The organism is Streptomyces sp. NPDC085596 (assembly GCF_044541565.1).
Taxonomy (GTDB): domain Bacteria; phylum Actinomycetota; class Actinomycetes; order Streptomycetales; family Streptomycetaceae; genus Streptomyces.
Genome location: NZ_JBITTC010000007.1, coordinates 114,065 through 336,835, shown reverse-complemented (window position 1 = coordinate 336,835; position 222,771 = coordinate 114,065). Strand labels below are relative to the sequence as shown.

The following is a 222,771-nucleotide window of genomic DNA, read 5'->3' as shown; positions in this document are numbered from 1 at the left end:
GGCCGCTGGGCCCAGGTTTCCGGCTGCGGCGAGCTGGGGGAGCTTGGACTTCGGTTCCGGCCGGGATGCTGGGTGGGGTGCCGAGGCCAGGGTCTCCGCCTGCGGCGAGCCCGGGGCGCTTGAGCTTGCGGCTCGGCCGGGCCGGGCGAGGCCGGTACGTGCGGGTCGGCGCCCGCGCGCCTGAGCGCCGAGTGGCTTCCGCCCGGCTGGAGGGCTGAGATCTGGCTCGTGCCGGGCGGGTGCTTGGGCGCCGCGCCGGGCATGGCAGTGACGGTCACCAGGACCGTTCCGCCGTACCCGGCGACAGCCGTCGGCAGCGGGCCCCTACGCCACCCGGTCCAGCAGGACCACCGCCACGTCGTCCGTCAGCTCGTCCCCGTTCAGGTGGCGGACCTCGCTCACGGCCGCGCGCAGGAGGTCTTCCCCGCGCAGCCCCTCGGAGAGCTGGCGGTGGATCATGTCGACCATGCCGTCCTGGCCGAGGCGGGGGCCGCCGGGGGAGGTGCGGCCCTCGATGAGGCCGTCGGTGTAGAGCATGAGGCTCCACTCGGCGCCGAGTTCCACCTGGGTGCGGGGCCAGCGGGCGCCCGGGAGGAGGCCGAGGGCGGGGCCGTTGTTGTCGAAGGGGAGCAGGCGGGGGACCGGGGTCGCGCCGGGGCGTATCAGGAGCGGGGCGGGGTGCCCGGCCAGGCAGAGGCCCGCGCGGCGGCCGTCGGGGGCGATGTCCACCGTGCAGAGGGTCGCGAAGATCTCGTCGTCCGAGCGCTCGTGCTCCAGCACCTCCTGGAGCGTGCCCAGCAGCTCGTCCCCGCACAGCCCGGCCAGCGTCAGCGCCCGCCAGGCGATGCGCAGCTCCACGCCGAGCGCGGCCTCGTCCGGGCCGTGGCCGCAGACGTCGCCGATCATGGCGTGCACGGTGCCGTCGGGAGTGCGGACGGCGTCGTAGAAGTCGCCGCCGAGCAGCGCGCGGGAGCGGCCGGGGCGGTAGCGCGCGGCGAACCGCAGCGCGGCGCCCTCCAACAGCGGCGTCGGCAGCAGCCCGCGCTCCAGGCGGCGGTTCTCCTGCGCGCGCAGCCTGCCCTCCGCCAGCCGCCGCTCGGCGGTGTCGGAGCGCTTGCGCTCCACGGCGTACCGGATGGCGCGGCTGAGCAGCCGGCTGTCCAGCTCGTCGCGGAAGAGATAGTCCTGGGCGCCCACGCGCACGGCCTCGGCGCCGCGCTCGGCGTCGCCGGAGGCGGTGAGCGCGATCACGGCGTGCCGGGGCGCCAGCTCCAGCACCTGACGGAGCACGGCCAGCTCGTCGGCGTCCTCGGTGTCGGGACGGCCGGCGGCCGGGAGGGCGAGGTCGAGCAGGATGCACTGCACGTCGGGGGTGAGCAGCCGTCCGGCCTCGGTGAGGTTGCGGGCGGTACGGACGCGGATCGGCCGGCCGGCCGAGTCCCGCAGCTCGGGAACGAGCGCGCCGGACGGGTCGTCCTCGATGAGCAGCACGGTGAGCGCCGCGCCGAGGGCGGCGGTGTCGCGGTGCGCCTCTTCGGTGAGGGCTACGGCGGAGACCTGCGCCGGACCGCACTCGGCGGCCGGGACCGCTCTCTGCCGCGGTACGGGTACGGGCATTGTCCTGGTTCCTTCCCTCCCCCCGAGGGCACGGCGGCGTCGAGGGTCCTCGTGCCGCCGACCGGTGACCATAGCGGTACCGGCCGTCCGGATGGAATGGGGCGGCCCGCGCCGCTGACGCGTAGACCGCTGTCATATGCCGCGTTCTGTAACGCAGTTGGACAGCGTGGCGGGGGAGCGGGGATGACGAAGCTCACTTGGTTCCACCCCGCCCGCGTGCCGTTGGTCACAGGGCGCGGCGTCCTGTGGTGCCGGTCACGCGTCCGGGCGTACGACCCCCAGGATCGGCATGGTGCCGGCGCCCGCGATCGTGACCGTACGGCCCGGTCGCGGGGCGTGGATGATCTTGCCGTCGCCCACGTACATCCCGACGTGGGTGGCGTCCGCGAAGTAGATGACGAGGTCGCCGGGGCGCATGTCCGCCACGTCCACGTGCCGGAGCTGCTTCCACTGCTCCTGCGAGGTGCGCGGGATCGGGCTGCCCGCGTCGGCCCACGCCTGGGAGGTCAGGCCGGAGCAGTCGAAGGAGTCGGGTCCCTCGGCTCCCCATACGTACGGCTTGCCGAGCTGGGCGGTGGCGAAGGCGACCGCCTTGGCGCCGGCGGAGGTGGCGGTGACGGTGGCGTCGGCCTTCTTCAGGGCGCCGCTGTCCAGCCAGGCGGTCTGCGCCTTGTGGGCGGCCTGCCGCTCCAGCTCGGCCAGCCGCGCCTTCTCCTTCTTCTCCAGCCGGGATTCGAGCTTCTCGGCGTCCGCGATCCGCTCCTGGACCGTCTTCTGGGCGGCGGCCTTGTCCTTGCGGTCGCGCTCCAGCTTCTTCCAGCGGTCGGCCGCGTCGTCGGTGTCCCGCTTCAACTCCCGCTCGACGCGGTCGGTTTCGGCGATCAGCTTCTTGGTGGCCCGCGCGCCGTTCAGCAGGGTGCCGGCGCCGTCCGCGAAGCGCTGCGGGTTGTCGCTGAGCAGGAACCTGGCCATGGGCGGCAGTCCGCTGTCCCGGTACTGGGCGCGGGCGGCGGCGCCCGCCTGGTCCTTCAGCTCGGCCAGCTTCATACGGGCCGCGTCGGTCTTCTTCTCCAGCCGGGCGAGCTGCACGGACTGCTTGCGCGTCTTCTCCTCGGCCGCGTTGTAGGCGTCGGTGGCGACGGCCGCGTCGTGATAGAGCCCGTCGAGCCGCGCGCGGACCTTCTCCAGCTCCGCGTCGGGAACGGGCGCGGGGGCCGGCGTCGCGGTGGGCTCAGGGGTGGCGCTCGCGGAAGGTCTCACGGAGGGCTCGGCAGGTCCCGCCGGTACCGACGCGAACGCCGTGCCCGGCACCGCCAGTACGGTCACCGCGCAGACCACGGTCACGGCGGCGGCGAGCAGCCCGCGCTTGCCCCTACCCATAACAGTCCCCCCAAGCTGATTTACCGTCAGTAACTTACGGTCCGTCCGCAGGATCGTGCCACGATCGCGCACGAAGTGACAGAGGTCGTACGAAGTCGTACTTCCCCGGCTCCTCGTGCCTCCCCGCGATCTTCCCGCCCGTGTGACGAACCGGACCCGTAGATCGTTCCCCTTGGCCCCGCGTCGCCCCGAGATTCCCTCGAACAGGTGAACCAGCCTCAGCGGGGCGCCAACGCCTCCCAGGTCAGCGTGACTTCGCCCTGCCGCCAGCGCGCGGGCCCGTCCGTCACCGGCCAGTCGGCCGTCAGGTCCCGGACCGTACGCAGCCAGCGCTGGCGGGCGCCGTAGGCGGCGTAGGGCGCGGCGGCGGCCCAGGCGCGGTCGAAGTCACGCAGGAAGGCGTGCACCGGCTCGCCCGGCACATTGCGGTGGATCAGCGCCTTCGGCAGCCGTTCGGCCAGGTCGGAGGGGTGCTCCAGGGAGCCCAGCCGGGTGGCGAAGGTGACCGTGCGCGGCCCCTCCGGGCCGAGCGCCACCCATACGTGCCGTCGCCCGATCTCGTCGCAGGTGCCCTCCACCAGCAGCCCCCCGCGCGACCCCTCGCCCGCCGGGGCCAGTCGCGCGCACAGCCCCTGCCAGACGGCGGCGACCTGCTCCTCGTCGTACTGGCGCAGCACATTGGCGGCCCGGATCAGCACCGGGCGGCCGGGTACGGGGATCTCGAAGCCGCCGTGCCGGAAGGCGAGCCCGTCGCGCTCGTACGGTTTCGCCGCCGCGACCCGCTCCGGTTCGATCTCGATGCCGACCACGCGCGCGTGCGGGGCGACGGTGCGGAGCCTGCCGAGCAGTTCGACGGCGGTCCAGGGCGCCGCCCCGTACCCGAGGTCGATGGCCAGCGGGTCGGCCGCGCGCCGCAGTTCGGCGCCGTGCGTGGCGGCGATCCAGCGGTCCATGCGGCGCAGCCGGTTGGGGTTGGTCGTCCCGCGCGTCACCGTGCCCACGGGGCGGGACGTCGCGCGGGTTGCCATGTTTATGAGGGTAAGGGGGCCGGGTGAGCGGCTCTGGCCGAACGGTTGAGCGAGTACAGGTCATGATTGGGTAAAACCGCTTGATCGGGAAATGGGAAGAACCCCCTCCGCTGTTGCACCCCTCGGAGGACTCGGACGGTCCTCCGGCAGGCATGCCCGCAGCGAGGAGGAAGCCCAGTGAGCCAGTACGTCAGCAGGCTCGGGCGCCGCTCCCCGGCAACGCCCCCGCGGCTGAGGCTGCACCGCAGGCCCCGCCGGGTCGCCATGCTCTCCGTGCACACCTCACCGCTCCACCAGCCCGGCACCGGCGACGCGGGCGGGATGAACGTCTACATCGTGGAGCTGGCCCAGCGGCTGGCCGCGATCAACATCGAGGTCGAGATCTTCACGCGGGCCACCGCCGGAGACCTCGCCCCCACCGTCCAGCTCGCCCCCGGAGTCCTCGTCCGGCACATCGACGCGGGCCCCTACGAGGGCCTGGCCAAGGAGGAGCTGCCCGCCCAGCTCTGCGCCTTCACCCACGGCGTGATGCAGGCGTGGGCCGGCCACCGCCCCGGCTACTACGACCTCGTCCACTCCCACTACTGGCTCTCCGGCCACGTCGGCTGGCTCGCCGCCCAGCGCTGGGGCGTACCGCTGGTGCACGCCATGCACACCATGGCCAAGGTCAAGAACGCCAGCCTGGCCACCGGCGACACCCCCGAGCCCGCCGCCCGCGTCATCGGCGAGACCCAGATCGTCTCCGCCGCCCGCCGCCTCATCGCCAACACCGCCGAGGAGGCCGCGGAGCTGGTCCGGCACTACGACGCCGACCCCGCCAAGGTCGCCGTCGTCCACCCCGGCGTCAACCTCGACCGCTTCCGCCCCCTCGACGGCCGCGCCGCCGCCCGCGCCCGTCTCGGCCTGCCGCAGGACGCGCTGATACCGCTCTTCGCGGGCCGCATACAGCCCCTCAAGGCCCCCGACGTGCTGCTGCACGCCGTGGCCCATCTGCTGGACGAGCGTCCCGAGCTGCGCCGCCGGATCGTCGTACCCGTCGTCGGCGGGCCCAGCGGGAGTGGTCTCGCCAAGCCGGAGGGGCTCCAGAAGCTCGCCGCGCGGCTCGGTGTCGCGGACGTCGTGCGGTTCCGGCCGCCGGTGGGGCAGGAGCAGCTCGCGGACTGGTTCCGGGCCGCGTCCGTGCTGGTCATGCCGTCCTACAGCGAGTCCTTCGGGCTCGTCGCCATCGAGGCGCAGGCGGCCGGTACGCCGGTGCTCGCCGCCTCGGTCGGCGGGCTGCCGGTGGCCGTGCGCGACGGCGAGACCGGCTTCCTCGTACAGGGCCACGACCCCGCCGACTACGCCCGCGTGCTGCGCCGCTTCGCCGACGAGCCCGGCCTGCCCGACCGCATGGGCGCGGCCGCCGCCCGGCACGCGCTCGGCTTCGGCTGGGACGCCTCCGCCGCCGCCACCGCCGACGCGTACGCGGCCGCCACCCAGTCCCACCGCCGTCGCGTACGCTCGCAGCATGGCTGACACCGAGGCGACGGAACGGGCCGCGCGCACCGTCGAGGACGCGCTGAAGGACGCCGAGCTGGAGTGGGAGAACCCCGAACCGGGCTCCTACGTCGTCAAACTCCCCGGCACCGCCAAGCTCTCCACCACCGTCTCGCTGCTGGTGGGCCGTCACACCCTCTCCGTCAACGCCTTCGTGATCCGGCACCCCGACGAGAACGAGGCGGGCGTCCACCGCTGGCTGCTGGAACGCAACCTCAAGCTGTACGGCGTGAGTTACGCGGTCGACCGGCTCGGCGACGTCTACGTCACCGCCCGCCTCCCGCTCGCCGCGGTCACCCCCGAGGAGATCGACCGCCTGCTCGGCCAGATCCTCGAAGCGGCCGACGGCGCCTTCAACACCCTGCTGGAGCTGGGCTTCGCCTCCGCGATCCGCCGCGAGCACGCCTGGCGCGTCTCACGCGGCGAGTCCACCCGCAACCTGGACGCCTTCACCCACCTGCTGGACCGCGACTGAGCTGCTCTCAGGCGCCGTTGCGGTAGCGGCCCGGTGTCACACCCACCAACTTCTTGAAGTGCCGGGTCAGATGGGCCTGGTCGTAGAACCCGGTCGCCACCGCCACCTCGCCCGGCGCCAGCCCGTCCAGCAGCAGCCTCCTGGCCCGGCCGACCCGGCGCGAGGTCAGGTACCGGTGCGGGGCGATGCCGTACGCGGCGCTGAACGCCCGTACCAAGTGGGCGGGATGGGCGTGCAGCAGTCCGGCCGCGTCGGTCAGGGTGAGGCCGTCGGTGAGGTGTTCGTCGAGGAGTTCGCGCAGTCGGCCGGCCAACACCGGGTCGGGGCGCGGGGGTTCGGGGTCGCTGCGGCGCAAGTGGTCCCGCAGGCGCTCACCGACGAGTACGAGTCCGCTCTCCGCCGCCAGTTCGTCGCCCGGCCGTGCGAGCGCCCGGTGCAACTGCCCTACGCGCGCCCGCAGTTCCGGGTCCCGCAGGTCGGGCTGGTCGACGGCGGGGCCGATCAGGTCGTGGCTCAGCCGGCTGCCGTCCAGGTACAGCACCCGCTTGCGGAAGCCGTGCGGGGTGGCGGGGGAGCCGTTGTGCGGGACGTGCGGCGGCAGCAGCGTGACCGTGTCGCGCGGGGTGCCGTGCTCATGCCGGTCGAGGTCGTACCGTACGGCGCCGTCGTCCACGATCAGCAGCGTCCAGGCGTCGTGGACGTGCATCGGGTACGCGTACTCGGTGAACCGGGCGTGGAAGACCTCCACGACACCCGGTACCGAGGGGCGCCACGCGGAGACTTCCGGCTGGTCAGCGGCCACGCAAGAAACGTACAAGACCCGGCCGGGCGGTGGTCGGCAGTCTCGGGGCATGGACGAACAGCCCCTGCGTTTCGACACCAAGATCGCCGTACTGCTCCGGGACGACCTCGTGCCCTGGCAGCGCCTCAACGTCACGTCGTTCCTGGTCAGCGGCCTGGGCAGCCAGGTCCCTGAGGTGATCGGCGCCCCGTACGAGGATGCCGACGGCGTGGCCTACCTGCCGATGTTCCGCCAGCCGGTGCTGGTCTTCGAGGCCACGAAGGAGGTGCTGAGGGCGGCCCACACGCGTGTCCTCAGCCGGGCGCTGCCCCGCGCGGTCTTCACCGCCGACCTCTTCTCGACCGGCAACGACACCGACAACCGGGCGGCCGTACGGGCCGTACCCACCGCCGACCTGGATCTGGTCGGCCTGGCGGTGTACGGCCCGAAGGGCGGGGTGGACAAGGTGGTGAAGGGGGCGAGGATGCACCCGTAGGTCAGGCGGCCTTCTCGACGGCGGGGCGGACCTCGGCCGGGGTCGTCCCGCCCGTGATCTCCGCCTCCTGAGCCGGAAGCCCCCGCATCAGCAGCGCGTACCCGAGACCCGCCACCGTCCCGATGACCGCGCACGCGCCCCAGAGCCACTCGGCGCCGAAGTGGTCGATGACCGTGCCGGACATCAGCGGGGCGACGAGGGCGGCGACGGACCAGGAGAGGCTGTAGACGCCCTGGTAGCGACCCCGGCCGTGGACGGGGGAGAGCCGGACGACGAGGCCGGTCTGGGTCGGCGCGTTGACGATCTCGGCGAGGGTCCACACGCAGACGGTGAGCGCGAAGACGCCGACCGACCCGGCGAAGGCGGTGAGCCCGAAGCCGTAGCCCGCGAGCAGCGAGGAGATGACGAGCAGCCGGCGCGGGTCGCGGTGCTCGATGAAGCGGGTGACCGGGATCTGGAGGGCGACGATCAGGATGCCGTTGACGGCGATGGCGGTGCCGTAGTCGGCGGGGGTGAACCCGGCCTGGCCCATGGCGACCGGCAGGCCGACCGAGCCCTGCTGGAAGACGAGGGCGACGAGGAAGCACAGACCGACGACGGCCATGTAGCGCCGGTCGCGCAGCACGGTGCCGAGGCCGATCACGGGCTCGCCGGCCTGCTCGGCGGCGGGCGCGGGCCGGGACTCGGGCAGCTTGAGGAAGACGAGGACCGCGCAGACCAGCGTCATCCCGGCCTCGATGAGGAAGCCGGCGAGATAGCTGAACTCGGCGATGAAGCCGGCGGCGATGGAGGAGATGGCGAAACCGAGGTTGAGCGCCCAGTAGTTCAGCGAGAACGCCCGCACCCGGTCCTCGGGCCGCACGATGTCGGCCATCATCGCCTGCACGGCCGGCCGGGAGGCGTTGGAGGCGGCGCCGACGAGGAAGGCCACGGCCGCGATGGCCACGGGGTCGTGCATGAAGCCGAGCAGCGCGACGGAGAAAGCGGTGCCGAGCTGCGCGATCAGCAGGGTGGGCCGTCTGCCGAGCCGGTCGGCCATCACCCCGCCGCCGAGCGAGGAGACGACCCCGCCGAGGCCGTGCAGGGCGGCGACGAGACCGGCGTAGGAGGCCGAGTAGCCGCGGTCGAGGGTGAGGTACAGCGCCATGAAGGTCGCGACGAAGGCACCGAGCCGGTTGACCAGGGTGCTGGCCCACAGCCACCAGAAGGCGCGGGGGAGCCCGGAGACGGAGGACCGGGCGGCGGCTACCAGCCGGCCCGGTGCGGCGGTGGACATGGACGGAACCCCCCGGTAAGTGGCGCTTGCGGTAAGCGGAACTTACTCGCGCGGGGTTGTCGGAGGCCACTCAATTAACAGAAGCCGTCAACCGTCGGCGGCCGGACGAGGCGCCGAAGGCTTGGATTACGCTCTGAGGCATGGCCGACGCACCGTACAAGCTGATCCTCCTCCGTCACGGCGAGAGCGAGTGGAACGCGAAGAACCTGTTCACCGGCTGGGTGGACGTCAACCTCAACGAGAAGGGCGAGAAGGAGGCGGTACGCGGTGGCGAGCTGCTCAAGGACGCCGATCTCCTGCCCGACGTGGTCCACACGTCCCTCCAGAAGCGCGCGATCCGCACGGCCCAGCTCTCGCTGGAGGCCGCGGACCGCCTCTGGATTCCCGTGGAGCGCAGCTGGCGCCTGAACGAGCGCCACTACGGCGCCCTCCAGGGCAAGAACAAGGCGGAGACGCTGGCCGAGTTCGGCGAGGAGCAGTTCATGCTCTGGCGCCGCTCCTACGACACCCCGCCGCCGCCGCTCCCCCGCGACGCGGAGTACTCCCAGTTCGACGACGCCCGCTACGCCGACCTCCCGCCGGAGCTGCGCCCCCAGACGGAGTGCCTCAAGGACGTCGTCGACCGCATGCTCCCCTACTGGTACGACGACATCGTCCCCGACCTCCTCGACGGCCGCACCGTCCTGGTAGCCGCCCACGGCAACTCCCTCCGCGCCCTGGTCAAGCACCTGGACGGCATCTCGGACGAGGACATCGCGGGCCTGAACATCCCGACGGGCATCCCGCTGTACTACGAGCTGGACGAGAACTTCAAGCCGGTCACGCCCGGGGGGAAGTACTTGGACCCGGAGGCGGCGAAGGCTGCGATCGAGGCTGTGAAGAACCAGGGCAAGAAGAAGTAAGCAGCACTGATCAAGCCAGCCCCCTGCCTGCGGTTTCTCCGCGAGTGGGGGGCTTGTCGCTGCCTCTGGGGGACTCTCCGCGGCCCGGCGTGGCAGGACTGTGCATCCTGGGCACCATGACGAACCCCGAGGGCCCGTACGTGAAGGTGTACTTCCGGCTCGAGATCGAGGACGACTGGCCACCGGCGTCGGTGGAGAGTCTGTGGGCGGTCGATCAGGGCGACGGCACCGCGCGGCTCGACAACATCCCTTGGTTCGTCCAGGGCATCGCCTGCGGGGACGTCGTGGCCACCGAGCCCGACGAGGAGGGCGTGCGGTGGGCCGGGGAGGTGGTCCGGTGTTCGGGGAACTGCACCATCCGCCTCATCGTGCTCCGTGACGGCGGCTCGAAACCGGCTCGGCAGAGCGTGATCGACGCTTTTCGGGAACTCGGCGTCGACGGCGAGGGCATGGAACGGTTCGACATGGTCGCCCTGGACGTCCCGCCCACCGCGGACCTCGCCAAGGTGCGGAGGCTGCTCGACCACGGTGCCGCCAAGGAGTGGTGGGACATGGAAGAGGGCTGCATCACGGACCAGTGGCGGGCTGTTTCCGCCTGAGTTCCTCGGAGGTGTTGCGCGGTCGGCGCTGGCAGGTCGCTGCTTGGCCATCGGCTCGGCCCGGCCGTCGGTTGGGTCCCGGATGTCTCACCGGGCCGCCCCCTGACAGGCCGGGGATGTCAACCATTCCCTACAGAGCTGGAACCCCCGGAAGCCGACCGCGCGTCAGCGACCCTAGCCACCGGCACTGACAACGGGGGGTCCGCCTTCCAAGAGCCCCCGAGGGATCCCCGCGTGCGCTCCAGGCCGTGAAGTCGCCGGTCGCGCGCCCTGCCCCGCGCTCGCTGATTCGCGCACGCTGGACGGCGGAAACGGAGCGGATCGCCGGGGGTGGGCCATGGGTGAGTGGAAGCAGGGAAAGTGCGGTTGGCCGAAGAAGGGCGGCGGTAGCTGTGGGAACAAGACGATGAAAGGCACCTCGCGTTGCTACCGCCACCAAGGCGACTGGACCAAGCGGGGCCAGGACGAGCTGAAGAAGTCGGCGGGCAAGCGCCGTAAGAGTTGAGTCCTCGTAACTGCGGTCGGCGCTCCGAAGGGGAAGTCGAGCGGTGGCGTGCGGCAGCATGGGTGGCCGGGAAGGCCCACGCGGGGCTCCGCACACTCGATGACGGGACGTCATGAACCACCCACAGCCCAGCGGCAGCGCCTGGCACCGCCCCATGCTCCCCCGCCTAAGCGGCGAGCGGCACCGCACAGCCACCGTCCTCGAGCTCTTCTTCGACCTCTGCTTCGTCACCGCGGTCGCCCAGACCGCCGCCGCGTTCGAGCATGAGCTCGCCGCCGGGAAGGTCGGGCACGGTGTGCTCGGGTACGCGCTCGTGTTCTTCGCCATCTGGTGGGCCTGGATGAACTTCACGTGGTTCGCCTCGGCCTACGACACCGACGACGTGCCGTACCGCCTGCTCACCCTCCTCCAGATCGCCGGCGCGCTGGTGCTGGCGGCGGGGGCGTCGAAGGCGCTGGAGGAGTACGACTTCACGGTCATCACCTACGGGTACGTAGTGATGCGGCTGGCCATGGTGAGCCAGTGGCTGCGCGCCGCCCGCAGCGACCCGGAGCGGCGGCGGACGTGCCTGCGGTACGCGATCGGCATCCTCGTCGTGCAGATCGGCTGGGTCGCGCGGCTGTGGCTGCCGGACGACGCCGGGCTGCCGTCCTTCTTCGTCCTCGTCGTCGCCGAACTCGCCGTCCCCGCCTGGGCGGAGCGCGCCGGACAGACCACCTGGCACCCACATCACATCGCCGAGCGGTACGGCCTGTTCACCCTGATCGTCCTCGGCGAGTCCATCACCGCCGCGACCGCCACCGTCCGCGCCGCCCTCGACACCGAGGTCTCCCTCGGCGACATCGCCCCGCTCGTGGTCGGCGGCATCCTCACCGTCTTCGCCATGTGGTGGCTGTACTTCACCCAGAGCGCGGCCGAGAAGCTCAACTCCCTGGGCACAGCGCTCCGCTGGGGCTACGGCCACTACTTCGTCTACGCCTCAGCCGCGGCCGTCGGCGCCGGGCTCGCCGTCGAGATCGCGCACCTCACGGGGCACGCGCACCTGAGCAGGCTGGCGGTCGCGGCGGCGTACACGGTGCCGGTCGCGCTGTATGCCGCCGTACTACGGCTGCTGCACCGCGGCACGGTCAAGCCCGGTGTCCTGGACGCCATTTGGGCCGTGGGCATCCTCGCCGTCCTCGCGGTCACCTTCACCCCGAGCCCGGTACTGGCCACTGGCTGCGTCACTTCCGTCCTGGTGGGCACCGTCGTCGCGGCGACGCACCGCGCCCGGACATCGATCCGACAGGTGAGGTGATCCGGGCCGCTCAGGGTGTGCGGCCATCACCGGCTCGCGCGGAGCCGTGCGGGACAGGCGTCCGCGCGATCCCCACGGCGGTCAGATCTGGAGCGGTACCGGGTGCACCTCGTCCGGCTTGTGTCCCGCGCGCTCGTGGATGCGTTGGACCGCCTCGGCCGACGGGGCCTCGGACAGGCAGTAGACCGTGCCGGACTCCGGGTCCGCCCAGGCGGCCTCGAAGTGCATGTTCTCATCCTGCTCGATGTCGAGGTCGGCTTGATGGGCCCGCGCGAGCTCGTCGGCCGTGATGCCTTCCATGCCGTGGTGGACGTCCATGAACTTGGTCATGATCACACCTCCTAGCGATGTCCCTCTCTCCATGCTGGGCCCGCACGTCGCCTCATGGCGACTCGTTCAGTCATCCGTACGCCGAGGGGCCCCGGAGTTTCCGGGGCCCCTCCACCGCCGTCGTCCTCAGCCGCACTGGCAGGGCGCGCCCTGCTGGCAGCCGCATCCGCAGCCCGAGCCGCAGCCGCAGGCGGCGACCATCGGGAGACTTCTGATCTGGGCGGGCTGCTCGGCGTCACGGTCCTGGGTGGGGTCGGGCGTGGTGCTCGGGGATTCGGGCATGGGTCCTCCTCGACACGGGGGCCAAGTGCCCCCGCTCATTTCATGCCCGCTCCACTGGGCGCATCAACGGCGCACGGATGCGCCCGCACGCCGTACTCCACCACCGCGAGCCCCTGCGCTCATGCTTTACGGCATGGAAAGCGCCAGCCGCTCTCAGCAGTTCGCGCTGTACCGAACGCACCCCGGTGACGAGTGGCTCTTCTCCCAGTCGTGCCGCTCGCCCGCCAGTGCGCCGCCCAGCAAGAGGGCCACCAGCAAGTGGGCGATCATCGTCCAGCGGGCACGGAAGAGTGCCGCGAGGACGGCCAGGACGACCACCACGATCTGCAGCACCTGCAGCCGATCCATGAACGCGAGGTCGGCCGCGTCGATCCGCGACTGGTCGCCCTGCGCTGCCCACACCTCCAGGCCGACGCCGTATATCGCGTCCAGCACCACCCAGGCGATCTCCAGCAGGAACAGGGGAATCGCGAGGGCGAGGTCCACGCCCAGGCGTGTCCTGCGCGACCACGGGAGCCGGCGTCTCGGGGCCGGAAGTGTTTCGGTCATGGACGCAGGATGCGGGCGGCCGGGGTCGGCGCACATGAGCACGCGTACTCAACCCGTACCCGACGGGCGGTGAGGCGCTGCCCGCCGGGCCCACGCCGGGGCTACGTCAGCTCCCCGAACCGTCCTGCTGCAACTCGTCCGCGTGCTCCCCCGTCACCAGGTACACCACCCGCTTCGCCACGGCCACCGCGTGGTCCGCGTAGCGCTCGTAGTAGCGGCCCAGGAGGGTGACGTCCACGGCCGTTTCGATGCCGTGCTTCCAGCGGTCGTCGATGAGGTGCTGGAAGAGGGTGCGGTGGAGGAGGTCCATCTCGTCGTCGTCCTGCTCCAGTTGGAGCGCGAGGTCGACGTCCTTGGTGATGATGACCTCCGCCGCCTTCGCCATGAGGCGCTGCGCGAGCTGGCCCATCTCCAGGATGGTCGCGTGCAGGTCCTGCGGGACCGCGCGCTCGGGGAACCGCAGCCGGGTCAGCTTCGCCACGTGCTGGGCGAGATCGCCCGAGCGCTCCAGGTCGGCCGACATCCGCAGCGAGGTGACGACGATGCGCAGGTCCGTCGCCACCGGCTGCTGGCGCGCCAGCAGGGCTATCGCCCGCGCCTCCAGGTCGTGCTGGAGCTCGTCGACCCGCTGGTCGGCCTCGATCACGCTCTCGGCCAGCTTCAGGTCGGCGTCCAGGATGGCGGTGGTGGCGCGCCCGATGGCGGAGCCGACCAGCCGGGCCATCTCCACCAGACCGTCGCCGATCGAGTCCAGTTCCTCGTGGTACGCGTCCCGCATCAGGTTCCCTCTCCTACGTGTCGTCCGGGACCGGCCCCGGTGGCTCCTGCGTCGTCCGGGGCGGGCCCCGTGGCCGAGACCAGCGGTTGCGAACCCCACGCTCCCACGTTCCGTCCCGTACGCGTCCGTTTCCGCCCTCCCGAATGAACCACCACTGGATGGAAGGTGAACTCTGGGCGACGAGTGCCCGAGGTCGCACGACGGCGGCTGTGGTCAGGCCGTACGACATGCCTAACCTTGAGCCATGGACGTGAACGCGGCGGTCGCCGCAGCGGCTGCGATCGCCGGTGTACTCACCGGTGTCATCGCCATGCTGGCGTTCCGCTGGAGCGAGAGCGACCAGAAGCGCCCCACCCGTACCTCCCTGCACACCGACGCGGTGCTCCCGCCCGGCGTGGACACCGTGCTGTCGGTGCTCCGCTCCTCCGCGGTCGTCCTCGACGAGGCCGACGCCGTGGTCAAGGCCAGCTCCGCCGCGTACGCCCTGGGCCTCGTCCGGGGCGGCAAGCTCGCCGTGGAACCGATGCTCCAGATGGCGCGCGACACCCGGCGCGACGGGGAGATACGACAGGTCGAGCTGGACCTGCCCCGGCGCGGCACCGGCCGGGGCGAGGCCCTGGCCGTGTCCGCGCGCGTGGCCCCGCTCGGCTCCCGGCTGGTGCTGCTGCTGGTCGAGGACCTGACCGAGGCCCGTCGCATCGAGGCGGTACGCCGTGACTTCGTGGCCAATGTGAGCCACGAGCTGAAGACACCCGTAGGAGCCCTCTCCCTGCTCTCCGAGGCTGTCATGGACGCCTCCGACGAGCCCGACGCCGTCCAGCGCTTCGCCGGGCGGATGCAGATCGAGGCGACCCGCCTGACCAACCTGGTCCAGGAGCTGATCGACCTCTCGCGGGTGCAGAACGACGACCCGCTGGAGGACGCCGAGCCGGTGCGCGTGGACGAGCTGGTCGCCGAGGCCGTCGACCGCTGCCGCCACCAGGCCGGTACGAAGCAGATCAACATGGCCACCGCGATCCAGGACCCGGCGGGGCCCACACCGGTCCGCGCCGGCCTGCACGTCTGGGGCAACCGCGGCCAGCTCGCCGCCGCCCTGGGCAACCTGGTCGAGAACGCCGTCAACTACTCCCCGGCCCACACCCGCGTGGGCATCTCCGCCCGCCGGGTCTCCGCCCCCGGCGGCGACCTGATCGAACTCGCCGTCACCGACCAGGGCATCGGCATCTCCGACAAGGACAAGGAGCGCATCTTCGAGCGCTTCTACCGCGTCGACCCCGCCCGCTCGCGCGCCACCGGCGGCACCGGCCTCGGCCTCGCCATCGTCAAGCACGTGGTCGCCTCGCACGGCGGCGAGGTCACGGTCTGGAGCGCCGAGGGCCAGGGCTCCACCTTCACCCTGCGGCTGCCGGAGGCGGGCGTCGCCCGCGACCGCGCCGCCAGGCACCCGGAACTCGACGGCGAGTCCGGGCCCGCCGATCCGTCCCCGTACGCTTCGCTTCCCTCCCCGGAGGTCCTTCCGTGACCCGAGTGCTCGTCGTCGAGGACGAGGAGTCCTTCTCCGACGCCCTGTCGTACATGCTGCGCAAGGAGGGCTTCGAGGTCGCCGTCGCCGCGACCGGCCCCGACGGCCTGGACGAGTTCGAGCGCAACGGCGCCGACCTGGTCCTCCTCGACCTGATGCTGCCGGGGCTGCCCGGCACGGAGGTGTGCCGCCAGCTACGCGTCCGCTCCAACGTCCCGGTGATCATGGTGACCGCCAAGGACAGCGAGATCGACAAGGTCGTCGGCCTGGAGATAGGGGCCGACGACTACGTCACCAAGCCCTTCTCCTCGCGCGAGCTGGTCGCCCGTATCCGGGCCGTGCTGCGCAGGCGCGGCGAGCCGGAGGAGGTCAGCCCGGCCGCGCTGGAGGCGGGCCCGGTCCGGATGGACGTCGACCGCCATGTGGTGACGGTGTCCGGGGCCAAGGTCGACCTGCCGCTGAAGGAGTTCGACCTGCTGGAGATGCTGCTGCGCAACGCGGGCCGGGTGCTGACCCGGATGCAGCTCATCGACCGGGTGTGGGGCGCCGACTACGTGGGCGACACCAAGACCCTCGACGTCCATGTGAAGCGGCTGCGCGCCAAGATCGAGCCCGATCCGGGCGCGCCGCGCTATCTGGTGACGGTGCGCGGGCTGGGCTACAAGTTCGAGCCGTAGACCGCCAGGGCGATCGGAACGTGAGTGAGGGTGGCACCCCGGGCCGGGTGCCACCCTCACTCATGTCTACGGCGTGCTCAGTGGCCCGCGGGCGCCGACTGCGACGCGGAGTCGCTCGGGGCGGCCGGCGCCGAGGCCGACGCGGGCGCGCTCGCCTTGTCGCCCTCGGGCTTGTCGCTCGCGGACGGGCTGCCCGACGGCGAGGAGGACGCGGCGGCCGGCGCGGACGGCACCTCGCTCGGGCCCCAGCCGCTGAAGTAGCTGGTCGCCGGGACGACGAAGGCGCGCAGGCTCACCGCACCGGTCTTGCTGAAGGTGAAGGTGACCTTCTGCGCGTTGCCGTTCTGGACCGACTCGCGGCCGTTGGCCAGGATGGCGGAGGCGTTGTCCTTGCCGCCGATGACCAGCCGGCCGTGCGCCGGGACGGTCAGCTTCTGTCCCTTGGCGGGCTTCAGCTCGACCTTCTCGTTGCTGCCCGCGACGGCGATCGACTGGAGCGTCTGGTCGGTCGCGCCGTCGTTGAACAGCGTGGCGGCGACGGCGGCCGGGCCGTTGGCCTTGGCGTCGGGCTGGGTGATGACCAGGGCGTTCTGGACCTTGATGGCCCCGACGCTGGTCGCCGCGTTGTCCGGCCTGATCTCCAGGGTCTGGGCGTTGTTTCCGGCGCCGCAGGCGGCGAGCGAGGCGATCGAGAAAGCGATGGCAGATGCGGCGAGGGCGCCGCGTCGAAGGCTGCTGCTCACGGCGGCGGCAACTCCTTGAACGCAGGGGCGGCTTGTCTTGTAAAGCCACCTTAAGGATGTGTCAGCGCCCTCAGGCTACCGAGCCGTTCGCGCGGCGCCGCACCCGACCCTCCCCTGGCGAGGGGCTTCCGTCCTGCTGGGGGTACGCCGGGCGGCCGCTGATCACCGCCGGGCCGCTTTGCCGGAACGCGCGTCCGTCATTCGGATAACCGCGTGCGACACCGTTGACGGCATCCCGGCGACACACCGCGACACTCCGGCCGATATTTCTGTGAAGGAATGCGCGCGTGTCCGGAATTGATCACTGCCGGGTGGCGTGATCAATTCCGGATTCGTCTCGTACCTGACTCCGGTCGTCGAACGGAGGAGCGGAAGTCGTACGCTTGGAAGCGGGCAAACCGGTACATTCGGCCGATCGGAGCGGCTCTCCGAGGCGTGTGACGTACATGTTTCACTCTGCGCGCAGAGCCGCTCCCACCTGCGAATTCCCGGTTCCGCAGGTGGTCCGCAGCACGTTCCTGTCGCTGTTGTCAAGCCCCGAGATATGCTCTGACCTGCGAAAACGCCATTCAGAAGACGCCGTATCCGTGTTACCCTGGATAGCCACGGAAGGGGTACCTGTCACATGACGTTCAAGGTTGGCGACACCGTGGTCTATCCCCATCACGGGGCCGCGCTGATCGAGGCTATCGAAACTCGTCAGATCAAAGGCGTGGACAAGACCTACTTGGTGCTGAAGGTCGCCCAGGGCGACTTGACGGTACGTGTGCCAGCGGACAATGCGGAGTTCGTCGGCGTGCGTGATGTGGTCGGTCAGGACGGGCTGGAGCGCGTCTTCGAGGTGCTGCGCGCGCCGTACGCCGAGGAGCCCACGAACTGGTCGCGCCGCTACAAGGCAAATCTGGAGAAGCTCGCCTCCGGCGATGTCATCAAGGTCGCGGAAGTCGTGCGTGACCTGTGGCGTCGTGAGCGCGAGCGCGGACTCTCCGCCGGTGAGAAGCGCATGCTCGCCAAGGCCCGCCAGATCCTGGTGAGCGAGCTGGCTCTCGCGGAGAACACCAACGAGGACAAGGCCGAGGCGCTGCTCGACGAGGTACTCGCCTCCTGACGCGAAGCGGGCGGCGTGCCCCGCCTGCTTTCAAGTGCAGCGCAGCAAAAATGCCGTGGTGCCCGATGACACTCACCCTGTCGCCGGGCGCTGCGGCATATTCGTCCCCCCATGCGTTCTCCATGCACTCAGTGCACCCGATACATTTTTCCGTCCTGCGTTTGCCCCTGCGTGCTACTTCTGCGTTCTGCTCCTGGGGCGGACGGCTCGACCGCGGTCACGGAAAGGGTCCGGTCAAGGCGTCGCGCCCAGGCGCTCCTCCAGGCCATACCCACCGGTCCCGAGCACACAAACCTGACAGGAACCGATGTCTGACGAATCGCGCCCCGCACCCGCCGAGCCGCGCCAGGACAGCCGTGTCGCCGCCGTGATTCCCGCCGCCGGCCGGGGCGTACGCCTTGGTCCGGGCGCCCCCAAGGCGCTTCGCGCGCTGAACGGCACGCCCATGCTGATCCACGCGATCCGCGCCCTGGCCGCCTCCCGGCACGTCTCCCTGGTGGTCGTCGTCGCCCCGCCGGAGGGCGCCGCCGAGGTCAAGTCGCTGCTGGACGCGCACGCGCTGCCCGAGCGCACGGACTTCCTGGTCGTGCCCGGCGGGGACAGCCGCCAGGAGTCGGTCCGCCTGGGCCTGGACGCCCTGCCCCCCGCCTACGACATCGTCCTCGTGCACGACGCGGCCCGCCCCCTCGTCCCCGTCGACACCGTGGACACGGTCGTCGAGGCGGTGCGCGACGGCGCCCCGGCCGTGGTCCCGGCGCTGCCGCTGGCCGACACGGTGAAGGAGGTCGAGCCCGCGGGCACCCCCGGCGAGCCCGAGCCGGTGCTCGGTACGCCCGAGCGGGCCCGGCTGCGCGCCGTACAGACCCCGCAGGGCTTCGACCGCGCGACCCTGATCCGCGCCCATGAGTCCGTCACCGAGGACGTCACCGACGACGCGAGCATGGTCGAGCGGCTCGGCGAGCGGGTCGTGACCGTGCCCGGTCACGAGGAGGCGTTCAAGGTGACCCGGCCCCTCGACCTCGTCCTCGCGGAGGCGGTCCTCACCCGCAGGAGGCTCAACGATGGCTTCTGAGATCCCCGTGCTGCCCCAGGTCGGCATCGGCACCGACATCCACGCCTTCGAGGACGGCCGCGAGCTGTGGTGCGCCGGGCTCAAGTGGGAGGACGCGGGACCGGGACTCGCCGGGCACTCGGACGCCGACGTGGTCGCGCACGCCGCCTGCAACGCGCTGTTCTCCGCCGCCGGACTCGGTGACCTCGGACAGCACTTCGGCACCGGCCGGCCCGAGTGGAGCGGCGCCTCCGGGGTCACCCTGCTCACCGAGGCCGCCCGGATCGTGCGCGCGGCGGGCTTCGCCATCGGCAACGTCGCGGTGCAGGTCGTCGGCCCCCGCCCGAAGATCGGCAAGCGGCGGGACGAGGCGCAGCAGATCCTCAGCACCGCCGCCGGGGCCCCGGTGTCGGTGTCCGGCGCGACCACCGACGGGCTCGGTTTCCCCGGCCGCGGGGAGGGGCTGATGGCGGTCGCCACGGCCCTCGTGGTGCGCGTGTCGTAGGGGCGTGCGAGGGTACCCGCACAGCCATCGTCGATCGAGGAGGATCTCCATGTCCGCTGCCCTGTCCGACCGGCTCAAGTCCCTGCTGGACACGCGCGTGTTCATCGTGCTGGGCACCGTCCAGCCCGACGGCAGCCCGCAGATGTCCCCGGTCTGGGTGAAGCGCGACGGGGACGACGTCCTCATCTCCACCACGGTCGACCGGCGCAAGGAGAAGAACCTCAGGCGCGACCCGCGGGTCACCGTCGTCGTCATGGACCCGGAGAACCCCTACGAGTACGCCGAGATCCGCGGCACCGCCGAGCTGACCACCGAGGGCGGCCAGGCACTCATCGACGAGCTGTCCCTGAAGTACACCGGCAAGAAGTACGCCGAGTTCAACCCGGCCTCCGCCAACGACGCCGAGCGCGTCGTCGTCCGCGTCACCCCGCGCAAGGTGGTCGGCAGCCTCTAGGGGACAGCCCGGAGACAGTCCGGAGACAGCCCGGAGCGGCGATGTCACCGTCCGGTGGCATCGCACAGCCCCGTTCCCACTACCCTGGTGTGGTGACCATTCGCCTGTACGACACCAGCGCCCGGCAGATCCGCGACTTCACCCCGGTCAAGCCGGGCTGTGTCTCGATCTACCTGTGTGGCGCCACCGTGCAGGCCGCACCGCACATCGGGCACATCCGCTCGGGCCTGAACTTCGACATCATGCGCCGCTGGTTCGAGTACCGCGGCTACGACGTGACGTTCATCCGCAACGTCACGGACATCGACGACAAGATCATCAACAAGGCCCACGAGCAGAAGCGCCCCTGGTGGGCGATCGGGTACGAGAACGAGCGGGCGTTCAACGACGCCTACGCCGCCCTCGGTTGCCTTCCGCCCAGCTACGAGCCCCGCGCCACCGGCCACATCACTGAGATGATCGAGATGATGCAGGGCCTCATCGAGCGCGGCCACGCCTACGAGGCCGACGGCAACGTCTACTTCGACGTCCGCTCCTTCGACGGCTACCTGGAGCTGTCCCGGCAGGAGCTGGACAACCTGCTCCAGCCGTCCGGCGACGGCGAGAGCGGCAAGCGGGACCCGCGCGACTTCGCCATGTGGAAGGCGGTCAAGCCGGGCGAGCCGAGCTGGCCGACGCCCTGGGGGCCCGGCCGCCCCGGCTGGCACCTGGAGTGCTCGGCCATGGCGCACAAATACCTCGGCTCCGTCTTCGACATCCACGGCGGCGGGCTGGACCTGATCTTCCCGCACCACGAGAACGAGATCGCCCAGGCCAAGGCGTTCGGTGACGAGTTCGCCCGGTACTGGGTGCACAACGCCTGGGTGACCATGGCGGGCGACAAGATGTCCAAGTCGCTCGGCAACAGCGTGCTGGTCTCCGAGATGGTCAAGCAGTGGCGTCCCATCGTCCTGCGCTACTACCTCGGCACCCCGCACTACCGCTCGATGATCGAGTACAGCGAGGAGTCGCTGCGCGAGGCCGAGATCGCGTTCGCGCGCATCGAGGGCTTCGTGCAGCGCGCGCTGGAGAAGGCCGGCGGTGAGGTCGAACCGGCCGCCGAGGTGCCGCCCGCCTTCGCCGAGGCGATGGACGACGACCTGGGCGTGCCGCAGGCCCTCGCCGTCGTGCACACCACCGTCCGGCAGGGCAACAGCGCACTGGCCGCCGACGACAAGGAAGCGGCCGTCGCCCGCCTCGCCGAGGTCCGCGCCATGCTCGGCGTCCTCGGTCTCGACCCGCTGGACCCCGAGTGGGCCGGTGCGGGCGGCGAGCTCGGCGACACTGTGCTCAACAAAAGCGTGCACGGCGTGGTGGACAGCCTGGTCCGGCTCGTCCTGGAGCAGCGCGAGTCCGCCCGCGGCCGTAAGGACTGGGCCACCGCCGACGCCATCCGCGACCAGCTCGGACAGTCCGGTCTGGTCGTCGAGGACAGCCCGCAGGGCCCGCGCTGGAGCATCGGCCCGCGCTAGCCAAGGCTTGATCGAGTGTGCCGCCCGGCCATCCGGGCGGCACACTGCATACATACGTACGAACGCTCACGGAGACGGGTAACTCATGGCGAACAACCGCCGCATGTCCGGCAAGAAGGGTGCGCAGGTCGGCAGCGGCGGCCAGCGGCGCCGTGGCCTGGAGGGCAAGGGCCCCACGCCCCCCGCCGAGGCGCGCAAGGGCCACGCCAAGCAGCGTGCCGCCGCCGCCAAGGTCCGCCGTGCCCAGGGCCGCCCCCAGCAGCGCAAGGGCGGCGGCCGGTCCACCTCCGAGCTGGTCGTCGGCCGCAACCCGGTGTACGAGGCGCTGCGTGACGGTGTGCCCGCCACCATGCTCTACGTCCAGCAGTTCATCGACAACGACGAGCGCGTCCGCGAGGCCCTCCAGCTCGCCGCCGAGCGCGGCAACATCCACCTCATGGAGGCCCCGCGCCCCGAGCTGGACCGCATGACGAACGGCCTGAACCACCAGGGCCTCGTCCTCCAGGTCCCGCCGTACGAGTACGCGCACCCCGAGGACCTGCCCGCCGCCGCCTACGACAAGGGCGAGGACCCGCTGATCGTCGCCCTCGACGGCGTCACCGACCCGCGCAACCTCGGCGCCGTCGTCCGCTCCGTCTCCGCCTTCGGCGGTCACGGCGTGCTCGTGCCCGAGCGCCGCTCGGCCGGCATGAGCGCCGGTGCCTGGAAGTCGTCGGCCGGTGCGGCCGCCCGTACGCCGGTCGCCCGTGCCACCAACCTCACCCGGGCCCTGGAGCAGTACAAGAAGGCCGGGATCACCGTGGTCGGCCTGGCCGCCGACGGTGAGGCCGAGGTGGGCGATCTGGCGGCGCTGTCCGGTCCGGTCGTCATCGTGGTCGGCAGTGAGGGCAAGGGCCTGTCCCGGCTGGTCGGCGAGACCTGTGACCACCGGGTGCGCATCCCGATGCCGGGCGGCGCGGAGTCCCTCAACGCCGGTGTGGCGGCCGGTGTGGTGCTCTACGAGGCGTCCCGCCGCCGCTCCTGAACGGCCGTTCGGCAGTGCCCCCGGATGCGGTAATTCCGGGGGCGGCCCGGCGTTCACGACGACTTTGACGCGGCCCGGACACATCGGGCCGGTCAAAGCAGTGTCCTAACTCGGCGTCACTCGGTTAGTTGAGTGTGGACACCAGAACACCCCGCACGCCCACGGGGGACCGCTCGTCGGGATTCGACGAGGCTCCCGCGCTGAGCATGGTGAAGGTGCCGAGCGATCCGGCGCAGGTCATCGTCAATCACGCCAGCTTCCGCGTGCAGCTGGGGTCGGCGGGCAGGCGCGCCCAATCCCCGAGAATCGCCCGGTATCCGAGCGTCGCCCAGGACACCCCCCGCATGTCCGCCGCGGGCACGGCGGGCGGGGCGGGCCGGCGCCGCCCGGTCGTCTGGAGCGGCCGGTCCGCGCCCGACGACACCGGTACCCACCGCCTGCTCCAGGCCGTCCGGGGCAGCAGCGTCCGCCACCCCGACGAGCCGGCCGGAGCCACCCAGGTCATCCCGCGCCTCGACCCGGACCACACCGGCTACGCGGACGCCTACGACCGGCTCGACGCGACCGTCGAGACCCCGGTCCTCGGCCCCCAGCGCACCGGCCCGGACGGCGGCACCCGGCTGCTGCCGCACATGCGCCCGGTCGGCAGCGCCTACGACGAACCGCCGTACGACGAACAGCCTTACGCCGACGACGAGTTCGACCCCGACGAGCCGCCCGTCCGGCGCTCCGGCACCCGGGCCGCCCGCCGCCACGGCGACGACCCGGCGCGGCACGCGTACTACCCCGGCCGCCGGATGAACCTCGGCGTCGTCCTGCTTCCGCTGCGCGTCTTCCTCGGCTTCATCTCGGCCTACGCCGGCATGGGCAAGCTGTGCGACCCCGTCTACTTCGACGGCGGCGAGCGCGGCTCCATGGTCAAGTGGCTCAACACCCTGCACCCGTGGGACGTGGCCGAGCCGCTGCGCCAGTTCGCGCTGCACCACCCGGTGGGCTCCGGGCTGGTCATCGCCTTCCTCCAGGTCGTGGTCGGCGTGCTGACCATCCTCGGCTGCTGGCAGCGGGTCGCCGCGGCGCTGGGCGCGCTGCTCTCGGCCGCGCTCATCGTCACCGTCAGCTGGAAGACGGTCCCGGCCTACGACGCGCCCGACATCATCTACCTGGCCGCCTGGTCCCCGCTGGTCATCGCGGGCGCCCCGGTCTACTCCGTGGACGGCAGGCTCGCGGGCGGCGCCTGGCGCACGCTGGGCCCGCGCGCCGCCATCTGGGACCTGCGCCGGTACGTACTGCGCCGGGGCGCGCTGATCACGGCCGTCACGGTCGGTCTGACCCTGCTGGTCGGCTCGCTGCTCGGCGGCGCGGTACGCGACTCCAGCCGGGTGGTCGTCCCCGGTCCCGGCGAGGCGCCGCGCAACAACCAGCCCGGCTCGCCGCTGCCCTCGAAGCCCGGTACCCAGCGCAGGCAGGCCAGCCCCTCGGCGTCCAGCTCGCCCACGGGCGGCGCCTCGGCCGGGGCCAGCCCGTCCGGCGTGGCCGGCACACCGGGCGCGGGCCGCACGGCCGGTACGGCTCCGGTGGCGCCCAGTCAGACCCAGGGCACCACGGGCCAGGCCCCGCCGCAGCGGACCACCCCGACCACGGGTGGCGGCGGCGCCCCCAGCACCACGGCGGGCCCGACCAGCTCCGGCGGGCCCGCGACGGGCGGCACCGGGTCGGGCACCTCTGGCGGCGGCACCGAACCGGGCGGCGGCAGTGACTCGGGTGGCGCCTCCACCGGCCAGCCCGGCCTGGTGGGCGGTCTGTTCGGCAACTGACCGCCGGCGTGCCAAGGGCCCCGTACCTCACCGGTGAGGTACGGGGCCCTTCGGTGTGCGGTGTGCTGGGTGCGGCAGGTGGCGGGCGTCGGCTAGGCGCGCTCGCCGTCCAGCTCCTTGGCGGCCTCGGTCAGGTCCTTGACCGTGTCGATGGCCCGCCAGTACGCGCCCTGCGGCAGCGGGAACCCGGCGAGCTTGCGCTCACGGGCGAGGCGGGGGAACGTGGCGCGCTCGTGGTCGCCGCGGTCGGGCAGCAGGTCGCGGAACTCGGGGGAGAAGACGTACACACCAGCGTTGATCTCGACGGTGGACGGCGGTGCCTCGATGAAGTCGGTGATGTGCCCGAAGCCGTCCGTGCGCACGGCGCCCCAGGGGATGCGCGGCCGGGCCAGCGCGAGGGTGGCCACCGCGTCCCGCTCGGTGTGGAAGTCGGCCATGTCCCGCAGGGAGAAGCGGGTCCAGATGTCGCCGTTGGTGGCGTACCAGGGCCGGTCGGGGCGGGGGAGATGCGCGGCGGCGTACTTCAGGCCGCCGCCGCGGCCGAGGGGCTCGGTCTCCACGACGGTGGTGACGGACAGCGGCAGGTCGGCCGTGGCCAGCCACTTCTCGAGAACCTCGGCGAGATGGCCGCAGGAGACCACCACGTCGGTGACGCCCTCTTCGGCCAGCCAGTTCAGCTGGTGGCCGATGATCGGGGTGCCCGTGCCGGGGATCTCGACCATCGGCTTGGGCCGGTCGTCCGTGTAGGGGCGCAGCCGGGAGCCCTGGCCGCCGGCCAGGACGACGGCTTGGGTGGGGCGCGACGCGACGTTCGGATGGGTCATGCCCCGAACTGTACGTGGCGCCCCGGCCGGCGCCAGGGGCGCGACAGGCCGCTCCTGCGGCTGTCGTCACCTGTGGTGCGGTCAGCTGTGTGTGGGGCAGCTATGTGGCAGTCGGCTATGTGCGGGCCGGCCATGTGCTGATCAGCTATGTGCGGGCCAGCCATGTGCGGGCCAGCCATGTGCCGGTCAGCTATGTGCGGCCAGCACGCCCGTGGCGAAGGAGGTGTCGCAGACCGGGCGGGCGTAGGACTGGGCGCGGGAGGCGCCGTAGAGGCGGACCGCGGCCCTGCCCAGGGTGCGGGCGATCGAGGTGCAGTGCTCGGCGAGCGCCGGGTGGCCGTTCACCGCCTGCTGGAGGTGGGTCAGGACCACGCCGGGGTTCTTGTCCTGAAGCTCGGTCAGCAGCCGCTCGCGCAGGGCGTCCTGGGGGGCGGCCCGCTTGGCGGTGACCGTGCGGGCGGTGTTGGCCTTGGCGGGAGCCTGGGCCGGGGCGACGTCCGAGGCGGTGAGCACCGAGCCTTCGGAGTCCCCGGACCAGTTGACCCGCGTGACCGCGAGGGTTCCGGAGAGCACCAGGACGACGGGCAGGACGAGGGCGAGAGTGCGGCCGATCCGGCGGGCAGGGCCGCCCCGGTGGCCGCGTCGCGTCTGAGGGGTGGTGGAGTGCGTCACGCGAGTGAGGGTAGCGCCCGGTGATGATTTGGCGACATTTAGTCACCCTTACGGGGGATGAAGTCGTGCTGCTTTCTGGGTAGGGGGTTGACGTCGGGTGCCCGAATTGATCCCTGTGCCGGGATATCCGCCCAACCGTGCCCGGTGACGGCGGAAGGGGGCCCCGTAGGACCCCCTCCCGTCGAACTTGCCCTGCTCCCCGGTCAGTCGGAGAGGCGCTCGCCCGTGGAGGTCGAGAAGACGTGGATCTCGCCCGGCCGCGGTACGACGTGCAGCGTGGAGCCCTTCTCCGGCACCTGACGGCCGTTCACGCGGACGACGAGGTCCCGCACGTCGCTGCCGACCTCGACGGCGCCGTAGACGTAACCGTCGGCGCCCAGCTCCTCGACGACGTTCACCGAGACGGCGAGGCCGGCCGGGGCGTCGTCGCTGTCCTTGGTCAGCGCGGTGGCCGCCGCGCCGCCGCCCAGCTCGACCACCTCGAAGTGCTCGGGGCGGACGCCGACCGTCACGGTGGTGTCGCCCCTGTCGGCGGCGGCCGAGAGCGCGTCCCGGCTGACCGGCACCACGCTGTTGCCGAACTTCACGCCGCCGTCGGTGATCGGCACCTCGACCAGGTTCATCGCGGGGGAGCCGATGAAGCCGGCGACGAAGAGGTTGGCGGGGCGGTCGTACATGTTGCGCGGGGTGTCGACCTGCTGGAGCAGGCCGTCCTTCAGCACGGCCACCCGGTCGCCCATCGTCATGGCCTCGACCTGGTCGTGGGTGACGTAGACGGTGGTGGTGCCCAGGCGCCGCTGGAGGGAGGCGATCTGGGTGCGGGTGGAGACGCGGAGCTTGGCGTCCAGGTTGGACAGCGGCTCGTCCATGAGGAAGACCTGCGGCTCGCGGACGATGGCGCGGCCCATGGCGACACGCTGGCGCTGACCGCCGGAGAGGGCCTTCGGCTTGCGGTCCAGGTACTCGGTGAGGTCGAGGATCTTGGCGGCCTCCTCGACCTTCGCCCGGATGTCCGCCTTGTTGACGCCCGCGATCTTCAGGGCGAAGCCCATGTTGTCCGCGACCGTCATGTGCGGGTAGAGGGCGTAGTTCTGGAACACCATGGCGATGTCCCGGTCCTTGGGCGGCAGGTGGGTGACGTCGCGGTCGCCGATGCGGATGGCGCCGCCGTTGACGTCCTCGAGCCCCGCGAGCATGCGGAGCGAGGTGGACTTGCCGCAGCCGGACGGGCCGACGAGGACGAGGAACTCGCCGTCCTCGATGGCGATCTCCAGGGCGTCGACGGCGGGCTTGGTGGAGCCCGGATAGATCCGGGTCGCCTTGTCGAACGTGACAGTGGCCATGGTGAAGGGCCCCCTTCTACCGGCAGGAACGTGCCGGACGATCCGTTGTAGGAAGGTGGTTCGGTCAGTTCACCCAGGTGAACTGGCTCAGGACCGTACCCGGCGCCCACCTGCCCTGTCAGCACCTGGACGCCCCCGAATTTCCCCCGGACGAACTCCGCCGGCCCCACCCCGCCCCATGGGTACACTTCACAGACAGCGGGCACACCCCGCCCACGCCTCCTTAGCTCAGCTGGCCAGAGCAACGCACTTGTAATGCGTAGGTCGTCGGTTCGAATCCGACAGGGGGCTCTGGTGAGGCCCAGGACAGACTTCATCTGACCTGGGCCTTTGCGGTTTCTGAGGTCTGCTGAGGCGATGGCCGGCCCACCTGAGACGCCAGGATCGTCCACCGGTGCGGGCATGACAGCTCCTACTGATCGCGGTGCTTGAATGGACCGTCGTCACTGGCCTGGCAAGGAGAAGTGCTGTGTCCCTGGTGTCAGTCGTGATGCCCGTGTACAACTCGGCAGCCACTCTCGGCGCAGCGATCCGGTCGGTGCTCACGCAGACCCACAGTGACCTGGAGCTGCTGGTCACCGACGACAAATCCTCCGATGGCTCCATGGATCTGCTCATGGAGTTCGCCCGTCAGGACAAGCGAGTGCTGCCGGAATCGGCGCCTGAACGCGGCGGTGCCGGCCGGGCACGCAACCTCGCGATCGAGCGGGCCCGGGGAGACTACGTCGCCTTTCTCGACAGCGACGACATGTGGCTTCCGGAGAAGACTGAGCGGCAGATCGAATTCGCTGCCGGGGGTGACGCGCCTTTGACGTTCACCTCCTACTACAAGATGGACGCCGACTATGCCGGCGAGAGCACCGATTTCATCCCGAACGGGCGGGTGGTCCGCGCACGGAACCACGTGGACTACCGCGCGATGCTGGTGCGGGACCACATCGGCGCACTGACCGCCATGTACGACCGCAACGTCCTGGGCTCGAGGCTGATGCCGGAGATGCGGAAGCGCCAGGACTACGCCCTGTGGCTGTCGATCATGCGGGACGGCGCTGAGGCCCGGGGTCTTCACGATCCGCTTGCGGTGTACAGGTCTCACCAGGCGGGATCGCTGTCCTCCAACAAGCTGTCGCTCGTGCCGTACAACTGGGAGCTGTACCGCGAACACGAAGGGCTGTCGGTCCCGCGGGCGACGCGGGCACTGGCCGGCGCCGTATGGCAATCGCTGCGCAATTCGCGGATCTAGGACCCTCGGCGCGACCCGGCCAGACACCCGCACGCACGACTTGGGAGACGTCCGGGCCCGGGGCGCTGACCGCTCCTTCGGGGGTATCCGATCAGGTATGACGAAGCGTCTGGGCTTGGGGCCGTGGCTGCGGTGATCCGGCGGCAGCGGTCGTGCCGCACGGGCTCCTGAGCTTCAGCCGTGGCACACGGCGAAGGCCGCCCCCACCAAGAGGTGTGGGCGGCCTTCGGGGGTCGGGAGGGGTCAGGCGGGGGTCAGCAGGGACGACAGGGCCTCGCGGAGGGCCGTGTCCGGGTCCGCGGCCGCGGACGTCGCGCGCCAGGCCACGAACCCGTCCGGGCGGATCAGGACCGCGCCGTCCGCCGTGGTGCCGTGGGACTCCGCCCAGTCGGTGCCCTCCGTGTCGTAGGTGAGGTCGGCGTCGGGGCCGGGGCCCACGCGGTAGGCGTCCAGGGCGATGCCGTCCTCCGCCGCTACCCGGCGGGCCGCCGCGTACCAGCCGGCGTCGTCGGGGGCGTCGGTGAGCAGGACCATCGAGCGCTCGTAGAGGTCCAGGGTGGACAGGCGCAGGCCGCCGCGGCGTACCCACAGGTGCGGGGCGCGGCTGCCGGGGCGGCCGTCGAGGGCGAGGCCGTCCGGGACGACCGGGGCGTCGGGGTCGGCGCCGAGGACGGCGCCGGCGGGGTAGCGGTAGCCGAGGACGACGTTGAGGATGCCGCCGCGCTTGGCGCCGCCGACCCCGGGGGCCGGCGCGAAGCCGGGGTGGCTGTGCTCGACCGAGCGGGCGGAGGCGCGGGCGCTGGTGGCGGCCGCGACCGGGCGGCGCTCGGCGCCGTAGGACTCCAGCAGGCCGGGGCCGGCCCAGCCGGTCAGGACGGCGGACAGCTTCCAGGCGAGGTTGTGGGCGTCCTGGATACCGGTGTTGGAGCCGAAGGCGCCGGTCGGCGACATCTCGTGGGCGGAGTCGCCGGCGAGGAAGACGCGGCCGGAGGAGTAGAGGTCGGCGACGCGTTCGGCGGCACGCCAGGAGGCCATACCGGTGATCTTCACGTCGAGTTCGGGGGCGCCGACCGCCCGGCGGATGTGGTCGCGCAGCCGCTCCTCGGTGAAGTCCTCCAGGGTCTCGCCGCGCTCGGGGTGCCAGGGGGCGTGGAAGACCCAGTTCTCCTTGTTGTCCACGGGCAGCAGCGCGCCGTCCGCGTCCGGGTGGGTGAGGTAGCAGCAGATGAAGCGGCGGTCGCCGACGACATCGGCCAGCGTGCTGGAGCGGAAGGTGACGCTGACGTTGGCGAACAGCTCGCCGGGTCCGCTCTGGCCGATGCCGAGGGCGCGCCGTACGGGGCTGCGCGGGCCGTCGGCGGCGACGAGGTAGTCGGCGCGGACGGTGAAGCGCTCCTCGGTGCCGCGGTCGACGACCGTGGCCGTCACTCCGTCGGCGTCCTGCTCGAAGGACTCCATCTGGTGGAAGTACCTCAGGTCGCCGCCGAGTTCGCGGGCGCTGTCCAGGAGGACGGGTTCGAGGTCGTTCTGGCTGCACAGGCACCAGGCGGTGGGGCTGAACCGCGCCAGGCCGCCGCCGGGGTCGATGTTCTTGAACAGCCACTCCCCGGCGTCACCCACGAGGGTGGGCGTCTGGAGGATGCCGTGGTTGTCGGCGAGGAGCGAGGCGGCGGCCTTGATGTCCGGCTCGACTCCGGCGACCCGGAACAGCTCCATCGTGCGGACGTTGTTGCCGCGTCCGCGCGGGTGGATCGAGGTCCCTGAGTGCCGTTCGACGAGCATGTGCCGCACACCGAGACGGCCCAGGAACACGGACATGGACAGGCCCACCAGTGAGCCGCCCACGATGAGGACGGGGACCCGGTGGTCGGCTTTCTGATGCATCGAAGCCTCCAGTGGCTGGGGTGAGCGCGTGGGGCGCCTGTGACTCTTCATGCCCGCCCGTGCCTGCTCCGCGTGGCCAATCACCCACGTGGTTCACAGGAGTCGCGGGCTTGTGGGGACCGGCACAGGATCAAGGAACGCTGCCGTGCCCCATCCGCGGCCGGCACCGGTTCTGCCCCGCGAAGGAGATGTGTGCAGGATGACCACCACGTCTGAACGTCCCTCAGAAACGCAGGCACGCGAGGTGTCCAAGCGTGTCTCCCAGTCCGTGTTCGACGGCTCCCCGCTGCGGGTCGTCCTTCTGGTCGACGTGTACGACGGCGCTCAGCAGCAGTTCCTGGAGGCGTACGAGCAGCTCTGCGCCCAGGTCGCGCGGGTTCCCGGCCACGTCAGCGACCAGCTGTGCCAGTCCATCGAGAACCCTTCGCAGTGGCTCATCACCAGCGAGTGGGAGAGCGCCCCGCCGTTCCTCACCTGGGTGAACAGCGAGGAGCACGTGCACATGGTGGAGCCGCTGCACTCCTGCGTGCGTGACACCCGTTCGCTGCGCTTCCACATCGTCCGCGAGACGGGCGGCCCGGCGGTCCCCGCCGAGTCGGCCCCCGGCCGCCGGCTCCAGACGCACCCGCGCATCGGTGACGGAGTCATCCGGCACGCGCTCACCTTCACCGTGAAGCCCGGCACCGAGAAGAAGGTCGCGGCGATCCTCGCGGACTACGCCTCGCCCAAGTCCCGCGTCGACGACACCACGCAGCTGGTGCGGACCTCGCTGTTCATGCAGGGCAACCGGGTGGTGCGGGCCATCGAGGTGCGCGGCGACCTGCTCGCGGCGCTGCGGCACGTGGCCCGGCAGCCCGAGGTGCGGGCGGTCGAGGAGGCCATCAACCCCTACCTGGAGCAGGACCGGGACCTGGACGACCAGGAGTCGGCCCGGATGTTCTTCACCCGCGCGGCGCTCCCGGCGGTGCACCACGTGGTGGCCGACGAGCAGGCGGAGGGCAACCGCCTCGCGCTGTTCTACCCGGCCCGCGCCGGCCAGGGCATGCGGCTGGCCGAGCTGATCTCCCAGCACGACCAGGCCGCGGCCGACGACCCGGCGAGCGCGGTGCTGCGCAGCACGGTCTTCCAGCGCGACGACGTGGTGGTGCGCCTGGTGGACGTACGCGGCAAGGATGTCGGCGCGCTCCCCGCCGACCCGGCCGCGGCCGCCGAGCTGCGCGAGCTGCTCGCCGGCGACGCCGCCCGGATGGACCTCGTCACCGACCGGCGCGCCTCGGACGACTGATCCGGTGACCGCCTCTCACCCCGCAACCGCCGACGCGGCACATTCCACGGAGGAAGCTGTGATCCAACACCGTCCCAAGATCATCGACCTGAAGGACACCGAGCACAACACCCGGCGCGGCGGCGACCTGCGCGCCATGCTGACCCCGGCGACGGTCGGCGCCACCAGCGGTTTCATGGGCGTGGCCATCGTGCAGCCCGGCGACCGCATCGGCGAGCACTACCACCCGTACTCCGAGGAGTTCGTGTACGTGATCTGCGGCCGGCTGGAGGTGGACCTCGACGGCGAGGCGCACCCCCTGAAGCCGGAGCAGGGCCTGATGATCCCGGCCCACATGCGGCACCGCTTCCGCAATGTGGGTGACGAGGAGGCGCGCATCGTCTTCCACCTGGGTCCGCTGGCCCCGCGTCCGCAGCTCGGTCACGTGGACACCGAGGAGACGGACGTCATCGGGGCCGCCGCGGTGGTGACGGAGGCCGGTGGTGCCGGTGCCGCCGGCCGGGACCGGGTGCGCTCATGACCCGCCGGGTGGCGGTCACGGGCATAGGCATCGTGGCTCCGGGCGGGATCGGCGCGCCGGCGTTCTGGGACCTGCTGTCCAACGGCCGGACCGCGACGCGGGGCATCACGTTCTTCGACCCCTCGGGGCTGCGCTCGCGGATCGCCGCCGAGTGCGACTTCGACCCGGCGGCCCACGGTCTGGACGCCGAGCAGGTGGAGCGGGCGGACCGGTACATCCAGTTCGCGCTGGTGGCCGGCGACGAGGCGGTGCACGACTCGGGTCTCGACCTGGCGGCCGAGGACCCGTGGCGGATAGCGGTGTCGGTCGGCACCGCGGTCGGCGGCACCACCCGACTGGAGAACGACTATGTGCTGGTCAGCCATGGTGGCCAGCGCTGGGATGTGGACCACACCCAGGCCCGGCCGGAGCTGCACCGGGCGTTCTCGCCCAGCACGGTCGCCTCGTCGGTGGCCGAGCGGTTCGGCGCGCGGGGCCCGGTGCAGACGGTGTCCACGGGCTGCACCTCGGGCCTGGACGCCGTCGGGTACGCCTTCCACACCGTGCAGGAGGGCCGGGCGGACATATGCCTGGCCGGTGCCTCCGACTCGCCGATCTCGCCGATCACGATGGCGTGCTTCGACGCGATCAAGGCGACGTCCTCGAACAACGACGACCCGGCGCATGCCTCCCGCCCCTTCGACAACAACCGTGACGGGTTCGTCATGGGCGAGGGCGGCGCGGTGCTGGTGCTCGAGGAGCTGGAGCACGCACGGGCCCGCGGTGCGCACGTGTACTGCGAGCTGAGCGGGTACGCCACGTTCGGCAACGCGTACCACATGACCGGTCTGACCCCCGAGGGCCTGGAGATGGCCCGCGCGATCGAGACGGCCATGGACCAGGCCCGGATCGACCCGACCGCGATCGACTACGTCAACGCGCACGGTTCCGGCACCCGGCAGAACGACCGCCACGAGACGGCCGCGGTGAAGCGGGCGCTCGGGCAGCACGCCTACGACACCCCGATGAGCTCCATCAAGTCGATGGTGGGGCACTCCCTCGGGGCGATCGGGGCCATCGAGGTGGTGGCGTGTGTGCTGGCGCTCGCCAGGCAGGCCGTCCCGCCGACCGCGAACTACGAGACCCCCGACCCCGAGTGCGATCTGGACTACGTCCCGCGCGAGGCACGGGAGCGGAAGCTGAACGGTGTGCTCTCCGTGGGCAGCGGGTTCGGCGGTTTCCAGTCCGCGGTGATCCTGACCCGGCCGAGGGAGTGAGGACACGATGAGCGAACCGAAGGAACGGCGGGCGGCCGTCACCGGTATCGGGGTGGTCGCGCCGAACGGCATCAGCACCGAGACCTTCTGGAAGTCCACCCAGGAGGGCATCAGCGTCCTGGACCGGGTGACCCGGGAGGGCTGCGAGGACCTGCCGCTGAAGGTGGCGGGCGAGGTTCGCGAGTTCGACCCGGCGGTGGTCGAGGAACGGTTCCTGGTACAGACCGACCGGTTCACGCACTTCGCCATGGCGGCGGCGGACCTCGCGCTGGAGGACGCCCGGCTGGGGCAGGCCGACACCGCGGCGGACCCGTTCTCCATCGGGGTGGTCACCGCTTCCGGCTCCGGCGGCGGCGAGTTCGGCCAGCGCGAGCTCCAGCAGCTGTGGGGCAAGGGCAGCCGGTTCGTCGGCCCGTACCAGTCCATCGCCTGGTTCTACGCGGCCAGCACCGGTCAGATCTCCATCCGGCGGGGCTTCAAGGGGCCCTGCTCGGTGGTCGCCTCCGACGAGGCGGGCGGTCTGGACGCCCTCGCGCACGCCGCCCGCGCGGTCCGCCGGGGCACCGATGTGATGGTGGCCGGCTCCACCGAGGCGCCGCTCGCGCCGTACTCGGTGGTCTGCCAGCTCGGGTACGAAGAGCTGAGCGGGGAGAGCGACCCGGCGCGTGCGTACCGCCCCTTCACCGGGGCGGCGTGCGGGTTCGTGCCCGCCGAGGGCGGCGCGATGCTCGTGATCGAGGCGGAGCGGTCCGCGCGGGAGCGCGGGGCCGAGGTCCGGGCGTACGTCGCGGGACACGCGGCGACGTTCACCGGGGCCTCCCGCTGGGCCGAGTCCCGCGAGGGGCTGGCGCAGGCCATCCGGACGGCGCTGGCGGAAGCCCGGTGCGCGCCGGAGGAGGTCGACATGGTCTTCGCCGACGCCCTCGGGGTGCCGGAGGCGGACCGTGCCGAGGCGCTGGCGCTGGTGGACGCGCTCGGTGAGCACGGGCGCCGGGTGCCGGTGACGGCACCGAAGACCGGTATCGGCCGCGGCTACTGCGCGGCACCGGTGCTGGACGTGTCGGCGGCGGTGCTGGCGATGGAACACGGCCTGATCCCGCCGACACCGAACGTGGTGGACGTCTGCCACGACCTGGACCTCGTGACCGGGAGCGCCCGCGTGGCCGAGCCGCGCACGGCGCTGGTCCTCAGCCGGGGCCTCATGGGGTCGAACTCGGCGCTGGTGCTGCGGCACGGCGCCCAGTAGGCGAACAGCAAAGGAGAGAACGGCATGAACGCGCAGATCACCGAAGAAGAACTGGCCGCCCTGATGAAGAAGGCGGCGGGCATCACCGTCGCCCCCGAGGTGCTGCGGGAGCAGCCCCAGACCCCGTTCGAGACGCTCGGGCTCGACTCGCTCGGCCTGCTGGGCATCGTCGGCGAGCTGGAGAACCGGCACGGTACCCCGATGCCCCCGGACGCCGAGCGCTGCAAGACGCCGCAGGCGTTCCTCGACCTCGTCAACAGCGCACTGATGGCAGGAGCCTGACATGGCCGGACACACCCGGAACGAGATCACCATCGCCGCTCCGCTCGACCTGGTCTGGGACATGACCAACGACCTGGAGAACTGGCCGCAGCTGTTCAGCGAGTACGCGTCCGTCGAGGTCCTCTCCCGTGAGGGCCGCAAGACGACGTTCCGGCTGACCATGCACCCGGACGACAACGGCACCGTGTGGAGCTGGGTCTCCGAGCGCGAGCCGGACCGCGAGAACCTCACCGTCCGCGCCCGCCGCGTGGAGACGGGCCCCTTCGCCCACATGGACATCCACTGGAGTTACGAGGAAGTGCCCGCCGGTACCCGGATGGTGTGGACGCAGGACTTCGCCATGAAGCCCGAGGCGCCGGTCGACGACGACTGGATGACCGACAACATCAACCGCAACTCCAAGGTCCAGCTGGCGCTCATCCGGGACAAGATCCAGCAGGCCGCCGGGGACCGCCCCGCCCCGGCCCTGGCCGACTGACCGGCGAGCGGCCCAAGAGGCCAGAGAGGACACCCCCCATGCACCAGGGACTGATCGTGGCCCGGATGGCACCGGGCTCGGCCCAGGACATCGCCAAGATCTTCGCGGAGTCGGACCGGGGCGAGCTGCCGCACCTCGTCGGGGTGCGCCGCCGCAGCCTCTTCCAGTTCGGCGACGTGTACATGCACCTCGTCGAGTCGGACAGCGACCCGGCCCCGGCCATCGCCAAGGTGGCCGGCCACCCCGAGTTCCGCGGGATCAGCGAGCGCCTGTCGGCGTACGTCAGCGCGTACGACCCGGAGACCTGGCGCTCCCCGAAGGACGCGATGGCGGAGCGCTTCTACGTGTGGGAGCGCGACTGACCGTCCGACTCCCCGGATGACCACCGGCCGCCGGTCCCGCAGCGTCGCGGGCCCGGCGGCCGGTTTTCGGTGCGTCTCCGGTGTCAGCCGGCCACGTGGCACTCGAAGGCGTGCAGGTAGGGGTTGACCGGACGGATGTCGTCCACGACCAGACCGGCCGAGGTCAGCCGGCCGGTCATGGACTCGGTGGTGTGCTTGGCGCCGCCGACGTTCAGCAGGAGCAGCAGGTCCATGGCGGTGCTGAAGCGCATCGAGGGGGTGTCGTCGACGAGGTTCTCGATGACGATGACGCGGGTGCCGGGGCCGCCCGCGGCGACGACGTTGCCGAGCAGCCGGGCGGTGCTCTCGTCGTCCCACTCCAGGATGTTCTTGATGACGTATACGTCGGCCTTCACCGGGACCGACGCGCGCACGTCACCGGGCACGATCTCGGCGCGGTCGGCGAGGTCGCCGTCCCGGAGCCGGGGGAGGGCGTTCTCGACCACGCGGGGCAGGTCCAGCAGGCTGCCGCGCATCGTCGGGTACTTGTCCAGCAGGCAGGCCACGACATGGCCCTGGCCGCCGCCGAGGTCCGCCACCGAGGAGGAGCCGGACAGGTCGAGCAGGGCGGCTACCTCGCGGGCCGACTGCTCGCTGGAGCGGGTCATGGCCTGGTTGAAGACGTCCGCGGACTCGGGGGCGTCCTCGTTGAGGTAGGTGAAGAACTCCTTGCCGTAGAGGGACTCCACGACGTTGTCCCCGGTGCGCACGGCCTCGTCCAGCCGGGGCCAGGCGTCCCAGGTCCACGGCTCGGTGCACCACAGGGCGATGGCGCGGAGGCTGTTCGGGTCGTCCTCGCGCAGCAGGCGGGACATGTCGGTGTGCGCGAAGGTGCCGTCCGGACGCTCGGCGAAGACGCCGTAGCAGGACAGGGCGCGCAGCAGCCGGCGCAGTGGCTTGGGCTCGGTCTTCACCGAGGCCGCCAGGTCCTCCACGGGCTTCGGCTCGTCACCGAGGGCGTCGGCGACGCCGAGCCGGGCGGCGGCCCGGACGGCGGCGGCGCAGGCCGCCCCGAACACCAGCTCGCGCAGGCGCATGGGGGGCGGTGGGGCTGTCTCAGCGGTCGTCATCTGCCGCCCTTTCTCGTTCTTCGGCCTTCTTCGGTCATCGATCGGCAGCGGGCGGGCGGTCAGCACAGGCCCGCGGGCTTCGAGGCCCGGCAGGAGTTGCGCTCGAACGTGTTGCCCTTGCCGGTGTCCGTGTTCACCAGGTCCGCGGGGGCGTTGGCCGACAGCGTGTTGCCGTCGATCCGGTTCTTGTCACCGGTGGCGCCGACCATGCTCTTGAAGAGCACGATGCCGCCGGAGAGCGGGGACTTGCCGGCGTTGCCGCGCACGTAGTTGCCGGTCACGCGGGTCTGCTCGACGCCGGTCAGCACGATGCCGGAGCCCTGGAGGGCGGGCAGGCGCTCGGTCTTCGGGCAGGACTTGTTGTTCTGCGAGACGCGGTTGCGGGCGACGGTCAGATGACCGGCCTTCGGCTTGTTCTCGTCACCGACGACGAAGACACCGGCGCAGTTGCCGCTGATGCCGTTGTCCGAGACGGTCAGGTTGCGCAGCCGGCGGACGGTGACGCCGATGCGGTTGTCCTGGAGCCGGTTGCGCTCGACGACGGTACGTCCGGCGTCGTACGCCCCCGCCTCCTCCTTGATCGTGTTGGCGAGGAAGAGTCCCGCGTCGCCGTTGCGCTCCGCGACGTTCTCGCGGAAGACGCCGCCGACGGAGCGCTCCTGGGCGATGCCCCAGGTGTCGTTGTCGACGGCGCGGACGTGGCGGACCGTCATGCGGTCGGTGGCCATGCCGAACACCCCGGCGCGGGCGAACCCGGTGACGGTGAGGTCGGAGACGGTGACGCCCTCGATGTTCTTGGTCTTGGTGCCGAGGACGCAGATGCCGTTGCCGTTCTTGGCGCAGGTGTTGGCGTCCTTGCCGGTCTTGGTGGCGGCGGGCTTGACGATCGTGCGGGCGCCCGCACCGCGCAGGGTGAGGCGGGGCGTGCTGATCTGCACGCTCTCGTGGTAGGTGCCGGCGAGCACCAGCACGGTGTCGCCCGGCCTGGCGACGTCGACGGCCTTCTGGATCGACTCGCCCGGACGGACCACGAGGGTCTGATGAGCGGCGGCCGCGGGGACCGCCCCCATTCCCGCGCCCACGAGGGCCGCGGTGCAGGCGAGATATGCGATGTGACATCTCTTCATACCGCGTACGGTATGACCGTTTAATCCGGTATCCCGGCGATAGTCCATCCGGCGGCGTGTCAGGCGTCGCGCAACGCCCGCCCGACAGCGAGCCGCACATCGCCCTCCGGATGCCCGGCGTCGCCCTCGGCCAGCTGCCACAGCCGGTTCTGCAGCACCCGCGCCAGCGTCCAGGCCCGCGCCCGCTCCCGGTCCAGACCGACGGCGTGGGTGAGCACGTCGAAGCGCCGGCGGGTGTCGGCCGGGTCGTACCGGTTGGCGAGCGCGGGCAGCAGCTCGAAGCCGGGGTCGCCGGCCAGCGGCTTGGGGTCGATGGCCAGCCAGGGCGCGCGGGCGGAGGCCAGGACGTTGCCGTAGTGCAGGTCCCAGTGCAGCAGCCGGTCGCCGGGTTCGTCCGCGACCTCGCGGAGAGCGGCCGCGCAGTCCCGCAGCAGGCGTCGCGCGGCGGGGTCGGGTTCCGTGCGCAGGGCCCACGGGACGCGCTCCGTCATCGAGCGCGCGATGTCACCCAGTCGGCGCAGTCCGGGCGGGGCGGCGTGCGCGGTGAGCCGGGCCAGCAGGTCACCGATGACACCGACCGCCTCGCGGGTGTCGGGCAGCGCGGACAGCGGGCGGCGGGCGTCCAGCCGCTCCAGCAGCAGCGTGCCGGTCGGCGCGTCGTGCGCCAGCAGCCTTACGGAGCCGTCCCCGGCCCAGGTCAGCAGGGCCTCCGCCTCCCCCGCGCACTCCTCGTCCAGGTGCTGGACCTTGAGGGCGGCGGGGGTGCCGTCGGCGGCGGTCACCGGTACGACCAGCGAGCAGACGCCGGACAGTGCGGGCCCGTCCGCGCGCAGCCGCCAGCGACGCCGGAACTCTCCGGCACGCCGGACCAGCTCGCCGGGCACCTCGCTCACCAGGCCGACCATACTGACGGATGTGAGCCGGGTCATCCGAGTGCGGCGAGGGTTTCGGGCGGTGGGGGCCTATGTGCGCTCCGCCCCCGGCACCTATGTGTGGCTCGCCGTGCTGTTTGTCAGCACTGTGGCTCTGCATCACATGTCGCCGGAGTTCGAGAAGGAGTTTCTGCGGCAGCGGTCGACCAATATTCATGAGTTGTCGCAGAACCCGGTGCGGGTGCTGATCACGAGTGCGATGTGGATCGACGGGGGGCGCTGGCTGCCGTACGCCGCCGCGTACAGCGTGTTCCACGCGCAGGCGGAGCGGTGGCTCGGTACGGCTCGGTGGCTGGTGGTGTGCGCGGCCGCGCATGTGCTGGCGACGCTGATCAGCGAGCTGGCGCTGCTGAAGGCCGTCAACGACGGCCACGCGCCGCCCTCGGCGGTCAACACCCTGGACATCGGGGTGAGTTACGCCCTGGCGGGGGTGATGGGCGTACTCGCGTACCGGATCGCGCCGCCCTGGCGGTACCCGTACCTCGCCGTCCTCGTCGCGTTGTACGCCGTCCCGCTCACCGTCGGCCGCACCTTCACCGACGTCGGCCACGCCCTCGCCGCCCTCATCGGCCTGGCCTGCTATCCGCTCGTCCGGGGCCGGGGCCGGACCTGGAACCCGCGCGAGACGCCGACCGCGCTGCGGAGCTGACGCCGCTCAGCCCACCGACTCCCGCACCTGCGCCTTCGCCGGCAGGCCGTGCCGCGGCGGCTTCGCCGTGACCATCAGGCCCGCGACCAGGGCCGCCAGCAGCATCACCGCGGCCGCCCACCAGATCGCCACCGTGTAGCCGTGCACGAGGCCCGCCGGGACCACGGTCGCCCGGTCGGCGGGACCGCGCAGATGCGCGGTGACGTACGCGGCCGCGCTGGTGGTGGCGATGGTGTTGAGCAGCGCCGTGCCGATGGAGCCGCCGACCTGCTGGGCGGTGTTGACCGTGGCCGAGGTGACCCCCGAGTCGCGCGGGGCGACCCCGGCGGTGGCGGTGGCGAACACCGGCATGAAGGTCAGGCCCATGCCGAGCCCGAGCAGCAGCAGCGCGGGCAGGATCTCCGAGGCGTACGAGGAGTGCACCGTCATCCGCGTGAGCAGCAGCAGTCCGCCCGTGGCCAGCAGCCCGCCCGGCACCATCAGCATGCGCGGCGCCACCCGGTTCAGCAGACGGGCCGCTATCTGGGTCGAGCCGATGATGATCGCGGCCGTCAGCGGCAGGAAGCCCAGGCCCGCCCGGACGGGGGAGTAGCCCAGGATGACCTGGAGGTAGTAGGTCATGAACAGGAACAGCCCGAACAACCCGATCACCGCGAGCAGCATGGTCAGGAAGCAGCCCGCGCGGTTGCGGTCCCGGACGATGTGCAGCGGCAGCAGCGGGTCCGGCGCCCGGTTCTGCCACCACACGAACACGGCCAGCAGCGCGATCCCGGCCGCGAACAGCGCCAGCACCAGCGGATCGGTCCAGCCGCGCGGCTCGGCCTCGCTGAAGCCGTAGACGATGGCCACCAGACCGCCGCAGCCCAGCACCGCGCCGCGCGCGTCCAGCCGGGCCGCGCCGCCGTGGCCGGGGCGGTCGTGCAGCAGCGCGAAGGCGCCGAGGACGGCGGCGATGGCGATGGGCACGTTGACGTACAGGCACCAGCGCCAGTTCAGGTACTCGGTGAGCAGCCCGCCCAGGATGAACCCGATCGCCGAGCCGCTGCCCGCGAGCGCGCCGTAGATGCCGAACGCCTTGCCGCGCTCGCGCGGATCGGTGAACGTCGTGGTCAGCAGGGACAGCGCGGACGGCGCGAGCAGGGCCGCGAAGACGCCCTGGAGCGCGCGGGCACCGAAGAGCATGCCGGAACTGCCCGCCGCGCCGCCCAGCGCGGAGGCCCCCGCGAAGCCGATCAGGCCGATGACGAAGGTGCGTTTACGCCCCACCAGGTCCGCGATCCGCCCGCCCAGCAGCAGAAGCCCGCCGAAGGCGAGGGTGTAGGCCGTGATGACCCACTGCCGGTTGGCGTCGGACATGTGGAGGTCGGCTTGTGCGGAGGGGAGGGCGATGTTCACGATCGTCGCGTCCAGCACCACCATCAGCTGGGCCAGCGCGATCACGACCAGGCCCCACCAGCGGCGGGGATCGGCTGCCTCGGTTCCGGCGGGGACCGGAACGGGCTCACCCGTTCGGCCGATGCTCATCTCGCCAGAAGACCATGGATCGGGGTGTGTCGCATCCGCGTCCGAGAGCCCCCGGCCGCTGCTGCCGGAACGGTTCCTCATGGTTCGAGCACCACCTTCCCGACCGTGCCGCGTGTCTGGAGCGCCCGGTGCGCGGCGGCCGCCTCTGCCAGCGGGAACCGGGTGACGGCCGGGCGCAGCCGCCCGGCGGCGGCCTCGGCCAGGGCCCGCTCCTCCAGGGCGCGCAGCCCGCCGCCACGCCGGAGCATCTCCGGCCCGAGCACGGACTCGGAGACCCCCTCCACGAAGTGGCCCCGGCTCCCCTCCCCGATGCCCTCGGCGGACCAGCCGAAGACCAGATGCCGCCCGCCCGGCCCGAGCAGGGCGACGGCCTCGCGGGCCACCTCGCCGCCGACCCCGTCGTGGACGAGCGTGGCGGCCCGTCCGCCGAGACCCGCGCGGACCTCGGCGGGCCAGCCGGGCCGGGTGTAGTCGACGGCGAGATCGGCGCCGTTCGCCCGGACCCGCGCGGTCTTCTCCGCGCCGCCCGCCAGGCCGACGACGGTCGCCCCGGCGTTCCGGGCGTGCTGCACGAGCAGGGTGCCGATGCCCCCGGCCGCCGCCGGTACGACCACCACGGACTCCGGGCCCGGTTCGGCGAACCCCGCGATGCCGAGTGCGGTGCGTCCGGTGCCGATCATGGCGACGGCCTCGGCGAAGCCCAGGCCCTCCGGCACCGCGTGCAGCCGTTCCACGCCGGTGACGGCGAGTTCCGCGTACCCGCCCGGCGCGAAGCCCAGGTGGGCGACGACCCGCCTGCCGAGCCACGCCGCGTCCACGCCGTCACCGAGCGCGTCCACCACCCCGGCGACCTCCCGGCCGGGCACGGTCGGCAGCGCGGGCGGCTCCGGCAGCGGACCTTGCTGCCCCTCCCGCAGGGCCGCGTCCAGCAGATGCACCCCGGCCGCCGCGACCGCGATCCGCACCTGGCCGGGGCCGGGCGAGGGGTCGTCGGTCTTCTCGTACGTCAGGTTTTCGGCCGGCCCGAAGGCGTACAGACGGACGGCGTGCATGGGACCCCCGGAGTTCGCGTCACTCGCTTCCTTCAGGCCCACTCTTCGACCTCAAGTGCACTTGAGGTCAAGGCGCTGTCAGTGCCGGGGTGCAGCATGGGCGCATGGCGACGAGGCGGGCGACGGGCACGGGCGGCACCACGGCGGTACGGGGCGCGCGGCGCCCGGAGCTGCGGCTGCCGCCCCTGACCCCCTGGGCGGACGCGGAACTGGAGCGGGACGGGGACTACGACGGGCTGGAGTTCCAGGAGGCCGACCTGTCCGGGCAGCAGGGCGGGGGCGCCCGCTTCATGGACTGCGCGCTGACCGGCTGCGTACTGGACGAGACCGGTCTCGGCCGGGCCCGGGTGCTGGACTCGGTGCTCGACGGGGTGCGGGGCGTCGGCACCCAGCTCGCCGAGGCCACCTTCCGGGACGTGGAGTTCCGCTCGCCCCGGCTCGGCGGCGCCCAGCTGCACGGCGCGGTGCTGGAGCGGGTCGTGGTGCGCGGCGGCAAGCTCGACTTCCTCAACCTGCGCGAGGCCCGGCTGAAGGACGTGGTCTTCGAGTCGTGCGTACTGGTGGAGCCCGACTTCGGCGGGGCCCGGCTGGAGCGCGTGGAGTTCGTCGACTGCGCCCTGAAGTCCGCCGACCTCTCCCGCGCCACCCTGAAGGACGTCGATCTGCGCGGGGCCGCTCCGCTGGAGATCAGCCGTGGCCTGGACCGGCTCTCCGGGGCGCTGATCGGCACCGGGCAGCTGCTGGACCTGGCTCCGCTGCTGGCGGCGGAGCTGGGGATTCGGGTGGAGTGACAGCGGGCGTCAGGAGATACGGGGGTAGCGGGCCTGGAGGGTCCAGATCGCCGGGTTGTCCGCCAGGTCCTCGTGCATGTCGGTCAGGTCCGCGATGACGTCGTGCAGGAAGTCGCGGGCCTCGCGGCGGAACTCGGCGTGCGAGAAGTTCAGCGGGGGTTCCTCGGCGGGCATCCAGTCCGCCTCGATGTCCACCCAGCCGAACCGGCGCTCGAACAGCATGCGGTCGGTGGACTCGGTGAAGTCCAGCTCCGCGTGCTGCGGGCGGGCGGCACGCGAGCCCATCGGGTCCTTGTCCAGCTGCTCCGCGATGTCGCACAGCGCCCACGCGAAGTCCAGCACCGGCACCCATCCCCAGGCTGTGGACAGCTCCCGGTCCGACTTGGTGTCGGCCAGATAGACGTCACCGCAGAACAGGTCGTGCCGCAGCGCGCGGACGTCCGCCCGGCGGTAGTCCGTCTGCGGGGGGTCCGGGAAGCGGTTGGAGAGGGCGTAGCCGATGTCGAGCACGTCAGATGGTCCCATGCCGGGGGTTGGACGCTGCTCAGCTCGCCCGCCCGGCCAGGAGTCGGCCCAGGCCGGGCGGCCACACCGGCTCGGCGGGGTCGGTCAGTTCGGCGGCGGTCCACCAGCGGCCGCCCAAAATGCCCTCGGCGGAGTGGGTGGCGCGTGCGAGGGCGGTGGGTTCGCGGCGCGGGCCGGGGGTGACGTAGATGTGCTCGTGCTGGCGGACCGCGATGTCCGCGCGGGTGAAGTCGTGTTCCCAGGTGCACAGCAGCGGGCCGGGGATCAGGTCGGTCCAGCCGGTCTCCTCCGCCAGCTCCCGTACGGCGCCTTCGCGGGGGCTCTCGCCGGGTTCGAGGCCGCCGCCGGGCAGCGCCCAGTGCACGCCGACCTCGGGGTTGTCGTAGCGGAAGAGGAACACCGCGCCGTCCGGGTCGACCACGGCGGTGCGGGCGGCCCGCCTCGGGGTGCGCAGCACCTTGCGCAGGACGGCGCACGGGCGGTTCAGGGCGCGGTCGCGGCGGTGGGCGAGGTGCTCGTAGCCGAGGGATTCCCAGAAGGCCAGGCCCGCGGTGTTGCCGTCGAGCACGGCGAGTCGGACGGCTCGGCGGCCGGCGGCCCGGAACCGGTCCTCGGTCAGCTCGGCGGCTTGGCGCCCGTGTCCCCTGCCCTGCTGGGCCGCGTCGACCAGCAGCAGGCCGATCCACGGGTCGGGGTCGGCCGGGTCGGGGTGCCGGGCCAGCGTGCTCACGACCGCGACCAGCCGGCCGTCCACGCGGGCGAGCAGCATCTCCGCGTCGGGGTGGGCGAGTTCGGCCGCGATCGTGTCCGCGACCTGCTCGGGCCGGATGTCCGCCGGGTCCGGGAACTCCTCGCTGAGCGCGTGGAACGCCTGCTGGGAGGCGTACAGCGCGGTCAGCTCGGCGAGCAGGGGGGCCGGGAGGGGGCCTCCGGCGGGTACGGGTTCGAGGATCACGCGGGGCACGCTAACGCGTGCGCCGGCTTCAGTAGGGGGAATCGCGGTGCGCAGGTGCGCACCCCGGCCCCGGTGACGTACCGGAGCCGGGCGGCAGTCGTGTCTTTAGACGTTGACGCCGAAGTCCTGGGCGATGCCGACCAGGCCGGAGGCGTAACCCTGGCCGACCGCGCGGAACTTCCACTCCGCGCCGTTGCGGTACAGCTCGCCGAAGACCATGGCGGTCTCGGTGGCCGCGTCCTCGGAGAGGTCGTAGCGCGCGAGCTCGGCACCGCCCGCCTGGTTGAGGATGCGGATGTAGGCGTTGCGGACCTGGCCGAAGTTCTGGCCGCGGTTCTCGGCGTCGTAGATCGAGACCGGGAAGACGACCTTCTCGACGTCGGCCGGGAGGGCGGCCAGGTTGACGTTGATCGCCTCGTCGTCACCCGCGCCCTCGCCCGTGCGGTTGTCGCCGGTGTGGACGATGGAGCTGTCCGGGGTCTGCTTGTTGTTGAAGAACACGAAGTGCGCGTCGGAGTAGACCCGGCCCTGCGTGTTGACCGCGATGGCGGACGCGTCCAGGTCGAAGTCCGTGCCGGTGGTGGTGCGGACGTCCCAGCCGAGGCCCACGGTGACGGCCGTCAGGCCCGGAGCCTCCTTGGTGAGCGAGACGTTGCCACCCTTGGACAGGCTTACAGCCATGATTGGGAGTCCCTTCCCTTTTGAGTATCTGTGCCGACGAAGCTACGTCACCGGTAAGAACGGCGGGAGGGGTCCCATAGGTTCCTGCCCGCTTTACCTTTTTTACCGAGCTGTTCCGGCGCCCCGCGCAGGCGCGCCGGAAATCGGGGTGACTTGGGGCGGTCGGAGCCGGGAACATGGGGGGCATGTCCGGGCCCTATCTCATCCGTGGCTCGGTCTCGCTTCCCGAGGCCGAGCTGAACTGGCGTTTCTCGCGGTCTTCCGGGCCCGGTGGCCAGCACGTCAACACCAGCGACTCCCAGGTGGAGCTGCGCTTCGACCTCGCCCGTACCGAGGCGCTGCCTCCGGTGTGGAAGGAGCGGGCGCTCGAGCGGCTGGCCGGGCGGCTGGTGGACGGCGTCGTCCTCGTACGGGCCTCCGAGCACCGCTCCCAGTGGCGCAACCGCGAGACCGCGGCCGTACGCCTGGCCGCGCTCCTCGCCGAGGCCACCGCGCCCCCGCCCAAGCCCCGCCGCGCCACCCGCATCCCCCGAGGCATCAACGAGCGCCGCCTCAGGGAGAAGAAGCAGCGCGCGGACACCAAGCGCGGCCGCTCGGGGCGGGACTGGGGCTAGGGGGTGTCTCGGCCAGGTCGAGCACGCCGACCGTCTGACCGCCGCTCGTCTCGTCGGTCGTACGGAACCCCAGCCGCCGGTAGAACTCTCCGGGCCCGTCCGCGCCGGGATGCCAGGTGACGTACAGCTCCTCGCATCCACGCCGCCGCAGCTCGGCCGCGACGGAGTCCACGGCGAACCGCCCGTACCCCTTCCCCTGTTCCCCCGCGTCGATGTTCAGCCGCCACAGCCCGGAGCGGTGGACACTTCCGTCCTCCCGCCAGTCGATGTCGAGAAACGCCATCAGAAAGCCCACCGGCCGGTCCCCGTCCAGGATCAGCCGCGGCCAGGCGACACCGGGCGGACGGACGTACGCCTCCGCGAGGGAGTGGGCGACCGGCTCGACCGCGTGCTCCTGGTCGGGACGGACGCGGATGGCCAGGGCGGCTTCGAGGTTCTGAGGCGTGATCTCGGCGAGGCTGGTCGGCATCCGCGCACCCTACGGCGGGGCTCGCGCCGGGCGCCCGTCATTTACGTCCCTGAGCCCAGGTGCCGGTACCGGCCCCGGTAGTACAGCAGGGGCCCGCCCTCCGTGCTCGGCACCCGTGCGGTCAGGACGCGGCCGATGACCAGGGTGTGGTCGCCGGCCGTCACCCGTTGCTCGGTGCGGCACTCCAGGGTGGACAGCGCGTCGGCGACCAGGGGGGCGCCGGTGGTCTCACCGCGGTCGAGGGCGAGGTCCGCGAAGAGCAGGCGGTCGCTGATGCGGCCCTTCATGGCGAAGCGGCCCGCGATCTGGCGCTGGTTCTCCGCGAGGACGGAGACCGCCCAGAGCGGCTGTTCGTCCAGCAGGTCGTCCATGCGGGAGCCGGTGCGCAGGCTGACCAGCACCAGCGGCGGGTCCAGCGAGACCGACATGAAGGCGGTCGCGGTCATGCCGACGTCCTCCGTGCCCGGCGCGTGCGGGTCGTCGGGGTCCAGCGGCGGTTCCTGCGCGGTCACCAGCACCACGCCCGCGGCCAGCCGGGACATCGCGGCCCGGAACTCGTCGTCGCTCACCCCCTCAGCATGCACAGAAGCGGCCGTGGCGGTGGGGGAGGGAGGGTTCAGCACGCCGCAAACGCTAATCGGCCGCCCGTACCCGCCGCATCGGGCCTCCGGCCGAGCCCGGACCTAGGTCCAAAGGACCGGACCTGTGGCCGAAGACCACATCTGGACCAGCACAGCGGCATATGCGCAACTTCGCAGCCTTTGCGATCGGGGAACGCAACGGGAAAGTGCGGAAACTGCACTCAATTGTTCAAGTTCTTCTGTGACTTGAGTCACAAGGAGTACGGAATTGTTGACCCTGTGTACCGAGTGAGCAGCGCGCTGTGATTCAGTGGCGGAAAGCCTGTGGACAGCAGGGGGAGGGCGAGCATGGAGACCGATCAGGAGCCGTACGTCCCTCTGACGTCACTGCGTCAGCTGCACCAGGTCATGGCCGAGATGAACACCGCGCGCAGCCAGGCGGACACCCTGCAGATCGTCGCCGACGGCGCGGTCGGCGCCCTCGGGTACGAGATGGCCTGCGTGAACCTCGTACGCCCCGACGGCGATCTGGTCGTCGCCGCCGTCTCCGGCAACTCCGCCGCCGAAGCCCTCATCACCGGCCGCACCGGCTCCCGCGAGTCCTGGGACCGCCGCCTCGGCATGGGCGAGCTGTGGGGCGACCTGGTGTTCATACCCCACACCGAGGGCTGGGTCCTCGACGACGACGACGTCCCCCAGTGGTACAGCGACGGCCCCGCGCCCCGCTTCCCCGAGGAGTGGCACCCCGGCGACCGGCTCTTCGCCCCGATGTACGCCCCCGGCGCCCAGGGCGGCGCCCGCGGCGGACTGCTCGGCGTCATATCCGTCGACCGCCCCCTCACCGGCCGCCGCCCCGGCGCCTGGGGCCGCGAGGCCCTCCAGATGTACGCCTTCCAGGCCGCCATCGCCATCAGCAACGCCCACCTCCGCGCCAACATGCAGCGCGCCCTGGTCCGCCTTGAGCGGGACCAGCAGGCCCTGCGCGCCAGTGAGGAATCCTTCCGCCAGGCTTTCGAGTACGCCCCCTCCGGCATGGCCATCGCCGAGATGGGCGGCGACCAGCACGGCCGCATCCTGCGCACCAACGACGCCCTGTGCCGCCTGCTCGGCCGGCCCGCCTCCGCGATGCGCCGCTACTCCTTCTCCGACCTCGTCCACCCCGAGGACATCGGCACCCTGATGCGCACCTCCGCCGAGGGCGGCCGGGCCGAGCTGCGGCTCGCCCGGCGCGACGGCAGCTATGTATGGGTGTCGCTGCGCAACTCCGTCGTCGCGGACGCGGCCGACGGCCCGCGCTTCCTGCTCACCCACGTCGAGGACATAGAGGAGCGCAAGCGCCGCGAGCTCCAGCTCGCCCACCGCGCCTCCCACGACTCGCTGACCGGGCTGCCCAACTCCGCCGAGCTGCGGTCCCGGCTCGCCGCCCGGCTGTGCCGCCGCCCGGCCCACCTCGACGCCCTGGAGTCCCTGGACGCCGCCTACGGCCATCCGGCCGGGTCCGGTGACGCCCACGGCTTCGACTTCGCGCCGGGCGCGGAGGCGTACGACGCCTTCGACCACCATGTGCACACCGTCGCCCCCGAGCCGGGACCCGACGACGGCACCAAGGGGCTCGCGGTCCTCTTCTGCGACCTGGACGGCTTCAAGTCGATCAACGACCGCTTCGGGCACAACGCGGGCGACGCGGTCCTCATCGAGGTGGCCCGCAGGCTCAGCGGCGGCGTGCGCGACGGCGACACCGTGGCCCGGCTCGGCGGTGACGAGTTCGTGATCCTCGCCGACGGCCTCGGCCAGGCCGACGCCGCCGACCTCGCGGTGCGGCTGCGGGGCGAGATCATCCAGCCGATCCGGGCCGAGGGCCGGGCGGTCCGGGTGGGCGCCAGCTTCGGCATCGGCTGGGCGCACTGCGGGATGACGGCGGACGAAGTGCTGAAGTCCGCCGACGAGCGCATGTACGTTGAGAAACGATCTCGTCCCAAACAGCATCGGCGTGCCGGGTGAAGCGCAGGTCAGTGCGCTGACAGCGCCGGGCTCCGCGGTTCGGGCGTCCGTTCGGGGGTCCCCCGTTCGAGCGAATCGGGGTGTGCGGGAGGGTAGGCTCGCCATTCAAACCCCCTACCGCATCCGCCCGCACCTGTTGAGGAGTACCCAGGGATGACGCCCGGCGACAACGGCGCGAGCAAGCCCGAGGAAGACGACCCGTTCGGCTACCTGTACGCCGACGGCCAGGCCAGGGGCGCGCAGCCGCCGTCCAGTGGCTACGGCTATCCCAACGCGGTCAACAGGGTGCGCCCGGTCGGCGAACGCCGGTACGGCCAGCCGCAGCAGTCCGCTCCGACGCAGGCGGGTTCCTACGGCCAGTCGACCGCCCACTACCAGGCGCCGGAGACGCTGCCCGGCGGCGCTCCCACGTCCCGGCAGGCCATGCACTCCGGCGGGGGCGGCGGCCGGCGCGGGCCGAACACCAAGGGTCTGCTGATCGGCGCCATCGCGGTGGTCGCGGCGGTCGTCATCGGTATCAGCGTGGCGATGCTCAACGGCAACGACGACGACGGCAAGACCGGCAACGAGGCCGACGCGTCCCCGACCCAGTCGCAGGAGGCCCCGCCGAGCTCGAAGGCGACGAGCTCGGCCGAAGCGGGCGAGCTGCCGAAGGCCGACGCCGTCGACGACGCCGTGCAGCTCGCGGGCGGCGCCGCCCCGGCCTCCGACATCAAGGGCGCGAAGTCCGCGGGCGGTTCCTACGTGGGCGGTCTGAACCAGGTCGGCGCCTCGGTGACCTGGACGGTGGACGTGCCGAAGCCCGGCAAGTACACGCTGAACGTCGGCTACGGCGTGCCGGGCAAGGACGCCAACACCACCCTGACCATCAACGGCACGTCGCAGAACCGGCCGCTGAACATGTCCAACTTCGCCCACGCCTCCGAGGGTGACTGGGAGCGCGGCTGGACCCACACCTGGGCCAACCTGGAGCTCCAGAAGGGCTCCAACACGATCAGCATCTCGTGCGGCAACGGCAACCAGTGCGACGTCAACCTGGACCAGTTCTCGCTGGAGAAGGGCTGGCGGTAGCCCGCACGGGCTTCTACGCCGCCGACTCCTCCTCCGTCACCGTGGCCTGCGCCAGCAGCCGTTCATAGGCCGCCGGGTCGAACTCCCCGGCCGTGGGCGCCAGTACGGCCGCCGCCGACAGGGCGGTGGCTCGGGTCAGGCGGGTGGGCCAGGGGTGGCCGTCCACCAGGCCCGACAGCAGGCCCGCGACCGCCGCGTCGCCCGCGCCGGTCGGGTTGCCGCGCAGGCGGGTGGGCGGGGTGGCGCGCCAGTGGCCCTCGGGGGTCGCGGCCAGCAGGCCGTCCGGGCCCAGGGAGGCGACCACCGCCTGGGCGCCCCGGCGGCGGGCGTCGCGGGTGGCGCGGGCCGGCTCGTGGGAGCCGGTGAGTTCGGCGAGTTCCGCGGCGTTGGGCTTGACGATGTCGGGCCGCGCGGCGATCCCGCGCCGCAGTGGCTCCCCGCCCGTGTCCAGCAGCACCGGCACCCCGGCCGAGCGGGCCACCCGTATCAGCCCCGCGTACGCGCCGACCGGGACGCCCGGCGGCAGGCTGCCGCACAGGGCGACCGCCGAGGTGTCCGGCAGCAGGGCGTCGTAGGCACGCAGGAAGGCGGCCCACTCGGCCGGGGCGATGTGCGGGCCGGGCTCGTTCAACTGGGTCGTGTCGCCGATGAGTTGGTCCACCACGGCGACGGTGCGGCGGGTCGCCCCGGCGACCGGCACCAGCGCGTCGGTGATACCCGGCGCGGCCGCGAGCTTCTCGCGCAGCACCTGGCCGGTCGGGCCGCCCGCGAGACCGGTGACCGTCACCTCGTACCCGAGCGCGGCGAGCACGCGGGCCACGTTGACGCCCTTGCCGCCGGGGCGCTCCACGACCTCCGACACCCGGTGCTCGGCGTGCGGCCGCAGCGACGTCACGCGGTACGTGATGTCGAGAGCGGTGTTCAGCGTGACCGTGAGGATCACCCGGTCCGACCTCCCTCGATGTCCGTACGCCTCGGTTTCCGGGGCCCTGATCATGCCAAAGAGACGGCGCCCGGCCCAGTTGAGGGACGGACGCCGTCAGATGAAGCGGGGTACGGATCAGGGCAGTTGGGGCGTGACCACCCATTCACCCCGGCGCATGACGCCCTTGAGCGCGAAGTCGGCGTCCAGCAGCACCAGGTCGGCGTCCTTGCCGGGCTCCAGCGAGCCGACCCGGTCCGAAAGCCCCAGCAGCCGGGCCGGGTTGGCCGACAGCGCCGCCACCACGTCGGTGACCGGCAGCCGGTCCACGGTGACCGCCCGCTGGAAGGCGCGGTCCAGGGTCAGCGTGGAGCCCGCGATGGAGCCGCCCTCCACCAGCCGGGCCACGCCGTCCCGTACCTCGACCTCCAGCGGGCCGAGCAGATAGCGGCCGTCAGCGGAGCCCGCCGCGTCCATCGCGTCGGTGATGAAAGCGACCCGGCCCGCGCCCGCGTGGTGGAAGGCCAACTGGAGCGCGGCCGGGTGCAGATGGGTGCCGTCGTTGATCAGCTCGACGGTGATCCGCTCGTCCTCCAGCAGCGCGGTGATGGGGCCGGGGTCGCGGTGGCCGATCGGGGGCATCGCGTTGAACAGGTGGGTGGCGACGGTGGCGCCCGCGTCGATGGCGGCGACCGTCTGCTCGTAGCTCGCGTCGGTGTGCCCGACCGCCGCGATCACGCCCAGCTCGGCGAGGAGGCGTACGGAGTCCAGGCCGCCCGGCAGTTCGGTGGCGAGGGTGACCATCTTCGCGTGGCCGCGCGCGGCGTCGACCAGCTTGCGGACCTCGGCCGGGTCCGGGTCGCGCAGCAGCGCCTCGGAGTGCGCGCCCTTGCGGCACGGGGAGATGAACGGGCCCTCGAAGTGGACGCCCGCGATGTCGCCCTGCTCGGCCAGCTCGGCGAGCAGCCCGGCCTGGCGGGCCAGCACGTCCAGGTCGTCGGTGACGGTGGAGGCGACCAGCGTGGTGGTGCCGTGTTCCCGGTGCGTGCGGACGGCGGTGAGCGCGTCCTCGGCGCTGCCGGAGAAGGCCGCTCCGCCGCCGCCGTGGTTGTGCAGGTCCACGAAGCCGGGGACCACCCAGTGGCCGGTCACGTCGAGCACGTCGGCGCCCTCGGGCGCGTGTGCGGCGATCCGGCGGCCGTCGACGGCGACGCGCCCGCCGGGCACCTCGCCGGTGGGGAGCACCACGGTGCCGCCGGTGAGCACCAGCGGACGGCCGCCCGAAGGTGCGCTCTCGTTGGCCATCAGGTGCTTACCTCCGTGGTCTGGGGGGTGGTGTTCAGCAGGTCCTGGGCGAGGAGCGCCGCGCCCAGGCATCCGGCGCCGTCGCCGAGGGCGGCCGGGACGAGGGCGGGCGCGCTCTGGAAGGTGATCCGGCGCTCGACGGCCGCGCGCAGCGGCCGGAACAGCACGTCACCGGCCTCGGCGAGTCCGCCGCCGACGATCAGTGTGCCGGGGTCGAGCAGGGTGAGCGCGGTGACGAGGCCGTCCGCGAGCGCGTCCACCGCCCCGGCCCATACGCGGGCGGCGTCCGGGTCCCCGGCGGCGACGGCCCGCGCGCAGTCGGCGGCGTCCGCGTCCGCGCGGCCGCTCGCCCTGGCCCAGGCGGTGCCGACAGCGGCCGCGGAGGCGTACCGCTCCAGGCAGCCGGTCTGCCCGCAGGGACACGGCTCGCCGCCGGGGCGTACGACGATGTGGCCGATCTCCCCGGCGAAGCCGTGCGCGCCCGCCTCGACCCGGCCGTCCAGGCCGATCGCCCCGGCGATCCCGGTGCCCAGCGCGATGAACAGGAAGCGGTCGGCGCCCCGGCCGGCCCCGGTCCGGCCCTCGGCGAGGCCGCCGGTGCGCACGTCGTGGCCGAGGGCGACCGGCATACCGAGCCGCTCGGCGAGCAGGGCGCGCAGCGGTACGTCGCGCCAGCCCAGGTTGGCGGAGTAGAGGGCGGTGCCGCGCGCCTCGTCGACGGTGCCGGGGACGGCGACCCCGGCCGCGAGCGCGGGGGCGCCGAGGTGGCCGGTGCCGTGCGCGCGCAGCTCGGCGGCGAAGGAGAGGAGGTTCTCGACGACCGCCGCGGGTCCGCTCTCGCGGCCCGTCGCGCGGCGGGCGCGATGCAGCACCGCGCCGTCGTCGCCGACGAGCGCGGCCTTCATCGAGGTACCGCCCACGTCCAGGGCGATGACATGTCTCACGGGCCCAGTGTGACCCCCCGACCCGCGAGAGGTCTAGTCCACTCACGTGGTGTAGACCTTATGCGTTCGAATATCGAATGGTCTGACCAAGGGGATAGGGGTTTTGAGGGTGCGTCGGCGTACGGCAGGAACGATCGCGGTGGTGTCCGCACTGGGCATGACGGCGATGCTCGGCGGCTGCGGGAGCACGGGCTCCGCGCACACGACCCTGAAGCTGGTCGCCGCCGACTACGGCGATTCCGCCGCCAACAGCTCCAAGAAGTACTGGGCCGCGCTGGCCGACGCGTACGAGGCGAAGCACCCCGATGTGAAGGTCCAGGTCAGCGTCTACTCCTGGAACGACGTCGACGCCAAGGTCAAGGACATGGTCGACGCCGGGCACGCCCCCGACATGGCCCAGATCGGCGCGTACGCCGACTACGCGGCCTCCGGGAAGCTGTACCCGATGTCCGACACGCTCTCCATCGGCACCCAGGCCGACTTCGTGCCGCAGCTCGCCGAGGCGGGCGACTGGGACCACACGCCGTACGCGATGCCGTTCGCGGCTTCCACGCGCGTGCTCTTCTACAACAAGTCGCTCTTCCAGCAGGCCGGCATCACCCCGCCCACCACCTGGGACGAGCTGGCCGCCGACGCCGAGGCGCTCAAGGCCGAGGGCGTGAAGTACCCCTTCGCGCTGCCGCTCGGCCCCGAGGAGGCGCAGGCCGAGACCATGCAGTGGCTGCTCAGCGGCGGCAGCGGCTACACCGACGACATCGGCACCTACACGATCGACTCGGCGCTGAACGGTGAGACGTTCTCCTGGCTCAAGGACGACCTGGTGGGCAAGGGCCTCACCGGGCCCGTCGCCCCCGCCCGCCTCAACCGCGCCACCGCCTTCGCCGCGTTCGCGGACGGCCAGGTCGGCATGCTCAACGGCCACCCCACGCTGATCCGGCAGGCCGAGGCGAAGGGCGTGAAGTTCGGCATGGTCCCGATGCCGGGCCGCACCGGCCGGGCCAGGGCCGCGATGGGCGTCACCGACTGGATGCTGGCCTTCAGGCAGAACGGCCACGCCGCCCAGATCGGCAGCTTCCTCGACTTCGTGTACGACCAGAAGAACGTGCTCGACTTCTCCCGCAAGTACGGCCTGCTGCCCGTCACCACCTCCGCCTCCGAGGCGATGAGCCAGTCGGACGCGGCCACCGACGTACCCCTGCACGCCTTCCTGGAGCAGATGCCGACCGCCGAGCAGTACCCGGTGAACAAGACCTCCTGGGCCGCCGTCAGCGCGGCCGTGAAGAAGGACATCGGGCAGGCCGTCTCCCCCTCGGGCAGCCCCGCGGGCGTGCTCACCCGGCTCCAGGCCGCCGCCACGGCGGCCGACAGCTCGGCCCAGTCCCAGGGCTGAGCCCGGCTGTCAGAGGTCGGAGTTACGGTTGCCGACATGGAACTCGGCAGCCGTGAGAAGGCGATCCTCGCGCTGGAGCGCCGGAGCTTTCCCGGCCCCGGCGCGAAGGAGCGCGCCATCCGCGAGCAGCTCGGCCTCGCGCCGGTCCGCTACTACCAGCTCCTCAACGCCCTCCTCGACGACGAGCGCGCCCTCGCCCACGACCCGGTGACGGTCAACCGCCTGCGCCGGGTCCGCGAGGCGAGAAGGTCGGAACGCTGAGGCGTGAGGGCGGCCCGGCGCGGATAGTGTCGCTCTATGGGCATCCCTGATGAGGACTCCGTCAACCCCGAGGTCCGTCCACTGCCGGTCCCGGTGACCCAGGCAGGCCGCGACGGTCTGCGGGCGCTGCTGGAGCGGCCGCGCACCGCCGTGATCGGCCTGGACTTCGACGGCACGCTGGCCCCCATCGTCGCCGACCCCGACCAGGCCCGTGCCCACCCCGGCGCCGTGCCCGCACTCGCCGCGCTCGCGCCGAAGGTGGCCTCCGTCGCCGTCGTCACCGGCCGCCCCGCCGGGGTCGCGGTACGCCACGGCGGCTTCGCGGGGGTCCCCGGCCTGGAGCACCTGGTCGTCCTCGGCCATTACGGCGCCGAGCGCTGGGACGCCGTGACCGGCACCGTCACCGCGCCCGCCCCGCACCCCGGCATCGCCGCGGTCCGCGCGGAACTCCCCGGCGTCCTCGACCGGGCCGGTGCCTGGCCCGGCACCTGGATCGAGGAGAAGGGCCGCGCGGTCGCCGTCCACACCCGCCGCGCCGAGGACCCCGAAACCGCCTTCGACACCCTCCGCGCCCCCCTCACCGACCTCGCCACCCGCCACGGCCTCATCGTCGAACCCGGCCGCCTCGTCCTCGAACTGCGCCCTCCCGGCATGGACAAGGGCGTAGCCCTCCTGGACCACCTCCGCACCACCGGCGCCGAGTCGGTCCTCTACGCCGGCGACGACCTAGGTGACCTCCCTGCCTTCGCCACCCTCGAGAAACTCCGCTCCGAAGGCATCCCGACCCTCCTGGTGTGCAGCGGCAGCAGCGAGGTGACCGAACTGGCGGAACGGGCGGACCTGGTGGTCAACGGCCCCGAGGGCGTGGTCGAGCTGCTGGCGAGCCTGGCGGAGCACATCGGCTGAGGCCGGCCCGGCGCCCGGCTTCGGCAACTCCTCAACTGGCCCACCACTGAGCTTGTTCTTTATCTGCTGGCGCTCCTGAAGCGCTGTGGGCAGAGTGGGCGGCATGGCAGACAGTTCCGGCCCTGTTCCCGCGGACGCGGGCGACCGCGAGGCGATAGAGCACATACTCGGTCGTCCCTTGAGCCAGACCTGGCCGACGGATGCACTGGCACCGGGCAGCCGCGTCACGGTCGTGCGCGACCAGGACTGGGACGGTCCTTGGCAGGTCGAGTTCGCTGGAACGATCGATGCCATGGGCACACCCGAACCCAACGAACATGCCCAGGCGCTCAGCGGCGAGCTGCTGTACTGGGTGACCTTTGACGCACCGCAGTACGACTGCGACGGGGCCGGCCCCTACCGCAAGGCCCGGATCTGGGGCCGGTACCTACGGGCCGAGGCCGGCACACCTGGGAGGGCGCACCTCTGAAGCGGGCGGCTCAGCCCCGCAGCGCGTTCAGCTGGTCCAGGAACCACTTGGCCGGGGGGAGGGCCGTGGCGGCGTCGGACAGGTGCTTGGAGCGTTCGGCGCGGACCGGGTCCGGGAGGGTCAGGGCCTCGTGGAGGGCCTCCGCCGTGCCGACGATGTCGTACGGGTTGACCGTGATCGCGTGCTCGGCCAGCTCCTCGTAGGCGCCCGCCTCGCGGGACAGGACCAGCGCGACGCCCTCGTCCGAGACGACCGGGACCTCCTTGGCGACGAGGTTCATGCCGTCGCGGATGGGGTTCACCAGGGCGACGTCGGCGAGGCGGTACGCGGCCAGGGAGCGGGCGAAGTCGTCGTCCAGGTGGAGCAGGACCGGGGTCCAAGTAGGGCTGCCGTACTCGGAGTTGATGGCCTCCGCGACCCGGCGTACCTCATCCATGTAGGAGCGGTACAGGGCGAGGTCCTGGCGGGAGGGGTAGGCGAAGGCCACGTGGACGACGCGCTCGCGCCACTCGGGGTGGTCCTCCAGGAGGCGGCGGTACGCCAGCAGGCCGCGCACGATGTTCTTGGACAGCTCGGTGCGGTCCACGCGGACGATCGTCCGGCGCCCCTCGCCGATCTCCTCCCGCAGCAGCGCCATCCGCTCGTCCACGTCCGCCCGGTGCGCCCGCTCCCGCAGGAAGTCCGCGTCCGCGCCCAGCCCGTGCACCCCGATCTCCGTACCGGAGGGGATGCCGGGACCCAGTACCGCGTGGCAGCAGTCGGTGAACGCGTCCGCCCAGCGCCGGGTCAGGAACGCCGCCCGGTCCGCGCCCAGGATGCCGGTCAGCAGCTCGGCCGCGATGTCGTCCGGGAGGAGGCGGAAGTAGTCCGGCGGCGCCCACGGCGTGTGCGAGAAGTGGCCGATGCGCAGGTCGGGGCGGAGCTTGCGCAGCATCCGGGGGGCCAGCGCCAGGTGGTAGTCCTGGATCAGCACCGCAGCGCCCGGCGCCGCCTCCTCGGCCAGCGCCTCCGCGAACGCCTGGTTGTAGGCGCGGTACGCGTCCCACTGCCGGCGGAACTCCGCGTCGAAGACCGGCTCCAGCGGCGTCTGGTACATCATGTGGTGCACGAACCAGAGGGCCGAGTTGGCGATGCCGTTGTACGCGTCGGCGTAGACACCCGCGTCGATGTCCAGCATCCGCACCCGCTGCCCGCCGGTGTCCGCCGCCGGCAGCAGAGCGCCGTCCGCGCGCCGCACCGCCTCCCGGTCACCGTCCCCGAGCGCGGCGCACACCCACACCGCGTCCGTGTCCGGACCGATCGCCGACAGCCCCGATACGAGACCGCCGCCGCCCCGCCGGGAAGTCAAGCCCCCGTCCGGACCCACCGTGTACGAAACCGGGCCGCGATTGGACGCGACCAGCACCTCAGCACCCTGCGTAGCCATGGCCTCAACCTAGCCCGACCCACAAATGCTCAAACGTACGCGCGACCGGCGAGCCGACCGTATACGGCCGCCCTCACGCCACCTTCCGCGCCGCGTACTCCGCGATCTCCGCCATCGGCGGCCGCTCCTCGGTGTCCACCGAGTACGTACGCGGCTCGAAACCGTCCACCCCCCGCTCGAACTGGGTCAGCGCGGGCCGCACCAGATGTCCGCGCGCGAGCCGGAGCTGCGCGGTGCGGTAGATCGCGGCCGCCATCCGGCCGAGGGCCTGCCCGTCCTGGTGCCGGTGCTTGCGCACCCCCACGTCCACCTGGGCCAGCGCGTCGAGCCCGACCAGATGCAGTGAGTCCACCAGCATCCCCAGCTCGACCCCGTACCCCACCGGGAACGGCAGCCGCTCCAGCAGCGAGCGGCGGGCCGCGTACTCCCCGCCCAGCGGCTGCACGAACCCGGCCAGCTGCGGCCAGTGCATGTTCAGCAGCGGGCGCGCCATCAGCTCGGTCACCCGGCCGCCCTGCCCGGCAGCCCCGCCCAGCGGACGGTCGTACATCGCCTTGACCAGGTCGATCCCCGGATCGGTGAGCAGCGGGCCGACGATGCCGAGGACGAAGTCGGAGGAGAACTCCTTCAGGTCGGCGTCCACGAAGGCCACGATGTCCCCGCTGGTGACCAGCAGGGAGCGCCACAGCACCTCGCCCTTGCCGGGCTCGGCGGGCAGCCGGGGCAGGATGTCGTCCCGGTGCACGACCCGCGCGCCCGCGGCGGCGGCCACCTCGGCGGTGCGGTCGGTGGACCCGGAGTCCACCACGACTATCTCGTCCACCAGCGGCGCCTGGGACACCAGGTCGTGCCGGATCACGGAGACGATCTCCCCGACCGTCGATTCCTCGTTCAGCGCGGGCAGCACCACGGACACGCGCTGCCCGGAGCGCTGCTTGGCGGCCAGGACGCGGTGCAGCGGGCGGTCGGCCACGGACCAGGAGCGGGTGGCCAGCCAGCGTTCGGTTTCTTCCAGCATGGTCTGCGGCTCCTCACTGTGGGGGCGTGTCTGCACGGGCCGGCCGGTGTCCGGGCCGGTCCCCGCCTGATCCATCTCGCGGTTCGGACGACACCTTCAACTCTCCTGGCCTTCGGTTACAGTCTTGGACAACGCCGATGACCATCGCATGTCGAGGCCAGATGGCGTTCACAACCGAATACCGCTCATCCAGAGGGGCAGAGGGAAACGGCCCGATGAAGCCCCGGCAACCCTCCAGCCGGTCTCGTGCGCGCGACACACCGCGACACCGCGAGGCTCCCGGCTAGGGAAGGTGCCAAATCCGTCTCACGGCGAGATGCGTCGTGAGGAAGATGAGGAGAGAGGGCCTCGCCTCCATGGCTGTGCAGACCGTCGCCACCCCCACCGTAGATCTCGGCCCCGCCGCCGCCCTGAGCTGTCGGGAGTGCGGACACCGCGTCCCGCTCGGCCCCGTCTTCGCCTGCGAGGAATGTTTCGGGCCGCTGGAGATCGCCTACGACTTCTCCGCGTACGACACCGAAGAGCTGCGCAAGCGCATCGAGTCCGGCCCCGCCAGCATCTGGCGCTACGCCCCGCTGCTGCCCGTCCCCGCCGACGTCGCCGAGAAGCCGAACCTCAACCCCGGCTGGACCCCGCTGGTCAAGGCCGACCGCCTGGCCCGTGAACTCGGCGTCACCGGCGGGCTGTTCGTGAAGGACGACTCCGGCAACCCGACGCACTCCTTCAAGGACCGTGTCGTCGCCCAGGCGCTGGAGGCCGCCCGCGCCTTCGGCTTCACCACCCTGTCCTGCTCCTCCACCGGCAACCTGGCCGGCGCGGTCGGCGCCGCCGCCGCCCGCGCCGGCCTGCGCTCCTGCGTGTTCATCCCGCACGACCTGGAGCAGGGCAAGGTCGTCATGGCCGCCGTCTACGGCGGTGAGCTGATCGGCATCGAGGGCAACTACGACGACGTGAACCGCTTCTGCTCCGAGCTGATCGGCGACCCGGCCGGCGAGGGCTGGGGCTTCGTCAACGTCAACCTCCGGCCGTACTACGCCGAGGGCTCCAAGACGCTGGCGTACGAGATCTGCGAGCAGCTCGGCTGGCGGCTGCCCGACCAGCTCGTGGTGCCGATCGCCTCCGGCTCCCAGCTCACCAAGATCGACAAGGGGCTGAAGGAGCTGATCGCGCTCGGCCTGGTCGAGGACAAGCCGTACAAGATCTTCGGCGCCCAGGCGGAGGGCTGCTCGCCGGTGTCGGCCGCGTACAAGGCCGGTCACGACGTGGTGCGGCCGCAGAAGCCGGACACCATCGCCAAGTCCCTCGCCATCGGCAACCCGGCCGACGGGCCGTACGTGCTGGACATCGCGCGCCGCACCGGTGGCGCGGTGGAGGACGTGACGGACCCGCAGATCGTGGACGCCATCAAGCTGCTGGCCCGTACCGAGGGCATCTTCGCCGAGACGGCGGGCGGGGTGACGGTCGGTGTCACCCGCAAGCTGATCGAGACCGGCGCGCTGGACCCCTCGCTCACCACCGTCGTCCTCAACACCGGCGACGGCCTCAAGACCCTGGACGCGGTCGCCGGCACCGGTCTGACCGCGACCATCCGCCCGAACCTGGACTCCTTCCGAGAGGCTGGCCTCGCATGAGCGTGACCGTTCGCATCCCGACCATCCTGCGCACCTACACCGGCGGGCAGGCCGAGGTCGCCGCCGAGGGCGGCACGCTCGCGGAGGTCATCGAGGACCTGGAGAAGCACCACACGGGCATCGCCGCGCGCGTGCTGGACGACCAGGGCAAGCTGCGCCGGTTCGTGAATGTCTACGTCAATGACGACGACGTGCGTTTCGAGGGCGGACTTCAGACCGCCACCCCCGACGGCGCGGGTGTCTCCATCATTCCGGCGGTCGCCGGCGGCTGAAATTACCTTCGGTAACCACGGTTACCGTCAGTTCATCGAATGGCCTTCTCCGTAAGAGAAACGGAGGGGGCCATTCTGTGTGATTGAGCGCGGTAGGGTTGGGGAACGCGCTCCCGGTCAAGCGGGTCGGGAGCCCGCGATTCATGCCGCTGACCCGACAAGAAGTAGCCAAAATGCGCGGGTAATGTGCGGCATTTGTTGTTTTTAGGGGGCCCGACTTGCCCCGAATTCGGCCGAATTTGCGGCAGATTCCGGACTGTGTCCGTCCAGAATTCTCGTCCGATTGACCTGTTGCAGACGGCAGTTGGACAGATACATTCAGCCGCGGTCGACGCGTTCCGGCGCACGCCCCCGACCATTGGGGTGCGAGGTCTGACCCAGGTCCGCGAGGTGTGGATCTGCGCAAGGGCCAGTAATAGGGGAGTTAGGCATGGCTCAGGGCACCGTCAAGTGGTTCAACGCGGAGAAGGGGTACGGCTTCATCGCGGTCGACGGTGGTGCGGACGTCTTCGTCCACTACAGCGCCATCCAGATGGACGGCTACCGGGCCCTGGAAGAGGGCCAGCGGGTGGAGTTCGAGATCTCGCAGGGCCAGAAGGGTCCGCAGGCCGACATGGTTCGCGTCACCGTCTGAACGTTTCCAGCAGAGCGAAGGGCCCGCACCGGCACAGGGTGCGGGCCCTTCGTCCTGTTAAGTCCCCTCCTGATCCCCCGAAGGCGCTTGCACTCGCCCTGGGTGAGTGCTAATCATTGCGTTAGCACTCTGAAGGTGAGAGTGACAACGAAGGACCGGGTCGGTGAGGCCCGCGGACCGGGTGGGGCAAGGAACCACAAGGTCGGCGAGCCGTCCGTCGCGGGCGCGGGCGCGGTCCGAAGGAATCACCCCCAGTCCTGGAGGGACCACTTCACATGGCCAAGATCATCGCGTTCGACGAGGAGGCGCGGCGCGGCCTCGAGCGCGGCATGAACCAGCTCGCGGACGCCGTCAAGGTGACGCTCGGCCCCAAGGGCCGCAACGTCGTCCTCGAGAAGAAGTGGGGCGCCCCCACGATCACCAACGATGGTGTCTCCATCGCCAAGGAGATCGAGCTCGAGGACCCGTACGAGAAGATCGGCGCCGAGCTGGTCAAGGAAGTCGCCAAGAAGACGGACGACGTCGCCGGCGACGGTACGACCACCGCGACCGTGCTGGCCCAGGCCCTGGTCAAGGAGGGCCTGCGCAACGTAGCCGCCGGCGCCAACCCGATGGCCCTCAAGCGCGGTATCGAGAAGGCCGTCGAGGCCGTCTCCACCGCTCTGCTGGAGCAGGCCAAGGACGTGGAGACCAAGGAGCAGATCGCCTCCACCGCCTCCATCTCCGCCGCCGACACCCAGATCGGCGAGCTCATCGCCGAGGCGATGGACAAGGTCGGCAAGGAAGGTGTCATCACCGTCGAGGAGAGCAACACCTTCGGTCTGGAGCTTGAGCTCACCGAGGGCATGCGCTTCGACAAGGGCTACATCTCCGCCTACTTCGCGACCGACATGGAGCGCATGGAGTCGGTGCTCGAGGACCCCTACATCCTCATCGCCAACTCCAAGATCTCCTCGGTCAAGGACCTGCTCCCGCTCCTGGAGAAGGTCATGCAGTCGGGCAAGCCGCTGCTGATCATCGCCGAGGACGTCGAGGGCGAGGCCCTGTCGACCCTGGTCGTCAACAAGATCCGTGGCACCTTCAAGTCCGTCGCCGTCAAGGCTCCGGGCTTCGGCGACCGCCGCAAGGCCATGCTCGGCGACATCGCCATCCTCACCGGTGGCGAGGTCATCTCCGAGGAGGTCGGTCTCAAGCTGGAGAACGCCTCCCTGGACCTCCTTGGCCGCGCCCGCAAGGTCGTCGTCACCAAGGACGAGACCACGATCGTCGACGGCGCCGGCTCCTCGGAGCAGGTGCAGGGCCGCGTGAACCAGATCCGCGCCGAGATCGAGAACAGCGACTCGGACTACGACCGCGAGAAGCTCCAGGAGCGCCTGGCGAAGCTCGCGGGCGGCGTGGCGGTCATCAAGGCCGGTGCCGCCACCGAGGTGGAGCTCAAGGAGCGCAAGCACCGCATCGAGGACGCCGTGCGCAACGCCAAGGCGGCCGTCGAGGAGGGCATCGTCGCCGGTGGTGGCGTGGCTCTGCTCCAGGCCGGCCAGGTCTTCGACAAGCTCGAGCTGACGGGCGACGAGGCGACCGGTGCCAACGCGGTCAAGCTCGCGCTGGAGGCCCCGCTCAAGCAGATCGCCATCAACGGTGGTCTCGAGGGTGGCGTCGTCGTGGAGAAGGTCCGCAACCTTCCCGTCGGCAACGGCCTGAACGCCGCGACCGGTGAGTACGTCGACATGATCGCCGAGGGCATCATCGACCCGGCGAAGGTCACGCGTTCCGCCCTGCAGAACGCCGCGTCCATCGCCGCGCTGTTCCTCACCACCGAGGCCGTCATCGCCGACAAGCCCGAGAAGGCCGGCGCGGCCGCTCCGGGTGGCATGCCGGGCGGTGACATGGACTTCTGATCCTGCTCGGATCAACTGTCCTGGTCCGGGGCGGCACTTCCCTCACGGGGGGTGCCGCCCTCGGGCGTTTCCGGGCCTCGGTCGCGGGCCTCGGTCGCGGGCCTCAGTCGCGGGGGAAGGCGTAGGCGCGCTCCACCCGTGCGACCTCCACGCTGTAGGAGGAGTACCAGCGTTCGCGGCCGAGCCGCTGGGCCTGGAGGTGTTCGGGGTGGGCCTTCCACGCCGTTATCGACGCCTCGTCCGCGTAGTAGATGACGACGAGATCCCGGCCGTCCTTGTCCGTCATGGACTCGCGCCCGAGATAGCCGGGCTGCGCCTCGCCGAGTTCGGCCATGCGCTCGCTCATCGCCGCGTAGCCCTCCAGGTCCTCGGCGGGCCGGGTGGTGATGATCACCGCGTAGTACGGCGGTTCGGGGCGGACGAACGAGATGGTCATGCGGGAAGCCCTCCGTCGTAAGGCGCGTGTGGCGCAAGGCTACTGACGTGATTCCTCGCTGACCACCGTGGCTCCTGAGTGGTCGTCATGACCCCGGATGACGGAAGGTCTCGCGCGCCGGACAGCAGATTCTGTAAGCCCGTGCGAAATCCCTTGCGCAATGGTCAAGAAGTGTTGACCATTGGAGGCATGCCTACCGACGATCTCCCCGAGACGTTCCACGTCACCACTGACGACCAGCTGCGCGCCGTCTCCAATCTGACGCGCCACCGGATCATGGCCGTGCTCCGCTTCGAGCCCGCGACGATCACGCAGATCGCCGAGCGCGTGGGCCTGGCCAAGGGGAGTTCCAGCTACCACGTGCGGCTGCTGGAGCGGGCCGGCCTGGTGAAGGTCGTACGGACACGGAAGGTCCGGGGGGTCACCGAGCGGTACTACGCGATGGCCGCACGGTCGATCGCGCTGCCCGATCCGGGTGAGGGAGGGCCGGATGTGCTGATGCGGCATGCGGTGGCGGACCTGGAGGCGTCGCCGGCGGACGGCGAGCGGCATGTACGGATGGCGCATCTGCGGCTCACCGAGGAGCAGTTCGCGGAGCTGGGAGCGCGGCTGGAGGCACTGGCGGACGAGTACCGCGAACTGTCCGATCCGTCGCTGCCGGACGCGTCACTCGTCTTCGCCCTGTTCCACCCGGCATCGCGCAAGCAGACCGAAGGGGACGCCAAGTGACCTCAGACATACGGAAGTTGCCGACCGGGTTCGGACGGCTGTGGACCGCGCAGACGATCTCCTCGCTCGGTGACGGCGTGTCGCACGCCGCGCTGCCGCTGCTCGCGTTGACGTTGACGCGGAATCCGATGGCGCTCGCCGTCGTCACGGCCGCCGGAACGCTGCCGTGGCTGCTCTTCGGGGTGCTCGGCGGTGCGCTGGTGGACCGCTGGGACCGTCGGCGCACGATGTGGGTCGCGGACGCCGCGCGTGCGGGGCTGCTCGCGATACCGGCGGCAGCGGCCGCGCTCGACGTGCTGAGCATCGCGCTGCTCGCGGTCGTCGCCTTCCTGCTCGGCCTCGGCGGACTCTTCCTCGACACGGCCGCCACGGCCTACCTGCCGGATCTGCTCCGCCGCGACCCCGCGCTCCTGGAGCGCGCCAACTCCCGCCTGCGCGGCGCCCAGACCGCCATGTCCGGCTTCGCGGGACCGCCCGCGGGCAGTGCCCTGCTCACGCTCGGGCGGGCGGTCCCGCTGCTCACCGACGCGGTGTCGTTCCTGTGCTCCGCGCTGCTCGTACGCTCGCTGCCCGCCATGCCCCGGCCCGTGCCGGAGGTCCGCGAGTCGCTGCTGCGGCAGGCGCGGGCCGGGGCCTCGTACGTCTTCCGGGACCGGGTGCTGCTCGGGCTGGCGCTCCGCCCGGCGGTCGGGAACGTCGCCTTCCTCGCCGTGGAGACCGTCCTCGCCCTCTTCGCGCACGACCGCCTGGGCATCGACACCTACGGCTTCGGCCTGCTCCTCACGGCGGAGGCCACCGGCGGCCTGCTCGGCGCGGGCATCGCCTCCTACCTCGGCCGGCGACTCGGCACCGGCACCGCACTGACCTGCACGGCCGCCGTCGAAGGGCTGGCCATCCTGGGCCTGGCCGCTGCCCCGAACCCGTACGTCGCCGGGCTGGCCCTCGCCGTCTGCGGAGCGGGCATGGGCGCCACGATGGTGCTCGCGCCCTCCCTCCGGCAGGCGATCGTCCCCGCCCACCTGATGGGCCGGGTCGCCTCCACCTCCCGCATGCTCGCCATGTGCGCCGCCCCCATCGGGGCCTTCCTCGGCGGCTGGCTGGCCACCACCTACGACATCCGCACCCCGCTCTACGCCGCCGCCGGCCTCCTCCTGGCGATGACCGCCGTCACGGCCTCCATGACCAGCAACCGCCGGGTCGAAGCGGCGCTGCGTGCCGCCGCCCCGGCCGATGATCCAGATCACCCGGCATCCGAGGTTCCCGCCCAGGAGAGTGCACCCGACTTGCTGTGACCGCCGTCGGTCTTTCTGCAGAGTTAGTTACAGCTGGAGGGGTGGAGATGCAGAGATGGTTACGTCTAGGCGTAACTATCTCTGCCAAACTGTGTAAGCATCTCTGTATGGATCGCGCGGAACAGCTTGCTGTCATCGCCGGGGCCGCCGCAGATCAGTGGGGCATGATCACCACTGCTCAGGCCAAGGAGCTCGGCGTCGGTGCCGTGCAGCTTCTGCGTCTGACCGAGGCGGGGCTGCTGGAGAGCGTCAGCCGAAGCGTGTACGTCGCGACCGCCGCCGGTATGCCGCGCCACCAGGACATCAAGGCCGCGTGGCTGCGTCTGATGCCGAAGGAGTTCGCCTGGGACCGCCCGGCCGGGCACCCCGACTCCGGCGTCGTCTCCCACGCATCGGCCGCCCTGCTTCACGAGCTGGGCGACATCCCCGCGTCCGAGGTGGAGATCACCGTGCCCCGGCGGCGGACGACCACCGAGCCCTTCGTCCGGCTGCGCACGGCGGCGCTGGAGGATGACGAGGTCACCGTGGTCGACGGCCTGCCGGTCACCACACCCCTCCGCACCATCACGGACCTGCTCCGGGCGAAGGCCGACGGGGGCCATGTCGGCGGGGTCATCGCCGAGGCGGAACGCCGTGGACTGGTCGACCTCGATGACCTCGCCGAGCGGGTGCAGCCCTACGCCCGCAAGTACGGCCTGAAGGCCACCGCCACCGGGCGCGACGTGATCGACCACCTCGTGGCGCAGGCCGGTGAGAGCCTGCGCCGACAGGAAGTCGAGCGGGCTGCCCAGGCAGGCTTTGTCGGGGCCGCCCGTGTCCTGGCTGGCCGCCCCGACTTCGCCGCATATCTCATGAGTCAGCCGGGCTTGCGGGCCGATGAGCTTCAACAGCAGCCATCCCAAATGAGGGCGAGGTCTGCCGGCCTTCCCGAAAGCCCTGAAGAGTGATCAACCTGCGCGTAAAGTCTGTGGACTTGAACCAGTGCGCCAGGGGAGATCATGGGCAAGGTCTACAAGAGCCCGACGGCGTTCCGGTCCGCCTTGAAGCAGGCGACGGTCACCATGTCGAAGCAGACCGGCATGAGCATCGCCGACCTCACGAAGATTTTCTACTTCAACCGCCTCGCGGCGCGTGTCTTCACCAAGGAGCCCGACGGCTGGCTCATCAAGGGTGGGCAGGCCCTGCTGGTCCGCTATCGCGGCGCCGCCCGTCTCAGCCAGGACATCGACCTCCAGAGCGCATATCCGGACCGCACCGCTGACGAAGCACGTCAACTGGTGGTGGAGGCCGCCTGACTGGACCTCGGCGACTACCTTCGCTACGTCCCCGGCAAGTTCGAGAACCACAGCGACGAAGGCCGCGGCGGTGCCCAGTACTTCCGGGTTTTCCTCGGTACAGCCATGGTCGACACCGTCAAGGTCGATCTGGTGGTCGGCCGCACTCTGTCCGGTGTCCCCGAGGTCCGCACGCTGAGGTCCGCCGTAGACATCGAATGGCCCGTGGACTGGCCCGAGGTCCGCCTCTACCCCGTCATCGACCACATCGCAGACAAGGTCTACGCCATGTACGAACGGCACGGGCGGAACGGGGAGTTCAGCTCCAGCCGCTACCGCGATCTGGCCGACGTCCTGCTCATCAGCCAGCAGGAAGCGGTCCCCGCCCACGTCACCCAGGCCCTGCACCGTGAAGCGGAGCGCAGGCGTATGAACGGGACGCACGTAGTACTCCCGGCCGGCTTTCAAGCGCCGGGACCCGACTGGCACGGCGGCTACCCCAAGCAGGCCGCACTGGTCGTCGGCCTTCAGGGCTGTCGCACCTACGCGGAAGCAGTGGAAGCCGCCGCCGTCTTCATTGATCCCATGCTCGACGAGACAGCGCAGGGCGCCTGGAATCCGCGTAGCGCCGCCTGGGTGTAGAGGTGGACGAGCCGGAGATGGGCGCTGTTTCAGTAGCGGCGGACGGGCCAGTGAGGTTTTTCCCAGCGGGTGGGGGTGGGGAGGGCTGCCAGGCGTATGCGGTGAAGGAGGTCTTCGGGGGCGTTGTGGGCTCGTAGGCGAGCCGGGGCGTATCGGGAAAGCCAGGCGGCGAGTTCGGTGCGTAGGGCGTCCTCGTCGTGCCAGGTGTGCCAGGGAAGTTCGTCGCCCAGGAGGGCGTACTCCCAGTGGGCTGCCGCTTCGGCCAGGTGTCGGTCGGCCGTGTGGTGGTCGAGTGCCTCCCAGGCCGCGAGCCACGGGGTGAGCGTGGCGGACGCCTCCGCGCACAGCGCGAGAAGGTCGTGGACCGGGATCACCGGAGCCGATGAGGTGAGGCTGTGGGCCCACCAGGCGTGCAGGAACTCCCACACCGACGCGCGCTGGTACGTGGGCCACTGCTGCCAGCCGCCTCTGGCGAACGACCGCCCGACCTCGGCCGTATCGAACAGGGGCCCCGCTGCTCCGCTGACCAGCGCCGGTGTCCGCCGGCCGAAGATCGCGACCCTACCGGGTCATGCGAGGGTCCCGCGCGAGTGCGGTCGCGAGGGTCGTTGCTCATGAGGCCCTCGCCGGGGGCGTCACACGGATGCCAACGGGTGCTTGCGGGCGGACATGGCGGCCCGGATCTCCTCCGCGCGGGCGCGCACGGTGGGGGCGGGCAGGGGTGCTGGGGTCTGCCCCGGCGTCTGTTCACCCCGGCAGGCGCGGCACATGCCTCCCGGTAGCGCCTCGGGGCGGCCCAGCAGGCCGCAGTTCGCGCATTCCAGCGTGCGGCGGGGTGGGGTGGGGGCCGGTTCCGGGGGGAGTTTGTCGGTCAGGCGACGGCGGACCAGGGCCGCTGGGTGGTGGATCGGGGTGGGGAGGCCGTCGGTCAGGGCGCGGAGGATGGCGTCGTCGGTGGCGCCTCGGGTGAACCACTCCGTCAGGAGCGGGGCCAGGTTGGCGCAGTCGGCGGCTGAGAGGGACAGGGACGGGGTCTTGCGGCCCAGGGCGGCCAGCAGGATGTGGGCTCGGGAACGGGTCTGCTTCGGTGGCGGGTCCGGGGCGTCGCCTCGGGCGAACGAGGCCCACCAGGCGTCGTCGCGGGCGGTTCGGGAGAACCACGATCGGGTGATCCAGCGGGTGCCGCCAGCCTCCGAGTCCAGGCGTTCCCTGCCTCGCCTCAAGTGGCCCGCGTTTTGGAGCCGGTTGAGGGCCGTACGTAGGGCGCACTGGCCGTACGGGAGCGTCTTGGCCAGGGTCTTCACCGAGATGTCGGCGCCTTCGGGGAGGCGGTCGATGTACGCGGCGATGGCCGCCTCGCGGGGCGGGAGGTGAGTGAAGTCGTGCTTCGTGCGCTGGAGTTGGTCCGGTGTGGAGCGCTTGCCGTAGCCGGGATTGGCCATCGGGTGCGGGGACGCGTGCGCTTGCAGAGGGGCAGAGCTAAGCTTGGCTTCAGCCACGGGATCGCTGTTTCCGATCTTGTAGGTCAAGCCCCCGCAGGTGTTGGTAGCGCCTGGCGGGGGCTGTTTGCTTATGCGGGCACGCTAGGGCCTCGTGACCTTCCGTGGCAAGTCGGTCGCTCCCGGTCAAGTCGCAGGGTGGGAGGGTGGGTTGAAACCCTCCAACCAATCCTTCCTAAGAGGGCTCGGGGCTCGCCGCTTGAGCCTCGGGGGTGAGTAGGGCGAGGGCTGCCCGGCGGTACACCGCGTACACCGTGGGGAGTTCGGCGAGGTGGGCGCGTTCGTCGGGGGCGTGGAGGTTCTCGTACGGGACGCCGAAGCCCGCGGTGGCCGGGATGCCTACGGCTGCCAGCATGTTGCCGATGTTGGAGGGGCCCGCGGTCTTGGGGCTCACGGTCAGGCCCGACTCCGCGGCGGCGTTCAGCAGGGCGGCGGCGGGCTGGTCGTCCTCGGTGAGGCGGAACGAGGGCCAGGACGCGACCGGAGTGACCTCGGTGGGGGCGGATGTCTCCTGGGTGAGGGCGGCGATGGCTTGTTGGGCGAGTGCCTCGGCGTCCTCGGCCGTGAAGTCGGGAGTCGTGCGGATGTCCACGTTCAGGTCCACGCGGTCCGGGGTCACGGAGAAGCCCTCTCCACCGTGGAACGCGGTCACCGTCAGCTTCGGTGGCAGTGGGAAGTCGCCTTGAGGGGTAGGTAGTTCGCTGTCTTCCAAGAGGCGTACGAGGTGTGCGGCGCGGGAGATCGCGCCGGTTACGGCCCTGCTGGAGCCGGAGTGGCCGGACGGAGCCCGCACCGTGATCGTCGCCCGCCACAGGCCCCGGCCGCCCACCACCACCTCGTTCATGCCGGGGTAGCCGATCAGCACCCCCGCCGGGCGGGCTGCGTAGGGGTCGGCCAGGTAGGCGCGGGCGCCGCCGAAACGGCCGGTGTGCTCGTCCACGTCCAGCAGTACCGCGAGCCCGCCGTGCAGCGAGTCCGCGCGCGGCGCGAGGTCGGCCGCGATGTGGCAGAACATCGACGCGGCCAACTTGGAGTCCGCCGCGCCCCGTCCCAGCAGCCAGCCGTCCACGATGTCACCAGAGGCCGGCGGGAAGGACCACATGGACTCGTCGCCAAAGGGTGCTGTGTCCACGCACGCGTCCAGCGTCCACCACGGGCCTGGCCGGCCGCCCGCGATCTCCACCAGCAGGGCTACGGCTGCACCCGCCTCGTCGTGCAGTCGCCGGTGCGGGAGGGATCGGGCGGCCAGCCAGTCTTCCAGTACGGCCAGTACTGGCCCGTAGCCGTCGATCCCGGCCCGGCTGGGGCACCGGACCAGGGCCTGGGCCAACTCCGTGATGGACTGGGGGTTGAGGTCGTCAGCCAACCTTGAGGTTCTCCACGAACGTCGCCCACGCCTCCGGCCGGAACGCGAGCTTCGGGCCGTGCGGCGCTTTGGAGTCGCGGACGGGGATGTGGGTGGGGTGGGCGTCGGCTACTTCCAGGCAGTCGCTGCCGTCACCTTGGCTGTAGGTGGACTTGCGCCACGTGGTCTTCATGTAGGAGATCGTGTGCCCTCCAGCGAGCTGGGACCAGTGGGCAATCGGTCAGGCGTGCTTGAGGTTCTCCACGAACGTCGACCACGCCTCCGGCCGGAACGCGAGCTTCGGGCCGAGGGGGGTCTTGGAGTCGCGGACCGGAATGAGGGCGGGGTGGGCGTCGGTTACCTCCAGGCAGTTACCGCCGCTGCCGCCGCTGTACGTCGACTTGCGCCAGGTAGCGGGGTCCGGGCCGGGCTCAGGGGTGTTTCTCATGCGCGTAATCCTGTGCCACCGCATCAAGTAGAACAAGGGACTTGGCTGGTGAGAGGGCACAGGCCGCGAGCAACTCGAAGGTGCGCTGGCGATGCCTGACGGTAGAGGGGTCGTCCTCCAGCCGTCCGGTGCCCACCCCCTCAAAGTAGACCAATGGCGGAGCGTCCACGAAGTCCATAAGCCTGATGGGGCCCTCCATCGCGGTGTGTGCACCGGCCTCGAACGGCAGGACCTGCACGATCGCCCGATGCCGCCGGGCCACGTCGGCCAGATGGCGCACGGCCTCCGCCATCACCGGCCGTCCACCCGTCACGCGACGTAGAGCCGCCTCGTCCAATACAACCCACAACACCAGCTCTGTTGGATCGTCGAGGAGGGCCGCTCGGGCCATACGAACCGACACCAGTTCATCGAGCTGCCGCTCAGGCTCCGTTGGGCGGTAGGCGCGGAACACGGCTCGTGCGTACTCCGGGGTCTGGAGTAGTCCGGGGATGAGCAAGGGTGAGTACTCCCTGATCGCCGTGGCCTGTACCTCCACTTCCGCCGCCTCCGCGAAGTGCTCCGGATACTTGGACTTCGCCGCCGCCCCACAGTTGCGCGTGAAGAAATCCCCCGTATCCAGCGCCTCGTCCAGCATGCGCGCGTACTCCGGCTGCATCCGGCGCGTCCCGGCCTCCAGTTGGCCGATGAACGATCCGCTCACGAACAAGAGCTGGCCCAACTGGTCCTGGCTCAACCCCATCCGCTCCCGCGCATGGCGCAACTCCGCCCCGATCATCGCTCGCGGTGATGACGACGGGTCGAGGTCCTTCGGTCCTGGCATCGCGGCTCCTGTCCTACAGGCGAGGTTGTTGGCACTGCCTCTCTGGCCAGGCTAGAAGCGTCGCCGCCACTCTGTGTGCAGAACAACAACACTCAGCGTGGAGGAACTGACATGACGGATACGGCTGACGAAGCGGTCGAGCGGCTCCGCGCCGCCCTGCGCGACGCGGGCATCGTGCTGCCCTCGCTGCGCGTCGACCCCGTGACCGAGGTCTACGGCGGGCGCAACACCCTTGTCGACCTCGGCAGTTGCAACCTCGACGTCGCCTCCCGCCTCGCCGCCGCGCTCACGGAGCGGGGCGAGTGAGGGAGGGGGACGCCCCAGCCGTCGGCGCGTACGCGCAGGACGCGCGGGACGGTCGGCTCGGGGAGGTCATGGGCCGGGTCGGCGGTCGCGTCCAGTTACGGCCCCTCGGCGGCGGCCGGGAGTGGGACGTACCGCCGGAGCACCTCGGCGAAGCCGCCCCCGCCGACGTACTCCGCGAGCGCGTCCGGCTGCTGAACCGGGACGCCCGGCGGCGGGTCGAGCTGGGCTGAGAGCGGCGCGCGTGGCCGGGGTCACACTCGCCCGTTCCAGTGGGACGGAATGCAGAGCCGCGTGGACCAGTTGTTTCACTAGGTGCACCATTGCGTGCTCACATACCAGCCGGTCTATACGACACCGTTCTCCCGAGGAGCCCCCACGTGACCGCACCGACGTCCGCCGCCTCCCGCGCGGCCCAGCTCCTGTCCCGCCCGATCACCCTCAACGGCCTGACCGTGCCGAACCGGATCGCGATGGCGCCGATGACCCGGATGTTCTCGCCGGGCGGCATCCCCGGTGCGGACGTGGCGTCGTACTACTCCCGCCGTGCCGCGAACGGTGTCGGCCTGATCGTCACCGAGGGTACGTACGTCGGGCACGACTCGGCCGGTCAGAGCGACAGCGTGCCGCGTTTCCACGGTGAGGAGCAGCTCGCGGGCTGGGCGAAGGTCGCGCAGGACGTGCACGCGGCGGGCGGCACGATCGTCCCGCAGCTGTGGCACATCGGCATGGTCCGCCGCGAGGGTGAGCCGCCGTTCGCGGAGGCTCCCGCCGTGGGGCCGTCCGGCATCCACAAGGAGGGCGCCGAGCCCAAGGGCAAGGCCATGACGCAGTCCGACGTGGACGACGTCATCGGCGCCTTCGCGCAGGCCGCCGCCGACGCCGAGCGCATCGGGTTCGACGGTGTCGAGCTCCACGGCGCGCACGGCTACCTGCTGGACCAGTTCCTGTGGGAGGGCACCAACCGCCGCACCGACGCCTACGGTGGCGACCCGGTCGCCCGCGCCCAGTTCTCGGCGGAGATCGTCGCGGCCGTGCGCGAGCGGGTGTCGGCCGAGTTCCCCGTCATCTTCCGCTACTCGCAGTGGAAGCAGCAGGACTACACCGCGCGCCTCGCCGAGACCCCGGAGGAGCTGGAGGCGATCCTCGCGCCGCTGTCCGCCGCCGGTGTCGACGTCTTCCACGCCTCCACCCGCCGCTACTGGGAGCCCGAGTTCGACGGCTCCGACCTCAACCTGGCCGGCTGGACCAAGAAGATCACCGGCAAGCCCGTCATCACCGTCGGCTCGGTCGGCCTGGACGGCGACTTCATGGGCGCGTTCCAGGGCGAGGGCTCCGCGGTCAAGGGCATCGAGGACCTCCTCGACGGCCTGGAGCGCGAGGAGTACGACATGGTCGCCATCGGCCGCGCCCTGCTCCAGGACCCGGAGTGGGCGGCCAAGGTGCTCGCCGGCCGGTCCGACGAGCTGAAGGCGTACGACGCTGCCGCGCTGGGCTCTCTCAGCTGAGGCTCTTCTGTGAGGCGCCGGGTGGGTGAACTCCCGCCCGGCGCCTTTGTGTTGCCCTCGGGCTTCAGCTCTCCGGGTCCACCGCGGTCAGCCGTACCGTGCCGTCCTCCGACACCGACCAGCCGGGGTTGTGGCAGATCTCCCAGCGGTGGCCGTCCGGGTCGGTGAAGTAGGCGTGGTAGCCGCCGAAGGCCGCCCGCTGGGGCTCCTTGAGGACGTTCGCCTCGGCCTCGCGGGCGCGGGCCACGGCCGCGTCGACCTCGGCGGGGGAGCCGAGGTTCTGGGCGAGGGTGAAGGGGGTGCCGGGGGTGGCCGGGGCGCCGGTGTCGGCGGCCAGGTCGGACAGGGGGAAGAGGGCCAGGGCCAGGCCCTTGCCGACCTGGTAGAAGACGATCTCGTCCAGGTCGAGCAGCGGGGTCCAGCCGAGGCCCTCGCTGTAGAAGCGGCGGCTTTCCGCCAGATCCCCGACGCCCAGGGTGACAATGCTGACCTGCTGATCCATGTTTCTCCGCCTCCGGTCTGCCTACAGGTTTCCCATGGGTTCGATGTCGACCTGTGCGGGTGTGCCCCACACCCGCAGCACCTCGTAGTCGGTGAACTCGTGGACCAGGCGGTACGCCATCGCCGGGCGCGAGCCCCGGCGGGCGGCGGCGAGGTATGCCTCCGCCTCGTGGCGGTCCCGGCGCGGGGTGCCGCAGAGCTGCCACTCGCGGCCGTTCCACGCTTCAGGGAGCCAGCGCTGCTGAGGCTGGGGGCGGTCGGCGCGGACGCCGTAGCGGGAGGGGGAGGTCGCGGGGGCCTCCGGGCCCCGGCCCTGGCCGCCGTACTCGGCGCGGCGGGCGGCCCTCCTGCGGGTCTCGCACAGCAGGCAGAGGTCCTGCGCGCTCTCGTCCACCGGGCCCTGCGGGTGCTCCGGGCAGCGGGTGGTGGGGACGCCGGCCGTGACGCTCTCGTCCAGCAGGTCCAGCGCGCGGCGCAGATCGGCCTTGACCTCGTGCAGCCGGGAGTCCGGGGAATCGGCGGTCAGCGCCTCACCGTGCTCCCCGACGAGCCGGAGAGCACGGCCGAGCGCGGTGAGCTGGGCGTGATTCATGCGTCCAGCTTCTCACCCGCGCGAGTGCGGGCGGGTGGGGACGGAATGCGCGAGGATCTGTCCGGGTCCGCCCGCGCGGGCCGCCGTACGCTTCCCCGACCCCGGAGGGCCCGCCCGTGAGGATCAATCTGGCCAGTGTCTTCGTCGACGACCAGGAGAAGGCGCTGCGCTTCTACACCGAGGTGCTGGGCTTCGTGAAGAAGGCCGACGTGCCGCTCGGCGAGTACCGGTGGCTGACCGTGGTCTCGCCCGAGCAGCCCGGCGGCACCGAACTGCTGCTGGAGCCGGACGCCCACCCCGCGGCCAAGCCGTACACGTCCGCCCTGCACGGCGACGGCATTCCGGCCACCGCCTTCGCCGTGGACGATGTGCGCGCCGAGTACGACCGGCTGCGCGCGCTCGGGGTGCGCTTCACCCTGGAGCCGGTGGAGGCGGGGCCGGTCACCATCGCGGTACTGGACGACACCTGCGGCAATCTGATCCAGCTCGCCCAGTACGCCTAACCGTGGTGCAGCAGGCTCCCCTTCCCGCAGGCGGGGGCCTGCTCGGCGAGCGGCAGCGGGGAGACCGCCTTGACCACGGGGGCCACGGCCAGGTCCGCCGCGCAGCGGGTCGTGTCCTCGGCCGTCCAGTGGTCGTCGGCGGCGGCGTGGGCGGGGGCGGCCAGCGCGGCGGACGAGGCGGCGACGGCGAGCGTGGCGAACAGCAGCTTCTTCATGTCAGGGGCAACGAGGGGGAGGGGCGGGCGTCACGATGCCGGAGTTCATTCGGCGGGCAGAGGCGTCGTACCTCTCGGGAAGCCGAAGGCGAGGGTCGCGGCGAAGCCCACCGCGTAGGCCGTCAGGAGGCCGCCGCCGTAGATGGCGATGGCCGGGGCGGGGCCCTGGTTGCCGGTGAGGAGGGGGAAGAGGGCCCAGCCGGAGGGGCCGATGGCGGTGGCGCCGACCTTCTGGCCGAGCATGGCGAAGAAGCCGACGAACGCGCCGCCCGCCGCCCCGCCCACGCAGGCGGTGATGAAGGGGCGGCCGAGGGGGAGTGAGACGCCGTAGATCAGGGGCTCGCCCACGCCCAGCAGGCCCGCCGGGAGCGCCGAGCGGATCGTGGTGCGCAGGGTGGTGTCGTGGCGCAGGCGTACGTACACCGCGAGCGCGCCGCCGACCTGGCCCGCGCCCGCCATGGCCAGCAGGGGGAGCAGCACGGTGTAGCCCTGCTGCTCGATGAGCGTGGTGTGGATGGGGATCAGGGCCTGGTGCAGGCCCAGCATGACCAGGGGGAGGAAGAGGCCGCCGAGGAGCAGGCCCGCGAACGCGCCGGTGGTGGTGAGCAGCCAGTTCGCGCCGGTGCCGATCGCGGTGGCGACGGCTCCGGCCGCGTACATCAGGCCGTACAGCGTGGCCAGGCCCGCGACCAGGACGGTCACGGTCGGGGTGAGCAGGACGTCCAGCGCGCCCGGCAGGCGGCCCCTGCACCACTTCTCGACCCGCGTCGCCAGCAGGGCGGCCACCAGCGCGCCGAGGACACCGCCCTGGCCGGGGGAGAGGTGCACGCCGAACGCGGTCACCTTCGCCACGCCCGGATAGACGACGACCGCGGCGACGGCACCGCCCAGGATCGGAGTCCCGCCGAACTCCTTCGCGGTCTGGTAGCCGACGAACACCGCGATCAGGGCCATGAAGCCGGAGGCGATGGCCGCCAGGGCGGGGGTGAGGCCGGGGAGCCAACCGGCGTTCGTGAGCAGCCCGTTGACCCCGGCGATGATGCCGCAGCCGATGAGGGCGGGGATGAGGGGGACGAAGACGTTGGCGACTCGGCGGAGTGCGGCTGCGACAGGGCCCTTCTTCGGGGCGCGGGCTTCTGCCGGCGGGGGAGCGGCCGCCGGGCCGGTGGCCGAGGGTCCCGTACCCATCCCCGCTTCGACGGCGCCCGCCCCCGCCCGTACGCCCCCGGCGCGCGCCGCCGTCGCGAGCTGCCGCTCCACCTCCGCCGTGACCTCCCCGACCACCCCCGGTCCCAGGACGACCTGGAGCGACGGCGTCCCCGCCCCGATCACCCCGAGCACGCCGGGCAGCGCCCGCAGCGACTCCTCGTCCACCGCGGCCGGGTCGGTCAGGGTGAGGCGGAGGCGGGTGAGGCAGTGGGTGACATGGGTGATGTTGGCGGGGCCGCCCGTGAGGGCGAGCACGTCGGAGGCGGTGGCGGAGTCGTTGCGCACCCTCCGAGCGTGCGCGCCGGAGGGCCGGGGCCGCCGGTGCGGCGCGCGGGACTCCTCCGTAAGGAGGGCGGCCGTACGCGTGCCCGGCCTACGGCCGCGCGTCCGCGAGGGGCACCCGCAGGCGGCCGTGCGTGTTGGTCCGCTCACGGTCGTGCGTTCGCGGGGGCTCCTGGCCGGCCTGACGTCGGACTCCTCCAGCAGCCGGGCGGCCGTACGCCTTGCCCCGCCTACGCCCGCGCGTTCGCCAAAGCCGTCCGCAGCCGGCCCCCGGACTCCTCCAGCAGCCGGGTCGCCGTGGGACCGTCCACCCCGGCCAGGAGGATCAGGATCGCGGTCTTCACCTCGCCGTCCGCCTCGGTCAGGGCCCGCTCGATCTCCGCGTCCTCCGCGCCCGTCGCCTGCGCCACGATGCGCCGGGAACGCGCCCGGAGCTTGGCGTTGGAGGCGCGGACGTCGACCATCAGGTTCCCGTACGTCTTGCCGAGGCGGATCATCGTGATCGTCGACAGCATGTTCAGCACCAGCTTCTGCGCCGTGCCCGCCTTCAGCCGGGTCGAGCCGGTGAGCAGCTCGGGGCCGACGACCACCTCGATACCGTGCTCGGCGGCGGCCGCCAGGGCGCTGTTCGCGTTGCAGGACAGGCCCACCGTGAGGGCTCCGGCCGCGCGGGCGTGCTCGACCGCGCCGACCGCGTACGGGGTACGCCCGGACGCGGAGACGCCGACCACCGAGTCCTCCGGGGTCAGCTTCAGCGCGTCCAGGTCGGCGCGGGCCAGCTCGGTGGAGTCCTCGGCGCCCTCCACGGAGTTCACCATCGCGCCCGGTCCGCCCGCGATGAGGCCGACGACCTGGCCGGGGGCGGTGTTGAAGGTGGGCGGGCACTCGGAGGCGTCCAGCACGCCGAGCCGTCCGGCCGTACCGGCACCGGCGTAGATCAGCCGCCCGCCGCGCTCCATGCGGACGGCGATGGCGTCCACGGCGGCGGCGATCTCGGGCAGCCGGGCGGCGACGGCCGCGGGGACGCCGGTGTCCTCGCCGTTCATCAGCCGGGCGATGTCCAGGGTGGGCAACTGGTCGATCCCGGCCAGCTCCGGCCGGAACGCCTCGGTGGTCAGGGTGGCCAGCTCGCTCTGCAGGCGAAGTGAGTCGGTCATCTGGTGCGGCTCTTTCCGGTCGGGTCCGAACGAATCAAGCTAACGCGTCGCGCTCCGGTGCCGATGGGCCAGCGCCTCGTACGACGCGGCCAGAGCGGGGGCCGCGTTCTCGTACGTCCGCTGCGCCACGCCCACGAACAGGCAGTCCACCACGAGGAGTTGACTCGTACGGGAGGACATCGCGGCGGGCCGCAGCTCGCTCTCGCGGGAGGTGGCGGTGGTCAGCACGTGGTCGGCGTACTGGGTGACCGGCGAGTCGGGACGGCCGGTGATGGCGATGGTGGTGGCGCCGCGCTCGAAGGCGGTGCGCAGCGGTTCTATGACGTCGCCGGTCGAGCCCGAGTGGGTGATGGCGATGGCCACGTCACCCGCGCGGAGCTGCACCGCGTTGGTCACCGCGAGGTGCGGATCGCCCGGCGCGTGCGCGACCAGCCCGATCCGCAGCAGCTTCTGGGTGAGGTCCTGCGCGACCAGGCCGGACGCCCCGATCCCGTACACATCGGTACGGCGGGCAGTGGCCAGCGCGGTGACGGCCGCGCCGAGCTGGGCGGTGTCCAGTCCGGCGGCGGTGTCGGCGAGGGTCTGCTGCTCCTCGTAGGCCAGCTTGGCGACGACGTCGGTCAGCGGGTCGTCCACCGCGATGTCCGTGGTGATCGCGGGGGCGCTCCCGGACTCCTGCCGGGCCGCGAGCCCGGCGAGGGCGAGCCGCAGATCGCGGTAGCCGGGGTAACCGAGGATGCGGGCGGTGCGGACGACCGTGGCCTCGCTGGTGCCGGTCAGCTCCGCGAGCCCGGTGACCGTGAGGGCGGCGCAGCCCGCCGGGTCGCCGGCCACGGCCGCCGCGACGCGCTGCATGGACCGGGTCATGGACGGGGTGAGGGTGCGCACCTTGGCGGCGAGCGAGCCGCCGGGACTCCCGAAAGTTTCCTTCACGTCCTGGGTCACCCCTGAAAGATATTTCCGGTTCGGCAGGCGGGGCAAGAGTGCGCACAATGGGTGCATGGACGACGCCACAGATCCCGTCAGCCCGCTCGAACAGGCGTTGCACGCGGCCCGCGCGCTGGTGCTCGCCGACCTGATGGCGAGCGAGGTGGCCGAGGCGGACGTGGTCTCGCTGGTGGAGGAGTCGCTCGCGCAGCGCCGCTGGTGGGTCGAGCAGTGGCCCGAGGGCGCCGACTTCGTCGCCGGGCTGGTCGCGCAGGACGTACAGGACGCGCTGCTGGACCGGCAGGGCCGCTGGCCGCTGTGCCCGGCCTGCGCGACGGGCGACCCGCACGCGCTGGACGTGGAACCGGAACTCGGCCCCGACCCGCACTGGGTCTGCCACGAGGCGGGCGTGGACGTCGCCGCCGTCGGCTCCCTCGCCAAGGCGCTGGGCGGGAACACCCCCAAGTGACGGCCGCTTCCACGTGACCATCTACATCGACCCACCCACCTGGCCCGGCCACGGCCGCCTCTGGTCCCACCTGGTCAGCGACGTCTCGTACGCCGAGCTGCACCTCTTCGCGGCGGCCCTCGGCGTACCCCCGCGCGCCTTCGAACGCGACCACTACGACATCCCGGCCCACCGGTACGCGGACGCGGTGGCGGCGGGGGCGGTGGAGGTGCGGAGCCGGGAGGTGGTGCGGCTGTTGCATGGGGCGGGGTTGCGCAGGCGTAAGGGGCAGCGGGCCCAGGGAGCGTGATCACACGGCATCCACGTCGCCGCCTCCAGTGCGCCACACTGGGCGGAGGCGGCCGCCGCGGTCGCCCAACCCCTGCTGGACACCAGCCGGTTACGGGAGATCGTCGGTGTACTCACCTCCGCCTGACCCCACCGTCGAGACCGCGATGCGCGCCCACCACGAGCGCGCCGCACACGCCCTGGGCGCCGAGCTGGACCGCGAGCCCGGTGCCGAGTTCTGGGGCTGGGCCGGGCGCACCCTCGGTGCCCCCGCCCGCACCGCCACCGGCCGGCCGGCGTGGCTGCGCCTGGCCGCCGCCCCCGCCGACAAGGCCACCGGCAAACTCTGGGACGGCGCGGCCACCGCCGAACTCGCCCTCGGAGACCTCGGCGGCCGCCGCCCCGCCCTGCTCGGCCTGCACGACACCACCGAGGAAGGCACCGCCTACCGAGCGGAGCTGTCCGTCCGGATCGACGCCCCCGTACTGTCCGCCACGCCGGACCTGCGTCAGGACCTCGACCTGCCGGACACCTGGTGGAGCGACCTCACCCACACCCTCGACATGCTTGCCGACACCCCCACCGACCGCCTCGCCGTCCGCACCCAGTACATGGAACGGGCCATCCCCCGGTTCATCGGCATCCCCGCCCCCGCCGCGCTCCGCTGGACCACCGCCCACGCCGACCTGCACTGGGCCAACCTCACCGCCGCACCGCTGCACATCCTGGACTGGGAGGGCTGGGGGAACGCCCCGGCCGGATTCGACGCCGCCATGCTCTACGCCTATTCGCTGAGCCGTCCTGCCGTAGCCGCCCGTGTCCGCACCGCCTCCCCGATCCTCGGGGGCCGGGATGCCCTGGCCGCCGAGGCCACCGTGTGCGCCATGCTCCTCCAGACCGTGGACCGGGGCGACAACCCCGACCTCGCCGGTCCCCTGCGCGCCTGGGCCGCCGAGCTGCGCAGCAGGGCATCTGACCGGTCTCCGGTGGAACCCCCTTCTTGGTGAGCCGCAAGTTCCAGCGTCATCGACGGACGCGTGCTGTCCGGCGGGCGCGAGGGCCTGTTAGGGGGCGCTCCTCTCAATCGACCCGCCCACCTGGCCCGGCCACAGCCGCATGTGGTCCCATCAAGGGGGCCTAGGACCAGCGCCCGATGCGCGCCCCGGACGTGCTGTCTAGCGTGATCTCCATGCGAGCTACGGAGATCACGCGCCGCGACCCGGCGGAGCGCAGGCGCGACACCCTGGACCGGCTCGGCACGGAGCGCGACGTGTGGCTGTCCACCTCCCACCCCACCCACGGCCCGCACCAGGTGCCGCTGTGGTTCGCCTGGGATGGTGAGGCGCTCTGGATGTGCACAGGCGCAACTTCCGCGACCGCCCGCAATGTAGGCGAGGAGCCACGGGTACGCCTGTCGTTGCCGGACACCTTTGACGTGGTGCTGCTGCAAGGAGTGGCGGAGCTGCATCCGGCGGAGGAGGCACCGGCGGATGCCGCTGACGCGTTCATGGCCAAGTTCGGCTGGGACCCGCGCACGGAGGAGGCTGGCTACGTCTACCTCCGCGTCGAGCCGACGACGGTACGCGCCTGGCGGGGCGAGCGGGAGTTGCGCGGGCGGGTGATCATGCGGGACGGGGTGTGGGTGGGGTAGCCCGGGCGGAATCCCGCGGTCAGCCCGTGTACACGTACAGCCGCAGCCCGCTCTCCATGCCGTGTTCCTCGCGGGCCGTCTGTTCCTGTTCTGTGGCCGCGCGGTGGAAGCCGGCGCGGGCCAGGACGCGTTGGGAGGGGGTGTTGTCGGATTCGACGGTGGCGGTGACCGTGTGGACGTCGTCGCGGGACAGGGCCCAGGTGGTGAGGGCGCGGACGGCCTCCGTGGCGTAGCCGTGGCCGCGGGCCTCGGGGACGAGGTCGTAGCCGATCTCCACGCGGCCCTCGGTGTCCGGGGTGCCGTGGAAGCCGATGCCGCCGACCGCGAGGCCGTCCTCGTCGCGGACGAGGGTGAAGACGCCGAAGTCGGGGCGGTGGACGCCCGCTTCGTACGCCTTGACCATGAAGCCGGCCGCCTCGCGGGTGCCCTCGTAGGGGGCGCCGCCGAGCCAGGTGAGGCCGCCGTCGCCGCCCAGGCGGAGGTCGCGGGCGGCGGCCGGGCGCAGGCCGGTCAGGGTGAGACGGTCGGCGGGGAGCACGAGGTTGTTGTGCCAGCGCCAGCTGTCGACCTCCGGGCGGCCCGCCAGCTCGCCCCGGCCGGTCGCCCACAGCAGGGTCGGCCAGGCTTCCGGGCCGGGCTGGACGTGCGGGAAGAGCCAGGTCAGTACGGATTCGGCGAGGCCCTCGGCGGGCGCGTACTCCAGCCCGAGCCCCTGCGCCATGTCGTGGGTGTGCAGCAGCACCTCGGCCACGCCCATCGCGGCGAAGCCCTCGCGGTCGGCGCTGCGGAACGGGTACGGGTGGAAGGCGCGGACGTCGGGCGAGGCGGTGTTCACCGCGGCGGCGAGCAGAGCGCCGGTGGTCTCGATGACGTGCAGCAGGCCGTCGTTGCCGGTGCCGTCGTCCAGGCGCAGTTCGAAGGGGACGTAGGCGTCCCGCGCGTGTCCGGCGAGGTTGCCGGCGTAGGCGAGGAGGCATTCGGCGACGTGCACGGCGGTGGCGTGGCAGTCCCACTCCAGGCTTCCGGCGCGGACGGCGGTCCAGTCGCGGTCCACGGCCGCGCGCAGCGTCGTCACGCAGCCGCGCACGGCCTCGGTCACCTGGTCACCGCTCATCGCTCGCATACACGGAACCCTAGGGGTGTGCCCTGACTCAGAGCGACAGCATTTCCAGCTCTCCCGCGAGGTTCCAGCGAGCCGTCGCCTCCCAGTGCTCCGACCCGTAAGGGGTGTGGAACAGCCTTGGCAGGTCCAGGAGTTGACTCAGCACCGCAGAACGTCCCTCGTGGAAGGCATCGTTCGGCACGAAGTGGTACTCCTCGCGGATCTCGGCCGTGTACGCGGCGTACGCGGAGGGCGCCGAGGCGAGGATCGCCAGGTCGGCGTCGCACAGCACCTGGCCGTTCCGGTCGTCCTCGGCCGGGTCGTGGCCGACGGTGAGCCGGACCAGCCTGGCCACCTCCGCGACCTTCGCCTCCGGCACCCCGGCCTCGGTCAGCGCGCGCTCGGCCAGCCGCGCGGAGCGCTCCTCGTTCTCCGACCGTTCGGGCAGGTACACCGCGTCGTGGAACCAGGCCGCCAGCCGCACGAGGTCGGGGTCGTCGGCGTACTCCGCCAGCGCGTCGACCCGGTCGAGGACCGCCGTGAGGTGGGCGAGCGTGTGATAGCGCCGCTGCGGTTCCTCCCAGCGGGCGATCAGGTTGGCGGCGTACGGCGCCGGGTCCGGGCCCTCGCCCGGCGCGCGGGCGGCTTCGAGGGCGCGGGCGAAGCGGAGGCGCAAGGCATCTAGGTCGGCCATAGGGCCATTGTCTCCGCCGAGGCCCCTGTCGAGTGTGCTCACGCGGCAAGATCCGTATCCGGAATCGCACGGGCTCGCAGAGTCCGGAAGACGATCTCCAGGGCGTCGACTTGGCCGTCGGTGAAGTGGTCGTCGATCATCCCGCGGGTGCTGAAGAGGGCGTTCTCGTACAGGTCCCGGACGGCGATGAGTCCGTTGGCTGCGACGTAGCGGACTATCAGGTGTATCAGGTCGATCTGGTCTGCCGAGAGATCGTGCTCGGCGATGAAGCCGGAGAACGCCTCCTGTGCGGCAGTCTTGTCCATGCCGCCGATGCGGCGCAGGAACACGCCGAGGCCGCCGTCGGCCGCGCGCTTCTGGTCCAGGTCTTCGGCAGAGGCGATTCCCTCGGCGAGGAAGAGCTCTTCCAGGGTGGTGAGGTCCTCGGTGGTGATCTGCTCGTTCTCCCGCAGCTTGCGGACGGCCTCCTGCTCGCGGTGGCTCTGGAGGTAGACGCGTGCCTTCTGCTTGAAGCGTTCCTCGTCCGTGCCGACGGGGAGCCCCTTGAGCTCGACCTCCGACAGCGTCCCGTGGCCTTCCGCTATGTCCGTGTAGACGATCTTCCGGGCGGCCGGCGTGTCGACGAGATGGGCCAGGCCGCGCACGCGGCGCCGCACGTGCTCCAGCATCGGGACGGTCACGTTCTGCCACCACGCATCATCGGTGATGGCCTCCAGCAGGGACACCTGGTCCCGGATCACGGGGATGTTGGTCTTGCCGAGGAGGTCCTGGGCGAGCTCCTGGACCTGGCCGCGCAGGCGCGTGTAGTCGGAGCCCCCCTCCAAGGCCGCGAGCTGGAGGCGGTAGGCGATCAGGTCGAAGCGCTTGGCCTCCTCGCCCTTGTCCTCGCCCTCGGGCCAGTAGTCGGACGGCAGGCCGAGGACGTCCTCGCTCAGCGCGTGCGCGTCGTCGTCGTCGATGCGGTGCCAGGTCGCGAAGTCGCCACCGAACGACTCGACATGACGACGGTGCGGTCGTACGAGGAAGTTGTCGAGGTTCATGCCCCGCACGGTTTCGTGGAGGCGGCGTGCGGCCGCCCAGCGCAGCGACGCCTCAGTGTCGACCGCGTCCGGGCCGCCGTCCTGCGCAGGGTCGGGAGCCTGGCGTCGGTCCAGCGCCCGGATGAGGTCGAGCTGGCGCTGCAGGAGCCTCTCGGTGAGCGTCGGAGCCTGCCGGGCCGGGGCGCGGTCGAGCTCCTGGTTGAAGAACTCTGCGTTGCCGCACAGATCGAAGACGTGGAAACCGTCCTTGTCGCGGCCGGGCCCGTAGACGTCCGCGCACAGCCGGGTACCGCGCCCGATCATCTGCCAGAACTTCGTCCGCGAGTACACCGGCTTGAACAGAACGAGGTTCAGCACCTCGGGCACGTCGATACCGGTGTCCAGCATGTCGACGGAGATGGCGATGTCCGGGGCCTTGGCCGGGTCGGAGAAGTCGTCGATGAGCTGCTGGGGGTTCTTCTCCTGGTAGGTGATGACACGGGCGTGGTTGCCCGCGCCCTGCGGGTAGTTGAGGTTGTACTGCTCCTCGATGGCCAGAGCGTGCGTGCTGTTCTTAGCGAAGATGATCGTCTTACCGAGCCGGTCTCCGCCCTCAACGCGCAGGCCGTGCCGCATCAGGACCTCAAGGGCCTTGTCGATGGTCGGCCGGTTGAACAGGAAGCGGTTGACCTCGTCCGCGGAGACCTCGTCCGGAACCTGCCCGTCCTCGGTCCACTCCAGGTTGTCCCAGGCTTCCTTCTGCTCCTCGGTGAGGTCGTCGTAGCGGAAGCCGCGACGCAAGGAGTCGAAGGGGACGTCGACGACGTTCGGCTTCACCAGGAAGCCGTCCGTGGCCGCCTGGTCCAGGCTGTAGGAGTCGGTGGGGATGCCGTCCTCAAGCTGGAACAGCTGGTAGGTGTTGTGGTCGACGTCGTCCTTGGGGGTGGCCGTCAGCCCCAGCAGAAGGCTGTCGAAGTAGTCGAAGAGCTCCCCGTACTTGTCGTAGACGGAGCGGTGGGCCTCGTCGATGACGATGAGGTCGAAGAAGCCCGGCCCGAAACGACGGCGGCCGTCCTCCGTGATCTCGTTGACCAGGTTCATCATCGTCGGGTAGGTCGAGACGTAGACGTGGGCGTCGGTCTTCTTCTCGGTGAGGAGGTTGACCGTCACGCTGTTCGGCAGATGCTCCTTGAACGCGCGCACGGCCTGGTTGACGAGAGCCTGTCGGTCGGCCAGGAAGAGGATGCGCCGCGCCCAGCCCGCGCGCTGAAGGAGCTCGGCGAAGGCCACGGTGGTGCGGGTCTTGCCGGTGCCGGTCGCCATGACGAGCAGGGCGCGGCGGCGCTTCTCCCGCTCGAAACTCTCACTGACGCGCTGGATGGCCTGCAACTGATAGGGACGGCCGGCGATGCCCTGGTTGACGTTGGACGACTTCAGGGCGAGCCGGCCGGCACGCTGGCGGATCAGCCAGTGCAGCTCGTCCTTGGTGCGGAAGCCCTGCACCCTGCGGGGCGGATAGCCGTTCTTCTTGTCCCACTGGTCCCACAGGTAGGTCTCGTAGCCGTTGGTGTAGAAGATCACCGGCCGCTGGTTGTACACGGCTTGGAGCGCATCGGCGTAGAGCTCGGCCTGCTGGCGGCCCGCGCGGGCGTCGACACGGGTGCGCTTGGCTTCTACGACGGCGAGGGGCCGGTCGTCGTCGCCCCACAGGACGTAGTCCACGTAACCCTTGCCCGACTTGCTCATCCCCCCGGGCGCACCGTCCACCGGGAACTCGCGGTCGCGCTCGTCGGTGAGGTCCCAGCCGGCCTCTTTGAGGAGGAGGTCGATGAACAGGTCGCGGGTGGTGGCCTCGTCGTAGTCGTGGGTGTCGGGGCGGGCCTCGTTGGCCTTGCGGAGCTCGGTGACGCGGGTGCGCAGCTCGGCCACCTCGGAAGCGAGTTGCGCGCCCCTCGCGCGCTCCTCGGCCAGTTCCTTGGCCTGGGCGTCCCAACGCGCCTGATCCTCCTCGGCCTGCTTCTTCAGCTCCGCCTGGCGACGCAGCCGGACCTCGGCGGGAACGGGACGCGGAATGCGCTGAGTGTCGAACTGCACGCCGGAGGCGGGAGCGGTGGCCGGGTCGGGCGCGTAGGTGCGGGCGAACCAGTAGAAGACGTGGAACAGCTCGGCGACCGTCCGCACCGCGTCCTTCGCCTGGACCGGAGCCGGACGGTGCACGGCGTAGTTGCCCTGGCGCCGGATGAGGTCCATCTTCGCGCTGAGTGTCGGCCCGACGAGATTCCGCATGCTCGGCTCGTTGAGCATCGCGCTCAGGTCGTTCTGGTACGGAGGGCGCAGCGCGGAGTCCTTCTCGTACATCCAGTGCACGGCGAGCTCGAGGACTCGGCGGGCGTAGAAGCAGGAGGTGCGGGGGTCCGCGTGGGCGAGCCGCTCGGCGCGGAGGGCTTCGTCGTAGAGGGCGGGCCACTCGTCGCGGAGGAAGAGGAAGTTGCTCTGCGGCTGACCGACGTTGTGGGCGGCGCCGACGGTCCGGGCTTCCTTCGCGTTCCGCTCGTTCCGACTGTTGCTCTGCTCCTGGCCGTTCCCGTGTCCCTCTGTGCCCATGACGGAGCGGGCCCCTTCCCCCTGTGGCGCGTGCGCCTTCCCTGGCGGCTACGCACGCAGTGACCTGTGTGACGTGGTGCGACTGTCTAGTTACCCGGACGCCGACCAGTCGGCGGGCGGTTGCGGTGAAGGACGGCGTCCGGGCAGTGCGTGGTTCGGTGACGCGCGGTCCTGTCAGTCCCTACGCGGCGGCTTCATGATCCCAGAGGGTGCCGGAGAAGGCGCGCTGCTGGATGGAGATGAAGAGCTCGTCGAGGGCGGCGAGATGGGAACGCTGCACCGATCGGAGGGCGTCGATTTCGGCAGCGCGCTCCGAGAACCTTTTTCGAAGGTCCAGGGGAGGGATTCCGCACTCGATTGAGAGGACGTTGGCCTGGGAGATATTCTTCATGGACCCGCTGGTGCCGGATGACCTTTCGCGAACCTGCCGACGAAATTCTCCCTGCCGAAACAACTGGCGAATATATAGAGGGTGTGCGTGATCGGGATCTTTCCAGGTGAATCTCCACAGCTTGTCAGGAAGCGCAAGGTTGCTGTGGTCGACCTCAATAAGAGCGACAGCACCGATCAGCTCTTCGGTGTTCGCTCGACTGAATAGAAGGTCTCCGGATTTCACCATGTGGGCGGCGGGAGGCGTGTAATCGACGGGGAGTGGCTTGCTTTCTTCGGGATTGAATTCCCCTGAAGTCACAGCGCTGACTTTCAGGACGCGGAACTTACCTTCACCCTCATCGCCGGGCGCCAGATTCTTGCCGGTTTCGAATCTTTTGACGAGATCGGCCACTGAGCCTGTAGGCCATCCCCGCTGGTTTGTTGCCGGATCGCCGAACATGTCGAGGAAGATGGACTGAGTGAGGTCGTCGAGGAGGGTGATGGCCTGGCGGCGCTTGGCGCGCAGGGCATTCACCTGGTCCAAGACGGCGGCGATCTGCTGCTGCCGCTCCACGCTCGGAACGGGCAGCGTCGACTGCTTCACGATCCGGTCGGAGACCGCCGGGTAACTCTGGCCGGTCGCCTGACGCACCATGGAGGAAACGAATTCGGACGTCATGACCCAGTGCTTCAGGTAGCCCGAGTCGAGGTCGGGCCCGGGGCGCAGAACGCAGAAACCCGTGGACGCGATCGCTTCGTCCAGTTCGGCCGGTACGGCGGCGACGGCGTTCAGGTTCGGGCGGACGGTGGAGACCAGGATGTCTCCCGCGCGCACGAGCTGTCGTGCCCGACTCGGTGCCTCGTCACTCGGGACCGAACGTGCCCCGACGACGCGTTTCGTCCCCTGGTCCAGGGAAGAGATATCGATGTAGGTGAACTTGCCGTCGAAGTCGCTCTGGGGATTCAGGGTCTGCACAGGCGTGACGAGATCCTTCAGGGCTCGTCGCGTCATCCCAGCATCTCCTTGAGCTGCGCCGTACCCGCCTCGATCTCCGTGTTCAACTTCTCCAGCTCATCCAAGATCTCCAGCGGCGCCCGAGTCACGACCTCCTCGTGGACGATCTCCTTGTAGCGGTTCAGGGAGAGGTCGTAGCCCTGGGCGGCGATGTCGGATTTCGGGACGCAGAAGCTCTGGTCCGTGCGGGTACGGTCGCGTTCGTCGGTGGTGCGGCGCTTCCAGCGGGCCAAGATGTCCGGGAGGTTGTTCCTGGCGTGTTCCTCGGCCGTGAGGCCGGTCACGCCCACGCCCAGACGGTCCTCCGTGAACAGCGGGTTGCGCTTGTCGTCCAGGCTGAAGCCGTCCGCCTGGACGTCGTAGAACCAGACCTCGTCCGTGCCGCCCGAGTCCGTCTTCGTGAAGAAGAGGATGGCGGTGGAGACACCGGCGTACGGCTTGAAGACGCCGGACGGGAGCTTCACCACCGCGTCGAGCTTCTGCTCCTCGACCAGCATGCGGCGCAGCTCCTTGTGTGCCTTCGTCGAGCCGAAGAGGACGCCGTCCGGGACGATGACCGCGGCCCGGCCGCCCGGCTTGAGGAGCTTGAGGAGGAGGGCCAGGAAGAGAAGCTCGGTCTTCTTGGTCTTGACGATCTTCAGCAGATCCGAGGAGGTCGTCTCGTAGTCGAGGCTGCCGGCGAAGGGCGGGTTCGCGAGGATCAGGGAGTAGCGATCGGTCTCCTCGCCCGCGCTCTGCGAGAGGGAGTCGCGGTAGCGGATGTCCGGGCTCTCGACGCCGTGCATGAGCATGTTCATCGAGCCGATGCGGAGCATGGTCGAGTCGAAGTCGAAGCCGTGGAACATGCTGTTGTTGAAGTGGTGCTGGTTCTCGGCCTCGAAGAGGTCGTCCCGGTGCACCCGCTGCATGTACTCGGAGGCGTTCACCAGGAAGCCTGCCGTGCCGCACGCGGGGTCGCAGATCTCGTCGCGCGGGTTCGGCTCCATCATCTCGACCATCAGCTGGATGATGTGCCGAGGCGTACGGAACTGCCCGTTCTGCCCCGCCGAGGCGATCTTGCCGAGCATGTACTCGTACAGATCGCCCTTGGTGTCCTTGTCCCGCATCGGGATGCCCTCCAGCAGGAGGACGACCTTGGACAGGAGGTTGGGCGTGGGGATCGTGAAGCGGGCGTCCTTCATGTGGTGCGAGTACGTGGAGTCGTCGCCCCCCAGTGCGCGCAAGTAAGGGAAGACCTTCTCGGCGACCGTTTCGTACATCCGCGCCGACTCGGCGTCCTTGAAGTTCTTCCAGCGCAGGTCCTGCTGCTCAGAGGTGAAGAAGGGGCTGGTGTCAGGGATGCCCCGGTTGGTCATCCTGTCCTTGATCGTCTGCAGTTCGTCCAGACGTCGGATGAAGAGCAGGTACGTGATCTGCTCCATGACCTCCAGCGGGTTGGAGATGCCGCCCGACCAGAACGCGTCCCAGACGCGGTCAACCTTGCTCTTCAGCTCGCCCGTAATCACACGCGAAATCTTACGGCTCGGCAGTGACAACGGTGGCCGATGCGGGAGACCCCGGAGCGCCTCTGTTGGGAGCTGTACCGCTCACGGCACAGCAATACGGTCACCTGGTTGGGCCGAGAGCCTCGCTGCGCGGCCCGGCTTCCACCCATCCTGAGGGTGCAGAGCCGGGGCCGGGGGCGTCCCGAGGGTCACTGCCCTCGACACAGACGATATCTGCGGTGGGGGCAAGTACCAGGCTCAGCGAAAATCGCGGCCGGAGACACAGTCGTGGGTCACCGCGTCCGTGGCGCGCTCGCCTACGAGCAGGGTCACTGTGTCGTTCACCTCGGCCCCATACGGGAAGCCTCAGACGTCCAGCTGGGCGGTTGAGCACTCTCGGGGGCGCCGTGGTTACAGCGTGATGTCGCTCCGGCGTACCCTGAGATTGGACTAGACCTGTACCCGTCCTGGGAACATCGGCGGAAGGAGTCGCATGAGCAAGCGTGCGGTCCTGGAGGTGATCGCTCTCGGGGTCGAGGACGCGGTCGCCGCCCAGGCGGGAGGCGCGGACCGGCTGGAGCTGGTCACCGACATGGCGGCGGACGGGCTCAGCCCCGAGCCCGCCGTGGTGGCCGCGATCCGGGCCGCCGTACCGATCGACCTGCGCGTGATGCTGCGGCTGACGGACGGGTTCGCGGCGGGCGACCTCGACCGGCTGACCGGCACGGCCGCCGAGCTGCGGGAGGCCGGCGCCGACCAGTTCGTCCTGGGCTTCCTCGACCCGGCCGGGGACGTGGACCTCGCGGCGGTCGAGCGGGTCGTGGACGCGCTCGACGGCAGCCCGTGGACCTTCCACCGCGCGATCGACCGCGCCGCCGACCGCGACGCGCTGCGCAAGCGGCTGTGCGGCCTCCCCGGCCTGGACACCTTCCTGACGGCGGGCGCGGCGGCGGGCGTGGACGAGGGGCTGCCCACGCTGACGGCCGAGGCCGCGCACACCGGCACACCGGGCTACGAGCCCCGGATCATGGTCGGCGGCGGACTGCGCCTCGAACACGTGCCCGCGCTGCGGTCGGCCGGCATCGACGCCTTCCACATCGGCGGCGCGGCCCGTCCACAGGGGTGGACAGGGCCGGTGTGCGCGGAGGCGGTCGGGGTGTGGCGGGGGATGCTGGACGGGGAGTAGGGCCGCGAGGCCCGGGGCGGTCGGGAATGTTCCGGGAGGGCGGTTCGTTGGGCCTGCGCCCGTGCACACCGCTGTCGTTGGGAGCATCGTGTCCGAGACCACGCACGCCACCTCCGCCGTCCTTCCCTCGCTTCCTTCGCTGAACGCCCAGGCCGAGCGGCTGATCGAGCTGGGGGTGCACGAGATCGCGGGACTGTCGGCCGCCGAGGTCCGGACGGCAGCCGAGGGGCTCGGGGAGACCGGCCACGGTGCCCTCCTCGCCGTCCACCCCGACCGCGCCCCCGCCTCCGCACTCGCGCCGCTGCTCCGGCGCCGGGACAGGCCGGGGTTCGTCGTCACCGACATGACCGACGTCGACCTCTTCGCGCCGCTCGACACCATCGACCTGCCGGACACCCCGCTGTACCTGGTCGGCGGGGTCGAGCGGGGCGACGAGATGGCCAACTGGAGCCCGGACGAGGCGCTGCCCGCGCTCACCGCCGGGTCCCGTACGCCGCTGCTGCTCACCGAGGGCATCCACTGGGTGGTGCAGCAGCCGGACGTACTGGAGCGCAATCACTGCTTCATGACCATCGGCTCCCGGCTGCGCAAGCCCAACGGCACGCTGGACGCCCGTACCCCGGCGCTCTGGATCAGCAACGGCACCGGCCGGGACGGACGGGAACGGCGCGACGCTCCCAAGGTGGGCTGGTGCTGGGCGGGCAACCGGCACACATGGCTGGGGTTCGCCTCGGGGACGGAGCGGCGGGGGCTGAACCCCTAGGGGGAAACTCCAGCGCGCCCTGTAGAACACGTGAGCTGGGGCGCGTGGTCGCGCGGTTGTCGCAGCGGAGGCTCTGGGCGCCCGGTGGGATTCAGCGGGTGGTGCGGGACGCCCGGCAGGCCGAGGAGCCCGCCGGGGCCTGACCCGGGCGGGCGCGGTCCGCCCTCAGCGCACCGGCCGCAGGCACCGGCCGATCCCGTCCGCGCTGTCCGAGGGCCGGGCGAGGTAGTCGCCGTCCGCGCACCCCTCCTCGGTCGGGTCGACGACGCGGAACTGGGCGTCGTCGGAGTCGCAGGGCACGGTCTCCAGGTCCGGCTCGGTCCAGCTGCCGTCGTTGCGGGCGCAGGAGCCGGACGTCAGGTTGGTCTTCTCGCCGCTCAGGTCGGGCACCAGCCCGGAGAACATGAGCCCGGTGACGAGCGTGACCAGCAGCCCGAGTAGCCCCAGCGGAACCAGGGCCAGCACCCCGGCCGGGCGCCGGAACACCGGTTTTCCGGGGTCCAGCGGCGGCCGCCAGCCCGGTGTGACCGGTGCGGGCATGCTCCGGATGCTCGACAGCGTGCTGAGGTTGGACAGCAGGACGAAGGGCGTGATGAGTACCGACAACAGCCCCCACCAGCCCGCGACCAGGGTCTCGGCCTGCATCTCCCGGAACACGGACAGCGCGCAGGTCCGGCAGAGCACCCCCTGCCGCTTCAGGGACCGCATGATCACGACCATGCCCTGATGCCCGCGTACCGTCACCGGCGCGGCGGGCCCGGCGCCGCACATCTGGCACCCCACAGGGCCGGCCGCCTGCGGGGGCCCGTAAGGGACCTGCGGGTACCCGTAGGGGGCCGCGCCCGGCTGTCCGTACCCGTGAGGGACCCCCTGTCCGGGGCCGGCCGGACAGGGCTGCGGGGGCACGGGCGGGGGTGGCGGCACGCTCAACAGGGGACCTTTCGGCGGGACATGGCGGGAGGACAGGCTCAGCACCCTATCCAGCCGCCGCTGCGGCCCCCTCAGGCGGTGAGCTGTGCGGGCAGTGGCCCGGTGTGCGCCACGATCAGCCCCGAGACCGCTCGGGTCAGCGTGACGTACAGCCGCCGCAGGCCGGTGCGCTCGTCGGGCTCGCCGTCGACCACGGCCTGGGGCTCGTCCAGGACCACGTAGTCGTACTCCAGGCCCTTGGCGAGCGAGGCCGGGACCAGGGTCAGCCTGGTCTGATCGGTGGTCTCCTCACCGGGCGCGAGGAAGCCGATCCCGGCCGCCGTCAGGGCCTCGGCGAGCGCGGGCACGCGGGCGTCGGCGGCGATCAGACCGGTCGAGCCCTCGTTGCGAAGCAACTCCTCACAGGCCAAGACCACTTCGGTCACACCGTCCACCGCGCGCACCTCGAAGAAGCCGGGGTTCTCGCGGACGGAGGCGACCGGGGTGAGGCCGGGGGCGATGTGGGGGAGCAGCCGGGACGCGTACGTGATCACGTCCGTGGGCACGCGGAAACCGGCCGTCAGCTCCTCGATGACGCCCTCGCCCTTGCCGAGATGGGCCAGCGCCTCGTCCCAACTCCGGGTGGCCCAGGGGGTGGTGCCCTGTGCGAGGTCACCGAGGACGGTCGCGCTGCCGGTGGTGCAGCGCCGGCCGACCGCGCGGTACTGCATGGGGGACAGGTCCTGCGCCTCGTCCAGTACGACATGACCGAGCGAGTGCGTGCGCTGGATCAGGTCGGTTGCCTCGTCGATCAACACCGCGTCGGCGGAGGACCACTTGGCCGACTTCACACTGCGCACCGGCTTGGCCCAGAGCAGGGCCTTCTGCTCGTCCTCGTCCAGGATGCCCGCCGCGTGCTCGGCGAGGAACTCCCCGTCAGACAGCAGCCGCAGCACCAGCTTGGCCGGGTCGGCCGGCGGCCAGACGGTCTTCACGACGGCCTTGACCGCGCTGTTGCGCGCGACCGCGTCCTGCACCCGGTCGTCCGGCGCCTCCCCGGCCCGCTCCATCTGCACCAGCACCGCGTGCGCGATCCGCTGCGGCAGCGCCTCGCGGGCGGCACCGTACCGGATCTCGCGGGCCAGCAACTCGCGGACGATCTCCTCCAGTTCGTACGCCGGGACCCGCCAGCGCCGTGAGCCGCGCACCACCATGACCGGTTCGGTGGGCAGGGTCACCTGCGCGTACAGCGCCCGGCGCAGCACCTCGGCCATCCGGGCGTCGCCCTTGAGCACGGCGGTGCGCGCCTCGTCGGTGCCGCGCAGCTCCACATGGGCCACGAGATCGTCCACGGTGGCCTGCTGGACGCTCAACTCGCCCAGAGCGGGCAGGACTTGCTCGATGTAGTGGAGGAAGGACCGGTTCGGCCCGATGACCAGGGTGCCGGTGCGGGCGAGCCGCTCCCGGTGGGCGTAGAGCAGATAGGCGACCCGGTGCAGGCCGACCGCCGTCTTGCCCGTGCCGGGGCCTCCCTGCACACACACCGTGCCGCCGAGCCCGCTGCGGACGATCTCGTCCTGCTCGGGCTGGATGGTGGCGACGATGTCGCGCATGGGGCCGACGCGCGGCCGCTCGATCTCCTGCTGGAGCAGCTTGCTGGTGGCCGCCGCCTCCGAGGGGTCCGACAGATGCTCGTCCTCGTACGCGGTCAGCTCGCCGCCGGTGTAGCCGAAGCGGCGGCGCAGCCCGACGTCCATCGGGTCCTTCTTGGACGCCCGGTAGAACGGCTGCGAGACCGGGGCGCGCCAGTCGATGACCATGGGGTCGCCGTCCGCGTCGTGGACGTGCCGGCGCCCGATGTAGAAGCGCTCGCCCGTCTCCCACCGCCGCCCTTGCGAGGAAGGCGCTTCGCGCCCCTTTGATTCCTCCGCGCCCTCCGCCTGCTCGGCGCCCGGCGCGTGCAGGTAGTCGAGGCGGCCGAAGAACAGCGGGGTGTCGCTGAGGTCGGCCAGCGCCTTGATCCGGTCGTCGATCTGGCGGGACAGCACCGCGGCGTTGACCCAGTTCGCCGTGACGTCCTTGATGTCCAGCGCCTCCACGTCCTCGCGCATGGCGCGCAGGGCGGCCCGTGAGCCGGCGAGGTGGGCGCGCTCGCGGGTCAGGGGGGCGCGGGATTCGTCGAGCGGGTCGTGCGCGGTCGCGGACAAGGGAGTGCCTCCGATTGAACCTGCTGCGTGATCACGAGGGATGCCATCCGGTTACCGGCCGGGCGGCGGCACTCCGAGGGGGAGGCGGGCAAGAGCGGAGATTGTAGGCGGGGCGGGCGGGGAGAGGCCAATGAATATCCGGGGGCGTCCGCATCCCGTCCCGCGCCGGCCGGTGGTCGAACTGACGTGCTTGTGCGGCTGATCGTCTGGGACATACGTTCGGCGCCATGTCCATGACGCGTAGAAGTATTCTCCGGGGAATCGCCGCCGCACCGTTCGTCGGAGCGGCGAGCAGCATCCTCGCGCCCGCCACCGCGCACGCCGCCACGATCGACCCGGCGCAGTTCGCCCTCACCGCCCGCACGGCCAACTCCTACGGGGAGTTCGCCGACCTGAACGCGGGTCTGGCGACCAAGCTCACCTCGGTCGACGCCACCGCCGTCCTCGCCGACACCAACCGCAAGGCCACCCGTCTGACCAGCGCCCCCGGCACGTCCCAGGCGTTCGAGGCCGGCTTCACCTGGGACAGCGGCGACCAGGCCGTCGACTACTGGATTCCGCAGGGCGTCACCACCAGCGCCGACGCCTACGGCAACGGCGTCTACCCCGACGGCGGCAGCAACAAGGCCGTCCTGGTCTCCTGGTACTTCGAGACCGACCCGGACGGCAACGGCGTCGACGACTACCCCCTCGACAAGGGCCTGCGGCTGACCTTCGTCAACTACAACTCCGCCTCCGCGCCCACCTACCGCCACGTACTGCTGGTCGAGCCGGTGAAGACCGACACCGGCGAGTTCTCCTTCAACCCCATACGCAAGCACGCCGGCGGCATCCTCTGGTACGGCAACCTGCTGTACGTCGTCGACACCTACAAGGGGCTCCGGGTCTTCGACCTCAACACCCTCTTCCAGGCCGACACCACGCAGGTGGACTCCTGCGGCCTGGTCGACGGCGCGTACTACGGCTACGGCTACGCGTACGTGCTCCCGCAGAGCGGCGCCTACGACAACACGGGCAAGTACCTGCGCTATTCGGCGATCGGCCTCGACCGCGCCAGCACCCCGGACAGCCTGGTGGTGAGCGAGTACTCCGAGGACGGCGCCGTCGACTACTCGGGCACGTCGTGGACCGGTACGGGCGCGCCCACCACCACGCCCAAGGTCGTGCGCTGGGACCTCGACTACACCACCCGCAAGCTGTCCTCGGCCGCGCCGAGCGAGGCGGTCACGGTCGCCCAGAAGAAGATCCAGGGCGTCGTCTCCCGCAACAGCAAGCACTACCTCTCGGTCAGCAACGGCCCCTCCGGCACGGGCGCGCTGCGCACCTTCACCTCGGGCGCCTCGACCGCGAGCACGGTGTGCAACCTGGCCATCGGCTGCGAGGACCTGAGCTATCACACCAGCGGCGCGTCGGGCTGGTCGTTCGCCGAGTCCGTGATCTGGAACCTCAGCGAGTACGCGGGGAAGCGATACGTGTACGCGGTCCACGCGGACGGGTCGTAGCGCTCACCCCTAGGGGGCCAGGTGCGGTGGGCGTAGGGGCGGGCTCCACCCTCGGGTGTAGAGGGAGTGCTTTGAGAACCGACCCGTGGGTGTATTCCGGACTTATGCCGGAAGTCTCACCATGGAGACATGAGCGCAGCAACCATTCACCCGGCCCCACCCCGCCCGTCCGGAGCCACCGCGGTGGCGGGCGGGGAACACCACCACGTCCTGGGCGAGGCCCTGCGCGCGATCAAGGTCTACGCGCAGGCCGCCTTCGGTGTGGTGATACTCGGCGAGTACGGCGAGGATGCGGGCGTCCACCGCAGATACGGGGACGCCCTCGGGGACCCATAGCCCTCTCCCGCTTCCGGTCCTAGTTCTCCTTCGACCCCTCCGCCAGGATCTCGTCGGCGTCGACGATCCGGTAGGCGTAGCCCTGTTCCGCGAGGAAGCGCTGGCGGTGGGCCGCGAAGTCCTGGTCGATGGTGTCGCGGGCGACGACCGAGTAGAAGTGCGCCCGGTGGCCGTCCGACTTGGGCCGCAGCACCCGGCCGAGCCGCTGGGCCTCCTCCTGGCGGGAGCCGAAGGTGCCGGACACCTGGATGGCGACGGTCGCCTCGGGCAGGTCGATGGAGAAGTTGGCGACCTTGGAGACGACCAGCACGCTGATCTCGCCCTCACGGAAGGCGTCGAAGAGCTTCTCCCGCTGGGCGTTGGAGGTCTCGCCCTTGATCACCGGCGCGTTCAGGTGCTCGCCCAGCTCGTCCAGCTGGTCGATGTACTGCCCGATGACGAGGATCTGCTGCCCGGCGAACCGGCGCACGATCGCCTCCGTGACCTTCCGCTTGGTCGCGGTGGTGGCACAGAAGCGGTACTTGTCCTCGCTCTCCGCGGTGGCGTAGGCGAGCCGCTCGGACTCGGTGAGATTGACGCGCACCTCGACGCAGTCGGCCGGCGCGATGTAGCCCTGCGCCTCGATCTCCTTCCAGGGCGCGTCGAACCGCTTGGGCCCGATCAGGGAGAACACATCGGACTCGCGGCCGTCCTCGCGGACCAGGGTCGCGGTCAGACCGAGGCGGCGGCGGGCCTGGAGATCGGCGGTGAACTTGAAGACGGGAGCGGGCAGCAGATGGACCTCGTCGTAGAGGATCAGACCCCAGTCACGGGAGTCGAAGAGCTCCAGGTGCGGGTAGACACCCTTCCGGCGGGTGGTCAGCACCTGATAGGTGGCGATGGTGACCGGCCGGATCTCCTTCTTGGTGCCGCTGTACTCACCGATCTCGTCCTCGGTCAGCGACGTCCGCTTCACCAGTTCGTGCTTCCACTGCCGGGCGGAGACGGTGTTGGTGACCAGGATCAGGGTGGTCGACCCGGCCTGCGCCATCGCCCCGGCGCCGACCAGTGTCTTGCCCGCGCCGCAGGGCAGCACCACGACACCGCTGCCGCCGTGCCAGAAGTTCTCCACGGCCTGCTTCTGGTAGGGGCGCAGCGCCCAGCCGTCCTCGCGCAGGTCGATCGGGTGCGCCTCGCCGTCCACATATCCGGCGAGGTCCTCGGCGGGCCAGCCCAGCTTGAGCAGGGTCTGCTTGATCTGGCCGCGCTCGGAGGGGTGCACGGCCACGGTGTCCGGGTCGATCCGGGTGCCGACCAGCGGGGCGACCCGCTTGGACCGCAGGATCTCCTCCAGCACCGGCCGGTCGGTGGTGGTGAGCACCAGCCCGTGCGCCGGGTGCTTGCTCAGGGTGAGCCTGCCGTACCGGTCCATGGTCTCGGCGATGTCGACGAGCAGGGCGTGCGGCACGGGATACCGGCTGTACTGCACCAGCGCGTCGACGACCTGCTCGGCGTCGTGCCCGGCGGCCCGCGCGTTCCACAGGCCGAGGGGGGTGAGCCGGTAGGTGTGGATGTGCTCGGGAGCCCGTTCCAGCTCGGCGAAGGGCGCGATGGCCCGACGGCACTCGTCGGCCCGCTCGTGGTCGACTTCGAGGAGCAGGGTTTTGTCTGACTGGACGATCAGCGGACCGTTCACCTGTGCCATCCTTCCGCGCGGCCAAACCTCCAGTGTGCCCGATGCGGGGGCGTAGGGGGCAGTCGTAGGGCTCAGTCGTCCGCCAGCTCGGCCACTCCGGTGATCCGGTGCAGGGGGTAGGTGCGGACCTCGTCGGCGGTGTGGTCGTAGGCGGTGACGAAGCCGCCCTCGACGCGGATCGGGGCCACCACGCGCTGGCTGGCTGCGCCGTCGGCGTTGACGTAGCCGATCCAGACGGCCTCGCCGGTCATGACCGCCGCCTGCATGGTGGCCAGGGTGTCGGCGGGGCTGGTGCGGGGGAGGTCGCCGCCGGTGGGCCCCGGGCCCGGAGCCTTGAGCGGGGTGGTGGCCGCAAGGTCGCCGGCGCGGATGGCGCGGACGGCGGCCGTGAGCAGGATGGTGTCGGCCGGCGGCGGGCCCTCCGGCACCGGCTCCGGCGCGGTGCGCGGCGGAGTGCGATGGGCATCGGAGCGGGTGATCAGCACATCGCCCTGGGCGGACTCGGCGGCGGGCGCGTAGCCCAGCGCGCGCAGGCCCTCCAGCAGGGTCGCCGGGTCGCACGGCGCGGCGAGCACGGTCGGGGCGAGGCGGCGCAGCCGCAGGGCGGCGGCGCGCTTGTCGGCGATGATCTCGTTCAGCACGGCGTCGTCGTCGCAGCGGACGTACGCCGAGGCGACGCCCACCCGCAGATGCCCGTGCCTGCGGGCCACGTCGTCGATCAGGTAGGCGAGCGGCTGCGGGACCGGGGTCCGGGAGTGCCGGGCGAGGAAGGCGTGCAGGTCGGCGGCGGTCTGCCCGGCGTCCAGCGCACGACGTACGGAGGCGGGGGTGAACCGGTACACGGTCGCGCCCCCCTTGGACTCCACGTCCGCGAGCACCCCGAGCGTCTCGGCGAGCGGCCGCAGCAGGGGGCCGGGGGCCACCGCGGTCAGGTCGGCCTGGAGCAGGACGTGGTCCAGGGGTTCGGGGAGGAGGGGGGCGAGGAGACCCACGGCGGTGGCCGTGGACTGTCCGGCGGAGGAGAGGGGACGACCGGCGGGGGCCGCGTCGGCGGGGGCGTCCTTGCGCTCGGAGGCCGCGCCCAGCAGGGCCCGGCCATGGCTGGAGAGGGCGCCCCGGCCGGTCACGCCGAGGAGTTCCGCCTCGCTCAGGGCCCAGCGGGCCAGCCGGATACGCAGGTCCTCGGTGCCGTCGCGCTGGGGGGTGCGCAGGGGGCGTTCCCAGGTCAGCCGGGTCAGCACCGCCTCCGGTGCCGGTGCCACGCCGACGGGGAGTTCGGCCAGCAGGGTGAGGACCCGGTGCCGTACCTCGGGCGCGGCCGAGCGGTCCAGGCCCGGACCGAGGGTGGAGAGCGCGCGGTCCTTGATGTCCCGGCCGCCGACCAGCCCGGCCGTGCGGGTGGCCGCGAGCCACGCGGCGGCGAGGCGGCCCCAGCGTTCGGCGACGGGGCGTTCCAGCCAGGTGTCGTAGGCGGGGGTGGGGGCGTAGCGTTCGTCGGCCGCGCCGTCCGAGGCGATGAGGCCGGCGGCGTAGGCCAGCTCGATCCAGAACGCGGCGAGCGGTTCGGGCGCGTCGAGGGCGACGGCGGTCCGCTTCAGGTCGCGCACACTGAGCCCGCCGGCCCTCAGCACGGCGGGACCGCCCTGGTCCCAGTGCTTCAGCAGGTCCTCGATGGTGGCGAGCGCGGTGTACGCCTGCCCGGCCCCTGTCGCGTCCACGATCTGCGGCCCGTGGGCCACGGCCGGTTCCACCGCGGGCGGCGCCGGCTCGGGCACCCGGTGCGCGCGTCCGCCGCGCAGGTGCAGCGCGACCTCGCGGGGCAGCACGACCGTGCCGGGCGCGGTCGGCAGCAGCAGACCCCGGTCGAGCAGCCAGCGCAGATGGGTGGCCGGGTCGGCCGTGACCTGGCCGTACGGCGGCCCCCACATCAGCCGGGTCAGCACCTCGCGGGCGGCTTCCGGCGCCCCGCCGAGCAGCGCGTTCATCCTCTTCCGGTCGGCGAACAGACCGGTGAGCGCGGCGACGGCGGAGACCGGGTCGTGCGTGGAGGGCAGCCCGGCCGTGTTGACGATCTGCTGCACCCGCCCCGGCGACATGCCCGACGTCGCCTCCCGCACGGTCGGGCCGAGCCCGGTGGGGGAGGGGTGCTGGGGGGAGGGCGCCAGGAGTTCGCGGGCGGTGCGTACGAGGTGCAGCCGGTCGTCGTCGCCCCAGATCAGAGCCTGCCTGCGCAGGGCGGCGACGGCGCCGGGCAGCGCTTCGCTGACGGCCGGGTCGCCGTCGTCCCCGGCCAGCAGTTCGTGCAGGGTGTCGTAGGTCGCCGGGTCCGGGGCGATGGCGAGCGCCTGCGCGGTCTGGAGGGCGAAGCGGTCCAGGTGCTCCAGCGCGCGCAGCACCGAGGCACGGGTGCCCGCGCGGGTGGCGAGCTGGGTGAGATCGGTGGGGACGGGCACGATGAGGTCGGGTCGGTCGCGCAGCAGCGCGGCCAGCGAGGCGTCGTCCCGCGCGCGGAGTGCCTCCGCCAGGGACCGGGGGGCTGAAGATGCCTCGGGGCTCATCTGACCCACGTTAGCGGCTGGGGCAAGCGGCGGCCGAGGGTCCCCGGGGGCCGCTCCGTCCGGGTGGGCCGATTGGTGCCGGTCTGCGCTACCTTCTGGGCGGGGTTCCACCGCCGTCGCCCCGGAGGGGTTTTCCGTTGGGGATCGAGAGCGACCAGGTCGTCTACGAGTATCTGAGCCGTGTCGGGGACGTGGCGCAGCAGCGGCAGCTGCCGTCGTCCACGCGGATGCGGCTGGTTTCCGAGCTGCGCAACGAGATCGACCGGCACCGGGCCAGGGCGACGGTGGACAGCCCGGCCGCCGTGCGCCGCATCCTGGACCAGCTGGGCAGCCCGGACGCCGTGGTGCGGGCGGTGGGCGCCGGGGGCGCCGTCCCGCAGCCGCCGCCCACGGCGGTGCCCGTGCAGCCGGAGCCGGAGAAGCCGGAGCGGAGGGCCAGGGGGTTCAAGGCGCTGCGCGCCGCCGTGCCCCGGCCGCGTCCGGCCGAGCCGGGGCCCGCCGTACCGGCGGACGGGGCGTCCCCGCCGCATCTCGCGCCCGCGCACGAACTCGGCGAGTCGCTGACCCGGCCCGACTGGTGGCGGGTGGCGGACGGGCCGTTCGGCGCGGCGGCCGCGGACTCGGTGCCGGGGTTCGTCGGCGGGGTGGAGATCCCCGAGATGCTGCGGCGGCCCCCGAAGGAGATCGAGGAGGAGGAGCGGCCGAAGGAGGTCGTGGCGGAGCCGGTCGAGGTGGTCCCGCGCTCCCGGTTCCGGCGTCTCGTCCCGCTTCCCTCGGCCGGCTGGACCAACCCGCTCCTGCTGCTGGGCGCCGCCGCGCTGCTGGTGGGCGCGGTGCTGGGCAACTGGTTCGCGCTGATCCTCGGCTGGCTCATCGCCTACGGCTCCCGCCGCCTGACCCCTGCCGAGACCAAGTGGGCGGTCCTGGTGCTTCCCGCGCTCGCCGTCGCGGCCGGGGCGACCTACCTCTGGGGCCGCAGCACCGGACACTGGGGCACCCCGGTCGCCGAGGGGCACCTGAGCGATGCCCTGGCCGGGACGTGGCCGTGGGTGGTGCGGGGGGCGGCGGTGAGTTCGGCGCTGTTCCTGCTCTGGCGCTCGCAGCGGAGGCGGTAGTGGCCCCCGGCCGGTCTCTCCGCGCCCCCCACCCGGCACAATGGCCCCCATGCCCGCCCTTCCCTCCACCTCCGCGCCCACCGTCGGCTTCGACCTCGACATGACGCTCATCGACTCGCGGCCCGGCATCCGTGCCTGCTATCTCGCGCTGTCGGAGCGGACCGGGGTGTACGTGGACGCCGACCTCGTGGTGACGCGGCTGGGCCCGCCGCTCGCGGAAGAACTGGTGAACTGGTTCCCGGCCGCCGACGTCCCCGCCGCGGCCGACCTGTACCGGGCGATGTACCCGGAGTACGCCATCGCCCCGACCCCCGCCCTGACCGGCGCCCGCGAGGCGATCGCCGCCGTCCGCGCCGCCGGGGGCCGCACCATGGTGGTCACCGCGAAGTACGAGCCCAACGCCAAGCTCCACCTCGCCCACCTGGGCATGGAGCCGGACGTGGTGGTCGGCGACCTCTGGGCCGAGGACAAGGCCCGCGCCCTGCGCGAGCACGGCGCCCACATCTACGTCGGTGACCACACCGGCGACGTGCGGGGCGCCCGCGCCGCCGAAGCCCTCTCGGTGGCGGTGGCCACGGGCCCGTGCAGCCCGGACGAACTCCGCGAGGCGGGCGCCGACGTGGTCCTCCCGGACCTGACCACTTTCCCGACCTGGCTGGACACCTACGTAACGTCGGCCTAGCGCCACTGATCGGGGCTACGTCGGCCGTGCCGACCCAAGGGGCGCGGGGAACTGCGCGACCAGCCCCCACGGACCGTCAGCCGACCGGCGCCCGGTGCACGCGGATGTACAGCCGACCCCAGCGACCGGCGCCCCGCGCACCCCGAGATACAGCCAAGGTCAGCGACCAGCGCTCCGCGCCTGCCGCCGCCCCGCCGACACCGAGCGGAGCACGCCCGCGCCCGCCGTCAGGAAGCCGACGGCCATCAGCATGCTCAGGCCGAACATGTAGGTCGGGAAGGGCTTGGTGCCGAGGAAGAGTGGGGTCACCGTGACGAGGGTGGCCACGGCGCCGAGGAAGAAGACGATGACTCCGGCGCGGATCAGTCCGTCACCGGGCCCGGCGGAATTCGTTTGGGTTTTGTCACGCACCGGACCAGGGTAGTTCCCAGCGCGAGAGAACAACCGGTGAGCACCTTGTCACCCGCCCGATGACCATTAGCCTTGGTGTCGGCGGGTCATGGTCGACCCGCCGCAGTGCTCCACAGACCCGTTTTCCGAGCTTTTCCCGACGAGTACGAGGACGAGGACAGACGTGCCCACCGGCAAGGTCAAGTGGTTCAACAGTGAGAAGGGCTTCGGCTTCCTCTCCCGCGACGACGGCGGCGACGTCTTCGTCCATTCCTCGGTCCTGCCCGACGGAGTCGAGGCGCTCAAGCCGGGACAGCGCGTGGAGTTCGGCGTCGTCGCCGGTCAGCGCGGTGACCAGGCCCTCTCCGTGACCGTTCTCGACCCGACCCCCTCCGTCGCGGCCGCCCAGCGCAAGAAGCCGGACGAGCTGGCCTCGATCGTGCAGGACCTCACCACCCTGCTGGAGGACATCACGCCGATGCTGGAGAAGGGCCGCTACCCGGAGCGCACCTCCGGCAAGAAGATCGCCGGCCTGCTCCGCGCCGTCGCGGACCAGCTGGACGTCTGACCCGCCGCCGCTACGGAAACGCCAGCGCCCCGGGGCCGAGGGCCGGTACGAGGCCCTCGGCCGCCGCGCGCGTCAGCAGGCCCCGGATCGCCGCGTACCCGTCCTCGCCGAGGTCGGCGGTGAACTCGTTGACGTACAGCCCGATGTGCTGGTCGGCGACGGCCGGGTCCATCTCCTGGGCGTGCTCCATGACGTACGCGCGCGACGCCTCCGGGTCGTCCCAGGCGGCCCGCACCGAGGTCCGGATGGCGTCCGCGAGCCGCTGGAGGGTCTCCGCGCCCAGCGACCGCTTGGCGATGATCGCGCCGAGCGGGATCGGCAGCCCGGTGGTGCGCTCCCAGTGCTCGCCCATGTCGGCGAGCTTGTGCAGCCCGTACTCCTGGTAGGTGAAGCGGGCCTCGTGGATGACGAGTCCGGCGTCCACCTTGCCGTCCCGCACGGCCGGCATGATCTCGTGGAACGGCATCACCACGATCTCCCCGACACCGTCCGGCAGCGTGTCCGCGGCCCACAGACGGAACAGCAGGTACGCCGTCGAGCGCTCGCTCGGCACCGCCACCGTGCGCCCGGTCAATCCCCCACTGCCGAAAGCGTGGGAGGTGCCCCCGGCCCCGGCCTCCCGCGTCAGCACCAGCGGCCCGCAGCCCCGGCCCAGCGCGCCGCCGCAGGGCAGCAGGGCGTACTCGTCGAGGACGTAGGGCAGGACGGCGTACGACACCTTCAGCGCGTCGAACTCGCCGCGCTCGGCCATGCCGTTGGTGATGTCGATGTCCGCGAAGGTCACGTCCAGCGCGGGGGCGCCGGGGACGCGGCCGTGGGCGAGGGCGTCGAAGACGAAGGTGTCGTTGGGGCAGGGCGAGTACGCGATCTGCAAGGGCTCAGTCGTCATGCGTGTTCCAACTCTCCAATGCGGGCGCGAGCTTCCCGAAAGCCCCGGTGAGTGCGGCGAGCGCGTCGCCGATGCGCCAGGCGGCGCGGTCGCGCGGGCCGACCGGGTTGGACACCGCGCGGATCTCCAGCACCGGCACCCCGTGCGCGGCGGCCGCCTCCGCGACCCCGAACCCCTCCATGCCCTCGGCCAGGGCGCGCGGATGACGCGTCCGCAGCTCGGCGGCGCGCAGGGCGGTACCGGTCACGGTGGAGACCGTCAGCACGGTGCCCGGCCGGGCACCGGTGGCCTCCACGGCTCCCCGTACGAGTGAATTCGGCGGCAGGTGGGTGACGGTGCCGAAGCCGAGGTCGGTGACCGGCAGAAAACCGTCCGGCGTCTCGGCGCCCAGATCCGCCACGGTGATCGCGTCGGCGACGACCAGCGAGCCGACGGGCGCCTCTGGCTGGAAACCGCCCCCGATCCCGGCCGAGACGACCAGGCCGTAGGGGGTGCCCGTAAGGGCGGCGGCGGTCAGCGCGGTGGCGGTCGCCGCGGCGGCGCGGGCGGGGCCCACCCCGGCGGCCAGCAGGTCGCAGACGCCGTCCGTGCGCAGCAGGGTCGCGCCGGGCAGCCGTACCTCTTCGGTGGCGCCCGGAAACGCCCGTGCCACCGCGTCCCGTTCGGCCGGGACGGCGGTGGCGACGAGGACGCGCGTACGGGCGTTCACTGGACCGGGAGCCTTAAGTCAGGAGGTCGCCTTCTTGAGCTTGTAGCTCCACAGGCCCTTGGCCGAGGAACCGGTGCCCATCTGGATGGACAGCGTGTTGGTGTCGCCCTGGGTGCCGTACTGGGCGTTGAAGAACGCGCTGCCCGGGATCGTGCTGTACGTCTTCTTGCTGACGTCGGTGAACTGACGGCCGTTGACCAGCAGCACCCAGCCCGCGTCCGCGATCTTCGGGTCGACGCCGACGCGGACCGTGTCGCCGTCCGGGTCCACCGAGATCGTCTTCTCGTCGCCGGCCTTCTTCGCGCATGCCGCGAGGGACTTGGCGGTCAGCGTCTTGTCGCCGTTGTAGCAGAGCGCCTCGGAAGTGACCGAGCTGTCCCCGACGGTGACCGTGGAGACGGGCGTCGGCTTGTCACAGGCCGAAAGGACGAGCAGTCCGGCAGAAACGGCACCGGCGGCGGCGAGCGCCCGGCGGCGTCGCGGGGCGGATTGCAGCGAGGTCATGCCCGAAGGCTATCGGGCACACCTCGCGGGGAGTCCACGTGGGGTACGACACGTCCGCTTCGTCAGGCGACGCGCGGCCGGGTACGGCCCCCGTGGCGGGCGGCGGCCAGCAGCCCCCGGACAGTCGTCAGCCAGCCCACGGCGACCAGGGCGGCGGCCACCGCCAGGCCGAAGGTGCCGTTGAGAGGCATCACGATGCCCACCGCGCCGCCGAACACCCAGGCCATCTGGAGCAGGGTCTCGGAGCGGGCGAAGGCGGAGGTGCGGACCGCTTCCGGCACGTCCCGCTGGATCAGCGCGTCCAGGGACAGCTTGCCCAGCGCCTGGGCGAAACCGGCCACAGCGGCGAGGCAGGCCACCAGGACGGCGCCGAAGAACACGGCGGCCACGACGGCGGCGCCGACGGCGACGGCGACCACGGTCACGATGATGATCTCGGGCGCCTTGGAGCGCAGCCACGCCCCCACGGCCGTACCCAGCGCGTTGCCCGCGCCCGCCGCCACGCCCACGATGCCCAGCGAGACGGCCGCGCTCTCCCCGGCCAGCGGATGCTCGCGCAGCAGGAACGCCAGGAAGAAGATCAGGAAGCCGGACAGACAGCGCAACCCCGCGTTCGCGCCCAGCGCGTGGGTGACGGCGGGCCCGACCGTGCGCAGTCCGGGCCGCTTGCCCAGTTGCCGGCGTTGCGGCCCGTGCAGATGCTGTTCGTCCGCCGCGAGCAGCGCCACGTCCTCGCCCTTGGCCGAATCCACCTTGCGGGGCAGCGAGAACGACAGGAACGTCCCCGCCACGAAGATCACGAACGCGCCGTACAGCGGCCAGGGGTCCCCGACCATCTGGAGCCCCGCCCCGATCGGCGCCGCCACCCCGGTGGCCAGCAGTCCGGCCAGCGTGACCCGTGAGTTGGCCTTCACCAGGGAGAACGCGGGCGGCAGCAGCCTGGGCACGACCGCGCTGCGCACCACCCCGTACGCCTTGGACGCCACCAGCACGCCGAGCGCGGCCGGATACAGCTCCAGGCCGCCGCTCGCCACCGCCCCCGACAGCACCAGCGCCAGCAGTGCGCGGGCCAGCATCGCCCCGGCCATCGCGGCCCGCCGCCCGTGCGGCAGCCGGTCCAGCAGGGGGCCGATGACGGGGGCGAGGACGGTGAAGGGCGCCATGGTGATGGCGAGATAGAGCGCGACCCGGCCACGGGCCTCGTCGGTCGGCACCGAGAAGAAGACGGTGGAGGCCAGCGCCACGGTGATCATGACGTCCCCGGCGCCGTTCACCGCGTGCAGCTCGATCAGTTTGCCGAGGCCCGACTCGCCCGCGCCATGCGCGTGCGTGACCTTGCGGATGCCGCGCGCGGTGCCGGTCACCGGCAGGTGCAGGGCACGGCCGACGGAGCGGACGACACCGCCGACGCGGCCCGAACCGCCGCCACCGCGCCCCCTGTCCGTGGCTGCCACGTGCTTCATAGTGCCCCGGGCGGCCGTCCTATGGGCGGTTTGCGGCCAAGCGAGTCGACGCGGGCTCCCCACGATTTACCGGTCCGGAACCCGCCGGACGGCCGCGGACTGTCCCCCACCACGGGCGACGGGGTAGCGTGCGTATCTCAGCCATAGCGCAGAATGGATGGCAGAGGTGCGCCCGCGCGTGATCGGATGCGGACGTCGATGCGGCCCACAGGTCCGCTCCGTCCGCTTCACCGCCGGAGTGCATCCGCACTCGTAGACGGCGTAGGAGAGAAGCGATACCTGTGAGCGCAGCGACCACGCGAAGCCGCACCCCTGACCGTCTGTGCGCCGAGGCGATCGACCTCGCGCGCACCGCAGCGGAGGAAGCGGCCGCTCCCGGTGTGGTCGGTGAGCACATCGGCCTGGTGTCGGAGGGTGACCGGCTGGTCACCCACTTCTTCGAGTGCAAGGAACCGGGCTACCGGGGCTGGCGCTGGGCCGCCACGGTCGCCCGTGCCTCCCGCGCCAAGATCGTCACCCTGGACGAGGTCGTGCTGCTGCCCGGCCGCGACGCCCTCCTCGCCCCCGAATGGGTGCCGTGGAGCGAGCGGCTGCGCCCCGGCGACCTCGGCCCCGGCGACCTCCTCCCCACCGACGAGGAGGACCTGCGCCTGGAGCCCGGCTTCTCCGGCGAGGAGGAGCCGCCGCCGAACTCCGCGCTGGCCGGGGGCCTGACCGAGCTGGCCGAGCGCGAGGACGCCGACGTCACCCCCGGCAGCCCCGCCGCCCAGGCAGGCGTGCCCGCGCGCGGCTCGATCACGTCGGTCGCCGAGGAACTGGGCATGCGCCGCGCCCGCGTCCTGTCCCGCTACGGCCTGCATATCGCCGCCGACCGCTGGGAGGAGGCGTTCGGCCCCAAGAGCGCGATGGCCCAGGCCGCCCCCGCCACCTGCGCGAGCTGCGGCTTCCTCGCCCCGATCGGCGGCTCGCTGGGCCAGGCGTTCGGGGTCTGCGGCAACGAGTTCTCCCCGGCCGACGGCCGCGTGGTCTCCCTCGCCTACGGCTGCGGCGCCCACTCCGAGGCCGCCGTCATGCCGACCCCGCCCCGCCCGCCGCTGCCCGTGGTGGACGAGACCCGGGTCGACCCGTTCCCGCTCCGCCCCGCCGCCGACTCCGGCTCGGTCACGGCCGAGGGCGACGGCGAAGCGGGGGAACTGGGCCACTCGTAGCGGAGGGGGCCGGGGGCCGGCCGGCCCGCCCGCCCCGCGCGTACGCCGCGAAGGACAGACCGTCAGGTCGCTGTACCTTCGATCTCACGTCGATGATGGAGAGTGAACGTGAGCAAGTACGTGCGGCCCGCGGCCGAAGGCGCCGACCCCTTCGGCACCGCCCGCCTCCGTCGCGGTGTCCTCGACGCCTGGGCCACCAGCCCCGCCCGGTTCCGTGAGGACGCCAACGCCGAGGAGGACCTCGTACTCGGCGGCTACCGGGACCGGCTCGTGGTGGAGCTGGCCCAGAACGCCGCCGACGCGGCCGCCCGCGCGAACACGCCCGGACGGCTGAGGCTCACCCTGCGCGACGGCGTGCTGATCGCCGCCAACACCGGCGCGCCCCTGGACGCCACCGGCGTCGAGTCGCTGTCCACCCTGCGCGCCTCCGCCAAGCGGGAACGCCACGACGGGCACGTCACGGTCGGCCGGTTCGGCGTCGGCTTCGCCGCCGTGCTCTCCGTGACCGACGAGCCCGCGCTGGTCGGGAGGCACGGCGGGGTCCGCTGGTCGCTCGCCGAGTCCCGCGAGCTGGCCGCCGACACCGCCCGGCACAGCCCCGGCCTCGGCGACGAGGTGCGCCGCCGCGACGGCCACGTCCCGCTGCTGCGGCTGCCGTTCGCCGCCGAGGGCACCGCGCCGGACCCGTACGACACCGCCGTCATCCTGCCGCTGCGCGACGCGGCCGCCGCCGGGCTGGCCGAGCGGCTGCTCGACGCCGTGGACGACTCCCTGCTGCTCGCCCTGCCGGGCCTCGAAGAGGTCGTCATCGAGGTGGACGGGCGGGAGCCGCGCACCCTGCGCCGCAGCGCCGAGGACGCCGTCACCGTCGTGGACGACTCCCGCGACGGCATCACCCGCTGGCGCACCATCACCGCCCACGGCCCGCTCGACGCCGACCTCCTCGCGGACCGCCCGGTCGAGGAACGGCTGCGCCCGCACTGGTCGGTGACCTGGGCCGTGCCCGAGGACGGCGAGGGCCGGCCGGTACGCCCCCGCACCGCGCCCGTGCTGCACGCCCCCACCCCCAGCGACGAACCCGTCGGCTTCCCCGGCGTGCTCATCGCGTCCTTCCCGCTGGACACCACCCGCCGGCACACCGCGCCCGGCCCGCTCACCGACTTCCTGGTGGACCGCGCGGCCGACGCCTACACCGAACTTCTCGCCGGCTGGCGGCCGGTGACCGAGGGCGCCATCGACCTCGTCCCCGGCCCGCTCGGCAAGGGCGAGCTGGACGGCGCGCTCCGGCAGGCCGTGCTGGACCGGCTGCCGCGCACCGCGTTCCTGCCTCCGGCGCTGCCCCCGCAGGGCGACGAGGAACTCCCCGAGGCGCTGCGCCCGAGGGACGCCGAGATCGTGGAGGGCGCGGGCGCGGGCACCGTGCGCGTCCTCGCCGAGGTGCTGCCGACCCTGCTGCCCGCGGGCCTGGAGCGCCGCCCGGAGCTGCGCGCGCTCGGCGTGGCCCGGCTCCCGCTCGCCGACGCCGTGGACCGGCTGGCCGGCCTGGAGAAGGAGCCCGAGTGGTGGTGGCGGCTCTACGACAGCCTCGCCGGGGTCGACCCCGAGCGGCTGTCCGGGCTGCCCGTGCCGCTCGCCGGGACCGGCCGGACCACCATCGGCCCCCGCCAGGTGCTGCTGCCCGCGCCGGACACCACCGCGCCGGACGCGGAGGTGCTGGGCAGGCTCGGCCTGAAGATGGCCCATGCGGACGCCGCCCACCCGCTGCTGGAGAAGCTGGGCGCGCTGCCCGCGACCCCGCGCGCGGTGCTCACCACCCCGCAGGTCCGGGCCGCCGTCGCCGCCTCGCTGGACGACGACGGCGGGGCGATGTGGGAGGAGGAGTCCCCGGACGCGGAGGAACTGGCCGACACCGTGCTGGCGTTGGTGCGTGACGCGGGCCTGGAGCCCGGCGACGAGCCCTGGCTCGGCGCGCTCGCCCTGCCCGACGAGGACGGCGAACTCGCCCCGGCGGGCGAACTGGTCCTGCCCGGCAGCCCGTTCGCCCGTGTCATCCGCGAGGACGAACTCGCCGCCGTCGACGCCGAACTGGCCGAGAAGTGGGGCGAACAGCCGCTCGCCGCCTGCGGAGTGCTGGCCGACTTCGCCCTCGTCCGCGCCACCGACGTCGTCCTCGATCCGGACGAACTGGAGCCCCGCGACAGCGACTTCGCCGAACCGGACGACGCCGGACTGCTGGACGCCGTGGACGTGTGGTCCGAGGACATCCTCGACCGCTTCCCCGACAGCCCCGTACCGCCCGTCGCCACCGAACTCGTCGCCGTGCGCGACCTGGACCTGGTGGACGACGACCGCTGGCCCGAGGCGCTCGCCCTGCTGGCCCAGCCCCCGCTGCGCGACGCCCTGATCCAGCCGGTCCGCGTCCTCCTCCCCGACGGCACCCACGAGGTCGTACGGCCGTACACCGCCTGGTGGCTGCGCGGGCACCCGGTGCTCGACGGCCGCCGCCCGGCGGGTCTGCTCGCGGCCGGCGGCGACCCGCTGCTGCGTGGCCTGTACGACGAGGCGGACGCCACCGGCTTCGCCGACGAGCAGGTGCTGCGCGCCCTCGGGGTGCGCACCTCGGTGGCCGCGCTGCTGGACGAGCCCGGCGGCGCCGCCGAACTCCTCGACCGGCTCGCGGACCCCGACCGCCCGGTCACCCCGCTCCAACTGCACGGCCTGTACAGCGCGCTGGCCGAGCTGGACCCGGAGCAGGTGACTCTGCCGGACGAGCTGCGGGCCGTGCGCGACGGGCGGGCGGTCGTGGTGGACGCGCGGGACGCGGTGGTCGTGGACTCGCCCGACCTGCTCCCCTTCGCCTCCGGGGTGCCGCTGCTGCCGGTACGGCCGTCGCTGGCCGCCGCGCTGGCCGAGCTGTTCCAGGTGCGGCGGCTGAGCGAGTCCGTCGCCGGTGCCGTGGACTCCGAGGGCACCGAGCACGAGGTGCCCGAGCCGGTACGGGCGCTGCTCGGCCCGCGCACCCCGGACAGCTATGCCGAGCACGAGGAACTCGTCGTGGACGGCGTCGAGATCGACTGGCGGCTCACCAGGGACGGCGTACTCCACGCCGCCACCCTGGAGGGTGTCGCCGCCGGTCTCGCCTGGGCGGCCGGGCAGTGGCCGCGCCGCTTCGAGGTGGCCGCGCTGCTGGAGGACCCCTCCCGCACCGAGGAGTTGGCGCGGGACCGCTGGTTCGACTGAAGTCCCCTTTCTGACCTGGGGCTTCACTAATTGGTCGCAGGATCTTCGATTCTCGTACAACCGTCGGCACGGATCGCACGTCTGATCGTGTGAGCCAACAGGCTCACACGATCAGACGGGCCTCACCGGGCCGACGCGTCCCACGGGGGACGGCCGTCACGGGGGCCCCATGACGCAGGGGAACGCACATGCGCATTCGCGCCTCAGTGGCCGCCGTCACCGGTGCCTTGGCCCTCTCCGCTCTCGCCGTGCCGGCCGCGCACGCCGACGGCACCTCCGCGTACCGCACGGAGGCCGTGAAGATCGTCAAGGGAACGCACGCCGCTGCGGGAAAGCAGGGCATCAAGGGCGTCCGCGGTGACATGCCGTACGACCTGAACGTCTCCTTCTCCAACTTCAAGGTCGCCAAGGCCATCAAGGTCGGCACCACCAACCACGTCGCCACCACGGTCACCTACACGATGACCCATGGCGCGGACGTGGACATCACGGCCGACGACTTCCTGAGCGGCCCGTACCTCTACAAGGGTGCGTTCGACACCCCGGACAACATGCTGTTCGGTGACCTGCCCGCCACCTGCCGGGTGGTCACGAACACCACCGCCACCTGCACGGGCAAGGTCGACATCTACCCCGACTTCGGCGACCTGTGGAACTCCGACGCCGGTGCCTGGAAGGGTGGCGCCATCGCCATCGCCTACAACGGTCAGGACGAGGAAGACCCCGACCTCTCCCAGGTCGGCCTCGCCGACAAGGGCGGCCTCGGCAGCACCCTGGTCCAGCGGTACTCCCGCCAGACCGTCAACGCCTCCCCGGAGCCGGTGAAGAAGGGCAAGACCATCACGGTCACCGGCGCCCTGACGCGCGCGAGCTGGGACGACTCCCGCTACTTCGGCTACACCAAGCAGTCGGTCAAGCTTCAGTTCATGAAGAAGGGCGGCAGCGCCTACACGACGCTGAAGACCGTCAAGACGGACTCCAAGGGCAACCTGAAGACCACCGTCAAGGCGTCCGCCGACGGCTACTTCCGCTACAGCTTCGCGGGCACCTCGACCACCCCGGCGATCGACTCGACCGCCGACTTCGTCGACGTGAAGTAAGCGCTGTGAAGTAAGCCCTGTGCAGTAAGCCCTGTGCAGTAAGCCCGCGATCCCGTCCGGTTCCGGAGGCAGCCGGCCTCCGGAACGGGACGGGACCCCTGGCCAGGCAATGGGCGGGCAAATTCCGGTCAAGGAACGTCTGCCCGTACAACCAGCGGTCCCTCCCGCGGATCTGATCACCCGAGTCGTCCGACTCACCGATCACTTCTCCCCCAGAGGGAACCGCACATGCGCATACGTGCCACCGTGGCCGCCGTCACCGGCGCCCTGGCTCTTTCCGCCTTCGCCGTTCCGGCCGCGCACGCCGCTCCGGCCACGCCGTACACGATGAACGTCAGCTTCTCGAAGCTGAAGATCGCCTCGTCGATCAAGGTCGGTACCAGCAACAAGGTCAGCACGACCTACTCGTACACGCTGACCCACGGCACGGACGTCAAGGCGACCGCGGCCGACTTCTACAGCGACGCCTACCTCTACCGGGGCTCCCTGGACGACCCGACCGCCACGGTCGAGGGCGACGACTTCGCCACCTGCAAGGTCGCGACGAGCACCACGCTCACCTGCACCGGCACCATCGACGTCTACCCGGCCGACGGTGACCTGACCGCCTCCGACGCCGGCAAGTGGTCCCTGGCCGCCGAGGCGACCGCCTTCAACGGCCAGAACCTCTCCAAGCCCGACTACAGCAAGGTCGGCTTCAAGGACCAGGGCGGCCTGGCCACCACCAGCCTGCTGCGCTACTCCAAGCTCACCACCAACGCCGCCCCGGAGCCGGTCAAGAAGGGCAAGACCATCACGGTCACCGGCACCCTGACCCGCGCGAGCTGGGACTACAACAAGTACTACGCCTACTCGGGGCAGTCGGTGCAGCTCCAGTTCGCCAAGAAGGGCTCCAGCACCTACACGACGCTGAAGACCGTCAAGACGGACGCCAGCGGCCAGCTGAAGACCACCGTCACCGCCTCGGTCGACGGCTCCTTCCGCTACGTCTACGCGGGCGTGTCCACCACGGCCGCCGTCACCTCCGCGGCCGACGCCGTCGACGTGCAGTAACCCTCACACCGGGAAGCGGCGGTCGACCCATCTCCACACGAGTTCCAGGGCGGCCGCCGCCACCACCGCCACTCCCACCGCCGCCCACGGCATCGTGTTGCCGACCAGGCGCAGGGCGAAGAAGTCCTGGAGCCAGGGGACGGTCAGCACGAAGAGGAAGGCGACGCCCATCGTGGCCACCAGGGCCAGCCGCCACCACGTGTAGGGGCGGGCGATGATGGCGAGGACCCACATCGAGATCAGGAACAGGGTCAGCGTGGCCGCGCTGGTCTCGGCGGGCAGCGCGTCCGCGCCCGTGTAGTGGTGCCGGGCCAGCAGATACGTCACGAAGGTCGCCACCCCGGCCAGCAGGCCGCCGGGTATCGAGTACCGCATCACCCGGCGCACGAAGTGCGGCCGCGCCCGCTCCTTGTTCGGCGCCAGCGCCAGGAAGAACGCCGGGACGCCGATGGTGAGCGTGGAAAGCAGCGTCAGATGCCGGGGCAGGAACGGGTACTCCACCTGCCAGCACACCACCAGCAGCGCCAGCAGCACCGAGTAGACCGTCTTCACCAGGAACAGCGTCGCCACGCGCGTGATGTTGCCGATCACCCGGCGGCCCTCCGCGACCACCGACGGCAGCGTGGCGAAGCTGTTGTTCAGCAGCACGATCTGCGCCACCGCGCGCGTGGCCTCCGAACCCGAACCCATCGAGACGCCGATGTCGGCGTCCTTCAGGGCCAGCACGTCGTTCACCCCGTCGCCGGTCATCGCGACGGTGTGTCCCTCGGACTGGAGCGCGCCGACCATCTCCCGCTTCTGCTGCGGGGTGACCCGCCCGAACACCGTCGCCCGGTCCAGCGCCTTCGCCAGGTCCGCCGGGTCGGCGGGCAGCCGCCGCGCGTCCACCGCCTTGCCGGACAGGCCCAGTTTGTGCGCGACCGCGCCGACCGACACCGCGTTGTCCCCGGAGATCACCTTGGCGTGGACGTCCTGGTCGGCGAAGTAGCGCAGGGTCTCCGCCGCGTCCGGGCGCAGCCGCTGCTCCAGCACCACCAGGGCCACGGGCCGGGCCCCGCGCGCCGGGTCGGGTCCCTGAAGGTCATGGGCGGCGCGGGCCAGCAGCAGGACCCGCAGCCCCTGTTCGTTCAGCCGGCCGGTCTCGGCGAGGGCCGGGTCCTCGGGGTCCAGCAGCACATCGGGGGCGCCCAGCAGCCAGCCGGTGACCTTCCCGTCGCCCTCCTGGAACGCGGCCCCGCTGTACTTGCGGGCCGAGGAGAACGGCAGCGAGCTGACAAGACGCCGGTCCTCCTCCGCACCCTTGCCGTCCTCGCCCTTGCCGTCCCTGCTCGTGCCGTCCGGATAGGCGTCGATGATGGCCTGGAGCGAGGCGTTGGGACGCGGATCGGACGCCCCGAGCGCGGCCAGCACCTCCCGCACCCGGCCCTCGTCGGCGCCGTCCAGCATCTTCAGCCCGGTCACGTCCATGCCGCCCTCGGTGAGCGTGCCGGTCTTGTCCAGGCAGACGGTGTCCACGCGGGCCAGGCCCTCGATCGCGGGCAGCTCCTGCACCAGGCACTGCTTGCGCCCGAGCCGGACCACCCCGATGGCGAAGGCCACCGAGGTCAGCAGCACCAGCCCCTCCGGCACCATGGGGATGATCCCGCCGATGGTCCGGGCCACCGAACCCCTGAAGTCGTTGCTCTCCGCCACGAGCTGGGTGACGATCAGGCCGAGCGCGGCCGGGACCATCATCCAGGTCACGTACTTCAGGATCGTGGAGATCCCGGACCGCAGCTCGGAGTGGACCAGCGTGAACCGGGACGCCTCCTCGGCGAGCTGTGCCGCGTACGCCTCCCGGCCCACCTTGGTCGCCTGGAACGCGCCGCCGCCCGCGACCACGAAGCTGCCCGACATCACCTGCTCGCCGGGGTGCTTGACCACCGGGTCGGCCTCGCCGGTCAGCAGGGACTCGTCCACCTCCAGGCCGTCGGCCTCGGCGCACACCCCGTCCACCACGATCTTGTCGCCGGGCCCGATCTCCACCAGGTCGTCCAGCACGATCCCGCTGGTCGGCACCTGGACCGGTCTGCCGTCCCGGCGCACGGTCGGCCGGGCCTCCCCGATGACCGCGAGCGAGTCCAGCGTCTTCTTCGCCCGCCACTCCTGCACGATCCCGATCCCGGTGTTGGCGAGGATCACGAACCCGAACAGGCTGTCCTGGATCGGCGCGACGAACAGCGTCACCACCCACAGCACACCGATGATCGCGTTGAACCGGGTGAACACGTTCGCCCGCACGATCTCGCCCAGCGAGCGGCTGCTGCGCACCGGAACGTCATTGACCTGCCCCCGTGCCACCCGCTCCGCGACCTCCGCGCGGGTCAGGCCCGCCGGGCGGGTGCCGGGCGGCGCGACCGGGTGCACGGGGTCCAGTCCGGCACCCGAGTCGATATGCGTCATGCATTCGACGTTACGTGCCCGATCCCCGCTTCACCTGCCGGGCGGACCGATCTCCGGGTAACGCCAGGGGCGCCCCCGACACGTCTCGGGGGCGCCCCTGACCACGCGGTGGTTCAGCCCAGCGCGGGCGGCCCCGCGTCGGCCCCGGTGCCCCAGGAAGAGGGCGCCGACCCGACGGTGAAGGACAGCGAACGGTGCGCGCGCAGCGCCCCGGTGGTCAGGTACGTCCGCCCGTACGCCGTCCCGTCCAGCCGCGCCGACTGGATGTAGCGGACGTCCGCCGAGGTGCCCGGCGCGGTGATGGTGAGCGCGCCGTGCGGGTAGTACCGCCGGTCCAGCGTGAGGTCGACCCGGTCGAACACCGGGGTGGACAGGCCCCAGGTGTCGTAGCCGGGCTGGACCGGGAAGACACCGATCGACGACAGCACGTTCCAGGCGGACATCGTGCCCAGGTCGTCGTTGCCGGTCATCCCGGTCGGCCCGTCCGTGAACAGGGTCAGCGCCGCGTGCACCACGTCCGTCGTCTTCCACGGCTGCCCGGTGGACAGGTAGGTGTACGGCGCGATCAGGTCGGGCTCGTTCTGCGGGTTGTACTTGTCGGCGTTGTAGTAGTCGTACGGCCCGTTCACCCACACCTCGCGGGCCGTCTTCGCCGGGTCCTGGAGCAACTGCCCGTAGGCGAAGAAGGAGTCGAGCCGGTCGTTGGCGGCCTGCTTGCCGCCGATCAGGTCCACCATGCCGGGCAGGTCCTGCGGCACCAGCCATTGGTACTGCCAGGACGTGCCCTCGTGGAAGCCCTCGCTCTTGGCGGGGTCGGCCGGGCCGGTGAAGGCGCCGGAGGCGTCACGGGCGCGGAAGAACCCGGTCGAGGGATCGAAGATCCGCCGGTAGTTCTGCGCCCGCGCGGCATACCGGTCCGCGTCCGCGCCGTGCCCGAGGTCGCGGGCCATCCGGGCCAGCATCGCGTCCGACAGGGCGTACTCCAGCGTGGCCGACGCCCCGTGGTCGTAGTCCGAGTCACCCGGCTTGGCGTGCGGGCGGTCCTTGACGTAGGGGGCGAAACCGTCGGCGATGTACTCCCGGTTCGCCTCCCGGCCCACGGCCGGCGAGCCGGCGGGCGGCACGCCGTCCGCGTTCTTCTTCAGCGCCTTGTAGGCCCGCTCCTCCCAGCCGTGCAGCAGGCCCTGCTGGTAGGCGTTGGTGAGGAACGGCGTGACCGGGTCGCCGGTCATGATGTTCGTCTCGACCGTGCCGTAGCCCCACTTGGGCAGCCAGCCGCTCTCCTCGTCGATCCGGATCACCGAGATCGCCATGTCCCGCGCCTCGCGTGGCGCGAGCAGGGACAGCAGCTGGGACTGGGTGCGGTAGGTGTCCCACAGCGACCAGTTCTGGTAGTAGGTGAAGCCCTGGGCGCGGTGGATCCGCTGGTCCCAGCCGGTGTAGCGGCCGTCGGTGTCACTGCCGATGTTCGGCGCGAGGAACGAGCGGTACAGCGAGGAGTAGAACGTCCGGCGCAGCGTCTCGTCGCCGCCGCGTACCCGTACGTCGTCCAGCCGGTCCTCCCAGGCCCGCCGGGCCGCGTCGCGCACCGCGTCGAAGGACCGGCCGCCCTCCGCGCGCAGATTGCCGAGCGCGCCCCGCGCGTCCACGTAGGACAGCGCGGTGGTCGCCTCGACCGTACGGTCCTCGCGGGTGTCGAACCGCAGATACGCCCCGTCCGCGCCGGTCTTCGCGCCGTCGGTGACGCTGGAACCGGTCCAGGTGCCGTGGGCGGTGAAGGGGCGGTCGAAGCGGGTGACCGTGTAGAGGGTGTAGGAGCGGGTGTCCTGGCAGAAGCCGCGCCCGGTGAGCTTCGTGCGCACGGTGTGGTCGTCCAGGATCTCGACCTCGGTGGCGACCTTGGTGTGCAGCGACTGGCCCGCGTTGAGCAGGACGTTGGCCTTGTCGGTGGCCGGGAAGGTGTAGCGCTGCACACCGGTGCGGGCGGTCGCGGTCAGCTCGGCCTCGATGCCGGTGTCCAGGCCGACGCGGTAGTAGCCGGGGCTCGCCGACTCGTCGTCGTGGCTGAACTTCGCGGCGTAGCGGGCGTAGTCGGTGGTGGTGACGTCGCCCGTGGTGGGCAGCACCGGAAGGTCACCGCCGAGGCCGCAGCCGACGCCGGAGAGGTGGACCAGGGAGAAGCCCCGGATGTGGTCCTGGGCGTAGTCGTAGCCGGTGTTGTGGCCGGTGTCGGGGGAGAGCTGCACCATGCCGAAGGGCACGGCCGCTCCGGGGTAGGTGTTGCCCTCGTTCTGGGTGCCGATGAACGGGTTGACGAGCTCGGTCAGCCGGGCGGGCGGGTCGGCCTGCGCGTGGGCGGGGGCGGCCAGCAGCGCGGTCGCCGCCAGTGTCCCGGCCATGAAGCGACCGATGTGCCGTGTCCATGTCATGCAAGAACCTCTGAGGTGGTGGGCCGGACGTGCTCAGGGGCGACTCAAAGGCAACGTTGTCAGCGCTCCAAGCAGGGCAGTACAACGTTGTCATCGGACAGCAGTGGGCATGACAACACGGAATCCGCATTCCGTCCAGAGGTCCCGCACGACCCGGAGGTCACTCCGCGGAGACGGGCTCCTGTCCGGCCGCCGCCCGCTTGATCGCGGCGTCCCGCCCGCGCACGTACCAGATGCCGATCAGCCCGAGGCCGGCCCCGGCCAGGCAGGTCCACACCCACCACAGGTGGCCGTGGTCCTCGAACCAGCCATAGAAGGGCAGCTGGACCAGGAAGAGGACGAACCACACGATCGTGCCGCCGGTGATCGTGGCGACCACGGGCCCCTCCAGGGGCTCCGGCGCTTCGTGCTTGGGGGTCCACTTCGTCATGAGCACAGCTTACGAGGCCCCGCGCCACGCCCGGCAGCCCGCTTCCCCACGGACATTCGGTGAATATCTACGCGCGGAGATAGCGATCTAGGCTTCATACGTTCATACTGAAACCGTTTGTCTGTGACTACTTCCGCTCGTACGAAACTCCAAAGGGGCTCGGGGGAACCCTGAATGGTGAAGAGGACTCGCATGCCCACCTCGGCCACGGCCAAGGCTCCTTCCCCCGAACAGCCCGGCGGTACACCCTCCTTCGGCGCTGTCGACCGCTACTTCAAGATCTCCGAGCGCGGCAGCACCGTCGCCCGCGAGATCCGGGGCGGTTTCGCCACCTTCTTCGCGATGGCGTACATCATCGTGCTGAACCCGATCATTCTTGGCAGCGCCAAGGACATGTACGGGCACCACCTCGACAACGGCCAGCTCGTCACGGCCACGGCGCTCACCGCCGCGTTCACCACCCTGCTGATGGGTGTGATCGGCAACGTCCCGATCGCGCTCGCGGCCGGCCTCGGCGTCAACACGGTCGTCGCGCTCCAGCTCGCGCCGCGCATGTCATGGCCGGACGCGATGGGCATGGTGGTGCTGGCCGGCTTCGTGGTGATGCTGCTGGTCGCCACCGGTCTGCGCGAGCGCGTGATGAACGCCGTCCCCTACGGGCTGCGCAAGGCCATCGCCATCGGTATCGGTCTGTTCATCATGCTGATCGGCCTGGTCGACTCCGGCTTCGTCACCCGTATCCCGGACATCGCCCAGACCACCGTCCCGCTCCAGCTCGGCACCGGCGGTCACCTCACCGGCTGGCCGGTCCTGGTCTTCGTCCTCGGTGTCCTGCTCACGCTCGCGCTGATCGTCCGCAAGGTCCCCGGCGCGATCCTGATCTCCATCGTGGCGATGACCGTCCTCGCGGTGATCATCAACCTGGTCGCCAAGGTGCCGTCCTGGGGCCTGACCACCCCGAAGTGGCCGGGCAACCCGGTCGCCACCCCGGACTTCGGCCTGATCGGCCAGGTCAGCCTGTTCGGTGGCTTCGCCAAGGTCGGCGTACTGACCGGCGTCCTGTTCGTCTTCACCGTCCTGCTGTCCTGCTTCTTCGACGCCATGGGCACGATCATGGGCGTCAGCGACGAGGCGAAGCTGACCGACGCCGAGGGCCAGATGCCCGGCATCAACAAGGTCCTGCTGATCGACGGCCTCGCCGTCGCGGCGGGCGGCGCCAGCTCCTCCTCGGCCACCACCTGCTTCGTGGAGTCCACCGCCGGCGTCGGCGAGGGTGCCCGCACGGGCCTCGCCAACGTCGTCACCGGCGGCCTGTTCGGTGTCGCGCTGTTCCTCACCCCGGTCGCCACCATGGTCCCGTCCCAGGCCGCCACGCCCGCGCTGCTCGCGGTCGGCTTCCTGATCCTGGCCGGCTCGATCCGGGAGATCGACTGGTCCGACTTCACCATCGCCATTCCGGCGTTCGTGACCATGGTGATGATGCCGTTCACCTACTCGATCACCAACGGCATCGGCATGGGCTTCATCACCTTCGTGGTGCTCCGCCTGGCCGCCGGGCGCGGCCGGGACATCCCGGTGGCGATGTACGTGGTCGCGGCCGTCTTCGGCTTCTACTACCTGATGCCGGCCCTCGGTCTGACCTGACCGGGGCGCGGCTGAGCTTCCTGCGGGGTCACATGAGTCTCATGTGACCCCGTAGAACTTCTCGGTCTCGTCGACGGCGGTCTGGAACCGCTCGTCGAAGTCGTCCCTGGCGAGCGTGCGGATCACGTAATCCTGCACGCTCATTCCTCTTTTCGCCGCGCGTTCCCGGAGCCTCTCTAGCAGCTCCCCGTCCATCCGCAGGCTGAGCACACTGGTCCCCATGCGTACGAGGGTCGCCACATCACGCCACCCGATGTGTCACTTTTCGGAACCGACTCACTCGTACGGGTGACGACGGGACACAGTGGCGGACATCACGGGCGGCGCCGTGCGTGGTGGCGTTCCTTAGTGAGAGTAATGAGTTAGGCTAAATACATGTCGGACCTCACCCACGGCGACGACGTGGCCGCCGTGAACTCCCTCCGCTCCGCCGTGATGCGGCTGTCCCGTCGACTCAAGCACCAGCGGGTCGACGAGTCGCTGAGCCCCACCGAGATGTCGGTGCTGGGCACGCTGTCCAACTGCGGACAGGCCACTCCGGGCGAACTGGCGCGCAAGGAGCACGTCCAGCCGCCCTCGATGACCCGCATCGTCGCGCTCCTGGAGGCCAAGGGCCTGGTCCGGCTCGAGCCGCATCCCGAGGACCGGCGCCAGAAGGTCGTCACCCGGACCGAACAGGCCGAGGCGATGCTCGTCGAGAGCCGCCGCAAACGCAACGCGTTCCTGGCCGGTCTCGTCGAGGGCCTCGACGAGGACGAGTGGGCCACCCTGCGCGCCGCCGCCCCCGTCCTGGAGAAGCTCGCGCAACTGTAGCCACGGCATCCGTTCAGGAGGCGACCTTTTGAGTACGGGACCCGGAGCAGCTTCCGTCCCCGCACCGGCCACTACTACCCCCGCTTCCGGCAGAACCTCGATGTTCAGCTCGCTGAAGGTCCGGAACTACCGGTTGTTCTTCGCCGGCCAGGTCGTCTCCAACACCGGCACCTGGATGCAGCGCATCGCCCAGGACTGGCTGGTGCTGAGCCTCACCGGCTCCTCCGCGGCCGTCGGCATCACCACCGCCCTCCAGTTCCTGCCGATGCTGCTGTTCGGCCTGTACGGCGGTGTCCTCGTCGACCGGCTGCCCAAGCGGCCCGCGCTGCTGTTCACCCAGTCCGCGATGGCCCTCACCGGCCTCGCGCTCGCCGTCCTCACCCTCTCCGGACACGTCCAGGTCTGGCACGTCTACGTCGCCGCCTTCGCGGTCGGTCTCGCCACGGTCGTGGACAACCCGGCCCGGCAGTCCTTCGTCTCGGAGATGGTCGGCCCCGGCCAGCTCCAGAACGCGGTCAGCCTGAACTCGGCCAACTTCCAGTCCGCCCGGCTGATCGGGCCTGCCGTCGCCGGTCTGATGATCACCGGGGTCGGTACGGGGTGGGCGTTCCTCGCCAACGGGCTGTCCTTCGTCGCGCCCATCGCCGGGCTGCTGCTGATGCGCACCCGTGAGCTGCACGCCGTCGACCGCGCCCCGCGCGGCAAGGGCCAGCTGCGGGAGGGGCTGCGGCATGTCGCCGGGCGGCCGGAGCTGGTCTGGCCCATCGTGCTCGTCGGGTTCATCGGCACCTTCGGCTTCAACTTCCCGGTGTGGCTGACCGCCTTCGCCGACGACGTGTTCCACTCCGGCGCGGGTGCGTACAGCCTGTTCAACACGCTGATGGCCGTCGGCTCCCTGATTGGCGCCCTGCTCGCCGCGCGGCGCGGGACGGCCCGGTTCCGGGTGCTGGTCGCGGCGGCGCTGGCCTTCGGCGCGGTGGAGATCGTGGCGGCGCTGGCGCCCTCGTACTGGCTGTTCGCGCTGCTGATGATCCCGATCGGGGCGTTCGGCCTCACGGTCAACGTCACCGCCAACACCGCCGTGCAGATGTCCACCGACCCGGCCATGCGGGGCCGGGTGATGTCCCTGTTCATGATGGTGTTCATGGGCGGCACGCCGCTGGGCGCACCGCTCGTGGGGTGGGTCACCGACACCTACGGCGCCCGGTTCGGCTTCCTGGCCGGCGGTGTCGTCTCGGCCGGGGCGGCGGCCGTCATCGGCCTCTTCCTGGCCCGCGCGGGCGACCTCCGGCTGAGGCTGACCTGGCACCACGGCCCGCATCTGCGGTTCGTGCCGCGCGGGCGCGAGGAGCTGACGCCGGCCGCGTGAGGGGGGGTCAGGGCCGGTCGCGGACGGGCCGGGGCTCCCGGCCGGGCAGGCGTCCTCGGGCCGGCCCGACCTGGCATCGCGGTTCGTGAGCGGTCGTGGTCAGGACTGGCCGCGGACCATCGACATCAACAGGCCGTGGGTGTCGGCGTCCGCGGCCGCCACCAGACCGCGGGTGTCCGGGCCGAGCGGGGCGCCGTCGAGGCCCGTGACCACGCAGCCCGCGGCGCGGCACAGGGCGATCCCGGCGGCGAAGTGGACGCTGCCCGGGAGGTCGCCGCCGTCGGTGACGTACGCGGCCCGTCTGCCCGCCGCGACCCAGGCCAGCGCCAGCGTCGTGGACACCACCCTGGGCCGGAACCGCGCGGTGAACCCCGGGTTCGCCAGCAGGTCCGTGGCCCGGAAACCGGGTGCGCTCGGGAACGGCGGGTCCAGATTGACGTCCACGAGCCCGGTCGCCGCCGTGGGGCGCAGCGGCGTGTCGGCTCCGTCGTGCCGCAGCCAGGCGGTCGCGCCGTCGGTGCAGAAGACCTCGCCGCTGAAGGGGTCCGCCACGGCGGCGGGACCGTCGCGCAGGGCCACGTTGACGGCCACGAGCATGCTGCCGACCGCGTAGTTGAGGGTTCCGCAGAGCGGGTCCACGAGCCACTGGCGCCGGGCGTCGGCGGCCCCCTGCCGTCCGCCCTCCTCGCCCAGCACCGCGTCACCCGGCCGGGCCGCGCGGATGACGCCGAGGATCGCCCGCTCGGCGTCCACATCGGCGGCGGTGGCGAAGTCCCCGGCGCCCTTGTCGATCCGGGCCAGCTCCTTGCCGTAGCCGCCGCGCACCACTTCGGCGCCTGCGCGGGCGCCCGCTATCGCAACCTCGACGTCGTCGATCACGGTGCCGCAGCGTACCGGTCTGGGAAGGTGTGGGGATGAGACTCTTCGCCGCTGTGCTGCCGCCTGCGGGGGCCGTGGAGGAGCTGGGCCGGGAGGTACGGGCGCTGCGGCGGCTCGCCGGGGCCGACGCGCTGCGGTGGACCCAGGCGGACGGCTGGCACTTCACGCTCGCCTTCTACGGGGAGGTTCCCCAGGAGAGCGTGCCCGAGCTGGAACGGCGGCTGGAGCGGGCGGCCGGGCGGAGCGGACCGTTCCCGCTGGCCGTCGCCGGGGGCGGCAGCTTCGGGCGGGGCAAGGCGCTGTGGGCCGGGGCCTCGGGAGACCTCACCGCGCTGGGACGCCTCGCCGGGCGGGCCCAGGCGGCCGGACGGCGGACCGGGGTGGGTGAGGAAGAGCACCGGCACTACCGGGCGCATCTCACACTGGCGCGCGGCAAGGGGGACACCGACCTGCGGCCCTACGTCGACGCCCTGGCCGAATTCGCCGGTACCGGCTGGACGGTGGGCGAACTGGTCCTCGTCCGCAGCCACCTGCCGGCCTCCGGGGTCCCCGGCGAACAGCCCCGGTACGCACCGGTCGCCCGCTGGGCACTGGGCGCGTCCGGTTAGGCTCGTCGTCGTGGACCCGAAAACCCGGAACCGGATCATGGCCGGTGCGCTCGTACTGATGCTGGTGGTCGTCGCCGTGGCGGCGGCCGTCGGATAACGGCTGCCGCTGAGGCCGCTCCGCGCGGGCATCCCGTACGGAGCGGCCTTTCGCGTGCCGCCACCGGGCCGATTACCAGGCGAACGCCTCCGGGGCGGGCCCAGGGCCGGGGAAGATCTCGTCCAGGCCGGTCAGCAGCTCCTCGCTCAGCTCCAGCTCCACCGCGCGCAGCGCGGAATCCAGCTGGGCCGCCGTACGCGGGCCGACGATGGGGCCGGTGACGCCGGGCCGGGTCAGCAGCCAGGCGAGCGCGACCTCGCCGGGCTCCAGGCCGTGCTTGGCGAGCAGTTCCTCGTACGCCTCGATCCGGGTGCGGGTGGCCGTGTCGGCGAGGGCGTCGGCCGAGCGGCCGGAGGCGCGGCGCCCGCGTTCGGCCTCCTTGCGGATGACCCCGCCCAGCAGGCCGCCGTGCAGCGGCGACCAGGGGATGACGCCGAGCCCGTAGTCCTGGGCGGCCGGGATGACCTCCATCTCGGCGCGGCGCTCCGCGAGGTTGTACAGGCACTGCTCGCTGACCAGGCCGAGGGTGTTGCCCCGGCGCAGGGCCGTCTCGTTGGCCTGGGCGATCTTGTAGCCGGGGAAGTTGGAGGAACCGGCGTAGAGGATCTTGCCCTGGGTGACCAGGACGTCGACCGCCTGCCAGATCTCCTCGAACGGGGTGTTCCGGTCGATGTGGTGGAACTGGTAGACGTCGATGTAGTCGGTCTTCAGCCGCTTCAGGCTGGCGTCCACGGCGCGGCGGATGTTCAGCGCGGAGAGCTTGTCGTAATTGGGCCAGGCGTCGCCTTCTGCGCCCATGTTCCCGTAAACCTTGGTGGCCAGGACGACTTTCTCGCGCCGCTCGCCGCCCTTGGCGAACCAGCTTCCGATGATCTCCTCGGTACGGCCCTTGTTCTCGCCCCAGCCGTACACGTTCGCGGTGTCGAAGAAGTTGATGCCCGCGTCCAGCGCCGCGTCCATGATCGCGTGGCTGTCCGCCTCGTCGGTCTGCGGCCCGAAGTTCATGGTCCCCAGCACCAGCCGGCTGACCTTCAGTCCCGTACGTCCAAGCTGCGTGTACCTCATGCCCACCTAGCCAACGTCTTGAAGTGGGCTCTAGGCAAGCGGTGCGGGTCAGTCGCGGGGGAAGTCGCCGGTTTTCAGGACGAGGTCGACGACCGTTCCGGTCAGGTTGACGTTGGTGCCGAATGCCACGTTCGTCACGGTGGTGTAATCGCCCTCCTTGGGGTCGGTGTGGACGTGGCACCGGCCCTGGTAGGGGTCCGCGATGAGGTAGACGGGGACCTCGGCGACGGCGTATGCGGTCCTCTTGGGGCCGTAGTCGTTGGCGGCGGTGCCCTCGGAGATGACTTCGGCGATGAACTCGACGTCCTGGTGGCGCCAGTGGCCCGTCTCGTCCGGCTCTGCCGAGTCCTTGAGCATGGCGATGTCCGGGCAGAACCCGTTCTGCTTGCCGGGGAAGTCGATGCGGACGTCCGAGAACACAAGGACGTCCCTCCCGAACCTGTCCTCCAGGGCCCGCAGGACCCGACGGATGATCTGCCAATGCGTGTTCCGCTGCGGCACCATGTAGAAGCAGCCCCCGACGATCTCGGCCCGGAATCCTTCGGGGACGGGCATGCGCTCAAGAAGCTCGAACCACTCGTCCAAGCGTCCGGTGTCGCTCTCGGCCATCGCGGTCCTGTCGTCGAGGACGGTCATCGTGGCGCTCCTCCCCGGCTGCCCACGCAGATGCGCAGCCGCGCGGTTAAACGATACGCACCGTGACCGGGAGACGCCGGAACTCGGTCGATCCGTTCAAGCCACGTACGGCTCGCCCAGCCCCCACGCCTCGTGCATCGCCCCCGCGAACGCCTCCGCGATCCGGTGCTCGCCGCTGGCGTTGGGATGGGTGCCGTCGTAGGTGTCCGTGTGGATGTCCCAGTTCCTCGGCGCGGAGGCCAGCAGCAGCGGGGAGCGGGGCTCGTCCAGGTCGGCCGCCGTCTTGGCGAGGAGGGCGTTGAAGAGGTCGACCTGTTCGGCGAAGGGGGCGTCCTCCTGGGCGCGGATGTTCGGGATGACCGGCAGCAGCACCATGCGGACGCGCGGATGCGCCTCGCGGGCCGCCGCGACGAACGCCCGCACGTTGTCCGCCGTCTGCTCGGCGTTGGTGTAGAAGCCCAGGTCGATCAGGCCGAGGGAGACCAGCAGTATGTCGGCACGGTGCCCCCGCACCGCCTCCCCGATCAGCGGAGCCATGTGCTGCCAGCCCTCGCCCCACCCGGCGAGATGGGCGCGCGGGAAGTCGGGGTCGGCGTACTCGTAGGAGCCGGCCTCCCCGGTGGCCTGGTCGTACAGCGCCTCACGGGGGCCGACGATCTGGAACGGGTCGCCGTATGTGCTGCGCAGGTGCTGCCACAGCCGGTAACGCCACGTGTGTTCGCCCGCGCTCCCGATCGTCATGGAGTCACCTACGGGCATGAACCTGAGCATCCGCTCATGATGGCGGATCGCGGTGCGGGCCTGCATCCAGGGCCCATGTGAGGACCGCCACCCCCACTGAACCCCCGCGCCAGGTGGCAGTCTTGGACCATGCGCCGACCGTTCGCCCTGCTTGCCGGGGCCCTGCTCGCGGGTGCCTGCGCCCTGCCCGCCCACGCCGCGGACGGGGACCAGGGGTTCACCATCGAGGACCCAAGGATCACCGAGTCCAGCGGCCTGGCCGCCTCCCATCTGCATCCCGGCGTCTACTGGACGCACAACGACAGCGACGACGGCCCGTACCTCTACGCCGTCGACAGCCGCACCGGAAAGACCGTCGCCACGCTCACCCTGCGCGGCATCGGCTCCCCGCGCGACGTGGAGGCGATCTCCGTCGGGCCGGACAACCAGATCTACGTCGGCGACATCGGCGACAACTTCCATGGCCGCTGGCCCTATGTGTGGATCTACCGTCTACCCGAGCCGAAGACCCTGAAGGACCAGACGGTCACGGCCACGCAGTACGTCGTGAAGTACTCCGACGGCCCCAGGGACGCCGAGTCGCTGGCCGTCCACCCCAAGACCGGCCGCGTCTACATCATCGACAAGAACGAGGACGGCGGACACCTGTACGAGGGCCCCGCCGAACTGTCGTCCTCCGGCACGAATGTCTTCCGCCCGGTCGCCCCCGTCGACCTGTGGGCCACCGACGCCGCCTTCTCGCCGAACGGGCAACAGCTGGCCGTACGGGGCTACTTCGGCGGTATCTCCTACGACTGGAACGGCGGCCGCATCAAGAAGCTGGGCCGGCTGGACGTGCCCCTCCAGGGCCAGGGCGAGTCCGTCAGCTACTCCGCCGACGGCACCAGGCTGATGTACGGCAGCGAGGGCGCGCAGAGCCAGGTGCGGGCGCTGGACGCGCCGGAGGGCGGTACGGTGGCCTCCAAGTCGCCTTCCACCGGCGGGAGTTCCGCCTCGGGGGAGAAGGGCGACGAGGGCGGCCTCAAGATCGGCGTCGTCCTCCTCGCGCTCGGCGCCGCCGCCGTGTTCGGCATGCGGCGGATGCGGCGCAAGGGGTAGGCGCGGGGAACGGAAAGGGGCGCCCGGTTCGCAACCGGGCGCCCCTTTCTCGGACCAACAGGTGTGGATCTACAGGTTTCAGATCCGCTCGATGACGTAGTCGACGCACTTCGTGAGCGCCTCTACGTCGGCCGGGTCGATCGCCGGGAACATGGCGACCCGGAGCTGGTTGCGGCCGAGCTTGCGGTACGGCTCGGTGTCCACGATGCCGTTGGCGCGCAGCACCTTGGCGACCGCTGCCGCGTCGATCTCGTCGGCGAAGTCGATCGTGCCGATGACCTGCGACCGCTTGGCCGGGTCGGTGACGAACGGCGTCGCGTACTTCGACTCCTCCGCCCAGGTGTACAGCCGGGTCGAGGAGTCCTTGGTGCGGCCGGTGGCGAAGTCCAGACCGCCCTGGCCGTTCAGCCACTCCAGCTGCTCGTTGAGCAGGAAGAGCGTGGCGAGCGCCGGAGTGTTGTACGTCTGGTTCTTGCGGGAGTTGTCGATCGCCGTGGGCAGGCTGAAGAACTCGGGGATGTGCCGGCCGGAGGCGTGGATTCGCTCGGCGCGCTCGATGGCGGCCGGGGAGAACACACCGATCCACAGGCCGCCGTCGGAGGCGAAGGACTTCTGCGGGGCGAAGTAGTAGACGTCCGTCTCGGCGACGTCGACCGGCAGGCCGCCCGCGCCGGAGGTGGCGTCCACCAGGACGAGCGAGCCCTCGTCGGCACCGGCCACGCGCTTGATCGGCATGGCGACACCGGTGGAGGTCTCGTTGTGGGTGAACGCGTACACGTCCACGCCCGCCTCGGCGCTCGCCTCGGGGTGGGTGCCGGGGTCGGAGGCGATGACGGTCGGCTCGGCCAGCCAGGGCGCGAGCCCCGCCGCCTTGGCGAACTTGGAGGAGAACTCACCGAAATTGAGGTGCTGGGACTTGGACTCGATCAGTCCGTGGGTGGCGATGTCCCAGAACGCGGTGGAGCCGCCGTTGCCGAGGACGACCTCGTAGCCGTCCGGGAGGGAGAACAGGGAGCTGATGCCTTCGCGGACCTGGCCCACCAGGTTCTTGACCGGGGCCTGGCGGTGGGAGGTGCCCAGCAGGGAACTGCCGGTCGCGGCGAGCGCGGCGAGCGCCTCCGTCCGCACCTTGGAGGGGCCCGCGCCGAAGCGTCCGTCGGCGGGCTTGATGTCAGCGGGGATCTCGATGTCGGCCACGAGTCGGAGCGTATCGGGTGTGCGAAACCGGACGAAGCCGTGTCCGTCGGATGAGACGAGATCGCCGAGTCGTGGACTTGTGCGGTTGTACGACGGTCTGCCGTACGACGATCCGATGAGTGGGGTGTGCCTGTGGACAACTTCTGATGACGTTGCGTGATCGGATGCATGCTGGACCCATGACCGATCGACGGGTCGGACCGATCGACGGGGTCGGATGGACGGGGGACGGACATGGGGATCGACGGAGGGCTGGAGAGCGAGCTGCGGCACGCTGTGCGGGGTGAGGTCCGCTTCGACGCGACCGCGCGGGCGCTGATGACCATGGACGCGTCCAACTACCGGCGGGTCCCGCTGGGCGTGGTGGCCCCTCGGGACGCCGAGGACGTGGCGGCCGTGCTGGAGGTGTGCCGGGCTCGGGGGACCCCGGTGGTCGCGCGCGGCGGGGGCACGTCCATCGCCGGGCAGGCGACGGGCACGGGCGTGGTGCTGGACTTCACCCGGCACATGGACGGCCTGCTGGAGCTGGACCCGGCCGGGCGTACGGCGAGGGTCCAGCCGGGCCTGGTCCTGGACCGGCTCCAGTCGGCGGCCGCCCCGCACGGGCTCCGCTTCGGCCCCGACCCGTCCACGCACGGCCGCTGCACGCTCGGCGGCATGATCGGCAACAACTCCTGCGGCGCCCACTCGGTGGCCTGGGGCACCACCGCCGACAGCGTGCGCGAGCTGTCCGTGCTCACCGCGCGCGGCGACCGCCTGCGCCCCGGCCGGGACTGGTCCGGGGCACCGGAAGGGCTGCCCGCGCTGGTGGAGGGGGAGTTGGCCAGGCTGCGCACCGGCTTCCCCGACCTGCCCCGCCGGATCTCCGGGTACGCGCTGGACGCCCTGCTGCCCGAGCACGGTGCCGACGTGGCCCGCTCCTTCTGCGGCTCCGAGGGCACCCTCGGCGTGCTCACGGAGGCGGTGGTGGATCTGGTGGAGGCGCCGCCCTTCCACGCCCTGGCCGTGCTGGGGTACGCCGACGAGAGCGCCGCCGCCGATGCCGCCGCCGGGCTGCTGCCGCACGGCCCGCTGACCGTGGAGGGCATGGCGGCCGACCTGATCCGGGCGCCGATCGGGCTGCCGAAGGGCGGCGCCTGGCTGTTCGTGGAGACGGGCGGCGCCTCGGAGGGGGAGGCGCGGGCCCGCGCGGAGACGGTTCTCCGCGCGGCGGACGTGGTGGACGCGCTGGTGGTGACCGGCCTAGCCGCCCAGCGCGGTCTGTGGCGGCTGCGCGAGGACGCGAGCGGTACGGCGACCCGGATGCCGGACGGCACGGAGGCGTGGCCCGGCTGGGAGGACTGCGCGGTGCCGCCCGCCCGGCTCGGCGCCTACCTGCGGGACTTCCGTGCCCTGCTCACCGCCCACGGCCTGCGCGGCGCTCCGTACGGCCACTTCGGGGAGGGCTGTGTCCACGTCCGGATCGACTTCGACCTGCTCACCGAGGCCGGGGTGGGCCGGTTCCGCCGCTTTTCCGAGGAACAGGCCGACCTGGTGGTCTCCCACGGCGGCTCGCTGTCCGGGGAGCACGGCGACGGGCAGGCCCGCGCGGAGCTGCTGCCGCGCATGTACGGCGCGGAGATGGTGGCGCTGTTCGAGCGGGCCAAGGCGGTGTGGGACCCCGATGACCTGCTCAACCCCGGCATGCTGGTCCGCCCGGCCCGTCTGGACGACAACCTCCGCTTCGCGGTGCTGCCCCGCCGCCCGGTGGACGTCGCCTTCGGCTACCCGCACGACGACGGCGACTTCCGCGCGGCCGTCCGCCGCTGTGTCGGGGTCGCCAAGTGCCGTACGGAGTCGGCGGGCGGGTCCGGCGTGATGTGCCCGTCGTTCCGGGCGACGGGGGAGGAGGAGCACTCCACGCGGGGCCGGGCACGGCTGCTGCACGAGATGCTCGCGGGGGAGGTGATCACCGACGGCTGGCGTTCGACCGAGGTCCGGGACGCCCTCGACCTGTGTCTGTCCTGCAAGGGCTGCCGCTCGGACTGCCCGGTGGGCGTCGACATGGCCACCTACAAGGCGGAGTTCCTGCACCACCACTACGCCGGCCGGCCGCGCCCCGCCGCCCACTACAGCCTGGGGTCGCTGCCGGTGTGGCTGCGGTGGGTGGCCCGTATGCGGGCGGCGCCGCTGATCAACTGGCTCGCCTCGGTGGGGCCGTCGGCCCGGTTGGGGAAACGGGTGGGCGGGATCGCGGGGGAGCGGGAGATTCCCCGGCTTTCTGCGGAGCCGTTCAGCCGGTGGTGGCGGGGGAGGCGCCCGGCACCGGAGGGCGGCGGCTCCGGGCAACTGGTCGTGCTGTGGCCGGACACCTTCACCGAGCACTTGTCGCCGTCCGTGGGGCGGGCCGCGGTCCGGGTGCTGGAGTCGGCCGGGCTGCGGGTGGCGCTGCCGCCGACCCTGCTGCCCGGCGGACGCCCGGTGGGAGACGGCGCCTCGCGCGCGCCGACCGCACTGCTCCGGGCCCGCCGCGCCCAGGTCTGCTGCGGCCTCACCTATATCTCCACGGGCCGTCTGGACCGGGCCCGCGCGGTCCTCCTTCGCACGCTGGACCTGATGGAACCGGTACTGGAGGCCGGGGTCCCGGTCGTCGTCCTGGAACCGAGCTGCGCGGCGGCCCTCCGCGCAGACCTGCCCGAACTGCTGCCCGACGACCCGCGCGCGGCCCGCCTGGCCGCGGCCGTACGCACCTTCGCGGAGACCCTGCGCCGCCACGCCCCCCACTGGACCCCACCCGTCATCGACCGCCCGGTGGCCGGCCAGACCCACTGCCACCAGCACGCGGTACTCGGCGACACCGCCGACCGCGAACTGCGCGCCTCGGCCGCCCTCACCGGCGAACTGAGCGGCGGCTGCTGCGGCCTGGCCGGCAACTTCGGCTTCGAGAAAGGCCACTTCGACGTCTCCCGCACCTGCGCCGAGGACCAACTCCTCCCCGCGGTCCACGCCGCCCCCGAGAACGCGACCCTCCTGGCGGACGGCTACTCCTGCCGCACCCAACTGGAACAACTGGCCGGCGTGAGGGCCCGGCACCTGGCGGAGGTACTGGCGGAAGGGCTGGAGAGGGAGGGGCGGGAGTGAGGGAGGAGTACGGAAAGGTCGCGGTCCTCTCCGACATCCACGGGGTGCTGCCCGCCCTGGAGGCGGTCCTCGCCGAGCCCGAGGTGGCGGCCGCCGAACGGATCGTCCTCACCGGCGACATCACGGCGGGTCCGCAGCCGGCCGAGGTGCTGGACCTGCTGCGCGAGCTGGGCGACCGGGCCCTGTGGCTCGGCGGGAACGCGGACCGGGAACTGGTCGAGTACCGGCGGGGAGAGCGCACGGAGATCCCCGACCCCATCGGGGTGTTCGCCGCGCGGGCGCTGCGCACCGAGCAGGTGGACCTTCTGGCCTCACTGCCCGCCACCCTGACCCTGCGCGTCCGGGGCCTCGGGCAGGTGCTGTTCTGTCACGCGACCCCGCGCGACGACGAGGAGATCGTCCTGGTCGACTCCCGCCCTGCCCGCTGGGCCGAGGTGCTGGACGGCGTGCCGCACGGCGTCGGCACCGTGGTCTGCGGCCATACCCACATGCCGTACGCCCGGCTCGCGCACGGCCGGTTGATCGTCAACCCGGGAAGCGTCGGCATGCCGTACGGCCGCCCCGGCGCCCACTGGTGCCTGCTCGGTCCTGGGGTCGACCTGAGGGCGAGCGCGTACGACATACCGGCGGCCGTCGCACGGCTCACGGCCGAGTGCGCGTATCCGGACATCGCCGCGTGGGCCGACTGCTATCTGCGCGCACGGGTGACGGACACGGAGGCGTCGGTGGTGTTCGGGCCCGGGGACGGGAGGTGCGGATCGTAGGGTGACCGGGTCTGCCAGCGCGAAGGAGTCCTCCGTATGACCCTCACCCTGCGCCCCCTCAGCCGGGACGAGCATCTGGCCTTCGTGGGCTCGCGGCCCTCGGTCAGTCATATGCAGGTGCCGTCGTGGGGGGAGGTGAAGCCCGACTGGCGGGCGGAGAGCCTGGGATGGTTCGAGGAGGACGGGCGGCTCGTGGGCGCGGGGCTGGTGCTGCTGCGGCCGCTGCCGAAGGTGAAGCGGTATCTGGCCTACCTGCCCGAGGGCCCGGTCATCGACTGGCACGCCGACGACCTGGCGCGCTGGCTCGACCCGCTGCTGGCCCACCTCAAGGCGCACGGCGCGTTCTCGGTGAAGATGGGCCCGCCCGTGGCCGCCCGGCGCTGGAGCCCCGAGGCGGTCAAGGCCGCCATCGCCGACCCGGCCGCGCACCGGCTGTGCGACGCCGAGCCGACCTGGCAGGACCCGCGCGCCCAGGCCCTCGCCGACCGGCTGCGCGGCATGGGCTGGCGACGACGCGAACCGGACGCCGAGGAGGGCTTCGCGGCGGGGCAGCCCCGGTACGTGTGCCAGGTGCCGTACGCCGGGCGGTCGCTGGAGGAGATCCACGGCGGCCTCAACCAGCAGTGGCGGCGCAACATCAAGAAGGCCGAGAAGGCGGGCGTGAAGGTGGTGCGCGGCGGCGCCGACGATCTGCCCGCGTTCTACGAGCTGTACAAGGAGACCGCCGAGCGCGACCGTTTCATCCCGCGCCCGCTGCCGTACTTCCAGCGGATGTGGACCGCGCTCACCGCCGAGGACCCCGACCGGATGCGGCTGTACCTCGCGCACCACGACGGCGAGGTGCTGGCGGCGGCGACGATGCTGATCGTCGGCGGCCACGTCTGGTACTCCTACGGCGCCTCCACCGCCCGCAAGCGCGAGGTCCAGCCCAACAACGCCATGCAGTGGCGGATGATGGCCGACGCCCACGAGCTGGGCGCGCACGTCTACGACTTCCGGGGCATCACCGACACCCTGGAGGAGTCCAACCACCTGCTCGGCCTGCTCCGCTTCAAGGTCGGCGCGGGCGGGGAAGCGGTGGAGTACGTCGGGGAGTGGGACTTCCCGCTGAACAAGATGCTGCACAAGGCGTTCGACCTGTACATGGCCCGCCGCTGAGGCGCCCGGCCCGCTGAGGCTTGATCTCAGCATCCAAGACACCGGCTGCGTACAGTGGCATAAGGGTTCACACGCCTGACAGAGGTCCATTATCGTGGACCTGGAAGTACATCGAGATGTACGCGGCGCTCGTGCCCGCGACCGATGCGCAGGAAGCCCACTCCCGCCGGCCCCCAGGACAGCCCGTGACCACCGTCCGCACCTCCACCTCCACCTCCACGTCCACCCCGACCACCACCCCCACCGCCCCGGACTCCCATGGCCGGTTCGGCTCACTGGGGCCGGTCGGTCTGGTGCTGGCGGGCGGTATATCGGTCCAGTTCGGCGGGGCGCTCGCGGTGACGCTGATGCCCCGCGCGGGCGCGCTCGGCGTGGTGACGCTGCGCCTGCTCGCGGCGGCCGTGGTGCTGCTGGTGGTGTGCCGGCCCCGGCTGCGCGGGCACTCCCGTACCGACTGGGGCACGGTGATCGTCTTCGGCATCACCATGGCCGCGATGAACGGCCTCTTCTACCAGGCGGTCGCCCGCATCCCCCTCGGCCTCGCGGTCACCCTCGAAGTCCTCGGCCCACTGGCCCTGTCCGTCCTCGCCTCCCGCCGTGCGGTCAACGCCGTGTGGGCCGCCGTCGCCCTGGCGGGTGTCTTCCTGCTCGGCGGCGGAGGCTTCAGCGACCTGGACCCACTGGGCGTCGGCTTCGCCCTTTCGGCGGGCGTCATGTGGGCGGCGTACATCATCTTCAGCGCCCGTACGGGCCGCCGCTTCCCCCAGGCCGACGGGCTGGCCCTCGCCATGGGGGTGGCCGCGCTGGTCTTCCTCCCGCTGGGCATCGTCGACGCGGGCGACCGTCTGCTGAACCCCACCACCATCGCCCTGGGCTCGGCGGTGGCCCTGCTCTCCTCGGTCCTCCCCTACACCCTCGAACTCCTCGCGCTGCGCCGCCTCCCCGCCCCCACCTTCGCCATCCTGATGAGCCTCGAACCGGCCGTCGCCGCCACGGCCGGCTTCTTCATCCTCCACCAGTCCCTCTCCCTCACCGAGGCCGCCGCCATCGCCCTGGTCATCACAGCCAGCATCGGCGCGGTCCGGACCCAGACGCGTCGCGTACCGCCTCCGGCACCGGAGGCGTAAGCACTCTCAGCGGCTCGGGCTGCTCACTCAGGCGGCGTTCCCACCAGCCGCAGCGCCTCCCGTGTGTTGTGCTCCGCAATGCCTCGCATGGCGTCGCGGTGGGGGAAGTCGCCGTCCAGCAGGCGGAGGGGGCCTGCCACCAGGGAGAGGTGGAGGGCGATGGTGTGGAGGGCCAGGCGGGTGGGGTCCAGGGTCGGGCGGGAGAGCGGTGCGTAGTGGGGGCCGAAGCGGAGGCGCAGGAAGGCGTGTTCGTGTTCCGGGTCGAAGTGGGTGAGGCCCTCGATGTCGATCAGGACGGGGTGGGCGTCGGAGTCCAGGAGGACGTGGTCGGGGCCCAGTTCGCCGTGCACCAGGGAGTACGTCGTGCGAGGGGTCACCGCCGCGTGTAGTTCGTGCAGGCGGTCGGACAAGGCGGGGTGAGCCTCGCTGATTCGCGGGTCGCGGGCTGCCGCTTCGGTCAGGTCGCTCAGGGCTCGGGTCAGGGTCAGCGCCTCGCTGGTCGCCGACGGGGTGTGGTCGGGGTGCGGGGAGGTATGGGCCGACATGAGGTCCAGGGCGAGGGACAACTCGGCCAGAGCCTTCGCCGCTCGGGGTGGGTCGGTGGTGAAGGTCCTCTCCAGGGTGTCGCCGGGGATGTCCTCCACCAGGGCCAGGTTGTCGGGCTCGGATGCGTACAGGAGGTGGGGAGTGCGGGCGCCCGCCGCGTTCAGGGTGTGGTGCGCGGCCAGGAAGGGGGCCAGGCCGGACGCGGGGGTCAGGGGGTCCGCCGGCACACTCGGCCAGAAGTTCTCCTGTGGGGCCCAGCTATATGCGATCACGGTCGGTGGGGCGCCCGTACCGGTCAGGGCGAGCCGGTACACCCCCTTCTTCGAGCCGCCTCGCAGCCGCTCCACGCCGGTGACCCGGCACCCAGGCCCCAGCCCCTCCCGCACCAGTCGCCGCAGTTCCGAGGGCTCCGTGAATTCGCGCATCCGGCGAACCTAGCCGGACTGGACGAGGCGGCGGCACCGAATTTTCCGGCACCCCGCCCCGACAAATTAATGCAAGCACGCTTGATTGTTTCTGCCCCCGCTGCCATGCTCCTGCCCATGTCCGATCCGACGCCCGTCTTCGACGACCTGCGTGAGGAAAGCCGGGAACTCGACCTGCTCGTGGCCGAGTTGACCGAGAAGGAGTGGGCACGCGCGACGCCCGCTCCCCGCTGGAGCATCGCTCACCAGATCGCCCATCTGCACTGGACCGACCGCGCCGCCCTGCTCGCGATGAGCGACGAGGCGGCCTTCCGGAAGTTCGCCGAGCAGGCGCTCACCTCACCCGACTCCTTCGTGGACGACGGTGCCGACGAAGGTGCCCGGCTCGGCCCCGCCGAACTGCTCACCCGCTGGCGGGACGGGCGGCAGTCGCTCGACCGCGCCCTGCGGGAGGCCGCCGCGCGGCACACACGGTTCCCGTGGTTCGGGCCACCCATGTCGGCCGCCGCCATGGCTACCGGCCGGCTCATGGAGACCTGGGCCCACGGCCAGGATGTGGCCGACGCCCTGGGTGTGGTGCGCGCACCTACCGACCGGCTCAGGCATGTGGTCCGCATCGGTGTGCGGGCCCGGAACTTCGCCTTCGGGGTACGGGGTCTGCCCGCGCCGGAGGAGGAGTTCCGCGTCGAGGTCCGGGCGCCCTCCGGCGAGCTGTGGACCTACGGCCCCGAGGACGCCGCGCAACGGGTCACCGGCCCCGCGGTCGATCTCTGCCTGCTCGTCACCCAGCGCGCCCACCGCACCGACCTCGCCCTGACCGCCGAGGGCCCGGACGCCGACCGCTGGCTGGACATCGCCCAGGCGTTCGCGGGCCCGCCCGGCACCGGGCGCGCACCCAAGGAAGACGCGACCGAGGAAGGCGTACCTGAGGAGCCCGTACGGTGACCCCGCTGCGCGTCGGCAACTTCTCCGGCTTCTACGGTGACCGCGCGAGCGCCCTGCGCGAGATGCTCACCGGCGGCGAGGTCGACGTACTCACCGGGGACTATCTCGCCGAGCTGACCATGCTCATCCTCGGCCGCGACCGGCTGAAGGACCCCGGTGCCGGATACGCCCGCACCTTCGCCCGCCAGCTGGAGGACTGCCTCGGGCTGGCGCACGAACGCGGGATACGGATCGTCACCAACGCGGGCGGGCTGAACCCGGCCGGACTCGCCGACAAAGTGAGGGAGTTGGCGGAGCGGCTCGGCATACCCGTACGGGTCGCGCACGTCGAGGGGGACGACCTCACCGCCGCGTATCCCGGCACCCTCGCCGCTCATGCCTACCTCGGCGGCTTCGGCATCGCGGAGTGTCTGCGGGCCGGGGCCGACGTGGTGATCACCGGGCGGGTGACCGACGCCGCCCTCGTCACCGGGCCCGCCGCCGCGCACTTCGGGTGGGGGCCGGGGGACCATGACCAGCTCGCCGGGGCCGTCGTCGCCGGGCATCTGCTGGAGTGCGGGACCCAGGTCACCGGCGGCAACTACGCCTTCTTCCAGGACGGCGACGTACGCCGTCCCGGGTTTCCGCTCGCCGAGATCCACGCCGACGGCAGCAGCGTCGTCACCAAGCACCCCGGCACCGGCGGCTTCGTCGACACCGGTACGGTCACCGCCCAGCTCCTCTACGAGACCGGGGGTGCCCGGTACGCGGGGCCCGATGTCACCGCCCGGCTGGACACCGTACGGCTGAGCCAGGACGGGCCGGACCGGGTGCGGGTCGAAGGGGTACGCGGTGAGGCGCCCCCGCCCACGCTCAAGGTCGGCCTCAACCGGCTCGGCGGCTTCCGCAACGAGGTCGCCTTCGTCCTCACCGGTCTCGACATCGAGGCCAAGGCGGGGCTGGTGCGTGAGCAGATGGACGCCGCGCTGGCCAAAGCGGCGCAGGAGGAGGTGCGTTGGGAGCTGGCTCGCACCGACCGGGTCGACGCCGATACCGAGGAGACGGCCAGTGCGGTGCTGCGGCTCGTCGTCCGGGACTCTGATCCCGACGTGGTCGGGCGGGGGCTGAGCGGGGCCGCGATCGAGCTGGCGCTCGCCAGTTACCCCGGCTTCCATGTGCTGGCGCCACCTGGGAAGGGCGCGCCTTATGGGGTGTTCGAGGATGTGGCCGTACCCCATGGTGCCGTCGACCATGTGGCCGTCCTCCATGATGGGCGCCGCATCGCTGTGGCCAGGCCCCAGGAGACACGCACGCTCCGCGAGCTGCCCGAGCCCGCGCTGCCCGAGCCACTCCATGTGGGCAGCACCCGCCGCGCTCCCCTCGGTTATGTCGCCGGAGCCCGTAGCGGGGACAAGGGCGGGAACGCCAACGTCGGCGTCTGGGCCCGCTCCGCCGACGCCTGGCGCTGGCTCGCGCACGAGCTGACCGTCGAACGGTTCCGGGAGCTGATCCCCGAGGCCCGCGATCTCCCGGTCATCCGCCACGTCCTGCCCGACCTCCGCGCCCTGAACTTCGTCATCACCGGCATCCTCGGCGCCGGCGTGGCCGCCCAGCACCGCTACGACCCCCAGGCCAAGGCCCTCGGCGAATGGCTCCGCTCACGGCACGTGGACATACCGGAGGAACTGCTGTGACGCCGCCCCCGACAGCGAGGCCCTCCGGAACCCCCATTTCCCACCCCGGAGGCACCCCATGACCCTCCTCCCCACCGCCCTGGACCCCACCGCCCCCGACCACCAGGCCAACCGCGACACCATGCTCGCCAAGCTGGCCGACCTGGAGACCGAGCACGCCAAGGCACTCGCAGGCGGCGGCGAGAAGTACGTGGCCCGGCACCGCAAGCGCGGCAAGCTCCTCGCCCGCGAGCGGATCGAGCTGCTGCTCGACCCCGACACCCCGTTCCTCGAACTGTCCCCCCTCGCCGCCTGGGGCAGCGAGTACACCGTCGGCGCCTCCCTGGTGACCGGTATCGGGGTCGTCGAGGGCACGGAGTGCCTGATCACCGCCAATGACGCGACCGTGCGCGGCGGCGCGAGCAACCCCTGGAGCCTCAAGAAGGCGCTGCGGGCCAACGAGATCGCCCGCGCCAACCGGCTCCCCGTCATCAGCCTGGTCGAGTCCGGCGGAGCCGACCTCCCCTCGCAGAAGGAGATCTTCATCCCCGGCGGGGCCATCTTCCGGGACCTCACCCGGCTGTCCGCCGCGGGCATCCCGACCGTGGCCGTCGTGTTCGGCAACTCCACGGCCGGCGGGGCCTACATCCCCGGCATGTCCGACCACGTGATCATGGTCAAGGAGCGCGCGAAGGTGTTCCTCGGCGGGCCGCCGCTGGTGAAGATGGCGACCGGTGAGGAGAGCGACGACGAGTCGCTGGGCGGGGCCGAGATGCACGCCCGTACCTCGGGTCTCGCCGACCACTTCGCGGTGGACGAGCGGGACGCGATCCGGCAGGCGCGCAGGGTGGTCGCGCGGCTCAACCACCGCAAGGCGTACGCCGATCCGGGCTTCGCCGAGCCGCCCAAGTACGACCCCGAGGAACTGCTCGGCATCGTCCCCGGCGACCTGCGCACCCCCTTCGACCCGCGCGAGGTGATCGCCCGCCTGGTCGACGCCTCCGACTTCGACGAGTTCAAGCCGCTGTACGGCACGAGCCTGGTCACCGGCTGGGCCGAGCTGCACGGCTACCCGGTCGGCATCCTGGCCAACGCGCGCGGGGTGCTGTTCAGCGAGGAGTCGCAGAAGGCGGCCCAGTTCATCCAGCTCGCCAACCAGCGCGACATCCCGCTGCTGTTCCTGCACAACACCACCGGCTACATGGTCGGCAAGGAGTACGAGCAGGGTGGCATCGTGAAGCACGGCTCGATGATGATCAACGCGGTCAGCAACTCGAAGGTGCCGCACCTCTCCGTCCTCATGGGCGCGTCCTACGGCGCCGGCCACTACGGCATGTGCGGCCGCGCCTACGACCCCCGCTTCCTCTTCGCCTGGCCCAGCGCCAAGTCGGCAGTCATGGGCCCGCAGCAGCTCGCGGGCGTGCTGTCGATCGTGGCCCGCCAGTCGGCGATGGCCAAGGGACAGCCGTACGACGACGAGGCGGACGCCGCCCTGCGTGCGATGGTCGAAGGGCAGATCGAGTCGGAGTCGCTGCCCATGTTCCTGTCCGGGCGGCTCTACGACGACGGCGTCATAGATCCCCGCGACACCCGAACCGTCCTCGGTATGTGCCTGTCCGCCATACACACCGCTCCTTACGAGGGCGCCCGTGGCGGCTTCGGCGTCTTCCGGATGTGAGGCCCATGATTTCCACCCTGCTCGTCGCCAACCGGGGCGAGATCGCCTGCCGTATCTTCCGCACCTGCGCCGACCTGGGCATCCGTACCGTCGCCATACACTCCGACGCGGATGAGGGTGCGCTGCACACACGTGTGGCCGACACAGCGGTACGGCTGCCCGGCGCGGCGCCCGCCGAGACGTATCTGCGCGGCGACCTCATCGTGAAGGCCGCCCTCGCGGCCGGTGCGGACGCCGTGCACCCCGGCTACGGCTTCCTCTCCGAGAACGCCGGCTTCGCCCGCGCCGTACGGGACGCCGGGCTGGTCTGGATCGGGCCGCCGCCCGAGGCGATCGAGGCGATGGCGTCCAAGACCCGCGCCAAGGAGCTGATGGGTCTCGCCCCGCTCGGCGCGGCCGACGTCACCCCGGCCGACCTGCCGGTACTGGTCAAGGCGGCGGCGGGCGGCGGCGGACGCGGCATGCGGGTCGTACGCGACCTCGCCGGGCTGCCCGCCGCGCTGGAGGACGCCCGCGCCGAGGCCGCGAGCGCCTTCGGGGACGGCGAGGTGTTCGTGGAGCCGTACCTCGAGAACGGCCGCCATATCGAGGTGCAGGTCCTCGCCGACACCCACGGCACGGTGTGGACGCTGGGAACCCGCGACTGCTCGCTCCAGCGCAGGCACCAGAAGGTCATCGAGGAGGCCCCGGCGCCCGGGCTGCCGCCCGCGCTCACCGAGCAGCTGTACGCGCTGGCCGAGCGGGCGACACGCGCCGTGTCCTACGAGGGCGCGGGCACCGTGGAATTCCTGGTGGCCGACGGCCGGGCCCACTTCCTGGAGATGAACACCCGGCTCCAGGTCGAACACCCCGTCACCGAGGCGGTGTTCGGCGTCGACCTGGTCGCCGAGCAGATCCGCGTCGCCGAAGGCCACGCCCTCCCGGCCGAGCGGCCGACCGCGCGTGGGCACGCCGTGGAGGCCCGGCTGTACGCGGAGGACCCGGCGCGCGGCTGGGCCCCGCAGACCGGCACCCTGCACCGCTTCACCGTGCCGGACGGCGTACGGCTGGACACCGGCTGCGCGGACGGCGACACCATCGGCGTGCACTACGACCCGATGCTCGCCAAGGTCATCGCGCACGCCCCCACCCGCACGGAAGCCGTCCGCAGGCTCGCCGGCGCCCTGGAGCGGACCGCGCTGCACGGCCCGGCCACCAACCGCGACCTGCTGGTCCGCTCGCTCAGGCACCCGGAGTTCACCGAAGCCCGCATGGACACCGGCTTCTACGACCGCCACCTCGCCACCCTCACCGAGCCCGCCCCCGACCCCTACGCCCCGCTCGCCGCCGCCCTCTCCGACGCCCACGGCCGCTCCCGCTTCGGCGGCTGGCGCAACGTGCCCTCGGGCCCGCAGGTGAAGCGGTACGAGATGGCGGGGGAGGAACACGAGGCCGCCTACCGGCACACCCGCACCGGGCTGGCGGCGGACGGGGTGCGCGTGGTGCACACCGGCCCGCACCTGGTCGTCCTCGAAGTGGACGGCGTACGACGGAAGTTCGACATCGCCCGCTACGGCGACCGCGTCCATGTGAACGCCACCGCCCTCACCGCCCTGCCCCGCTTCCCCGACCCCACCACCGAACACGCCCCCGGCTCCCTCCTTGCCCCCATGCCCGGCACGGTCGTCCGCGTCGCGGAGGGCCTGACCGAGGGCGCCGAGGTGAAGGCGGGCCAGCCCCTGATCTGGCTGGAGGCGATGAAGATGGAACACCGGATCACCGCCCCGGCGGACGGCACACTGACGGCTCTCCCGGCGACCCTGGGCCGCCAGGTGGAGATGGGCACCCTCTTGGCAGTCGTCGAGCCCAGCCAACCCTGAGGGGCGCGGGGCTGCATCGATATGCGGCTGACGCCGCGTGAGCGCGACCAACCACCGACAAGCCGCACCCGGAGGAGAAAAAGTGACCACCCTCATCGAATCCGAAGAGCACCAGGCCCTCCGCAAAGCAGTCTCCGCCCTCGGCAAGCGCTACGGCCGCGACTACATCACCCGAGTCGTATCCGAGGGCCGTTACCCCACGGAACTCTGGTCCGAAGCGGCAAAGTTGGGCTACCTGGGCGTCAACCTTCCCGAGGAGTACGGTGGCGGAGGCGGCGGCATAGCCGAACTCTCCATAGTCCTAGAAGAGTTGGGAGCATCCGGAGCCCCCCTCCTGATGCTCGTCGTGTCCCCGGCCATCTGTGGCACGGTGATCGCCCGCTTCGGCACGGAGGAGCAGAAGCGCGCCTGGCTCCCCGGCCTGGCCGACGGAACCCGGACGATGGCGTTCGGCATCACCGAGCCCGACGCCGGCTCCAACTCCCACCGCATCACCACCACCGCCCGCCGGGACGGCGACGACTGGCTGCTCACCGGCCGCAAGGTGTTCATCTCCGGGGTGGACCACGCCGACGCCGTCCTGATCGTCGGCCGCACCGAGGACGCCCGCACCGGCAAGCTCAAGCCCTGTCTGTTCATCGTCCCGCGCGACGCCGAGGGCTTCACCCGCAGCCCCATCGACATGGAGTTCAACGCCGCCGAGAAGCAGTTCGAGCTGGTCCTGGACGACGTACGGCTGCCCGCCGACGCCCTGGTGGGCGACGAGGACGCCGGGCTGCTCCAGCTCTTCGCCGGGCTGAACCCGGAGCGCATCATGACGGCCGCGTTCGCCATCGGTATGGGCCGCTACGCGCTGGCCAAGGCGCTCGAGTACGCCCGCGAGCGCACCGTGTGGAAGACCCCCATCGGCGCCCACCAGGCCATCGCACACCCCCTCGCGCAGGCCCACATCGACCTGGAACTGGCCAAGTTGATGATGCAGAAGGCGGCCGGCCTCTATGACGCCGGGGACGACATCGGCGCGGGCGAGGCGGCCAACATGGCCAAGTACGCGGCCGGTGAGGCGTGCGTACGGGCCGTCGACCAGGCCGTGCACACCCTCGGCGGCAATGGCCTGACCCGCGAGTTCGGCCTCGCCTCGCTGATCACCGCCGCGCGGGTGGCCCGGATCGCCCCGGTGAGCCGGGAGATGATCCTCAACTACGTCTCCCACCAGACCCTCGGCCTGCCCAAGTCGTACTAGACCGACCGACGTTCGGAGGAACCATGTTCCACAGCCCGTACGCCGAGGTCCCGCCCGTCGAACTGCCCATCCACGACGCCGTCCTGGGCGAAGCCGCAGCCCACGGAGACCGGCCCGCGCTGATCGACGGGGTGGACGGCACCACCATCACCTATGCCCAACTCGACGTGCTGCACCGGAGGCTGGCCGCGGCTCTCGTGGAGGCCGGGATGCGCAAGGGTGATGTACTCGCCCTGCACAGCCCCAACACCATCGCGTTCCCGCTCGCCTTCTACGCGGCCACCCGCGCGGGCGCGACCGTCACCACCGCGCACCCGCTGCACACCCCGGAAGAGCTGGCCAAGCAGCTCGCCGACAGCTCGGCCCGCTGGCTGATCACCGTCTCCCCGCTGCTGCCGACGGCCCGCAGAGCCGCCGAACTCGCGGGCGGGGTAAGGGAGATCTTCGTCTGCGACCAGGCGTCCGGCCACCGGTCACTGACCGAGCTGCTCGCCACCGGCGCACCCGAGCCGGACATCACGGTCGACCCCGCCGAGGACATCGCCGTGCTGCCGTACTCCTCCGGCACCACCGGTACCCCCAAGGGGGTGATGCTCACCCACCGGCAGATCGCCACCAACCTCGCCCAACTGGAGCCCGCCGTAAGCGTGGAGCCCGGCGAGCGCATCCTCGCGGTGCTGCCGTTCTTCCACATCTACGGCCTCACCGCACTGATGAACGCGCCCCTGCGCAAGGGCGCCACGGTGGTCGTGCTGCCCCGCTTCGAGCTGGACACCTTCCTCGCGGCGATCGAGACCCACCGCATCACCGGCCTCTACGTCGCCCCGCCGATCGTGCTCGCCCTCGCCAAGCACCCCTCGGTCGCCCGGTACGACCTCTCCTCGCTGAAGTACGTGATCAGCGCCGCCGCCCCGCTGGACGCGACCCTCGCCGCGGCCTGCGCCGACCGGCTCGGGCTGCCGCCGCTGGGTCAGGCGTACGGCATGACGGAGCTGTCGCCCGGCACCCACGTCGTCCCGCTCGCCCACCTGCGCGACGCGCCGCCCGGCACGGTCGGCAGGCTCATCGCCGGCACCGAGATGCGGATCGTCTCCCTGGACGACCCCGCCAAGGACCTCGGCACCGGCGAGCGCGGCGAGATCCTCATCCGGGGCCCGCAGATCATGAAGGGCTACCTCGGCCGCCCCGACGCCACCACCGCGATGATCGACACCGACGGCTGGCTGCACACCGGAGACGTCGGCCAAGTGGACGACGAAGGCTGGCTGTTCGTGGTGGACCGGGTGAAGGAACTCATCAAGTACAAGGGGTTCCAGGTGGCCCCCGCCGAACTGGAGGCCCTGCTGCTCACCCACCCCGGCATCGCGGACGCGGCCGTCATCGGCATCGTCAACGAGGACGGCAACGAGGCCCCGCACGCCTTCGTCGTCCGCCAGCGCACCGCGCCGGACCTGAGCGCCAACGACGTCATGCTGTACGTGGGCGAGCGCGTCGCGCCGTACAAACGGGTGCGCGGGGTCACCTTCACCGACGGCGTGCCCCGCGCCGCCTCCGGCAAGATCCTGCGCCGGGAGCTGCGCCCATGACCCTCGTCGGACGCACCCGCACCCGCGCCGTGGAGACCCTCAGCCTGGACTCCCCGGACACCCGCAACGCCCTCTCCGCGCCGCTGGTCGCCGAACTCGCGGAAGCCCTGGCGGAGTCCGCGAAGGAGCCTGGTGTCCGGGCGGTGGTGCTCACCCACACCGGCAACACCTTCTGCGCCGGGGCGGATCTGCGCGACCCGCCCCACCCGGATGCCCTGGTCGGCCTGCTGCGGCAGCTCGTGGAGCTGCCCAAGCCGGTGGTCGCCCGGATCACCGGGCACGTCCGCGCGGGCGGGCTCGGGCTGGTCGGCGCATGCGACATCGCCGCCTCCTCGGCCGAGGGCACGTTCGCGTTCACCGAGGTCCGCATCGGGGTCGCCCCGGCCGTGATCTCCCTGCCGCTGCTCCCGCGCACCGACCCGCGCAAGCTGGCCCGCTACTACCTCACCGGCGAACGCTTCGGCCCCGCCGAGGCGGTACGGCTCGGCCTGCTCACGCTCACCGGCGACGACGTGGACGACGCCCTCGCCCCCGTCCTGGACGGCCTGCGCCGCTCCTCGCCCGAGGCCCTCGCCGCGACGAAGGGCCTGCTCACGGCTAGGGTGCTGGAGACGTTCGACCGGGACGCGGGCCGGCTCACCGCGCTCTCGGCCCGGCTGTTCTCCGCCCCCGAGGCCAGGGAGGGGATGGCGGCCTTCCTGGAAAGACGGGATGCGGCATGGGTGGTGTGAGTACGGCGGAACGCGACCGCGTACCCAAGCAGGACCGCAGCCGGGCCACCCGGCTGCGGTTGCTGGAGGCCGCCGTGGCCTGCCTCGCCGAACACGGCTGGGCGGGCTCCACGGTCGCCGTCGTCGCCGAACGCGCGGGCGTCTCGCGGGGCGCGGCCCAGCACCATTTCCCCACCCGCGAGGACCTGTTCACCGCCGCCGTCGAGTACGTCGCCGAACGGCGCTCCAGCGCGCTGCGCGACCTGTTTCCCGACGGTCCCGGCGACCGCCCGGCCGTGGTCTCCGCCCTGGTCGGCCTGTACACCGGCCCGCTTTTCCGGGCCGCGCTCCAGCTGTGGGTGGCCGCCGCCAACGAGGAGCAGCTGCGCGGCCGGGTCACCGAGCTGGAGGCCCGCGTCGGCCGCGAGAGCCACCGGATCGCCGTGGAACTCCTCGGCGCCGACGAGTCCCGGCCCGGTGTGCGCGAGAGCGTGCAGGGGCTGCTCGACATGGCGCGCGGCCTCGGCCTCGCCACCCTGCTCACCGACGACACCGCCCGCCGCGAGCGGGTCGTGGCCCAGTGGGCGGCCCTGCTGGACGACGCCCTCGGCTGAGCCCCGGTGGCACCAGGAGTGACCCGCGTCACACGCGAAATCGAAGGCCCGCAGTACTCTGGGCCCATGCTTCCGATGCTCGTCCGACGCCGCCACGTGGACTACGTGCGCGTCACGAGCATGGGCTGTCGGCGCTCCGCCTGATCCAGCCCCCTCTTCTCGTCTTCCTTCTTCTCTTCGTCCGGCACCAGGGGGCCGCCACACCCCTCGCGGCTGCCCGTGCCCCGTACACCTCGCGGACGCACCATGACGACTCACGCGGCGAACCCGTCGTACGCCCAGCTTCCGATCATCGACCTCTCGGCCGCCGACCGCGGCCCGGAGGAGCGGGCCCTGTTCCACGCCCGGCTGCACAGTGCCGCCCATGACGTGGGCTTCTTCCAGCTCACCGGGCACGGTGTGACCCAGGCCGAGACCGACGCCCTGACCTCCGCGATGCGAGCCTTCTTCGCGCTGCCCGAGGCCGACCGGCTCGCCCTGGACAACGTCAACTCCCCCCACTTCAGGGGCTACACCCGCACCGGTGACGAGCGCACCGGCGGCGCCCGTGACTGGCGCGACCAGCTCGACATCGGCGCCGAGCGCCCGGCCCGCGTGCCCGGCCCCGGCGAGCCGCCGTACTGGTGGCTGCAGGGCCCCAACCAGTGGCCGGCCGCCCTGCCCGAGCTGCGCACCGCCGCGCTCGCCTGGGTCGAGCGGCTCAGCGCGGTCGCCCAGCGCCTGCTGCGCGAGCTGCTCACCGCCATCGGCGCCCCGGCCGGCTTCTACGACCCGGTCTTCGGCGCCCACGCCCATCCGCACCTCAAGCTGGTCCGCTACCCCGGCAGCGCGGGCGACGGCACCGACCAGGGGGTCGGCGCGCACAAGGACTACGGCTTCCTCACCCTGCTCCTCCAGGACACGGTCGGCGGCCTCCAGGTCCAGCGCGACGACGGCCGCTTCCACGAAGTCCCGCCCCTGGAGGGTGCGTTCGTGGTCAACCTGGGCGAACTCCTGGAGGTGGCCACGAACGGCTACCTGGTGGCGACGAACCACCGCGTGGTGAGCCCGCCCGCCGCCACCGAACGCTTCTCGGTGCCTTTCTTCTACAACCCCAGCCTGGACGCGAAAATAGCCCCAGTACCTTTCCCGTACGCGGAAAAGGCCCGAGGCGTGTCGACGGACCCGTCCAACCCGCTTTTCGCGGAATACGGCTACAACGAATTGAAGGGAAAACTCCGCGCGCACCCGCTGGTGGCGGAAAGACACCACGCGAATCTACTGACGCCCGCATAGGTGCTTTTAGGGGCGCGGGGCCGTGCCCGATATGCGGCTCCGCCGCGTGGGCGCGACCAGCCGCAACGGCGAGTCATCCGCTCTCCGCGCCCCAACCACCCTGCTCAGTGGGCGATATTCTCGAACCCAGAGATATCAGAAGGCTTCCGAGTCCCCGGCCCCACATATTCCGCAGAAGGCCGCACCAACCGCCCCGTCCGCTTCTGCTCAAGAATATGCGCCGACCACCCAGCGGTACGCGCACATGTGAACATGGAAGTGAACATGTGCGGGGGAACTTCGGCGAAGTCGAGCATAATAGCCGCCCAGAACTCCACGTTGGTGGCCAGCACACGGTCCGGCCGCCGATTGTGCAACTCCTCCAGCGCCGCCTTCTCCAGCGCCTCGGCGATCTCGAACCGCGGCGCCCCCAACTCCCGCGCCGTCCGCCGCAGCACCCGCGCCCGAGGGTCCTCGGCCCGGTACACCCGGTGCCCGAACCCCATGAGCCGCTCACCCCGGTCGAGTGCCTTCTTCACGTACCCGACGGCGTCCCCGGTCCGCTCGATCTCCTCGATCATCCCCAGCACACGCGAAGGGGCACCTCCGTGCAGCGGCCCGGACATCGCACCCACCGCCCCCGACAGCGCGGCGGCGACGTCCGCGCCGGTGGAGGCGATCACCCGCGCGGTGAAGGTGGAGGCGTTCATGCCGTGCTCGGCGGCGGAGGTCCAGTACGCGTCGACGGCGGCGACGTGCTTGGGGTCGGGCTCCCCGCGCCAGCGGATCATGAACCGCTCCACGACCGAGCGGGCCCTGTCGATCTCCCGCTGCGGCACCATCGGCAGCCCCTGGCCGCGCGCGGACTGGGCGACGTAGGAGAGGGCCGTGACGGCGGCGCGGGCGAGGTCGTCGCGGGCCTGCTCGGCGTCGATGTCCAGCAGCGGCCGCAGGCCCCACACCGGTGCCAGCATGGCGAGCGCGGACTGCACGTCCACCCGGATGTCACCGGAGTGCACGGGGATCGGGAACGGCTCGGCGGCCGGCAGGCCCGGCGCGAAGGCGCCGTCCACCAGCAGCCCCCATACGTTCCCGAAGGACACGTGCCCGACGAGGTCCTCGATGTCGACGCCCCGGTAGCGGAGCGACCCGCCCTCCTTGTCCGGTTCGGCGATCTCGGTCTCGAAAGCGACGACTCCCTCTAGTCCGGGAACGAACTCGGACATAAGGCGGCTCCTCAGTCTGGGTCGGTGGTGGTCATCACCGGTACTGCCCCACACGCACGGGGGTCACCCGTTACGGGAGGCGGGAACAGCACGATAGCCCTGAGTGCCACTCTTGGGGAGTCCCTGCGGCACTGAGTGCCACGTTCGTGCGATGCGGCAGGATGACCGGGTGACCGACCGCGATCTCACCCCGAAGCCCGATCCGGCCGTGGACCCCGCGTTCATGCGCAAGCAGTACCGGGCGCACGGGCTGGGCGAGGAGGAACTCGCCGCGCATCCGATGGACCAGTTCGCCCGCTGGTTCGCGGACGCCGCCCGCGCCGCCGTCCTGGGCACGCTCTACGAGCCCAACGCCATGGTCGTCTCCACCGTGGACCCCACCGGCCGCCCCAGCTCCCGCACGGTGCTGATGAAGGGCTACGACGGCGACGGCTTCGTCTTCTACACCAACTACGGCTCCCGCAAGGCCCGCGACCTCGCCGGGGACCCGTACATCTCGCTGCTCTTCCCCTGGCACCCCATCGCCCGCCAGGTGACCGTCGGCGGGGTCGCCCGGCGCACGAGCCGCGAGGAGACCGCCGCCTACTTCCGCAGCCGCCCGCACGGCTCCCGGCTCGGCGCCTGGGCCAGCGCCCAGTCCACGGTGATCGGCTCCCGCACCGAACTGGACGACGCCTACGCCGAACTCGCCGCCCGCTACCCCGAGGGCGAGGAGGTGCCGGTGCCGGAGAACTGGGGCGGATTCCGGGTCGCGCCGGAGACGGTGGAGTTCTGGCAGGGCCGGGAGAACCGGCTGCACGACCGGCTTCGGTACACCGCCACACCGGACGGCTCCTGGACGACGGAACGGCTCAGCCCTTAAGCGCGCACGAGCCCGCAAACACGGAACGACCCGCGAGTTCTGGTTCCTCCGCCGTGCGGCGGGGAGCCGGCCGGACGTACCGGCGAACTCGCGGGTCGGGTGACTGCTGGGATTGGGCCGGCCGCACGCCTGAATCACGCGCTGGTCCGGCACCGCACTCGGTGTGGTGACGGGCCGCTAGCCCGCAGCCACCTCACGCGTCCGGTTTCCATACATCTGCCGAACCACCTCCCTTCCGTGTGCCGCCAGCCTAAAAAACGGGGCACGCGCGGTTCAAGTGATTTTCACCGCCGCAATCTGGCGGAACCGCGTGTGGGCTGGGTCACGGTCGAGTTGAATGACCATTGACGCCGTCAGCCGGACGGATCGTTCAAGGGGGACCAGGGTGAGTGCTTCCCGGCGCAGTGGGACCACCGACGAGCTGGGACCGGAGGAACCGGGCGGCGCCGACCTGCTCGCCGCCCTGCTGGACGGCATGGACGCCGCCCTGTGCGCCTTCGACGCCGACGGCACCGTCACCCACTGGAACCGCGAGGCGACACGCATCCTGGGCTGGAGCGCCGCCGAGGCGGTCGGCCGCCCCGGCTTCGCCGGCTGGGCGGTGCGCAGCGCCGACGCCGAGGAGGTGCGGGAGCGGCTGCGGTCCGCGATGCGCGCAGCCGGCCGCCAGGTCCACGAGTTCGCCCTCGTCACCAAGGACGGCCGCCGGGTCCTCGTCCGCACCCAGTCGGCCGCCGTGCGGGGGCCGGACGGCCGCCCGGCGGGCCTGTACTGCGCCTTCAGCGAGGTGCACACCCAGATCGACCTGGAGCGGTCCATCGCGCTGAGCGAGGCCCTGTTCGAGGACGCGTCCTGGGGCGTCGTCCTCATCGACGCCGACCTGCGCCCGGCCGTCGTCAACGCGCACGCCGCCCGCGCCCTGGGAGTCGGCCGCACCGGCGCGCTCGGGCGGCCGCTCGGCGAAGTCCTCGCGCAGGGCGTGGAGGAGCTGGAGAGCGCGCTCACCCATGTGCTGGCCGAGGGCGCCCCGCCCGGCCCGGTCGAGCTGTGGCTGACCGTGCGTACGGCCGAGGGGGAGCGGCGGCGCTGCTGGCGCAGCGGGTTCGTGCGGCTCGCCTCACCGCTGGGCCAGGAACCGGTGCCGCTCGGGGTCGGCTGGCTCTTCCAGGACGTCACCGAGGCCCGGCAGGGCGAGCGGGATGCGTCCCTGCTGCGGTTCCGCGCCAACCAGCTGCACCGCGCGGCCCGCGCCGCCGCCGAGTGCGAGGACCCCGCCGAAGCGGCCGTCGTCCACCTGGAGTTCGCCCTCGCCGGTTTCGCCGACCACGCCCTGCTGGACCGGCTGACCGACACGCGCGGGGAGACGGTCCGGCTGGAGCGCCTCGCCGCCACGCCCGCCGGGACACCGGGCGCCGACGCCCTCACCGGCCTGCCCGTCCGCTACGCCCCGGACCACCCGGCACCCCGGTGCACCGAGCGCGGCGGCACCGTACGCGCCGATGTGGGGGGTGTGCCGGCCGGGCGGGCGCGTGAGTGGGCCCGCACCCGGCACTGGCCCGCCGACACCGCGCACGCGCTGTGCACCCCGCTGCGCAGCCGGGGCCGGACCCTGGGCGTGCTGACCTTCCTGCGCGGCCCGTCCCGCGACGGCTTCGACCGCTCGGACACGACCTACGGGGAAGAGGTGGCGGCCCGCATCGCCGCCGCGCTCGACCTGGCCGACGCGGCACGGGGGACCAAGCAGGTCTGAACCGCCGACGGCGGCTGATGGACGGCGTTCTCAGTGGTGGTAGAAGATCCGGTCGCCGTACTTCTCCATGATCCGGGCGTTCCACTCGTGCCCGCCGTCCACGTTCCCCGACCGCAGCAGCGGGGGCTCGACTCCCCGGTCGGCCAGGGTGGCGGCGGCTGTCGCCAGCACGGACTGCATCAGGGCCGAGGTGACCACCGTGGAGGCGGGCGCGAAGGGCGCCGGGACGGTGTCGAGGGTCAGCTCCGCGTCGCCGACCGCGATCTTGGAGTCCAGTACGACGTCGCAGTGGTCCTTCAGGAACGTGCCCGAGGAGTGCCGGGAGGCGGTTTCGGTGGCGTAGGCGACCGAGGTGACGCCGATGACCTTGATGCCGAGGGCGCGCGCGTGCAGCGCCATCTCCACCGGCAGGGCGTTGCGGCCGGACAGGGAGATGATCACCAGGGCGTCGCCGTCGCGCAGCGGCGAGCTGTCCAGCACCGCGGAGGCGAGGCCGTCGACGCGCTCCAGGGCGGAGCCGAGGACGGCCGGGGTGACGTCGACGCCGACCACGCCGGGGACGGCGAGCAGGTTCATCAGGGCGAGGCCGCCCGCGCGGTAGACGACGTCCTGGGCGGCGAGCGAGGAGTGGCCGGCGCCGAAGGCGAAGAGCCGTCCGCCCGACTCGACCGTGTCCGCGAGCAGGGTTCCGGCGGCGGCGACGGCCCCGCTCTCCTCCTCGCGCACCCGCCGCAGCAGGCCGATCGCGGCGTCGAGGAACAGGTCGGCCGGCGTGCCGTCACTCATGCGGTGCCCCTTCGCGCCTCGGTGTCGCGGATCACCGTGCGGTCTGGACCAGTGCGGTGTCAATACGGCCCGCGGTTCCCGGCCGAAGGCGGCTGGTTCCCGCTGTTTCTCCGGCGCGGCACGATTGTCGGTGGCATCCGGCAGAATTGAGTCCTGGGCCAGCGCACGCGCCGAGAGCGGTGAGCTTTCGGCAGAGGTAATCGAGGGGCACGTATGTCCGGACTGATCGACACCACGGAGATGTATCTCCGCACCATCCTCGAACTGGAAGAGGAAGGCGTCGTCCCCATGCGCGCCCGCATCGCGGAACGGCTCGACCAGAGCGGGCCGACCGTCAGCCAGACGGTGGCGCGCATGGAGCGGGACGGACTGGTGTCCGTGGCCAGTGACCGTCACCTGGAGCTGACCGAGGAGGGCCGCAGGCTGGCCACGCGCGTGATGCGCAAGCACCGGCTCGCCGAGTGTCTGCTCGTGGACGTGATCGGGCTGGAGTGGGAGCAGGTGCACGCGGAGGCGTGCCGCTGGGAGCACGTCATGAGCGAGGCGGTGGAGCGCCGCGTGCTGGAACTGCTGCGCCACCCCACCGAGTCGCCGTACGGCAACCCGATTCCGGGTCTTGAGGAGCTGGGCGAGAAGGACGGCGCCGATCCGTTCCTCGACGAGGGCATGGTCTCGCTCGCCGAGCTCGACCCCGGCTCGGACGGCAAGACGGTCGTGGTGCGCCGGATCGGGGAGCCGATCCAGACGGACGCCCAGCTGATGTACACGCTGCGGCGGGCGGGCGTGCAGCCCGGCTCGGTGGTGAGCGTGACCGAGTCGGCGGGGGGCGTGCTGGTGGGCAGCGGCGGCGAGGCGGCCGAGCTTGCCTCCGATGTCGCGTCCCACGTGTTCGTCGCCAAGCGCTGAACGGAGAAGGCCCCGGCGCCGCCGCGGCGCCGGGGCCTCGCCTCCCCGGTACCGACCCGGAGCCCCGAGCTCCCAGGGTCAGTCCCTCCGGACCGTTTTTCCCCGAGCGGTCCGCCCCCCACGCCAGAAAAGATCCCCTCGGCGGTGGCGATCATTCCTCTTCAGGTGTCACTCGAACGAGGGGTGTTGGTCGAGCGAACGCCCGTGTCGAATGGGCATTCGATAATCTGCGACGGCAGCACCACGGCGACAACACGGCAGCGACAGCGGCAGTACACCGGTACGAAGCAGGCGGAGCTGGGGGGTGCCAGGTCGATGGCACGGCGTATCGAGGTGACAGGGGCGGGCGGAGTGCGGCTGGCCGCGTGGGAGTTCGCGGACCCGCCCAAGGACGGGGCCGAGCCCGGCGCGCCCGGCGTGCTGCTCCTCCACGGCCTGATGGGGCGCGCCGCGCACTGGGCGCCCACCGTCCGCGGTCTCGCCGGGCGGCACCGCGCGGTCGCGCTCGACCAGCGCGGGCACGGCCAGAGCGACCAGCCCCCGGAGGCGGCCTGCACCCGCGAGGCGTACGTCGAGGACGCCGAGGCCGCGCTCGAACAGCTGGCCCTGGCCCCCGCCGTCCTGGTCGGCCATGCGATGGGCGCCCTCACCGCCTGGCAGCTCGCCGCCCGCCGCCCGGATCTGGTGCGGGGCCTCGTCATCTGCGACATGCGGGCCTCCGCGCTGGGCGCCGCCTCGCAGCGGGAGTGGGCCGACTGGTTCCGCTCCTGGCCGCTGCCTTTCACCACCCTCGCCGACGTCCGGCGCTGGTTCGCCGAGGACGATCCCCGCCTTGAGCGCCCCGACCCCGCGCGCGGAGCCTTCTACGCCGAGGTCATGTACGAGTCCGCCGACGGCTGGCGCCCCCTGTTCGACCCCGACCGCATGCTCCGCACCCGCGAGACCTGGGTCCACGACGCCCACTGGGACGAACTCACCCAGGTCCGCTGCCCCACCCTCGTCGTCCGCGGCCTGGACGGCGAACTCGGCCGCGCCGAGGCCCAGGAAATGGTCCGCGTCCTGCCCCACGGCCACTACGCCGAGATCCCCGAAGCGGGCCACGTCCCCCACTACGACCAGCCGGCGGCCTGGCAGTCGGTACTGGACCAGTTCCTGACCACGCTGGACACGCCCTGAGCTTGACCGTCCGGCCCTGGGAGCACCTGCCCCCGCCCCCCGGTCGAAGCGCCGCCGCCTACCCCTTGCTCACCGCCGTCAGGATCTCCGGCAGCCGGGCCGCAGTCCTCGGGGCTGCCAGGCGGAGGCCGGTCAGGGCCAGGGCCGCTCCGTAGGCCACGCCCGCCGGGAGCAGGAGCCAGGACCAGCCGGCGCCCTGCTCGCTGACGTTCAGCCAGATCGTCGCCGCGATGACCGGGGAGCACAGCAGGGCGGCCGCGACCATGCCGCCGAAGATGGAGATCCAGGCGAGCCCCGCCTGACCGGGGGCCACGTTCTTGTGGCCCTCCTGCGGTATCGAGTACGGGGAGCGGGCCGAGGTCCAGGCGCCGGTGGCGAGCATCGCGCCCAGCAGCGCCAGGGAGAGCCCCAGCACCTCGGGCAGCCGGGACCAGTCGCCCAGCAGCGCGGTGGTGACCACGGTGACGAGCGTGGCGTACGGCAGCGTGATCAGCAGCAGGGCCAGCGCCCGGCCGCGCAGCTCGGCGTAGGCGTCGCGGGTGGAGGAGATGGTCATGGCCACCATCCAGAACGCGGAGGTGTCCTGCCCGAACTGGTTGTACATCTGGATGCCGAGCATCCCGGAGGCGAAGCACGCGAAGTACAGCGACCCGGTGCCCTGGATCGCGTTGAACACCGGCACGATCAGGCCGATCGCCAGCGAGGTCACCCACGCCGCCTTGGTCTTCGGATCGCGCCAGATGTAGCGCAGGGTCCGCTCCATCACCGCTCCCGTACGGCCGGCCGGCAGCAGCCGGGCCAGACCGGCGGAGGCACGGTCGCGGCCGCCGTCGTCGGCCACCTGGAGCGTGGAGCCGTCCGGCGAGGTCATCAGCCGGGTCAGGCTGCGCGCCCACGCGCCGATCAGCAGCACCAGCATCAGCGCGCACAGCGCCAGTTGGGCCAGCGCCGTGCCGTAAGAGCCCTCGCTCGCCGAGCGCACCGCGCCCAGCGCCGAGGCGGGCGGCACCCAGGACAGCACGTCCGCGACCGGCCGCAGCTGACCTAGCCCACCCGAACCGAGCCGCTGCGCGCCGAAGTTGACCAGCTGGGCACCGATGGCGATGACCAGCCCGCTCAGCACCGCGAGGTCACGGCCCTTACGGCTGGTCAGCAGCCGGACGTTGGCCGTGGCGACCGCCCGCGCCAGCGCCACGCAGGTCAGCAGGGCCAGCGCGACCCCCGCCACCGCGAAGAGCCACCCCGCCGCGCCATGGGCCAGGGACAGCCCGCAGCCCGCCAGCACCAGCAGCGTGAACACCGGGCCGATGCCGACCAGCGAGGCGGCGAGCAGCCCGCGTACCAGCGGCTGGGGCCGCAGGGGCAGCATCACCAGCCGGGTCGGGTCCAGCGTCTCGTCGCCGCCGGGGAAGAACAGCGGCATCACCGCCCAGCCCAGCGCCAGCACCGCGACACCCGGCACGGCGACGGACTCCGGGTGGGACTGGAAGCGCAGCGCCACGAAGCCGAGCAGTTGCAGCAGCGCGAACACCAGGGTGAGGACCGCCGAGGCGACGAACGCGGCACGCCGGCCCGTGGACTGCCGCAGCCCGTTGCGCAGCAGGGACAGCTTCAGCCGGACCAGTACCGAGGTCACGGAAGGGGGCGTCGCGGTCGTCATCGGACCGCCCCGCCGCCGAGCCAGTCCAGATCGGACCCGGCGTCCCGGCCGCTCGCGCCCACCAGCTCCAGGAACGCGGCCTGGAGGGTCGGATGCTCCCCGCGCACCTCGGCCAGCGTCCCGGTCGCCCGGATGCGCCCGGCGGCCAGCACCGCGACCCAGTCGCACAGCGACTCCACCAGCTCCATCACGTGCGAGGAGAACACCACGGTGGCGCCGGAGGCGGTGTACCGCTCCAGGACGCCCCGGATGATCTGCGCGGAGACCGGGTCGACGCCCTCGAACGGCTCGTCGAGGAACAGCACTTCGGGGTTGTGCAGCAGCGCGGCGGCCAGTCCGATCTTCTTGCGCATACCGGTCGAGTAGTCGACGACGAGCTTGTGCTGCGACCCGGCGAGATCCAGCACGTCCAGCAGCTGGGTCGCCCGCTTGTCCACCTCGGCGCCCGGCAGCCCGCGCAACCGGCCGCTGTAGGCCAGCAGTTCACGGCCGGACAGTCGTTCGAACAGCCGCAGCCCCTCCGGCAGCACCCCGATCCGGGACTTCACCGCCACCGGGTCCCGCCACACGTCGTGCCCGACGATCTCGACGGACCCCTGATCGGGCCGGAGCAGACCGGTCACCATCGACAGGGTGGTCGTCTTGCCCGCCCCGTTCGGGCCCACCAGCCCGATGAACTTCCCGGCCGGCAGATCGAGATCGATGCCACCGACCGCGATGTGCTGCCCGAACTGCTTCCAGAGTCCCCGTACCCGCACCGCTGCCTCTGTCATGACGGAAACCCTACGGTGACAGCCCTGTCCGGGGCACCCGTGCGGTGGAACCCCCGGCTCCGGGTACGGCTCAGAAGTCCCGGCCGCAGGCGTACGCGAGCGGCGGGACCAGTTCCTCCGCGTCCGGCAGCCACCGGTTGGCGGGCGTGGGACGGCACGCCCACTGCACCGCACCCCGCGAACCGACCCGGGTCGGCGGCGCGGCCACGTACCGTCCCGCGCCCAGCGGCACCAGGTCCCGCGCGTACGTCGTCCAGCCCAGCTGCCGCACCAGTTCCGGCGTCTTCGCCGCACCGCCCGGCAGCACGAAGAACTGCATCTGCCGGTCCGGGGTGAGCGTCACCGGGCCGATGTTCAGCTCCATGCGCCGCATCCGGGCCAGCGCCAGGAACCCGGCGCTCTCGGGCACGGACAGCGCGTCGAAGGTGCGGCCCGTCGGCAGCAGGATCGACGCCGTGGGCTGCGCCTGCCACATCCGCCGGACCACGTTCGTGCTGCCGGTCGCCCGCGTGGCCCAGTCGGGGCGCGTGGGGTGTGCGCCCGGCGCGGGGCAGACGGTGTCGCCGCAGGAGCAGTACCGCACCCCGCCGAAGTCCTCCAGCCAGCTGCCCGCCAGCACGTCCCAGTGCCGCTCCTCGGCGTAGGCAACGGCGGCCTCCAGCAGCGGTTCCCCGCGCTGGGGCGGAATCCGGGCCGTTTCCGGGCCCGCGGTCGTCTCGTCCACGCCCCACTCAACTCCCGCGCCCACCTGGAGTTACGGTCCGGCCGCGCGGCGGGGCGGCACACCGGTCCGGCGGCCGGGGCGCATGGGAGCACGGACGGGGGCGCGTGGGGGGAACCAACGGGCGGCGCGGGTAACCAGGAAGGGCACGGGGGCACCGGGGCGACGGCTTTACCCCGGCAAACCGCACATGTCGCGCATTGACGCTATGTCGACTGGGAAGTGATCTCAGGACCGGAACGACCAGTGATCTTCACGCTCCAGGGGTTCGCAGGGGGTAGCGCATGGCCGCGAGGCCGCTAGTGGCGAGGCAGCCGAACGAACGGCTGCAGGCACTGATCCAGGAAGCGGGGTGCTCGAACGCGGGGCTGGCCCGGCGCGTCAACATGTGCGGCGCCGAGCACGGTCTCGACCTGCGCTACGACAAGACGTCCGTGGCCCGCTGGCTGCGCGGCCAGCAGCCGCGCGGGCGCGCCCCGGCGATCATCGCGGAGGCGCTCGGCCGAAAGCTCGGCCGTACGGTCACGATCGACGAGATCGGCATGGCCAACGGCAAGAACCTCGCCTCCGGCGTGGGCCTCCAGTTCTCGCCGACGGTGCTGGGGGCCATCGAGCAGGTCTGCGAGCTGTGGCGCAGCGATGTGGGCCGGCGGGACTTCCTGTCCGGCTCCTCGGTAGCCGCCTCGGCGCTGGTCGAGCCCAGCCGGGACTGGCTGATCTCGGCGCCGGACGCCCAGGTGGCCCGGCAGGCGGGCCCGCGCGTGGGCCAGGCCGACGTGGCGGCCGTGCGCTCGATGACCCAGGCGCTGGTCGACCTCGACCACCAGTACGGCAGCGGGCATGTCCGCCCGGTCGTCGTGCACTACCTCAACAGCGTGGTCTCCGGCCTGCTCGCGGGCTCGTACCGGGAGGCGGTCGGGCGCGAACTCTTCGCCGCCGTCGCCCGGTTGACCGAGCTGGCCGGGTACATGGCGGTGGACACCGGCCAACCGGGCCTGGCCCAGCGGTACTACATCCAGTCGCTGCGCCTGGCGCAGGCGGCCGGGGACCGGGCGTACGGCGGTTATGTGCTGGCCGCCTCCATGAGCCACCTGGCCGCCGAGCTGGGAAACCCGCGCGAGATCGCCCAGTTGGCGCGCGCCGCGCAGGAGGGCGCCCGTGGCCGGGTCACCCCGCGCGCGGAGTCGATGTTCCACGCGGCCGAGGCGCGCGGGCACGCCGTACTGGGCGATGTGCGCGCCGCGCAGGCGTCCGCCGGGCGGGCCATCTCGGCGCTGGAGCGGGCCGACGCGGCGGACGGCGACGACCCGGTGTGGATCGCCCACTTCGACGAGGCTTACCTCGCCGACGAGTTGGCGCACTGCCATCGCGACCTCGGCCAGGCCGAGGCGGCGGCCCGGTACGCCCGCCAGGCACTGGAGCGGCACCCCGCCTCCCGCGCCCGGCGCCGGGCCATCGGCTATGTGCTCCTCGCCACGGCCCAGGTGCAGCAGCGGGAGATCGAGCAGGCGTGCGGCACCGGTCTGAAGGCGGTGGAACTGCTGGAGACGCTCCGCTCCGAGCGGGGCGCCGAGTATCTGGAGGACCTCCAGCAGCGGTTGCAGCCCTTCAGGGACGAGGCGGTGGTGCGGGAGTTCGGGGCGCGGCTCGACGTCCGGCAGGCGGCCTGAGGAGGGCGTCGCGTCCGAGTGGGCTTGTGAGACAGGGCACTCGGGCGCGACGGCGACCAAATACAGCGTGGAGGGCGGTGGTTCTGTTACCGCTGTCACAGGGATGGTGCTCGGGCGCTGAGCTGCGTGGCACCGGGCTCGGCGGACCCGGTAGCGTGAGCCGACGATTCCGAACGTCCTTCAATCGTAGGAGTCCCGGTGACGCAGAGTGGACAGGGCGATGAGCCCTCGGCGCGACCCGCGCACGAAGGCATCGTGCTGCCCTCCGACGGAGGGGAGCCCCTGCTGCCGGGCATGACGGGAACCCCCGCGGTGCCGCCCGGCGGCCAGGCGTGGGGCGGCTCCTGGGGCCCCGGCCAGGACCAGCAGCCGCAGCAGCAGCCCCAGCAGGGCCAGGGCTGGCCCCCGGCCGCCGCCCAGCAATGGCAGACCCCGGAGCAGCCGGCCGGCCCCGGCCCGATGCCGCCCGAGGGCCCCGCGTACGACGCGCAGGGCTACGGCGGCGCCCAGCCCTACCCGCAGCAGCACCAGGGCTACGGCAACGACGGCTACCCGGCGCAGGCCGCGCCGCTGCCGCCGATGGAGGAGGCCGCCACGCAGTTCATGCCGCCGGTGGGACCGGGCCCCGGCCAGGGACCCGAGGGCGCTACCCAGTACCTTCCGCCGGTCCCGTCGGGCGGCGCCGACCAGGGCGCGACCCAGTACCTCCCGCCGGTCCCGTCGGGCGGCGCCGACCAGGCCGCCACTCAGTACATACCCCCGGTGGCGTCGGGCGCGCTGCCGCCCGAGGCCACCGGCAACGACGGCCGCCAGGGCTACCCGCAGCAGCCCATGGACGAGGCGGCCACCCAGTACATCCCGCCGTACCAGGCCGGTGCCGACGGCGCCGACCGGCAGCCGCCCGCCGAGTTCGACAACCTCTTCCGGGGCGCCCAGCACGGCGGGGACGCCGCTCAGGGCGCGACCCAGCAGATGCCGCGCGTCCCCGCCGGCGACCCGCGTACGGCGCCGGTCGTCTCGGGCCAGCCCGCCTACCGGCCGCCGATGGACCACGACGACGACGGCGGACGGCGTGGCGGCCGTACCGGTTCGCGCGTGCCGGTGATCGCGGCCATAGGCGTCGGCATCGTAGTCCTCGGCATCGGTGCGGGCGCGCTGCTCAGCGGCGGCGGTGACGACGGTGACGACGACAACCGTCCGATCGCCTCCTCCACCCCGGCCAGCGAGCAGCCCTCGCCGTCCGCCTCGGCCGCCGACCCGGCCCAGCCGCAGGCGGTCGAGCTGGACAAGCTGCTCGCCGACAGCGGCAGCAGCCGCAGCACCGTCATCCAGTCGGTGGAGCGCATCAAGCAGTGCCAGAACCTGGACCAGGCCGCCGCCGACCTGCGCGGCGCCGCCAAGCAGCGCGCCGACCTGGTCGCCCGGCTCGGCAAGCTGTCCGTGGACAAGCTGCCCGCCAACGCCGAGCTGAACGCGGCGCTGACCGCTGCCTGGCAGGCGTCGGCCGCGGCCGACAACCACTACGCGGTCTGGGCCAGGCAGGCCAAGAGCAAGAAGGTCTGCAACAAGGGGCACGCCCGCTCGACCAACCACAGCCAGGCCGGCAACGCGCAGAGCGGCACCGCCAGCGCCCAGAAGGCGAAGGCGGCCCAGCTCTGGAACGCCATCGCCACCAAGTACGGGCTCACCACCCGCCAGCCGACCCAGCTCTGAGGTCCGGGCGCGGACGGGGGTCAGCCCACGTCCGCGCCCTCCAGCGTCCGCGTCATGTCGCCGCCCGCCGCGGCCCCCGCGCTGCCCGGGCGGACGGCGGTCAGCCTGCCCTCCCGGACCACCTGGAGGGTGACGTCGGCGTTGACCAGGCGGGGGAAGCCGACCGAGGCGAGCCGGGTCTCGTCCGGCCAGCGCAGGGTCGGGGTCAGCCCGCCGGTGGCCACCTTCAGACCGCCGTCGAGGGTGTGGCGCACCGCGTCGGCACTCACCTCGCCGTCGCCGATCCGCTCCAGCACGGCCCGCAGCACGGTGTAGGCGATCCAGGTGGTCTGCACCCCGGCGTCGGCCGGGTCGATGCTGTTGTCGCCGAACGCCTCCTCGTTGATCACCTGCTTCATCGGGTTCCAGCGCGGATCGGACGCCACCGGGTACCAGCTGGTGATGTACGCCCCCTCGTACGGGCCCGACGCCCCGCCGGTCGCGTTGATCTCCGTCTGGTCCACGCTGCCCAGCACGGTCGCCGTGCGCACCGGGGCGTGCTCGGCGCGGGCGCGGCGGAAGGAGTCCATGAAGGTGTCGGTGCGGTCCCCGAGGGCGGGCACCACGCACCCCTTGCGTGCCGGGTCCGCGGTCGCGCTCCGCAGCGCCCGCTCGGCCTGGTCGCCGTACTCGGTGGCGTCCTCGGCGGCGAGCTGGTCGGTGGCCGCCGGGTGGCCGCCCGCCTTCAGGCCCGAGTCGAGCAGTGCGGGCAGCTCGTCCCCGGCGATGCTGTCCGGCCGGACCAGCGCGACGGGCCCGCATCCCTCGGCCAGCGCCTGCCCGAGCCCCGCCAGCAGCGCGGGCTGGCCGCCGTTGACCGGGTAGGAGTACGGGCCGGTGAACTCGTCGCTGGTGACGCCGTAGCCGCCGATGTACGGGATGCCCGCGCTCTCCAGCGGGGCGAGGAAGGAGTCGCCGAACTGGCTGTAGGAGCCGACGACCGCGACGACGTCCTCCGCCGCCGCGCGCCGGGCGCACTTGGCGGCGCCCACGCTGTCGTTGTGCTCGTCGCAGGTCAGCACGGTCAGACGGCGGCCGCCGAGGCCGCCGTGCTTGTTGATCCACTTCGCGTAGGCGCGGGCCATCGCGGGCATGCCGGGCTTGTTGGTGGCGCCGGTGTTCTGCGGCGCCCAGGTCATCACCCTGACCGTGCCGTCCCCGGAGCCGCCGCCCGTACCGGGCACGGTCCCGCAGCCGGCGGTCAGCACGGCACAGACGGCCAGCGCGCCCGCGTACCGGGCGGCCCGCGGCCGGGGGGAGGAAGGAGAGCTGTCGGGGGTGCGTCGCCTGCCGGTCATGGGCACGCACGATTCCCGCACATCGCCAACCGGGGAGTGACACCCGGTCGACAACGGGTGACGCGAGGGTGAATTACGGGGGCGAATGTGGCCGGTGCGGCGCGGAACGTACGATCGATGACCGTGCAAGGTTCGGAGAACTCTTCCCGTCGCGGCCGTCGCTCCTCCACCATGGGCGGCATGCCGCATAACGACATGCCCTGGTGGCGCTGGCGCAGCAACGTGCGCTCCGCGCTGCACATGCTTTCCGACCCGGCCTTCCAGCGCGACGTCTGGCTCGCGGGCGTGGAGGGGTACGGGGACGTCACCGACGCGGTGTACCGGCTGGTGGAGGACACCTGGCTGGACAACTGGTCCGCGGAGAAATACGTCGGCACCATCTTCCGGGACTCCCAGGAGGCGGCGCTCGTGGACACCGCCGTGCTGCGGGTGCTGCGGATCGTGCACCAGGTCGGCCCGGACGCGCCGGTCGCCGTCTACCTCGCCCACCCGCAGTGGCCGGAGGCGGTACGGGCCGCCCAGGACGCCCATCTGCGCCTGGCCGCCAGCGACGGCGACGACCCGGCGGCGGCCCCGCGCAGCCTGGAGGCGCTGCGCATCCTGACGACCGCTGTCTGAGGTCCGCCTGACGGACGCGGGCCCCGGCCGGGCTGCCCGGCGTGAGATCGTGTAGTGCATGAACGAGCAGCCCAGCCGAGCCGCCGCCGCTGTCGACACCCCGGCGGACCAGTACGTCCTCACCCTTTCCTGCCCGGACAAAAAGGGCATCGTGCACGCCGTGTCGAGCTATCTGTTCATGACCGGCTGCAACATCGAGGACAGCCAGCAGTTCGGCGACCACGACACGGATCTGTTCTTCATGCGCGTCCACTTCTCGGCGGACGCCCCCGTCACGCTGGACAAGCTGCGGGCGAGCTTCGCCGCGATCGGTGACTCCTTCCACATGGACTGGCAGATCAGCCGGGGCGACCAGAAGATGCGGATCGTGCTGATGGTCAGCAAGTTCGGGCACTGCCTGAACGACCTGCTGTTCCGGGCCAGCATCGGGGCGCTGCCGGTGGAGATCGCCGCCGTGGTGTCCAACCACACGGACTTCGAAGAGCTGGTGGGGTCGTACAACATCCCCTTCCACCACATCCCGGTGACCAGGGACACCAAGGCCCAGGCCGAGGCGCGGGTGCTGGAGCTGGTGCGTGAGGAGCAGGTCGAACTGGTCGTGCTCGCTCGGTACATGCAGGTGCTCTCGGACGATCTGTGCAAGGCGCTGAGCGGGCGGATCATCAACATCCACCACTCGTTCCTGCCGAGCTTCAAGGGTGCGAAGCCCTATCACCAGGCGCATGAGCGGGGGGTGAAGCTGATCGGGGCCACCGCGCACTACGTCACCGCCGATCTCGACGAGGGGCCGATCATCGAGCAGGAGGTCGAGCGGGTGGGGCATGAGCTCCGGCCGGACCAGCTGGTCGCCATCGGGCGGGATGTGGAGTGTCAGGCGCTGGCCCGGGCCGTGAAGTGGCATGCCGAGCGGAGGATTCTGCTCAACGGGCGCCGGACCGTCGTGTTCGCCTAGTCGAAGGAGCTCCTGGGCTTCTCACATGCGGCTCAGTGACGCCGTTGCTGTCAGGACGTCCCTGATCGCGTCCCGGTCGCCCCTCTGGCCCGCCGTGGTTTCCTCCGGGGTGAGGTGGCCGGCTGCCAGGCGGCAGAACTCGACTCCGTCGAGGGCTACATGGGCGATCTCCCGGTCGGGGGTGGCGTCTGCCGGGGAGTCCAGGGGGATCAGCCACTGGCCGCCGGCCGCGCCCTCGATCTCCAGGCGCAGGCTGCGGCCGGGGGTGCCCGCCGGGGCCGCGCCGCGGTGTGCGGCGACCGCCAGCGGCAGCATCCGGGCCGCCAGCTCGATCATGCGGCTCAAGTGCCGTGGGGCGGGCGGGTCGTAGGGGTAGTGCACCGCCTTGGCGATGTCGTCCGCGTGCACCCAGCACTCGAAGGCGCGGTCCACCATCGCGTCCCGCAGCGGCAGTGTGAAGTCGCCGTAGCCCACCGGGAAGCCGCCCGCGCCGCCGGTGAAGGACACCGTCCGCAGCAGCTGGTGGCTCTGGTCCCGCCACCGTGCGCGCACCGCGCGGGTCTGCGGGAAGTGCGAGGCCCGCCAGAACGCCTCGGTCCGCCCGGCGGGCCCGGCCGCGCCCCGTACGTCCGGTTCGGCCTTGGCGACGGCATCCGTCAGCGGGTCCTCCAGGCCGAGCGCGGTCGCCACCATGCCGTCGACCGACAGCAGATGCGCGATCACGCCGGCCACCGTCGTCCGGCGGGTCGCGGGCACGCCCGCCTCGAACCAGCGCAGCCGCACCGGCGTGTGCCACTCGGCGTCCCCGAAGTCCCGCAGCAGCGCGTCCAGCCGGGCGGTCTCCGCGTCGTACGACGCCGCCCACTCGGGGACCGGGATGCGCGGCGGACGGCGGCGCAGACAGTTCTCCAGGACCCGGTTGCGCAGGGTGGGGTCCACCTCCAGGCTCTCCGGGCGGTGCAGCAGGCCGACCGCCTCGCGCAGTCGCCGCGCCTCGTCCGCGCAGGCCCCGCACTCGCCTAGGTGCTCCTCCACGGCTTCCGTCTCCGCCGCCGAGCAGGCGGCCAGCGCCCAGGCGCCGAGCAGGGAGCGCAGCACCTCGTGCGAGAGGGCGGGCCGCTCGGGCCCGGCGGGGGAGTGGGGCAGGGGGACGCGCGCGGGGACACTGTCCGGGCGGCGCTGCTCGGGCAGGCGCTCCGCCGCGTCGTCCCCGCGTCCGTGCTCGCGCCCGCCGGGGGACTCGGAGCGGTCCGGGCCGTTCATCGCGCACCCCCGAGTTCCGGTGGCGCCCCGGCGTCGTGGGCGGTCGAGAGCAGTTGCAGGCCGAGGCGGAGCCGGCGGCGGGCCTCGTCCTCGGTGACGCCGAGGTCGGCGGCGGCCTGGCGGTAGTCGCGCCGCTGGAAGTAGGCCAGCTCCAGCGCGGCGCGCAGCGGGTGCGGCATCGAGTGGGCGATGTAGTCGGCACGGGCGGCGACGGAGGCGTGCCGGACCCGGCCCTCCAGGGCCGCCAGCTCCTCCGGGGAGTCGCCGCCGAGCGCGGCCGTCTCGCTCTCGCGCAGCCGCTGCACGGCCAGCCGCTGGGTCGTCGCGGCGATCCAGGTGCGCAGCGGGCCCTGCCGGTGGTCGTAGGTGTCGGGGTGCTCCCAGACATGGGCGAAGACCTCGCGGGTCACGGCGTCGGCAGCCGATTCGTCGCTCAGCACGCGGTGCGCGAGGCTCTGCACCAGGGAGGCGAACCGGTCGTACAGCTCGCCCAGGGCGGCCGCCTCACCGCGCGCGAGCCGCTGCTGCATCGTGCGGTCCCAGCGGGGCGGTGCGTCCTTGGCCGGCATGTGGTTCCTCCCCTCGCCGTGTCCAGGGTGTCCCCGGTGTCCCCTCGAATGTAGTCGGCACGTGTGACAGCGCACGCCCCTTTGTGTCAATGCGCGCCCCCGGCAGCGCCGCAGGTGGTAGAGGGCCCTTCACATCACCTTCACTTATCTCGGGCCCATCTCCGATCGAAGTACGATCGAACCCGATCGATAGTGACCGAAACAAGCCCTATGTCGATCTCCCGCGGTTTGCGGTTCCGTGTTTCAGGGAAACGGCCGCTGGGCAGCCGCGCGGAAAGAACCGAAGGAACTGCTTCCATTTCCGGGTGGTTCCGCAAGATCCGCCGAGCGGAGAGGTGTGGCCGTGGCTTTCGAAGTGACCGGCACCGAACGGGGCGAATGGGCGGTGCTCCTGGTGGCCGGCGAACTGGACCTGGTGACCTCGCCCGTGCTGCGGCAGCGGGTGCACGACGTGGTCGCCGAGGGCCACCACAGCCTGGTCCTCGATCTCTCCGAGGTCTTCTTCTGCGACTCCAGCGGCGTCGGCGTGCTCATCGCCTCCCGCCGGCTGATCCGCTCCTGCCAGGGCAGGCTGCGGCTGATCCTGCCCGACCGGGGCGCGGAGGACGGCTCGCACGTGAACCGCGTGCTCGGCGCGCTCGGTGTCCGCCGCCTCTTCGACGTGCGCCCGGACGTGGCCTCCGCCACCGCCGACGAGGCCGGGTCGCTCTCCGCCTGAATGCGGCCGATCCCCGAGGTGAGCGACCTCGGTGCCACGATCCTTGGCCTTGGATGTCGCGGATCGTGGCGAAAACACGTCACGCAGCGTGCAGTTGTCTCCCGTGCCCCGACTGTGACTCGTCACGGCCCGGAGTCGGCCGACCGCTCCGGTACCTTGTGTGGGATGCGAGTGACGGTGACCGCGAGCGCCACCGGTGAGGCCCGTGGGGCGTCGCCGGATCGGGCGGTGCGCGCCGCTGCTCGCGGGGTGACGGGCGCCCCGCGCCCCGCCTGTTCGACTCCCCGGCGAGTGCGTCGCACAGTATGCCGCACGAGTACTCCTTCGCGCGGGAATATGCCCGAAGCGCTTGTTGGCGTGACTGTACGTCAACCATGCTGTCTCGTAAGGGAATCACGTTCCGTAACGCTTGCTCTGGCCGTTGTTCTGGCCATGCAGAAAATGGCTACGATCGTGGCCCTCGTCGTGCGGTTCGTCGCGGTTCGCGCCGCGGCGGCGGGTCGTCGTGCGGTCATGTGTCCGCCGGTTCGGATGGTGTGAGCGGTGCAGGTGCTTCAAGTGCAGCTGGAGATCCGGCCCGACCCCGAAGAAGTGGGGCGGGCGAGGAAGTGGGCCCGGTCGCGGCTCGCCGGGCTGGGGATAGCGGCCGACGAGCCGCTGGCCGAGACGTTGATCCTGCTCGTCTCCGAGCTGGTGACCAACGCGGTGGTGCACACCGGCCGCCCGGCGCTGCTGCGACTGTCGCTGCCCGGCGGTGCCCCGCCCCCGACGCCCGCCGGTGCGGAGCCGGTGGCCTCGGTGACCGTGCGGCTGGAGGTGGCCGACGCCAGCTCCCGCGCGCCCGTGCCGCGCTGCGCCGGGCGCGATGCCACCGGCGGCCGGGGTCTCGCCCTCGTCGACTGTCTCGCCGACCGCTGGGGCTGGAGCCCCGAGGGCGTCGGCAAGAGCATCTGGTGCGAGCTGGACCGCTGTTCGCAGCCCCGTGAGGGCGCGGCCCCGGCGTACGGGGTCCGACCGGCCGCCTACGAGGATCTTCTCTTCGAAGCGTTCTAGCCAACCTCGCGGGCGTGCGCCGGGTGTGCTCCCGTGCGCGCCCGGCGTGAAGAGGGCATAGGGCATGAATCGCCGTACCGGTGTTGACGGGTGGTGCGCGCGTTGCGGAGGCTGGGGGACGGCGATTCCGCCGCGAGGGGACGGCGAGGGCATGCGGGGGTGAGCCCTCGCCGAGTGTGGGTCGCACCGGTTGGCGGTGGCGGGGGGACGCGAGGGGGTGCGCCGCCGGCCGGTCCGCCGCCCGCGCTCCACAGGGTGTGGACGCCCGCGCCCGCCCTCACTCGACGGCGGCGCCCGCGCGGAAGGTGCGGCGGTAGGCGGTCGGTGTCACGCCCAGTGCCTGCTGGAGATGCTGGCGCATCGACTGGGCCGTGCCGAACCCCGAGTCCCGTGCGACCTGGTCCACCGAGAGATCCGTCGACTCCAGCAACTGCCGGGCCAGCTCGACGCGTTGTGCGGTGAGCCACTGCCCCGGGCTCACCCCGACCTCCTCGCGGAAGCGCCGGGTGAAGGTCCGTACCGACATCGCCTCCCGCTCGGCCAGGTCCCGCAGCTGGAGCGGTTCGTGCAGTCGGCCGAGCGCCCAGGCGCGGGCGGCGGTGGTGGTCGCCAACTGCGGGTCGGGCACCGGCCGGTGGATGTACTGCGCCTGACCGCCGTCGCGGTGCGGGGGTACGACCATGCGCCGGGCCACGTCGTTGGCGACCGCCGTGCCGTGGTCGCGGCGCACCATGTGCAGGCACAGGTCGATCCCGGCCGCGACCCCCGCCGAGGTCAGCACGTCCCCGTCGTCGATGAACAGCACATCGGCGTCCACCCGGACCTGCGGGAACAGCTGCTGGAACCGGTCGGCGTCGGCCCAATGGGTGCTCGCCGGGCGCCCGTCGAGCAGTCCGGCCGCCGCCAGGACGTACACGCCGACGCAGATGGAGGCGAAGCGGGTGCCGGGGCGGACGCGGGCCAGGGCGGAGGCGAGTTGGGGGGTGAGCCGTCCCTCCTCGAAGACCGGGCCGAGTTCGTAGGACGCCGGGACGATCACCGTGTCCGCCGTGGCCAGGGCTTCCGGGCCGTGCGGTACGTCCACCGCGAAGTCGGCGCTGGTCTCGACCGGGCCGGGCGGCCGGATCGAGCAGGTCACCACCTCGTACAGCGGCCGGCCCCGGGCGTCCGTCGGGCGGCCGAAGACGCGGTGAGGGATGCCGAGTTCGAAGGGGATCAGCCCGTCCAGAGCCAGGACGGCGACGCGGTGCGGACGGAACTCGCCGTCCGGGGCCGGGATCTCAGCGGTCATGGCCCGATCCTAGCGAACGCTGTCCTACGGGCCACTCGTTGCGCACGGCCGGTGCCGGGACGCTGGAGCACGTGACTCAGACCCGTCCCGCTCCCGCCCCCGTCCAGGACGCACCGGCCCGACGCCGGCGTGTGCACCGCGCCTGGTTCGTCGCCGCCGTCACCTTCGTCACGATCATCGGTGCGGCCGCCTTCCGGTCGCTGCCCGGACTGCTGATCGACCCGTTGCACGCGGAGTTCGGCTGGTCGCGCGGCACCATCGGCGCGGCCGTCTCCGTCAACCTGGCGCTCTACGGGCTCACCGCGCCGTTCGCGGCCGCGCTGATGGACCGCTTCGGCATCCGCCGGGTCGTCGCCATCGCGCTGACCGTGATCGCGCTCGGCGCCGGGCTGACCGTGTGGATGACGTCGCCCTGGCAACTGATGCTCTGCTGGGGTCTGTTCGTCGGGCTCGGCTCGGGCTCGATGGCGCTGGCATTCGCCGCGACCGTCACCGGGCGCTGGTTCACCGCGCGGCGCGGGCTGGTCAGCGGCATCCTGACCGCCGCGTCCGCCTCCGGCCAGCTGATCTTCCTGCCGCTGCTGTCCTGGATCGTGGAGCACCACCACTGGCGCCCGGCCGCCGTCACGGTCGCCCTGGCCGCGCTCGCCGTCGTCCCGTTCGTCTGGCTGCTGCTGCGCGACCACCCGGCCGACGTGGGCCTGAAGCCTTACGGATCAACGGAGTTCGTGCCCAAGCCGCCGCCGGTCACCGGGGCCGCGCGGCGCGCGCTCACCGTGCTCTCCTCCGCCGTGCGCACGGGCCAGTTCTGGCTGCTCGCGGGCAGTTTCGCGATCTGCGGGGCCTCCACCAACGGCCTGATCCAGACCCACTTCGTGCCCGCCGCCCACGACCACGGCATGCCCGTACCGGCGGCGGCCTCGCTGCTCGCGGTGATCGGGGTGTTCGACGTGCTCGGCACCATCGCCTCCGGCTGGTTCACCGACCGCTTCGACTCCCGGCGGCTGCTCGCCGTCTACTACGCGCTGCGCGGTGTCTCGCTGCTGTTCCTGCCGATGCTGCTGGGCCCGGCCGTCCATGTGCCGATGGTGTTCTTCATCGTCTTCTACGGCCTGGACTGGGTGGCCACCGTCCCGCCCACCCTGGCGCTGTGCCGGGAGCGGTTCGGGGACGACACCGCGATCGTCTTCGGCTGGGTGCTCGCCTCGCACCAGATCGGCGCGGCCCTCGTCGCCTGGCTCGGCGGGTTCGCCCGCGACGTCTTCGGCACCTACGACATGGTCTGGTACGCGTCGGGCTCGCTGTGCGCGGCGGCGGCCCTGATGTCCCTGGTGATCCGGCGCCGCCCGGCGGTCGTGGCCGTGGCCTAACGCAGCCGCCGGGACACCGCCTTGGCGATGCGCTCCGCGTCGATCGCCAGCTCGCGGAACATGCCGCTGATGGGGTTGGTGAACCCGGTGAAGTACAGGCCGGGCGCGTCCTTGGGGGTGCGGGCGCCGTGGGTCGCGGGTCTGCCGCGCTCGTCCAGCACGCCCAGGTGGCCCACCAGGGAGTCAAGGCCCCGGCTGTACCCGGTCGCCGCGATCACCGCGTCCGGTGCGATCCGGGTGCCGTCGGCGAGGGCCACCTTGCCGTCCTCGAACCCCTCGACGGCGGCCACGATCTCCACCTTGCCGGTGCGCACGGCGTCGATCAGGCCGACGTCCTGCACGGGGATCGCGCCCTGCCGCACCCTGCTGTACAGCCCGGCCTCCGGACGCGGCAGCCCGTGCCCGGACAGGTCCGGGGTGCTGACGCGGGCCAGCGGCCGGGCGAGCCGGTCCACCAGCCGCACCGGCAGCCGCCGCACCACGATGCCGGTGTACTGGGCCGCCCAGCCGGCCGTGGAGCGGCGCACGATGTGCGGCGCCGTCCGCACCGCCAGCCGCACCCGCGAGGCCCCGCCCGCCACCAGGTCCACGGCGATCTCCGCACCGGTGTTGCCGACCCCGACCACCAGCACGTCCCGGCCCGCGTACGGCCCCGGATTCCGGTACGAGGAGGCGTGCAGCAGCTCACCCTCGTAGCCGTCCGTGCCGGGCCACTCCGGCAGGCGCGGGGTGTGGTTGTGGCCGGTGGCGACCACCACGGCGGCGCCGGTCAGCTCGCGCCCACCGGAGGCGTGCAGCAGCCAGCCCGCGCCGTCCTCGGCCTTCTCCACCCGGAACACCTCGACGCCGGTGACGATCTCCAGCTCATGGTGTTCGGCGTACTTCTCCAGGTACCGGACCACGTCGTCCCGTGCCACCCAGCGCCCGAACCTGCGCGGTATCGCCAGGCCCGGCAGGGCGGACAGCCGCCGGGTGGTGTGCAGCCGCAGCCGGTCGTAGTGGCGCCGCCAGGACGCGGCCACCCGGTCGCTCCTCTCCAGCACCACCGCCCGCACCCCGCGGGCCCGCAGCGCGTACGCGACCGCCAGCCCGCCGGGACCCGCCCCGATGACATAGACGGGACGGTCGGCGGGGGTCGCGGAGAGGTCCGTGAACGAGGGACGCGAGTCGGCCATAGCGCGAGCGTATTCACACACCCGATTGATGGGTCTCGGTCAAGACCGGAATCGGTTGCGGATTGATCACGCCTCGGCGCACGGCCCGGACAGGCCGCCCGGAACGCCCCATAGCCGGGGTTAAATCCCGGTGCGTGCAAGGGCGTAGGGGAGCCATCATCCACAGATGGACCCGGATGCGTGGCAGTTGACGGACGACCTCGGTGAATTCCTGACGGAGGCAGGTGACTTCCTGTGCTCCCGTCCCGCGACGCACACCGTGCAGCTGACGGTGGCCGAGACGCTCAGGGTGCGCGGCCCGAAGGTGTACGGCGACCAGCCACCCCGCTTCGGCGTGCTACGCGACCCGGACGGTGCGGTGCTGGCCACCCTGCTGCACACCCCGCCCGCCCCGCTCCAGCTCACCCCCCTCGACCCGTCCGACGCGGCCGCCCTGGCCGCCCGGCTCGCCGGCCTCGGCCACCGGGTCCCCGGTGTCTCGGGCGAGCGGGACACCGCCGCCGCCTTCGCCTCGGCCTGGCGGCGCCTGACCGGGGCGGACGCCGAGCTGATCCAGAGCCAACGCCTCTACCGCCTGGACGGGTTGACCCCCGTGCACCCCGCCCCCGAGGGCCGCCCCAGAGTCGCCGGTCCGGCCGACCGGGAGCTGCTGGCGCGCTGGTACGTGGAGTTCGCGGCGGCGACCGGCGGCCACGTGCGCCAGGACCCGGAGCAGTGGGTGGACGCCCGCCTCGCCCACGGTGGTCTCACCCTCTGGGAGACCCCGGACGGCACCCCCGTCTCCGTGGCCGGGACCACCCCCGAGACCGCCGGACAGGTGAGGGTGGCCCCGGTCTACACCCCGGGCCACCTCAGGGGCCGGGGGTACGCGGGCGCGGTCACCGCCGAGGTGAGCCGGTGCGCGCGCGAGGACGGCACGGAGGTGCTGCTCTTCACCGACCTGGCCAACCCGACCTCGAACCGTCTCTACCAGCGCATCGGCTACCGGAGCGTCGCCGACTTCGCGGTCTGGGCGTTCGGCGCACCGGCCCGCTGAGGCTCACGTCGGCCCGCTGAGGCTCACGTCGGCCCGCTGAGCCTCACGGCCACAGCAGCCGCCGCTCCCAGCCGAACTCCGTCCGCCGGTACTCCAGACGGACGTGGCGGCGGTCGGGGTCGCCCTGGAAGAACTCGACCGAGCGGGGGTGGAGCCGGTACAGGGTCCAGGTGGAAGCCGGGGTGGAGGGGTTCTCGCGGGCCTGGTCCCAGGCGGCCTCGGAGGCGCGGCGCAGCTCGTCCAGTGAGGCCAGGTCCTCGCTCTGGCGGCCGGTGAGGGCGGCGGCGAGGGCGCCGGTGGAGCGGGCGTGCAGGTCGGCCTGGCCGGCCTCGGCGGGGGCCGCCGTCACCGGTCCGCGCACCCTGACCTGGCGGCCCAGCAGCGGCCAGTAGAAGGCCAGGGCCGCGTGCGGGTTGGTGTGCAGGTCGCGGCCCTTGCGGCTGGTGGCGTGGGTGGCGAAGGACCAGCCGTCGGCGTCGGCGCCGTGCAGCATCACGATCCGCACGTCCGGCCGCCCCTCCGCGTCCGCCGTCGCCAGCGACATGGTGTGCGGCTCGGGCTGGCCCGCCCGCGCCGCCTCGGCCAGCCAGACGGTGAACAGGGGCAGCGGGGTCGGGGGAGCGGTGTCCGGGTCGAAGGGCCGCAGCTCGGTGGTGTCCGGGGACCAGACACGGAGGGAGCGCAACAATCCGTCGAGTTCGTCGTGTGCCATGGGGCCGAGTATCCGCCGCCGCGTCCGGCCCCGGACACGGCGACAGGCGGTGGTCCACGCCGAGGTGGACCACCGCCTGCCAGACAGGACTTGGGGCCGGTGCGGGTGCCGGTCGCTACTTGGTGGGCTTCTTGCCGGTCACTCCCAGATAGATCAGCAGCGCCAGGTTCGGCTTGATCTCGGCCTGCTTCACGCCCCAGGCGGTGAAGCCCTTCTGGTGGGACGCGACCGAGGCCAGCATGGTGACGAGCGAACCGGCGATCGCCGCCGGGTTCACGTCCTTGTCCACCCGTCCCTTGGACTTGAGCTCGGTGATCGCCTCGGTGAGGGAACCGTTCACCGCGTTCAGGATCTTCATCCGCAGCTTGTTGAACCGCTTGTCGCCCTCGGCCGCCGCCAGGTCGACCACGCGCAGGATCGCGTCGTGGCGCCGGTAGAAGTCCAGGAAGCCGTCCACCAGGTCCTGCGCGGTCTGCCACCCCGCCTTCCCGGTCCAGCTGCGCCCCGCGAGCAGCTCGGTCAGGTCGGCGCTCTCGGCGGCCATCGAGTCGGCGATCTCCAGGACGGCACCCTCGACGTCCGGGAAGTACTGGTAGAAGGTCGCGGGCGACGTGCCCGCCTTCCGCGCGACATCGATGACCTTGACATCTCGGTACGGGGAGGAGCTGAGCATCTCGCTGAGGCAGTCGAGCAGCTTCTGCCGGGTCGCCTGCCCACGTCGGCCGGCCACCCGGCCGTCGACGGTACGCACTTGTCCTGTCATGCCGTCAGCTTACCGACGGGGGGCAGGAGCGCGATTCGGCCGACTGCAAATGGGGTGCGGACCCGGTGGAGCCAAGCTTTCGCTGGTCCTGCGGGGTGCGCGGGTCCCGGTTACTTTGACGACATGGCCGAAAACAGTGCATCGATGTACGGAGAGGGCACCCCCTGCTGGGCGGACGCCCAGCTCCCCGACGTCGAGGCGGGCAAGCGGTTCTACGGCGAGCTGTTCGGGTGGACCTTCGACGGCGAGGACGCCCCCGGCGCCTCCGTCTGGGCCCGGCTGGACGGCGAACCGGTCGCCTCGCTCGCGCCCAAGACCGACGGCCGGATGCCCACCGTCTGGACGGTGTACTTCGCCACCCCCGACGCCCGCGCCCTGGCCTGGAAGATCACCGACGCCGGGGGCCGCCTGATCTCGGGCCCCTTCGCGGTGGCGGACCTCGGCGCCGCCGCCCTGGTCACCGACCCCGAGGGCGCGGTGTTCGGGCTGTGGCAGTCCGACGGCCACCCCGGCTTCGGGCGGCGCGGCGAGGCGGGCTCGTTCGTCTGGACCGAGCTGTACACCCCCGACCCCCGCGCCGCGAACACCTTCTACGGCGACCTCTTCCACGAGGCCCTGTTCGGCTCCGGTGCCGAGCCCGACTTCGGCCGCGCGCTCATCACCGACGTCTTCCCGGCCGAGATGCCCCCGCACTTCCTCGTGCACTTCCGCGTCGGCGACCTCGACGCCGCCCTCGCCACCGTGCGGCGGCTCGGCGGCCGGGTCCAGGTGCCGCCCTTCGACGCGTCGTACGGACGGGTGGCGGTCGTCACGGACAATCAAGGGGCGTCCTTCGCGCTGCTGACCCGGTGACGGGACGGAAGCGGGGGCGGTGAAATGACGGGATAGGGCACGAGACACCCCGATTCGCCACCGGGTTCGCAACCGGCCGCCCGGCCAGGAAGAATCGGGGTGCGTGCCGCCATGGCGGTGCGGTGGTGAGACGCTGCACTTCGGTCGCGTCCAAAGGCGGAAGACGCGGCTCGTACGGGGAGGTGGCAGGCAAGTGGTGGATCAGCTGACACAGCACGATCCGCGGCGGATCGGGCCGTTCGAGGTGCTGGGCCGGCTGGGGGCCGGCGGCATGGGGCTGGTCTATCTGGCGCGCTCGGCGTCGGGGCGGCGGGTGGCCATCAAGACGGTCCGCACGGAGCTGGCCGAGGACCAGCTCTTCCGGGTCCGCTTCACCCGCGAGGTGGAAGCGGCCCGCGCGGTCTCCGGCTTCTACACGGCCGCCGTCGTCGACGCCGACCCGCGCGCGGCGGTGCCCTGGCTGGCCACCGCGTACGTCCCGGCGCCCTCGCTCGAGGAAATAGTGAACGAGTGCGGGCCGCTCCCGGCCCAGGCGGTGCGCTGGCTCGCGGCGGGCGTGGCCGAGGCCCTGCAGTCCATCCACGGCGCCGGTCTGGTCCACCGCGACATGAAGCCGTCCAACGTGCTGGTGGTCGAGGACGGCCCCCGTGTCATCGACTTCGGCATCGCCTCCGGGGTGTCCAACACCCGGCTGACGATGACGAACGTCGCGGTGGGCACCCCGGCCTACATGTCGCCCGAGCAGGCCAAGGACTCCCGCAGCGTCACCGGCGCCAGCGACGTGTTCTCGCTCGGCTCCACCCTGGTCTTCGCCGCCACCGGCCACCCGCCCTTCCACGGCGCCAACCCGGTCGAGACGGTGTTCATGCTGCTGCGCGAGGGCCCGGACGTCACCGGGCTGCCCGACGAGCTGCGCCCCCTGATCGACGCCTGCATGAAGATGGAGGCCCCCGGCAGACCCTCCCCGGCCGACCTCCAGGCCCAGCTGGCCCCGCATCTGTTCGGCTCCGGCTCCGACGACTCCGGTACCGCCTCCGCCTGGCTGCCGGAGAAGGCGGTCGCGCTCATCGAGTCCCGCCGGGGCAGCCGTCCGCCCGCCAAGCCCGCCCCGCTGCCGCCAGGCCCGCGCAGCGCCGGCCGCCCGGCCCTGCCCCCGCCGCCGTCCTACGACCCGGTCGTCCCGGGCCCCTCCCCGGCCCCCGTGCCGTCCGGCGGCCCCGACACCGGGCCGGTGCGGCTGGCCGGGCTGAAGGTGCCCATCGGGCCCGGCCCGCGCGTCGCCGACGCCCGCGCGGCCGCCGTGAAGGCACCGCCGCCGGAGGCCGGTCTGGTCGCGAACTGGTCCCGGCCGCGCCCCGGCGTCAACGGCGCCGACCCGGCCGTACCCCTGCTGCCGCCGCAGCTGCCGGAGACGGCGGCGGGCTGGCGGCCGTGGCGGTTCCGGATGTCCAACGACGTGTGGGGCACCCCGTCCGTCGACGGGGACCTCGTCTACGTCACCTCCTTCGAGGTGCACGCCCTGGACGTCGCCACCGGGCGGCGCCGCTTCAAGACACGGGACGTGGCCTGGTCCATGGCGGTCGCGGACGGCCGTATCCACGCCTCCGACGGGCCCACCCTGTTCGCGCTGGACGCCCGCGAGGGCACCGACCTGTGGCGGCTGTCCACGGACGCCTGGGTGTACTCCCTGCACGCCGACCACGGCACGGTCGTCACCGGCACGCGCGGCGGCGGGGTGCAGGCGTGGGAGGCGGCGGCCGGGCGCAAGCTGTGGGAGATCTCCGGCTGCCAGACCGACTTCGAGTCGCCCGAGGCCGGTCCCGCCGTGCACGACGGCACGGTCTACGTCTGGCAGGACGCCCGGCTGCGCGCGCTGGAGGCCCGCACGGGGGAGGAGCGCTGGTCGTACCCGATCGGCGACGCGGCCTCCTGCGGCGGTGTGCCGGTACGGGTCACCCCGGCGCCGGACGGCCATGTGTACGTCAGCGCGGGCAGCCGGGTCCTCGCCATCGAGGTGTCGACCGGCAGGGTGCGCTGGCACTTCGAGGCCCCGGCGGTGTTCCTGTCCCCGCCCGCCTTCGTACCGGGCCCGGCGGTCACCGGCGGCGGGGTCTACCTCGCCGACTACCTCGGCACGGTCTACGCCCTGGACGCCGCCGACGGCCGCGACCGCTGGCGCATCGCCACCGAGGCCCGGTCCTCGGTCGAACCGGTGCTGGTGGCGGCCGGGCATGTGCACGTCGGCAGCGGCAAGGGCCTCTACACGCTGGACGCGGTCACCGGCACGCCCAAGTGGCGCTTCCAGGCGGGCGGTGACGTGGTGGGCGCGCCCTCGGTGGCCGAGGGACGTATCCACTTCGGCTCCACCGACCACCTGCTGTACACCCTCAAGGCCGACGACGGCCGGCTGCGCTGGAAACTCGCCACCGGCGGCGAGATCACCGGCTCACCGGTCGTCAAGGACGGCGTGGTGTACGCGTGCAGCAAGGACCGGTGCGTGTACGCGCTGGACGCGGAGAAGGGCACCGGGACGGCCCGTACGACCTGAGGGTCCACGGGAGCACCGGTAAGCGACGGAGAACGACGGAAACGGCCGGGTCCCCCGACCCGGCCGTTCCGTGTTCCCGCGTGAGCCGCGGCGGCTCCCCCTCCGCTCCGCCGCGGCCACGCCCCCCGTGCGCTTCCCCGCTTAGCGCGGGTCGCCGATGGTGATGTGGCTCTCGAGCGTGGTGACGTCGTCCAGCTCGCCCTTGGCCTTCTTCTCGCCGGTGATGTGGCTCTCCTGCGGAGTGAGCTCCTCGGCGGCCGCCGCCTTGGCGCCCTCACCGGTGATGTGGCTCTCCTGCGTGGTGACTTCGTCGGACTTCTTGGCGTCGCTCATCGACGGACTCCGTTGCTCTGAGGTGTGCTGTGGTGGCCGGGGCCGCCCGGCCGCTCCCCCGAGGGCTTCCGGACGGACCCGGTCACAGCCGGTCACCGCTTGGGCGACCGACGGCACTACCGATCCGCCCGCCCCCGTGACGACGAATCGGCTGCGAGAAGACTGCACGGGCACGATAAACGAACGATGAACGCCGGGTCGCGCGCATTTCGGCGGACCGGTGTTCACCCGGTCGCCGCAGGTGACAGCAGTTCCCGCAGGGAAGCCGCCTCCGCCGAGCCCAGCCTGTCGTAGACGCTCAGCGCGTCCGTCCAGCAGGCGCGGGCCCGGTCCGACTCGCCCAGCGCGTCGAGGGACTTGCCGAGGACGGTGAGGACACCCGCGCGGCGCCAGTCACCGCCCACGTGGAGCAGGACCGACAGGGACTGCTCGGCCAGGGCCGCGGCGGCCGCCGGACGGTCCGCCAGGCGGAGTCCCGCGAGCCGGTAGAGGGTCATGCCCTCCCAAAGCCGCTGCCGGCTGTCCCGGAAGATGGTCAGCGCCTCCGTGAGCCGCGCCTCCGCCTCCTCCGTGCGCCCCGACTCGGCCAGCGCCAGCCCGAGCGCGTAACTCCCGTTCGCCAGACGGACGGTGAGCCCCAGATGCCGGTAGACGGCGACGCCGGACTCGGCCAGCTCCACCGCGCTGTCGACCCGGCCCATCGACAGGTGCACCCGCGACAGATTGCACAGCGCGCTCGCCTCGCCCGGCAGGTTGCCGTCCGCGCGGTAGGCGGTCAGGGTGCGCTGGAGGTAGCTCTCGGCCTCGGCGTGCCGGCTGCGGTAGGCGGCCACGATCCCGCGCTCGCTGGGGGCGTTGCAGTCGATCCACGGGTCCCCGGCGGACCGGGCCAGCTCCACCGCGCGCTCGGCCTCCGCCTCCGCCTCGTCGAACCGGCCCGCGTTGATGTGCACTTGGGCCAGCGTGGTGCGCGCCCGGCCCTCCACCAGCGCGTCCCCCGCCTTTGCCGCCGCGTCCCGGACGACGGTCGCCGCCGCGCCGAACTGGTGGGCGTTGGCGCCGGATTCGGCCAGGTCCTTGGCGACGAGCAGCAGATCCACCGCCCGCCGCAGACTGCCCTGCGCCACCGACTGCCGTACGCAGGCCAGCAGGCAGTCGGCCTCCGCGTACAGCCAGTCCAGCGCGTCCCGGTGCCCGGCGAAGGACAGCCCCTCGTGGCCGTGGGGGTGCAGATGCTCCACGGTCCGGTCGCCGGGCCGCTCGATCGCGTACACCCGCGCGGCCGTGGCCAGATAGAAGTCCAGCAGCCGGGAGAGCGCGGCCGCCCGCTCGCCGGGCTCGTGCTCGTCCCGCTCGGCGCAGGCACGCGCGTAGAGCCGTACGAGGTCGTGGAAGCGGTAGCGGCCCGGCGCGGCCGACTCCAGCAGCGAGGTGTCGACCAGCGACTCCAGCAGGTCCTCGGTGTCCTCCGGGCCGAGGTCCAGCAGCGCGGCGGCGGCCGCCAGCGACAGGTCGGGGCCGTAGGCGAGGCCCAGCAGCCGGAACGCCCGCGCCTGGGCCGGTTCGAGCTGGCCGTAGCCCAGCTCGAAGGTGGCCTTGACCGCGAGGTCGCCGGCCTGGAGCTCGTCCAGCCGGCGCCGCTCGTCCGCCAGCTTGGCCGCGAGCACCGAGGTGGTCCAGGTGCGGCGGGCGGCGAGCCGGGAGGCGGCGATCCTGATGGCCAGCGGCAGGAACCCGCACGCGGCCACCACGTCCAGCGCGGCCTTCTTCTCGGCCGCGACCCGCTCCTCACCCACGATCTTGGTGAACAGCGACAGCGCCTCCTCGGGCGACATCACGTCCAGGTCCACCAGATGCGCCCCGGCGAGACCGACCATCCGCACCCGCGAGGTCACCAGCGCCGCGCACCCCTCGGTGCCGGGCAGCAGCGGTCTGACCTGCGCCGCGTCCTTGGCGTTGTCCAGCAGCACCAGCACCCGGCGCCCGTCCAGCACCGACCGGTACAGCGCGGCCCGCTCCTCCGGTGAGTCCGGCACCGCCGAGTCCGCCGTGCCGAGCGCCCGCAGGAACGAACCGAGCACCGTCTCGGGCTCCGCCGGGCGCGGGCCCGCACCCTGGAGGTCGACGTACAGCTGTCCGTCCGGGAAGGCGGCCCGCGCCCGGTGGGCCACGTGCACCGCGAGGGTGGTCTTGCCGACGCCGCCGATCCCGGCCAGCGCGGACACCGCCATCACCCGGCCCTCCGCCTCCGAGGCCGACGCCAGCACGTCGCTCAGCTCGGTCACGAACGCCGACCGGCCGGTGAAGTCCGGCACGGAAGCGGGCAGTTGGGCGGGGCGTACGAGGACCACGGAAGGTTCGGCAGCCGGTGCCGAGGGCTCCGCGAGCGCCGGGTCGGCCCGCAGGATGCGCTGCTGGAGGTCGCTGAGCCCCGGACGCGGGTCCACGCCCAGCTCCTCCGCGAGCAGCCGCCGGGTGTCCGCGTACACCGCCAGCGCCTCCGCCTGACGGCCGCTGCGGTACAGCGCCAGCATCAGCAGCTCGCGGAAGCGTTCGCGCAGCGGATGCTCGGCGGTCAGCGCGGTCAGCTCCGAGACGGACTCGGCGTGACTGCCCTGCTCCAGGTCCATGTCCAGCCGGGATTCGAGGAGTTGGAGCCGCCACTCCTCCAGCCGCACCCGCTGCGCCTCCGCGTACGGGCCCGGGACGCCCGCCAGGGGCTCGCCGTCCCAGAGCGCCAGCGCCCGGTTCAGGGTCTCCCGCGCCTCGCCCAACTCCCCCGCGCCGCGCGCCTTCTCGGCCTGCGCGGCGAGTTCCTGGGCGACGACGAGGTCCAGCGGGGCGAGCGTCCGGATGGCGTAGCCGCTGGACTCGCTGACCAGAACGCCGGGTTCGAGCACCTTGCGCAGCCGGGACGCGTACGTCCGGACGGCCGCGAGCGCCCTGGGCGGCGGTTCGGCCCCCCAGAGCGCGTCGATCAGTTCGGCCGCCGTGGCGGTACGGCCCTCTCGCAGCAACAGAGCCGCGAGCAGGGCCCGTTGCTGCGGAGAGCCGGTGGGGACCGGCGCTTCACCGCGCCAGGCCCGCACCGGCCCGAGTACTCCGAACCGCAGCACGGCGGAACCGGAGACCCGCTGCTCAGGCATCCGCGGCCCACCGTCCATGCGTTCGCCCCCTAGGCAATCCAACTTCCGCAGCCAGTTTGCCTTCTTCACGGCACTTGCGTCAGCCGTGCGAGACGCCGATCACAAGGCGGCGCGGGGGACTCCACAAAGTTTTTACACTCGCGGGCTCAGCGTGTGGTCGTGCTGTTGAACAGCGAGCGGGACCAGATGTAGCCGACCAGCGCGATCCCCGCGCACCAGGCGAGCGAGATCCAGCCGTTGTCGCCGATCGCCGAGCCGGTGAGCAGACCGCGCAGGGTCTCGTTCATCGGGGTGAACGGCTGGTGTTCGGCGAACCAGCGCAGCCCCGGCGACATCGACCCGGCCGGCACGAACGCGGAGCCCAGGAACGGCAGGAACTGGACCAGCAGCGGCTTGTTGCTCGCCGACTCCACCGTCTTGGAGATCAGGCCGAGCGCCACCGACAGCCAGGTCACCGCGAACGCGATGGCCGCGAGGAACCCGGTGGCGGCCAGCCACTCCAGCGGAGTCGCGTCCGGCCGGAACCCCAGGGCGAGCGCGACCCCGATCACCAGGACGAGACTCACCATCGTCTGGAGGACGCTGCCGATGACATGCCCCGTCATGAACGACGAGCGGGTGATGTTCATGGTGCGGAAGCGGTTGATGATGCCCTCGGTCATGTCCGAGCAGACCGCGATCGAGGTCGACATCGCCCCGGCCGCCACCCCCATGACGATCACGCCGGGGGTCAGATACTCCAGGTAGGCGTCCCGCCCGCCCATCCCGCTGCCGATCGCGCCCCCGAAGGCGTACACGAACAGCAGCAGCATCAGGATCGGCATCATCGAGCTGCCGAGCGAGACGGCCGGATAGCGGATGGCGTGCTTGACGTTGCGCCGCAGCATCGTCATCGAGTCGTGCACGGCGTAGGTGAGGGTGCTCATCGCTGGGTCTCCTTGACGGTGGCGTCGGTGCGGGCGTCGGTGTGGACGTGGAGCGGGGTGCCGGTGGCGCCCTGGCCGGTCAGCGCGAGGAACACGTCGTCCAGGTCGGGGGTGTGCACGGAGAAGCCGGCGGCGCTGATGTTCGCCGCGTCGAGCCGGTCCAGCAGGGCGCGCAGCGCGTCCAGGCCGCCGTCGCCCGCCACCCGGAGGGCGAGGTTCTCGTCGTCCCGCGCGGCGCCGGGGAAGGCCGCCGCCGCGCGCTCGTACTCCTCGGGGCCGGTGAACCGCAGCCGTACGTGGGCGCCGGGGATGCGGGCCTTCAGCTCGTCGGCGGTGCCCTCGGCGACGATCCGGCCGCCGTCGAGGACGGCGATCCGGTCGGCCAGCTGGTCGGCCTCCTCCAGGTACTGGGTGGTGAGGAAGACCGTGGTGCCGCCCGCGACCAGCGAGCGCACGGTGTCCCACATGGTGCGGCGGCTGCGCGGGTCGAGCCCGGTCGTCGGCTCGTCCAGGAAGATCACCTGGGGGTCGCCGACCAGGGTCATGGCGAGGTCGAGCCGGCGCCGCATACCGCCGGAGAAGGTCGCGGCCCGCTTCTTCGCCACGTCCGCGATGTCGAACCGCTCCAGCAACTCCCGGGTACGGGCCCGCCCTTCACGCTTGCCGAGGCGGAGCAGGTCGGCCATGAGGAGGAGGTTCTCCTCGGCGGTGAGGAGGTCGTCCAGCGCGGCGAACTGACCCGTGACGCCGATCGCGGAGCGCACGCCGTCCGGCGCGGTGGTGATGTCGTGGCCCGCGACCCGGGCCTGGCCGCCGTCGGCCGCGATGAGGGTGGAGAGGATCTGCACGGTGGTGGTCTTGCCGGCGCCGTTGGGGCCCAGCAGGGCGAACACGGTCCCGGCGGGGATGCTCAGGTCGATGCCGTCCAGCACCGTCTTGTCGCCGTACGACTTGCGCAGACCGGTGACGGAGACGGCGGCGGGCTGTGCGTCGTCGGTGGCTTTTCTGGGCGTGGGCATGACAGACGAAGGCATGGGGCCCTCCTGAGGGCTGGAGTGGGAAGTAGGGGGGTGTCGCTCAGGCGTGGGCGCGGAGGATGTCGATGTTGCCCCAGTTGGTGCGGGCGTGGATCTTGACGGTGTCCTCGGTGTGCTCCGGCGCCCCGGACGTGGCGAGCGCGTTGCGCACCTGGCCGTGCGTGGAGCTGACGTCGAGCCAGGCGGCGGTGCCCTCGCGGACGCCGATCTCGATGGAGCCGTTGGAGGTCTCCAACTGGACCTCGCCGCGCGCGACTTCGGCGACACGCAGGGGGCCGTTGGTCGTGGTGCCGGTGACGGATGCCTCGGTGCGCCCGATGTCGATGCCGCCGTTGGTGCCGCTCACGCGCAGGTCGCCGGTGACGGCGGCCAGGACCGTGGTGCCGTTGGTGTTCTTCAGTACGGCCGGGCCGTCGATGGTGCCGACGCGGATGTTGCCGCTGCTGCTGGTGATCTCGGCGGCGCCCTCGACCCGGTCCACGGTGATCGAGCCGTGCGACACGGTCAGCTTCAGCGGGCCGGTGGCGTCGAGGCGGACGTCGCCGGTGGACGTCTTCACGCGGACCTCGCCGAGGCGGCCCTCGCCGAGCACCTGGGTCCAGGAGCCGGTGACCTCGGCGGAGGAGCCCGCGGGCAGGAGCACCGTCACGTCGACCAGGCCGGAGGGGCCGATGAGCAGGCGCTCCCGCGTCCGGACGGTCAGGGCGCCGGAGGCGAAGCCGACCTCGGTCTGCTCGGCGGCCCGCACGTCCTTGTCCCGCTTGGGGTCGCGGGGCAGGACCTCGACGACGGTGTCCGGACGGTCGCTCGCGGCGAACCGGAGGGAACCGGCGCCGATGTGAGCGGTGACCGCGATGGGCTGAGGGGTGTCGAAAGCAGGCATGGCTGTCCCGTCCTCTTGGCTCGTCAGGTCGTCCCCGCAGGTGGGGGACGTGAAGGGGTGAGAAGTGGAGCAGGCGTGCGAGTGCTAGCGCACCCAGCCCGTGAAGCTCTGGCCGATCGTGCGGGTCTTCTCCGCCGGGCGCGGCCGGCTGCCGCCGTCGACAGCGGCCGAGACGGCGCGCACCAGCCAGGCGTTGACCGAAAGTCCCTCCCGGCCCGCCGCCTCCTCGGCGCGCGTCTTGAGGTGCGCCGGGAGCCGGAGGTTGACGCGGGCGGTGCCGCCCTCGTCGCCCTCGGCGGCCGGCTGGGGCGCCACCGGCACGGCGGCGGCCTCCGCCGGAGCGGCCTCGGCCGGCGGCGTCGTGACCACGAACTCGGGGTCCAGGCCGCGCAGCCGTACGTCGACCGAGCCGGGGGCCAGCTCGCGGGTGATCTCGTCCATCGCGGCGGAGAGCACGTGGAGCATGGTCAGGCGGGTCGCCGACTCCAGCGGAGCGGTGAGCCGCTCGGCCAGCTCGCGCGCTTCCTCGCCACCGGCCTCGGCGGCCACCGCGAGTTCCCGGCGAAGGGTGTCGACATACGGAGTGAGGTCCATGGCGTTAGCTTGGCACCATTGTGGCGCCATGGCAACCCCTATTGGCACCACATGGCACCGAGTGGCATCACGTGGCGCCACGCGCGGTGTCGCGAGGGTGCCGCGGGGCCCCGGCAGGGCCGCCCGAAAAGCGCCCGTAGCTGTGGATCACGCCGAACGTATGCTCTCTGAATGACGACTTCCGCGACCTCCGGAACCGGCCCCACCGAGAACTCCATGCGTCGCGCCCTCAAACGTGCCCGGGACGGCGTCGCCCTCGATGTGTCCGAGGCGGCGGTGCTGCTCCAGGCGCGCGGGGAGAACCTGAAGGACCTCGCCGCGTCCGCCGCACGGGTACGGGACGCGGGCCTTGAGGCGGCGGGGCGGGCCGGAGTCATCACGTACTCCAAAAGCGTCTTCATCCCGCTGACCCGGCTGTGCCGCGACAAGTGCCACTACTGCACCTTCGTCACCGTCCCCGGCAAGCTGCGCCGCGCGGGCCACGGGATGTTCATGTCGCCGGACGAGGTGCTGGACATCGCCCGCAAGGGGGCCGCGCTCGGCTGCAAGGAAGCCCTCATCACCCTCGGCGACAAGCCCGAGGACCGCTGGCCGGAGGCGCGCGAGTGGCTCGACGCGCACGGCTACGACGACACCATCGCCTACGTGCGCGCCATCTCCATCCGCATCCTGGAGGAGACCGGCCTGCTGCCCCACCTCAACCCCGGCGTCATGAGCTGGACCGACTTCCAGCGGCTCAAGCCGGTCGCGCCGAGCATGGGCATGATGCTGGAGACGACCGCCGAGCGCCTCTGGTCCGAGCCCGGCGGCCCGCACCACGGCTCCCCGGACAAGGAACCGGCCGTACGGCTGCGGGTGTTGGAGGACGCCGGCCGTTCCTCGGTGCCGTTCACCTCCGGCCTGCTGATCGGCATCGGGGAGACCTACGAGGAGCGCGCGGAGTCCCTGTTCGCGCTCCGGAAGGTCGCCCGCGCCTACCACGGCGTCCAGGAGCTGATCATCCAGAACTTCCGCGCCAAGCCGGACACCGCGATGCGCGGCATGCCGGACGCCGAACTGGACGAGCTGATCGCCACGGTGGCCGTCGCCCGGCACATCATGGGCCCCGCCGCCTGCCTCCAGGCCCCGCCGAACCTCGTCGACAGCGAGTACGAGCGGCTGATCGGCGCCGGGATCGACGACTGGGGCGGGGTCTCCCCGCTCACCATCGACCACGTCAACCCCGAGCGCCCCTGGCCGCAGATCGAGGAGCTGACCGAGCGGTCCCGTACGGCGGGCTTCGAGCTGCGCGAACGGCTCTGTGTGTACCCGGAGTTCGTCCGTAGGGGAGAACCCTGGCTGGACCCCCGGCTGCGCCCGCACGTCGCCGCCCTGGCCGACCCGGAGACCGGCCTCGCCCGGCCCGGGGTGCTCCCTGAGGGTCTCCCCTGGCAGGAGCCCGAGGAGGTGTTCACCGCCACCGGCCGCACCGACCTGCACGCCTCCATCGACACCGAGGGCCGCACCTCGGACCGGCGCGACGACTTCGACGAGGTGTACGGGGACTGGGCCGCGCTGCGTGAGGCCGCCGCCCCCGGCATGGTCCCCGAGCGCATCGACACCGACGTCCGCGAGGCCCTGCGCACGGCCGCCGACGACCCGACGAAGCTGACCGACGCGGAGGCGCTCGCCCTGCTCCACGCGGACGGCCCGGCGCTGGACGCGGTGTGCCGGATCGCGGACGACGTGCGCAAGTCGGTGGTCGGGGACGACGTGACGTACATCGTCACGCGCAACATCAACTTCACCAACGTCTGCTACACCGGCTGCCGTTTCTGCGCCTTCGCCCAGCGGCGCACCGACGCCGACGCCTACACCCTCTCCCTGGACCAGGTCGCGGACCGCGCCCAGCAGGCGTGGGACGTGGGCGCGGTGGAGGTCTGCATGCAGGGCGGCATCCACCCGGACCTGCCCGGCACCGCGTACTTCGACATCGCGCGGGCGGTGAAGGAGCGGGTGCCCGGCATGCACGTGCACGCCTTCTCGCCGATGGAGGTCGTCAACGGGGCGACCCGTACGGGGATGTCCATCCGGGAGTGGCTGACGGCGGCCAAGGAGGCCGGGCTCGACTCGGTGCCGGGCACGGCGGCGGAGATCCTGGACGACGAGGTCCGCTGGGTGCTGACCAAGGGCAAGCTGCCCACGGCCACCTGGACCGAGGTGATCACCACGGCACACGAGCTGGGCATCCGCTCCTCGTCCACGATGATGTACGGCCATGTCGACCAGCCCCGGCACTGGCTCGGCCACCTGCGCACGCTGGCCGGAATCCAGCAACGCACGGGCGGTTTCACGGAGTTCGTGACGCTCCCCTTCATCCACACCAACGCGCCGGTCTACCTCGCCGGCATCGCGCGTCCCGGCCCGACCATGCGGGACAACCGCGCGGTGACGGCGATGGCCAGGCTGCTTCTGCACGGGCTGATCCCCAACATCCAGACGAGCTGGGTGAAGCTCGGCACGGAGGGCGCGGCCGAGATGCTGCGCTCCGGCGCGAACGACGTGGGCGGCACGCTGATGGAGGAGACGATCTCCCGGATGGCGGGCTCGTCGTACGGCTCGTACAAGTCCGTACGGGACCTGGAAGCGGTCGCGGAGGCGGCCGGGCGGCCGGCGAAGCCGCGTACCACCCTGTACGGCGAGGTGCCCGAGGAGCGGGTCTCGGCGGCCCGCGCCTCGGACGGGCACCTGCCGGAGCTGCTGCCCCTCGTGGACTGAGTACGATGATCCGACCCCGGATCTGAGAAGGGGCCCCACAGCGGAGGAGATGCGTACCCGTGGCTGCCCTACTGCCCTCGTGGGCCTGGGTCTCCGGACTGACGGTCGCGGCGACCGCCGCCGTCGTCGCCCTCGCCGTACAGGCCGACCACGGTCCGCGTCCCGCGGCCCCGGCCGCCCACGCGCGCCCCACGGCCTCGGCCTCCCCGACCCCGTCCGCCCTCCCGACCCCCTCCGGCCCGCCCGCGCTGCCGGAGGCGTCGGGGGTGGGCCGGAGGATCGTCTACTCGGTGCAGGCGCACCGGGTATGGCTGGTGGACGCGACGGGGGAGTCCTCCCGGACGTTCACGGTGTGGCCGGGGACGGTGAACCCGCAGCCGGGGCGTTACTCGATCGCCAAGCGGACGGAAGCCACGACCGGCTCGGACGGCGTGCAGGTGGAGCACATCACGTATTTCACGGTCGCGTCCGGCGTGAACATAGGCTTCTCCAACGCCGTCGACGGCTCCTCGCCACCCCCCGCGAACGGCGCCCAGACCGGCGGCATCCGCCTCCACAAGGAGGACGGAGCCGCACTGTGGTCCTTCGGTGACCTGGGCACGAGGGTGTCGGTCGTCGAGTAGCGGGCGCTTGGAACTCCGCCGGGCGATCAGCGGCTTCTACGTGGTGTACTCCAGCTCGGTTCTTGCGGCTTCGCGCAGGGCAGGGGCGAGGTCGGCCAGGTCGAGTTTGTCGAGGTGCTCGTGGAGGGCTTGGCGGGCCTCGTGGACCCGGTCGGCCAGGGCGGGCCCGGTGATGTCGCCGGGCAGGATGATCCGCCGAAACGCAGGGTCTTTGATTGCCTCCGCGACCAGCTTCTCCGCCAGCCACAGGGGCGTGCGCTCGCGGATCGCGAAGGTCAGATGGACGCTGTGCTCGCTTTCGTCGGCGACGTGCGGGTTGTGTACCCACCCTCTCGGCAGAAGAAGGGACTGTCCGGCCCGGAGATCGACCACAACTTCCGGCCCGGCGGCTTCCCACGCGGGGATGTAGTGGGGCATCCAGACACGCCACGATTCGCTGTACTCCCGCATGGGCGCCTCGACCGCAGGCCGCCAGAGCGGCCACCGCTTCGTGCCGGCGATCTGCACGATCACGGCCATCTGCTGATCCCAGTGATGGCGTAGCCCCTGCTCGCCTGCTGGCGTGAGGAAGGCATGGACGTAGTTCGAGAATCCGGTCTCCTGCTGGATTCCCTGCGACAGAGCAGCCATGTACGGGATGACGCGTTGGAGGTTCCCGAGCCGGATCGTGTGGCCGGTGCCGTACAGCTTGCGCAGCCTGGCAGCATCCACTCGGCCGTCGGTCAGGTACGAGTTCTGGTTCAGCGAGGGGCCGGGCGCCTTCATGACCGCGATCTCCGGCGCGGGCACGCAGCCCGCGAAGGTGTAGTCCCCGAGGAAGTCTTCGGTGATCGTCTCGTCGAACGCCGTCTTGACGCGGTCGTAGACGCGCGGCTCGTCCGGCCAGGCGCGCAGGAGGTCGGTCACGCCGTCGTCGGGCAGTAAGAGACGCAGCGACACGGTGGGTGTCCTCTCGTACTACGTGGGCGGGAGGGGGCAGGGAATCCCGGGGTGGAAGTGGTTCGGGCAGCACACCACGGACAGCGAGAAGATGGCCCCGGCGGGTGTGTAGTACACCCAGGACACGTCGACACCACGAGGCAGTACGTCGGCGGCGTACTCCAGCTTGAAGTCGAGGCCCCCGTAGGCCCGACGGCCGTCAGGGTGGGTAAAGGGCGGGTCCGCCTCGTAGTGCTTGGTCATCCAGGCCAGGACGATGCCGACGTCGGTCCATGTGCGGTCGGCCACGGTCTGGTCCCGCTTCAGGAACCAGTGACCGGACATCAGAGGCGGCACACTGCCACCGACGAACTCGGCGGCGGCCTCACGGTACCGGTCGAGAGCCGCCTGCTCCTTCTTGTCCTCCGGGTTCGTGATCATGGGCGGGCCGTTGGGGTGGGCCGGTCTCCGGCTGCCTTCCTTCGCGTACACAGCCGGAGATCCGATCCACGGTCCGTACCCGTGCCAATGCCCTGACCAGCTCATGTGCGCCCTTCTGAAGGGCGGGCCGCCCCGCGGCGCAGGACGGCCCGCCTTGTGCGTGGTGGGGAGAGCGGGGACGGATCAGAGCGCGAGTCCGCGCCGGGCGGCGTAGCCGAGGACGAACGCGTCCAGCTCCGCCCCGGTGCAGCGGACCTCCTTGCCCGCGCCCTCCGGCTTGGAGTCCGCCAGCACGAACGCCGACTCCTCGCCGGGGAGCTGCGCGAACTCGACGCATGTCTCGTTCTCGCCGCCGAGGTTGCCGCCGCAGAACTTCTGGAACTCGGCGCCCTCGGTGGGGAGGGCGTAGAGGTTACGGTCCATGGGGGTGGTCCTCCTCGTGCGACTGCTGTGCGGGGATTCGGTCTCCGCGCCGTGATGCACCTCGGTCGCATTCCGTGGTGATGTGGTGACGCTACGGATGGGAGGAGTTCGAGGGCCACGATGTTGCACGCTTTTGCAGATTCTCACCCGGAGTGAGGACGGGCGGAGAGGACGAGCCGACGGGCCCGGGTGCCGTAGACGGCCATTCCGGCGAGCCGTTCGAACGCCCGAAGGTAGGTGGTGATCTCGCTCGGCCGCGAGATGGCGAGGTCCGCGGAGAGCGTCTCGACCTGCACTTCCTCGGCCCCGAAAATCAGGAACCCTTCGAGGGTCCACATCGTGCGGGGTGTGCCGCGCGGGATGATCCCGATCGACACGTTCGGCAGGGACATCGCGGCCAGGATGGCGTCGAGTTGGCCGGTCATGACTTCCGCCCCGCCGAAGGGGTAGTGCAGCACGTCTTCCTCGAAGAGGAAGGCGAAGCGTCGGCTCCCGTCGTAGAGAACGCGAGACCGCTCGACGCGGGCTGCGGCGGCCTCGGAGGCGTCGTTGCGCACGTCCTCGAAGTCCGCGATGGCCGACATGAGGGCCTCGGCGTACGGCTGTGTCTGGAGCAGGCCGGGGACGACGTTCGAGACGTAGACGCGCGTGTGCCGGGTCCGTTGGTAGAGCGGTACGTCATCCGTCTGCCGGTGCTTGAGGCCGTTGCGGTGAACGCGCCTCCACTCCCGGTACATCGAGTCCGCGGTGCGCGAGGCAGCGATCAGGTCGGCGGCCTCGGTCTGCGCGTCGCATGCCCGGCACCAGGCATGAATGTCGGTGTCGGACGGGCGGGTCAGATTCCGCTCGATCCGGGACGCCTTCGAAGTGCTCCAGCCGCAGAGTTGCGCCAGGGCTGTGGCCGTCAGTCCGGCGTCCCGGCGGAGTTCTCCAAGTCGGTCGGCTATGGCTTTGCGGGCAGCCTGCTCGCTGGACAGTTGGGGCCGGGGCATCGTTCTACGTCCACCGAGGCGCTCGGTCAGACCTTGAACTCGTGGTGTTCGAGTCCTCGCTTCCACACGTCATCGAAGGCTGAGGCACACAGGTGTGCGATGGCAGGATCGTCGCTCATCTCAGGCTCGACCGCGTCGCCATCGCCCGCGAAGTGGTTGAAGCGCACAACGCGGCCGTCGATCAGCCAGAAGTCATTCGCCGGCACCGCGATACCGAGGGCCTGGCGGCGCGGGAGCCAGCGAACGCCTTCCCCTGCTTCGAGGTTCAGGGGAGTGAGCGCGTGCTCGTACCGGATGTACTCGGTGACGGGCTCGGACACGATGCGGGCGCGACGCACGACCACGCCCCGCGCCACGGTGCGTCGGACGAGGGCGAGCCAGTCGGCGAGGGTGCGGCGGCCGTCCTCCAAGTCCCACGCTCCGGAGCGCCAGCGGGCCACGTCTTCAGCTTCCTCGGCCACGGCGTACGTGTCCCGCATCTCCAGGTGGAGAGCTGACGAAGCGGCGGAGTCAAGCAGTTCCTCGAAGCTAGGAAGCTTCGGCGTCATCGAGTGCCCTCCTGATGATCTCGGCCATGCGGTACGGGAGGCGGACGATACCCTCCGTGTCTGGCCGGGGGCTGTCCTGGGCGCAGCGCTCCGCCGTCACCTCGTCCGGAAGCCACCCTTGGACGAGGATCTCCTGCTTCTCGTCATCGACCCACACGGCCGGGCAGTTGCCGCCACCCGTGTTGGGGTCGATACCGACGAACCGTAGGGCCATGAGCGCTGCTCCTTCGAGACGCTTGCACGGTTTGCACGGAAACGCGCAGGGAGAGCTTCCCATCACGGCCAACGCCCCTCAACCGATTCAGGGAAGAAGGGCGCTGGCTGAGCCGCGTCGGCGCTTACCGCACCTCGCGGTCCGGGAGGTGGTTGATGATCAGGGCTACTCCGCTGAGCAGGAACACGCGGGTCGCCGCGTCCACGCCGTTCCACGTCTTGGACTGCCACATGGCGAACCACTCGCCGCCTATGGCGATGAACCCGGCCCCGAAGAGCAGGATCAGCATCAGCAGGCCGTACGTGGAGAAGCGGCGCGCGCGGGCGTTGTCCCGGCGGGCCCACAGCCAGGTGCCCCACGCGAGTACGGCTGCCGCCGCCGTCTCCCACGCGATGATCGCCACGTAGGCGGTGTCCTGGAGCGCGGTGCTGGTGATCGCCCGCCACATCAGGTGGTCGTCCTTGAACGTGGTGTCCATCGCCAGCACATGCCGGACGTACTGCTGGTTCGTCCCGAAGTCGGTGATGTTGCCTACGGCGACGAGGGCGATGTACAGCGCGAGTACGCCGGTGAGGACGGTGGCAGCGAGGCCGAGCCCTGAGCGGGCGGCACGGGTGGAGTCGGCGGGGGCCGCAGATTCGGTCATGGTCATGACCCGAATACTTCCCGACCCACGCCGAGGAGGAACGCCTTTCAGACGCGGGGCACTGCGTGGCTGAGGAACGTGGTCCAGGTGTCGGTGGAGACGGTGAGGTGGGGTCCGTCGGTGGTCTTAGAGTCGCGGACGTGGATGTGGGCGGGGGCCAGGGCGACTTCCACGCACTCGGGCCCGTCGTTGCCGCTGTAGCTGCTCTTGAACCACTCCAGGCCGGTCATGTCTCGCATTTCAGTACTTCCTCGATGAAGGCCAGTGACTCTCGGGGCGTGAGTGCCTGCGCCCGGATCATTCCATAGCGCATCTCCATGACCTGAGCCTCCCGCGGGTCGCTGATCACGCGGCTGTACAGCTGTCCCTCGGTGTGCCCAAGCGTTTTGCCGTCCCGCATTTTCAGCACCTGGATCGATCCCATCATTCCCGCGTGCTCCTCGCAGGCAGTAGGCATCACCTGGATCTCGACGTGCCGCAACTTGCTCATCTCCAGGAGATGTTCCAGCTGTTGGCGCAGCACTTCCGAGCCGCCGATCGGGCGCAGAAGCGTCGCTTCTTCCTGGACGAAGGTGATCTGGGTGAGCGGGATGCGGTCGAACACGGACTTGCGCGCCATGCGCGCGGCCACGAGTCGCTCGATTTCCTCTTCCGTGTAGGAGGGCCGCCGCATGGCGTACAGGGCGTGGGCGTATTCCGGTGTTTGCAGCAGCCCATGCACATGAAGGGCGGCATAGGCGCCCAGCTCCGTCGTGTCCCGCTCCAAGTTGGCGAGGTCCCGGACCTTCTTCGGGTACCGAGCCCGCTCCACATCCGCCTTCATCGCGGACACCTTGCCGCCCGCTCCCACGACCTCGTCCGTGCGGTCAAGAAAGTCCGGCTTCGGGACCCGGCGCCCCCGCTCCACGGAGGACACCATCTCCTCCCCGTACCCGATGGCGGAGCCCAGCTCCACCTGGCGCAGACCCGCCGCTTCGCGCCACGCCTTGATCTGTCGGCCGACCGCCCTGAGTACGGCCTCGGCCTCCTCGTCCTCCACCCGCGCCCCTCTCCCTCGTACCAGCCGTACCGCTACTCCGCCCACCCGTACAGTCACCCTGCGTACCGTGGTCGTTGCTGTTCAGGGTAGGGACAGGCGGCCACTCTGGGTGACATGAATCAGAAAACGCAGCTGCGGATTCAGTTGTCCGCGACCCGGAGAGGTGCCCGGCTCGCCCGGCTTCTTACCGAGCGGCAACTCGACGAGTGGGGGCTGCCGTTCGAGGAGGCGACGCAGGTCGTGGCCGAGCTGGCGGCCAATGCCGTGCTGCACGGCAGGGTCCCCGGGCGGGACTTCCGGCTGGAGCTGCGGCGCGAAGACGATGGCACGCTCCGTGTCGAGGTGACCGACGCGCGGGGTGAGCGGAGCCCCCGGCTGCCGGATGAACCGGCCGAACTGGCCGAGGACGGACGGGGGTTGCGCATCGTCGCCGCCTACGCGCACCGGTGGGGAGTGGTCGAGGCGCCCGCCGGGGCCAAGACCGTGTGGGCCGAGCTGAAGCATCCGTTCCTGACCGGTATTGGTTCGGCGCAGATCGATCACCGCACTGATCCGACCGTTCCAGGTCCATTACAGTGCTGACCGTCGTGCGGGCGGACGGTGGCGCGAGGAGGGCTGGATGGGTGCGGCGAGCGGCGCCGTCTGGGGTCGTGCCGAGCAGCAGGACTTCCGTGGCCGGGTGCGCGGAACCCTGCTGGGTGCCGCGATCGGGGACGCCCTGGGCGCACCGGTCGACTCGCTCGCCCTGGACACGATCCGCGCGGAACACGGCCCCGACGGCCTCACCGACCTCGCACCCGGCCAGGGCAGACGCGGCACCGTCTCGCACCACACTCAGCTCACCCTCTTCACCGTCGACGGCCTGATCCGCGCCCAGGTCCGCCGCGACACCGGAGCCTGGCACCCGCCGACCGACCTGCACCGGGCCTACCTGCGCTGGGCGGCGACCCAGCGGGACTGGGGCCCGGACGAGCGCCGGGAGGAGGACGGCTGGCTGGCCCGCGAGGAGTGGCTGTACGCCCGCCGGGGCCCCACGCGGGCCCTGCTGCTGGGGCTCGGCAATGACGTGATGGGCACGCTGGAACGCCCGAAGAACCCCGGTGAGTTGGGCCCGGAGGCCGTCGCCCGCTCGGCACCCTTCGGCCTGCTGGTCGGCTGGGAGCCACAGCTCGTCGTCCAACTCGCGCTGGAGTGCGCCGCCCAGACCCACGGCCACCCGGTGGCGGTCCTCTCGGCGGGCGCGTACGCCGTCATCGTGCACGCCCTCGCGCGCGGCGAGAGCCTGGACGGCGCCGTACAGAGCACCCTCGGCCTGCTGGCCGCCCGCCCCGGCCACGAGCCCGTCACCGGCGCCCTCCAGCGTGCCCTGGGCGCCGTACGGCAGGGGCTGCCGAGCCCGGCGCGGGTGGCGGAACTGGCCAGGGACGGCACGGCCGACGGCCTGCTGTCCGCCGCCGTGTACTGCGCGCTGGTCGGCGAGGACGTACGCCACGGCCTCTGCCTGGCGGTCAACCAGAGCGGCCCCTCCGCCGCCGCGGGCGCCCTCACCGGCGGCCTCCTCGGCGCCCTGCACGGCGAGACGGCCCTGCCCCCGGCCTGGCTCCCGGAGCTGGAGGGCCGCCCCACGATCCTCGAACTCGCCGACGACTTCGCCATGGAGATGACCCAGGGCCCCGCCCTGCACAGCCCGGCCGGCTCCGCCCCGGGCTGGCTCGCCCGCTACCCGCGAGCCTGAGGGCGCCCTCACTCCGTCCAGGTCGCCCCGCCACGTCGTCGCCCGCCGACCCCGGCACCTGGCACGCTCGCCCACTACCCCCGCGCCTGACCGCCCGGTCCAGGGCCCCTCACTCCTTCCGAGGAACCCCCACCACGTCGTCGCCCGCCGGCCCCGGCGCCGGCGCCGGGACGGTCGCCGCGCCGCCGCCGTCGGTGTTGATCCGGTCGATGACCGCCAGCCGCTCCGGGGTGTCCTCCGGCTTCACCCAGCCGACCACCACGTACAGCACCAGCGACACCGCGAGCGGCACCGAGACCTGGTACTGGAGCGGGACCCCGCCCTCGACCTGCCAGTTCAGGGGGTAGTTGACCAGCCAGAACGCCAGCAGCCCAGCCGCCCAGGCGGTGAGCGCGGCCGTCGGGCCGGAGCGGCGGAACGGGCGGAGCAGGCCCAGCATCATCGGGATGGCGATCGGCCCCATCAGCCCGGCCACCCACTTGATGACGACCGTGATGATGTCCTTGAACGCGGGGGAGTCCACCTGCGTCGCCACCGCCATCGACAGCCCGAGGAACACCACCGTCGTCACCCGCGCCGCCAGCAGCCCGGCCCGCTCGCCCCACCCGCGCGCCCGCAGCGACAGCACCGGCGCCACGTCCCGCGTGAACACGGCCGCGATGGCGTTGGCGTCGGAGGAGCACATGGCCATGGTGTGCGAGAAGAACCCGACGACCACCAGCCCCAACAGGCCGTGTGGCAACAGCTGTTCGGTCATCAACGCGTACGCGTCCGAGCCGTCCGGCTTCTGGGCGCGCACCAGCAGCGGGGCCATCCACATCGGGAAGAACAGCACCACCGGCCACACCAGCCACAGCAGCGCCGACAGCCGCGCGGACCGCTCCGCCTCGCGCGGGCCGCTGGTCGCCATGTACCGCTGGGCCTGGTTGAGCATGCCGCCGTTGTACTCGAAGAGCTTGATGAACAGGAACGCCAGCAGGAACACCGTCCCGTACGGCCCCGCGAGCGGCTCGGCGTGACCGCGCAGCGCCGGCTCGTCGAAGGCGCCGAGCACCCCGATGTCCTTCTCGCCGAGCTTCAGCACCACGGCCACGAACATCGCCACCCCGGCCAGCAACTGGATGACGAACTGCCCTAGTTCGGTCAGCGCGTCCGCCCACAGCCCGCCGATCGTGCAGTACACGGCGGTCACCGCGCCGGTGATCAGGATGCCCTGGTTCAGCGAGGCGCCGGTGAACACCGACAGCAGCGTGGCGATCGCCGCCCACTTCGCGCCCACGTCCACGATCTTCAGCAGCATCCCGGACCAGGCCAGCGCCTGCTGGGTGGTGAGGTCGTACCGGTTCTTCAGGTACTCCAGCGGCGAGGACACCCCGAGCCGGGAGCGCAGCCGGTTGACGCGCGGCGCGAACAGCCGGGAGCCGATGGCGATGCCCAGCGCGATCGGGAACGACCAGGTCACGTACGAGGTGACCCCGTAGCTGTAGGCGATGCCCGCGTACCCGGTGAACATCACCGCGCTGTAGCCCGACATGTGGTGCGAGATGCCGGACAGCCACCACGGCATCCGGCCCCCGGCGGTGAAGAAGTCCCCCACGTCGTCCACGCGCCGGTGCGACCAGAGCCCGATCGCCACCATCACGCCGAAGTAGCCGGTAAGCACCGCCCAGTCGAGACCGTTCATGTCTCCCCTCCCAGCGTTCGGCAGCCGGCGTCAGCCAGTCAGGCATGTGAACTCTGGGTTTGAACATGGACGCGCGGCAAGGAAACGTCGAGTCAAGGGGAGGTAAAATCGTTCGGTTCTCTGACCTCGGTTCAGGGATATGAACAACTAGGCCGGCTCGGCGGCTACTTCAGCTCGTCCGGGCACGGCGTGCCGCGCGGCAGCTGGTAGGGCGCCGCCAGGTGGTACGTGCCCGCCCTCGGCGCCAGCAGCACCGTCCAGCGGTCGCCCGCCGCGTCCACCGGGGTCTCCCGCAGGCAGCCGTTGACGTTGACGTACGACTTCGGCGAGTCCTCCGGCCGCCGCTTCGACTCCTCGGTCTCCTGCGGCGGCGTCAGGCTCTTCCCCTGCTCGTCCACCACGCTCAGCCACGGCGAGTACGGCACCCGGATCAGGACCCGGCCCGGCTCACGCACGTCCAGCGTCATCTCGCCCTGCTCCGCCCGCCGCACCACCGCGTGCGGCTCGGCCAGCGGCGCCGGGTCCGTCACCCGGTACAGCTGCCAGTTGGAGTCGTTCCAGATCCGCTCCAGGTACGGCATCCCGCGCAGCACCAACTGCCGCTCGCGCACCCCGCCGTCCCCGTCCGGGTCGTCCACCCTCGGCAGCACCACGTAACGCACCGCCCACCGCTGGAGCCACTCGTGGTAGTTGGCCGAGTTGAGCGTGTCGTCGTAGAAGAGCGGGTTGCGCTCCATGTCGGCCTGCCGGTTCCAGCCGCGCGCCAGGTTCACGTACGGGGCCAGCGCGGAAGCCTCCCGGTGGGAGCGCACCGGGATCACCTCCACCCGGCCCTTCTCCGCGTCCGCCCGCTGCAACTGGTGCACCAGCGGCGCCAGCTCACGCGCCCAGGACGCCGCCGGGGTCGTGTGGATCACGTCGTCGACCGACTTGAAGCCGATCCAGCCCACGAAGCCCGCGAACGCAAGCACCGTCGCGTACCAGCGGCGCGAGCGCGGCGCCGTGAACGGCAGCGCGGCCACCAGGGCCACGCCCGCGAACAGCATCGGCAGCCGCGAGATGTTCGAGCCGATCTGCGAGCTGATCAGCCACACCAGGACCACGCTCAGGCTGTACACGCCCGCCGTCAGCCGCACGGTGACCCACTCCCTGGGCACCAGGAACGCGCACAGCAGCCCGTACAGCAGCGGCATGATCACCGAGCCGAACGTCATCGGCTGGGTGCCGGAGAACGGGAACAGCCACGCCGACGCGGCCACCACCGCCGCCGGAGCCAGCCCCAGCGCCCACGCGCCCGGCCGCCGCTTCTGGAGGAACAGCGCGACCGCGGCCAGGCCCACGAACAGCCCCGCCACCGGCGACGCCATCGTGGCCAGCGCGGCCATCGGCGCGGCCGCCAGCGCCTTCGCCCAGCGCTTGTACCGCCCCCGGTACGGCCAGCAGCACACCACCGCGACCGCGCCGGCCGCGAACAGCGCGGCGAGCCCGTACGCCACCCACCCCACGGCCCCGCCGAGCAGCGCGAAGATCCCGGCGAGCGCGGCCAGGGGCGCCGCGGCCAGCGGCGTGGCCCAGCGCGCGTACCGCCCGTCGTACGGCCAGCAGAACACCGCCGCCACCGCGCAGAGCGCGAACAGCGTGCCGAGTCCGAACGTCACCCGGCCCGACACCGCGTTGCCCAGCAGCGCGAACACCCCGGCCAGCGCGGCCCACAGCGGATTGCGTACCACCCGGCTGCGCAGCAGGATCATCGTGAGCAGGGCCGCCGAACCGGTGCCGGCGATCATCATCGTGGTCCGCACCCCGAGCACGGACATCAGATACGGCGACACCACGCTGTACGACACCGGGTGCATGCCGCCGTACCAGGCGAGGTTGTACGCCGAGTCCGGGTGCCGGCCGACGAACTCCGCCCAGGCGTCCTGCGCCGCGAGGTCGCCGCCGCTGTTGGCGAACGTGAAGAACCAGATGATGTGCAGGACGCCCGCGAGCAGGGTCACCGACAGCACGGGGTGCTCGCGCACGCGGGTGCGCAGGGAGTCCAGGATGATTTCGCCGCGCCGGCCCGGTATCCGGGGGCCGGACTCCGGGTCCGGATGGGCGTTCTCGGCGCGCTTCGGCTCGGTTGTCGCCACGTCAGGCACTCCCCGTGTCCCGTCTTCCGTTCTCGGCCCCCTGCGCGGCCGGGGTGCGGTCGCCGGTGACCTGCCCCGTTTCGTGACGCTAGCACGCACCCCGCCGCCCGGCTCCTGTGGTGGGAGCGCGGACGGCGGGGTGTGGATACGGCGCGTGGCGCGGGGGTCAGCCGATGCGGGTCAGCTTGCTGCCGAGGCCCGGTTCGGCCAGGTCCGCGCGCAGTGCCACCGGCACCTTCACGGCACCGGCCGAGCCGTCGCCCACGGTCAGCGAACCGACCTCGGTACCGGCCTTCGCGGTGTGCGGGATCGTGCCCGAGGTGAAGGAGAGCCGCACCTTCAGGCCCGCCCAGCCGGCCGCCTTCACGTCCTCGGTCACCTCGACCGGGGTCCGGCCGCCCAGGCCGTCGTCCACGTACCCGACGACCGTGCCCTTCTTCAGCACCGTCTCCGACTTCAGCGCGCCCTGTCCGGCCCGGATCAGCGCGTCGCTGCTGTCCATGGCGGCGCTGAGGATGCTGTTGTCCCGCTTGCTCGGCGGCTGCCGCAGCACCGCGCCGATGATCATCCGGGTCTCGCCGTCGACGTCCTGCTTCGCGGCGAAGACCAGGTTGCCGAGCGCCGAGGTGGTGGTACCGGTCTTGATGCCGACGACGTTGTTGTGCCCGACCAGCTGGTTCCAGTTGGAGTGGTACGTGCCCTTGTAGTCGGTGTACGACATCATCGCCGCGACCTCGCGGAACGCGGGCATCTCCATGGCGGCCTTGGCCAGCTTCACCTGGTCCGTGGCGGTGCTGACGGTGGAGTTCGTCAGACCCGAGGGGTCGGTGTACGTCGTCCCGCTCATGCCGAGGCCCTTGGCGGCGTCGTTCATCTTCGCCACGAACGCCTTCTCCGAACCGGCGTCCCAGCGGGCCAGCAGACGCGCCACGTTGTTCGCGGATGCGATCAGCACACCCTCCAGGGCCTCCCGCTGGGTGATCTTGTCACCCTGCGTGACGTCGACGGTGGACTCCTGGCCCGCCTTCGACTGGTCCTGGGCCGCCTTGTCGATCTCGATCTTCGGACCCTCGTCGCCGCTCTTGAGCGGGTGGTCGCGCAGGATCAGGTACGCGGTCATCACCTTCGCCACGCTGGCGATCGGCACGGGCTTGCCCGAACCGGACGAGCCGAACGAGCCGATGCCCTGCACGTCCAGCGCGGCCTGGCCGTCGGCCGGCCACGGGATGTCCGGCTTGCCGCCCTCGAAGGTGTAGCTGTCCTTCGCGGTCAGCGCGAGCGTGGGCTGCGGCAGCGGGCGCATCGCCTGGACGACCCCGAGGATCACCACCAGCAGGATCACCAGCGGCGTCCAGATCTTCACCCGCCGCACCAGCGTGCGCACGTGCGTCTCCGGCGGCGGAGGCGTGTTCGTCAGCTCCGCCAGCAGGTCCAGCGGGGGCCTCGGCGGCAACGGCTGCTGCGTCGTCCGCTCCGGCCCGACCTGCGGCACGGCCCGCGTCTCCTCGGCCCTGGCCTGCGGCGCCTTGAGATCGGGCTTCAGCGCGACGAACCTGCTGGTCCGCTCGGCCTCCTGCTCGGCGGGAGAGGGCTTGGCCTTGCCGCCGACCTTGAGCATGGTCGTCGGCTGATCCACCTCCGGCTTCCTGGCGGTGGGCGCCTTGAGAGCGGTGGTGGGGGTGTCCACGGGCTTGCCGGAAGCCTTGGGGGCGGGCTTGCCGGCGGCCTCGGGGGCGTCGTCGGTCTTGGCGTCGCGCTTGGGAGCCGGAAGGGGGGTGCCCTTGGCGGAGCCCTCGGGGGTGCCGTCGGCGCCGGGCTTGGCGCCGCCCTTGGGGGTGCCGGGGGTGCCGTCGGCCTTGGCGGCCGGGGCGTCCTTGGCGGAGGTGGTGTCCTTGGCGGCCGGAGTGGCGGTGACCCCCTCGGCGTCCTTGGTGTCGCCCTTGGCATCCGGGAGGGCGGCACCCTTGGGGGCGGCCTTGTCGCCGCCCTTGGGCGCGGACTCGGAGTCACCCTTGGCGGCCGGCGCGGGGGCGTCCGTCCCGGAGTCCTCGGAGTCCTCGGCGGAGCCGGAGGCGTCCTTGGCGCCGCCCTCGGCCGCCGGGAGGGAGGCGCCCTTGTCCGAGCCCTTAGGGGCGTCGTCGGTGCTGGGCTTGGCATCGCCCTCGGGGGCGGCGGAGCCGGAGGTGCCCCCAGGGGTGTCGTCGGTGGCCTCGGGGTCGTCGGAGGAGGCGCCCTCGGCGTCGCCCTCCTCGGTGCCCTCAGCGGGGCTGGAGGCGCCCTCAGGGGCGTCCTCGCTGTCCTCGCCGGGGGCATCCCCGTCCGAGCCCTCGGACGTGCCGTCAGCGGCGTCCGTGGCGTCGTCCTTGCGCGAGTCCTTGAACGTGTCGTCAGGCACGGCAGCGGCGGCGCTCCCGGCGTCCTCCGCGTCCGCGTCCTCCGTGTCCTCGGAGCCGCCCTCGGCGGTGCCGGAACCTTCCTCCGCCGCGCCCTCGGCGTCAGCCGCAGAACCCTCCGCGTCCGAACCACCCGACGCGTCCCCGGCCTTGGCCGAACCGGCACCCTCGTCGGAGGACGACGACTTGCCCTTCGCCGGACCGCCGGAGGGACGGACCCACGCCGAGACAGCCTCGCGGAGTTCCTCGTCCTCCACGGGACCCGTCGAGTCAGCGGCAGAAGTCGCCCCGGCTGAACCCACGGAGTCGGATTCGCGGGCCGCCGGCACCGAACCCCCGCTCCCCGACGTCGGTTCCACTGACGCCTCGTGCTGCTTCGACCTGTCGGGGGACTCGCCCGCCACCGATGCCTCCTCCATGCGCCGCACGCGCACTCGCGCGCCCTGTCCGAACCATGTACCAGTGTCCTGTGTGGGGGTTCGCCCGTAGTGGCAGACGAGAACGACATACCTGCCGGTTCCCCCATGAACCGGGCACGCGCCCTCGACAGATGAATGTGAGAGGCGTCACCCTGTCATTCATCCACGCGGGGAGGCATGGATGGCCAGGAGCCGCAGAACACTTCCGGAAGAGCTGCTGATGCTCGCACTGGACCCGGCCACGGGTACCACTGCGCAGCCGCAGTCGCTCGACCTCGGTCTGGCCGGTGCGCAGCTAGTGGAGCTGGCGCTGGCCGGACGGATAGCCCCAGACGGGGATCGTATCGCCGTGGTGGTGCCACGGCCGACAGGAGATCCGACTCTGGACTGCGCGTTGGAGTTGCTGCGAAGGCGCGGCGCTCCGGTACGGGCCGTCCATTGGATAGGCGGGCCCCGGCTGGGCCTGCGCCAGACCTATCTGTCGCACCTGGAAAGGTGCGGCATGGTGGCCGCCGTACCGGGCCAGATGTGCGGCGTACTGCCGACCACGCGGTACCAGGCGACGGACACCGGCATCAGCCGGGAGATCCGCGGAAGGCTCGACTCCGCGATCCGTACCGGCGTACCACCGGACCCACGGACCGCCGCGCTCGCCGCGCTGGCCCATGCGGTCGGCCTGGGCAAGCACCTGTATCCGGGGAACGAGGGACGCTCGTCCCGCTCCCGGCTCAGGGACCTGATCCGGCACGACCCGATGGGCGGCCTGGTCGCGCACGCCGTGATGGACGTACAGAACGGCGCGGGCGCCCAGTCGAGGCGCGGTCAGGGCCCCACCGGCCGGCAGCCCGGACCGGGGGCCGGGGAACCCGCACGCGGGGTCCCGATGCAGCCGCATCACGGCTCGATGGCCCGCGCGGCGGCACACTGAGCGGCCCGGCCGAGGGCGATCCCCATCGGCCGCAGGCGAGTTGACGGGCGGGACGGGCGGACCACAGGGTCCCCCGCCCCGCTCCGTCGCTTGCGCGTATACCAGGCCGCCGGCCCACGCGTACCCCGAACTGCCGGGTACGCGCCGCATATCCGACGTTTCCCAGCGGTAGAAACCACCTTGGTGGCAGTCTGCTCAACAGCAGATACACAAAGTGTCAGATACAGGCAGCCAGCCGGAGGTGCGCGTCCCGTGGCGTCCAATGTCAATCCCACCGTCAGGCGGCGCCGGCTGGGCCAGGAGCTGCGCAAGCTCCGTGAGCTCAAGGGCATGACGGCCGAAGAGGTCGCCGACCGCCTCCTGGTGTCGCAGTCGAAGATCAGCAGGCTGGAGAACGGCCGCCGCAGCATCAGCCAGCGCGACGTCCGCGATCTGTGCGGGGTGTACGAGGTCGAGGATCAGAGGGTGGTCGACTCGCTGATGGAGATGGCCCGCGACTCCCGCCAGCAGGGCTGGTGGCACACGTTCGGCGACATCCCGTACAGCGTCTACATCGGCCTGGAGACCGACGCGCAGTCGCTGCGCGTGTACGAACCCCAGCTGGTGACCGGCCTGTTGCAGACCCGCGCGTACGCGGAGGCGCTGGTGCGGGGCGCGCTGCCGGAGACCTCGACCGCCGAGATCGAGAAGCGCGTCAAGGTCCGTATGCGCAGGCAGGACCGGGTCACCGACGACAACAACCCGCTGCGTCTGTGGGTCGTGCTCGACGAGGCCGCGCTGCACCGCGTCGTCGGCAGCAAGCTCATCATGCGCGAGCAGCTGGAGCACCTGATCGAGCTGTCCCAGCTCCCGCACGTCACCGTGCAGGTGCTCCCCTTCGAGGTCGGCGCGCATCCGGGGCTCAACGGCCAGTACGCCATCCTGGAGTTCGCCGACGCGGCCGACTCCAGCGTGGTCTACCTGGAGGGCGTCACCAGCGACCTCTACCTGGAGAAGGCGCCGGACGTGCAGAAGTACGCCGTGATGTACGAGCACCTGCGTGCCCAGGCGCTCCCGGTGGAGCAGTCCCAGCGGTTCATCGCGGACGCCGCCAAGAAGTTCGCCCAGTGAGCCGGTGAGGGTGCCCGCCGGGGTTTTCGTACGTGGGGCGAGGGATCGTACACCGTCGCCCCACTCCCATGACGGCTCACTTGGAATATGCCACTCGCCCGAGTGAACGGCCCCTGCGAGCAGGGCGGTTGGCCGGTAGCGTCGATCACGCCAATCGCTCGCAAGGGTTGGCGCGAACCGCACCACCGCAACTCGCAACAGGAGTGGACATGGCACTGATTCAGGGCGCGACGGAGACGTGGATGAAGTCCTCCTATTCCGCGGGCAACGGCGCCTGCGTCGAGGTCAAGTCGCCGACCGCCGCCGAACTCGCCGTACGCGACTCCAAGGACATCGCGGGCCCCGTCCTGGCCTTCCCCGCCGCGGCGTGGACCGCCTTCGTGACCTCGGTCAAGGCGTAGGGGACCGGCCCCGGTCCCACCGCGTAGAGGCACTCGACCGCTGCTTCGACGATCACAACAGCACAAGCACCACCCGCGAAGCCCCCTCGACCGGTCGCCGTCCTTGCCGAGGGGGCTTCACCCATGTCAGCGCACGGGCAGCGCCACGTCGCAGACCGGGTCGTCGGGTCCGGCCGCCGCCCAGTCCGCGAAGTACACCTCACGGCAGGGTCCGGCCACCGTCAGCCCCTCGGCCGCCGCCCACCGCTCCACCGCCTCGAAGGCGGCCAGGATCTGCGGATGCGCCACCCGCGCCTTGGTGATCCGGGTCCGCGCCAGCCGCCCCGCGGGCTCCACCCGCACCCGGGCCGCCCACGGGCCGCCGTGCCGTCCGGCCCACGCCCGCGCCGCCGCCTCGTCGGCCACCGGTACACAGGACTCGGCGGGACCGTCGCTCTCCATCGACACCTCGGAGTGGTAGACGACGTACGGCGCCCCGGCCACACCCCCGCACTCCCGGGCGCCCGCCTCCAGCCGGCCCAGTGAGGCGCCGATCCAGGTGGGCAGCTCGTCGGCCAGCGTGTGCCGGGACTCGGTGAGCACCACCTGCTCCGGCACGTCCATCACGTCCACCGCGAACATCTCGTCCATCTCGGAAGCCCTTCCCGACAGTCGTCCACGGAGGTAGGCGGCGAGGGTCCGCTGCCCGGCGATCCGGGCCTCCACGTCCGCCCAGTAGGCGTCCACCAGCCCGGCCGCCGTCGCGCCCTCGGCGCCGAGCACCTCGGCGATCCGCGCCAGCGGCATGTCCAACTGCCGCAGCAGGGCCACCAGCCGGGCCCGGTCCACCTGGTCGGCCCGGTAGTACCGGTAGCCGCTGGCCTCGTCCACCTCGGCCGGGGTGAGCAGGCCGAGGCGGTCGTACAGGCGCAGCGCCTTCGGTGAGAGCCGGGACCGGGCGGCGAACGCGCCGATGGTCAGCAGTGGTTCGGGGTCCACGGGGCCTTCCTCCGTCACCGGGCGGCTGCTCCGCCCGGTGCGAGGGACGCTCCGGCCTGCCCCAGGGGCAAGGTCAACCGAGCTGGGCCTCGATCGCGGTGGTGACCTCGGCGGAGTCCGGCTCGGTCTGCGGGGCGAAGCGGGCGACGATCTGGCCGTCGCGGCCGATCAGGAACTTCTCGAAGTTCCAGCGGATGTCGCCGGTGTGGCCCCCGGCGTCGGCGAAGCCGGTGAGGCGGTCGTAGAGGGGGTGGCGGGCGTCGCCGTTCACGTCGACCTTCTCGGTCAACGGGAAGGTCACGCCGTACGTCGCCGAGCAGAACTCCGCGATCTCCTCGGCGGAACCGGGCTCCTGCCCCATGAACTGGTTGCACGGCACGCCGAGCACGGTGAACCCGCGCCCGCCGAACCGCTCCTGGAGCCGCTCGAGGCCCGTGTACTGCGGGGTCAGCCCGCACTTGGAGGCCACGTTCACCACGAGCACGGCCTGCCCGGCGTACCGGGACAGCTCGGCGGAACCGCCCTGGAGGGCGCCGATCTCGACATCGAGGGGGGAGGGGGTGTGATCGCTGGTCGTCATGCGGGCAGCCTAGCCAGGGCCCACCCGCCCGGCCTCCACCAGTACCTCCCCGGCCGCCGTGCGCGTGTACAGCACCGAGCGGCCCGCGCGGCGGCGGGTGATCAGGCCGGACTCGCGCAGCACCTTCAGATGGCGGCCGACCGAGCCGAGCGTCTGGCCGGTCAGCGCGGTCAGCTGGGTGGTGCTCAGGGGGGACTCCAGGAGGGTGAGGACGCCGGCGCGGGCCGGGCCGAGCAGCGCGCCCAGGCTCGCGGGCACCGGGCGCTCGGCCTGCCCGGCGAGAGCACCGGCGCACGGGTAGACCACCGCGTACCGCTCCCGCTCCTCCCAGGCCACCCAGCGCTGCCGCTGCGGGGTCACCGGGACGAGGACGAGTTCGGCGCCGGAGATCTCGCGGGGCGGGTAGGCGTGCCGGTTCACCTGGAACCGGCTCTCCCCGAGCCACCGCGTCCCCGGCCGCAGCGAGTCCAGCACCCCGGCCCAGCCGCCCCGCCCCATCCGCGCGGTCCGCGCCAGCACGTCCGCCTCCAGCACCCGCCTCCGCCGCTCCCAGTACGGCCGTACCGTCTCCTCCCACACCCACTCCAGCAGCACGGCCGCCCGCTCGGGCAGGTCGTCCCGGTCCAGTACGGCGGGCAGCGGGCCGGCGAGGGAGAGCAGCAGGTGCGCGCGGGCGTCGGCGGGGCGGGCGGCCCGTACCCGGCCGACCTCCTCGGCGAAGGTCTCGCCGTCGCGCGGGGTGGGGGTGAGGAAGTCGGCGATCCAGTCGCGGCCCAGCCCGGCGCGGATCAGCCGCCCGGTCACGGGGTCCTCCGCCAACCGGGCCCGGTACGCGGGCAGATGGGCGCGCAGCCACTCCCGCTCGCCGGGGTGCGCGGGCGTGGCGGCGTGCAGCAGCTTCAGGCAGGCGAAGGTCTCGGCGAGCGGGGAGATGACGAACCGGCTGCGGGCCAGGGTGTCCGCGTCGAGCAGCCACCAGCCCATGCCCGTACCCCCTGACCGTCCCGACCTTTCGCCGCCCGGCGAAACAATAACGAGCCTCCGCCGTCCGGCCGAGACTCCCCGCATGCCCAGCTACAGATCCCTGTTCCGCACACCGGAGTTCACCCCTCTCTTCCTCGCCTCCTCCGCGCAGACCGCCGCCCAGACGGTGGGCGGACTCGCCCTCGGCACCCTCGTCTACCGGGCCACCGGCTCCCCACTGCTCTCGGCGCTGAGCATGTTCGGCCCCGCCCTGGCCCAGGTACTCGGCGCGACCTTCCTGCTCTCCGGCTCCGACCGCCTGCCCCCGCGCACCACCCTCGCCGCCATCGCGCTGACCTTCGCGGCGGGCACCGCGTTCCAGGCGGTACCAGGGCTGCCACCCGGTGTACTCCTCGCCGTGGTGCTCCTGTTGGGCCTGGTGGCCGCGCTGGGCGGCGGCGTCCGCTGGGGCCTGGTGAACGAGATCCTCACCAAGGACGGCTATCTGCCCGGGCGTTCCCTCTTCAACATCATGAACGGCCTGACGCAGACGGTCGGTTACGCGACCGGTGGGCTACTGCTGGCCGTGATCTCCCCGCGCGTGTGTCTGCTGCTCGCGGCCGGCCTGTACCTGACCGCCGCCCTCACCCTTCGCCTCGGCCTCACCGCCCGCCCGCCCCGCACCACCGGCCGCCCGTCCGTGGCGGCGACCTGGCACACCAACGCCGTCCTGTGGTCCTCCCGCCCCCGCCGCCTCGCCTACCTGGGCCTGTGGGTGCCCAACGGCCTGGTCGTCGGCTGCGAGTCGCTGTACGTGTCGTACGCGCCCGAGTCGGCGGGCACGCTGTTCGCCTGCGGGGCGGTGGGGATGCTGGCCGGGGACGTGACGGTGGGCCGCCTCCTGCCTCCGGCGGTCCGCGCCCACCTGGCCACGCCGCTGCTCCTGCTCCTCGCGGTGCCGTACCTCGCCTTCGCGGCCCACCCTCCGCTGCCGGTGGCGCTACTGTGCGTGACGCTCGCGTCCGTAGGGTTCGGCGCGAGCCTGGTCCAGCAGGAACGCCTGATGTCCCTCACCCCGGACGCCCTGTCGGGGCACGCCCTGGGGCTGCACTCGGCGGGGATGCTGACCATGCAGGGGGTGAGCGCGGGGGTGGCGGGCACGCTGGCCCAGGTCACGTCTCCGGCGACGGGGATGACGGTGATGGCGGGGGCGTCGGTGGCGGTGACCTTGGGGCTGGCGCTGGCGGGCCGCACCCCGGCCCGGAATACGGCCGTCCGGGTGGATGCTGAGGCATAGGTGACGGGCATGCCGGACAACGCCGCCGTCGAGGAACGCCTCGCGGCGGAACGCGCTGCCACCCTGACCCAGATCGAGGCCCTGACCAGGGATTTCCAGTCCATCGTCGACGCGAACGCCCTGGTCGCCGTGGACGACGAACACGACCCCGACGGCTCCAGCACAGCCTTCGAACGAGCCCACGTCTCCTCCCTTCTCACCCAGGCCCGCCTACACCTGGAGCACCTGGACGAGGCCCTGGTCCGGCTGAGTGAGGGGCGGTACGGGATCTGCGAGCGGTGCGGGGCGGAGATCCCGGCGGAACGGCTGGAGGTACGGCCGGCGAGTACGCGGTGTGTGGGGTGCGCGGCGGCGGGACCGCGATAGGTGTGCCCTACACGGACGGGGGCGCGTCTGGCACGATCACCGGGCGGGCGGGTTGTCGCGCGCGAGGGCAGGACGGCGGACGCGGGAGCGGTAAGTGCGGGACTCAGAGAGCCGGGTTGTTCCAGCCGAGGTGGCAACTGACGCAGTTGGTACGGCAGATGCCGACCGTACGGCTAAACGGGCCGTGACCGTCTTCCCCTTGCTGGTGCTGGCTGCGGGCGCCCTGGGGATGGTGATGCCGTCGACGTTCGCCGAGGGCAAGGAGGCGGTGCCCTACCTGCTCGGCGTCGTGATGTTCTGCATGGGCCTGACGATGACGTCGGAGGACTTCCAGGGCGTCGTGAAGCGCCCCTGGGCCGTCGCCCTCGGCCTGGTGGCCCACTACGTGATCATGCCGGGCCTGGGCTGGGCGATCGCCGAGCTGCTGGACCTGCCCCCGGCGCTGGCCGTGGGCGTCATCCTGGTCGGCTGCACGCCGAGCGGCACGGCGTCCAACGTGGTGACCTTCCTGGCCAGGGGCGACGTGGCACTGTCGATGTCGGTGGCGACGGTCTCCACGCTGCTCGCCCCGCTGGTCACCCCGTACCTGGTCCTGCTGCTCGCGGGGCACATGCTGGACGTCGAGGCGGGCCCGATGGTCGTCGACATCCTGAAGACGGTCCTGGTCCCGGTGGTGGCCGGCCTCCTGGTGCGGCGCCTGGCCGCACCCGTGATCCGCCGCTGCCTCCCCGTCCTGCCCTGGCTGTCGGCCGGGACGGTCGCCGTCATCGTCCTGATCGTCGTGGCGGCGAGCGCCTCCGCGCTGAAGGACGCGGCCGCGATCGTCCTCCTCGCGGTGGTCCTGCACAACGCCTTCGGTCTGGCCCTCGGCTACGGAGCGGCCCGCCTGGCCAGGCTCGACCCGGCCGCGAGCCGGGCCATGGCCTTCGAGGTCGGCATGCAGAACTCGGGCCTGGCCGCGTCCCTGGCGGCGACGTACTTCACCCCGCTGACGGCCCTTCCGGCCGCGGTCTTCTCGGTCTGGCACAACCTGTCGGGCGCGGTGGTGGCGGCGTGGATGAACCGGCGTTCCACGCAGGCGGGCTGACCGGCCGAGTGCCGCTCAGCCCGCTTCACGACCCGGTGGGCTACTTCTTCACCTTGCTCGGCCGCTGCCGCCCGTGAAGTGGGCGGCAGCGGCCGGCGGCCCCTGCGGCTATGCGGCCGTCGAACGGGGCTGGGCGTCCGGGATCCGTGAGGTGAAGAACATCGCGAGGAGCGCGGCGAAGGCGAGGATGGCGAGTGCGGCGCGCAGACCGTCGATCCTGGCCTCGGTGTTCGCGTCGAGTGCCGCCCGCGTCACCTCCGTGCTCGTGCCCGCTTCATCGAGGGCGGACTTGAGCTGGGCGTCCGACAGGAACGGTGCGCCGCTCTGGAGTTCGACGGTCGCCTGGCCCTTGACCTCGGCCGGGATCGCCGGGTTCTGCTCCACGCTGGTGAGGAAGGAGGTCGTCAGCGCGGCGATCAGGACCGATCCGGCGAGCGCCGTACCGATCGAAGCGCCGAGGTTGGTGACGGCGTTCTGGACGCCGCCGACCTCCGCGCTCTGCGTTTCCGGCACCGCGGACACGGTGACCGACCCGAGCTGGGACGCCAGCGCGCCCATGCCCAGCCCGATCAGCAGGAGGGGGATGGCGACGATCTCCGCTCCGGCGTCCGCGTCGAGCGCGCCCATCAGGGCCACCGCACCCGCGAGCAGCGCGAGGGTCCCGAGTCGCACCACCCGCCGCGGTGAGACGTCCGGGAAGAAGCGGGGGATCAGGACGGCGGCCGCCAGCAGCGTCACGGAGAGCGGCAGGATGCGGGCACCGGTCTGGAGCGCGGACAGGCCCAGGGCGACGGACAGATAGAGCGGTACGACGAAGAAGACGCCCATCTGGACGAGGTACTGGAAGAAGAACATCGTCAGTCCGCCGGTGAACTGCCTGTTGCGCAGCATGCCTGGATCGACGAGCGGCTCCCCGCGCCGCTCCACCATGCGGGCCTCCCAGCGGAGGAAGAGCCAGACCAGGAGCAGACCGGCCAGCATCAGCCACACGACCAGTGAGACCCCGAGCCCCGAGGGCGCGCCGGGCTTCGGCTGGAACCATCCCCATTCGTCCGAGCGGAGCACGCCGTAGACGAAGAGCCCGAGCCCGAGCGCGGAGAGCACGGCGCCGACCAGGTCGATGCGCGGGCGTTCACCGACCGGTGCGTCGGCGATGCGGCCGGCGAGCCCCAGGATGCCGAGCACCATCACGACCTCACCGGCGAAGACCCACCGCCAGGAGAAGTACGTCGTCGCGACACCCCCGATGAGTGGTCCCACCGCGATCGCCACGGCGCCCGCGGCCGCGACGAGACCGTAGGCGGCGGGTCGGCGTTCGGCGGCGAAGTTGCTCGCCACGAGCGCCACGATCGCGGGCAGGATGAGTGCCGCCCCGATCCCTTCGAGGAACGACCAGCCGAGCAGCAGCACGGGCAGGTTCGGCGCGAGCGCCGTGGTGAGGGAGCCGCAGCCGTAGACGACGCAGCCGATCATGAACGCGCGTTTGCGGCCGATCAGCGCCCCCGCCTTGCCGCCGGGGATCATGAACATCGCCATCACGAGGGTGTAGGCCGTGATCGCGCCCTGCACACCCGTCACCGTGGTGCCCACGTCCTCGGCCACCGTCGCGATCGAGACGTTCATGACCGAGCTGTCGAGCGCCATCAGGAACTGACCGGCCGCGAAGGCCAGCAGGACGATTCGCGCCGTCGCCGGACTCTCGGCGGTGCCTGCTCCGGATGCCATGCGCGCATCGTCCCAGCCGCCCCGGAGGGCGCTCGGCGACCCGCCCCGGAGGTCGACCGGTTGGCGGACCGTGGCCGGCGGAATCACTCGGGCCGGGCGGCCGGGAGTTCCTCCGCCGGGAGCCGGCCCGCGCGTACGGCGTCGGCCAAGGTCTGGTGGTCGCGCTCGTTCTGGTCGGCGTACGCCTCGGCGAAGGCGGCCAGTGCCCGGTCGAAGGAGACACCGCCGCCCAGGTACGCGGCGATCGCGATGCGGTCGCCGGACCGCGCGTGCGCGCGGGCCAGGGTGAACCCGCACAGCTCGCCGAACACCCGCATGTCCTTCGGCCGCATCCGTTCCGGTACGGCGATGCCCTTCCAGTCGCGCAGTTGGCGGACGTAGAAGTCGCGCTGCCTGCCGTCGATCCCGTCCACTCGTTCCCAGCCGAGGAAGATGTCGCTCGTGGCCTGCATCAGCCGCTGGCCCGAGACCACCCGCTCGCCCTGGTTGCGGTACCGGCTCTCGCCGACGTGTGCGGCGAGTACGGAGGTGTCGGCCTCCTTGGCCTGGAGGAAGAGCGGGTCCTGGTCGTCCCGGCCGAGGAGCAGGAAGATCCAGCAGCGGGTGCCGACGCTGCCGACGCCGACCACCTTGCGGGCGACGTCGGCCAGGCGGTAGTCCGCCAGGAGCGTGCGCCGGTCGGAGGCGAGCGTGCGGCCGTACCGCTCGACGAGGTCGCGGAACTGGCTTTCCAGCGCGCTGCGTTCGACCTCCGGCAGCAGGTCACCGGCCGGGACGAGCAGCGGGGGGTCCGCCGCGATCCTGGGCCGGCCGTCGACCGTCTCGGTGAGCTTGTCGAAAGCCTGCAGGCTGTCGCGGGTGCGGGCCTTCGCCATGGCGTGGGCCAGGTTCCTCCGACCGCTGTCCGTCCCGCGCAGCCGGCCCGCGACCAGGGACTCGAGGAGGTCCGCACCGATCTTCGCGTACCAGACGTCGAGATTGCCCATGCCCGCGAACCGGATCATCGCCTCGCGGTACGCACGGACCGTGGAGTTCACGATGCGGGCGCGCTCGGCGTCGTCGAAGCCGTTCGCCCGGCCCGCGATGACCAGGCTCGCCGAGAGCCGTTTGACGTCCCACTCCCAAGGGCCCGGCAGGGTCTCGTCGAAGTCGTTGATGTCGAACACCAACTGCCGCTCGGGCGAGGCGAGCAGACGGAAGTTCAGCAGGTGCGCGTCCCCGCAGAGCTGGGCCGTGAGTCCCGATACCGGGGTGCCGGCCAGGTCGGAGGCCATGATCGCGGCGGCGCCCCGGTAGAAGCGGAACGGGGACTCCGTCATCCGGCCGTAGCGGATCGGGACCAGTTCGGGCACGCGCGAGGCGGACTGCGCCTCCAGGATCGTCAGCGGGTCCGGCCGGTCGGGAGAGGGCCGGTACACGGCGTGGCCCGACCGGGGCGAGCGGCGCCGCGCCGCCTTCCCGAGAGCCGCACGGTCCGCGGGCGTGGTGCCGGGTGACGCGCGCATTGCTGTGGTCGCGCTCCGGGACATCGAAGACCTTCCTGCCTGGCCCGCGGGCACGGCGCATGCCGGACCGGACGGGCAGTGTCTCGCCCCGCTGTCCGGTGCCGGCCGCGCGGATCATCGATGCCGGGCGGGCGCCCGCTCTCAGCCCTGGGCCGCTATTTCGGCATCGGCGACGGCGATGGCGATGCCGAGTGCCGTGGCGATGTTGGCCGCTGCCGTCATGACGCGGGCGGTGCCCACGATGGGTGCGATGGCGACCAGGACGTCCTGCAGTTCTTCGGCGGTCACGCCGCTGTCGAGGGCGGGGTCGATATGGGCCGCGTAGGAGATCGGCGGGGCGTCGGAGGCGGCGAGTGCCGCGATGCGCGTGAGTATGAGCGCGTTCGTGGGCAGCCCGCAGCGCTCGATCGAGTCGACGGTCATGGCGGCGAGGGTGTCCAGGACGGGGGTGTCGGATGCAGTGGACATGTCGCACGTCCTCCTGGTGAGTTCGGGCCCGAGAGGGTGTGAGGCGCGAAGCGGAGGGAGTTCCGCGGATGTGGGGCCTCTCCTCAACCGTAGAACCCGTCCGGGCCCCGTGCACGGCACCCCGACATGCGCGGTGAACCCGGGAAGACGAGATTGGAAGTAGCCCGACCGGCCGAGGGCGGCCGGTATCGGTAGCGGCCTGCTGGTCTTCGCCCGGGACGGGAGACAACCATGAAGGACCTCAAGTTCGAGCAGAAGCGCTCGCTGTCACGCCTTGAGGCGGCTGACCAGCTCACGGCACTCGCGGCCGCGCTGCGGGAAGGCGGGGAGGCGGAGCTGGATTTCGGCTCCGGAACGCTGAGCCTGCGGATTCCCGACGACCTCCACAGCGAGATGGAGATCGAGATCGGCAACGGGGAGATCGAGCTGGAGATCGAATTCAAGTGGCCGACCGCGCGGAAGCGGGCAGCGCCGGCGCCGACGGCCGCAGGCACGGAGGCCGCCGCCACGCGGAAGAGGGTGCCCGCGAAGCCGGGACGCGGCGACACGGGCAGAGCCGTGAAGCGGGCCGCCGCGAAGAAGTGACCTAAGCAAGCGCGGAGGCCCTTCCGTTCACCGAACGAAAGGGCCTCTGGCCAGGTGTTTCTCTGTGCCCCCGGCAGGATTCGAACCTGCGACACCCGCTTTAGGAGAGCGGTGCTCTATCCCCTGAGCTACGAAGGCGGGGTACGACGGCCACCGGGGTGGCTGCCCCTGACAGGGTAGCGGATCAGGGGTGGGGTGGTGGGCGAGCGGGGTCGCGGCCGGCCAAAGGGTCGGGTTCAGCGGCGACTTGGCAAGACCGGTCCCGCCGCGGCCGTCGTGCCCTTCGCCGCGTGGGTGCGCGTCACCCGTACCCGGTACTTCCCGTCCAGCCCCGCGCTCGCCACGTGGATCGTGATGCCCGCCGCCGGGTCCTTGAAGGTTTCTCCGGGGGAGAAGGGGGCGTCGGAGAGTTCGGCGTGGACGTTGGGGCTGCGGGTGCAGCCGCCGCTGTCGCGGTGGGCGTCGTAGACGGTGATGGGGCCGCGGCCGGTGTCGACGGAGGCGTCGACCTTGTAGACGAGGATGCCCGGCTTGCAGACGGACTCGTCGTTGCCGCCCTCCGCCCGTAGCTCCAGCGCGTACGCGGTGCGGTTGTCCAGCGGGACCATGACCAGCTTGCCGCCGGACTTCTGCGAGAGCGGGGACAGGGTGTAGTCCGCGCTGCCCGCGGCCGTCGCGCAGCTGACCTGGGACGCGGGCAGCCAGCCCAGTTTCCACTTGTGCCAGCCCAGCAGGTCGTTGTTGGCCCCCCAGTCCTCGCTCATGATGTCCCAGTGCCCGACCGCGCTGCCCCCCTCCTGCGTGTACAGGTCCGGCAGCCCGAAGGTGTGCCCGTTCTCGTGCGGCAGCACCCGGTACCCCGTCTCCGCGTACGCGCCGGAGCCGTCGTCCTGGCGGGAGTAGACGAAGGAGGCGTTGGCGACCGCGGTGCCGTCGGCGATCGGGGCCTCGCCGTTGCCGGCGAAGGTCACGGAGAGGACCGTGTCCAGGGCGGAGGGGCCGGCGTTCGGGGTGACCAGCACGTTCAGCAGGTCGTACGAGCGGAAGTCCACGTCCGGGTCGGCGGCGGAGACGATGTCCCGCACCAGTTGCCGGTAGCCGGGGTCGAAGGGGGCGCCGCGCTCTATGCCGTAGTCCTTGAACGGCTTCGGCATCCGCAGCCAGGAGGTGATCGGGGTCTCGGCGCGGTAGTCGAGCCGGCCGTACGACGCCTTGGCGAACCATTCCTGGGTCTTCGGGAAGAACTCGTGGAAGCGGTCCATCGCCTTGCCCTCGCCGGGGGTGTCCGGGAAGTCGACCATCAGGGTCAGGGCGTGGACCGTACCGGTGGAACGGGAGTAGCCGGTGGAGGTGGGGAAGCCCTCCGTCATCTGGACCTCCGCCGCCCCCTGGATCATGCAGGGGGCCAGGGCGGTCGTGCGTATCAGGCCGATCGGCCCGGCGGTGGTGTGCGCCGTGAGCTGTCCGGACCCGGCCGAGGTGCTGACCGCGAAGGTCAGCGCGGTCACCGAGGCGAGGGCGGCCACGCGGCGCGGGCGTATGCGGCGGCGGGGCGACGGCGGCTGCATGCATGGACCTCCCGCTCCACGGCAGCCCCCGTTACCTGGCTGCACCCTTTGCCTCACCCTGTGTCGCCGGGGCCGGGGTCGCGCGCTGGGGGAGACCGATCGTGGGATTTCGGCAGGAGTGGGTGTGAATCGCTTACCGTTGAGGTGAATCGCCGGGCCGGGAGCGGAAGAACGTCGCGCCGGACCAGATGTGACCCAGGTCACAGGCATTTCTTCCGGGGCGGGAAATAAGCGGGGAGGCTCTCCCCGTTTAGACCTGTGTCCGCGCGAAACGGGGAGCATCTCCCCGGATCAACGGACGATCACCGTCCACTTGTCCCGACCCGTACAGATGTGGAGCCCGCCGTGTCCGCCGTGCGCACCGCACCCTCCGCCCGCAGGGCGTCGCCCCGGCCGCGTGCCGACGCGCTCCGCAACCGGGAGCGGATCATCACCGCCGCACGGGAGATGTTCGTCGAGCACGGCCCCCAGGTGCCGCTGGACGACATCGCCCGCCGCGCGGGCGTCGGCAACGCCACCCTGTACCGCAATTTCCCCGACCGGGACGCCCTGGTCCGGGAAGTCCTGTGCTCCGTGATGGACCGCACGGCCGAGGCGGCGAAGTGCGCCCTGGCCGAGACCGGCGACGCCTTCGCCGCACTGGAGCGCTTCGCGCACGCCGCCGCCGAGGAGCGGATCAGCGCGCTGTGTCCGATGGTCTCCAGCACCTTCGACCGCAACCACCCCGATCTTGAGGCGGCGCGGGAGCGGGTGGAGGGGCTGATCGCCGAGGTCATGGACCGCGCCAAGGCGGCCGGCCAGCTCCGTGCGGACGTCGGCGTCGGTGACCTGATGGTCGCCGCCGCGCAGCTCAGCCGGCCCCCGGCCGGTACGGCCTGCTTCGACGCCGACCGCTTCGTACACCGTCATCTCCAGCTGTTCCTCGACGGGCTGCGGGCACCGGCCCGCTCCGTCCTGCCCGGTACGGCCGTGACCATGGAGGATCTGCGCCAGTCCTGATCTGACCGACCGATCCGACCGACCGATCCGACCGACCCGCCGGGCCCGCACCCCGGAGCCATCTTTAGCCACCCGGCCGCCAACGAGGGCGAGCCGGTGGGGCCCCGCACGCCCTGTGCGCGTACGAGACGCCGTACGACCGTGCCCCGCATGTCCGATACGTCCGACCGAAGTCCCGAACGGGGTACCCCCATGTCCGAAACAGTCACCAAGCCGCCCGCGGCCGCCGCGCCCGGCGGCGACGCCAACCGCTGGAAGGCGCTCGTCTTCATCGCGCTGGCCCAGCTGATGGTCGTCCTCGACGCCACCATCGTGAACATCGCGCTGCCCTCCGCCCAGCAGGACCTGGGCATATCCGACGGCAACCGGCAGTGGGTCGTCACCGCCTACGCCCTCGCCTTCGGTGGTCTGCTGCTCTTCGGCGGCCGCATCGCCGACCTGTGGGGCCGCAAGCGCGCCTTCCTGCTGGGTCTGGCCGGCTTCGCCGCGGCCTCCGCGCTCGGCGGCGCCGCCACCACCGGCGTGATGATGTTCGGCGCCCGCGCCCTCCAGGGTGTCTTCGGTGCCCTGCTCGCCCCGGCCGCGCTGTCCCTGCTGGCCGTGATGTTCACCGACGCCAAGGAGCGCGCCAAGGCGTTCGGCATCTACGGCGCCATCGCGGGCGGCGGCGGTGCCGTCGGCCTGATCCTCGGCGGCTTCCTCACCGAGTACCTCGACTGGCGCTGGACCTTCTTCGTCAACGTGCCCTTCGCGGTCGTCGCCGCGGCCGGTGCCTGGTTCGTGATCCGGGAGCCCGAGGGCGGCCGCAACCGCTCCCCGCTCGACATCCCCGGCGTGTTCCTGTCCACGCTCGGCCTGGTCTCCCTGGTGTACGGCTTCACCCGCGCCGAGTCCGACGGCTGGAGCGACGCGGTCACCATCTCGATGTTCGTCGCCTCCGTGGTGCTGCTGCTGGCGTTCGTGCTGGTCGAGAAGCGGGTCAAGGCTCCGCTGCTGCCGCTGCGCGTGGTCGCCGACCGCAGCCGGGGAGGCATCTACCTCTCGCTGGGCCTCGCCATCATCGGCATGTTCGGCCTGTTCCTCTTCCTGACCTACTACCTCCAGATCGTGAAGGGCTACTCCCCGGTCAAGACCGGCTTCGCGTTCCTGCCGATGGTCGCGGGCATGATCACCGGCTCCACCCAGATCGGCGCCCGGCTGATGATCCGGGTCCCGGCCCGGCTGCTGATGGGCCCCGGCTTCCTGTCCGCCGCGCTCGGCATGCTGCTGCTGACCCAGCTGGAGATCGGCTCCTCCTACGCGGCGCTGCTGCTGCCCGCGATGGTGCTGCTCGGCCTCGGCATGGGTACGGCGTTCATGCCGGCGATGTCGCTGGCGACCCAGGGCGTCGAGCCCAGGGACGCGGGTGTCGCGTCCGCGATGGTCAACACCTCGCAGCAGGTCGGCGGCGCGATCGGCACCGCCCTGCTGAACACCATCGCCGCGTCCGCGACCACCTCGTACGTCAAGGACCACATCGCGTCCGCGACCGCCGCACCGCAGCAGCAGTTGGTCAAGCTCCAGGGCATGGTGCACGGGTACAGCTCGGCGATCTGGTTCGCCGTCGGCATCCTGGCGGTCGCCTCGCTGATCGCGTTCACCATGGTCAACGCCGGTAAGCCGGGCTCCACCAAGGTGGCCTCCGGTGACGGCGCCGAGGACGAGATCCCGGTGCCGGTGGTCGCGCACTGACGCGCTGACCACCGGCGGGACTCAGCGGAGCCAGGGCAGGTCCGCACCCGCTTCGCTCGGCTGAAGGCCCTCGGCGACGATCTCCATGATCTCGCCGAGGGCCTTCTGCTGCGTGGGGCTCAGCCGGTCGAACAGCGCCTGCCGCACCGTGGTCACATGGCCTGGCGCGGTACGGCGCAGCACCTCGGCGCCCTCCTCGGTGAGCACCGCGAACTGGCCGCGCTTGTCCGAGGGGCAGTCCTCGCGGCGCACCCAGCCGCTCTTCTCCAGCCGGGCGACGGCGTGCGAGAGCCGGGAGCGGGTGATCTTCGACTTCCGGGCCAGCTCGGTCATCCGCAGTCTGCGGCGCGGTGCCTCGGCGAGGCCGACGAGGAGGCCGTAGTAGATGTGCGGCATGCCCGCGTCGCGCTGGAGCTGCCGGTCGAGGTGGTCCTCCAGCAGCGTCGTCGCGTGCAGATACGCCCGCCAGACACGCTGCTCCTCGTCGGTGAGCCAGCGGTGTCCGGATGCCGGCTCCGTTGCCGGGGTGGATGCCGAGTTCATGTCTCCCACTGTACGAGCCACCTTCTTGAAACTTGAACAAGTCGGGCGTAATCTGAACGAGTAATGCTTGAGAGTTAAAGCAAAGCCGTCTGAGCCTCGGTGGGGCCGCCCCGAGGCCGCCATGGGAGGAGCCGTCATGCACGACACCGCCGAGCCGCCCGCTCCCGACCGCATGCCCGCCCTCTACCTCAGTCATGGCGCCCCGCCGCTCGCCGACGACCCCGTCTGGCCCGGCCAGCTCGCCGCCTGGTCCGCCGGACTGCCCCGCCCGAAGGCGATCCTGATGGTCTCCGCCCACTGGGAAGAGGCCCCCCTCGCCCTCGGCGCCACCCACACCGCCCCGCTGGTCTACGACTTCTGGGGCTTCCCCGAGCACTACTACCGCGTACGCTACGACGCCCCCGGCGCCCCCGAACTGGCCGAATCCGTACGCAAACTGCTGCGCGCCCCCGGCACCCCCGTCCAGGACGTGCCCGACCGGGGCCTCGACCACGGCGCCTACGTCCCGCTCGTCGAGATGTTCCCCGAGGCCGACCTCCCGGTCCTCCAGGTCTCCCTGCCCACCCTGGACCCGGCCCGGCTGATGGACATCGGCCGCAGGCTCGCGCCGCTGCGTGACGAGGGTGTGCTGATCGTCGGCTCCGGCTTCTTCACCCACAACCTGGCCGCGCTGCGGCACCGCGAGGGTGTGCCGGGCTGGTCCGCCGAGTTCGACGACTGGGGCCGGGCCGCGCTGGACGCGGGCGACTGGGACGCGCTGCTGGACTTCGAGACCAAGGCCCCGGCCGGGAAGCTCGCCCACCCCCGGACCGAACATTTCGCGCCACTGTTCGTCACGCTCGGTGCGGCCGGTACGGACGCGCACCGGTCGGTGATCGACGGCTTCTGGATGGGGCTGGCCAAGCGGTCGGTCCAGTTCGGCTGAAACAGACCCCGCGGCTCAGTCCGCCGTCAGGTCCTTCTGGTACCAGGCCACGTCCCAGTAGCGGCCGAACTTGCGGCCGACCTCGCCGAACGTGCCCAGGTGCCGGAAGCCGAAGCGCTCGTGCAGCCGGGTCGACGCCTCGTTGGGCTGGGTGATGCCGGCGAAGGCGCGGTGCACGTCCTCCTCGGCCAGCGCGGCGAAGAGGGCCTCGTAGAGCAGGGTCCCGACGCCCCGGCCGGTCGCGTCCGGGGCCAGATAGACCGAGGTCTCCACCGAGGTGGCGTACGCGGCCTTCGGGCGGTGCGGGCCGGAGGTGGCGTAGCCCAGGATCTCCGCCGACTCGGCATCCGTGGCAACCAACAGGCGGTGCGGGCCGTCTTCCGGGTGGGAGAGCAGCCAGGGGCGGCGCTCCATCGGGGTGAGAACCGCCGTGTCGAATGTGATGGCGGTCTCACGTACGTAGTGGTTGTACAGCGTCGTGAGGGCGTCCAGATCGGCCTCGGAACCCGGCCTGACCTGCACCTCTGTACGGCTGGACGGCATCGCGCCTCCCCATGTGGCCCGACAGGGTACTGCATGATCAGAAAAATCGGGGGGCGGGTTGGGAATTCTGTCCGGATTCCAGTCGTTGTTTCCCACGGATGCAGGGCACCCGAGGAGAGTCCCGAGGGAGGGTCCGGAGTGCCGAGCGTTCGCCAGGACCACCTGCCAGCCACCACCGCAAGGGAGCACGCATGGCAACCCGCGCCGTCGCCCGTCGTAAGTCCGCCAATGGGGGCACCTCCCAGGCTCCGGGCTCTGGGGGACAGACGGCCGACTCGACAAGCAGCGTCCGCGTGCGCGGCGGCGAGATCGCCGACCGCGACCTGGTCGGCATGTACCTCGAAGAGATCGCGCGTACGCCCCTGCTCGACGCCGCCAAGGAGGTCGAGCTGTCCCAGACGATCGAGGCGGGCGTGTTCGCGCGCCAGGTCCTCGACGGCCAGGAGGAGACCGCCGCCGAGGCTTCCCGCGAGGAGCTTCAGGTGCTGTTCGACGAGAGCGAGCGGGCCAAGGACGTCTTCATCCGCTCCAACCTCCGCCTGGTCGTGGCCGTGGCCCGGCGCTATCCGCGCAGCGGCCTGCCCCTGCTCGACCTCATCCAGGAGGGCAACGCGGGCCTGGTGCGCGCGGTCGAGAAGTTCGACTACCGCAAGGGCTTCAAGTTCTCCACGTACGCGACCTGGTGGATTCGTCAGGCCATCACCCGCTCGATAGCCGACCAGTCCCGCACCATCCGGCTCCCCGTCCACCTGGTGGAGGAGCTGGGCCGTATCCGACGCGTCCAGCGCGAGTTCAACCGGGAGCACGGCCGGGACCCGGAGCCCACGGAGATCGCCGCCGAGCTGGCTTCCACCCCGGAGCGGGTCACGGACGTGCTCGACTGGTCCCGTGACCCGGTCTCGCTGAACATGCCGGTGGACGACCAGGGCGAGACCCAGTTCGGCGACCTGCTGGAGGACACCTCCGCGGTCTCCCCCGAGCAGTCGGTGCTGAGCCTGCTGCGCCGCGAGGAGCTGGACGACCTGATCGGCCGCCTGGACGAGCGCACCGCCTCGATCATCAAGATGCGGTACGGCATCGAGGACGGCCGCGAGCGCACCCTCACCGAGGTCGGCAAGGAGCACGGACTGACCCGCGAGCGCATCCGGCAGATCGAGAAGCACGCGCTGCTGGAACTGAAGAAGCTGGCCCGCGACACGGGGTTCGACGCGGCGGCATAGGACCCTGGCCCTAAAGGGAGAACCCTGGCCCTAAGGGAGAGTGGGCACGCGGTGCGTTGGTGCCGGGCGCACGGTCGTACGCGCGGTACGGTCGGCGCCGGGTGTGTGAGCGGCGCCCGGTGTGCGACCGGCTCGTCCGGAGGCGCGCGGTGGCGAAAGACGGCGCAAACATGGCGCGGTCCGGTCGCTTCAACGCCTCGGGACGAGGGAACAACCCTTGCGGGCCCAGGAGTTGAGGCTCCGGGGGTCGCACTCCCACCGTGCTCGAAGTCGTACCGCGCAGCGCCCCCACCGCTGCGACCGCCTTACCGGACCGCCGCTCGGAAACGGGCGGCCCCCCGACCAGTTCCGACGTCATCCCCCCGGCGTCGGGACTTCCGGCCGGGCCCCGGCGTCACCCCCCCCGGCGCCGGGGCCCGGCTTTTTTCTGCCTGCGGGAGCCTCGGGTGCGGGCATGGCACAGCGGGCCACCCCGCACCTGAACCGCGGGGTGACCCGCCGAATGGCAGATTCTGCCACAGGGGCATAGCCTGCCGACGTGAGCACCCCCCGTACCACCCGTAACACCGGCAACACCGGCACCACCGCCCGAAGGCGTTCCTTTCCGGCCTCTCCGGCGGCTTCCCTCACCGAGCGCCGCAAGGCCGAGACCCGCATGGAGATCGCCCGCGCCGCCGCGACCCTCTTCGTCCGGCAGGGCCTGCGGGCCACCCGCGCCGAGGACATCGCCCACGCGGCGGGCATCGCACCGCGCACCTTCTACCGGTACTTCGCCTCCAAGGAGGAGGCGGTGGCCCCGCTGTACGCGACCGGCGCCCAGCTCTGGACCGAGGCCGTCCGCGAGGCCCCGGCCCACCTCACCCTCCCCGAGGCCCTCCGGTACGCCGTCGACCGCACCCTCGCCCCCGGCGTCGGCGTCTCCGCGTCCGCCTGGGAATGGGCCCGCACCCTCATCCGCATGGCCCACACCAGCCCGGCCCTGCGCAAGGTCTGGGCGGAGGTCTGCCAGGCGTCGGAGACGGAACTCGCGGAGGCGCTGGCGGCGCGGCTGACGCCGGCCCGCCAGGTCCCGCCGGCCGCCGACGACGAGCCTGGTCGGAACGAGGCCACCCCGGCCGGCAGCGAACCGGGCCGGGACGAGGCCGGCCCGGCTGACAACGTTGCCGCCGCCGAAGCCGCCGAAGCCGCCGACCCCCACCTCCGCTTCGCGGCGGCGGTCGCGGGAGCGGCGGTCCGGGTGGCCGTGGAGTCCTGGGCCCTCACCGACTCCCCGCCCACCGGCCCGGCGGGCCCGGCCGCCCTGGCGGTGCGCAATCTGGCGGCGCTGGGGGACTTCGCCTGGCGGGAGACGGAGTGACGCTCCCCGATGCCGGCGGCTCTGCCCGGCGCGACCCGGTGTGACTCCCCCTCGGCCCGTGTGGCTCAAGCACCCCCTGCCCGGATCAGCCGACTTCCCAAGTCCGTGACAGACGCGACCAGTTGATCCGGGGCCAGCACCGTGAACTCGTGCCCCGTCATCGCCAGCCGGACCGCCAGCCATTCCACCGGGTCGCCGGTGGTGCCGTGCAGGAGGCAGTAGCCGGGGCCGTCCGGTTCGGGGGCGCCGAACCAGTGGGGGAGGCGGGCGGCGATCCGGTCGGCGGGGGCCGCGAAGCGGACGGTGAACTCCCAGGTCTCGTTGCGCCGTTGGATCGAGCGGCGCAGGTATTCCGCCGCGCTGCCGGTGGGGAGTTCGCGGGGAGTGAAGCGGGCGCCGGTGGCGAAGGGCTCGCTGACCCGGTCCACGCGGAAGGTGCGCCAGTCCTCGCGGTCGAGGTCGTAGGCGACGAGGTACCAGCGCCGCCCGGTGGACACCAGCCGGTACGGCTCGGTCAGGCGGCGCGAGTCGCTGCCGTCACCGGCGCGGTAGGCGAAGCGGAGCCGCTCGTGGCCGGCGACCGTGGACGCCATCACGGTCAGCGTCTCCGGCGCGATGGTGGGGCCGTCGCCGCTGGTCAGCGGGGTGGTCGCGGCCTGGAGGGTGGCCACCTGGCGGCGCAGCCGGGCCGGGAGCACCTGCTCCAGCTTGGCCAGCGCCCGTACCGACGCCTCGTCCACCCCCTCGACCGCGTGCCCGGCACCCGCGCGCAGGCCGACCGCGATGGCGACGGCCTCCTCGTCGTCCAGCACCAGCGGGGGCATCGCCTTGCCCGCGACCAGCCGGTACCCGCCCTCCGCGCCCTTGCTGGCCTGCACCGGATAGCCCAGCTCGCGCAGCCGGTCGATGTCGCGCCGGACCGTACGGCGGGAGACCCCGAGCCGGCCGGCCAGCTCGCCGCCGGGCCATTCGCGCGGGGTCTGGAGGAGGGACAGGAGCGTCAGCAGCCGAGCCGGAGTGTCCGTCGTCATGCGTCCGAGCATGCCGCACATCTAGGACACGTTCTGTCCTACTGGGTCACTAGCGTGGAGTACATGACCTCAACGGAACAGACCTCCGGCGCCGACCGGCGCCGCTGGATCGCGCTCGCCATCGTGATGACCGCG

General features: G+C 71.9%; 213 protein-coding genes, 2 tRNA genes, 1 pseudogene and 1 riboswitch (1 of these 217 running past the window's edge). Of the genes and pseudogenes, 109 read left to right on the top strand and 107 right to left on the bottom strand.

Features of this window, described 5'->3' with window-relative positions:
• Window positions 1-324: 324 nt before the first annotated feature.
• The 3 genes from ACIGA3_RS22290 to ACIGA3_RS22280 form a co-directional block, all read right to left on the bottom strand.
• Window positions 325-1,617 (bottom strand): PP2C family protein-serine/threonine phosphatase, encoded by a 1,293-nt coding sequence (locus ACIGA3_RS22290; protein ID WP_399718346.1) that lies wholly within the window; start codon window positions 1,615-1,617, stop codon window positions 325-327.
• Between the two features lie 255 nt (window positions 1,618-1,872).
• Window positions 1,873-2,997: an NlpC/P60 family protein gene (locus ACIGA3_RS22285; RefSeq protein ID WP_399718343.1), complete on the bottom strand. Its 1,125-nt coding sequence runs from the start codon at window positions 2,995-2,997 to the stop codon at window positions 1,873-1,875.
• A 218-nt stretch (window positions 2,998-3,215) separates the two neighbouring features.
• The gene (locus tag ACIGA3_RS22280) at window positions 3,216-4,025 is read right to left on the bottom strand and encodes a class I SAM-dependent methyltransferase (RefSeq protein ID WP_399718341.1); all 810 of its coding nucleotides are present in this window, start codon (window positions 4,023-4,025) and stop codon (window positions 3,216-3,218) included.
• Window positions 4,026-4,202: 177 nt separating this feature from the next.
• Here ACIGA3_RS22280 and mshA point away from each other — a divergent pair, with 177 nt between their 5' ends.
• Window positions 4,203-5,540, top strand: a complete 1,338-nt coding sequence (gene mshA, locus ACIGA3_RS22275) for a D-inositol-3-phosphate glycosyltransferase (protein WP_399718338.1) — start codon at window positions 4,203-4,205, stop codon at window positions 5,538-5,540.
• Window positions 5,533-6,036: a YbjN domain-containing protein gene (locus tag ACIGA3_RS22270; RefSeq protein WP_399718335.1), complete on the top strand. Its 504-nt coding sequence runs from the start codon at window positions 5,533-5,535 to the stop codon at window positions 6,034-6,036. The genes mshA and ACIGA3_RS22270 overlap by 8 nt, the downstream gene beginning before the upstream one ends.
• A 7-nt stretch (window positions 6,037-6,043) precedes the next feature.
• On the opposite strand, the gene ACIGA3_RS22265 is transcribed toward ACIGA3_RS22270, so the two are convergent.
• Entirely contained in the window at window positions 6,044-6,889 is an 846-nt protein-coding gene (locus tag ACIGA3_RS22265) for an AraC family transcriptional regulator (RefSeq protein WP_399718332.1), read from the bottom strand.
• Between ACIGA3_RS22265 and ACIGA3_RS22260 the strand changes: the two genes are divergently transcribed.
• The gene (locus ACIGA3_RS22260; protein WP_399718329.1) at window positions 6,888-7,313 is read left to right on the top strand and encodes a DUF2000 family protein; all 426 of its coding nucleotides are present in this window, start codon (window positions 6,888-6,890) and stop codon (window positions 7,311-7,313) included. The genes ACIGA3_RS22265 and ACIGA3_RS22260 overlap by 2 nt on opposite strands.
• Window position 7,314: 1 nt before the next feature.
• Here ACIGA3_RS22260 and ACIGA3_RS22255 read toward each other — a convergent pair whose 3' ends face one another.
• The gene (locus ACIGA3_RS22255; RefSeq protein ID WP_399718327.1) at window positions 7,315-8,589 is read right to left on the bottom strand and encodes an MDR family MFS transporter; all 1,275 of its coding nucleotides are present in this window, start codon (window positions 8,587-8,589) and stop codon (window positions 7,315-7,317) included.
• Window positions 8,590-8,729: 140 nt separating this feature from the next.
• Between ACIGA3_RS22255 and ACIGA3_RS22250 the strand changes: the two genes are divergently transcribed.
• The 3 genes from ACIGA3_RS22250 to ACIGA3_RS22240 all read left to right on the top strand — a co-directional run bounded on the left by ACIGA3_RS22250 (window position 8,730) and on the right by ACIGA3_RS22240 (window position 11,892).
• Window positions 8,730-9,491: a phosphoglyceromutase gene (locus ACIGA3_RS22250; protein WP_399718324.1), complete on the top strand. Its 762-nt coding sequence runs from the start codon at window positions 8,730-8,732 to the stop codon at window positions 9,489-9,491.
• 116 nt (window positions 9,492-9,607) lie between these two features.
• Complete coding sequence (locus tag ACIGA3_RS22245) at window positions 9,608-10,090, top strand: DUF4265 domain-containing protein (RefSeq protein ID WP_399718321.1); 483 nt, start codon at window positions 9,608-9,610, stop codon at window positions 10,088-10,090.
• A 617-nt stretch (window positions 10,091-10,707) separates the two neighbouring features.
• Window positions 10,708-11,892: a low temperature requirement protein A gene (locus ACIGA3_RS22240; RefSeq protein WP_399718318.1), complete on the top strand. Its 1,185-nt coding sequence runs from the start codon at window positions 10,708-10,710 to the stop codon at window positions 11,890-11,892.
• Between the two features lie 81 nt (window positions 11,893-11,973).
• Here the strand turns inward: ACIGA3_RS22240 and ACIGA3_RS22235 are convergent, their stop codons facing one another.
• The 4 genes from ACIGA3_RS22235 to phoU all read right to left on the bottom strand — a co-directional run bounded on the left by ACIGA3_RS22235 (window position 11,974) and on the right by phoU (window position 13,831).
• Window positions 11,974-12,222, bottom strand: a complete 249-nt coding sequence (locus tag ACIGA3_RS22235) for an SCO4226 family nickel-binding protein (RefSeq protein ID WP_399718315.1) — start codon at window positions 12,220-12,222, stop codon at window positions 11,974-11,976.
• 126 nt (window positions 12,223-12,348) lie between these two features.
• On the bottom strand, window positions 12,349-12,504 hold the full coding sequence (locus ACIGA3_RS22230; RefSeq protein ID WP_399718312.1) for a hypothetical protein: 156 nt from the start codon (window positions 12,502-12,504) through the stop codon (window positions 12,349-12,351).
• A 153-nt stretch (window positions 12,505-12,657) separates the two neighbouring features.
• The gene (locus ACIGA3_RS22225) at window positions 12,658-13,053 is read right to left on the bottom strand and encodes a DUF6234 family protein (protein WP_399718310.1); all 396 of its coding nucleotides are present in this window, start codon (window positions 13,051-13,053) and stop codon (window positions 12,658-12,660) included.
• Between the two features lie 106 nt (window positions 13,054-13,159).
• The gene (gene phoU, locus ACIGA3_RS22220; protein WP_399718307.1) at window positions 13,160-13,831 is read right to left on the bottom strand and encodes a phosphate signaling complex protein PhoU; all 672 of its coding nucleotides are present in this window, start codon (window positions 13,829-13,831) and stop codon (window positions 13,160-13,162) included.
• A 244-nt stretch (window positions 13,832-14,075) separates the two neighbouring features.
• Between phoU and ACIGA3_RS22215 the strand changes: the two genes are divergently transcribed.
• Window positions 14,076-15,353 carry a sensor histidine kinase gene (locus tag ACIGA3_RS22215; RefSeq protein WP_399718305.1) on the top strand — a complete coding sequence of 426 codons (1,278 nt, stop codon included), beginning with the start codon at window positions 14,076-14,078 and terminating at the stop codon, window positions 15,351-15,353.
• Window positions 15,350-16,030, top strand: a complete 681-nt coding sequence (locus tag ACIGA3_RS22210; protein WP_399718303.1) for a response regulator — start codon at window positions 15,350-15,352, stop codon at window positions 16,028-16,030. The genes ACIGA3_RS22215 and ACIGA3_RS22210 overlap by 4 nt, the downstream gene beginning before the upstream one ends.
• Before the next feature lie 77 nt (window positions 16,031-16,107).
• Here ACIGA3_RS22210 and ACIGA3_RS22205 read toward each other — a convergent pair whose 3' ends face one another.
• Window positions 16,108-16,773 (bottom strand): DUF461 domain-containing protein, encoded by a 666-nt coding sequence (locus ACIGA3_RS22205; protein ID WP_399718301.1) that lies wholly within the window; start codon window positions 16,771-16,773, stop codon window positions 16,108-16,110.
• A 625-nt stretch (window positions 16,774-17,398) separates the two neighbouring features.
• On the opposite strand from ACIGA3_RS22205, the gene ACIGA3_RS22200 reads away from it, so the two are divergent.
• From ACIGA3_RS22200 to ACIGA3_RS22170, 7 genes are all read left to right on the top strand, one after another.
• A complete protein-coding gene (locus tag ACIGA3_RS22200) occupies window positions 17,399-17,881 on the top strand; it encodes a CarD family transcriptional regulator (protein ID WP_050374646.1) in 483 nt (160 codons plus the stop codon).
• Window positions 17,882-18,188: 307 nt separating this feature from the next.
• Window positions 18,189-18,953, top strand: a complete 765-nt coding sequence (gene ispD / locus ACIGA3_RS22195) for a 2-C-methyl-D-erythritol 4-phosphate cytidylyltransferase (protein ID WP_399718298.1) — start codon at window positions 18,189-18,191, stop codon at window positions 18,951-18,953.
• The gene (gene ispF / locus ACIGA3_RS22190; protein ID WP_399718296.1) at window positions 18,943-19,437 is read left to right on the top strand and encodes a 2-C-methyl-D-erythritol 2,4-cyclodiphosphate synthase; all 495 of its coding nucleotides are present in this window, start codon (window positions 18,943-18,945) and stop codon (window positions 19,435-19,437) included. Before ispD ends, ispF begins: the two co-directional genes overlap by 11 nt.
• Window positions 19,438-19,486: 49 nt before the next feature.
• On the top strand, window positions 19,487-19,891 hold the full coding sequence (locus ACIGA3_RS22185; RefSeq protein ID WP_399718293.1) for a PPOX class F420-dependent oxidoreductase: 405 nt from the start codon (window positions 19,487-19,489) through the stop codon (window positions 19,889-19,891).
• Between the two features lie 92 nt (window positions 19,892-19,983).
• Window positions 19,984-21,402: a cysteine--tRNA ligase gene (gene cysS / locus ACIGA3_RS22180; RefSeq protein WP_399718290.1), complete on the top strand. Its 1,419-nt coding sequence runs from the start codon at window positions 19,984-19,986 to the stop codon at window positions 21,400-21,402.
• A gap of 85 nt (window positions 21,403-21,487) precedes the next feature.
• On the top strand, window positions 21,488-22,426 hold the full coding sequence (gene rlmB / locus ACIGA3_RS22175; protein WP_399718287.1) for a 23S rRNA (guanosine(2251)-2'-O)-methyltransferase RlmB: 939 nt from the start codon (window positions 21,488-21,490) through the stop codon (window positions 22,424-22,426).
• Window positions 22,427-22,560: 134 nt separating this feature from the next.
• The gene (locus ACIGA3_RS22170; RefSeq protein ID WP_399718528.1) at window positions 22,561-24,240 is read left to right on the top strand and encodes a DoxX family protein; all 1,680 of its coding nucleotides are present in this window, start codon (window positions 22,561-22,563) and stop codon (window positions 24,238-24,240) included.
• A gap of 92 nt (window positions 24,241-24,332) precedes the next feature.
• On the opposite strand, the gene ACIGA3_RS22165 is transcribed toward ACIGA3_RS22170, so the two are convergent.
• The 3 genes from ACIGA3_RS22165 to ACIGA3_RS22155 all read right to left on the bottom strand — a co-directional run bounded on the left by ACIGA3_RS22165 (window position 24,333) and on the right by ACIGA3_RS22155 (window position 27,079).
• Window positions 24,333-25,064, bottom strand: coding sequence for an NDP-sugar synthase (locus tag ACIGA3_RS22165; RefSeq protein WP_399718286.1), 732 nt, complete (start codon window positions 25,062-25,064; stop codon window positions 24,333-24,335).
• A 186-nt stretch (window positions 25,065-25,250) separates the two neighbouring features.
• On the bottom strand, window positions 25,251-25,736 hold the full coding sequence (locus ACIGA3_RS22160; RefSeq protein ID WP_399718284.1) for a hypothetical protein: 486 nt from the start codon (window positions 25,734-25,736) through the stop codon (window positions 25,251-25,253).
• Window positions 25,737-25,939: 203 nt separating this feature from the next.
• Entirely contained in the window at window positions 25,940-27,079 is a 1,140-nt protein-coding gene (locus ACIGA3_RS22155; RefSeq protein WP_399718282.1) for an ABC transporter ATP-binding protein, read from the bottom strand.
• Window positions 27,080-27,296: 217 nt separating this feature from the next.
• Here ACIGA3_RS22155 and ACIGA3_RS22150 point away from each other — a divergent pair.
• Both ACIGA3_RS22150 and ACIGA3_RS22145 read left to right on the top strand, forming a co-directional pair.
• Window positions 27,297-27,370: transfer RNA gene (locus ACIGA3_RS22150), tRNA-Thr, on the top strand.
• A gap of 178 nt (window positions 27,371-27,548) precedes the next feature.
• A complete protein-coding gene (locus ACIGA3_RS22145) occupies window positions 27,549-28,322 on the top strand; it encodes a glycosyltransferase family 2 protein (protein ID WP_399718279.1) in 774 nt (257 codons plus the stop codon).
• Between the two features lie 243 nt (window positions 28,323-28,565).
• Here ACIGA3_RS22145 and ACIGA3_RS22140 read toward each other — a convergent pair whose 3' ends face one another.
• Window positions 28,566-30,206, bottom strand: a complete 1,641-nt coding sequence (locus ACIGA3_RS22140; protein ID WP_399718276.1) for an FAD-dependent oxidoreductase — start codon at window positions 30,204-30,206, stop codon at window positions 28,566-28,568.
• Between the two features lie 199 nt (window positions 30,207-30,405).
• On the opposite strand from ACIGA3_RS22140, the gene ACIGA3_RS22135 reads away from it, so the two are divergent.
• The 7 genes from ACIGA3_RS22135 to ACIGA3_RS22105 are packed head-to-tail and all read left to right on the top strand — an operon-like array spanning window position 30,406 to window position 35,635.
• Complete coding sequence (locus ACIGA3_RS22135) at window positions 30,406-31,491, top strand: SchA/CurD-like domain-containing protein (RefSeq protein ID WP_399718273.1); 1,086 nt, start codon at window positions 30,406-30,408, stop codon at window positions 31,489-31,491.
• A 58-nt stretch (window positions 31,492-31,549) separates the two neighbouring features.
• Window positions 31,550-32,011 (top strand): cupin domain-containing protein, encoded by a 462-nt coding sequence (locus ACIGA3_RS22130; protein ID WP_399718271.1) that lies wholly within the window; start codon window positions 31,550-31,552, stop codon window positions 32,009-32,011.
• Window positions 32,008-33,267 (top strand): beta-ketoacyl-[acyl-carrier-protein] synthase family protein, encoded by a 1,260-nt coding sequence (locus ACIGA3_RS22125; RefSeq protein ID WP_399718269.1) that lies wholly within the window; start codon window positions 32,008-32,010, stop codon window positions 33,265-33,267. Before ACIGA3_RS22130 ends, ACIGA3_RS22125 begins: the two co-directional genes overlap by 4 nt.
• 7 nt (window positions 33,268-33,274) lie before the next feature.
• Complete coding sequence (locus ACIGA3_RS22120) at window positions 33,275-34,513, top strand: ketosynthase chain-length factor (protein WP_399718266.1); 1,239 nt, start codon at window positions 33,275-33,277, stop codon at window positions 34,511-34,513.
• A 24-nt stretch (window positions 34,514-34,537) separates the two neighbouring features.
• Window positions 34,538-34,795, top strand: a complete 258-nt coding sequence (locus tag ACIGA3_RS22115; RefSeq protein ID WP_399718263.1) for a phosphopantetheine-binding protein — start codon at window positions 34,538-34,540, stop codon at window positions 34,793-34,795.
• A 1-nt stretch (window position 34,796) separates the two neighbouring features.
• Window positions 34,797-35,273: an SRPBCC family protein gene (locus ACIGA3_RS22110; protein WP_399718261.1), complete on the top strand. Its 477-nt coding sequence runs from the start codon at window positions 34,797-34,799 to the stop codon at window positions 35,271-35,273.
• Window positions 35,274-35,311: 38 nt separating this feature from the next.
• A complete protein-coding gene (locus tag ACIGA3_RS22105; RefSeq protein WP_030804500.1) occupies window positions 35,312-35,635 on the top strand; it encodes a TcmI family type II polyketide cyclase in 324 nt (107 codons plus the stop codon).
• An 83-nt stretch (window positions 35,636-35,718) separates the two neighbouring features.
• On the opposite strand, the gene ACIGA3_RS22100 is transcribed toward ACIGA3_RS22105, so the two are convergent.
• The 3 genes from ACIGA3_RS22100 to ACIGA3_RS22090 are packed head-to-tail and all read right to left on the bottom strand — an operon-like array spanning window position 35,719 to window position 38,776.
• Window positions 35,719-36,744 (bottom strand): methyltransferase, encoded by a 1,026-nt coding sequence (locus ACIGA3_RS22100; RefSeq protein ID WP_399718258.1) that lies wholly within the window; start codon window positions 36,742-36,744, stop codon window positions 35,719-35,721.
• A gap of 59 nt (window positions 36,745-36,803) precedes the next feature.
• Complete coding sequence (locus tag ACIGA3_RS22095; RefSeq protein ID WP_399718255.1) at window positions 36,804-37,871, bottom strand: nitrous oxide reductase family maturation protein NosD; 1,068 nt, start codon at window positions 37,869-37,871, stop codon at window positions 36,804-36,806.
• Between the two features lie 59 nt (window positions 37,872-37,930).
• Window positions 37,931-38,776: an aminoglycoside phosphotransferase family protein gene (locus tag ACIGA3_RS22090; protein WP_399718252.1), complete on the bottom strand. Its 846-nt coding sequence runs from the start codon at window positions 38,774-38,776 to the stop codon at window positions 37,931-37,933.
• Between the two features lie 49 nt (window positions 38,777-38,825).
• On the opposite strand from ACIGA3_RS22090, the gene ACIGA3_RS22085 reads away from it, so the two are divergent.
• Entirely contained in the window at window positions 38,826-39,452 is a 627-nt protein-coding gene (locus ACIGA3_RS22085; protein WP_399718250.1) for a rhomboid-like protein, read from the top strand.
• Between the two features lie 6 nt (window positions 39,453-39,458).
• On the opposite strand, the gene ACIGA3_RS22080 is transcribed toward ACIGA3_RS22085, so the two are convergent.
• The gene (locus tag ACIGA3_RS22080; RefSeq protein WP_399718247.1) at window positions 39,459-40,976 is read right to left on the bottom strand and encodes a DHA2 family efflux MFS transporter permease subunit; all 1,518 of its coding nucleotides are present in this window, start codon (window positions 40,974-40,976) and stop codon (window positions 39,459-39,461) included.
• Window positions 40,977-41,053: 77 nt separating this feature from the next.
• Window positions 41,054-42,028, bottom strand: a complete 975-nt coding sequence (locus ACIGA3_RS22075) for a zinc-binding dehydrogenase (protein WP_399718245.1) — start codon at window positions 42,026-42,028, stop codon at window positions 41,054-41,056.
• Between the two features lie 104 nt (window positions 42,029-42,132).
• Between ACIGA3_RS22075 and ACIGA3_RS22070 the strand changes: the two genes are divergently transcribed.
• The gene (locus ACIGA3_RS22070; RefSeq protein ID WP_399718243.1) at window positions 42,133-42,819 is read left to right on the top strand and encodes a pentapeptide repeat-containing protein; all 687 of its coding nucleotides are present in this window, start codon (window positions 42,133-42,135) and stop codon (window positions 42,817-42,819) included.
• A 9-nt stretch (window positions 42,820-42,828) separates the two neighbouring features.
• Here ACIGA3_RS22070 and ACIGA3_RS22065 read toward each other — a convergent pair whose 3' ends face one another.
• The 3 genes from ACIGA3_RS22065 to ACIGA3_RS22055 all read right to left on the bottom strand — a co-directional run bounded on the left by ACIGA3_RS22065 (window position 42,829) and on the right by ACIGA3_RS22055 (window position 44,980).
• On the bottom strand, window positions 42,829-43,329 hold the full coding sequence (locus ACIGA3_RS22065) for a hypothetical protein (RefSeq protein WP_399718525.1): 501 nt from the start codon (window positions 43,327-43,329) through the stop codon (window positions 42,829-42,831).
• 34 nt (window positions 43,330-43,363) lie between these two features.
• Complete coding sequence (locus ACIGA3_RS22060; RefSeq protein ID WP_399718240.1) at window positions 43,364-44,299, bottom strand: GNAT family N-acetyltransferase; 936 nt, start codon at window positions 44,297-44,299, stop codon at window positions 43,364-43,366.
• Between the two features lie 105 nt (window positions 44,300-44,404).
• Entirely contained in the window at window positions 44,405-44,980 is a 576-nt protein-coding gene (locus ACIGA3_RS22055; protein WP_399718237.1) for a TerD family protein, read from the bottom strand.
• Between the two features lie 185 nt (window positions 44,981-45,165).
• Here ACIGA3_RS22055 and arfB point away from each other — a divergent pair, with 185 nt between their 5' ends.
• Complete coding sequence (gene arfB / locus ACIGA3_RS22050; RefSeq protein ID WP_399718235.1) at window positions 45,166-45,594, top strand: alternative ribosome rescue aminoacyl-tRNA hydrolase ArfB; 429 nt, start codon at window positions 45,166-45,168, stop codon at window positions 45,592-45,594.
• Here the strand turns inward: arfB and ACIGA3_RS22045 are convergent.
• Window positions 45,533-46,063, bottom strand: a complete 531-nt coding sequence (locus tag ACIGA3_RS22045; protein WP_399718232.1) for a GNAT family N-acetyltransferase — start codon at window positions 46,061-46,063, stop codon at window positions 45,533-45,535. The two genes, arfB and ACIGA3_RS22045, sit on opposite strands and share 62 nt — an antisense overlap.
• 41 nt (window positions 46,064-46,104) lie before the next feature.
• Complete coding sequence (locus ACIGA3_RS22040; RefSeq protein ID WP_399718229.1) at window positions 46,105-46,686, bottom strand: flavin reductase family protein; 582 nt, start codon at window positions 46,684-46,686, stop codon at window positions 46,105-46,107.
• 306 nt (window positions 46,687-46,992) lie between these two features.
• On the opposite strand from ACIGA3_RS22040, the gene cdgB reads away from it, so the two are divergent.
• Window positions 46,993-48,645: a diguanylate cyclase CdgB gene (cdgB, locus tag ACIGA3_RS22035; protein ID WP_399718227.1), complete on the top strand. Its 1,653-nt coding sequence runs from the start codon at window positions 46,993-46,995 to the stop codon at window positions 48,643-48,645.
• Between the two features lie 153 nt (window positions 48,646-48,798).
• Entirely contained in the window at window positions 48,799-49,716 is a 918-nt protein-coding gene (locus ACIGA3_RS22030; protein ID WP_399718224.1) for a CBM35 domain-containing protein, read from the top strand.
• Window positions 49,717-49,729: 13 nt separating this feature from the next.
• Here the strand turns inward: ACIGA3_RS22030 and ACIGA3_RS22025 are convergent, their stop codons facing one another.
• The 3 genes from ACIGA3_RS22025 to ACIGA3_RS22015 form a co-directional block, all read right to left on the bottom strand.
• The gene (locus ACIGA3_RS22025; protein ID WP_399718222.1) at window positions 49,730-50,659 is read right to left on the bottom strand and encodes a 1-phosphofructokinase family hexose kinase; all 930 of its coding nucleotides are present in this window, start codon (window positions 50,657-50,659) and stop codon (window positions 49,730-49,732) included.
• A gap of 117 nt (window positions 50,660-50,776) precedes the next feature.
• Window positions 50,777-51,943: an N-acetylglucosamine-6-phosphate deacetylase gene (gene nagA / locus ACIGA3_RS22020; protein WP_399718219.1), complete on the bottom strand. Its 1,167-nt coding sequence runs from the start codon at window positions 51,941-51,943 to the stop codon at window positions 50,777-50,779.
• The gene (locus tag ACIGA3_RS22015) at window positions 51,943-52,887 is read right to left on the bottom strand and encodes an ROK family protein (protein WP_399718216.1); all 945 of its coding nucleotides are present in this window, start codon (window positions 52,885-52,887) and stop codon (window positions 51,943-51,945) included. Before ACIGA3_RS22015 ends, nagA begins: the two co-directional genes overlap by 1 nt.
• A 139-nt stretch (window positions 52,888-53,026) precedes the next feature.
• Here ACIGA3_RS22015 and ACIGA3_RS22010 point away from each other — a divergent pair, with 139 nt between their 5' ends.
• The 4 genes from ACIGA3_RS22010 (at window position 53,027) to ACIGA3_RS21995 (ending at window position 55,913) form a co-directional block, all read left to right on the top strand.
• Window positions 53,027-54,277, top strand: coding sequence for an ABC transporter substrate-binding protein (locus tag ACIGA3_RS22010; RefSeq protein WP_399718214.1), 1,251 nt, complete (start codon window positions 53,027-53,029; stop codon window positions 54,275-54,277).
• Between the two features lie 36 nt (window positions 54,278-54,313).
• A complete protein-coding gene (locus ACIGA3_RS22005) occupies window positions 54,314-54,538 on the top strand; it encodes a DUF3263 domain-containing protein (RefSeq protein ID WP_399718211.1) in 225 nt (74 codons plus the stop codon).
• A gap of 36 nt (window positions 54,539-54,574) precedes the next feature.
• Window positions 54,575-55,444 carry a trehalose-phosphatase gene (gene otsB, locus ACIGA3_RS22000; RefSeq protein WP_399718208.1) on the top strand — a complete coding sequence of 290 codons (870 nt, stop codon included), beginning with the start codon at window positions 54,575-54,577 and terminating at the stop codon, window positions 55,442-55,444.
• Between the two features lie 103 nt (window positions 55,445-55,547).
• The gene (locus ACIGA3_RS21995; protein WP_399718206.1) at window positions 55,548-55,913 is read left to right on the top strand and encodes a ferrous iron transport protein A; all 366 of its coding nucleotides are present in this window, start codon (window positions 55,548-55,550) and stop codon (window positions 55,911-55,913) included.
• A 10-nt stretch (window positions 55,914-55,923) separates the two neighbouring features.
• Here the strand turns inward: ACIGA3_RS21995 and ACIGA3_RS21990 are convergent, their stop codons facing one another.
• Window positions 55,924-57,339: a trehalose-6-phosphate synthase gene (locus tag ACIGA3_RS21990; RefSeq protein WP_399718203.1), complete on the bottom strand. Its 1,416-nt coding sequence runs from the start codon at window positions 57,337-57,339 to the stop codon at window positions 55,924-55,926.
• Window positions 57,340-57,412: 73 nt separating this feature from the next.
• Window positions 57,413-58,357 carry a glucosyl-3-phosphoglycerate synthase gene (locus tag ACIGA3_RS21985; RefSeq protein WP_399718201.1) on the bottom strand — a complete coding sequence of 315 codons (945 nt, stop codon included), beginning with the start codon at window positions 58,355-58,357 and terminating at the stop codon, window positions 57,413-57,415.
• A gap of 182 nt (window positions 58,358-58,539) precedes the next feature.
• A riboswitch (SAM riboswitch) is annotated at window positions 58,540-58,696 on the top strand.
• A 17-nt stretch (window positions 58,697-58,713) separates the two neighbouring features.
• Here ACIGA3_RS21985 and thrC point away from each other — a divergent pair.
• The 4 genes from thrC to groL all read left to right on the top strand — a co-directional run bounded on the left by thrC (window position 58,714) and on the right by groL (window position 62,792).
• Entirely contained in the window at window positions 58,714-59,988 is a 1,275-nt protein-coding gene (gene thrC / locus ACIGA3_RS21980; protein ID WP_399718199.1) for a threonine synthase, read from the top strand.
• Window positions 59,985-60,260 (top strand): MoaD/ThiS family protein, encoded by a 276-nt coding sequence (locus ACIGA3_RS21975; RefSeq protein WP_361661583.1) that lies wholly within the window; start codon window positions 59,985-59,987, stop codon window positions 60,258-60,260. Before thrC ends, ACIGA3_RS21975 begins: the two co-directional genes overlap by 4 nt.
• Window positions 60,261-60,690: 430 nt before the next feature.
• Window positions 60,691-60,894 carry a cold-shock protein gene (locus tag ACIGA3_RS21970; protein ID WP_399718197.1) on the top strand — a complete coding sequence of 68 codons (204 nt, stop codon included), beginning with the start codon at window positions 60,691-60,693 and terminating at the stop codon, window positions 60,892-60,894.
• A gap of 275 nt (window positions 60,895-61,169) precedes the next feature.
• Window positions 61,170-62,792 carry a chaperonin GroEL gene (gene groL, locus ACIGA3_RS21965; protein WP_399718195.1) on the top strand — a complete coding sequence of 541 codons (1,623 nt, stop codon included), beginning with the start codon at window positions 61,170-61,172 and terminating at the stop codon, window positions 62,790-62,792.
• 103 nt (window positions 62,793-62,895) lie between these two features.
• Here groL and ACIGA3_RS21960 read toward each other — a convergent pair whose 3' ends face one another.
• A complete protein-coding gene (locus tag ACIGA3_RS21960) occupies window positions 62,896-63,228 on the bottom strand; it encodes an antibiotic biosynthesis monooxygenase family protein (protein WP_399718192.1) in 333 nt (110 codons plus the stop codon).
• A 189-nt stretch (window positions 63,229-63,417) separates the two neighbouring features.
• On the opposite strand from ACIGA3_RS21960, the gene ACIGA3_RS21955 reads away from it, so the two are divergent.
• From ACIGA3_RS21955 to ACIGA3_RS21940, 4 genes and pseudogenes are all read left to right on the top strand, one after another.
• On the top strand, window positions 63,418-63,957 hold the full coding sequence (locus ACIGA3_RS21955) for an ArsR/SmtB family transcription factor (protein WP_399718189.1): 540 nt from the start codon (window positions 63,418-63,420) through the stop codon (window positions 63,955-63,957).
• Window positions 63,954-65,249 (top strand): MFS transporter, encoded by a 1,296-nt coding sequence (locus ACIGA3_RS21950; protein ID WP_399718186.1) that lies wholly within the window; start codon window positions 63,954-63,956, stop codon window positions 65,247-65,249. Before ACIGA3_RS21955 ends, ACIGA3_RS21950 begins: the two co-directional genes overlap by 4 nt.
• Window positions 65,250-65,356: 107 nt before the next feature.
• Entirely contained in the window at window positions 65,357-66,196 is an 840-nt protein-coding gene (locus ACIGA3_RS21945) for a type IV toxin-antitoxin system AbiEi family antitoxin domain-containing protein (RefSeq protein WP_399718183.1), read from the top strand.
• Window positions 66,197-66,247: 51 nt separating this feature from the next.
• A pseudogene (locus ACIGA3_RS21940) lies at window positions 66,248-67,165 on the top strand (nucleotidyl transferase AbiEii/AbiGii toxin family protein).
• Window positions 67,166-67,194: 29 nt separating this feature from the next.
• Here the strand turns inward: ACIGA3_RS21940 and ACIGA3_RS21935 are convergent.
• The 6 genes from ACIGA3_RS21935 to ACIGA3_RS21910 all read right to left on the bottom strand — a co-directional run bounded on the left by ACIGA3_RS21935 (window position 67,195) and on the right by ACIGA3_RS21910 (window position 71,280).
• The gene (locus tag ACIGA3_RS21935) at window positions 67,195-67,593 is read right to left on the bottom strand and encodes a hypothetical protein (protein ID WP_399718180.1); all 399 of its coding nucleotides are present in this window, start codon (window positions 67,591-67,593) and stop codon (window positions 67,195-67,197) included.
• Between the two features lie 207 nt (window positions 67,594-67,800).
• Window positions 67,801-68,607 (bottom strand): hypothetical protein, encoded by an 807-nt coding sequence (locus tag ACIGA3_RS21930; protein WP_399718178.1) that lies wholly within the window; start codon window positions 68,605-68,607, stop codon window positions 67,801-67,803.
• 232 nt (window positions 68,608-68,839) lie between these two features.
• The gene (locus ACIGA3_RS21925) at window positions 68,840-70,030 is read right to left on the bottom strand and encodes a M20 family metallopeptidase (protein ID WP_399718176.1); all 1,191 of its coding nucleotides are present in this window, start codon (window positions 70,028-70,030) and stop codon (window positions 68,840-68,842) included.
• Window positions 70,023-70,202: a DUF397 domain-containing protein gene (locus tag ACIGA3_RS21920; RefSeq protein WP_399718173.1), complete on the bottom strand. Its 180-nt coding sequence runs from the start codon at window positions 70,200-70,202 to the stop codon at window positions 70,023-70,025. The genes ACIGA3_RS21925 and ACIGA3_RS21920 overlap by 8 nt, the downstream gene beginning before the upstream one ends.
• A gap of 48 nt (window positions 70,203-70,250) precedes the next feature.
• On the bottom strand, window positions 70,251-70,457 hold the full coding sequence (locus ACIGA3_RS21915; RefSeq protein WP_399718171.1) for a DUF397 domain-containing protein: 207 nt from the start codon (window positions 70,455-70,457) through the stop codon (window positions 70,251-70,253).
• Window positions 70,441-71,280, bottom strand: coding sequence for a helix-turn-helix domain-containing protein (locus ACIGA3_RS21910; protein ID WP_399718168.1), 840 nt, complete (start codon window positions 71,278-71,280; stop codon window positions 70,441-70,443). Before ACIGA3_RS21910 ends, ACIGA3_RS21915 begins: the two co-directional genes overlap by 17 nt.
• A 111-nt stretch (window positions 71,281-71,391) precedes the next feature.
• Between ACIGA3_RS21910 and ACIGA3_RS21905 the strand changes: the two genes are divergently transcribed.
• The 3 genes from ACIGA3_RS21905 (at window position 71,392) to ACIGA3_RS21895 (ending at window position 73,091) form a co-directional block, all read left to right on the top strand.
• Window positions 71,392-71,586 carry a hypothetical protein gene (locus ACIGA3_RS21905; protein ID WP_399718166.1) on the top strand — a complete coding sequence of 65 codons (195 nt, stop codon included), beginning with the start codon at window positions 71,392-71,394 and terminating at the stop codon, window positions 71,584-71,586.
• Window positions 71,583-71,816 (top strand): hypothetical protein, encoded by a 234-nt coding sequence (locus ACIGA3_RS21900; protein WP_399718163.1) that lies wholly within the window; start codon window positions 71,583-71,585, stop codon window positions 71,814-71,816. Before ACIGA3_RS21905 ends, ACIGA3_RS21900 begins: the two co-directional genes overlap by 4 nt.
• A gap of 147 nt (window positions 71,817-71,963) precedes the next feature.
• Window positions 71,964-73,091, top strand: a complete 1,128-nt coding sequence (locus ACIGA3_RS21895; RefSeq protein WP_399718162.1) for an NADH:flavin oxidoreductase — start codon at window positions 71,964-71,966, stop codon at window positions 73,089-73,091.
• 64 nt (window positions 73,092-73,155) lie between these two features.
• On the opposite strand, the gene ACIGA3_RS21890 is transcribed toward ACIGA3_RS21895, so the two are convergent.
• Entirely contained in the window at window positions 73,156-73,593 is a 438-nt protein-coding gene (locus ACIGA3_RS21890; protein WP_399718160.1) for a VOC family protein, read from the bottom strand.
• 21 nt (window positions 73,594-73,614) lie between these two features.
• A complete protein-coding gene (locus tag ACIGA3_RS21885) occupies window positions 73,615-74,184 on the bottom strand; it encodes a hypothetical protein (RefSeq protein ID WP_399718159.1) in 570 nt (189 codons plus the stop codon).
• A 116-nt stretch (window positions 74,185-74,300) separates the two neighbouring features.
• On the opposite strand from ACIGA3_RS21885, the gene ACIGA3_RS21880 reads away from it, so the two are divergent.
• Window positions 74,301-74,687, top strand: coding sequence for a VOC family protein (locus ACIGA3_RS21880; RefSeq protein WP_399718156.1), 387 nt, complete (start codon window positions 74,301-74,303; stop codon window positions 74,685-74,687).
• Here ACIGA3_RS21880 and ACIGA3_RS21875 read toward each other — a convergent pair.
• From ACIGA3_RS21875 to ACIGA3_RS21860, 4 genes are all read right to left on the bottom strand, one after another.
• The gene (locus tag ACIGA3_RS21875; RefSeq protein ID WP_399718154.1) at window positions 74,684-74,902 is read right to left on the bottom strand and encodes a hypothetical protein; all 219 of its coding nucleotides are present in this window, start codon (window positions 74,900-74,902) and stop codon (window positions 74,684-74,686) included. The two genes, ACIGA3_RS21880 and ACIGA3_RS21875, sit on opposite strands and share 4 nt — an antisense overlap.
• Before the next feature lie 45 nt (window positions 74,903-74,947).
• On the bottom strand, window positions 74,948-76,396 hold the full coding sequence (locus tag ACIGA3_RS21870) for a PTS transporter subunit EIIC (protein WP_399718151.1): 1,449 nt from the start codon (window positions 76,394-76,396) through the stop codon (window positions 74,948-74,950).
• Between the two features lie 227 nt (window positions 76,397-76,623).
• The gene (murQ, locus tag ACIGA3_RS21865; protein ID WP_399718149.1) at window positions 76,624-77,550 is read right to left on the bottom strand and encodes an N-acetylmuramic acid 6-phosphate etherase; all 927 of its coding nucleotides are present in this window, start codon (window positions 77,548-77,550) and stop codon (window positions 76,624-76,626) included.
• Window positions 77,551-77,589: 39 nt separating this feature from the next.
• The gene (locus tag ACIGA3_RS21860; protein ID WP_399718146.1) at window positions 77,590-78,495 is read right to left on the bottom strand and encodes a MurR/RpiR family transcriptional regulator; all 906 of its coding nucleotides are present in this window, start codon (window positions 78,493-78,495) and stop codon (window positions 77,590-77,592) included.
• 55 nt (window positions 78,496-78,550) lie between these two features.
• Here ACIGA3_RS21860 and ACIGA3_RS21855 point away from each other — a divergent pair, with 55 nt between their 5' ends.
• The 4 genes from ACIGA3_RS21855 to ACIGA3_RS21840 all read left to right on the top strand — a co-directional run bounded on the left by ACIGA3_RS21855 (window position 78,551) and on the right by ACIGA3_RS21840 (window position 80,864).
• On the top strand, window positions 78,551-78,946 hold the full coding sequence (locus ACIGA3_RS21855; RefSeq protein ID WP_399718143.1) for a hypothetical protein: 396 nt from the start codon (window positions 78,551-78,553) through the stop codon (window positions 78,944-78,946).
• A 13-nt stretch (window positions 78,947-78,959) separates the two neighbouring features.
• Window positions 78,960-79,235, top strand: a complete 276-nt coding sequence (locus tag ACIGA3_RS21850; RefSeq protein ID WP_399718140.1) for a DUF4031 domain-containing protein — start codon at window positions 78,960-78,962, stop codon at window positions 79,233-79,235.
• A 106-nt stretch (window positions 79,236-79,341) separates the two neighbouring features.
• Window positions 79,342-80,220: a hypothetical protein gene (locus ACIGA3_RS21845; protein WP_399718137.1), complete on the top strand. Its 879-nt coding sequence runs from the start codon at window positions 79,342-79,344 to the stop codon at window positions 80,218-80,220.
• Window positions 80,221-80,402: 182 nt separating this feature from the next.
• Entirely contained in the window at window positions 80,403-80,864 is a 462-nt protein-coding gene (locus tag ACIGA3_RS21840; protein WP_399718134.1) for a pyridoxamine 5'-phosphate oxidase family protein, read from the top strand.
• 19 nt (window positions 80,865-80,883) lie between these two features.
• Here ACIGA3_RS21840 and ACIGA3_RS21835 read toward each other — a convergent pair whose 3' ends face one another.
• From ACIGA3_RS21835 to ACIGA3_RS21815, 5 genes are all read right to left on the bottom strand, one after another.
• The gene (locus ACIGA3_RS21835) at window positions 80,884-81,987 is read right to left on the bottom strand and encodes a GNAT family N-acetyltransferase (protein WP_399718131.1); all 1,104 of its coding nucleotides are present in this window, start codon (window positions 81,985-81,987) and stop codon (window positions 80,884-80,886) included.
• A 28-nt stretch (window positions 81,988-82,015) separates the two neighbouring features.
• Complete coding sequence (locus ACIGA3_RS21830; RefSeq protein ID WP_399718128.1) at window positions 82,016-82,660, bottom strand: HD domain-containing protein; 645 nt, start codon at window positions 82,658-82,660, stop codon at window positions 82,016-82,018.
• A gap of 38 nt (window positions 82,661-82,698) precedes the next feature.
• Window positions 82,699-86,283 carry a DEAD/DEAH box helicase family protein gene (locus ACIGA3_RS21825; protein ID WP_399718126.1) on the bottom strand — a complete coding sequence of 1,195 codons (3,585 nt, stop codon included), beginning with the start codon at window positions 86,281-86,283 and terminating at the stop codon, window positions 82,699-82,701.
• A 181-nt stretch (window positions 86,284-86,464) separates the two neighbouring features.
• Window positions 86,465-87,667, bottom strand: a complete 1,203-nt coding sequence (locus ACIGA3_RS21820) for a restriction endonuclease subunit S (RefSeq protein WP_399718123.1) — start codon at window positions 87,665-87,667, stop codon at window positions 86,465-86,467.
• Window positions 87,664-89,175 carry an N-6 DNA methylase gene (locus tag ACIGA3_RS21815; protein WP_399718120.1) on the bottom strand — a complete coding sequence of 504 codons (1,512 nt, stop codon included), beginning with the start codon at window positions 89,173-89,175 and terminating at the stop codon, window positions 87,664-87,666. Before ACIGA3_RS21815 ends, ACIGA3_RS21820 begins: the two co-directional genes overlap by 4 nt.
• Before the next feature lie 472 nt (window positions 89,176-89,647).
• Between ACIGA3_RS21815 and ACIGA3_RS21810 the strand changes: the two genes are divergently transcribed.
• Window positions 89,648-90,340: a copper homeostasis protein CutC gene (locus ACIGA3_RS21810; protein WP_399718117.1), complete on the top strand. Its 693-nt coding sequence runs from the start codon at window positions 89,648-89,650 to the stop codon at window positions 90,338-90,340.
• 88 nt (window positions 90,341-90,428) lie between these two features.
• Window positions 90,429-91,103, top strand: a complete 675-nt coding sequence (locus tag ACIGA3_RS21805) for a DUF5701 family protein (protein ID WP_399718115.1) — start codon at window positions 90,429-90,431, stop codon at window positions 91,101-91,103.
• Window positions 91,104-91,268: 165 nt separating this feature from the next.
• On the opposite strand, the gene ACIGA3_RS21800 is transcribed toward ACIGA3_RS21805, so the two are convergent.
• Together ACIGA3_RS21800 and ACIGA3_RS21795 are read right to left on the bottom strand one after the other, a co-directional pair.
• On the bottom strand, window positions 91,269-91,811 hold the full coding sequence (locus ACIGA3_RS21800; protein WP_399718113.1) for a hypothetical protein: 543 nt from the start codon (window positions 91,809-91,811) through the stop codon (window positions 91,269-91,271).
• 293 nt (window positions 91,812-92,104) lie between these two features.
• Window positions 92,105-94,219 (bottom strand): HelD family protein, encoded by a 2,115-nt coding sequence (locus ACIGA3_RS21795; RefSeq protein WP_399718110.1) that lies wholly within the window; start codon window positions 94,217-94,219, stop codon window positions 92,105-92,107.
• 227 nt (window positions 94,220-94,446) lie between these two features.
• On the opposite strand from ACIGA3_RS21795, the gene ACIGA3_RS21790 reads away from it, so the two are divergent.
• A complete protein-coding gene (locus ACIGA3_RS21790) occupies window positions 94,447-95,721 on the top strand; it encodes a hypothetical protein (RefSeq protein ID WP_399718107.1) in 1,275 nt (424 codons plus the stop codon).
• 129 nt (window positions 95,722-95,850) lie between these two features.
• Window positions 95,851-96,057 carry a hypothetical protein gene (locus ACIGA3_RS21785; protein WP_399718105.1) on the top strand — a complete coding sequence of 69 codons (207 nt, stop codon included), beginning with the start codon at window positions 95,851-95,853 and terminating at the stop codon, window positions 96,055-96,057.
• A 19-nt stretch (window positions 96,058-96,076) separates the two neighbouring features.
• On the opposite strand, the gene ACIGA3_RS21780 is transcribed toward ACIGA3_RS21785, so the two are convergent.
• The gene (locus tag ACIGA3_RS21780; protein WP_399718102.1) at window positions 96,077-97,732 is read right to left on the bottom strand and encodes a DNA repair helicase XPB; all 1,656 of its coding nucleotides are present in this window, start codon (window positions 97,730-97,732) and stop codon (window positions 96,077-96,079) included.
• Window positions 97,733-97,803: 71 nt separating this feature from the next.
• The gene (locus ACIGA3_RS21775) at window positions 97,804-100,290 is read right to left on the bottom strand and encodes a helicase-associated domain-containing protein (RefSeq protein ID WP_399718099.1); all 2,487 of its coding nucleotides are present in this window, start codon (window positions 100,288-100,290) and stop codon (window positions 97,804-97,806) included.
• Between the two features lie 137 nt (window positions 100,291-100,427).
• On the opposite strand from ACIGA3_RS21775, the gene ACIGA3_RS21770 reads away from it, so the two are divergent.
• Window positions 100,428-101,405: a hypothetical protein gene (locus ACIGA3_RS21770; RefSeq protein WP_399718096.1), complete on the top strand. Its 978-nt coding sequence runs from the start codon at window positions 100,428-100,430 to the stop codon at window positions 101,403-101,405.
• Window positions 101,406-101,454: 49 nt separating this feature from the next.
• Window positions 101,455-102,087 carry an HAD family hydrolase gene (locus ACIGA3_RS21765; RefSeq protein ID WP_399718093.1) on the top strand — a complete coding sequence of 211 codons (633 nt, stop codon included), beginning with the start codon at window positions 101,455-101,457 and terminating at the stop codon, window positions 102,085-102,087.
• A 159-nt stretch (window positions 102,088-102,246) separates the two neighbouring features.
• On the opposite strand, the gene ACIGA3_RS21760 is transcribed toward ACIGA3_RS21765, so the two are convergent.
• Window positions 102,247-102,498, bottom strand: coding sequence for a hypothetical protein (locus tag ACIGA3_RS21760; RefSeq protein WP_399718090.1), 252 nt, complete (start codon window positions 102,496-102,498; stop codon window positions 102,247-102,249).
• A 163-nt stretch (window positions 102,499-102,661) separates the two neighbouring features.
• Here ACIGA3_RS21760 and ACIGA3_RS21755 point away from each other — a divergent pair, with 163 nt between their 5' ends.
• Complete coding sequence (locus tag ACIGA3_RS21755) at window positions 102,662-103,045, top strand: cold-shock protein (protein WP_399718087.1); 384 nt, start codon at window positions 102,662-102,664, stop codon at window positions 103,043-103,045.
• Window positions 103,046-103,055: 10 nt separating this feature from the next.
• On the opposite strand, the gene ACIGA3_RS21750 is transcribed toward ACIGA3_RS21755, so the two are convergent.
• From ACIGA3_RS21750 to ACIGA3_RS21735, 4 genes are all read right to left on the bottom strand, one after another.
• Window positions 103,056-103,934 carry a 1,4-dihydroxy-6-naphthoate synthase gene (locus tag ACIGA3_RS21750; RefSeq protein ID WP_399718085.1) on the bottom strand — a complete coding sequence of 293 codons (879 nt, stop codon included), beginning with the start codon at window positions 103,932-103,934 and terminating at the stop codon, window positions 103,056-103,058.
• Window positions 103,924-104,643, bottom strand: a complete 720-nt coding sequence (locus tag ACIGA3_RS21745; protein ID WP_399718082.1) for a futalosine hydrolase — start codon at window positions 104,641-104,643, stop codon at window positions 103,924-103,926. The genes ACIGA3_RS21750 and ACIGA3_RS21745 overlap by 11 nt, the downstream gene beginning before the upstream one ends.
• An 18-nt stretch (window positions 104,644-104,661) precedes the next feature.
• A complete protein-coding gene (locus ACIGA3_RS21740) occupies window positions 104,662-105,147 on the bottom strand; it encodes a DUF2771 domain-containing protein (RefSeq protein ID WP_399718080.1) in 486 nt (161 codons plus the stop codon).
• Window positions 105,148-105,209: 62 nt separating this feature from the next.
• Window positions 105,210-106,610: an MFS transporter gene (locus tag ACIGA3_RS21735; protein ID WP_399718078.1), complete on the bottom strand. Its 1,401-nt coding sequence runs from the start codon at window positions 106,608-106,610 to the stop codon at window positions 105,210-105,212.
• A 281-nt stretch (window positions 106,611-106,891) separates the two neighbouring features.
• Between ACIGA3_RS21735 and ACIGA3_RS21730 the strand changes: the two genes are divergently transcribed.
• The 4 genes from ACIGA3_RS21730 (at window position 106,892) to ACIGA3_RS21715 (ending at window position 113,211) form a co-directional block, all read left to right on the top strand.
• Complete coding sequence (locus tag ACIGA3_RS21730) at window positions 106,892-107,818, top strand: DUF3027 domain-containing protein (RefSeq protein WP_399718075.1); 927 nt, start codon at window positions 106,892-106,894, stop codon at window positions 107,816-107,818.
• A gap of 108 nt (window positions 107,819-107,926) precedes the next feature.
• Window positions 107,927-111,058, top strand: coding sequence for a sacsin N-terminal ATP-binding-like domain-containing protein (locus tag ACIGA3_RS21725; RefSeq protein ID WP_399718072.1), 3,132 nt, complete (start codon window positions 107,927-107,929; stop codon window positions 111,056-111,058).
• Window positions 111,059-111,246: 188 nt separating this feature from the next.
• On the top strand, window positions 111,247-112,158 hold the full coding sequence (locus ACIGA3_RS21720; protein ID WP_399718069.1) for a hypothetical protein: 912 nt from the start codon (window positions 111,247-111,249) through the stop codon (window positions 112,156-112,158).
• A gap of 228 nt (window positions 112,159-112,386) precedes the next feature.
• The gene (locus ACIGA3_RS21715; protein ID WP_399718067.1) at window positions 112,387-113,211 is read left to right on the top strand and encodes a hypothetical protein; all 825 of its coding nucleotides are present in this window, start codon (window positions 112,387-112,389) and stop codon (window positions 113,209-113,211) included.
• Between the two features lie 3 nt (window positions 113,212-113,214).
• Here ACIGA3_RS21715 and ACIGA3_RS21710 read toward each other — a convergent pair whose 3' ends face one another.
• The 3 genes from ACIGA3_RS21710 to ACIGA3_RS21700 form a co-directional block, all read right to left on the bottom strand.
• The gene (locus ACIGA3_RS21710; protein ID WP_399718064.1) at window positions 113,215-115,653 is read right to left on the bottom strand and encodes an HAD-IC family P-type ATPase; all 2,439 of its coding nucleotides are present in this window, start codon (window positions 115,651-115,653) and stop codon (window positions 113,215-113,217) included.
• A 113-nt stretch (window positions 115,654-115,766) separates the two neighbouring features.
• On the bottom strand, window positions 115,767-118,082 hold the full coding sequence (locus tag ACIGA3_RS21705) for a GH92 family glycosyl hydrolase (protein ID WP_399718062.1): 2,316 nt from the start codon (window positions 118,080-118,082) through the stop codon (window positions 115,767-115,769).
• A gap of 160 nt (window positions 118,083-118,242) precedes the next feature.
• Window positions 118,243-118,512 (bottom strand): DUF2530 domain-containing protein, encoded by a 270-nt coding sequence (locus ACIGA3_RS21700; RefSeq protein ID WP_399718060.1) that lies wholly within the window; start codon window positions 118,510-118,512, stop codon window positions 118,243-118,245.
• A 192-nt stretch (window positions 118,513-118,704) separates the two neighbouring features.
• Between ACIGA3_RS21700 and ACIGA3_RS21695 the strand changes: the two genes are divergently transcribed.
• On the top strand, window positions 118,705-120,156 hold the full coding sequence (locus ACIGA3_RS21695) for an NCS2 family permease (protein ID WP_399718057.1): 1,452 nt from the start codon (window positions 118,705-118,707) through the stop codon (window positions 120,154-120,156).
• A 39-nt stretch (window positions 120,157-120,195) separates the two neighbouring features.
• Here the strand turns inward: ACIGA3_RS21695 and ACIGA3_RS21690 are convergent, their stop codons facing one another.
• Window positions 120,196-120,378, bottom strand: a complete 183-nt coding sequence (locus tag ACIGA3_RS21690; RefSeq protein WP_393594933.1) for a ribbon-helix-helix protein, CopG family — start codon at window positions 120,376-120,378, stop codon at window positions 120,196-120,198.
• A gap of 153 nt (window positions 120,379-120,531) precedes the next feature.
• Here ACIGA3_RS21690 and ACIGA3_RS21685 point away from each other — a divergent pair, with 153 nt between their 5' ends.
• Together ACIGA3_RS21685 and ACIGA3_RS21680 are read left to right on the top strand one after the other, a co-directional pair.
• Window positions 120,532-120,969 carry a MarR family winged helix-turn-helix transcriptional regulator gene (locus tag ACIGA3_RS21685; RefSeq protein ID WP_030804715.1) on the top strand — a complete coding sequence of 146 codons (438 nt, stop codon included), beginning with the start codon at window positions 120,532-120,534 and terminating at the stop codon, window positions 120,967-120,969.
• Window positions 120,970-120,997: 28 nt separating this feature from the next.
• Window positions 120,998-122,338, top strand: a complete 1,341-nt coding sequence (locus ACIGA3_RS21680) for an MFS transporter (RefSeq protein ID WP_399718054.1) — start codon at window positions 120,998-121,000, stop codon at window positions 122,336-122,338.
• 99 nt (window positions 122,339-122,437) lie between these two features.
• On the opposite strand, the gene ACIGA3_RS21675 is transcribed toward ACIGA3_RS21680, so the two are convergent.
• Complete coding sequence (locus ACIGA3_RS21675) at window positions 122,438-123,217, bottom strand: inositol monophosphatase family protein (RefSeq protein ID WP_399718051.1); 780 nt, start codon at window positions 123,215-123,217, stop codon at window positions 122,438-122,440.
• A 35-nt stretch (window positions 123,218-123,252) separates the two neighbouring features.
• On the opposite strand from ACIGA3_RS21675, the gene thpR reads away from it, so the two are divergent.
• A complete protein-coding gene (gene thpR / locus ACIGA3_RS21670; protein ID WP_399718048.1) occupies window positions 123,253-123,825 on the top strand; it encodes an RNA 2',3'-cyclic phosphodiesterase in 573 nt (190 codons plus the stop codon).
• Window positions 123,826-123,994: 169 nt separating this feature from the next.
• On the opposite strand, the gene ACIGA3_RS21665 is transcribed toward thpR, so the two are convergent.
• The 3 genes from ACIGA3_RS21665 to ACIGA3_RS21655 form a co-directional block, all read right to left on the bottom strand.
• Window positions 123,995-124,987: an aldo/keto reductase gene (locus ACIGA3_RS21665; RefSeq protein WP_399718045.1), complete on the bottom strand. Its 993-nt coding sequence runs from the start codon at window positions 124,985-124,987 to the stop codon at window positions 123,995-123,997.
• 48 nt (window positions 124,988-125,035) lie between these two features.
• Complete coding sequence (locus tag ACIGA3_RS21660; protein ID WP_399718042.1) at window positions 125,036-125,623, bottom strand: Uma2 family endonuclease; 588 nt, start codon at window positions 125,621-125,623, stop codon at window positions 125,036-125,038.
• 96 nt (window positions 125,624-125,719) lie between these two features.
• Window positions 125,720-126,394, bottom strand: coding sequence for a GDSL-type esterase/lipase family protein (locus tag ACIGA3_RS21655; protein WP_399718039.1), 675 nt, complete (start codon window positions 126,392-126,394; stop codon window positions 125,720-125,722).
• Between the two features lie 99 nt (window positions 126,395-126,493).
• On the opposite strand from ACIGA3_RS21655, the gene ACIGA3_RS21650 reads away from it, so the two are divergent.
• The gene (locus tag ACIGA3_RS21650) at window positions 126,494-127,462 is read left to right on the top strand and encodes a WD40 repeat domain-containing protein (protein ID WP_399718036.1); all 969 of its coding nucleotides are present in this window, start codon (window positions 126,494-126,496) and stop codon (window positions 127,460-127,462) included.
• Between the two features lie 78 nt (window positions 127,463-127,540).
• Here ACIGA3_RS21650 and serC read toward each other — a convergent pair whose 3' ends face one another.
• Complete coding sequence (gene serC, locus ACIGA3_RS21645) at window positions 127,541-128,659, bottom strand: phosphoserine transaminase (RefSeq protein WP_399718034.1); 1,119 nt, start codon at window positions 128,657-128,659, stop codon at window positions 127,541-127,543.
• Between the two features lie 234 nt (window positions 128,660-128,893).
• Here serC and ACIGA3_RS21640 point away from each other — a divergent pair, with 234 nt between their 5' ends.
• The 4 genes from ACIGA3_RS21640 to ACIGA3_RS21625 all read left to right on the top strand — a co-directional run bounded on the left by ACIGA3_RS21640 (window position 128,894) and on the right by ACIGA3_RS21625 (window position 134,828).
• Window positions 128,894-131,779: an FAD-binding and (Fe-S)-binding domain-containing protein gene (locus tag ACIGA3_RS21640; protein WP_399718031.1), complete on the top strand. Its 2,886-nt coding sequence runs from the start codon at window positions 128,894-128,896 to the stop codon at window positions 131,777-131,779.
• Complete coding sequence (locus ACIGA3_RS21635; protein ID WP_399718028.1) at window positions 131,776-132,543, top strand: metallophosphoesterase family protein; 768 nt, start codon at window positions 131,776-131,778, stop codon at window positions 132,541-132,543. Before ACIGA3_RS21640 ends, ACIGA3_RS21635 begins: the two co-directional genes overlap by 4 nt.
• A 36-nt stretch (window positions 132,544-132,579) precedes the next feature.
• The gene (locus ACIGA3_RS21630; protein ID WP_399718026.1) at window positions 132,580-133,701 is read left to right on the top strand and encodes a lipid II:glycine glycyltransferase FemX; all 1,122 of its coding nucleotides are present in this window, start codon (window positions 132,580-132,582) and stop codon (window positions 133,699-133,701) included.
• 185 nt (window positions 133,702-133,886) lie between these two features.
• Window positions 133,887-134,828 (top strand): EamA family transporter, encoded by a 942-nt coding sequence (locus ACIGA3_RS21625; RefSeq protein WP_399718023.1) that lies wholly within the window; start codon window positions 133,887-133,889, stop codon window positions 134,826-134,828.
• A gap of 23 nt (window positions 134,829-134,851) precedes the next feature.
• On the opposite strand, the gene ACIGA3_RS21620 is transcribed toward ACIGA3_RS21625, so the two are convergent.
• On the bottom strand, window positions 134,852-135,799 hold the full coding sequence (locus ACIGA3_RS21620; RefSeq protein ID WP_399718020.1) for a phosphotransferase: 948 nt from the start codon (window positions 135,797-135,799) through the stop codon (window positions 134,852-134,854).
• Window positions 135,800-135,916: 117 nt separating this feature from the next.
• Between ACIGA3_RS21620 and ACIGA3_RS21615 the strand changes: the two genes are divergently transcribed.
• The 9 genes from ACIGA3_RS21615 to ACIGA3_RS21575 all read left to right on the top strand — a co-directional run bounded on the left by ACIGA3_RS21615 (window position 135,917) and on the right by ACIGA3_RS21575 (window position 147,361).
• Entirely contained in the window at window positions 135,917-136,744 is an 828-nt protein-coding gene (locus ACIGA3_RS21615; protein WP_399718017.1) for a TIGR03084 family metal-binding protein, read from the top strand.
• Entirely contained in the window at window positions 136,741-138,417 is a 1,677-nt protein-coding gene (locus ACIGA3_RS21610) for an acyclic terpene utilization AtuA family protein (RefSeq protein WP_399718015.1), read from the top strand. Before ACIGA3_RS21615 ends, ACIGA3_RS21610 begins: the two co-directional genes overlap by 4 nt.
• Window positions 138,418-138,475: 58 nt before the next feature.
• Window positions 138,476-140,074 carry an acyl-CoA carboxylase subunit beta gene (locus tag ACIGA3_RS21605; protein ID WP_399718013.1) on the top strand — a complete coding sequence of 533 codons (1,599 nt, stop codon included), beginning with the start codon at window positions 138,476-138,478 and terminating at the stop codon, window positions 140,072-140,074.
• 5 nt (window positions 140,075-140,079) lie between these two features.
• Window positions 140,080-141,933: a biotin carboxylase N-terminal domain-containing protein gene (locus ACIGA3_RS21600; protein ID WP_399718010.1), complete on the top strand. Its 1,854-nt coding sequence runs from the start codon at window positions 140,080-140,082 to the stop codon at window positions 141,931-141,933.
• An 82-nt stretch (window positions 141,934-142,015) separates the two neighbouring features.
• On the top strand, window positions 142,016-143,176 hold the full coding sequence (locus ACIGA3_RS21595) for an acyl-CoA dehydrogenase family protein (RefSeq protein ID WP_399718007.1): 1,161 nt from the start codon (window positions 142,016-142,018) through the stop codon (window positions 143,174-143,176).
• Window positions 143,177-143,199: 23 nt separating this feature from the next.
• Entirely contained in the window at window positions 143,200-144,762 is a 1,563-nt protein-coding gene (locus ACIGA3_RS21590; RefSeq protein ID WP_399718004.1) for a 4-coumarate--CoA ligase family protein, read from the top strand.
• Window positions 144,759-145,493 (top strand): enoyl-CoA hydratase family protein, encoded by a 735-nt coding sequence (locus ACIGA3_RS21585; RefSeq protein WP_399718003.1) that lies wholly within the window; start codon window positions 144,759-144,761, stop codon window positions 145,491-145,493. The genes ACIGA3_RS21590 and ACIGA3_RS21585 overlap by 4 nt, the downstream gene beginning before the upstream one ends.
• On the top strand, window positions 145,481-146,086 hold the full coding sequence (locus ACIGA3_RS21580) for a TetR/AcrR family transcriptional regulator (RefSeq protein ID WP_399718000.1): 606 nt from the start codon (window positions 145,481-145,483) through the stop codon (window positions 146,084-146,086). Before ACIGA3_RS21585 ends, ACIGA3_RS21580 begins: the two co-directional genes overlap by 13 nt.
• A gap of 246 nt (window positions 146,087-146,332) precedes the next feature.
• Entirely contained in the window at window positions 146,333-147,361 is a 1,029-nt protein-coding gene (locus ACIGA3_RS21575) for an isopenicillin N synthase family dioxygenase (protein WP_399717999.1), read from the top strand.
• A 104-nt stretch (window positions 147,362-147,465) separates the two neighbouring features.
• Here the strand turns inward: ACIGA3_RS21575 and ACIGA3_RS21570 are convergent, their stop codons facing one another.
• Window positions 147,466-148,566, bottom strand: a complete 1,101-nt coding sequence (locus tag ACIGA3_RS21570) for a citrate synthase 2 (protein WP_399717997.1) — start codon at window positions 148,564-148,566, stop codon at window positions 147,466-147,468.
• A gap of 151 nt (window positions 148,567-148,717) precedes the next feature.
• On the opposite strand from ACIGA3_RS21570, the gene pdxH reads away from it, so the two are divergent.
• Together pdxH and ACIGA3_RS21560 are read left to right on the top strand one after the other, a co-directional pair.
• Window positions 148,718-149,428 (top strand): pyridoxamine 5'-phosphate oxidase, encoded by a 711-nt coding sequence (gene pdxH / locus ACIGA3_RS21565; protein ID WP_399717995.1) that lies wholly within the window; start codon window positions 148,718-148,720, stop codon window positions 149,426-149,428.
• A gap of 385 nt (window positions 149,429-149,813) precedes the next feature.
• Window positions 149,814-151,178 carry a PAS domain-containing protein gene (locus ACIGA3_RS21560; protein ID WP_399717992.1) on the top strand — a complete coding sequence of 455 codons (1,365 nt, stop codon included), beginning with the start codon at window positions 149,814-149,816 and terminating at the stop codon, window positions 151,176-151,178.
• A 30-nt stretch (window positions 151,179-151,208) separates the two neighbouring features.
• Here the strand turns inward: ACIGA3_RS21560 and ACIGA3_RS21555 are convergent, their stop codons facing one another.
• Entirely contained in the window at window positions 151,209-151,964 is a 756-nt protein-coding gene (locus ACIGA3_RS21555) for an SIS domain-containing protein (protein ID WP_399717989.1), read from the bottom strand.
• A 213-nt stretch (window positions 151,965-152,177) separates the two neighbouring features.
• Here ACIGA3_RS21555 and ACIGA3_RS21550 point away from each other — a divergent pair, with 213 nt between their 5' ends.
• Both ACIGA3_RS21550 and ACIGA3_RS21545 read left to right on the top strand, forming a co-directional pair.
• Window positions 152,178-152,870 carry a metal-dependent transcriptional regulator gene (locus ACIGA3_RS21550; RefSeq protein ID WP_389005034.1) on the top strand — a complete coding sequence of 231 codons (693 nt, stop codon included), beginning with the start codon at window positions 152,178-152,180 and terminating at the stop codon, window positions 152,868-152,870.
• 315 nt (window positions 152,871-153,185) lie between these two features.
• Complete coding sequence (locus ACIGA3_RS21545) at window positions 153,186-154,046, top strand: alpha/beta fold hydrolase (RefSeq protein ID WP_399717987.1); 861 nt, start codon at window positions 153,186-153,188, stop codon at window positions 154,044-154,046.
• Window positions 154,047-154,104: 58 nt separating this feature from the next.
• On the opposite strand, the gene ACIGA3_RS21540 is transcribed toward ACIGA3_RS21545, so the two are convergent.
• The 3 genes from ACIGA3_RS21540 to ACIGA3_RS21530 form a co-directional block, all read right to left on the bottom strand.
• Complete coding sequence (locus tag ACIGA3_RS21540; RefSeq protein ID WP_399717984.1) at window positions 154,105-155,706, bottom strand: transporter; 1,602 nt, start codon at window positions 155,704-155,706, stop codon at window positions 154,105-154,107.
• Window positions 155,703-156,479, bottom strand: a complete 777-nt coding sequence (locus tag ACIGA3_RS21535) for an ABC transporter ATP-binding protein (protein ID WP_399717981.1) — start codon at window positions 156,477-156,479, stop codon at window positions 155,703-155,705. The genes ACIGA3_RS21540 and ACIGA3_RS21535 overlap by 4 nt, the downstream gene beginning before the upstream one ends.
• 70 nt (window positions 156,480-156,549) lie before the next feature.
• On the bottom strand, window positions 156,550-157,203 hold the full coding sequence (locus ACIGA3_RS21530) for a bifunctional DNA primase/polymerase (RefSeq protein WP_399717979.1): 654 nt from the start codon (window positions 157,201-157,203) through the stop codon (window positions 156,550-156,552).
• 281 nt (window positions 157,204-157,484) lie between these two features.
• Between ACIGA3_RS21530 and ACIGA3_RS21525 the strand changes: the two genes are divergently transcribed.
• Together ACIGA3_RS21525 and ACIGA3_RS21520 are read left to right on the top strand one after the other, a co-directional pair.
• Entirely contained in the window at window positions 157,485-158,870 is a 1,386-nt protein-coding gene (locus ACIGA3_RS21525; RefSeq protein WP_399717976.1) for a transcriptional regulator, read from the top strand.
• Window positions 158,871-159,068: 198 nt separating this feature from the next.
• Complete coding sequence (locus tag ACIGA3_RS21520) at window positions 159,069-160,583, top strand: hypothetical protein (protein WP_399717974.1); 1,515 nt, start codon at window positions 159,069-159,071, stop codon at window positions 160,581-160,583.
• Window positions 160,584-160,603: 20 nt separating this feature from the next.
• Here ACIGA3_RS21520 and ACIGA3_RS21515 read toward each other — a convergent pair whose 3' ends face one another.
• Window positions 160,604-161,920, bottom strand: coding sequence for an ABC transporter substrate-binding protein (locus ACIGA3_RS21515; protein ID WP_399717972.1), 1,317 nt, complete (start codon window positions 161,918-161,920; stop codon window positions 160,604-160,606).
• A gap of 117 nt (window positions 161,921-162,037) precedes the next feature.
• Between ACIGA3_RS21515 and ACIGA3_RS21510 the strand changes: the two genes are divergently transcribed.
• Both ACIGA3_RS21510 and purU read left to right on the top strand, forming a co-directional pair.
• Complete coding sequence (locus tag ACIGA3_RS21510; protein WP_399717969.1) at window positions 162,038-162,538, top strand: hypothetical protein; 501 nt, start codon at window positions 162,038-162,040, stop codon at window positions 162,536-162,538.
• A gap of 58 nt (window positions 162,539-162,596) precedes the next feature.
• The gene (purU, locus tag ACIGA3_RS21505) at window positions 162,597-163,490 is read left to right on the top strand and encodes a formyltetrahydrofolate deformylase (protein WP_399717967.1); all 894 of its coding nucleotides are present in this window, start codon (window positions 162,597-162,599) and stop codon (window positions 163,488-163,490) included.
• A 21-nt stretch (window positions 163,491-163,511) separates the two neighbouring features.
• Here purU and ACIGA3_RS21500 read toward each other — a convergent pair whose 3' ends face one another.
• Both ACIGA3_RS21500 and ACIGA3_RS21495 read right to left on the bottom strand, forming a co-directional pair.
• The gene (locus tag ACIGA3_RS21500; RefSeq protein ID WP_399717964.1) at window positions 163,512-164,753 is read right to left on the bottom strand and encodes a maleylpyruvate isomerase N-terminal domain-containing protein; all 1,242 of its coding nucleotides are present in this window, start codon (window positions 164,751-164,753) and stop codon (window positions 163,512-163,514) included.
• Window positions 164,750-165,322: an RNA polymerase sigma factor gene (locus ACIGA3_RS21495; RefSeq protein WP_399717961.1), complete on the bottom strand. Its 573-nt coding sequence runs from the start codon at window positions 165,320-165,322 to the stop codon at window positions 164,750-164,752. The genes ACIGA3_RS21500 and ACIGA3_RS21495 overlap by 4 nt, the downstream gene beginning before the upstream one ends.
• A gap of 337 nt (window positions 165,323-165,659) precedes the next feature.
• Here ACIGA3_RS21495 and ACIGA3_RS21490 point away from each other — a divergent pair, with 337 nt between their 5' ends.
• The gene (locus ACIGA3_RS21490; protein WP_399717959.1) at window positions 165,660-166,040 is read left to right on the top strand and encodes an STAS domain-containing protein; all 381 of its coding nucleotides are present in this window, start codon (window positions 165,660-165,662) and stop codon (window positions 166,038-166,040) included.
• Between the two features lie 558 nt (window positions 166,041-166,598).
• Window positions 166,599-167,093, top strand: a complete 495-nt coding sequence (locus ACIGA3_RS21485) for an ATP-binding protein (protein WP_399718523.1) — start codon at window positions 166,599-166,601, stop codon at window positions 167,091-167,093.
• 277 nt (window positions 167,094-167,370) lie between these two features.
• Here ACIGA3_RS21485 and ACIGA3_RS21480 read toward each other — a convergent pair whose 3' ends face one another.
• Window positions 167,371-168,384 (bottom strand): GlxA family transcriptional regulator, encoded by a 1,014-nt coding sequence (locus ACIGA3_RS21480; protein WP_399717956.1) that lies wholly within the window; start codon window positions 168,382-168,384, stop codon window positions 167,371-167,373.
• 71 nt (window positions 168,385-168,455) lie between these two features.
• On the opposite strand from ACIGA3_RS21480, the gene ACIGA3_RS21475 reads away from it, so the two are divergent.
• Window positions 168,456-169,754, top strand: coding sequence for an MFS transporter (locus ACIGA3_RS21475; RefSeq protein ID WP_399717953.1), 1,299 nt, complete (start codon window positions 168,456-168,458; stop codon window positions 169,752-169,754).
• Here the strand turns inward: ACIGA3_RS21475 and ACIGA3_RS21470 are convergent.
• Window positions 169,751-170,929, bottom strand: a complete 1,179-nt coding sequence (locus ACIGA3_RS21470; RefSeq protein ID WP_399717951.1) for a flavin-containing monooxygenase — start codon at window positions 170,927-170,929, stop codon at window positions 169,751-169,753. The genes ACIGA3_RS21475 and ACIGA3_RS21470 overlap by 4 nt on opposite strands.
• A 166-nt stretch (window positions 170,930-171,095) precedes the next feature.
• On the opposite strand from ACIGA3_RS21470, the gene ACIGA3_RS21465 reads away from it, so the two are divergent.
• Window positions 171,096-171,965 carry a GNAT family N-acetyltransferase gene (locus ACIGA3_RS21465; protein WP_399717949.1) on the top strand — a complete coding sequence of 290 codons (870 nt, stop codon included), beginning with the start codon at window positions 171,096-171,098 and terminating at the stop codon, window positions 171,963-171,965.
• A 43-nt stretch (window positions 171,966-172,008) separates the two neighbouring features.
• Here the strand turns inward: ACIGA3_RS21465 and ACIGA3_RS21460 are convergent, their stop codons facing one another.
• Together ACIGA3_RS21460 and ACIGA3_RS21455 are read right to left on the bottom strand one after the other, a co-directional pair.
• Window positions 172,009-172,677: a pyridoxal 5'-phosphate synthase gene (locus ACIGA3_RS21460; RefSeq protein ID WP_399717947.1), complete on the bottom strand. Its 669-nt coding sequence runs from the start codon at window positions 172,675-172,677 to the stop codon at window positions 172,009-172,011.
• 115 nt (window positions 172,678-172,792) lie between these two features.
• Window positions 172,793-173,428 (bottom strand): TetR family transcriptional regulator, encoded by a 636-nt coding sequence (locus tag ACIGA3_RS21455; RefSeq protein ID WP_399718522.1) that lies wholly within the window; start codon window positions 173,426-173,428, stop codon window positions 172,793-172,795.
• Window positions 173,429-173,563: 135 nt separating this feature from the next.
• Between ACIGA3_RS21455 and ACIGA3_RS21450 the strand changes: the two genes are divergently transcribed.
• Window positions 173,564-174,292 carry a VOC family protein gene (locus ACIGA3_RS21450; protein WP_399717944.1) on the top strand — a complete coding sequence of 243 codons (729 nt, stop codon included), beginning with the start codon at window positions 173,564-173,566 and terminating at the stop codon, window positions 174,290-174,292.
• Between the two features lie 193 nt (window positions 174,293-174,485).
• Window positions 174,486-176,840 carry a PQQ-binding-like beta-propeller repeat protein gene (locus ACIGA3_RS21445; RefSeq protein ID WP_399717942.1) on the top strand — a complete coding sequence of 785 codons (2,355 nt, stop codon included), beginning with the start codon at window positions 174,486-174,488 and terminating at the stop codon, window positions 176,838-176,840.
• Window positions 176,841-176,981: 141 nt separating this feature from the next.
• On the opposite strand, the gene ACIGA3_RS21440 is transcribed toward ACIGA3_RS21445, so the two are convergent.
• From ACIGA3_RS21440 to ACIGA3_RS21415, 6 genes are all read right to left on the bottom strand, one after another.
• Complete coding sequence (locus tag ACIGA3_RS21440; RefSeq protein ID WP_399717939.1) at window positions 176,982-177,173, bottom strand: hypothetical protein; 192 nt, start codon at window positions 177,171-177,173, stop codon at window positions 176,982-176,984.
• 224 nt (window positions 177,174-177,397) lie between these two features.
• Window positions 177,398-180,337, bottom strand: coding sequence for an AfsR/SARP family transcriptional regulator (locus ACIGA3_RS21435; protein WP_399717938.1), 2,940 nt, complete (start codon window positions 180,335-180,337; stop codon window positions 177,398-177,400).
• A gap of 128 nt (window positions 180,338-180,465) precedes the next feature.
• Window positions 180,466-181,245, bottom strand: a complete 780-nt coding sequence (locus ACIGA3_RS21430) for an ABC transporter permease (protein WP_399717936.1) — start codon at window positions 181,243-181,245, stop codon at window positions 180,466-180,468.
• A complete protein-coding gene (locus ACIGA3_RS21425) occupies window positions 181,242-182,279 on the bottom strand; it encodes an ATP-binding cassette domain-containing protein (protein ID WP_399717933.1) in 1,038 nt (345 codons plus the stop codon). Before ACIGA3_RS21425 ends, ACIGA3_RS21430 begins: the two co-directional genes overlap by 4 nt.
• Before the next feature lie 43 nt (window positions 182,280-182,322).
• Window positions 182,323-183,165 carry a DUF4097 family beta strand repeat-containing protein gene (locus ACIGA3_RS21420; RefSeq protein WP_399717931.1) on the bottom strand — a complete coding sequence of 281 codons (843 nt, stop codon included), beginning with the start codon at window positions 183,163-183,165 and terminating at the stop codon, window positions 182,323-182,325.
• An 84-nt stretch (window positions 183,166-183,249) separates the two neighbouring features.
• A complete protein-coding gene (locus tag ACIGA3_RS21415; RefSeq protein ID WP_399717928.1) occupies window positions 183,250-183,759 on the bottom strand; it encodes a hypothetical protein in 510 nt (169 codons plus the stop codon).
• 171 nt (window positions 183,760-183,930) lie between these two features.
• Between ACIGA3_RS21415 and ACIGA3_RS21410 the strand changes: the two genes are divergently transcribed.
• Together ACIGA3_RS21410 and ACIGA3_RS21405 are read left to right on the top strand one after the other, a co-directional pair.
• Window positions 183,931-186,516 carry a bifunctional FO biosynthesis protein CofGH gene (locus ACIGA3_RS21410; protein ID WP_399717925.1) on the top strand — a complete coding sequence of 862 codons (2,586 nt, stop codon included), beginning with the start codon at window positions 183,931-183,933 and terminating at the stop codon, window positions 186,514-186,516.
• A gap of 59 nt (window positions 186,517-186,575) precedes the next feature.
• Window positions 186,576-187,139 carry a hypothetical protein gene (locus tag ACIGA3_RS21405; RefSeq protein WP_399717923.1) on the top strand — a complete coding sequence of 188 codons (564 nt, stop codon included), beginning with the start codon at window positions 186,576-186,578 and terminating at the stop codon, window positions 187,137-187,139.
• 36 nt (window positions 187,140-187,175) lie between these two features.
• Here ACIGA3_RS21405 and ACIGA3_RS21400 read toward each other — a convergent pair whose 3' ends face one another.
• From ACIGA3_RS21400 to ACIGA3_RS21360, 9 genes are all read right to left on the bottom strand, one after another.
• The gene (locus tag ACIGA3_RS21400; protein ID WP_399717920.1) at window positions 187,176-188,078 is read right to left on the bottom strand and encodes a JmjC domain-containing protein; all 903 of its coding nucleotides are present in this window, start codon (window positions 188,076-188,078) and stop codon (window positions 187,176-187,178) included.
• An 18-nt stretch (window positions 188,079-188,096) separates the two neighbouring features.
• The gene (locus tag ACIGA3_RS21395) at window positions 188,097-188,498 is read right to left on the bottom strand and encodes a hypothetical protein (protein ID WP_399717918.1); all 402 of its coding nucleotides are present in this window, start codon (window positions 188,496-188,498) and stop codon (window positions 188,097-188,099) included.
• A gap of 183 nt (window positions 188,499-188,681) precedes the next feature.
• Window positions 188,682-188,921, bottom strand: coding sequence for a DUF397 domain-containing protein (locus ACIGA3_RS21390; protein ID WP_399717916.1), 240 nt, complete (start codon window positions 188,919-188,921; stop codon window positions 188,682-188,684).
• 143 nt (window positions 188,922-189,064) lie between these two features.
• Window positions 189,065-189,913, bottom strand: a complete 849-nt coding sequence (locus tag ACIGA3_RS21385; RefSeq protein ID WP_399717914.1) for a helix-turn-helix domain-containing protein — start codon at window positions 189,911-189,913, stop codon at window positions 189,065-189,067.
• A 26-nt stretch (window positions 189,914-189,939) separates the two neighbouring features.
• Window positions 189,940-190,461, bottom strand: a complete 522-nt coding sequence (locus ACIGA3_RS21380; RefSeq protein WP_399717912.1) for a DUF6879 family protein — start codon at window positions 190,459-190,461, stop codon at window positions 189,940-189,942.
• Window positions 190,442-190,675 (bottom strand): hypothetical protein, encoded by a 234-nt coding sequence (locus ACIGA3_RS21375; RefSeq protein WP_399717910.1) that lies wholly within the window; start codon window positions 190,673-190,675, stop codon window positions 190,442-190,444. Before ACIGA3_RS21375 ends, ACIGA3_RS21380 begins: the two co-directional genes overlap by 20 nt.
• 124 nt (window positions 190,676-190,799) lie before the next feature.
• Complete coding sequence (locus ACIGA3_RS21370) at window positions 190,800-191,327, bottom strand: DUF2165 domain-containing protein (RefSeq protein WP_399717908.1); 528 nt, start codon at window positions 191,325-191,327, stop codon at window positions 190,800-190,802.
• Between the two features lie 41 nt (window positions 191,328-191,368).
• Window positions 191,369-191,560 (bottom strand): DUF397 domain-containing protein, encoded by a 192-nt coding sequence (locus ACIGA3_RS21365; protein WP_399717905.1) that lies wholly within the window; start codon window positions 191,558-191,560, stop codon window positions 191,369-191,371.
• Window positions 191,548-192,360, bottom strand: a complete 813-nt coding sequence (locus ACIGA3_RS21360; protein WP_399717902.1) for a helix-turn-helix domain-containing protein — start codon at window positions 192,358-192,360, stop codon at window positions 191,548-191,550. The genes ACIGA3_RS21365 and ACIGA3_RS21360 overlap by 13 nt, the downstream gene beginning before the upstream one ends.
• Window positions 192,361-192,474: 114 nt before the next feature.
• Here ACIGA3_RS21360 and ACIGA3_RS21355 point away from each other — a divergent pair, with 114 nt between their 5' ends.
• Together ACIGA3_RS21355 and ACIGA3_RS21350 are read left to right on the top strand one after the other, a co-directional pair.
• Complete coding sequence (locus ACIGA3_RS21355) at window positions 192,475-192,942, top strand: ATP-binding protein (protein WP_399717900.1); 468 nt, start codon at window positions 192,475-192,477, stop codon at window positions 192,940-192,942.
• Window positions 192,943-192,979: 37 nt separating this feature from the next.
• Window positions 192,980-194,095: an ADP-ribosylglycohydrolase family protein gene (locus tag ACIGA3_RS21350; protein ID WP_399717898.1), complete on the top strand. Its 1,116-nt coding sequence runs from the start codon at window positions 192,980-192,982 to the stop codon at window positions 194,093-194,095.
• Between the two features lie 109 nt (window positions 194,096-194,204).
• Here the strand turns inward: ACIGA3_RS21350 and ACIGA3_RS21345 are convergent, their stop codons facing one another.
• From ACIGA3_RS21345 to ACIGA3_RS21335, 3 genes are all read right to left on the bottom strand, one after another.
• Window positions 194,205-195,779: a sodium:solute symporter family protein gene (locus tag ACIGA3_RS21345; RefSeq protein WP_399717895.1), complete on the bottom strand. Its 1,575-nt coding sequence runs from the start codon at window positions 195,777-195,779 to the stop codon at window positions 194,205-194,207.
• Between the two features lie 164 nt (window positions 195,780-195,943).
• The gene (locus tag ACIGA3_RS21340; RefSeq protein WP_399718519.1) at window positions 195,944-197,803 is read right to left on the bottom strand and encodes an MFS transporter; all 1,860 of its coding nucleotides are present in this window, start codon (window positions 197,801-197,803) and stop codon (window positions 195,944-195,946) included.
• 277 nt (window positions 197,804-198,080) lie between these two features.
• Window positions 198,081-200,726, bottom strand: coding sequence for a D-alanyl-D-alanine carboxypeptidase (locus ACIGA3_RS21335; RefSeq protein WP_399717893.1), 2,646 nt, complete (start codon window positions 200,724-200,726; stop codon window positions 198,081-198,083).
• Window positions 200,727-200,907: 181 nt separating this feature from the next.
• Here ACIGA3_RS21335 and ACIGA3_RS21330 point away from each other — a divergent pair, with 181 nt between their 5' ends.
• The 3 genes from ACIGA3_RS21330 to ACIGA3_RS21320 all read left to right on the top strand — a co-directional run bounded on the left by ACIGA3_RS21330 (window position 200,908) and on the right by ACIGA3_RS21320 (window position 203,165).
• On the top strand, window positions 200,908-201,654 hold the full coding sequence (locus ACIGA3_RS21330) for a GPP34 family phosphoprotein (RefSeq protein ID WP_399717890.1): 747 nt from the start codon (window positions 200,908-200,910) through the stop codon (window positions 201,652-201,654).
• Between the two features lie 252 nt (window positions 201,655-201,906).
• Entirely contained in the window at window positions 201,907-202,764 is an 858-nt protein-coding gene (locus ACIGA3_RS21325; protein ID WP_399717888.1) for a helix-turn-helix domain-containing protein, read from the top strand.
• Window positions 202,765-202,973: 209 nt separating this feature from the next.
• Window positions 202,974-203,165, top strand: a complete 192-nt coding sequence (locus ACIGA3_RS21320) for a DUF397 domain-containing protein (protein WP_399717886.1) — start codon at window positions 202,974-202,976, stop codon at window positions 203,163-203,165.
• Between the two features lie 126 nt (window positions 203,166-203,291).
• On the opposite strand, the gene ACIGA3_RS21315 is transcribed toward ACIGA3_RS21320, so the two are convergent.
• The 3 genes from ACIGA3_RS21315 to ACIGA3_RS21305 form a co-directional block, all read right to left on the bottom strand.
• The gene (locus tag ACIGA3_RS21315) at window positions 203,292-204,143 is read right to left on the bottom strand and encodes a MerR family transcriptional regulator (protein WP_399717883.1); all 852 of its coding nucleotides are present in this window, start codon (window positions 204,141-204,143) and stop codon (window positions 203,292-203,294) included.
• Between the two features lie 73 nt (window positions 204,144-204,216).
• Window positions 204,217-204,723: a glutathione peroxidase gene (locus tag ACIGA3_RS21310; RefSeq protein ID WP_399717881.1), complete on the bottom strand. Its 507-nt coding sequence runs from the start codon at window positions 204,721-204,723 to the stop codon at window positions 204,217-204,219.
• 9 nt (window positions 204,724-204,732) lie between these two features.
• A complete protein-coding gene (locus ACIGA3_RS21305; RefSeq protein WP_399717878.1) occupies window positions 204,733-205,707 on the bottom strand; it encodes a helix-turn-helix domain-containing protein in 975 nt (324 codons plus the stop codon).
• Between the two features lie 82 nt (window positions 205,708-205,789).
• Here ACIGA3_RS21305 and ACIGA3_RS21300 point away from each other — a divergent pair, with 82 nt between their 5' ends.
• From ACIGA3_RS21300 to ACIGA3_RS21290, 3 genes are all read left to right on the top strand, one after another.
• Window positions 205,790-206,983 (top strand): MFS transporter, encoded by a 1,194-nt coding sequence (locus tag ACIGA3_RS21300; protein WP_399717875.1) that lies wholly within the window; start codon window positions 205,790-205,792, stop codon window positions 206,981-206,983.
• Between the two features lie 9 nt (window positions 206,984-206,992).
• Window positions 206,993-207,349, top strand: a complete 357-nt coding sequence (locus ACIGA3_RS21295) for a TraR/DksA family transcriptional regulator (RefSeq protein WP_399717873.1) — start codon at window positions 206,993-206,995, stop codon at window positions 207,347-207,349.
• 130 nt (window positions 207,350-207,479) lie between these two features.
• Complete coding sequence (locus ACIGA3_RS21290; RefSeq protein WP_399717871.1) at window positions 207,480-208,436, top strand: bile acid:sodium symporter family protein; 957 nt, start codon at window positions 207,480-207,482, stop codon at window positions 208,434-208,436.
• A gap of 108 nt (window positions 208,437-208,544) precedes the next feature.
• On the opposite strand, the gene ACIGA3_RS21285 is transcribed toward ACIGA3_RS21290, so the two are convergent.
• The 3 genes from ACIGA3_RS21285 to ACIGA3_RS21275 all read right to left on the bottom strand — a co-directional run bounded on the left by ACIGA3_RS21285 (window position 208,545) and on the right by ACIGA3_RS21275 (window position 212,134).
• Window positions 208,545-210,161: an MFS transporter gene (locus ACIGA3_RS21285; protein WP_399717869.1), complete on the bottom strand. Its 1,617-nt coding sequence runs from the start codon at window positions 210,159-210,161 to the stop codon at window positions 208,545-208,547.
• Window positions 210,162-210,244: 83 nt separating this feature from the next.
• Window positions 210,245-211,690, bottom strand: a complete 1,446-nt coding sequence (locus ACIGA3_RS21280) for a DUF2252 domain-containing protein (protein WP_399717866.1) — start codon at window positions 211,688-211,690, stop codon at window positions 210,245-210,247.
• Window positions 211,691-211,807: 117 nt separating this feature from the next.
• Window positions 211,808-212,134, bottom strand: coding sequence for a carboxymuconolactone decarboxylase family protein (locus tag ACIGA3_RS21275; RefSeq protein WP_399717863.1), 327 nt, complete (start codon window positions 212,132-212,134; stop codon window positions 211,808-211,810).
• A 231-nt stretch (window positions 212,135-212,365) separates the two neighbouring features.
• Between ACIGA3_RS21275 and ACIGA3_RS21270 the strand changes: the two genes are divergently transcribed.
• The gene (locus ACIGA3_RS21270; RefSeq protein WP_399717860.1) at window positions 212,366-212,719 is read left to right on the top strand and encodes an amphi-Trp domain-containing protein; all 354 of its coding nucleotides are present in this window, start codon (window positions 212,366-212,368) and stop codon (window positions 212,717-212,719) included.
• Between the two features lie 65 nt (window positions 212,720-212,784).
• On the opposite strand, the gene ACIGA3_RS21265 is transcribed toward ACIGA3_RS21270, so the two are convergent.
• Window positions 212,785-212,857 (bottom strand) — tRNA-Arg (locus ACIGA3_RS21265).
• 98 nt (window positions 212,858-212,955) lie between these two features.
• Window positions 212,956-214,287, bottom strand: a complete 1,332-nt coding sequence (locus ACIGA3_RS21260) for a M6 family metalloprotease domain-containing protein (protein ID WP_399717857.1) — start codon at window positions 214,285-214,287, stop codon at window positions 212,956-212,958.
• A gap of 354 nt (window positions 214,288-214,641) precedes the next feature.
• Here ACIGA3_RS21260 and ACIGA3_RS21255 point away from each other — a divergent pair, with 354 nt between their 5' ends.
• Complete coding sequence (locus ACIGA3_RS21255) at window positions 214,642-215,286, top strand: TetR/AcrR family transcriptional regulator (RefSeq protein WP_399718516.1); 645 nt, start codon at window positions 214,642-214,644, stop codon at window positions 215,284-215,286.
• A 192-nt stretch (window positions 215,287-215,478) separates the two neighbouring features.
• Window positions 215,479-217,017, top strand: a complete 1,539-nt coding sequence (locus ACIGA3_RS21250) for an MFS transporter (RefSeq protein WP_399717855.1) — start codon at window positions 215,479-215,481, stop codon at window positions 217,015-217,017.
• Between the two features lie 21 nt (window positions 217,018-217,038).
• Here the strand turns inward: ACIGA3_RS21250 and ACIGA3_RS21245 are convergent, their stop codons facing one another.
• Entirely contained in the window at window positions 217,039-217,560 is a 522-nt protein-coding gene (locus ACIGA3_RS21245) for a MarR family winged helix-turn-helix transcriptional regulator (RefSeq protein ID WP_399717852.1), read from the bottom strand.
• 136 nt (window positions 217,561-217,696) lie between these two features.
• Between ACIGA3_RS21245 and ACIGA3_RS21240 the strand changes: the two genes are divergently transcribed.
• Complete coding sequence (locus ACIGA3_RS21240) at window positions 217,697-218,485, top strand: dioxygenase (protein ID WP_399717850.1); 789 nt, start codon at window positions 217,697-217,699, stop codon at window positions 218,483-218,485.
• Between the two features lie 15 nt (window positions 218,486-218,500).
• Here ACIGA3_RS21240 and ACIGA3_RS21235 read toward each other — a convergent pair whose 3' ends face one another.
• Window positions 218,501-219,028 (bottom strand): GNAT family N-acetyltransferase, encoded by a 528-nt coding sequence (locus tag ACIGA3_RS21235; protein WP_399717847.1) that lies wholly within the window; start codon window positions 219,026-219,028, stop codon window positions 218,501-218,503.
• Between the two features lie 191 nt (window positions 219,029-219,219).
• On the opposite strand from ACIGA3_RS21235, the gene ACIGA3_RS21230 reads away from it, so the two are divergent.
• Together ACIGA3_RS21230 and ACIGA3_RS21225 are read left to right on the top strand one after the other, a co-directional pair.
• Window positions 219,220-220,248: an RNA polymerase sigma factor RpoD/SigA gene (locus tag ACIGA3_RS21230; protein WP_399717845.1), complete on the top strand. Its 1,029-nt coding sequence runs from the start codon at window positions 219,220-219,222 to the stop codon at window positions 220,246-220,248.
• Between the two features lie 655 nt (window positions 220,249-220,903).
• Entirely contained in the window at window positions 220,904-221,605 is a 702-nt protein-coding gene (locus ACIGA3_RS21225) for a TetR/AcrR family transcriptional regulator (RefSeq protein ID WP_399718515.1), read from the top strand.
• 65 nt (window positions 221,606-221,670) lie between these two features.
• On the opposite strand, the gene ACIGA3_RS21220 is transcribed toward ACIGA3_RS21225, so the two are convergent.
• Window positions 221,671-222,636: a helix-turn-helix transcriptional regulator gene (locus ACIGA3_RS21220; protein ID WP_399717842.1), complete on the bottom strand. Its 966-nt coding sequence runs from the start codon at window positions 222,634-222,636 to the stop codon at window positions 221,671-221,673.
• Between the two features lie 63 nt (window positions 222,637-222,699).
• Here ACIGA3_RS21220 and ACIGA3_RS21215 point away from each other — a divergent pair, with 63 nt between their 5' ends.
• Window positions 222,700-222,771, top strand: partial view of an MFS transporter gene (locus ACIGA3_RS21215; RefSeq protein WP_399717840.1) — the start only. 1,419 nt of this gene lie beyond the right edge of the window; only the first 72 of its 1,491 coding nucleotides appear in the window; its start codon is at window positions 222,700-222,702; the stop codon falls past the right edge of the window.

Coding starts and splice junctions, on each gene's coding strand:
- ACIGA3_RS21440 (WP_399717939.1), bottom strand. CDS start 177,173: ATGAGCGACGCCAAGAAGTCCGACGAAGTCACCACGCAGGAGAGCCAC.
- purU (WP_399717967.1), top strand. CDS start 162,597: ATGAACGAGCAGCCCAGCCGAGCCGCCGCCGCTGTCGACACCCCGGCG.
- arfB (WP_399718235.1), top strand. CDS start 45,166: ATGTCCGGGCCCTATCTCATCCGTGGCTCGGTCTCGCTTCCCGAGGCC.
- ACIGA3_RS21785 (WP_399718105.1), top strand. CDS start 95,851: ATGAGCGCAGCAACCATTCACCCGGCCCCACCCCGCCCGTCCGGAGCC.
- ACIGA3_RS22055 (WP_399718237.1), bottom strand. CDS start 44,980: ATGGCTGTAAGCCTGTCCAAGGGTGGCAACGTCTCGCTCACCAAGGAG.
- ACIGA3_RS22285 (WP_399718343.1), bottom strand. CDS start 2,997: ATGGGTAGGGGCAAGCGCGGGCTGCTCGCCGCCGCCGTGACCGTGGTC.
- ACIGA3_RS21540 (WP_399717984.1), bottom strand. CDS start 155,706: ATGACGACCGCGACGCCCCCTTCCGTGACCTCGGTACTGGTCCGGCTG.
- ACIGA3_RS21590 (WP_399718004.1), top strand. CDS start 143,200: ATGTTCCACAGCCCGTACGCCGAGGTCCCGCCCGTCGAACTGCCCATC.
- ACIGA3_RS21275 (WP_399717863.1), bottom strand. CDS start 212,134: ATGTCCACTGCATCCGACACCCCCGTCCTGGACACCCTCGCCGCCATG.
- ACIGA3_RS21990 (WP_399718203.1), bottom strand. CDS start 57,339: ATGGCTACGCAGGGTGCTGAGGTGCTGGTCGCGTCCAATCGCGGCCCG.
- ACIGA3_RS21920 (WP_399718173.1), bottom strand. CDS start 70,202: ATGAAGACCACGTGGCGCAAGTCCACCTACAGCCAAGGTGACGGCAGC.
- ACIGA3_RS21855 (WP_399718143.1), top strand. CDS start 78,551: ATGGACGACGCCACAGATCCCGTCAGCCCGCTCGAACAGGCGTTGCAC.
- thrC (WP_399718199.1), top strand. CDS start 58,714: ATGGCTGTGCAGACCGTCGCCACCCCCACCGTAGATCTCGGCCCCGCC.
- ACIGA3_RS21245 (WP_399717852.1), bottom strand. CDS start 217,560: ATGAACTCGGCATCCACCCCGGCAACGGAGCCGGCATCCGGACACCGC.
- ACIGA3_RS21750 (WP_399718085.1), bottom strand. CDS start 103,934: ATGACGACTGAGCCCTTGCAGATCGCGTACTCGCCCTGCCCCAACGAC.
- ACIGA3_RS22105 (WP_030804500.1), top strand. CDS start 35,312: ATGCACCAGGGACTGATCGTGGCCCGGATGGCACCGGGCTCGGCCCAG.
- ACIGA3_RS21435 (WP_399717938.1), bottom strand. CDS start 180,337: ATGGACGGTGGGCCGCGGATGCCTGAGCAGCGGGTCTCCGGTTCCGCC.
- ACIGA3_RS21735 (WP_399718078.1), bottom strand. CDS start 106,610: ATGAAGCACGTGGCAGCCACGGACAGGGGGCGCGGTGGCGGCGGTTCG.
- ACIGA3_RS21740 (WP_399718080.1), bottom strand. CDS start 105,147: ATGACCTCGCTGCAATCCGCCCCGCGACGCCGCCGGGCGCTCGCCGCC.
- ACIGA3_RS21775 (WP_399718099.1), bottom strand. CDS start 100,290: ATGAGCCCCGAGGCATCTTCAGCCCCCCGGTCCCTGGCGGAGGCACTC.
- ACIGA3_RS21430 (WP_399717936.1), bottom strand. CDS start 181,245: ATGAGCACCCTCACCTACGCCGTGCACGACTCGATGACGATGCTGCGG.
- ACIGA3_RS21225 (WP_399718515.1), top strand. CDS start 220,904: ATGGAGATCGCCCGCGCCGCCGCGACCCTCTTCGTCCGGCAGGGCCTG.
- ACIGA3_RS21500 (WP_399717964.1), bottom strand. CDS start 164,753: ATGAACGGCCCGGACCGCTCCGAGTCCCCCGGCGGGCGCGAGCACGGA.
- ACIGA3_RS21415 (WP_399717928.1), bottom strand. CDS start 183,759: ATGGACCTCACTCCGTATGTCGACACCCTTCGCCGGGAACTCGCGGTG.
- ACIGA3_RS21375 (WP_399717910.1), bottom strand. CDS start 190,675: ATGGCCCTACGGTTCGTCGGTATCGACCCCAACACGGGTGGCGGCAAC.
- ACIGA3_RS21345 (WP_399717895.1), bottom strand. CDS start 195,779: ATGAACGGTCTCGACTGGGCGGTGCTTACCGGCTACTTCGGCGTGATG.
- ACIGA3_RS21665 (WP_399718045.1), bottom strand. CDS start 124,987: ATGAGGTACACGCAGCTTGGACGTACGGGACTGAAGGTCAGCCGGCTG.
- ACIGA3_RS22265 (WP_399718332.1), bottom strand. CDS start 6,889: ATGCCCCGAGACTGCCGACCACCGCCCGGCCGGGTCTTGTACGTTTCT.
- ACIGA3_RS21715 (WP_399718067.1), top strand. CDS start 112,387: ATGCGCATACGTGCCACCGTGGCCGCCGTCACCGGCGCCCTGGCTCTT.
- ACIGA3_RS21580 (WP_399718000.1), top strand. CDS start 145,481: ATGGGTGGTGTGAGTACGGCGGAACGCGACCGCGTACCCAAGCAGGAC.
- ACIGA3_RS21305 (WP_399717878.1), bottom strand. CDS start 205,707: ATGGGCTGGTGGCTGCTCGACGCGGACACCCTGGCCCGCAGCCGGTTC.
- ACIGA3_RS21930 (WP_399718178.1), bottom strand. CDS start 68,607: ATGGCCAATCCCGGCTACGGCAAGCGCTCCACACCGGACCAACTCCAG.
- ACIGA3_RS22235 (WP_399718315.1), bottom strand. CDS start 12,222: ATGACCAAGTTCATGGACGTCCACCACGGCATGGAAGGCATCACGGCC.
- ACIGA3_RS21695 (WP_399718057.1), top strand. CDS start 118,705: ATGCCCACCTCGGCCACGGCCAAGGCTCCTTCCCCCGAACAGCCCGGC.
- thpR (WP_399718048.1), top strand. CDS start 123,253: ATGAGACTCTTCGCCGCTGTGCTGCCGCCTGCGGGGGCCGTGGAGGAG.
- ACIGA3_RS21955 (WP_399718189.1), top strand. CDS start 63,418: ATGCCTACCGACGATCTCCCCGAGACGTTCCACGTCACCACTGACGAC.
- ACIGA3_RS22260 (WP_399718329.1), top strand. CDS start 6,888: ATGGACGAACAGCCCCTGCGTTTCGACACCAAGATCGCCGTACTGCTC.
- ACIGA3_RS21365 (WP_399717905.1), bottom strand. CDS start 191,560: ATGCGAGACATGACCGGCCTGGAGTGGTTCAAGAGCAGCTACAGCGGC.
- ACIGA3_RS21420 (WP_399717931.1), bottom strand. CDS start 183,165: ATGCCTGCTTTCGACACCCCTCAGCCCATCGCGGTCACCGCTCACATC.
- ACIGA3_RS21285 (WP_399717869.1), bottom strand. CDS start 210,161: ATGGCATCCGGAGCAGGCACCGCCGAGAGTCCGGCGACGGCGCGAATC.
- ACIGA3_RS21840 (WP_399718134.1), top strand. CDS start 80,403: ATGCGAGCTACGGAGATCACGCGCCGCGACCCGGCGGAGCGCAGGCGC.
- ACIGA3_RS21800 (WP_399718113.1), bottom strand. CDS start 91,811: ATGCGGTCCCTGAAGCGGCAGGGGGTGCTCTGCCGGACCTGCGCGCTG.
- ACIGA3_RS22120 (WP_399718266.1), top strand. CDS start 33,275: ATGAGCGAACCGAAGGAACGGCGGGCGGCCGTCACCGGTATCGGGGTG.
- ACIGA3_RS21600 (WP_399718010.1), top strand. CDS start 140,080: ATGATTTCCACCCTGCTCGTCGCCAACCGGGGCGAGATCGCCTGCCGT.
- ACIGA3_RS21450 (WP_399717944.1), top strand. CDS start 173,564: ATGGCCGAAAACAGTGCATCGATGTACGGAGAGGGCACCCCCTGCTGG.
- ACIGA3_RS21650 (WP_399718036.1), top strand. CDS start 126,494: ATGCGCCGACCGTTCGCCCTGCTTGCCGGGGCCCTGCTCGCGGGTGCC.
- ACIGA3_RS21910 (WP_399718168.1), bottom strand. CDS start 71,280: ATGCCAGGACCGAAGGACCTCGACCCGTCGTCATCACCGCGAGCGATG.
- ACIGA3_RS21945 (WP_399718183.1), top strand. CDS start 65,357: ATGGATCGCGCGGAACAGCTTGCTGTCATCGCCGGGGCCGCCGCAGAT.
- ACIGA3_RS22165 (WP_399718286.1), bottom strand. CDS start 25,064: ATGACCCATCCGAACGTCGCGTCGCGCCCCACCCAAGCCGTCGTCCTG.
- ACIGA3_RS22075 (WP_399718245.1), bottom strand. CDS start 42,028: ATGCACGCCGTCCGTCTGTACGCCTTCGGGCCGGCCGAAAACCTGACG.
- ACIGA3_RS22100 (WP_399718258.1), bottom strand. CDS start 36,744: ATGACGACCGCTGAGACAGCCCCACCGCCCCCCATGCGCCTGCGCGAG.
- ACIGA3_RS21655 (WP_399718039.1), bottom strand. CDS start 126,394: ATGCTCAGGTTCATGCCCGTAGGTGACTCCATGACGATCGGGAGCGCG.
- ACIGA3_RS22255 (WP_399718327.1), bottom strand. CDS start 8,589: ATGTCCACCGCCGCACCGGGCCGGCTGGTAGCCGCCGCCCGGTCCTCC.
- ACIGA3_RS21250 (WP_399717855.1), top strand. CDS start 215,479: ATGTCCGAAACAGTCACCAAGCCGCCCGCGGCCGCCGCGCCCGGCGGC.
- ACIGA3_RS22030 (WP_399718224.1), top strand. CDS start 48,799: ATGACGCCCGGCGACAACGGCGCGAGCAAGCCCGAGGAAGACGACCCG.
- ACIGA3_RS21380 (WP_399717912.1), bottom strand. CDS start 190,461: ATGACGCCGAAGCTTCCTAGCTTCGAGGAACTGCTTGACTCCGCCGCT.
- ACIGA3_RS21890 (WP_399718160.1), bottom strand. CDS start 73,593: ATGGATCAGCAGGTCAGCATTGTCACCCTGGGCGTCGGGGATCTGGCG.
- ACIGA3_RS21830 (WP_399718128.1), bottom strand. CDS start 82,660: ATGGCCGACCTAGATGCCTTGCGCCTCCGCTTCGCCCGCGCCCTCGAA.
- ACIGA3_RS21825 (WP_399718126.1), bottom strand. CDS start 86,283: ATGGGCACAGAGGGACACGGGAACGGCCAGGAGCAGAGCAACAGTCGG.
- ACIGA3_RS21535 (WP_399717981.1), bottom strand. CDS start 156,479: ATGACAGAGGCAGCGGTGCGGGTACGGGGACTCTGGAAGCAGTTCGGG.
- ACIGA3_RS21525 (WP_399717976.1), top strand. CDS start 157,485: ATGGCCGCGAGGCCGCTAGTGGCGAGGCAGCCGAACGAACGGCTGCAG.
- ACIGA3_RS21335 (WP_399717893.1), bottom strand. CDS start 200,726: ATGGAGGAGGCATCGGTGGCGGGCGAGTCCCCCGACAGGTCGAAGCAG.
- ACIGA3_RS21820 (WP_399718123.1), bottom strand. CDS start 87,667: ATGACGCGACGAGCCCTGAAGGATCTCGTCACGCCTGTGCAGACCCTG.
- ACIGA3_RS22070 (WP_399718243.1), top strand. CDS start 42,133: ATGGCGACGAGGCGGGCGACGGGCACGGGCGGCACCACGGCGGTACGG.
- ACIGA3_RS21515 (WP_399717972.1), bottom strand. CDS start 161,920: ATGACCGGCAGGCGACGCACCCCCGACAGCTCTCCTTCCTCCCCCCGG.
- ACIGA3_RS21995 (WP_399718206.1), top strand. CDS start 55,548: ATGGCAGACAGTTCCGGCCCTGTTCCCGCGGACGCGGGCGACCGCGAG.
- ACIGA3_RS21465 (WP_399717949.1), top strand. CDS start 171,096: ATGGACCCGGATGCGTGGCAGTTGACGGACGACCTCGGTGAATTCCTG.
- ACIGA3_RS22115 (WP_399718263.1), top strand. CDS start 34,538: ATGAACGCGCAGATCACCGAAGAAGAACTGGCCGCCCTGATGAAGAAG.
- ACIGA3_RS22095 (WP_399718255.1), bottom strand. CDS start 37,871: ATGAAGAGATGTCACATCGCATATCTCGCCTGCACCGCGGCCCTCGTG.
- ACIGA3_RS22230 (WP_399718312.1), bottom strand. CDS start 12,504: ATGCCCGAATCCCCGAGCACCACGCCCGACCCCACCCAGGACCGTGAC.
- ACIGA3_RS21550 (WP_389005034.1), top strand. CDS start 152,178: ATGTCCGGACTGATCGACACCACGGAGATGTATCTCCGCACCATCCTC.
- ACIGA3_RS21660 (WP_399718042.1), bottom strand. CDS start 125,623: ATGACCGTCCTCGACGACAGGACCGCGATGGCCGAGAGCGACACCGGA.
- ACIGA3_RS21395 (WP_399717918.1), bottom strand. CDS start 188,498: ATGATCACGAACCCGGAGGACAAGAAGGAGCAGGCGGCTCTCGACCGG.
- ispD (WP_399718298.1), top strand. CDS start 18,189: ATGTCTGACGAATCGCGCCCCGCACCCGCCGAGCCGCGCCAGGACAGC.
- ACIGA3_RS21270 (WP_399717860.1), top strand. CDS start 212,366: ATGAAGGACCTCAAGTTCGAGCAGAAGCGCTCGCTGTCACGCCTTGAG.
- ACIGA3_RS22245 (WP_399718321.1), top strand. CDS start 9,608: ATGACGAACCCCGAGGGCCCGTACGTGAAGGTGTACTTCCGGCTCGAG.
- ACIGA3_RS21495 (WP_399717961.1), bottom strand. CDS start 165,322: ATGCCGGCCAAGGACGCACCGCCCCGCTGGGACCGCACGATGCAGCAG.
- ACIGA3_RS21355 (WP_399717900.1), top strand. CDS start 192,475: ATGAATCAGAAAACGCAGCTGCGGATTCAGTTGTCCGCGACCCGGAGA.
- ACIGA3_RS21975 (WP_361661583.1), top strand. CDS start 59,985: ATGAGCGTGACCGTTCGCATCCCGACCATCCTGCGCACCTACACCGGC.
- ACIGA3_RS21630 (WP_399718026.1), top strand. CDS start 132,580: ATGACCCTCACCCTGCGCCCCCTCAGCCGGGACGAGCATCTGGCCTTC.
- ACIGA3_RS22270 (WP_399718335.1), top strand. CDS start 5,533: ATGGCTGACACCGAGGCGACGGAACGGGCCGCGCGCACCGTCGAGGAC.
- ACIGA3_RS21575 (WP_399717999.1), top strand. CDS start 146,333: ATGACGACTCACGCGGCGAACCCGTCGTACGCCCAGCTTCCGATCATC.
- ACIGA3_RS21240 (WP_399717850.1), top strand. CDS start 217,697: ATGCACGACACCGCCGAGCCGCCCGCTCCCGACCGCATGCCCGCCCTC.
- phoU (WP_399718307.1), bottom strand. CDS start 13,831: ATGCGGGACGCGTACCACGAGGAACTGGACTCGATCGGCGACGGTCTG.
- ACIGA3_RS21545 (WP_399717987.1), top strand. CDS start 153,186: ATGGCACGGCGTATCGAGGTGACAGGGGCGGGCGGAGTGCGGCTGGCC.
- nagA (WP_399718219.1), bottom strand. CDS start 51,943: ATGGCCAACGAGAGCGCACCTTCGGGCGGCCGTCCGCTGGTGCTCACC.
- ACIGA3_RS21235 (WP_399717847.1), bottom strand. CDS start 219,028: ATGCCGTCCAGCCGTACAGAGGTGCAGGTCAGGCCGGGTTCCGAGGCC.
- ACIGA3_RS21640 (WP_399718031.1), top strand. CDS start 128,894: ATGGGGATCGACGGAGGGCTGGAGAGCGAGCTGCGGCACGCTGTGCGG.
- ACIGA3_RS21300 (WP_399717875.1), top strand. CDS start 205,790: ATGCCCAGCTACAGATCCCTGTTCCGCACACCGGAGTTCACCCCTCTC.
- ACIGA3_RS21700 (WP_399718060.1), bottom strand. CDS start 118,512: ATGACGAAGTGGACCCCCAAGCACGAAGCGCCGGAGCCCCTGGAGGGG.
- ispF (WP_399718296.1), top strand. CDS start 18,943: ATGGCTTCTGAGATCCCCGTGCTGCCCCAGGTCGGCATCGGCACCGAC.
- ACIGA3_RS21810 (WP_399718117.1), top strand. CDS start 89,648: ATGAGCAAGCGTGCGGTCCTGGAGGTGATCGCTCTCGGGGTCGAGGAC.
- murQ (WP_399718149.1), bottom strand. CDS start 77,550: ATGACCGACTCACTTCGCCTGCAGAGCGAGCTGGCCACCCTGACCACC.
- ACIGA3_RS21585 (WP_399718003.1), top strand. CDS start 144,759: ATGACCCTCGTCGGACGCACCCGCACCCGCGCCGTGGAGACCCTCAGC.
- ACIGA3_RS21960 (WP_399718192.1), bottom strand. CDS start 63,228: ATGACCATCTCGTTCGTCCGCCCCGAACCGCCGTACTACGCGGTGATC.
- ACIGA3_RS21765 (WP_399718093.1), top strand. CDS start 101,455: ATGCCCGCCCTTCCCTCCACCTCCGCGCCCACCGTCGGCTTCGACCTC.
- ACIGA3_RS22215 (WP_399718305.1), top strand. CDS start 14,076: ATGGACGTGAACGCGGCGGTCGCCGCAGCGGCTGCGATCGCCGGTGTA.
- ACIGA3_RS21615 (WP_399718017.1), top strand. CDS start 135,917: ATGTCCGATCCGACGCCCGTCTTCGACGACCTGCGTGAGGAAAGCCGG.
- ACIGA3_RS21915 (WP_399718171.1), bottom strand. CDS start 70,457: ATGAGAAACACCCCTGAGCCCGGCCCGGACCCCGCTACCTGGCGCAAG.
- ACIGA3_RS21310 (WP_399717881.1), bottom strand. CDS start 204,723: ATGACGACCAGCGATCACACCCCCTCCCCCCTCGATGTCGAGATCGGC.
- groL (WP_399718195.1), top strand. CDS start 61,170: ATGGCCAAGATCATCGCGTTCGACGAGGAGGCGCGGCGCGGCCTCGAG.
- ACIGA3_RS21260 (WP_399717857.1), bottom strand. CDS start 214,287: ATGCAGCCGCCGTCGCCCCGCCGCCGCATACGCCCGCGCCGCGTGGCC.
- ACIGA3_RS22045 (WP_399718232.1), bottom strand. CDS start 46,063: ATGCCGACCAGCCTCGCCGAGATCACGCCTCAGAACCTCGAAGCCGCC.
- ACIGA3_RS22240 (WP_399718318.1), top strand. CDS start 10,708: ATGAACCACCCACAGCCCAGCGGCAGCGCCTGGCACCGCCCCATGCTC.
- ACIGA3_RS21970 (WP_399718197.1), top strand. CDS start 60,691: ATGGCTCAGGGCACCGTCAAGTGGTTCAACGCGGAGAAGGGGTACGGC.
- ACIGA3_RS21905 (WP_399718166.1), top strand. CDS start 71,392: ATGACGGATACGGCTGACGAAGCGGTCGAGCGGCTCCGCGCCGCCCTG.
- ACIGA3_RS21685 (WP_030804715.1), top strand. CDS start 120,532: ATGTCGGACCTCACCCACGGCGACGACGTGGCCGCCGTGAACTCCCTC.
- ACIGA3_RS21555 (WP_399717989.1), bottom strand. CDS start 151,964: ATGAGTGACGGCACGCCGGCCGACCTGTTCCTCGACGCCGCGATCGGC.
- ACIGA3_RS21350 (WP_399717898.1), top strand. CDS start 192,980: ATGGGTGCGGCGAGCGGCGCCGTCTGGGGTCGTGCCGAGCAGCAGGAC.
- ACIGA3_RS21790 (WP_399718107.1), top strand. CDS start 94,447: ATGTCCATGACGCGTAGAAGTATTCTCCGGGGAATCGCCGCCGCACCG.
- cdgB (WP_399718227.1), top strand. CDS start 46,993: ATGGAGACCGATCAGGAGCCGTACGTCCCTCTGACGTCACTGCGTCAG.
- ACIGA3_RS21390 (WP_399717916.1), bottom strand. CDS start 188,921: ATGGACCGTAACCTCTACGCCCTCCCCACCGAGGGCGCCGAGTTCCAG.
- ACIGA3_RS22185 (WP_399718293.1), top strand. CDS start 19,487: ATGTCCGCTGCCCTGTCCGACCGGCTCAAGTCCCTGCTGGACACGCGC.
- rlmB (WP_399718287.1), top strand. CDS start 21,488: ATGGCGAACAACCGCCGCATGTCCGGCAAGAAGGGTGCGCAGGTCGGC.
- ACIGA3_RS21220 (WP_399717842.1), bottom strand. CDS start 222,636: ATGACGACGGACACTCCGGCTCGGCTGCTGACGCTCCTGTCCCTCCTC.
- ACIGA3_RS22080 (WP_399718247.1), bottom strand. CDS start 40,976: ATGAGCATCGGCCGAACGGGTGAGCCCGTTCCGGTCCCCGCCGGAACC.
- ACIGA3_RS21510 (WP_399717969.1), top strand. CDS start 162,038: ATGACCGTGCAAGGTTCGGAGAACTCTTCCCGTCGCGGCCGTCGCTCC.
- ACIGA3_RS22125 (WP_399718269.1), top strand. CDS start 32,008: ATGACCCGCCGGGTGGCGGTCACGGGCATAGGCATCGTGGCTCCGGGC.
- ACIGA3_RS21875 (WP_399718154.1), bottom strand. CDS start 74,902: ATGAAGAAGCTGCTGTTCGCCACGCTCGCCGTCGCCGCCTCGTCCGCC.
- ACIGA3_RS21620 (WP_399718020.1), bottom strand. CDS start 135,799: ATGCGCGAATTCACGGAGCCCTCGGAACTGCGGCGACTGGTGCGGGAG.
- ACIGA3_RS22250 (WP_399718324.1), top strand. CDS start 8,730: ATGGCCGACGCACCGTACAAGCTGATCCTCCTCCGTCACGGCGAGAGC.
- ACIGA3_RS21330 (WP_399717890.1), top strand. CDS start 200,908: ATGGCCAGGAGCCGCAGAACACTTCCGGAAGAGCTGCTGATGCTCGCA.
- ACIGA3_RS22005 (WP_399718211.1), top strand. CDS start 54,314: ATGGAACTCGGCAGCCGTGAGAAGGCGATCCTCGCGCTGGAGCGCCGG.
- ACIGA3_RS21460 (WP_399717947.1), bottom strand. CDS start 172,677: ATGGCACACGACGAACTCGACGGATTGTTGCGCTCCCTCCGTGTCTGG.
- ACIGA3_RS21710 (WP_399718064.1), bottom strand. CDS start 115,653: ATGACGCATATCGACTCGGGTGCCGGACTGGACCCCGTGCACCCGGTC.
- ACIGA3_RS22090 (WP_399718252.1), bottom strand. CDS start 38,776: ATGGTCGGCCTGGTGAGCGAGGTGCCCGGCGAGCTGGTCCGGCGTGCC.
- ACIGA3_RS21690 (WP_393594933.1), bottom strand. CDS start 120,378: ATGGGGACCAGTGTGCTCAGCCTGCGGATGGACGGGGAGCTGCTAGAG.
- ACIGA3_RS21425 (WP_399717933.1), bottom strand. CDS start 182,279: ATGCCTTCGTCTGTCATGCCCACGCCCAGAAAAGCCACCGACGACGCA.
- ACIGA3_RS21470 (WP_399717951.1), bottom strand. CDS start 170,929: ATGGCCGACTCGCGTCCCTCGTTCACGGACCTCTCCGCGACCCCCGCC.
- ACIGA3_RS22280 (WP_399718341.1), bottom strand. CDS start 4,025: ATGGCAACCCGCGCGACGTCCCGCCCCGTGGGCACGGTGACGCGCGGG.
- ACIGA3_RS21295 (WP_399717873.1), top strand. CDS start 206,993: ATGCCGGACAACGCCGCCGTCGAGGAACGCCTCGCGGCGGAACGCGCT.
- ACIGA3_RS21605 (WP_399718013.1), top strand. CDS start 138,476: ATGACCCTCCTCCCCACCGCCCTGGACCCCACCGCCCCCGACCACCAG.
- ACIGA3_RS22225 (WP_399718310.1), bottom strand. CDS start 13,053: ATGACCGAAACACTTCCGGCCCCGAGACGCCGGCTCCCGTGGTCGCGC.
- ACIGA3_RS21385 (WP_399717914.1), bottom strand. CDS start 189,913: ATGCCCCGGCCCCAACTGTCCAGCGAGCAGGCTGCCCGCAAAGCCATA.
- ACIGA3_RS21320 (WP_399717886.1), top strand. CDS start 202,974: ATGGCACTGATTCAGGGCGCGACGGAGACGTGGATGAAGTCCTCCTAT.
- ACIGA3_RS21410 (WP_399717925.1), top strand. CDS start 183,931: ATGACGACTTCCGCGACCTCCGGAACCGGCCCCACCGAGAACTCCATG.
- otsB (WP_399718208.1), top strand. CDS start 54,575: ATGGGCATCCCTGATGAGGACTCCGTCAACCCCGAGGTCCGTCCACTG.
- ACIGA3_RS22290 (WP_399718346.1), bottom strand. CDS start 1,617: ATGCCCGTACCCGTACCGCGGCAGAGAGCGGTCCCGGCCGCCGAGTGC.
- ACIGA3_RS21885 (WP_399718159.1), bottom strand. CDS start 74,184: ATGAATCACGCCCAGCTCACCGCGCTCGGCCGTGCTCTCCGGCTCGTC.
- ACIGA3_RS21570 (WP_399717997.1), bottom strand. CDS start 148,566: ATGTCCGAGTTCGTTCCCGGACTAGAGGGAGTCGTCGCTTTCGAGACC.
- ACIGA3_RS21705 (WP_399718062.1), bottom strand. CDS start 118,082: ATGACATGGACACGGCACATCGGTCGCTTCATGGCCGGGACACTGGCG.
- ACIGA3_RS21230 (WP_399717845.1), top strand. CDS start 219,220: ATGGCAACCCGCGCCGTCGCCCGTCGTAAGTCCGCCAATGGGGGCACC.
- ACIGA3_RS21985 (WP_399718201.1), bottom strand. CDS start 58,357: ATGCTGGAAGAAACCGAACGCTGGCTGGCCACCCGCTCCTGGTCCGTG.
- pdxH (WP_399717995.1), top strand. CDS start 148,718: ATGCGGCAGGATGACCGGGTGACCGACCGCGATCTCACCCCGAAGCCC.
- ACIGA3_RS22140 (WP_399718276.1), bottom strand. CDS start 30,206: ATGCATCAGAAAGCCGACCACCGGGTCCCCGTCCTCATCGTGGGCGGC.
- ACIGA3_RS22110 (WP_399718261.1), top strand. CDS start 34,797: ATGGCCGGACACACCCGGAACGAGATCACCATCGCCGCTCCGCTCGAC.
- ACIGA3_RS21280 (WP_399717866.1), bottom strand. CDS start 211,690: ATGTCCCGGAGCGCGACCACAGCAATGCGCGCGTCACCCGGCACCACG.
- ACIGA3_RS21720 (WP_399718069.1), top strand. CDS start 111,247: ATGCGCATTCGCGCCTCAGTGGCCGCCGTCACCGGTGCCTTGGCCCTC.
- ACIGA3_RS22135 (WP_399718273.1), top strand. CDS start 30,406: ATGACCACCACGTCTGAACGTCCCTCAGAAACGCAGGCACGCGAGGTG.
- ACIGA3_RS21480 (WP_399717956.1), bottom strand. CDS start 168,384: ATGACCGCTGAGATCCCGGCCCCGGACGGCGAGTTCCGTCCGCACCGC.
- ACIGA3_RS22155 (WP_399718282.1), bottom strand. CDS start 27,079: ATGGCCACTGTCACGTTCGACAAGGCGACCCGGATCTATCCGGGCTCC.
- ACIGA3_RS22200 (WP_050374646.1), top strand. CDS start 17,399: ATGACGTTCAAGGTTGGCGACACCGTGGTCTATCCCCATCACGGGGCC.
- ACIGA3_RS21835 (WP_399718131.1), bottom strand. CDS start 81,987: ATGCGAGCGATGAGCGGTGACCAGGTGACCGAGGCCGTGCGCGGCTGC.
- ACIGA3_RS21370 (WP_399717908.1), bottom strand. CDS start 191,327: ATGACCATGACCGAATCTGCGGCCCCCGCCGACTCCACCCGTGCCGCC.